Below are 226,158 nucleotides of genomic sequence, written 5' to 3' on the forward strand. Positions count from 1 at the left end.
ACCGTGGCCGTGTCGTTCGGATTTGCCGAGGTGCTGATCGAAACGCCGGCCAGCGGTCCGCCGGAGGCGTCCGTGCCGTCTCCGGAGACAGTCGCACCGACGATGGCCAAGCCGTGCGGAAGCTGGTCCTTGAACTCGATCTTGAGCTTCTTCAACAGGGCTATCATGCCCGGATCGGCAAAACCTCGCGGATCGCCTCGCAGGCCGAAGCTCAGCGAATAGAGGACATAGTCGCAGCTTCGCTGGGTGCCTTTCTTGGTGAAGAAGGGGACCAGCCGCTCCGGCCTGGGGTTGACGACACGCGAATTGTCGAGGTCAAGCCTCAGTTCCGGAGTGATCGGGGTGGCGTCTTCCGCGTGGCTTTGCACGGGAGCAAGCGTGGCGACCGCGATACCGGCCGCCATCAGCCAGCGCGCACCGCGCCTGGCATATGACAGGGGTTTCATGATCGTCTCCATGACGGTTTGCTGAGCGTTTACGGGTGAGGACAGGGCAAGAATGTTCATCTTTGCCTCCTCAACGTTCGCAACTGACGGCGGGGGTGCGGAGCGGCAAGGTCATCTTGCAGCAAGGGTAGTAGCCACCCTTGTCCTTGTCGGACTTCCTGTAGAAGCACAGCCCGACATCCACTCGGTCGCCCGGATAGTGGCCGGTGATGTCGATCGTGTAAGGCTTGCCCGGTGCATGCGACATGGGCGAGGTCACCCCGACGCCTGGCGTCCTGGACTGGACCTTGATCGAATAGCCGCCGAAGCCGGCATGGTCATGGAGATAGAGATCGGCCTCGAGACCGCGCGGCGTACAGTAATACTGCACGTCCTCGACATCGAGACACGGAGGCAGATTGCCGGGCGGTGGGAAGTCCGGCGGGTAGAAGGGTGGCTCATAGCCGCCCGGTATTTCCTCATAATAGCCGGCACGGCCCTCGCAGGGATGCCAGACGGCGACGTCGCCGACATGGCCTTCCACTTCGGGGTCTTCGAAATAGCCATCGAAATCGACGAACCAGGAGCCGAAGGGCGGCACGTTGGCCGGCTTGACCAGGTCCTTGGGCGTGATCTGCACGCCATGCACGGCGAGCGGGCCGCCCGCGGCGAGTTTTTCGGCAAGCTCGGGATTGTCGCGCAATTTGTCGCCGGTGTTGACCAAGGTCTGCGTGCAGACGGAGGTGTCGAGATTGCCGTCGAAATCATAGCCATATTGCAGGTCGAGGCCGCCGGCCGACTGCCGGTTGCCCTGCGGGAAGCCGACGGCGTATTCCTGCGGCGTTTCCACCCAGACCGATTCCGTCGTCGGATCGTCCGGATCCTCTCTGAAGTAGCGGATCACCTCGCCCTTGCCGGAATCGGCGAACCGGCTGTAATCATAGCGGTTTTCGACCGGACCGCGCTGGGCGAGATACATGAAGCCGCTGTTGTCGAAGGCAATATCGGTGACGGCGTAGTCCTTGTCGGCCTTCACGGTCAGTTCCCAGCGCGGATCACCGGCAAAGGTGCCGTCGCGGGCAATGCCCACCGACCAGATTTCGGATTTTTCGCCGACCGAATAGTAGAGCCGGCCGCCATGATAGGAGACGGCCCAGACGCGGCGCTCGTCCTGGGTGTAGCCCCAGCTGTCGGGGTCTTCGGTGTCGAAGGCCGCGCCCTGTATATCCATCACCGCGCCATCGTCGGCGACGGGGGCCAGCCCATGCGCCGGGCGGCCGGCGACGCCGTGGTCGAACGTGTCGACCAGTCTGCCGCCGGCGTCGATGCGATGGATCAGGCCGGTGTCGAGGTCGGATGCGAAGAACTGGCGATGAACGGGGTCGAAGGTGATATTGCCGATGCCGGGCCCGCTATTGGTATCAATGTCGGCGAATTTGGCGACCTGGCCTGAGATACCGTCGATCTTCCAGATGGTGCCCGGTCCGCCGCCGTTTTCGGTGCCGAACTGGCCATCCATGAAGGTGGCGCCCGCGGTGCCGCGGCGCTGCCGTTCCGGCCTGCCGTCCTTGTCGGCATCCGGCGTGACGATCTCGACGCCATGCAGCGAAGTTGCGGCGGCGTAGAGGTTGGGGATATCAGACGGCACGCCGTCGCGCACGCCGTCATCATAGGTCAGGCCGAACACCTCACCGATCTGGCCCGCCGTCACCTCGAAAGGCGGCGGCGTGAAGACGAGCTGGCCCGAGGCCGGACCGCCAAGGTGCGAAACGTCGAACACGCGCAAGGTGGCGCGCGAGGTGTCGATGAAGGTTTCGTCGACGGGGTCGACGCCGGGCGGCAAGCCCTGGTCGAAATCGGGGATGATGGTGCCGGGGAAGCCGGTGACCGCCATCGAGCCGGGATAGATGATCTGGGTTTCCTGCGCCCGGGCCGCGCCGCCCGACAACAGGCCGGCGGCCAGCGCCAGCGCCAGTAAGCCGCCGCCCGCATGGGCGGCCCTGCGCAAATGGCCATAGAGAGAAGGCACGAACGAGCCGCGGATGCGAGACATGACACTACCCCCGTAGTCCAGGGGAGCAACGTCCGGGCTTGCCGCGCAAATCAGGGCAAGGCGCGGTGGTCCGGCTCGTTCTTCCCTGATCGAATTGTCTGCTTTCCTCTCCATTAGAATACGCTTGCTCTTCCGCTGGGTCAACGGAATCAACCGGAAGCCCAGCGCATCGACCTCGTCCTGAAGGCGGTGGCCGCGCCGAGCTCCCGTTGGTCCCGGAGACCGTGGAGTCTCTGGGTTGCTGGTCATGGGGGGCTTCCTTTCCAGGGCCGCACCATGCGGCGCCTGGACCTCAGTCGCGGGCTGGCACGGAAAGGTTCATGGAAGCCTTGCGCAGAATGCTTGCGCCCGATGCCGCCTGTTCTTATATACGCGCCAAGCCGTGCGGCGCCGGAACACCGGTCGTCGAACGGGATTTCTTGTGAACAGGGGCTTTCGTCGGAACGCCTTACGGGTCCTGAAAGCCTGCTTAGCGGAGAGACTAGAACAATGGCAAAAGTAATCGGTATCGATCTCGGCACCACCAACTCCTGCATCGCCATCATGGACGGCAAGGAGCCGAAGGTGATCGAGAATGCGGAAGGCGCGCGCACGACGCCTTCCATCGTCGCCATCTCGGGCGACGGCGAACGTCTCGTCGGCCAGCCGGCCAAGCGCCAGGCGGTCACCAATCCTGAAAACACCATCTTCGCGGTCAAGCGCCTGATCGGCCGCCGCTATGACGATCCGGTGACGGAGAAGGACAAGAAGCTTGTCCCCTACAAGATCGTCAAGGGTGACAATGGCGATGCCTGGGTCGAGGCCGGCGGCAAGAAGCAGTCGCCCAGCCAGATCTCGGCCATGATCCTGCAGAAGATGAAGGAAACGGCGGAAGCCTATCTCGGCGAGAAGGTCGAGAAGGCGGTCATCACCGTTCCGGCCTATTTCAACGACGCCCAGCGCCAGGCCACCAAGGACGCCGGCAAGATCGCCGGCCTGGAAGTGCTGCGCATCATCAACGAGCCGACGGCCGCGGCACTGGCCTACGGCCTCGACAAGAAGGAAGGCAAGACCATTGCGGTCTATGACCTTGGCGGCGGCACGTTCGACATTTCGGTGCTGGAAATCGGCGACGGCGTGTTCGAGGTGAAGTCGACCAATGGCGACACCTTCCTCGGCGGCGAGGACTTCGACATGCGCCTAGTCGAGTATCTGGCGGCCGAATTCAAGAAGGAACAGGGCATCGACCTGAAGGCCGACAAGCTTGCCCTGCAGCGCCTCAAGGAAGCGGCCGAGAAGGCCAAGATCGAGCTGTCGTCGACGACGCAGACCGAGATCAACCTGCCCTTCATCACCGCCGACGCGACCGGCCCGAAGCACCTGACGCTGAAGCTGACCCGCGCCAAGTTCGAAAGCCTGGTCGAGGATCTCGTCCAGCGCACCATCGAACCGTGCAAGGCGGCGCTCAAGGATGCTGGCCTGAAGGCTGGCGAGATCGACGAAGTGGTCCTGGTCGGCGGCATGACCCGCATGCCCAAGATCCAGGAGATCGTGAAGCAGTTCTTCGGCAAGGAGCCGCACAAGGGCGTCAACCCCGATGAGGTCGTCGCTTTGGGCGCCGCCATCCAGGCCGGCGTGCTGCAGGGCGACGTCAAGGACGTGCTGCTTCTCGACGTGACGCCGCTGTCGCTCGGCATCGAGACGCTGGGTGGCGTCTTCACCCGGCTGATCGAACGCAACACGACGATCCCGACCAAGAAGAGCCAGGTGTTCTCCACGGCCGAGGATTCGCAGTCGGCCGTGACCATCCGCGTTTTCCAGGGCGAGCGTGAAATGGCCGCCGACAACAAGGCGCTCGGCCAGTTCGACCTGGTCGGCATCCCGCCGGCGCCGCGCGGCGTGCCGCAGATCGAGGTCACCTTCGACATCGACGCCAACGGCATCGTCAACGTGTCGGCCAAGGACAAGGGCACCGGCAAGGAGCACCAGATCCGCATCCAGGCCTCGGGTGGTCTTTCGGACGCCGATATCGAGAAGATGGTCAAGGACGCCGAGGCCAATGCCGACACCGACAAGAAGCGTCGCGCCGTGGTCGAGGCCCGCAACCAGGCCGAAGCGCTGGTGCATTCATCGGAGAAGTCGCTGAAGGAATATGGCGACAAGGTCTCCGAGGCCGAGCGGACGGCGATTTCGGATGCGATCGCGGCGCTGAAGACCGCTGCGGAAGGCGATGACCCGGCCGACATCGAGGCCAAGAGCCAGGCGCTTGCCGAAGCTTCCATGAAGCTTGGCCAAGCCATGTACGAGGCCTCGCAGAAGGAAGCGGCGGAAGCCGACGCGAAGGCGGATGCCGCCAAGGATAGCGACGTGGTCGATGCCGATTTCGAGGAAATCGACGAGGACGACGACAAGAAGAAGTCGGCCTGAACGGCCTGACGGCAAGATAAAGCGGAAAGCCCGGCGCAAAGCCGGGCTTTTTTGCAACCCTGGCAGAAAAAGTGCGGAAAAAATCGTCGAAAAGCACGAACAGCTCCGCACCGGCCCTAGCATCCGGGCTGCGCCGATCCTAAATCGAAACAACGTGCCGGCAAACGACGCGACAATGCAGCAAGACGTTGAGCATCCGGACAGCGGGAAAAAATGAAAGCTGATTTCTACGAAACGCTGGGCGTCCAGAAAGGCGCCGACGAGAAGGAGCTCAAGAGCGCTTTCCGCAAGCTCGCCATGCAGTTCCATCCCGACCGCAACCCGGGCGATCATGCCTGCGAGCACAAATTCAAGGAAATCAACGAAGCCTACGAGACGCTGAAGGACCCGCAGAAGCGCGCGGCCTATGATCGTTTCGGCCACGCCGCCTTCGAGCAGGGCGGCATGAATGGCGGTGCGCATGGCTTTGGCGCCGGCGGCTTCGCCGACATTTTCGAGGATATTTTCGGCGACATGATGGGTGGGCGCCAGCGCCGCTCTTCCGGTGGCCGCGAGCGCGGCGCCGACCTGCGCTACAACATGGAAATCTCGCTGGAGGAGGCCTTCGCCGGAAAGACCGCGCAAATCCGCGTGCCGGCTTCGATCTCGTGCACGGAATGCTCGGGCAGCGGCGCCAAGCCCGGCACCCAGCCGGTCACCTGCTCGATGTGCAACGGCCATGGCAAGGTGCGCGCCACGCAAGGCTTCTTCTCGATCGAGCGAACCTGCCCACAATGCCAGGGCCGCGGCCAGACGATCAAGGACCCATGCCCGAAATGCGCCGGCCAGGGCCGCGTCACCGAGGAGCGCTCGCTGTCGGTCAACATCCCGGCCGGCATCGAGGACGGCACCCGCATCCGCTTGGCCAATGAGGGCGAGGCCGGCCTGCGCGGCGGGCCCTCGGGCGACCTCTACATCTTCCTGGCGGTGAAGCCGCACGAATTCTTCCAGCGCGACGGCGCCGATCTCTATTGCAAGGTGCCGATCTCGATGACGACGGCCGCCCTTGGCGGCTCCTTCGAGGTGACGACGCTGGACGGCACCCAGACCAAGGTGAAGGTGACCGAAGGCACGCAGAACGGGCGCCAGTTCCGCCTCAAGGGCAAAGGCATGCCGGTGCTGCGCCAGCCCAATGTCGGCGACCTTTACATCCAGACCGCCGTCGAGACGCCGCAGAACCTGACGCGCCGCCAGCGCGAGTTGCTGGAAGAGTTCGAACAGCTCTCCTCGCAGGACAATTCGCCCCAATCGAGCGGCTTTTTCGCCCGCATGAAGGACTTTTTCGAGTCTTTCGGCGAGCGTTGACCGGGGGTCGCAAGCAAGCCAATGCAGCCTGCTGACCGGCAAAACGAGGCGCGACAAAAACTATCTTATCCACGACATCCGCATGTCCGCGCCTTGCCTTGCGTCATCCAGGTGTTAAGTACCTCCCAAGGGGAGCGCTGAGGAGAGCTTGCATGGCACGTGGTCACGGACTGCGGAAGGCGTTTGCCGAGAAGTTCGACGACGAACTCAAATTCTTCAAGGGCTGGATCGACAAGCCGAAGACGGTCGGCTCCATCGTTCCGACCAGCTCGATCACCGCGCGCAAGATGGCCTCGATCGTCAACCCGAAGTCCGGCCTGCCGGTGCTCGAGGTCGGTCCCGGCACCGGGGTCATCACCCGCGCCATCCTCGCCCAGGGCGTGCGGCCCGAAAACCTCTACGCGGTCGAATATTCCACCGATTTCGTGCGCCATCTGCGCCAGCTCTATCCCGGCGTCAACGTCATCGAGGGCGATGCCTTCAACCTCAACGCCACGCTTGGCGAGAGGAGCGGGATGATCTTCGATAGCGTCGTTTCCGGGGTGCCCCTGCTCAACTTCCCGGTCGCCCAGCGCATCGCCTATATCGAAAGCCTGCTCGACCGCATCCCGGCCGGACGGCCGATCGTCCAGCTGACCTATGGCCCGATGTCGCCGATCCCGGCCGGCCGCGGCGACTATACGGTCAAGCATTTCGATTTCATCTTCCGCAACATCCCGCCGACGCAGCTGTGGATCTACCGGCGCGAAGCGCATTAGGCTGGAGCGCGCCTTCCAAAAAACGCCTTTCGATTTTGCGCCGATGCGTTGATTTGATCGAACCTTGGCTGTACGTGTGCCAGAACAAGGTTGGCCCATGGCAGTGATCCCGAAAATCCTCGTCTTCGCCGGCTCGGTGCGCACGGGCGCCTATAGTGGCAGGACCGCCGACGTGGCGCAGAAGGAACTTGCGGTGCAGGGCGCCGAGGTGACCCGCATTTCGCTCGCGGACTATCCCTTGCCGATCCTCGACGAAGATCTGGAAAAGGAAAAAGGCGTTCCCGAAAACGCCCAGAGGCTCGCACGGCTCATCGCCGCTCATGACGGGCTGCTGATCGCGACGCCGGAATATAATGGCTCCATCCCGCCGCTGCTCAAGAACTCGATCGACTGGGTGAGCCGGGTGCGAAGGGATGGCGGCCGATCGGTCAGGCCGCTTGCCGGCAAGGTCGCGGGCCTTTGCTCGTCCTCCAACGGCCACTTCGCCGGCATCCGCTGCATCAACCATCTGCGCGCCGTGCTGGTGCGCTGCCAGATGGAGGTTGTGACACCGGAATGCTCGGTGCCGGAGGGGGGCGACGCCTTCGACGGGGACGGTCATTTCCGTGACGAAAGACTGCACAAATCGATGGAGCACCTATGCCGTACGCTGATCGAGACCTCGCGCATGCTGTCGACCAGGGTCGAGGCGTGACAGCCGCAACCGTGCAGGCCAACTCCATGCAAGAGCGACTGATCGTCGGCCTCGACGTGCCGACCGTGAAAGAGGCCGAGCGGGCGGTGCGCGAGCTCGACGGCGTCGTCTCCTTCTACAAGATCGGCTACCAGCTGGCCTTTGCCGGCGGCCTCGACTTCGCCAGGGAACTGGCCGGTGGCGGGACGAAAATCTTCCTCGACATGAAGCTGCTCGACATCGACCACACGGTGGCCAAGGGCGTCGAGAACATCGTCAAGATGGGCATGACCATGCTGACCGTCCATGCCTATCCCAAGGCGATGGCGGCGGCGGTGGAGGCGGCGCGCGGCAGCGAGCTTTGCCTGCTCGCCGTCAGCGTGCTGACCTCGATGGACGAACAGGACATGATCGATGTCGGCTATGAATACGACCCGCACACGCTGGTGCTGCGGCGTTCGGAACAGGCGCTGCATGCCGGCATGGGCGGCATCGTCTGCTCGGCCGCGGAGGCCGAGGCGGTGCGCCGCATCGTCGGCCCCGACATGGCGGTGGTGACACCCGGCATCCGGCCAACGGGGAGCGACCATGGCGACCAGAAGCGGGTGGTGACACCGGGGCAGGCGGTCCGAAACGGCGCCAGCCATCTGGTCGTCGGACGACCTATCGTCGCGGCCAGCGACCGGCGCGCCGCGGCTGAAGCCATTTTGGAAGAAATGCGCTCGGCCTGACGGGCCCGCACGAATAGGAGAAAAGACAATGCCCAAGGGATACTGGATCGCCCGCGTCGATGTGCGCGACGCGGAAGGCTACAAGGATTACGTCGCGGCCGCCAAGCCGGCCTTCGAGCGCTTCGGCGCGACATTTCTCGCCCGCGGCGGTGAACACGAGAAAGCCGAGGGTCCCGGTCGCGCGCGCAATGTCGTCATCGAGTTTCCATCGCTCGCCGCCGCGCATGACTGCTACCACTCGCCGGAGTATCAGCGCGCCGTCGCCATCCGCCAGAAGGTCGCCGACGGCGAGATCGTGCTGGTCGAGGGGATTTAGGCGACGCCTCTTGGTTTCGTGATCCTTGGGCGTAGCGACGCGAAGCGGAGCGAAGACCTAAGGATCCATTCCGTGACCTTGACCAGGAATGCAGCGTCGCGACGCTTCTGAGTCACGGCATGCATTCCAGGGTCTGCGCGCGTCGCTTCGCTCCTTGCTCCGCCCTGGAATGACGAAGTCGTTCGGTCTCAGCCAATCATGAAGATCACGGCATCAGCCTATTCGCCGCTGTTTGCGCCATCGCGTCGGCAAGGCTCAGCCCCCACTGCGCGCGGCAATAGTCGCGAAAATCGAAGCAGGGCAGTCCGGGGCAGACCTCGAATTCAATGAGGTGAACCGTATCGTCGGCCTCGACACGCAGATCGATGGAAAACACGTCGCGCAGGCCGAGTCCCTGGATCAGCCGTTCGGCGATCCGGCGGATCTTGGCATCGGCGCCGGGCTGGCTGTCGCCAACGGCCACGAGCTCCGGTTCGAGGTACTCACCCGCCGCCTTGGCCGCCTCGCCAGTGTCGCCATAGAGCGCCAGGCTGTCGGCCATGGTCTGGAAATCCGCGCCCGATTCGACAAAGGCGATGCCCAGCGCCTCGACGCCGGTTTGCGGCGTCAGCCCGAGGAAGCTGGCGCGCACGTTGCGGCCGGCGACATAGGGCTGGACGACGACATCGTCGCGATATCTGGCGAAGACACGCCGGCTGAGCTCCAGCGCGTGGCCGAGATCGCTTACGCGCGAATCCGGCCAGATGCCGATCTTGGCGCCGAGCCGGTTGGGCTTGACGAACCAGCCGGCGGTGGAGGCCGGCGGCTCGACCAGCCATTTCCCATCCCGGGCAAGACCCGCCTGAGGCACTGGCAGGCCGAGCGCACCAAGCACGGCGCCAGAGCGGAACTTGTCCTGGCAGAGCGCGAAGAGCGAATCGTCGGCGCCGATTGTCTTGAACCCGCCCAGCCTCGCCAAGGCTGGCGCAGCACCGCCGCGAAAATAGGCGATGCCGTCGGTCAGCGTCCAGACCAGCGTCGTGGACGGATCGGCTCCGGTGAGCGCCCTTGCGGCATCGTCCAGATCCACCGGAGCGAAGGCGAGGCCGCTTCTGTCGCAGGCGGCAGCCAGCGCGTCGAATTCGGGCGCGAGATCGGTCGACTGCGCCAGATAGGACGAAATCTCGGCGGCGCGCTCCGGTGCATGGCCATCGGCGACCAGGCGGTCGAGGCAGGCCTTCTCCGGCTCATGGACAAGGATCAGCTTTGGCTTGTGGCTCGACATGAGATGCGTGAATCCCGGCAATGCGATCACCCACAATCGCACAGCCGACACAAACGGCTTTCGCGAAACCGACTCAAGTCGGACGCCTGCGTGACAGCACCGCCATGGGCGTGAGCGGTGCCGGTCGCCCGGCCTGTTCAAGCGATCAGGACGCGCGGCTCCAGGCGACCATTGACAGGAATGTCGATCAGGAAGGTCATGCCGCCCTGCAGATCGAGCAGGCGCTGCTTTTCATTCTTGCCCGACCACGCCGATGTGACCGCCAGCCGGTCGGCGTTCCTGCCGACGAAGGCCGGGCAGGATGGCTGCGTCACCGGCATGGCGACCGTGCGGACGAGCTTGCCGTCCGGTCCATAGGCCTCGATGACGCTTCCGCCCCAGACAGCGTTCCACAGGATGCCGTCGCGGTCGAGCACCGAACCGTCGATATAGCCTTTGGCCGACCGGTGATCGACGAAGATTTTCGGCTCGCCGGCGGGCAGTCCGGTCGCCGGATCGCAGGCAACGCGCATCAGCAGTCCGGTCGAGGTGTCGGTATAGTAAGCGAGCGCGCCGTCTGATGAAAAGCAGATCGAGTTGGACACGGTGATGTCCGAAAACAGGCGGCGCAGTTCGCCTTTGAAAAACCAGTAGATCGAGCCAGCGCCCTTTTCCTCGCTCTTGCCCATGGTGCCGACCCAGAAGGCGCCGCAGGGATGGACGCGGGAATCGTTGGAACGGGTGACCGGATTGTCGGCTTCGATCGGGGTGTGCAACGTCATCTTGCCGGTCGCGACGTCACGGACATGGAGGCCGGTCTCGGTGGCGATCAGCTGGCGCTTGTCGTCGATGATAGCGATGGCGCTGGCCATCTGGCCGAGTTCGTGAACCTTTGTGGCGCCGCCGGACAGCTGCTTTTCCAGAAGCTGGCCGTTGACGATGTCGAACCAGAACAGCGCATCGGTGCCGGGATCGTAGCTCGGCCCTTCGCCGAGCTGGCAGACATGGTCGGAAAAAACCGAAACGATCGCTTCGTTCATCATGCGTCTCCGCCGAACACGGCGTCCCAGGCCGCCACCGCCGCCTGGGCCCGCGCGGCCACGTCGTCGACGCTCATGCCCGGCTTGAACAGGCTGGAGCCCAGCCCGAAGACCGTCACGCCAACCGCCTTGTAACCGGCAAAATCCTTCTCCGAAACGCCGCCGACCGCGCCGACCAGCGTCTGCGCGGGCAGCACCGCCCGGATCGCGGATATGCCCGAGGCGCCGAGCACGCTGGCGGGAAAGAATTTCAACGCCGAGGCGCCGAGCCGGATCGCCTGGAAAGCCTCGGTCGGGGTGAACACGCCGGGCATGGTGACCATGCCGTAATGCGCGGCGCGGCCCATCACCTCGGCATCGATGTTGGGGCTGACCAGCAGCCTCCCGCCGGCCTGGTGAAGGCCGTCGACGTCGGCCGCCGTCAGCACCGTACCGGCGCCGACCAGCGCTGACTTCGGTAGCACTTGAACAATCCTGGCGATCGACGAAAACGGCTGGGGCGAATTGAGCGGCACCTCGATCGCCTCGATGCCGGCATCGAACAATGCCTGGCCGATGGCGATCGCCTCAGTCGGCTTGAGGCCGCGCAGGATGGCGACCAGCCCGCGCTTGAGCTTCGGGAAAGGGGCGGTCTGGCTCATGGGGCTGCTCCGGTTCTGGCGATCATGCCGTTCTCGCGCGCGGCTTCTATGAGACCGGCGCGTACTGCCTCGTCGGCATCGACGGTGCGCAGACCAAGCCCGGCAAGGCCAATCGCGGCCTGGTAGAGCCCAGCCAGCGCGCCCGAGGCTACCAGCACGACCGATGTCGCGCCGGCGCCATGGCGGCGCCGGGCCGACGCGATCTCGCCGCCGATCAGCAGGCCGGACAGGCAGGCCGCCGCATCCTCCGACTTCAAATCCTGCAAGAGCCCGGCGGCGCGGATGGCAAACAGCCGCGAGGTGACATCGCCACCCTCGCCAAGCGCCTGCTCGCACCATTGCCGGAAGAACGGACTGTCCACTGCCACCGGAGCCGGATGCTCGCCCAGCGAATGCTTGAGGATCGAATGCGCTGATAGCACCGAGAACAATTCGCCGGTCGGCCAGGTGCCGAAGCCGGCAACCGCGCCATCTTCGACCGCGACCCATTTCGAGTGCGTGCCGGGCATGCAGACAAGATGCCGTCCCCCTTCCGGCAAACCGGCGCCGGCAAGCTGTGTTTCCTCGCCGCGCATGACGTCGGGCGCATCGGCCAGACGCTGGGCCAGGCCCGGAACGATGCGGATATCGCGGCGCTCACCCTCGATCCGGGCCGCGCCGCGCAGGATGGCACCGATCGGTGCAGGCACGGTCACATAGGACGCCTCGATCCAGCCCTGGCGGGAGCCAGCCATGCCGCAGATGATGACGGGCAGCGCATCAGGCGCCCCCATGGCGGTCAGATGGCCTTCCAGCACGTTGGAGAACCCCTTTTCGCGCGCGGTGATCAGGCCATCGTCGCCGCGGCGCTCGGCAAGGACGTTGCCATTGCCATCGATCAGCCAGGCCCGGAGCCGGGTCGTGCCCCAGTCGAGCGCCGCCACCGCCGGAGCGGCAAATCCCGCGCTCACAGGAAGCCCCCGTCGACGATCAGCATCTGCGCGGTCAGCATGCGCGAGGCGTCGGAAGCCAGGAACAGGACCGTGCCGATCATGTCGTCAGGCCGCATGACCTCCTTGATGCACTGCTTGGCGACGTGGGCGGCAAGCGCGCCTTCGGTCACCCAGCGCTCCTGCTGCCGCTCGGTGATCACCCAGCCGGGCGCGACGGCGTTGACGCGGATGCGATCGGGTCCAAGCTTGCCGGCCAACCCCTTGGTGAGACCCAGTATACCCGCCTTGGCGGCGGTATAGGCCGGCATGTCGGGATGGTTGATGAGGTAGGAGGTCGAGGTGAAATTGATGATCGAGCCGCCGCCCGCCCGCTTCATGCCTGGCGCCACCGCCTGCGCGGTGAAGAAATGCGGCCGCAGGTTGATGGCGAGATTATTGTCCCAGAATTCGACGCTGACATCCTCGACGGCATGGCGTTCGTCCCAGGCGGCGTTGTTGACCAGCACCGTGACGTCGCCATGCGCGTCGGCGGCCTGGGCCGCGGCCGCGCGCAAGGCCTCGACGTCGCGCAGATCGGTCTTGAGATAGAGCGGCCGCCGGCCGAGCTCCTTCTCGATGCTGTCGGCAAGCGCGGTGCTCGGCGTGTCGGCGATGTCGATGAAGGCGACCTTGGCGCCCTGGCGCATGAACCCTTCGGTCAGGGCCGCGCCGATGCCGGAGCCGCCGCCGGTAATCAGTACCGAAGCGCCTTCGAGGTCGGCAAAACGCGCCGATGGCATCATGATTTTCGTCTCCCGGGTCAACCGGCGCGCATCCTAGCCAGACACGTCCGGCGGGCAAGGGCGAAAAGACTGATTTTCGGGCTTATGTCAGACAAAAAGGCGAAGGCGCCCGTAAGGCGGCATCGCTCCATGCGGGGCAGCGCCTGAATCCGCCGCTCAGATCGCCTTGGCGCGCAAGGCGCCGCGGAAGGAATCGCGGAGATAGCCCAATGTGGCGTCGGCATCGGCCGGTTTGCCGAACAGATAGCCCTGCCCGCCGGCGCAACCGAACTGGACCAGCCGGTCAGCCTGCGCTTCCTCCTCGATGCCTTCGGCGACCACGTCCATGCCGAGCCCTTCGCACATTGCGAGGATGGCGCGGATGATGTGTTCGGACGGCCGGTCGTCGAGAATGGAGGAGACGAAGGCGCGGTCAATCTTGAGCTTGTCGAAATGGAATTCACGCAAGCGGCCGAGCGAGGACTGGCCGGTGCCGAAATCGTCGAGCGAGACGCGGATGCCGACGCGGCGCAGATCCTCGACGATCTGCGCGGCCGAGGCCGGGTCGTTCATCAGGCCGGTTTCGGTGATCTCGATCTCCAGCCGGCGCGGGTCGAAGCCGGTGCGGTCGAGGATCGCCAGTATGTGTAGGCCGGTGTTCTGGTCAACGAGTTGCGAGGGCGACAGGTTGAAGGACAGGAACAGGTCCTTCGGCCAGCTCCTGGCGGCTTCGGTCGCCTTGCGCAATACGAGCTGCGACAGCGGGCCGATGATGCCGCGTTCCTCGGCGATGGGAATGAAGACGGTCGGGGGTACCGCGCCGAGATCGCGGTCGGTCCAGCGCGCCAGCGTCTCGAAACCGATGGTGCGACGGGTGGCGAGATCGACGATCGGCTGGAAATGCGGCTCCACCTCGCCGGCCGAGACGGCGCGGCGCAGCGCCTGCTCGATGCGGGTGACGCGCTTGGCGGCCTCCTCCATCTCACGGGTGTAAACGACGACGCGGCCACGGCCGGAACGCTTGGCGTGGTAAAGCGCCGTTTCGGCCTTGTTGATGAGGATCTCGGTGGTTTCGTCGCCGGAATAGAACAGCGAGCAGCCGACCGAGGCCGAAAGCCTGGCGGTGCGCTCGCCGACATCGTAGGGCGCCGACAGTATCTCGATCAACATGCGGGACTTTTCGGCCGCCGCGTCCTCCGAGAACACCAGCGGGTAGAGGAAGGCGAATTCGTCGGCGCCGATGCGGCAGACCGTCGAATGGCCGTCCATCGAGGCGCGCAGCCGCATCGCGACCTGGATCAGGATGTCGTCGCCGGCCTTGTGGCCGAACAGATCGTTGATCGGCTTGAAGCCGTCGAGGTCGAGAATGCCGACGGTGAAGGGCGCGGGATCGTCGGCGCGGTCGCTGATCAGACGATCCACCTTGTCGAAGAAGCGGCGATGATTGCCAAGCCCGGTCAACGGATCGGTGAATGCCAGATCCGTGCTTTCCCTGTTTGCCTGACCGGTGCCAAACGGAGTTTGCATCGGTGTCCCTGTTCGTCCCTGCTCTTGTCGTCGGAATTTATTTTCGAGACTGGCAGCAAACCCTTTAGGAAACGTATCGCGTGAACCGATTTTTGTAGCCGGAGCATGATCCCGAAAAATGGCATCCGGCCTTCACCGTGAACCACGCCTGGACAGGGAGCGGATGCCTTCGAGAAGCCGGCTACAAGATACGTCAAGCACGTGGATTTTCAGCCGCCGGGCCGGACGCGGTACAGTTCCAGAGGGGCGCCACGGGTCTCGGCCACCGGCTCCAACCATTCCGGCACGCTGCCGCGCATCAGTCCGGCCAGGAAGCTGTCCGGCGCCTTGGCCGCGAATAGCCGGCTTTCCGGGTTGCCGCGGCAGAGCGCGACAATTCCGACATGGTGGCTTTCGACGACGGCTTTCGCGTCGGTGGCCGAGCCCAGCAAGGCTTCGAACGCCAGCAGGTTTCCGGCGACGTTGCGATGGTAGGGCCCGGCGAACACGCGATGACCGGTGAAGGCGAGGATCGGCGAGCCGAGATTGGAGATGGCGAGCACCGTGGTGGGGGCCAGCGCGCCAAGCGTGGCGAACGAAGCCTTGCTGTTGCAGGGTGCATTGATGCCGGCGGCGCTGGCAGGTGCCGCGGTTTCGAACGCGCTCGATGCGGCTTGAGCGGCACCCGCCCAGATCGCGTTCACCGAGATCAGCCAGGCCGCGGCCATCCGGAGCACCGAGCCGCTGGACGGGCTGGCTTCGGCCCGCTGCCGCCATTTGGCGATCCAGGCCGAAAGCGGGATCACCGCGAAGACGATGGAGAAGGTCGAGCCGCGCACTTCCCAGGCGCTGACGAGGAGTGCCACCACCAGCAGCGCGGCGACGAGGCTATCCTGCCGCCGCCAGCCGCCATGGCTGAAGCGGAGCGCCATCAGGACGATCGCCACCAGCGGCGTGGCAAAACGCGCCACGGCCCTTGCCGGATCGTCGACGACAAGCTGGGTGATCGACTGTGCCTCTTCGATATGGTCGAGCCATATCTGCCGCAGGCGCGGGTCGAGATCGGCGTAGGGCGCCGCCAGGCATTGCGGGAACAGGAGCCCGACAAGGAGCGCGAGAGCGACGGCAAGCAAGGCAAGCGATATCAGGCGCCGGGCGGCCGTCGCGTTGGCGGCCTTCCATGAAGCAATGATTGCCAAGCCGCTGCCGGCAAGCCCGGTGACAGCGAACTGCACGACCGAGAATGTGTCGCACTGGGCCACGCCCCAGGACGAGACGGGAATGGTGGCGGCGAAGACGAGGCCCGAGGCGCCGGCGAGGCCGAGGCCAAAATCCCTGGCGATCAATCTTTCGCCGTCACCCGTGCCGAGAAACAGCAGCGCGACGACGGCGCCGAGGGTTCCGGCATAGGGCGCGCTCTCCATACCGATGGCGAGGGTCAGCGTGGCGCAGATGCCCGCGACAAAGGCAGCCGGCCGATGCATGGGCGCCTCGAGCAGCAAAGCGAGGCTTGCCAGCGTCAGCATCAACTGGACATTGTGATGGTCCAGCGCGCCGGGAGAAAAAATACCGATGTAGTACAAGGCCGCCCCACCGACGACGGCGGCGGGCAGCACGGCGGGCGCGCCGGCGAAAGCGCGCGCGGCGCGGATGACGAAGAAGATCGCCAGCCAGAACTGCAGGGAAGGCCAGAAAATTTGCACGATGTGTTCGGCCAAAGCGGGGCTGCCGGTCAGGCTCGAAGCCGCAAGGATGCCCAGCGCGAGCGGCGCGTCGAGCAGCCGCGACCAGTGCATGACGAAGCCGCCCTCCAAGCCCATCCTGTACTGGTGCAGGTCGAACCAGCCCTGGCCCCCCAGCAGATCGCGGACCTCGACCAGTTGCAGCAGGCTGTCATTGTCGCCCGCGGGATTGGCCAGTTGCGGGAATCCTTGCAGGGCCTCGAGGGCCAGCAACAGCAAGAGCGCAAGCAGCGCAAACGCAATATCGGATCGCCAGAAGCCGTGGCGCGTCTGCTTGGAAGATTTCTGGGACATGGTCACGAGCGGCTTCATTCCGTGCGGAGCACCGCATCGTAGCGCGCGGGTTTCAACAAAGGGTAAAATCAGAACAACCGTCAGGGACGTGTCCGACGGTTTCGAGCTGGAATCGAGCAAGACAAGAAGGCGGCCATCCCGGCGTTTCCCTGAGCCTGCTCAGGCGCGCATCGGGAAAACCCAAAGCGAGGACAGGAGATAGCTCAGCGTACTGGTCGCGACCGTCATCAGCGCCGACATGGCGGGCGCGGACATGCCGAGATACGCCACCGCTATATGGGAAACGGCGCCGGAAAAGACCGCGCACCCCGCTTGCACCGCCAGATAGCGGGGCAAGGCACGAGCATGATCGTGCTGCCCGCCAAAGGTCCAGCCTCGTTGCGCCGAATAGGCAAGGGCAACCGTGAGCGCGTAAGCAAGCAGGCTGCCCAGGAAGGGCGAGAGGCCGAGCGAGACCAGCAGCCACGACAGGGCAAACAGAAGCAACGCGGCGGCCACGCCAACCGTCAGGAAGCGGAACAGCCGTGTCTGGACGAGGTCGGTCACGGTTCCTCGCGGGCCGGCGTTTCCTGGAACTGGCCTGCCTTCAGCCGCTTGACCGGTATTTCCAGGACCCCGAGCAGGAAAGCCGAAAAGAAGGCCTGAAACGAAATGACGATCAGGCTGAGGCCGAGGACGACGATGCGCGGGATTTCGGAATCATTCAACGGGCCGAAATTGAGATGGGCCCAGCGCATGACGGCATAGAGGCAGAACAGCAGGCCAGCGGCAAAGCAGATGCCGGCATTGGCGGCGAGGCGGTCGGTGCTGATGGTCCTGGTCAGCCAGTCGGACCCGCGGCTGCGCGGCAGGATGCCGGTGATCTCGGCATAGTATCGCGAAATGGCGCCGAAGGTGATGAGCTGGATGCCGGTGACGACCATGAAGCAGGCGGCGACGAAGGTGTTGAGATCGAGCGAAAGATTGTCGACCACCCGCAAGGGGCCGAACACCAGCAGGGCGGCAAGCAGCGTGCCAAGGCCGGAAAGCACCGCGCCCGGGATAAAGAACATCCAGCGCGGATTGTAGACCAGCAGGAATTTGAGATGCCGCCAGCCGTCACGCCAGGTCCGCAGATGCGGCGGCCGGCTGCGGCCGTCGGGCTTGAGCGTGGTCGGTACTTCCTCGATACGCAGGCCGGCAAGCGCGCTGCGCACCACCATTTCGCTGGCGAATTCCATGCCGGTCGTCTGCAGATCGAGCTTGCTGATGCTGTCGGCATTGAAGCCGCGCAGGCCGCAGTGGAAATCCCCCGTCTTGATGCTGAAGAACAGCCGCCCGACGAAACTCAGCACCGGATTGCCGAGATAGCGATGCAGCGGCGGCATGGCGCCGGCCTCGATGCCGCCCCGGAAGCGGTTGCCCATGACCAGGTCGGCGCCGCCGCGCAGCCGCGCCACGAATGCCTCCAGCGCACCGAAATCATAGCTGTCATCGGCGTCGCCCATGATGATGAAGCGCCCCCTGGCGGCGGCGATGCCGCCCAGAAGTGCCGCGCCATAGCCCTTTTGCGCGACCGGGACGACACGGGCGCCGCCTTGCGCGGCAATCTCCTGGGAGCCGTCGTTGCTGCCATTGTCGGCGATCAGCACCTCACCCGGGATTCCGGTCTTGTCGAGAAAGGCCCTGGCCTTGCCAATGCAAACGGCCAGCGTCTCAGCCTCGTTGAGACACGGCATCAGGATTGTGAGTTCGAGCTGCTGGGAGGAGGCTGCGCGGACGGCAGTGAGCGCGTTCATGATCGTTGTCCAACGGAGACACCCTGTCCGGCACCGGCCGTCAGGGTTTTCGGCGCCGATCTTGTCCGATAAGGCTTAAGAAAACGATGACATGCGTTCTCGCCTTGTCTGCAACGGCCGGCAAGTCTGGCTGATCGCAATGTTCAAAACCTGCGATTGGCAGAAGGCGCCGCGACCCTTATATCGCTTGCGTCGACTGCGCTGGGGATCCACCATGAAGCTGAAAATCGCCGTCCAGATGGACCATGTCTCCACCGTGTCGATCGCCGGCGACACCTCGTTCGCGCTGTCGCTGGAAGCGCAGCGGCGCGGCCATCAATTGTTTCACTACACGCCCGACCGGCTGTCGCTGCGCGACGGCAAGGTGTTTGCCCGCATCGAGGAGATGCAGGTGCGCGACGAGAAGGGCAACCATTACACGCTGGGCGACAAGGTGCGCACCGACCTGTCGGAGATGGACGTGATCCTGCTGCGCCAGGATCCACCCTTCGACATGAACTACATCACCACCACGCACATACTGGACCGCATCCATCCGAAGACGCTGGTCGTCAACGACCCGGCCTGGGTACGCAACAGCCCCGAAAAGATCTTCGTCACCGAATTCCCGGACCTGATGCCGGACACGCTGATCACCAAGGATCCGCTGGAGGTGGCCGCCTTCCGCAAGGAGTTTGGCGACATCATCGTCAAGCCGCTCTACGGCAATGGCGGCGCCGGCATCTTCCATCTCAAGGAAGACGACCGCAATCTCGCCTCGCTGCTCGAAATGTTCGCCCAGCTGTCGCGCGAGCCCTATATCGTGCAGCGCTATCTGAAGGACGTGCGCAAGGGCGACAAGCGCATCATCCTCATCGATGGCGAGGCGGTCGGCGCCATCAACAGGGTGCCGGCCGAGCACGATTCGCGCTCCAACATGCATGTCGGCGGCCGCGCCGAGCAGACCGAGTTGACGACACGCGAGCGCGAGATCTGCGCCCGCATCGGACCGTCGCTGAAGGAACGCGGCTTCATCCTGGTCGGCATCGACGTCATCGGCGACTACATGACCGAGATCAACGTTACCTCGCCGACCGGCGTGCGCGAAGTCGCACGCTTCGGCGGCGCCGACATCGCCAGCCTGTTCTGGGACGCGGTGGAGGCCAAGCGCGGGAAATAGCGCTTACAGCCTATGAGGGTTTGGCATATTGCTCGGCGCTCATGCCAGGCTGAGCAGCCGTTTCACTTTGTTTTAACCATGTTCCGCTTTTTGCAACCGCGTACAAATCGCGATGCAACCGAAGCGATTACCGGTTCCGGCGATGTTCCTGATTTGGTCGAAAACCTGTGCGTCCCGGCCAGGCGTGGCAGGCGCGCCGCAAATGCCTTGCCCGGCTCTCAGGGTCGGGGCACTTCGCGGTCCCGGACGTCCGCCGTCTCGGCCAGCACCCAGTCCCTGAACAGCTTGATCTTCGGGGTATTGCGGCGGCTTTCGGAATGCACCAGCCAGTAGCCGTCGCCGTCGGACCCCAGGGCCTCGAATGGCTGGACCAGCTGTCCCGTCGTCAGCAAGGAGGAGTAGAGGTTGCGGGTGAGGATGGCGACGCCCTGATCCGTCAGCGCCGCCATCGCGTCATAGGCCTGCGTGCCAAGCTCAGGACCGGTTATGATGCGATCGGGCTCGAAGCGGGCACCGGCTGCTTCGAACCAGATCTTCCACCAGGGGTCGGTCGAACAGCATAGCGGCAGCTTGTAGAGATCCTCGGGACGGTGGATGCCTCCGACGCTCTGAACGAGCCGTGGGCTGAGCATCGGCGTGTAATCCGCCTTGAACAGATAGTGGGCTGCCAGGCCCGGCCATTTCCCGGTACCGGTGCGAATACCGATGTCCATGCCGTCGCGGGCGAAATCGGCCAGCCGGGACGACGTATCGACTTTCACGGCAAGATCTGGATGCATCAGCTGAAATGCTCCCAGGCGCACCGCCAGCCAGGTCGAGGCGAAGGTCTGGACCGTGGTGACGGAGAGCACGCCGGTGGCGCCGCCCTTGGTCGCGACCCACGCATCGGCCAGGGCCGAGAAGGCGCCCGATGCGTGCGGCGCCAGCTGCTCGCCGGCCTCGGTCAAGGCGATTTGTCTTGTTTTCCTTATGAATAGCGGCGTTCCCGCGCGTTCTTCCAATACCTTGATCTGATAGCTGGCCGCCGACTGGGTCATGCCGAGTTCTTCGGCCGCCTTGGTAAAGCTGCCCAGCCGCGATGCGGCTTCAAACACCCTGATGGCGCCCAAGGGCGGCAGATCCCAGCTCATGATGCATCAATCCTCCTGATGCATGATACGCGACGTTCGATTGGAAACCAAGCCGGGCGCGGTGCACACTCAAGCCATCAAACGAACCCGAGAGGACATGGCAATGAACACCTCCACGTTACGCATCATGGTCCGTCATCCGATCCTCGATCTCTTCGTCGCTCCCTTCAGAGCGCGGTCGCGCCGCCTGCTGGACCAGCGCGCTTTGTCCGACGATTTCAAGCGCGACATCGGCCTGCTCGACGGCCACGCCCCCTACGGCAGCATCCGCTAGGCGCGCTCCGACGGACAGAAACGGGAGACAATGATGAACGTACCGGCAAAAACCTTGGCGCAAACCCGTCAGACGATCCAATCCTATGAGGACTACGCGGTCCGTTATGACGAGATTGTCGGGCATATTCCCCACCCGAACGACCAGGCCGCACTCGAGCGCGCCGCAGCGATCGCCGGAGCGGGCGGCCAGATTCTGGAGATCGGCTCCGGCCCGGGCCGCGACGCCGACTTCCTGGAGGCCCTTGGTGTCAAGGTCAAGCGGACCGACGCCACGCGGCGCTTTCTCGAACTGCAGGCGGCGCGCGGCAAGCCAGGCGAACTCCTCGACGTGATCACCGACGAGCTTGGCGGTCCCTACGACGCGGTGGTAGCGCTCGCCGTGCTGATCCATGTGCCGCGCGACCAGATCGACCAGGTTCTGGCGAAGATTGCGCGCTCCTTGCGGCCCGGTGGCGCCTTTGTCGTCTCGATGCGCGAAGGCGAAGGCGAAACGGGCGGCAGCTACCATACGGTCGACTGGCGCAGGGACGCCTTCGCGACTCGCATCGAGGCCGCCGGCATGGAGCTTCTCAGCCACGCCTTCCGCGTCGGCAGGAAGGAGCGGGGGTGGAATACTTTCCTGGCGGCGAGGCCGTCGTGACCCCGCGCGTCCTCGAGGCGCCCGCCCGGCATTCGGTGAGGCTCGTCTTCCGGGGAGGTCGCGAACACGGCGAGACTTGTTGCGTGCAGCAGCAGGCGAAAAGTCCATCCGACCGTGCGCGGCGACCTCTTTGTTCCTGTATTGTTCTTGCCTTGGGCTAAAATCTGTGGTTGTCTTGCGTTGACACCGCTCGCGGCCTGTTCACACGGGCCAAGACGAGCCGCATCCGGGGGCAAAACATGGTGGCGCGGGTTCGTACGGTCGCTTTCCAGGGCATCGAGGCCGTGCCGGTCGACGTGCAGGTGATGATCGCGCCCGGCAAGGTCAACATGCATATCGTCGGCCTGCCCGACAAGGCGGTCGCCGAAAGCCGCGAGCGGGTGCAGGCGGCGCTGCATGCGTCAGGCCTGTCGATGCCGTCGAAGAAGGTGACGGTCAACCTCGCTCCGGCCGACCTGCCGAAGGAAGGCAGCCACTACGATTTGCCGATCGCGCTCGGCCTGATGGCGGCACTTGGCGCCATTCCGGGCGACATGCTGGCCGGCTATGTCGTGCTGGGCGAACTGTCGCTCGATGGCACGATCACGGCGGTGGCCGGCGCCTTGCCGGCGGCGATCGGTGCCAATGCCGAGGGCAAGGGGCTGATCTGTCCCTTCGCCTGCGGGCCGGAAGCGGCCTGGGCGGGAAAAGATTTTGATATCCTCGCGCCGCGCAGCCTGATTGCGATCGCCAATCATTTCCGCGGCACGCAGGTGCTGTCGCGCCCCGAAGCCGGCATCCGCGCCGCGCCGCGCGACCTGCCCGACCTTGCCGACATCAAGGGCCAGGAGACGGCCAAGCGGGCGCTGGAAGTGGCCGCCGCCGGTGGCCACAATCTGCTGATGATCGGCCCGCCAGGTTCAGGCAAATCGATGCTGGCGCAGCGGCTGCCGTCGATCCTGCCGCCGCTGGCGCCGAAGGAACTTTTGGAAGTCTCGATGATCGCCTCGGTGGCGGGCGAACTCGGCGAAGGCAAGCTGACCGATCGGCGGCCGTTCCGGGCGCCGCATCATTCGGCCTCGATGGCGGCGATGGTCGGCGGCGGCCTGCGTGCGCGGCCGGGCGAAGTGTCGCTCGCCCATCACGGCGTGCTGTTCCTCGACGAATTCCCCGAATTCACGCCGCAAACGCTCGATGCGTTGCGCCAGCCGCTGGAGACCGGCGACTGCATGATCGCGCGCGCCAACCACCGCGTCACCTATCCGGCGCGCATCCAGCTGGTGGCGGCGATGAACCCGTGCCGCTGCGGCATGGCCGGCGAGCCCGGCTATCGCTGCCTGCGCGGCGAACGCTGCCGCACCGACTATCAGGCGCGCATCTCCGGCCCGCTGCTCGACCGTATCGATCTCAGGATCGAAGTGCCGGCGGTTTCGGCCAGCGACCTGATCCGGCCCGACCGGGCGGAGAAGAGCGCGGACGTTGCACTGCGCGTCGGCCGCGCCCGCGCCCTCCAGCGCGAGCGTTTCGAGCGGCTCGGCGTCAGCAGCGCCACCACCAATGCGCATTGTTCTCCGGCAATCATCGAGACAATCGCGATGCCGGATGCGGCAGGCCTGTCGCTGCTCAAGGATGCCAGCGAAAAACTCGCTTTTTCGGCGCGGGCCTATCACCGCGTGCTGAAAGTGGCACGAACGCTGGCCGACCTCGATGCCAGCGAAACCGTCGGCCGCATCCATCTGGCCGAGGCGATTTCCTACCGGATGAGTGCGGAGCGCGTGGCGCAGGCGGCGTAGGCGCTTTGGGCCGTCCTGCTTTTCAGGCTCTATCGCGCGCTTTCAGCTCGAGCCGCCGCGCGTGCAGCACCGGCTCGGTGTAGCCATTCGGCTGGCTCGTTCCCTTGAACACCAGGTCGCATGCGGCCTGGAAGGCGATGGACTTGTCGAAGTCGGCGGCCATGGGCTGATAGAGCGGGTCGCCGACATTTTGCAGATCGACGATCGCCGCCATGCGTTGCAGCGAATCCCGCACCTGGATTTCCGTGCATACTTTGTGGCGCAGCCAGTTGGCGATGTGCTGCGAGGAGATGCGCAGCGTGGCGCGGTCTTCCATCAGGCCGACATCGTTGATGTCAGGCACCTTGGAACAGCCGACGCCCTGGTCGATCCAGCGCACGACGTAACCCAGAATGCCTTGCGCGTTGTTGTCGAGTTCGCGTTGGATCTCGTCGGGCGTCCAGTTCGGCCGCACGGCCACCGGCACCGACAGTATATCGTCGAGCTTGGCCTTCGGCCGGCTCTTCAACGCCGCCTGGACGGCATGGACATCGACCTTGTGATAGTGCGTGGCGTGCAGGGTCGCCGCCGTCGGCGAGGGCACCCAGGCGGTGTTGGCGCCGGCCTTGGGATGGGCGATCTTCTGTTCCAGCATCGCCGCCATCAGGTCCGGCATCGCCCACATGCCCTTGCCGATCTGGGCGTGGCCGGCGAGGCCGCATTCCAAGCCCGTATCGACATTCCAGGCCTCGTAGGCGGAAATCCAGGCGGCCTGCTTCATGTCGCCCTTGCGGATCATCGGGCCGGCTTCCATCGAGGTGTGGATCTCGTCGCCGGTGCGGTCGAGGAAACCGGTGTTGATGAACACCACGCGCTCGCGTGCCGCGCGGATCGCCTCCTTGAGGTTGATTGTGGTGCGCCGCTCCTCGTCCATGATGCCCATCTTGATGGTGTTTTTGGCCATGCCGAGCAGGGCCTCGACGCGGTCGAAGATCTCGACGGCGAAGGCGACTTCCTCCGGCCCGTGCATCTTGGGCTTCACGACATACATCGAGCCGGCGCGGGAGTTCATCCGCCGTCCCTTCGGCCCGACATCGTGCAGCGCGATCAGCGCCGTCATTGCCGCGTCCATGATGCCTTCCGGCACCTCGTTGCCGTCGCGATCCAGGATCGCGGGATTGGTCATGAGGTGGCCGACATTCCTGACCAGCATCAGCGAGCGGCCAGGCACGGTGAGTTGGCCGCCGGCGGGCGCGGTGTAGGCGCGGTCCGGATTGAGCTTGCGGACAAAGCTCTTGCCGCCCTTGCTGATCTCTTCGGCGAGGTCGCCCTTCATCAGGCCGAGCCAGTTGCGGTAGACGACGACCTTGTCCTGCGCATCCACCGCCGCGACCGAATCCTCGCAGTCCTGGATGGTGGTCAGCGCCGATTCCAGGATGACGTCGGCGATGCCAGCCGGATCGGTGCGGCCGATCTGGTTGGTCCGGTCGATGACGATCTCGACGTGCAATCCATTTTTCACCAGCAGCACGGCTTCAGGGTTGGCCGCGTCGCCGCGATAGCCGACGAATTGCCTGGGATCGGCCAGCGTCGTCGAGCCGGCGCCGGCGCCGAGCTTCAGCGCCCCATTGGCCACCGACAGGCCGTTGACTCCTGCCCATTTGCCCGAGGTGAGCGGCACCGACTGGTCGAGAAAGTCCTTGGCCCAGGCGATGACCTTGGCACCGCGCGCCGGGTTGAAGCCCTTGCCCTTCCCGGCACCATCCGTTTCGGGAATGGCATCGGTGCCGTATAGCGCATCGTAGAGCGAACCCCAGCGCGCATTGGCGGCGTTGAGCGCGTAGCGCGCGTTCATCACCGGCACGACGAGCTGCGGCCCGGCGACGACGGCGATCTCCGGATCGACATTTTCGGTCGAGACGCTGAAGGCCGGCCCTTCCGGCACGAGATAGCCGATCTCCTTCAGGAACGCCTGGTAGGCCTCCATGTCGATGGGCGCGCCATTGTCGCGGTACCAGCCGTCGAGCTTTTCCTGCAGGGCATCGCGTTTTGCCAGCAGATCCCGGTTCTTCGGGGCAAGATCGTGGACGATGGCAGAAAACCCGTCCCAGAACCGCGCCGCTTCGATGCCGGTGCCGGGCAATGCCTCGTTGACGACGAAGTCAGTGAGCTCGCGGGCAATCCGCAGTCCGGCGATCTCGACACGATCGGTCATCAGGCTGTCTCCAGATATCAGGCGTTGCCGGGCTTTGGCATGTCAGGGTTGCATGGTCAATTCAGCTTAGGTTGAAGGCGGGTCGCAACAGCGTCCTTCTCCCCGTTCTAATGGGAGAAGATGGCGGCAGCCAGATGAGGGGCGGCGCGGAGGTAGGTGAGGTGGCGGGGCGGCGAAACTGCGTTGGCTGGCGCTGCCCCTCATCCGCCCTTCGGGCACCTTCTCCCCGTGAAACGGGGAGAAGGAAAGAGGCGCTCACACCGCGATCCTCGGCCTGCCCGAGGCGACTGCCACGACATGCGCTTCGATGAACATGCGTTGGGCTTCGACGGTCGAGACCCGGAACTCGGTGGCGACTTCGATCTCGGCGCTGTCGGTGCCGGCATCGCGGGCGCGTTGGGCGACGATCGCTCGGACATCGATCTCGGCGGCCGCGAGCGCCGCCGCCTCGTCGAGGAAGTCGCGCACCGTTTCTCCCGAGGCCAGGCGAAACAGGCCCTCCTTGGGCTGGCTGACGCGGGCCTCGGCCGAGACCCGGACCTGGCCGACGACCGCGCCGAGCGCGTTGGCGACATCGGTATCCCCAGGCACCACGCACTCATTGCCGACGAGCGGTGCCAGGCCGGCATAGTGCAGCGGGGCCGAGGCGCCGAGCCCAATGACCGGCCGGTCGAGCGCGACGCTGAGGCGGGCAATGCCGGGATGGGCATCGACGGCGCGCTGCACCAGCGCGTGCGCCACGGTCGCCGCGCCGTCGAGCCCGTCCTCGGCAAAGGCGGTTTCCAGGATGTATTCGGCCGACCAGCGCGTCAGCGTCACCAGCACGCGTTCCGAAATGACCTCCGGCGAGGCCGCGATAGGCTGGCCACGGCCATCGCGCCTGCGGGCGAACAATTCGGCGCCGAGGCGGGCGGGCGCGGCATCCCAGTTCGCTTGCTTGCCCAGCACATGCGCGGCGTCGGACGGGGTGAAGCCGCAGATATGCACCAGCCCGCGCGAGACCAGCCGGTTCAGCGTGGCATTCTGGGCGTTCGAGGTCAGCAGCCTGTCGAGGGCAAGCGGCACCGCGCCGATCGCCTCGTAAAGCTTCGCCTCGGGCGCGGTCAGCCCCGCGGCGAGCCGATCAGGCACGCCGGTGCGAACCGCGAAGCGGCCGTCCATGCGGCCGGTGTTGGGGGCGCGCAACTGACGTTCGAGTTCCGCGATCACCGCGGCGCCGTGCGCCATGCCGGCCAGCGCCAGCGGCACCAGGCGGCGCGGCCCGAGCAGGATTTTCGGGTTGAGCGCGCCGTCCTCCAGCGTCACCTCGGAATCGCCGCCGAGGCCAAAGGTGCGCATGGCCACCGCCTCGACCATGGTGCGGAAGCCCCCGACGGTGGCGCCTTCCGGATCGAGCCGCGGCCGGCCGCCATCGAGCACGGCGACATCGGTGGTGGTGCCGCCGATGTCGGACACCACGGCATTGTCCAGGCCGGTCATGTGGCGGGCGCCGACCAGGCTGGCGGCGGGACCCGACAGGATGGTTTCGATCGGCCGCTGCCGTGCAAACGCCGCCGAAACCAGCGCGCCATCGCCGCGCACCACCATCAGGGGAGCGGCGATGTTGCGCGCCTGAAGAAACCCCTCCGTCGCCGCCACCAGCCGGTCGATCATCGAGATCAGCCTGGCATTGAGCAGCGTGGTGAGCGCCCGGCGCGGGCCGCCGAGCTTGGCCGACAGCTCATGGCTCGATGTCACCGGCAGCCCGGTCTTTTCCCGGATCAGCTCGCGGGTGGCGATCTCGTGCGCGGGATTGCGGGTGGCGAAATAGGCGCAGACTGCGAAGCCGGACACCGACGCGCCAAGTTCCGGCAGCATCGCCTCCAGCCCGGATAGATCGAGCTTTGCCGCATTGCCGTGCACGTCATGGCCGCCCGGGCAGAAGACCACCGGGTCGGTCCCGAGCGCGGTCTTCAGCCCGTCTCGGGCAAGGTCGGCTTCCGAAAAGCCGATCATGACCAGCGCGACGCGGCCACCCTGGCCCTCGACCAGCGCGTTGGTGGCGAGCGTCGTCGACATCGAGACCAGTTTTATGGCAGCCGGATCGGTGCCCGCCTTGTCCAGCACCGCATCGACGGCGCCCGAGATACCGACGGCCAGATCATGCCGCGTGGTCAGCGCCTTGGCCTTGGCCAGCACCTTGCCCTTGTTCGGTCCCTGCTGCGGACCTTCGGTCTCGGACCACAGCACGGCATCGGTGTAGGTGCCGCCGGTGTCGATGCCGAGGAAGAGAGGTTTTGGCTTGGGTTTGGCGGTCATGAGCGGGGCGGTCCGGCTGGCGAGAGATTTGTTGCGAAGCCCTTAGCCGATACCGACTTGGGGATAAAGGCGAGAGCGATGGGCCACAAACGATCTCCCCCCTCGTCACTATTCGCCGGGTATTTAAAGGCAGCGCTCTACGGCGCCCCCCTCTGTCCTGCCGGACATCTCCCCCACGAGGGGGAGCTTGGCTACTCGCCTATCCCACGAACCCCACTCTCTTATGGCTGCCATCGCAGAACGGTTTGTTGGCCGAATGGCCGCAGCGGCAAAGGAAGACCTTGGTGGTGCGGTCGATCGTGTGGCCGGTGCCGGTGACGATCTCGGCATTGCCTTCGAGCTTGAGCGGGCCGTTGGTGGTCGGCGCCGCTTTCAGCGGGCCGTTGCGGGCCTCCAGCGCGGGGGTGTCCTTCAGCGCCGGTTCGCCGGTGGCGGCAAAACCAGCCTTGATATGGCTGTTGTCGCAGAACGGCTTGTTCTGGGAGGCGCCGCAGCGGCAGAGCGTGGCGCGGAAAAATGTCTCGTCGCCGAGCACGATCTCGGCATGGACCGCCAGCGGGCCGTTTTCGCGCAAGCGTACGGTGTTGACCACGGGCGGTTTTTCCTGCGGCCCGCCATCCTTGCGGACATAGGTGATGGCGCCCGAAGGGCAGTTCTCGGCCAGCGCGACGACCTTCTCGGCGCTGGCCGCCTCGGGATGGATCCATTGGCCCGGCGCGTTGGGCACGAAGACATGCGGGTCGCCGAGCACGCAATTGCGCGAATGGATGCAGCGCCTGCCGGAAAACCCGACGTCGATTTTTTCGCCCTCGACCGTGCCGGCCATCGCGGTGCTCCTGTTTGCCTGGAGCGCGCCGCGCCTGAATGCACAGGCGGGCGCGCCTTGGGTATGGTCTTGTAGCCAAGCTATGGCTCGAACAGGAAAACCGTCAAGCTGGCAAACCGGTCAGGGGACCAGGTCGATCTCCTCGGTCTCGCCGCCGCTGCACGTATAGCAGCAATCCTCGCATTTCTCCTTGTTGCCGGGGCCGACGCCCCAATAGGTACCCTCGTCGCCATCGACCCAGGCGCCGTAGCAGATCGATTCGCCCTCGTTGCAGGAAATCGGCAGCTGCTTGGTCTCGCCGTCGTCGAGATAGAAATCCTTGCCATCGCCCGGCCAGACATAGTCGCGGTCCTGGCTGTAGAGCTCGAGGCGCATGGCATTGGGGTGGCTGTTCTTGACGGCGAAGGTGACGTCGCCGGCCTGGGCGGCGGGCAGGAACAGGAAGGCAAGCGAAAACGCGGCGGCGAGCCGGCGCGCGGATATGACTGACATGGAAACCCCCGATATGGAATCGGCCCCCACGGCCGACGGGGGATCATGCCATGACGCGGGCGGGGGCTAAAGGGATGCCAACGGCAATCCCTAATATAATCGCATGTGCAAACCGGCGAACCGGCGTCATCGCCGACTTCGCTCTATCGTTGCCAGAAAGGCAGCTTGGCGATCTCTTCATCGACCTGCTGTCTGGTCAGACCGATATCGTCGATCAGATGCGGATTAGCTTCCGAGATTCGCTTTAGATCCCAGCGGAAGCGGGCCCGTTGACGCCAGGCCGCGATGGTGTTTCGCAGGCTGGCAAGGCCGTAGCGCCGGCGCGACGCCTGGCACACGAGCGTTCCCCGTCGCGCTGCCTGATGCGGGGTCGATGCAAAGGTGTTGGTCATGGCAACCTCCATGTGGTTTGGCGCCCATACGCTTTGAGAATGGACCGCCTCGAGCTGAAAGAGGGTGGAGTCTGCAGGATACGGGCGGCGGCGTAATTAAGCCCTCCCAAATAGTTCTCAAAAGTTCCAAACCTGCGCTAACTCTTTGTTTTGACGGCACTCCCAGGGAGCGCGCGCCACGCGTTTCGCCGGCAAGACGCCTCACACTTTTCCCGGAATTGCTCTATAGATGGGCCCATGCAGGGATCGCGCTTTGCCTTTGGTCCGTTCGTGCTTGATCCGGGTGCGGGAACGCTGCTTCGGAACGACGACCCCGTTGCCGTCGGCTATCGCGGGCTGAAGCTGCTTGCGGCGCTCGTCGGACGGCCCGGCGAAATCCTGCAAAAAGCCGAACTGATGGACGCTGCGTGGCCGGGAACGGCCGTCGAGGAAGGCAACCTCACCGTACAGATCGCACAGCTGCGCAAGCTGCTCGGTCCGCCCGGCATTGCGGGTGAAGCGGGTGGCGAATGGATCGCGACCGTTCCGCGCGTCGGCTATCGCTTCGCGGGGACCGTCGAGCTCCTTACTGGCGCCAGACCAAAACCCCTGCCGCTGCCGGACAAGCCGTCGATAGCGGTGTTGCCCTTCGTCAATTTCAGCAACGATCCGGGGCAGGATTCCTTCTGCGACGGCTTGACCGAAGACTTGATCACCGACCTGTCGAGAATCTCCGGCCTGTTCGTCATCGCGCGCAATTCGACCTTTGCCTACAAGGGAAAGGCGATTGATGTGCGCGCGATCGCCGGGGAGCTTGGCGTCCGCTATTTGCTGGAAGGCAGCGCGAGGCGCGAGGCGGGGCGCGTGCGCATCAATGCACAGCTCGTCGACGCGGCGAGCGGCGACCATCTATGGGCGGAACGCTTCGACCGCGGCCTCGACGATATCTTTGCCGTCCAGGATGAGGTGACGGCCAAGATCGTGGAGGCATTGCTCGGCCGGCTGCGCGCGCCGCCGCCACGCAACCGGCCCACCAATCTCGACGCCTACGATCTGTGCGTGCGGGCGCGCAAGCTGATCGACGATTCGCCGCAGACGGCGCGGGAAGCGCATCTGATGCTGACGCGCGCGATTGCGCTCGATCCCGACTATGCCGAGGCCTATCGCTGGCTGGCCATGAACCACTGGATGGGATGGGTGCATTGGGGCGAACCGGTCGACCCCAATCGCCGCCTGGCCCTGGATCTGGCGCGCAAGGCGGTCTCGATCGATCCCAACGATGCCGGCTGCCACTGGGTGCTCGGCAATCTGCTTGCCTATGAACATGATTTCGCCACGGCGGATGCCGAATTCGCCAGGGCGTTCGAACTCGACCCCAACGAGGCCGACGCCTGGGCGACATTAGCTGACATAACCACCCTGGCGGGACGGGTCGAGGAGGGCCTGGAGCAGATCCGCAAGGCTTTCCGGCTGAACCCGTTTCCGGCGAGCTGGTACTATCTGACGCTCGGCCAGGCGCAATATGCGGCGCGCGACTATCAGGGCGCCATCGAGACGCTGCGCCGGGACGAGACCTACCGCACGAGCTCCCGCCGCTTCCTCGCGGCAAGCCTGGCGCAACTCGGCCGGCTCGACGAGGCGCGGGCCGAGGTCGAGCTGTTCCTGGTCGGCAATCCGCATTTCACCACCAGCCACTGGGTGTGGACCGAACCGTTCCGCGACGACGCGACGCGCGACCATTTCGTCGACGGCTTCCGCAAGGCCGGCCTTCCGGATTGACGCGCCGGGGTGGCCGACGCGCGGCAAGCACTGTTACGGCACCAGGTCGATCGTCTCGGTCGTGTGCTCCACGCAGATGAAGCAGCAGGTGTCGCAAGGCTGGTCGTTATCGGGCCCGACGCCGGCGGAGATCTGGTCGTTGCCGTCGACCCAAGCGCCATAGCAGATGCGTTCGCCCTGATTGCAGGAGATCGGCACCGATTTCCGCGAGCCCGGATCGACAAGGAAGACCTTGTCGTTGCCCGGCCAGACCGTCTCGCGGTCGCGGCTGAACAGCTCGATCGCGACCGGCTCCTTGCGCAGGTTCTTGACGAAAAACGCCATGTCGGCGGCCTCAGCCGAATTGACTAGGACCAGTGCCGCCAGCGCAACCATGCGAAACAGCGTCACCGCCGACCTCCCCCGAATCATCGCGGGCAGGTTCGCACGCCCGCCGGGAACTAGGAAGACAGGCAAGCTGCACCGTTAACGAACTCGGCCCGTTAACAAACTCGGCCCGTTAACAAACTCGGAAGGAGATGCTTAACCGTTCACGGCTATGTGACCTCCCGGGGGGCCATGGCAAAGTGAGTATGATGAGCGACAGCCCTGAGAAGCGCAGCGAATGGCGCGCCATTTTTTACGTACAAGCCCGCGTCGCCATCCTGTTCGTACCGGTGGTGGCCAGCCTGCTGCTCATCGCCGCGCTTGCCGGCAACGACCGCAAATCCGTTCCCGATGTCGACCGTACCGTTACGGGCTCGGTACGATAGGCAGCGAGACTCCCTGCCGCTGACGGCCTTTTTGCTTGGCTTTCTTCACGAGCGCGTCGGCAGCATGCGCTTGAGCACGTCATCCTTGCGGATGAAATGATGCCATAGCGCCGCGGCCGCGTGCAGCCCGGCAAGGATGAGAATGAGATTGGCGCACAGGCTGTGCAGCTCCCTGATGGAACGCGCCGTACCGCTGTTCGGCGCAAACGGAGCCGGAATGGTGAAGAGGCCGAAAAAGCTCAAGGCGTCGCCCCTGTACCAGGTGAGCAGGATGCCAAGCACCGGGATGGTTACCAGCAGCGCGTAAAGCAGGAGATGCGCGACCCTGGCTGCCCATCGCTCGAGCCCCGACATTTCCCGCGGCAGTCCCGGCGTTCCCACCGTCAGGCGCAGGCCGACGCGGATGACGACCAGCGCGAAAAGCAGCATCCCGAACGAAATGTGGAACCACCAGACCAGCGCACGGCCGGGATCGCCGCGTGGAAAAAGATCCTCCAGATAGGTCAATCCGTAGAGGCTTATGACCAGTACGAAGACGGCCCAGTGGATGGCTTTCTGCGCGCCTGTGTAGGTGGGGTTCATTTGGCTCGTCCAGTTTTGAATGTTTCTAAACTAGCCGCGATCATGTCAAAGCTTTGTCGCAACAGGGGCTTTGTCGCAACAGAGGTTCTTTCGGCCGGGCGCTTGCAGACTGCGTTGCACAAAAGAGCCCGGACGAACCGGGCTTTTGGGTTTTCTCGGCGGCATCCGGGCCGCTCTGCGTCAATAGAAGCGCGGGATCGGGCCGTTCTGGGGGGTGGTGCGGTCGCCGAGGTCGAGAAACACCTCGTCCACGTAGCACCAGCCCCAACCTTCCGGCGGGTCGTAGCCCTCGATGACGGGATGGCTGGTGGCGTGAAAATGCTTGGTGGCGTGGCGGTTGGGGGAGTCGTCGCAGCAGCCGACATGGCCGCAGGTGCGGCAGAGCCGCAGATGCACCCACCACGAGCCGCTCTTCAGGCATTCCTCGCAGCCGAGCGCGCTCGGCGTCACGTCCTTCACATCAGCCGCGTGTCTGCACTCGTCCGCCATCGCACTCTCCCGACCTGGCTCTCATTTGAAGCATGATCTTTTTCCGAAAACCGGTTCCCCGTTTTCGGGATCATAATTTCGGCGCGTCGGCGGGGCTGCCTTCCCGCGCCAGAAATGCATGCAAGGCAGCGACCACCTGGGCGCCTTCGCCGACGGCCGCCGCGACGCGTTTGACCGAGCCGGAGCGCACGTCGCCGATGGCGAATACGCCGCTGCGGCTCGTCTCCATGCCACTGTTAGCCGATGCTATGTCCGATCCGGTGCGGATGAAACCCCTGGCATCCAGCGCCACGTCGGATTGGGCGAGCCAGTCGGTGTTCGGTTCGGCGCCGATGAACAGGAAGAGATGGCGGATCGGCCGCGTCGTTACCGCGCCGCTTGAGCGGTCGCGCCAACGGACAGTGGCAAGATTGCCTTCCTCGCCGTCCAGCGCCTGGATTTCGGTGCCGGTCAGCACCTCGATGTTCGGCTGCGCCCTGATGCGCTCGACGAGGTAACGCGACATCGAGGCCTCGAGACCGCCGCCACGCGCCAACAGCACCACCTTCCTGACTTGGCTGGCAAGGTACACGGCCGCCTGGCCGGCCGAATTGCCGGCGCCGACCAGTGCCACTTCCTGGCCGCCGCAAAGCCGCGCTTCGATGGGCGAGGCCCAATAATGCACGCATGTGCCCTCGAACGCGGCGAGATTGGCGACATCGAGGCGGCGATAGCGCGCGCCGCTGGCGATCACCACGGAGCGCGTGCGCACCGTCTCGCCGTCGCCGACCGCAAGCTGGTAGCGCGCGCCCTCGCCGGCGGGACCGAGCAGCTTCACCTCGTCGGGGATGACCATTTCGACACCGAATTTCTGCGCCTGATTGTAGGCGCGCGCCATCAGCGCCATGCCGGTAATGCCGGTCGGGAAACCGAGATAGTTCTCGATGCGCGCGGAGGCGCCGGCCTGGCCGCCGAAGGCCCGGCAATCGAGCACGATGGTCGACAGCCCTTCGGAGGCCGCATAGACCGCCGCCGCCAGCCCCGCCGGCCCGGCGCCGACGATGGCAACGTCATAGACTTTGCTGGCATCGACCGGCCGCAACAGCCCGATGCAGCGAGCGAGGTCGTTCTCGCCGGGATTGTGCAGCAGCTTGCCGCTTGGGCAGAGCACGATCGGCAGATGGTGCGGGTCGACATGGAACCGCTCGATCAACGTTTTCGCGCAGGGGTCGCTGTCGGAATCGAGCGCGCGGTGGGGCTGGCCGCTGCGGGCGAGAAAACCCTGCAGCCGCAGGACGTCGCCATTGCCCGGAGGACCGATGACGATCGGCCCGCTGATGCCGCTTTCGAGCAGGCCGACGCGGCGCAGGATCAGCGCCCGCATGACGCGCTCGCCGAGATTGGCCTCCTGCACCATCAGGTCGCGCAAACGCTGCGAGGGGATGACGACGGCCTCGACCGGTTCGACAGCCTCGGCATTGACCAGCGACGGACGGCTGGAGAGCTGCGCCAGCTCGCCGACGAAATTGCCGGGGCCATGGGTGATGATCGGCTCGCGCGAGCCGATCGAGGCCTGCGTGATGGCGACCTCGCCCGACAGGATGAGGATCAGGCCGGGCGAGACCTCACCAGCGGTGACGACAGGATCGCCGGCGGCATAGGTCCGTGCCTCGCCGAACCGGCGCATCCGCTCGACATCCGTATCGCCGAGGATGGGAAACATCTGGTCGCGGCGCGCGGCGATGGTCGGGCTGACGGAAGGGGCCATGGCGCGAGCGTAGCGAAGTGGTGGGGCGGTTTGAAGCGGTTTGTTCGGAGACTGGCCAGAAGGGGAGGGTCTTCACGAAAAGACCGCGTCGCACGGAATGCCGAGGTCAGGCCCAGGTGCAAGCTTTTCGCGTGCATGCGTGCAAACCTCCCCCGGCGCCCCACCCAGATACAATTGAGAAAATAAGATCAACACTTCGGAAAAATTCGAGAAAGGAGCCGTTGGCACACTGTGAGCGTCCTGACACCCTCCTGGAGGCTAATGTGCAAGAAGCCGCGAAATTGCTCACGGCCCTTGGCGACTGCATCGAAGCCATCGAGGCCTATCTGACTGCCGCCCAACGATCGACACTGGACGGTTTGCTGGCTGCCCTTCCAACCCTATCGCCGACGGGAAGCGCCACCATGGTCATGACGGTTTTGGCGCATCGGGAGCTGGATGCCCGACGAAGTACGCATTGAGACCGTTCGGTCGCAGCAGGCTTCATTCGTCATGCCACGAGGGCAAAGTCGCTTTGGCGACGCCGTGGAGACTGAAAACTACGATTGCCGCTGAAGATATCCCGTTGGTAGTCGGGAAAGATGGTGCCCAGAAGAGGACTCGAACCTCCACTCCTTGCGGAACACGGACCTGAACCGTGCGCGTCTACCAATTCCGCCATCTGGGCTGGTGCGGGCTCATGTAAGCGGGCAAGCGATGGCTGTCAACGCGCTTTTTTCGCGGGCCGATGCTCGCCGGCTCAGTTTCGGGCGCCGGCGCCGCCCCTCACCTGCCTGCCGGCATCCTCTCCCCGTATAGTGACGGGGGAGGAACGCTCTCAACCTTCCAGTACTTCCTTGGAAGCCACGGTCGAATCCGCGTTGAGCTGGTAGATGATCGGCACGCCGGTGCCGAGTTCGAGCTTGACGATCTCCTCGCCAGACTTGCCGTCCAGCGCCATGATCAGCGCGCGCAGCGAATTGCCGTGGGCGGCGACCAGTACCGTGCCGCCGCGCAGCACATGCGGCTGCAGGTCGTGCAGGTAATAGGGCCAGACGCGGGCGCCGGTGTCCTTCAGGCTTTCGCCGGCGGGCGGCGGCACGTCGTAGGAGCGGCGCCAGACATGCACCTGCTCTTCGCCCCACTTCTTGCGGGCATCGTCTTTGTTGAGGCCGGAGAGGTCGCCATAGTCGCGCTCGTTCAGCGCCTGGTCGCGGATGGTCTGGAGGTCGCTCTGGCCGACGGCGTCGAGAATGTGCTGGCAGGTTTTCTGCGCCCGGATCAGCGCCGAGGTGAAGGCGATGTCGAATTTCAGGCCGCGCGCCTTGAGCTTCTGGCCGGCGGCCTTGGCCTCGGCGTGGCCCTGTTCGGTCAGGTCGACGTCGCGCCAGCCGGTGAACAGGTTCTTCAGGTTCCATTCGCTCTGGCCGTGGCGCACGAGCACGAGGGTTCTCGACATTTTTGCTCCCTTGGGGTTCGCGGATCGGAAGCTCAGCTTAGGCCGAGCACGTCCCGCATCGAATACAGTCCCGGCTTCTGGCCCCGCGCCCAGAGCGCGGCCTTGACCGCGCCGCGGGCGAAGATGGCGCGGTCCTCGGCATGATGGGACAGCGTGATGCGCTCGCCGGTGCCGGCCAGGATCACGCTGTGGTCGCCGACCACCGAGCCGCCGCGCAACGTGGCGAAGCCGATCGTGCCTTGCTTTCGCACACCCGTATGGCCGTCGCGTGAACGCACGTCATTGCCGGAAAGGGCGATGCCGCGCCCGGCGGCGGCGGCCTCGCCGAGCAGCAGTGCGGTGCCCGACGGCGCATCGACCTTGTGCCTGTGGTGCATTTCAAGGATTTCGATGTCGAAATCGTCGGCGTCGAGCGCGCGCGCCGCCTGTTCGACCAGCACCGCCAGCAGATTGACGCCGAGGCTCATATTGCCCGACTTGACGATGGTCGCGTGGCGGGCGGCCGCGGCGATCCTGGCATTGTCATCGGCCGAGCAGCCAGTCGTGCCGATGACGTGGACGATACGCGCCTGCGCCGCGTACCCGGCGAACTCGACCGTCGAGGCCGGCGTGGTGAAATCGAGCACGCCATCGGCCCTGGCGAAGACCGGCAGCGGATCGTCTGATATCGGCACATTGATGATGCCGATGCCCGCCAGCTCACCGACATCCTTGCCTAGATAGGGAGAATCCGGGCGCTCGACAGCGCCAATGACGCGGGCGCCCGGAATGGTGTGGATGGCGCGGATCAGCGTCTGGCCCATGCGGCCGGCGGCGCCTACCACCACGAGGCCCATATCGCCTGCTTCGCTCATGTGCTCCTCACAGCAGTCTTCTTCGCACGCGTGGCCCGAACCGGAGTTTGGATCGGCTTGCTGTCATCGACAAGCCCCAGTCCCTTCTTGCCCTGGATGCGGTGGAAGCGGGAATAGATGCTGTCCGGGTCGGCCATCAGCGTCGCATGGGTGCCTTCCTCGACCAATCGTCCCTCTTCCAGCACGATGATGTGGTCCGCATTGACCACCGTCGACAGACGATGCGCTATGACGATGGTGGTACGGCCTTCCATGACATGGGTCAGCGCCTCCTGGACGCGGGCCTCCGCCTCGTTGTCGAGCGCCGAGGTCGCCTCATCGAGTAGCAGGATCGGTGCCTGGCGCACGATGGCGCGGGCGATCGAGACGCGCTGGCGCTGGCCGCCGGAAAGGGTCGAGCCGCCTTCGCCGACCGGTGTGTCGTAACCTTGCGGCTGCTGGCGGATGAACTCGTCGGCGGCGGCCTGCGTCGCGGCCTGCTCGATCTCCGCGTCGGTGGCCGATAGCCGGCCGTAGCGGATGTTGTCGCGGATCGTGCCTTCGAACAGATAGGGCGCCTGTGCCACGTAGGCGATGGATTGGCGCAGCGAGTGTTTGGTGACCTTCGCTATATCCTGGCCATCGACTTCGATGCTTCCCTGATCGACGTCGTAAAAACGCTGCAGCAGCGCCACCAACGTCGACTTGCCGGCGCCCGAGGCACCGACGATGGCGGTGACCTTGCCGGCGGCGGCGGTAAAGCTCAGGTCCCTCAGCACCGGCATGTCGGCGTTGTAGCCGAACGTCACATTGTCGAAGCGCACCTCGCCGGTGGTGATCCTGGCCTCGACAGCATCGGGCGCATCGCCCTGTTTCGGCTCCAGGTCGAGCAACTCGTAGATCATGCGTGCGTTGACCAGCGCCCGTTCCATGCCCACCTGTGTGCGCGCCAGGCGTCTTGCCGGATCGTAGGCCATGATCAGCGCGGTGATGAAGGAAAACACCGCGCCCGGCGGCTGCCCGAGATACAGCGCCCGGTAACCGGAATAGGCGAGCACGGAGGTGATGGCGAGACCGCCCAGAATCTCGGAAATCGGCGACAGCCGCTCCGAGACGCGGGCAATCTTGTTGTTCCGCTGCTCGGCCGTGTCCGCCATGATGCCGATGCGGCGCGCCAGCTCAGCCTCCAAGGTAAAGGCCTTGACGATGGCGATGCCTTGTGTGGCCTCCTGCACGGACCCGTTCAGCCGTGAATTGATCAGCACGGATTCCCGGTTGATACGCCGCAGTCGGCGGGTGATGTAGACAACGGCCCAGATCAGCGGAGGGCCGATCAGCAGCGAGCTGAGCGACAGCACCGGATCCTGGTAGATCATGACGCCGACGAGAGCGACCAGCGTGACCGCGTCGCGGCTGATGGAGGTCAGTGTCAGCGACAGCAGATCGCGAACGCCGCCGACATTCTCGCTGACCTGTGCCGCCAGCCGACCCGAGCGCGTATCGTTGAAGAAGTTGACGCCGAGCTTCATCAGATGGTCGAAGGCGCGCTTCTGGTAGCGCGCGACCAGGTTGTTGCCGATACTGGCCAACGCGACTGCCTGGCCGTAACCGGCGAAGCCGCGCAGCAGGGAGGCGCCCATGAAACCGGCGCAGATCAACCAGAGCATATCGCCGCGCCGTTCGTAGAAGATCTGGTTGATCATCGGGGCCATGATCCACGCCGTGAAGGCGGTGGTGCCGGAAACGATCAGCAAGCAGGTGACGGCAACGACATAGGTCCAACGATACTCGTTGCCGTTTTCAGCGAGGATGCGGCGGAGCACCGCCGTGACCTCGCCGGGGGTGGCTTTTTGCTTGTTTGGGTTTTGAAGTGTCAAATCAGAGGGCTTTTGTCGGTTTCCGCTTCCCGTGGCCGGGCAATTCGGCACCCCTATTAGCGCCAAGCAGCCGGCTTGCCTATGCCTTCGAGTGACTAACTTCGTCGCGCCACCGCCGGCCCGCCGTCTGGACGCCGAACAGCGAGGGGTTCCTGGCATAGGCGGCAAGGCCGAGAAGGGCGGCCAGCGGATGGGTTATGACGTAGACGGGCATGGTGCGCATCAGCGCGCTGTGCGGCGCCTTGTCCTCGAAGGCGGCGCGGAAATTGCCCTCCTTCAGCGCCGGCACGATTTTTTGCGCGATGCCGCCGGTGAGGAACACGCCGCCACGGCTCATGAACACCAAGGCAAGGTCGCCCGCCGTACGCCCGAGACAGGTGACGAAGGTCTCCAACGCTTCCTGCGCCACCGGATCGGTCTTGGCCAGCGCCGCACCGGTGACCTCGGCCGGCGTGGTCAAGGGCGCCGGCTTGCCATCGGCCCTGGCCACCGCCCGGTAGACGTTGACCAGGCCGCGCCCACACAGGATCTGCTCGCCCGAAACGCGGCCCTCGAGCTTCTCGATATGCGGGAAAACCTGGTAGTCGCGCGGCGTGCGCGGCCCGATGTCCATATGGCCGCCTTCGCCGGGCACCGGAATCCAGTGGTGCAGCGCGTGGACCAGCCCGGCGACGCCGAGTCCGGTTCCGGGGCCGAGCACGACGCGCCCGGCGTTGGGCTCGGGCGCGCCGCCGCCGATCTTTTCCATATGCTCTTCGCCGAGCGCCACGACGGCCAGCGCCTGCGCCTCGAAATCGTTGAGGACGACGATATCGCTCAAGCCCAGAGTGGCGAACATCTGCCTCGGCTTGACGACCCAGGGACAGTTGGTGAGCTCGATCTCGTCACCATCGACCGGGCCGGCCACGGCCAGTACCGCCGAATTGGGGCGGACGGACGAGCGGTCGAGCACCGCCGCCTGGATCGCCTCGTCGATGGTGTTGTAATTGGCGGTTTGGACGATCATCGGCTCGCCGGCCTCGGAATTGGCGTCGAGCACGATCGAAAAGCGCGCATTGGTGCCACCGATATCGCCGATCAGGATCGGAAACCGCAGCAAAGTCTCGTCATCGGCTGTGCTTGGCATGCTCTCGTCCGTTCCCCGGCGCCCCCAACGGCGCTTTGCCGTTCTTCCGTTGACTAGCGCATGGGTTTGAAAAGGGAAACGGTTTTCGAACCCGCCGGCGTGCAGGGTCGGGTTATGCGGCCAAACGGCCACTGTTTCATGAAAACAGGCCGCTAAACCGATTGAGGCGGCCGATGGCGCCCAACACTCATTTCGCGGGCGGTCGTGGCCGCGGCACCGGCACGCCGACCTCGGGCGTCGCCGTGAAGGCGTTCACCGCGCTTGGCAGGCCGGCCGTCCCGCTTGCCGTGGTGGCGGGCAGCGACGGCGCTTCCGGTTCGGGCGCGGCAACCGCGACTGGCACGGCGCCGCCGTGATAGGTCGCCGCCTCGGCCGAGGCCGGCCCCGGCGCGTCGAGCACGGCCCGGCATTCCTTGGGCAGGTTGGCCATCGTCATCACGTCGCGCGCCTTGGGCGCATCGGGGTTCTTGTTGGGCCGCCACGGCTCCTGGGTGAACCACCAGGCCAGCGGCTTGCCGCAGCCATCGTCATCCGGCGTCGCTTCCTGCGCCTTGCAGGTGGGCGAGCCAGGCTGGCAGCCGATACGCATGTGGAAATGGTAGTCGTGGCCCCAGAACGGCCTGATCTTGCGCAGCCAGGTGCGGTCGCCCTTCACCGTGTCGCAGAGCTTTTTCTTGATGCCGGGATTGACCAGGATGCGCTCGACTTGCGGATAGCTCGCCGCCCGCTTCAGCAACGCCGTGTGCCGCGGCGTCCACAATGCGTCCTTCACCAGATGCGTCTTCTCGTCGACCATCAGCGTGGCGCTCATGGTCTCGCGCTGCGCCCTGGTCATGGTGCGGTCGGGCATCGGCGTCAGCCAGATGTCGGCGTCGAGCCCGATCTGGTGCGAGGCATGGCCCGTCAGCATCGGGCCGCCGCGCGGCTGCGCGATGTCGCCGATCAAAAGGCCCGGCCAGCCATCGGCGGCCGCGTCGCGCGACAGTTGCTCGATCGTGGCGATCATTGCCGGATGGCCCCAGCGACGGTTGCGCGACGGCCGCATCACCTGCCAGGTCGGGCCGTCCATGGGAATGGCGACGCCGCCGGCAAAACAGCCTTTGGAATAGAAGCCGAAGGATTGCGGCGCGGTGGCGGTCGGCAGTTTCTCGGCGCCGAACAGGTCTTTCGCCCGCTCCTCGGCGGCCGCCGGCTGTGCGGCCAGGCCTGCAATGGCCAGCACCACCGCCAACACCGCATTTCTGGCGCCGAGCGATCGCGTCGATGATTTCATGAACCGCACCCCCGTGCCTGCAACCGCCGAATCATACCACGCCAAGCGTCACGCTTCGATCGTCCTCATGCCTTGGCGCCCTTCATCGGGCTGCGCGGCGCGCCGTCGCGCCAGTCGCCGCTTGCCCACATATGGTCGAAGGCGGCGCGGTAGTCGGGAAAGCGAAACCGATAGCCCGCCGCCTTGATCGCCGCATTGGCGACCCGCTTGTTCTCGCCATAGAAGGACCGCGCCATGGGCGAAAGTTGGGCGCCCTCGAAGGGAATTTCGGGCGGCGCCTCGATACCCATCAGCGAAGCGGCGTAGGCGACGACATCCTGCGGCGGCGCCGGCTCGTCGTCGGTGACGTTGAAGATGCCGCCCGTATTGCCGCCGATCAGATGCCAGAGCGCGCCTGCAATGTCGTCGCAATGGATGCGGTTGAACACCTGATCCGGCTTGACCAGCCGCCTTGCGGTGCCGTTTTCCAGATTGACCAGCGCATTGCGCCCCGGCCCGTAAATGCCGGACAGCCGCAGGATCGCCACCGGCCGGTCGATTTCCCTGCCGAACTTCCGCCACGTCTGCTCGGCCTCGACCCGCATGACCGAGCGCTTCGACACCGGCCGGCAGGCGGCCGTTTCATCGACCCAGGCGCCGCCATGATCGCCATAGACACCAACGGTCGAGAGATAGCCGATCCATTGCAGGTCGGGCATCCCTACGATTGCCTCGCGGGTGGCATTCAACACGGGATCGCCGATGTCTTCCGGCGCGACCGAGATCACCAGATGCGTGGTTTTCTCGAGCGTATCGCCGATTTCGTCGGTCAGCACGCCATCGAACAGCAGCGGGGCGATGCCGGCCTGGCGCAGCGCGTCGAATTTTTCCTCGGACCTCGTCGTGCCGAAGACCGTGGCGGCTTCCCTGTTGGCACGGGCAAAGGCCTTGCCGGAATAGCCGGCGCCGAAGATGAAAACCTGCTTTTGGCTCATGCATGCGTCCTGGTTGGCCGCGCCAGGCGCCATTCCTCGCGGACGGCGCCGTCGCTCTCGCTCCGCAGGCCGTCCGCGGCCCGTTCGGCATATTCGGTTTCCGGCACCAGCCGCGCCAGCGCCCAAATTGCCGCGCCCCGCACCAGCGGCGAGGCATCGCCGAGCAGGGACCGTACGGTACCGGCAAGCGACTGTTCGCCGGAATTGCCTGCGGCAATCAGCACGTTGCGGACAAAACGGTCGCGGCCGATGCGTTTGATCGGCGAACCGGAGAAGAAGGCACGGAAGGCAGCATCGTCCAGCCGCAACAGCTCGACCAGCGGCGGCTCGCGCAAATCGTCGCGAGCGGCGAGCTTGGTCTCGGACGCGGCGCGGGCGAACTTGTTCCACGGACAGGCGGCGAGACAGTCGTCGCAGCCATAGATGCGGTTGCCGATTTTCTCCCGAAATTCATGCGGGATCGGCCCCTTGTTCTCGATGGTCAGGTACGAAATGCAGCGCCGCGCATCGAGCCTGTAGGGCGCGGGGAAGGCATCGGTCGGGCAAGCGTCGAGGCAGGCGCGGCAGGAGCCGCAATGGTCGATCTCGGGCTTGTCCGGTTCCAGTTCGGCCGTGGTGAAAATGGTGCCGAGGAACAGCCAGGAGCCATGCTCGCGGCTGACCAGATTGGTGTGTTTTCCCTGCCAGCCCAGACCCGCGGCCTCGGCCAGCGGCTTTTCCATGACGGGTGCCGTGTCGACGAAGACCTTCACATCGCCGCCGGCGCGCGCAACGATCTTGCCGGCGATTTCCTTCAGCCGGCCTTTCATCACCTCGTGATAGTCGCGATTCTGCGCATAGACGGAAATGGCGCCCCGCTCGTGCCGGGCCTGCAGGTCGCGCGGATCATGGTCAGGCCCGTAATTCATCGCCAGCACGACGATCGAGCGCACGTCGGGCCAAAGCGTCGAAGGCTCGCTGCGGCGTGCGATCGTCTCGGCGATCCAGTTCATCGAGCCATGAAAACCATCGGCGACGAATTCGGCAAGCCGGGCCGGCGCCAGCGGGATGGCGTCGGGAGCGGTGACGGCAATGGCATCGAAGCCGGCGCGCCGCGCCTCCGCGTCGATCAGCGCACGCAGTTTTGCCGCGTCAGAAGTCGAGGTCCGCATAATGCGACACCGGCGACAGGCCGCGCACGCGGTCGGTCAAGAGCGGCCGGAACGAAGGCCGCGACTTCACCCGCGTGTACCATTCGCGCGCGGCGGGATGTTCGCGCCAGTCGATCTCGCCAAGATAGTCGAGCACAGAGAGCGTCGCGGCGGCCGCCAGGTCGGCATAGGTGACCCTGCCGCCGGCCAGCCAGTGGCGAGTGCCGGCCAGCCAGTTGGTGTATTTCATGTGCTGGCGGATGTTGGCGCGGGCGGCGCGAATGGCGCCTGAATCGGGCGAGCCGCCGCCGGCGGTTTCCGGCATCACCGGCTTCAGCACGCGCTCGCGCACGAGGTGGCGGGTGACCTCGCTCTCGGCCTTGTTGAGATACCAGTCGATCAGCCGGCGGATTTCGGCGCGCTGCATCGGGTCTTCGGCGAACAGCCGCTTGTCGCGCTTGAGCACGCCGCGCGTCTCGTCGAGATATTCGGAGATGACGGTCGCGCCGATAATGGGCACGTCGCCCTCAGCGAGCAGGATCGGCAGCGTGCCGGCCGGGTTCAGCGCCAGGAACTCCTTGCGCCGCGTCCAGGGCTTCTCCTCGATCAGCGCCAGCTCCTCGCCGTACTCGCCAAAGGCCAGGCGGACGAAGCGGCAGGTGGCGAACATGGGGTGATGGAAAAGCGTCAGCATGGTTCCGCGATGATAAAGCGCACTGGTGTGGTTTGGATTTGAAGTTCCTGTCCCCTCAACGGCATCCGCGTTCAGGAACTTCAAATCCAAACCACACCAGAACTTGAGTTGGCAGTGTGGCTCAGAACCCGGAATTCGCGCATCGCGCTCGTCCCAGCTATGGCGAATTCCGGATTGCCACACTGGCGAATCGCAGGGCGCACCGGTAAGTCTTGGCCGCCCGGTTAGCGGCCGTCAGGGGTGCTGCGACCTATAGGGGGACTTCAACGCCATGACAAGCAAGCCGTGCCGTTAGCCGTCATGCAAATGCCGAGGTAGAAATGGAAAGCCAGACCATCGTCGAAGCCCTGCTGCTCGGCCTGTTGGAGGGACTGACCGAATTCATACCGGTGTCCTCGACCGGCCATATCCTGCTCGCCGGCCATTTCCTCGGCTTCCAGTCGACCGGCAAGGCCTTCGAGATCCTGATCCAGCTCGGCGCCATCCTGGCGATCCTGAGCGTCTATTTCCGCCGGCTGTGGCAGATGCTGCTCGACCTGCCGCATGACCGACTGACGCGGCATTTCGTCATCGGCATCCTCATCGCCTTCCTGCCGGCGGCGATCATCGGCGCGCTGGCGCACGACTTCATCAAGACGGTACTGTTCGAATCGCCACGACTGATCTGCATCATGCTGATCATCGGCGGCGTGGTGCTACTGGTCGTCGACCGCATGAATCTCAAGCCCGTCTATCGCGACGTCGAGCGGTTTCCGACCCGACTTTACCTGCAGATCGGGCTGTTCCAGTGCCTGTCGCTGATCCCCGGCACCTCGCGCTCGGGCTCGACCATCGTCGGCGCGCTGCTGCTCGGCGTCGACAAGCGCGCGGCGGCGGAATTTTCCTTCTTCCTCGCCATCCCGACCATGGTCGGGGCGTTTGCCTTCGACCTGTTCAAGAACCGCAACGTGCTTACCTCGGCCGACCTGCCGATCATTGCGATCGGCTTCGTCGCCGCCTTCGTCACGGCCTTGGTCGTGGTGCGCTACCTCCTCGATTACGTCTCGCGCAACGGCTACTCGCTGTTCGGCTGGTGGCGGCTGGTTGTGGGGATCATCGGGCTGGTAGCGTTGATGATCTGGGGATGAGCGCAGCGACCGGTTCGGTTGGAGCCACATATCCCCAAACGTCAGCGCCGCCCCTCACCTGCCTGCCGGCATCCTCTCCCCGTATAGGGACGGGGAGAGGGTGCTGTCATCCGCGATTTCGCCAACTACAACGGTTGCAAGAAGGTCGCCGTCGCCGCGGCCGCCTCCCTTCTCCCAGTCCCTATACGGGGAGAAGTGCCCGGCAGGGCGATGAGGGGCAGAACTAATTTCAACGAATGGATTGCCCTTCGGCAACGAGCCTAATTCCGGCCATAAAACGCATTCGGGACATGCACCGGCCAGCGCCAGGGCAGCACGGCAACCATGTCGAAGCGCATCGACAGCCTGCCATAGTCGGGCTGTCGCGATAGCCAAATGTCGGCCGCACCCTCGATGCGGCGCTCCGATTCGCGGCCGATCGCCTCCATGGCCTCGATCAGCGTGCGGCGCGCCTTGACCTCGACGAACAGCACCAGATCGCCACGCCGCGCGATCAGGTCGATCTCGCCAAAGCGGGTGCGGTGGCGGCGCGCCAGGATGCGGTAGCCCTTCAGCATCAGCGCCACGGCCGCCAGCCATTCGCCGCGATGGCCGCGCCGGTAAGCTTTCAGGCGGCTGGCGCTCGGGCGCTCAGCCATCGTCGCCTTCTCGAAGTTCAAGCAGCCGCCGATAAAGCGCCTGCTTCTGGCCGCCGGTCATTTTCGCGGCTTCCGCCGCCGCCTTGGACGCCGGCATCTCCGCGGCCAGCGATAGCAGCAGGCGGTCGATATCTTCAGGTTCGTCGGCCCTGGCCTCGGCAGGACCGACGCAGACGACGATCTCGCCCTTCGGCGTGTCCGCCGCCGCATAGTGGTCGGCGAGCGCTTGCAGCGTGCCGGTGCGGATTTCCTCGAACGTCTTGGTCAATTCCCGGCCGATGGCGGCCTTGCGCTCGCCGCCGAGGGCCTCGACCATGGCGCCGAGCGACTCGGCCAGCCGGCGCGGCGATTCGAAGAAGATCAGCGTCGCAGGTACCGCCTTCAGCGTCTCCAGCCGCGACAACCGCTGGCCAACCTTGACCGGCAGGAAGCCGGCGAACAGGAAAGCGTCCGACGGCAGGCCGGATGCGGTGAGCGCTGCTAGCGGCGCCGACGGGCCGGGAATCGGCACGACGCGAATGCCGTGCTCGAGCGCCTCGCCGACCAGCCGGTAGCCGGGGTCGGAGACCAGCGGCGTGCCGGCATCCGAAATCAGCGCCACGCTCTGTCCGGCTTCGAGTGCCGCGATCAGCTTCGGCCCGGCCTCGCCGGCATTGTGCTCGTGATAGGCCGTGGTGCGGCGGCGGATGCCGTAGCGGTCGAGCAGCACGCGCGACACGCGCGTGTCCTCGCAGGCGACGATGTCGGCGGCGGCCAGCGTCTCCAGCGCGCGCAGCGTGATATCGGCGAGGTTGCCGATCGGCGTCGCCACCAGATAGAGCGCCGGATCGAGCGGACGGGCCGCGATTTCGGTCTGCCCGACCACATAGCTGCGCTTGCCCGTCTCGCCAGTCACCGATGCCGTCTCCGTTCAAGCCTATCTGGCCTGCCAAATCCTGTTTGGCATGGCTGGCGCCGGCTTGCAAAACTCACGCCGATGTAAGGTGGCCGCCATTCCTTCGCCACAGTGCGGAACGAAACCGGTTTTGGCAGATTTAGCCCCTGATTCCCCTAGGGAGGACAGGATGGACAGCCTGAAGATACAGGACGCGTTCGCGCCCTATTATGCCGATCGCAATCGTGCCGCGCGGCGGGACAAGCGGCTGCCCGCCAAGGCCGGCCCGACAGCGGAGCCGACAGCCGTGCCCACCAACGTAAAGCTTTCCGACAACAAACCCGACAGCACGACGGAGCACTGACCGGACGATGCCCAATCGCTTCGATATCTTCATCACCCGTCTTGAGACGAAAAACGCCCGCAACGGCGTACCCTTGCCCTCATTGGGGGACCAGCACCGCGGTCGCCGCGACAAGGACAACGCCAAGCCAGTCCGGAACGGTGAGGCCCACGCGGAGAAAGAACGCGGAAAGCACCGCCACAAGCACGACGCCTGACCGGGCTCGGATTGGCGACACAGCCACCCGAAGGTGGCGAACGCTGGGCCAGGCGCTCAGTCCAGATAGCGTGAAACACGCGCCTTCAGAAGCGCTATCAGCTCCGGATCCATGAATTCGTACTCGTCCGGGATGTCGAGGCAGATCACCTTGGCCGCCTTCAGGCTGGCCTTGAATTTCTTCTGCAGTTTCGTCCGGTGGGTTTTCTCCATGACAAAAATGATGTCGGCCCAGGCGACCAGTTCGTGCGTCAGCGGCGTATCGGCGTCATGATTGGTGCCGGCCGACGCGACCTCTATGTCGCGGCGCGTGGAAAACACCTGCTCGGCGGTCGGGCTGCGCAAGCGGTTCTGGCTGCAAACGAAGAGGATGTTCTTCACGGGCTCCTCTGAACCGTCATTACCGCGCCAGGTCCGCCACCACGGCGTCCAGCACGATCATCCCGGCGGGGGTGGCGCGCAGGCGCGCGTTGCCGATCGGCGCCACCAGCCCCTCGCCCTGCAGCACCGAAAGCCGGGCGCTGGACAAGCCGCGTCCGGAAAACGCCTCGTAGCGCGTGAGGTCGATGCCTTCGGCAAGCCTCAGCCCCATCAGCAGGAACTCGTCGGCTTCTTCCGAACGCGTCAGGAGCTCGCCACCGGTGATGCCATGGCCCTTGGCCTCGACCAGATTGGCCCAGGTCTCCGGCATTCTCTCCGCGATCGTCACCACCCGGTGGCCGTTCTCGACGAAGCGTCCATGCGCGCCGGGGCCGACGCCGACATATTCGCCGTAGCGCCAGTAGGTCAGATTGTGCCGGCTCTCGGCGCCCGGCCTGGCATGGTTGGAAATCTCGTAAGCCGGCAAACCATGCGTCGCCGTGATCTCCTGCGTCAGCGCATAGAGATCGGCGGCGTGGTCGTTGTCGGGAATGATGAACTTCTTCGCCGCGTGCAGCGCGTGGAAGGGCGTGCCTTCCTCGATGGTCAGCTGGTAGAGCGACAGATGGTCGGCGGCATGGCCGATCGCCTGTTCGAGTTCCGCCTGCCAAGCCTCCGGCGTCTGGCCGGGACGGGCATAGATCAGGTCGAAGGAGAGGCGCGGAAAAATCTCGCGCGCCAGCCCGATGGCGTGCAGCGCTTCCTCGACATTGTGCAGCCGGCCAAGGAAGCGCAAATCCTTGTCGTTCAACGCCTGCACGCCGAGCGAGACGCGGTTGACGCCCGCGGTCCGGTAGCCGCGAAACCGCTCGGCCTCGACGGAGGACGGATTGGCCTCCAGCGTCACCTCGATGCCGTCAGGCACCGACCAATTCTTGGCCACCGCGTCGAGAACCCTGGCCACCGTCTCCGGCTTCATCAGCGACGGCGTGCCGCCGCCGAGAAAGATGCTGGTGACCTCGCGCGGCCCGGTACGCTGGCGCATCGTCGCCAGCTCGGCCTCGAAGGCGGCGGCAAAGCGCTCCTGGTCGACCGGCTGGTGGCGGACATGGCTGTTGAAGTCGCAATAGGGGCATTTGGCCGCGCAGAACGGCCAATGCACGTAAACGCCGAAGCCCGGGCCGCGGTCGAGCGGCATGTTGGTGCTGGACCCGATCATTCCGAACCAAGCCGGGCGCGGGCGAATTTCTGGAAGGCGCGGGCGCGGTGCGACAGCGCCGTCGGCTGGCCGGGCTTCCAGCCGTGCTTTTGCTCCGCGCTCATCTCGCCGAAAGTTTTGTCGAAGCCATTGGGCAGGAACACCGGATCGTAGCCGAAGCCGAGCTCGCCGCGCGGCGGCCAGACCAGCGTGCCTTCGGCCTCGCCGCGATAATATTCGGCCTCGCCGTTCGGGAAAGCGAGGCAGATGACGGCGACGAAGCGGCCCGTGCGCTGGCCGGGCGTGGCCGCGCCGACCTCCTGCATCGCCACTTCGGTGCGCTGCATGGCCATGGCGAAATCGCGCGATCCTTCAGGAGTTTCAGCCCAGTTGGCGGTGTAGACGCCGGGCGCGCCGTCGAGCGCGTCGACGCACAGGCCCGAATCGTCCGACAGCGCCGGCAGGCCGGTCGCCTTGGCGGCGGCAAAGGCCTTGATGTAGGCGTTTTCCTCGAAGGTGGTGCCGGTCTCCTCTGGCTCGGGCAGGCCGTAGGCCTTGGCCGATTTCGCCTCGAAGCCGAACGGTCCCATCAAATCGGCGAATTCGCGCAGCTTGCCTTCATTGTGGCTGGCGACGACGATCTTCTTGCCATCAAGTGTATGCATCAAAGGCCCCAGATTCTCGGCTCGGCGAACTCGATCGAGTTGCCCGAGGGGTCGCGTATATAGAGCGAACGCCCGCCTTGCGGCCATTCGAATTCGCTTTCGATGGCGATTTTCCTCGCCTGAAGATGGGCTTTCCAGGCGTCGATTTCAGCGGCGGTCGCGGCAAAGCACAGATGGCCGTCGCCGACAGCGCCGTGCGGAGGGACTTTCAGCTTCGCATCGGGCGCGGGCGGGATTTTGGTTGCCTCGGCGTTGAAGATGAGCAGAACGCCCGGTCCGCAGCGGAAGAAGAGGTGGCGGCCTTCGACCTTGCCAAGGAGGATGAGGCCGAGGATGTCGGTGTAGAACGTTTCCGCCTCAGCGAGGTCGGTGACATAGAGGGCCGATTCCAGGATTGCGGAGGGTGTCACGAGGCGCCCCCCTCTGCCCTGCCGGGCATCTCCCCCTCAAGTGGGGAGATTGGCGGTTTCAGCTCCGCCGCACATCCTGCGCCGTTGATAGATGTCGAAAGCCGATCGAACATCCGATCTCCCCCCTTGAGGGGGAGATGGCCGGCAGGCCAGAGGGGGGCGTTCAAGCTCGGCATCGAAACTCAGGCCACCGCCATCTGCTGCAGGCTGACCAGGCGGGAAATGCCCTTCTTGGCCAATCCCATCAAATCCGCGAATTGCGCTTCGGAAAAGGGTTCGCCCTCGGCGGTGCCCTGGATCTCGACGATGCCGCCCTTGCCGGTCATGACGAAATTGGCGTCGGTGCCTGCCGAGGAATCCTCGATATAGTCGAGGTCGATGACCGGCTGGCCATCATGGATGCCGCAGGAGATCGCCGCGACATGGTCCTTGAGCACCTTCGAAACGCTGGCCATCTGACGCGCTTCCATCCAGCGCAGGCAATCGTAAAGCGCCACCCAACCACCGGTGATCGAGGCGGTGCGGGTGCCGCCATCGGCCTGGATGACGTCGCAGTCGACGGTGATCTGCTGTTCGCCGAGTGCCTGCAGGTCGACCACGGCACGCAGCGAGCGGCCGATCAGGCGCTGGATCTCCAGCGTGCGGCCGCCCTGCTTGCCGGCGGAAGCCTCGCGGCGCATGCGCTCGCCGGTCGAGCGCGGCAGCATGCCATATTCGGCCGTGACCCAGCCCTTGCCGGAATTGCGCATCCAGCCCGGCACCTTTTCCTCAAGGCTCGCGGTGCATAGCACATGGGTGTCGCCGAACTTCACCAGGCACGAGCCTTCGGCGTGCTTGGAGACGCCGCGCTCGAAAGAGATGGCGCGCATTTCGTCGAATTGGCGTTTGGAGGGGCGCATTCGGCCTGCTTTCTGTCAGTTTCTTGAAATCGTGGCCGGCTTTTAGACGCAAGGGGGGCAGCGCGCAAAGGAAAACGGACCTGGGATCCGAGACAGACACCCCGGGGTGATCGGCCACAGACACCGGGTTGCGCGCGGCGTACCGAAGTCTATATCCTGAACACGGAGGTTTTTGGCCGAATGACCAAGGCAGTCGATCCCGCTTCGCAGTCGCCCGCTCTTCAATCACTCGACATGCGCTCGCGCGACATTTTCCGGCGCATCGTCGATTCCTATCTGAGGGACGGCGAGCCCGTGGGCTCGCGCAGCCTGTCGCGCATCCTGCCCTCCTCGCTGTCGCCGGCCACCATCCGCAACGTGATGAGCGACCTCGAACATCTCGGGCTGATCTACGCGCCGCATATCTCGGCCGGGCGGCTGCCGACGCAGGCCGGCCTGCGCTTCTTCGTCGATGCCTTCATGGAGCTTGGCGACCTCTCCGACGAGGAGCGCCGCACCATCGAGGCGCAGGTGCGCGCCTCCGGCTCCGGCGCCACGCTGGAGCACATGCTGACCGAGGCCAGCCAGATGCTGTCGGGCATGTCGCGCGGCGCCGGCCTGGTGCTGGCCGCCAAGAACGAGGTAGCGCTGAAGCATATCGAATTCATCCAGCTCGAGCCGACCAAGGCGCTGGCCGTGCTGGTGTCGCAGAACGGCGACGTCGAGAATCGCGTCGTCGACCTGCCCGCCGGCACCACGGTCTCGCAGCTGCACGAGGCCTCGAATTTTCTCAATGCGCATATTCGCGGCCGCACGCTGGCCGAGGCGCGCACCGAGATCGCCCGCATCAAGGAGGAGACGCGGGCCGCGCTAGACACGCTGTCGCAGGATCTCGTCGAAAAGGGGCTGGCGGTGTGGGCGGGCGCCGAAAGCGGCCTGCCGGCACGGCTCATCGTGCGCGGCCGCGCCAATCTGCTCGAAAACGTCACCGCCCAGGCCGACATCGAGCTATTGCGACATTTGTTCGAGGACATGGAGACGCAGGACGGGCTGATCCAGCTGCTCGACCTTGCCGAGCAGGGATCGGGCGTGCGCATCTTCATCGGCTCGGAAAACAAGCTGTTCTCGCTGTCGGGCTCGTCGCTGGTTGTGGCGCCCTATCGCGACAAGGATGCCCGCGTCGTCGGCGCGCTCGGCGTCATCGGCCCGACCCGGCTCAACTATGCTCGCATCGTGCCGATGGTGGATTATACGGCGCAGCTGATATCGCGCATGCTGCGCTAAGGTGACGATATTCAGGTGAGACCGGTCTGCAAACGGCTGCCACCTGCGCTTCCGGTGCTCACGTACAGAAGTACGCTCCGCTCCGGTTGTCGGTATCAACCGTTTTCGACTCGGCCTGACCTGAATATCGACACCTTAGAGCCCCAGAATCGAACAACAGGCAGCAAGGAGAAGAAGAATGGCGCTGGAATCGTTCAAGGCCCAGATCAGCCTGCTGCTGGAGGAGATGGTCAATCAGCCCGAGGACGTGCACGAGGTGCAGGAGCAGTTGCGCGAGAAACTGCGGGAAATGCGCGCCATGGGCCTGCCGCTGCCGGCCGATCTCGTCGAGCTGGAAAAGCGCCTGGATAGCGACCTCGACGCCACCGAAGCTTGATAACCGCTCTACCGTCGCTCCAACCGGACGTGTGGCATGGAACCATCCGCCACGCTCGGCCGTTGCCGCTGCGCGCGGCAATCGATTTGCGGCACGATGCGGAGGTCTCTCATGATAAGACTTGCCTCGATGGCCGCCATCCCGGTCAGCCTCATCATTGCCGGTTCGGCCCTGGCGGCCGATCAGCCGGTGCTCAAGGGTCCGGCCGCCTTCGGTGACTGGCGCGCCGACAGGCCGGGCGTGCGCCGGCTGATCAAGCCGGAAGACCTGCCGAAGCCCTACGTCACCAAATCGGCCTCGAACAGCGCGGGGCTAGCGGACATGCCAGCGGACGCAAAGCCGCAACTGCCGCCCGGGTTCTCGGCCGAGCTGATCGCCTCTGGCATCGACAATCCGCGCGTCGTGCGCGTGGCGCCGAACGGCGACCTGTTCGTCGCCGACAGCGAGGCCAACCAGGTTCGCGTCTATCGGCTGATAAAGGGCGGCGCGCAACCGGCCGAGCAAGGGGTCTTCGCCGGCAATCTCAACCAGCCCTACGGCATTGCCTTCTATCCCTTGGGCAACGACCCGCAATGGGTCTATGTCGCCAACAGCGACAGCATCGTGCGCTTCCCCTACAGGAGCGGCGAGTTGAAGGCATCCGGCGGGCCGGAAACCATCGTCGACCACATTCCGGCTAGTCACCACTGGACGCGCGACATCGCCTTTTCGCCCGACGGCAAGACGCTCTATTTGTCGGTCGGCTCCGGCTCGAACGTCGCCGAGGACATGGGCAAACAACCGGAAGGCGGTCTCGAAACATGGGTCAAGTCGCAGCCGATCGGCGCGACCTGGGGATCCGAGGAGGGCCGCGCCGACGTCAGGGCCTTCGATCCCGACGGGAAGAACGGACGCATCGTCGCCACCGGCCTGCGCAACTGTTCGGGCATGACGATCCAGCCGGCGACCGGCGCGCTGTGGTGCGTCGTCAACGAGCGCGACGCGCTCGGCGACAATGTGCCGGCCGAATACGCGACATCGGTCAGGGAAGGCGCCTTTTATGGCTGGCCGTGGTACTACATCGGCAACAATGAGGATCCGCGCCACAAGGGCGAGCGCCCCGACCTCGCTGGCAAGGCCACTGTTCCCGATGTGCTGATGCAGGCCCATTCGGCACCGCTCAACATCGCCTTCTACACCGGCAAGGCTTTCCCGCAGGAGTATCAGGGCGATGCCTTCGTTGCCCTGCACGGCTCCTGGAATCGCGGCAACCGCACCGGCTACAAGGTGGTGCGTTTGCTGTTCAAGGACGGCAAACCGACCGGTGAATACGAGGATTTCATGACCGGCTTCGTCGTTTCCAACGGCGAGGTGTGGGGCCGGCCGGTCGGTGTGGCGGTGGCAAACGACGGCGCGCTGATCGTGACCGAGGATGGCAACGGCACCATCTGGCGCGTGACTTACGGTGATGGCCGCTCCTGAGGAGTCTTTGGTTGGGCAGCGCAGGCCCCCTCACCCGGATTGCCAAAACCGAATCGCAAGGGCAATTCGGGGCAATCCGACCTCTCCCCTAGGGGAGAGGAGTCTTGCAGGCGCTGGCGCCCGTCTCTTCTCCCCTCGGGGAGAAGGTGGCCGCGAAGCGGCCGGATGAGGGGGCTTCGTAAGGCGAGGCCTTTATATCTGGTGCAATAGAATTCGACCCCAAGGGAATTCAACGTTGGCCGGTCCCATGCGATAAGGCGCTCTGATCAGAGACCGCATCCATGACCCTTACCGGCTTCCTCGCCTACAGCGCCGCTCTCGGCATCGCCGCCGCCATTCCAGGCCCCGGCGTCACCGCGCTTGTCGCGCGGGCTCTGGGCTCGGGCTTTCGCTCGTCGCTGGCCATGTCGTTTGGCCTGATGCTGGGCGACCTCATCTATCTCACCGCCGTGGTGCTGGGCCTCGCCTTCGTCGCGCAGGAGTTCGGCATGGTGTTCCTGGCCGTCAAGTGGGCCGGCGTCGCCTATCTCGCTTTTCTCGGCTGGCGTTTCTGGACCGCCGGCATCACGCCCGAGACGGTCGAAGCCAGGAAAGGCAAGGGCGGGCTGGTGTCCAGCTTCCTCGCTGGCCTCACCGTGACGCTCGGCAATCCCAAAACGATGATCTTCTACCTCGCCATCACGCCGACCATCGTCGACCTGAAGACGATCACGCTAGCCGATTACGGCATTCTCGCCGCGCTGACGGTCGTCGTCCTGTTCGTCGTGCTGGTGCCTTACCTGGCACTCGCCGCCAAGGCGCGCTGGTTCCTGAAATCGCCGAAGGCACTCAAGCTGCTGAACCGCACCGCCGCCACCTTCATGGTCGGCGCGGCGGCGGCGATCGCCGCCCGCCAGTAGGGCTTCGGCCAAACCGTTCCGCAAACCATTTGTTTCGGGAAACGCTTTTCCGGAGCAAACGGGTTTTCAGCACGGCCCCTACTCGGATATTTCTTGCCGACAGCCTATCTTGCGCGGCTGAACAGCTTATCGTGCTGGCAGGAATGCCACTCGCCTGAATACTCCTCTTGCCTGAAATACTCTCTTGCCTGAAATTCTGGGAGCGAAACCAATGAACAAGCCCGTCACCTCCGCCCGCGTGCCCGGCCGCGGCCGCATCTACACATCCATCACCGACACGATCGGCGATACGCCCCTGGTCCGGCTCGAGAAGTTCGCCAAGGAGAAGGGCATCGTCGCCAATCTGGTCGCCAAGCTCGAATTCTTTAATCCGATCGCCTCGGTCAAGGACCGTATCGGCGTGGCGATGATCGAGGCGCTGGAGGCATCGGGCAAGATCGCGCCCGGCAAGACCACGCTGATCGAACCGACATCGGGCAACACCGGCATCGCGCTTGCCTTCGCCGCCGCCGCCAAGGGCTACAAGTTGATCCTGACCATGCCCGAGACGATGTCAATCGAGCGCCGCAAGATGCTGGCGCTGCTCGGCGCCGAACTGGTGCTGACCGAAGGGCCGAAAGGCATGAAGGGCGCCATCGCCAAGGCCGACGAACTGGCCGCGACGATCCCCAACGCCGTCATCCCGCAGCAGTTCGAAAACCCCGCCAATCCGGAAATCCACCGCAAGACGACAGCGGAGGAGATCTGGAACGACACGCAGGGCGAGATCGATATCTTCGTTGCCGGCATCGGCACGGGCGGCACCATCACCGGCGTCGGCCAGGTCTTGAAGAAGCGCAAGCCAGCGCTGCATGTCGTCGCCGTCGAGCCGGAAGCATCGCCGGTGCTGTCGGGCGGCCAGCCCGGCCCGCACAAGATCCAGGGCATCGGCGCCGGCTTCGCGCCCAAAATCCTCGACACCACGATCTATGACGAGATCGTCAAGGTCTCGAACGAGGATTCCGTCGCCAATGCGCGCCTCATCGCCCGCCTCGAAGGCGTGCCGGTCGGCATCTCGTCGGGCGCGGCGCTGCAAGCGGCGATCGTCGTCGGTTCGCGGCCCGAGAACAAGGGCAAGAGCCTGGTCGTTGTCATTCCCGACTTCGCCGAGCGGTATCTGTCGACGATCCTGTTCGAGGGGCTGGGGTCTTAAGGTTTTCGCGCACCCATCTTCCCTTCTCCCCTTGTTGGGTCCGAAGAACGGGCCGAGACCAGTGGCTCGCCCGGGCAGTGAATCGGCGCGTCGCGCCGGAAGCGGCTTTCCTCGCGCACGAGATGTGGCCGGCCTGACCGGCCGAAAAAAGCCGTCCAGGCTCCGCGACCTCACTGTATGAGCGCCGCCCGTTTCTGCTGCAGGAAGCGGCGCACCGCGGGATCGCGCTCGAGGCCGATCGCGCGATCATAGGCTTCGAGCGCTTGCGGTGCCTGGCCGAGCCGGGCCAGCAGGCCGGCACGCGCGGCCCAGTAGGGCTGGTAGTCGTCGAGCCGCTTGTCGTCGCCCAGCACGTAAAGCGCCGCCAGCCCCGCCACCGCACCCTCGGTCTCGGCGATCGCTACCGCGCGGTTGATGGCCACGACCGGCGAACCGGCGATCGAAAACAGCGCTTCGTAGAGCGCGCGGATCGCCGCCCAGTCGGTGCGGCCGCTCAGCCGTCGCGCCACATGCGCGGACTGGACCGCCGCCTCGAGCTGGTAGCGGCCGATGGCGCCCATTGTGGCGGCACGGCCGAGCAGGCCTTCGGCCTCGTCGACCAGGGCGTGATCCCACAGCGCATGGTCCTGCTCGGCGAGCGGCACATAATCTCCGGCCATGTCGCGACGTGCCGCGCGGCGTGCCTCGGCGAACAGCATCAGCGACAGCAGGCCCAGCGCCTCCGGCTCGTCCGGCAGCAGCGAGGCGACCAGCCGGCCGAGCCAGATGCCTTCGGTGGCGAGGTTGCGACGCCGCGTCTCGGTGCCGGCCGGATCGGACCAACCCTCGGCGAAAGCGGCGTAGATCGCCTCCAGCACCGCGTCCAGCCTTTCGCCGAGTTCGGTCCGCTCCGGCACGCGGAACGGAATGCCGGTCTCGCGGATGCGGCTCTTGGCGCGTACCAGGCGCTGGCCCATCGCGGTCGGCGAGACCAGGAAGGCGGACGCGATCGTGGCGGCATCGAAGCCGAGGATGGTCTGCAGGATCAGCGGCGCCCGCACGCCGGCCTCGATCGCCGGATGGGCGCAGGCGAACATCAGCCGCAGCCGTTCGTCGGGCAGATCCTGGTCGGTCATGCGTGCCTCCGCCTCCTCGGCAATCAGCTTGAGATGGTCGCGGCCGGCTTCGCTGGTGAGCCGCCGCCGCACCGCGTCGACTCGCCGCCGCCTCGCCACGGCGAGCAGCCAGGCTTCCGGCTTTTGCGGCACGCCGGTGCGCGGCCAGCGTTCCAGCGCCGCCGCGAAGGCGTCGGCCAGCGCATCCTCGGCGCCGGCCACGTCGCGCGTGCGCGCCGCCAGCCAGGCCACCAGCTTGCCATAGCTCTGGCGGGCGGCGGCCTCCGCGGCCGCCCGGGCGATCTCGGGACGACTGTCCATCACGCCGTCACTTCCTGGGCATGTAATCGTCCAGTTCCCAGATCGGCCGCAACTCGACCGTGCCGGTGCTGGCCGCCGGGCAGCGTGCCGCCCATTCGATGGCGGTGTCGATGTCGGCCGCCTCGATCATATAGAAGCCGGCGAGCTGCTCCTTGGTGTCGGCATAGGGGCCGTCGATGACGTTGGTCTTGCCGTCGGCGATCCGCACCGATGTCGTCGCCTGGCTCGGACGCAGCCGATCGCCGGCCAGCCAGGTGCCCGATTTCTTCAACGCCTCGGTATAGGCACCATAGGCCGCGCTCATCTGCTGGGCCGCCTCGATCGGCACATTCGCCAGCGCGGCTTCGTTGGCATAGATCATGATCATGTATCGCATGGGTTTTCTCCCGTGGTTTCGAAGGCCGCGTCCTTGCGGGGCCGGACGTATGTCGCGCGGCGGCGACCGATTTCGACAGCTCGCGGAAAAACTTTCCGCTCCGGCCGCGCCTTGTGCAAGCGGGCATGTGTTTGGCACCCTCTCAACCATTCGTCTAACGCGCCGAATTGCGGGTTGGCATTTCCCTTCCGCTGTCTAAACTCGCCTCCGTTCGTATCAGGGAGGTGATGCGGTCAATATTTCAGGGAGGAACCAGATGCTGAATTTCAGAACGAAAATTGTTGCTGCCGGCGCGATGGCGCTTTCACTTGGACTTGGCGCGGTGTCGGCCACCGCGCAGGAGTTCATCAATGTGCTGACCGGCGGAACTTCGGGCGTCTATTATCCGCTCGGCGTGGCGCTGTCGGAAATCTACGGCAAGGGCATCGAAGGCGCCCGCACCCAGGTGCAGGCGACCAAGGCCTCGGTCGAGAACCTCAACCTCCTGCAGCAAGGCAAGGGCGAGATCGCCTTCGCGCTCGGCGATTCCGTCAAGATGGCCGCCGAAGGCAATGCCGAGGCGGGCTTCCCCGGCAAGCTCGACAAATTGCGCGGCATCGCCGCCATCTACCCCAATTACATCCAGATCGTCGCCAGCCAGGAGTCCGGCATCAAGACACTGGCCGACCTCAAGGGCAAGAGCCTGTCGGTCGGCGCGCCGGCCTCGGGCACCGAGCTCAACGCACGCGCCATCTTCGCCGCCGCCGGGCTGAAATACGAGGATCTCGGCCGCGTCGAATACCTGCCCTTCGCCGAATCGGTCGAGCTGATCAAGAACCGCCAGCTCGACGCCACGCTCCAGTCGGCCGGGCTCGGCGTCGCCTCGATCCGCGACCTCGCCACCTCGCTGCCGATCAATGTCGTGGCGGTGCCGGCCGAAGATGTCGCCAAGATCGGCTCGCCCTATCTGTCGGTGATCATTCCCAAGGGCACTTATGAGGGCCAGAGCGAGGATGTGGCGACGGCCGCCGTCGGCAATTTCCTGATTACCCGCGCCGACGTCTCCGACGAAACCGCCTACCAGATGACCAAGCTGATGTTCGACCATCTCGACCAGCTCGCCGCCGCCCACGCCGCCGCCAAGGCGATCGATCCGGGCAAGGCGCTCGACGGCATGCCGGTGCCGCTGCATCCGGGAGCCGAGCGCTACTACAAGGAAAAGGGTTTGTTGAAGTAAGGGTGCGGCAACCGGAGATGTCTTCGCGAGGCGCCGCCTCGCCCTGCAATTCGCCCGCTTTGGAGTGCGTCGGATGAGCCAAGCAGCCTCTGGTACGACAGCCGACCCCAAATCTTCCACCTCCCATCTCCCCGCGACCGAGGAGCAGGTCGAGGGCCTGCCGCCGGGCTTCGGCGACGGCATCGCCGGCAAGGCGGCCTTCGCCATCGCCGTCGCCTTTTCCGCCTTCCAGATCTACATCGCCGCCTATGGCAGCCTTCCGAGCCAGGTGGTGCGGGCCATGCATGTCGGCTTCCTGCTGCTGCTCGGCTTCGCCCTGATCGCCAATCTGCGCGCCACCAGCCTGCCGGCCAAGGCCGCGTTCTGGACGCTGGGCGTGCTCGGCTTCGGCACCGGCCTGTACAATTGGGTGTTCTATAACGACCTCATCCGACGCTCCGGCTTCCTCACCACGCCCGACCTGATCGTCGGCGCCGTGCTGGTGGTGCTGGTGTTCGAGGCGGCCAGGCGGCTGATGGGGCTGCCGCTGGCGGTCATCGCCTTTATCTTCCTCGCCTATTGTTTCATCGGCAACCATTTGCCGGCGCCGTTCATCCATCGCGGCTATGATTTCGCCCAGCTCGTCGACACCTTCGCTTACGGCACCGAAGGCATTTACGGCACGCCGATCTATGTCTCGGCCGCCTATATATTCATCTTCGTCGTCTTCGCCGCCTTTCTCGAACGCGCCGGCATGATCGCGCTGTTCAACGATTTCGCGCTCGGCCTGGTCGGCACCTGGCGCGGCGGCCCAGCGCAGGTCTGCGTGCTGTCGTCGGCGCTGATGGGCACGATCTCCGGCTCCGGCGTCGCCAATGTGGTGGCGAGCGGCCAGTTCACCATTCCGCTGATGAAGCGCTTCGGCTTCCGCTCGGCCTTCGCCGGCGCCGTCGAGGCAACCTCGTCCATGGGCGGCCAGATCATGCCGCCGGTGATGGGCGCGGTCGCCTTCATCATGGCCGAGACGCTGAACATCCCCTATGCCGAGGTGGTCAAGGCGGCGATCATTCCTGCCTTGCTCTATTTCGGCGCCTGCTTCTGGCAGGTGCATCTGGAGGCCGGCAAGGCCGGCCTGCGCGGCATGGCCCAGGCCGACCTGCCCAACCCATGGGAGGCGGTGCGGCGGCACTGGCCGCTGGTGCTGCCGCTGGCGGCCCTGATCTATCTGTTGTTCGCCGGCTATACGCCGGTGTTCGCCGGCACGATGGGCCTGGCGCTGACCATCGTGCTCATCCTCGGCACGCCGCTGGCGGCGCTGATCGGGCCGCTGGCCTTCCGCGTCGTCTTCTGGCTGGCGCTCGGATTTGCCGCCGCCTCCTTCATGAAATTCGGCGTCAACATCCTCAGCCTTGTCATCGCGGCGCTCGTCATAGCCTGCCTCGCCTTCAAGGGCGGACGCGAGACGCTGCAAATCTGCGTGGACTCGCTCGCCGAGGGCGCCAAGAACGCGCTGCCGGTGGGCATTGCCTGCGCCATCGTCGGCATCGTCATCGGCACGCTGACGCTGACCGGCATCGCCTCCACCTTCATCGGCTGGATCATCTCGATCGGCGAGAACAATCTGTTCCTGTCGCTGGTGCTGACCATGCTGACCTGCCTGGTGCTCGGCATGGGCATCCCGACCATCCCCAACTACATCATCACCTCGTCGCTGGCCGGACCGGCGCTGCTGTCGCTCGGCGTTCCGCTGGTGGTCAGCCACATGTTCGTCTTCTATTTCGGCATCATGGCCGATCTGACGCCGCCGGTGGCGCTGGCCGCCTTTGCCGCGGCACCCATGGCCAAGGAGAGCGGGCTCAAGATCGGCATCCAGGCGACCAAGCTTGCCATTGCCGGCTTCGTGGTGCCGTTCATGGCGGTCTACACGCCGGCGCTGATGCTGCAGGACGCCGGCCCGATCGCCGCCCAGTTCGGTTATCCCGTCGAGGTCGCCTATATCGTCGTCAAGGCGTGCATGGGCATCGTGCTGTGGGGGGCGGCCGCAGTCGGCTTCCTTGCCAGGCGCATGGCCTGGTGGGAGCGGCTTGTCGCCTTCGCCGCCGGCGTGCTCCTGGTGGCGGCGCTGCCGCTCACCGACGAGGCGGGATGGGCGCTGTCGCTGGCCTGGATCGGCTGGCACGTCTGGGGGACACGGCAAGCCTCGACCGCCGCATGAGCCTGTGCATCCTTTCCGCCGGCAAGACGGCGACACTGACTGTTGCCGCCTTCACACTGTCCTGGACGCATTCGGTGGAGCGGACGCTCTGGGAAGAGAACTGGACGGTGACGCCGTCCGGCCTGCAAGTGGTCGAGGCCCGCATCAAGGGCTCGGGCGCCGGCATGGAGCCGCCGGAAGGTGCCGTGCTGCGCGACGGCTGGTGGGTCTATGTGCCCAGGGTTGGCCCGCAGTCGCGTCTCGTGCTCGCCGCCTCCGGCGCGACCGGCGATGGCTGGACGCTGTGCACGGTTCAGGGCTGTATGGATCTCGGCAGGACGGCGGGCGAAACGATCTCGCTCGAGCCGTGCGAACCCTTGGGTTCCAGCCAGCCGCGATAGCGCACGATCAGGCCGGTCACCGGGTGCGAGATCTCGACATGGAGTATATCGCGGCGAACAGGATTCGCCTGATCTTTTGTAAGCTTCTGATTTTATGTATGTCGTTGTCCGGAATCGATGACACTTCCGGGCGACACGCATTAGCCGATCAGCCGCCCGCGCAGCTCGGTCGACGGGACGTCGCAGCTGTCCTTCCTGCCGAACAGGGCATAACGATTCCCGGCGATGCGATCGTAGAGCCAGTCGCGTAGCGGGCGTGGCAACAACAACAAAGCCCTGGCAGCTCGCTAGGGCCAGCCAAGCTCGGTCATGACGGCGACGAAACTATCGAGACGCGTGAAGAGGACGCCGCCGACCAGGACGAGATTGGTTTCGTAGCTGTCGGTCGGCAGGTTGTATCCGCGGAACAGGGCCTCGCCGAGCGGCGATTGCGCGGTTGCGAAGCGGAAGCGCGCCTTGCGGTCGAGGCGGACCACCATGCGCACGAAGCCCGAGCAGAACACGCAGACGCCGTCGAAAACGATCAGCGGCTGGCTTGCATCGAGGGGTAGGGAAGGCTGCTTGGGACGGTCGGTCACGCTGGCCTCGGCTGCTTATGTCCCTAGGACCCTAAGCCAGCCGATGGCGGTCTCAAAGACGCGACGTTGTCGCACGCCGCCGGTCGGCGAAAATCGGCCGCTCGGCGCGATAGGTCGTGCCGCGGGTGTTGGCGTCCGGCCTGCAGATGCGGCTGTTGTGGCGGCTCTCGAAAGTCATGTCAGTGCGCGCCCAGCGAGGTGCCGCGACGGGCGCAGGCCGGACCGGGGCCGCGCATATAATAGCGCTCCGGCCGATAGGTCGGCGCGACGAACTCGCGGATGGCGGCGGCATAGCCGATGAGGTGCGTGAGGAAGTTCATTTTCCCTGTCCCTGTCCCGATTTTCGGATGTCCCTTCCGAATTGCGAGCACGATAGCATCGAGGCGTGAATAGTCGGTGAACGTGATGTTAATTTTTGGTCGAAAACCCGTTGCTTCATGGCCGGAATGCGGCTGATTCGGGGTGTTTCCGCGCCTTTTGTCACCATTCCAGCCAGTGTGACTTTTGCATCACATATGTTTCGTTTGAATGTCGCCTTGGCGCGCTTGTGTTTCAACTTCCGGGCCGTTGTTGAAATTTCCTTGCCTGACGGCCGGCAAGCTCCGGAACCGGCCCGCGCAGCGGACGTTGGTCCATAGGACCGGCATTGCCGGCTCGCGGGCGCTGCCCAGCAGGCAGGCCGGAAACCCCACGGCAAGAGCAATGGAAAGGCTGAAATCATGGGCTTCTTTTCGAAGGACATCAAAACGCTGAACGATCTCTTCGTGCACACGCTGCGCGACATCTATTATGCCGAGAAGCAGATCGAGAAGGCGCTGCCAAAGATGGTCGACAAGGCAACCGACCCGCAATTAAAGGCCGGCTTCGAAAAACATCTCGAACAGACCAAGGGCCATATCGGACGCGTCGAGGAGGTGTTCGAGTTGTTTGGGGTGAAGGCCAAGCAGGTGAACTGCCCGGCCATCGACGGCATTCTCGAGGAGGCCGACGACGTCAGCGGCGATGTCGACGACAAGGACGTTCTCGACGCCGCGCTGATCGCCTCCGCCCAGGCCGTCGAGCATTATGAAATGACCCGCTACGGCACGTTGATCGCATGGGCCAAGCAGCTCGGCCGCAGCGACTGCGCCAATGTGCTGGCCAAGAACCTGAAGGAGGAGCAGGCGACTGATCGCAAGCTGACCGAAATGGCGGAAAGCAAGATCAACCTCCAAGCCGCCGAGTAGGGCAGGCCGCCGAATAGGACCGGGGCCGGAGGCAACCGCGCCGGGCCCGGCCGGACAGGATTGGAACCGGGCGGGGTGGTCGCCCGTTCCACCTGATCTTTCTCTCACGGGGAACCATCATGGCGCCGCGCCCGGCCTGGAAAGGCTATCTGAAGCTCTCGCTGGTCACGTGCGCCATCGAACTGACCAACGTCGTCACCCATGCCGAGAAGGTGTCGTTCCGCATCCTCAACCGCAAGACCGGCAATACGGTGAAGCGGATCTATGTCGACGCCGAAACCGGCAAGCCGATCGAGGACGGCGACGAGATCAAGGGTTACGAGGTCGACAAGGGCGATTTCGTCCACATAGAGGAGGACGAGATCGAGGCGGTGCAGATCGAATCCTCGCACACGATGAGCCTCGACGGCTTCGTCGACAAAGCCTCGATCGAGCAGATCTATCTCGACACGCCCTATTATGTCGCGCCGGCCGACACGGTTTCGGAAGAGGCGTTCGCCGTCATCCGCGACGCCATGGCGGGCAAGAAGATGGCCGGGCTTGCCCGCATCGTTCTGTACAGCCGCGAACGTCCCGTGGTGATCGAGCCGCTGGGCAAGGGCATGGTGCTGACGACGCTGCGCTACGACAACACGGTGCGCCAGCCCGAGAGCGTCTTCGGCGACATCAAGGCGGTGAAGACCGACCAGGAGATGACGGATCTCGCCGAGCTCATCATCGACAAGAAGAAAGCGAAGTTCGATCCCTCGAAATTCGAGGACAAGTATGAGGATGCCCTGCTCGAACTGATCCGCGCCAAGAAGGCGGGACACAAGGCGCCGAAGGCCAAGGCCGCCCCCAAACCCTCCAACGTCGTCAATCTGTTCGACGCGCTGAAGAAAAGCCTGTCGTCGGATTCAGGATCGACGAAGTCATCCTCAGCGAAAGCCAAGCCGGCGGCGAAGCGCGCCAAGGCGAAAAGCGTTGCGCCGAAGCGCAAATCGGCCTGAGGATACGAGATGGCAAGCCTCGAACAGTATCATTCGAAGCGTGACTTCAAGAAGACCGGCGAGCCGGCCGGCAAGGTTACGCGCGGGCAGAAGGACGGCGGCATCTTCGTCATCCAGAAGCACGCCGCGACAAGGCTGCATTACGATTTTCGCCTCGAGCACGACGGCGTGCTGTGGAGCTGGGCGGTGACGCGCGGTCCCAGCCTCGACCCGCACGAAAAGCGGCTGGCCGTGCATGTCGAGGATCATCCCATCGACTATGCCGGCTTCGAAGGCACCATCCCCAAGGGCGAATATGGCGGCGGCTCGGTTCTCGTCTGGGATGAAGGACGCTGGACGCCCGAGGGCGATCCCGCGACGATGATGAAGAAGGGCCATATCAACTTCGAGCTCGATGGCCACAAGCTGCGTGGCAAATGGCATCTGGTGCGGCTGCGGCCGCGCCCGGGCGAAAAGCGGGACAACTGGCTGCTAATCAAGTCCGACGATGCCGCTGCGCGCCCCGGCGAGGACATTCTGAAGGACGAGCCGAAATCGGTGAAATCGGGCCTGACGATCGAGGAAGTCGGCGAGGGCAAGGCGGCCAAGGGCGAGAAACCGAAGGTCTGGCACTCCAACAAGCCGGCCGCCGGCAAGGCCAAGGCCGGGGCCAGGAAACTCGACTTCATCGAACCGCAGCTGGCCACGCTGGAGCGGGACGCACCGTCGGGCCAGGACTGGCTGCATGAGGTGAAGTTCGACGGCTATCGCATGCAGGCGCAGATCGCTGGCACCGAGGTTCGGCTCCTGACCCGCACCGGCCTCGACTGGACGGAAAAATTCGGCGGCGAGATCGCGGCCGAACTCGCCGGGCTGAAATGCAGCGATGCCATCATCGACGGCGAGATCGTCGTGCTTGCCGACAGCGGCGTGTCGTCCTTCGCGCTGCTGCAGCAGGATTTGTCGGCCAAGCGGACGAACCGGTTCATCTACTATGTGTTCGACCTGATGCGGCTCGACGGCAAGGATTTGCGCCGGGAACCGCTGGTCGAGCGCAAGCGGGCCTTGCAGGACCTGCTCGGCGAGCAAGCCGACAACGCGGCGGTGCGTTTCTCCGACCATTTCGCCGAACCCGGCAAGATCATGCTGGAACATGCCTGCCGCATGGGGCTGGAAGGCGTCGTCTCGAAGCGCGCCGATGCGCCCTACCGTAGCGGACGCGGCCCGGCTTGGGTCAAATCGAAATGCACGGCGCGCCAGGAATTCGTCATCGGCGGCTATCTGCCGTCGGACAAGGCCGGACGCGGCCTGCGCTCGCTGCTGGTCGGCTATTACGAAGGCGGCGACCTGCACTATGCCGGCCGTGTCGGCACCGGCTTCTCCACCAAGGGCGCCAACGATCTGAAGAAGAAGCTCGATGCGCTGAAGGCAAAGGGTTCGCCCTTCGACGCGGCCGTGCCGAAGGGCAAGGGGCTGGTCTGGGTCAAGCCGGAACTGGTCGGCGAAGTGGAGTTTCGCAGCTGGACGTCGGACCGTATAATACGCCACGCCTCGTTCCAGGGGCTGCGCGAGGACAAGCCGGCGGAGGAAGTCGTGCAGGAAAAGCCCAAGGCGACGACAGGCAAGAGCCCTGCCAAGGCCAAGCCGGCCGCAGGCGGCGCCGGCAAGGCCGGCGGAATGACGACCTCGATAAAACTCTCCCATCCCGACAAGCTGTTGTGGCCCGACGAGAAAATATCGAAGCAGAACCTGCTCGACCACTATGCGCAGGTCTGGCCGCGCATGGAGCAATTTGTCGTCAACCGGCCGCTCAGCCTGGTGCGCGCGCCCGACGGCATAGGCGGCCAGCGCTTCTTCCAGAAACACGCCTCGGCCGGCATGAGCGACAAGATCATGCGCATGAAGGACCCGACCGATGGCGAGGAAATCCTCTTCGTCAGGGATTTCGACGGCGTCGCGGCGCTCGTCCAGTACGGTGTGGTCGAGATCCATATCTGGGGCTGCACCATCGACAAGCTCGAACAGCCGGACCAGATCATCTTCGATCTCGACCCCGATGAGGGTGTCGAGGTGAAGGCGGTGCGCGAGGCCGCACTCGACATCAGGGACAAGCTCGATGATCTGTCGCTGCCCAATTTCGTCAAGACCTCCGGCGGCAAGGGTTACCATGTGCTGGTGCCGCTGAAACCCTCGGCGGACTGGGACGCGGTGAAGGGTTTCGCCCATGATTTCGCCCGCGCGCTGGAGCAGGGCGCGCCTGACCGCTACACGGCGACGCTGTCGAAGAAGGCGCGCACGGGAAAAATCTTCGTCGACTATCTGCGCAATGGCAGGGGCTCGACGACAGTGGCGCCCTATTCGTCGCGGGCCAAGAAGGGTGCTACGGTATCGATGCCGGTGACTTGGGCCGAAATCGAGGCTGGCTTGGCCCCGAACGCCTTCCCGATCGGCGACAAGACGACGATGAGGCGGCTGGCGGACGCGGATCCGTGGGTGGATTTCTTCAAGCAGGGAAAGGCTTTGAAGCGGGGGTAATTCGACTTTCGACGCCGGGGGGCACCACCCCCCTCTGCCCTGCCGGGCATCTCCCCCCTCAAGGGGGGAGATCGGCTGTCATCTGGGCCTTCGCCAATTTTCATCGTCTGAATGAAAGTGTCGGCATCGAAACTGCCAATCTCCCCCCTTGAGGGGGAGATGCCCGGCAGGGCAGAGGGGGGCGCTGTCCCGCCGACATCTCCGCAGTCCATCACCCCAAAAACACCCTCTCGAACGCCTGCTTGCCCGGTGGCGAGAAAATCACGGCGCGGCTGTCCTTCTCGCGGCGCGCCCATTTCTCGGCAAGGATCTTGTCGAGGATGGCGGCGCCCAGCGTGCCGGCGAGGTGCGAGCGGCGCACGCTCCAGTCGAGGCAGGCGCGGCAGACCGGCCGCCTGGGTTTGGTGTAGACGTCGATGCCGATCGCCGCGAAATGCGATGCCGCCGAAGGGCCGAGCCTGATCTCCTTGTCGTCGCGGACCAGTATGTTCTTGTCGACGAGGCGGTCCAGCATCGCAACGGCCTGCTCGCCGGCAAGGTGATCATAACAGACGCGCGCGATGCGCATCGCGCCGTCACGCGGGCCCGGCCGGACGCGCTTGGGGCCAACGGCTTCGGCCACGCCGGTGATGGCTTCGATCATGCCGGCCACTTGCGGGCCGGCCAGCCCGTAATAGCGATGCCGGCCCTGGCTGGCCACGGTCAGCAGGCCGCCCTCCATCAATTTGGACAGATGCGAGGAGGCGGTCGGCAGCGACACGCCGGCCTCCAGCGCCAATTCGCTCGCCGTCAATGCCGTGCCGCCCATCAGGGCGTTCAGCATGTTGGCGCGGGCCGGGTCGCCGACCAGGCTGGCGATGCGGGCTATGTCGGGTCCTTCACGCATGGTTCGGCCTCCATCGAAGTATTCTCGTCAGATAACCACTATTCTGCGGTCAGATCAAGGAGACGACGATGACATCCGCTTCCAGTCCGCTCGCCAGCCGCAGCCCGTTCCCGTTCGTCGCCTGGGTCCGGCTGGGGCTGCTGGCCCGCTGGTATGACCGCCATCTGCAGCGGCTCGACCTTGCCGAGATCGACGACCACCTGCTGCGCGACCTCGGCCTGACACGGCAGGGTGCGCCGCGAATGCGCGAAGCCCTTCTGGCAGGCCTAGCAGATCGGCCGGCGCGACGTTTCGACGTCGCTCGAATTATCGATGCACACTCAGAGGAGAAAAAATGACCATCACCTGCTTCATCCGCTACGAGATCGACCCGTTCGGCAAGGCGGCTTTCGAGGAGTATGCCCGCAACTGGGGCCAGGCCATTCCGCGCTGCGGTGCCGATCTGATCGGCTATTTCGCGCCGCACGAAGGCTCGGCCACGACCGCCTATGCCGCCTACAACATCGAAAGCCTGGCGGCCTACGAAGCCTATCGCGCCCGGCTTGCCGCCGACCCCGCCGGCAAGGCAAACTACGAATTCGCCCACCGCGAACGATTTATCGTCAAGGAGGACCGCATGTTCCTGAAACTGGCGTCCGGCCCGCATGCGAAGCTGGTACTGCCGTGATCGCCGTCATCTTCGAAGTGCAGCGGCGGAGGGCAAGCGCGATGCCTATCTCGGCATCGCGGCCAACCTGCGGCCGCTGCTCGACGGCATCGATGGCTTCATCTCCATCGAGCGCTTCCAGAGCCTGGCCGACCCGAACCGCGTGCTGTCGCTGTCATTCTGGCGCGACGAGGAGGCGGTCAAGGCATGGCGCAATACGGAAGAACACCGGCAGGCGCAGCAGGCGGGGCGCGGCGGTATATTTGCCGGCTATCGATTACGGATCGCCGATGTGGTGCGAGATTACGGGCTGACGGAACGCGACGAGGCGCCGGCGGACAGCCGCGCGGTGAATGGGTGAGGAGAGGCGCGGCTCTTCTTCCCCCCTTGTGAGGGAAGGTGGCCTCGCGAAGCGAGGTCGGATGAGGGGTGTTCCAGGGAATGCCGACGTCTCACTCCGCTGGAACACCCCTCATCCGTCTCGGCGCTACGCGCCGATCCACCTTCTCCCACAAGGGGAGAAGGGAAAAGTTCACGCATTGCCGATCAGCACGCCCGCCGCGAACACCAGGGCGCCGCCCAGGACCACCTGGAAGGCGGCGCGCAGGAAGGGGGTCTGCATGTAGCGGTTCTGGACGAAGGCGATGGCCCACAATTCGAAGAACACCACCACGGCGGCAACGGCGGTCGCCGTCCAGAAATGCGGGATGATGTAAGGCAGCGCGTGGCCGAGGCCGCCCAGCGTCGTCATGATGCCGACGGTCAGGCCGCGCTTGATCGGCGAGCCCCTGCCCGACAATTTGCCGTCGTCGGAAGCGACCTCGGTGAAGCCCATCGAAATGCCGGCGCCGATCGAGGCGGCAAGCCCGACCAGCAGCGTCTGCCAGGTGTCATGCGTGGCGAAGGCGGCGGCGAAGATCGGCGCCAGCGTCGACACCGATCCGTCCATCAGCCCGGCCAGGCCCGGTTGCACATAGGTGAGGATGAACTGGCGCTGCTCGGCGGTCGCCTCCTCGACCCTGACGTCGCCTGGAACATGTTCCTGCTCCAGCGCATGCGCCGAGCTTTCATGGCTCTGTTCGGCCACGGCCAGATCGTCGAGCAGTTTGCGGGTCGAGGCATCCGACGTGCGCTTGGCTGCCTCGACATAGAACAGATAGGCCTGCCGCTCCATCGCTTCGGCCTGGCGGCGCACGGCCTCGATGCCTAGCGGCCGCACCAGCCAGTCAGGCTTGCGCTCGTAATAGCCCTTTACATGCTCGCGGCGGATCAGCGGAATGCGCTCGCCGAAACGCTTGCGGAAGAGTTCGATCAGGGAGTCGCGATGGCCGTCTTCCTCCTCGGCCATGGCCTCGAAAACCTTGGCCGATTGCGGAAAAGTCTCGGCCAGCCCGTCCGCATAGGCCCGGTAGATGCGCCCATCGTCTTCCTCCGATGAAATGGCGAGCGCCAGGATCTCCTGTTCGGACAAGGACTCGAAAGAGCGGCGGCCGAAGCCGAAAACACGGGAAAGCATGAGGAAATTACCCTAGTTTAGAATTGTTCTAAACTAGAGTTTGCGGTGGCCTCGGTCAACCGCGCCGGTGATCGCGGGTCAAGATTTGTTGAAGCGTCCGGCTCTTCATTATCAGTGAATGTTCACCTATATGTCGGAGCCAAGCCAGAGAAGGAAACGACAGATGACGGCAAAGAAGCCTCCGCATGCCTATGACGCCAAGCATGTTCTCGACCTCATCGCCAGCATAGAAGCCGACCTGCAACGCCTGAAGGCGCTGGTCGAACAGCAGATCGAGAAATTTGACCCCGCCAATCCGCACAACAAGGCGCCGGACGGCAAGCTGACCGAGGAAGGCGTCGAGTGCTGCTATCGCATGTTCGACGAAGGCAAGTCGCGCTATTCGGTGGCCCAGCAGATGAAGATCTCGTTCGCCGCCGCCACGCACCGCTTCAACAATTGGCGCAAGCTTGGCGGCAGCAAGCGGCAGCGGACATTGCTGGGGTGAATTGCGACATGCGGGCGTGACGGCCGCAACGCTGGATACATTTGTATCTTTGATCACAATCGCGAACTTTGTCCCGGTCACATCTTTTCGTTGGCATCGCACGGCTCTTTGCGTGCACCATGGCGCGATCACACTCCGCAGGACCCACCATGACCACCCCTCCCGGCATCGCCGACATCCACGCCGCCGCCGCACGGCTCCACGGTCTTATCGTCGAGACGCCGCTGATCGAATCGCAGGAGCTGAACAGGCGGTTCGGCGGCCGCATCCTGTTCAAGCCGGAGACGCTGCAGCGCACCGGCTCGTTCAAGTTCCGCGGCGCCTACAACAAGCTGTCGACGCTGAGCGAGGAGGAGCGGTCCCGTGGCGTCGTTGCTTTCTCCTCGGGCAACCACGCGCAAGGGGTGGCGGCTTCCGCCGCGATGTTCGGCGTCAAGGCGGTCATCGCCATGCCAGCGGACGCGCCTGACATGAAGATCGCCAATGTCCGCAAGATGGGAGCGGAGGTGGTGCCGTTCGACCGTTTCAAGGACGACCGCATGACGGTGGTCCGCCCCTATCTGGACAAGGGCATGGCGTTGGTGCCGCCCTTCGACGATCCGGCCATCATTGCCGGCCAAGGCACGATCGGACTGGAGCTGGTGAAGCAGGCGCGGGCGCTCGGCGTATCGCTCGACGGGGTCGTCATCCCCTGCGGCGGTGGTGGCCTGACCAGCGGCATTTCCGTCGCGGTCAAGGATGCCTCGCCCGGCACCGCGATCTGGGCGGTGGAGCCCGAGCATTTCGACGATACGCGCCGCTCGCTGGCGGCGGGCGCCAGGGTTTCGAACGAGCCGGGCCACAGTTCGATCTGCGACGCAATCCTCACCGCCGAGCCGGGCGCCATCACCTTCGAGATCAACCGCCGCAACCTCGCCGGCGCCATCGCGGTTTCCGACAAGGCGACGGCGCAGGCGATGCGCGACGCCATGGCCTACCTCAAACTGGTGGTCGAGCCCGGCGGCTGCGTCGCGCTGGCAGCCCTGTCATCGGGCGAGATCGACCTGTCGGGCAAATGCGTTGCCGTGGTGCTGTCGGGCGGCAATGTCGATTTCGGCACCTATGCCGGGATCATGGCGGCATAGAGCGTCGCCGTCCCTGCCCGTGTGATCTCCGCACCTCCCGCACGAGGAATTCGGGCGGCTCCGGGCACCTGGCCAAGCTCTCGTCAGTCCAGCGTCCGCCTGAACCGCACCAACGCCACGCCGGCGAACAATGCGACAAAGACCACCAGCCAGCCGATCTCGGTCGCCACCGCCGGCAGTTGGGCGCCCTTCAGCATCACCGCGCGGGTGATGCGCAGGAAATGCGTCAGCGGAAAGATCTCGCCGAAGGTCTGCGCCCAGTCCGGCATGCCGCGATAGGGAAACATGAAGCCCGACAGCATGATCGACGGCAGGAAGAAGAAGAAGGTGAGCTGAAGGGCCTGCATCTGCGTGCGCGCGATCGTCGAGATCGTATAGCCGAGCAGCACCAGCGACAGCACGAACACCAGCACCGCCGACAGGAGAAGCGTCATCGAGCCGGTGAAGGGGATCGCGAACAGCAGCTTCGACGCCGCCAGCACCACCACCACCTGCACCGCGCCGACCGCCAGATAGGGCAGCACCTTGCCCATCATGATCTCCAGCGGGCTCGACGGCATCGCCAGGAGATTCTCCATCGTGCCGCGCTCGGTCTCGCGCGTCAGCGCGATCGAGGTCATCATCACCATGGTCATCTGCAGGATGACGCCGAGCAGGCCGGGTACGATGTTGTATTGCGAGATGCCTTCGGGATTGTAGCGGCGGTGCACGACGACATCGAGCTGTCCCCTGGCGGCCTCAGCGGCGGCTTCCTGCGTGCCCTGTGCCCGCAGCAGCGCCTGGCCGGCGATGGTGCCGAGCGTCGAGATAGCGCCGCTGGCAACCGCCGGATCGGTGGCATCGGCCTCGATCAGGATCTGTGGCTTGTCGCCGCGCTCGACACGCCGGGCGAAGTCGGCGGGGATGGTGACGACGAAGGCGACATCGCCGCGCGCCATCAGGAACTCGGCCTCATCAGCACTTTGCGCGACATGGTCGAAGCGGTAATAGCCAGTGGTCTGCAGCGCCGAGACCATGGCGCGGGTGTAGGGGTCGCTGCTGGTCGCCACCAGGGCCGCCGGCAGGCTCTTCGGATCGTTGTTGATGGCATAGCCGAACAGGACGAGCTGGATGAGGGGCACGCCCAGCATCATGGCGAAGGTGATGCGATCGCGCCGCATCTGGATGAATTCCTTGATCAGCAAGGCGCCGAGCCTGGCGAAGGAGAAGACGCTGTTCATGCCATATTGTCCTTCGAACCCGACATGAACTGGATGAAGACATCCTCGAGGCTGGTTTCGCCGGGCTTCACCGTGACGCCCTTGTGCTCTTTCTCGACATCGGCAAGGGCGGCTTCCAGCTTCTTCCTGTCGGAGCCGACGACATGCAGCGTGGCCCCGAACGGCGCCACCTGGTCGACGCCGGGGCGGCCTTGCAGCGCCTGCGACACCTGGTCGAGCTTTGGACCCTGCAGCACGAAGGTGGTCAGGCCCGCATTCTTCACCACCTCGGCGACGGTGCCGGTGGCCAGCATCTTGCCGTAGGAGATGTAGGAGATGCGGTGGCAGCGTTCGGCTTCGTCCATGTAGTGGGTGGAGACCAGCACGGTGAGCCCGCCGCTGGCCAGGCGATGGATCTCGTCCCAGAATTCGCGCCGCGCCTTCGGGTCGACGCCGGCGGTCGGCTCGTCGAGCAGGAGCAGTCTAGGCTTGTGCATGATGCAGGCGGCGAGTGCCAGCCGCTGCTTCCAGCCGCCGGACAAAGTGCCGGCCAGCTGGTTGCGGCGCGTGGTGAGGCCAAGTTCCTCCAGCGTGCGCGAGACATACTCCTCGACCGGCCTCAGCCGGTAGAGCCGCGCCACGAATTCGAGGTTCTCGCCGATCGTCAGATCCTCGTAGAACGAGAATTTCTGCGTCATGTAGCCGACTTCACGTTTGATCTTGAGACTGTCCGTGCGGATGTTGAAACCCAGCACCGTGCCGTCGCCCTCGTCCGGCGTCAGCAGGCCGCACATGATGCGGATGGTGGTGGTCTTGCCCGAACCGTTGGGGCCGAGGAAGCCGACGATCTCGCCCTCGGCGACCGACATGGTCACATGGTCGACGACGGTCTTGTCGCCGAAGCGCTTGACCAGGCCGTGAACGTCGATGGCGTTCATTTTGCCGATACCGCAAGATCGACATCGACGATCTGGCCGGGCTGCAGTGGACCCGTATCGCCCTCCGGCCGCGCCTCGACGAGGTAGACCAGCTTCTGCCGGTTTTCGAGGGAGTAGATCACCGGCGGCGTGAATTCGGGATCGGGCGAGATATAGCTGACGCGCGCTTTCACGCCCTCGCCGCAGCCGTCGCAATGGACGCTGAGCAGGCTGCCGACCTTGACCGAGGAGAAGGCGCTTTCGGGAATATAGACGCTGAGCTTCACCGCGCCGTCGGGGAGCACCGAGATGACCGGCGCGGTCGGGCCCGCCGTGTCACCCGGGTTGCGGATGACGTCGTTGACGCGGCCGGGCGAAGGGGCGGCCAACACCCGTTTGGAGAGCCGCCATTGCGCCTGATCCAGCGCCGCCTGCGCCTGTTTGACCTGGTTGTCGGCGGCCTTGATCGTTTCGGCGCGCGCCGGCAGCCCGCCGACCGCAAGGTTGGCCTCCGCCTGGCCGACCTGCGCATTGGCCGTCTCCAGCGTCGCGGAAGCCGTGTCGAAATCAGCTTGCGTGCCGGCGCCGCGTTTGAACAGGTCGCTGGCGCGGTCGAACTTTCGCCTGGCGTCGGCGGCCTGTGCCCTGGCCATGTCGACCTCGGCCTTCAACACGGCGATCTCTTCCGGCCGCTTACCGACCTGGAGGTCGGCATACTGCGCCTGCGCCTGCGCCAAGGCCGCCTGCGCTTGCGCCACCGCGATCTTGGCGTCGGCATTTTCAAGCGTCACCACGGTGGCTCCCGGCGTCACGCGGTCGCCGCGCTTGACCGTCACCGTCTCGACCTGCGCCACCTCGATCGGCGCCAGGAGCACATAATCGCCCTCGACATAACCGACGGCAAGCGGGGCCGCCGGCGCGCAGGCGCCGAACAGTTGGGCGGCGAGCGGCAGCGAACACAGGAAGCTCATTGTCTTGATCCCTTCATCCCTGCCCCCTTTCGGGCGGCCAGCATGGCGCCGAGGTTGTCCGTGGTGACGGCCACCACCTTGGCGGCCTCGGCGGCCCCGATGTCGTGCCAGCCCATGCGGCGCATGACAGCCTCGCGGCCGATGCGGAAATAGATGACCTGGCCGATCAGCGTAAACACGGTGAGCCGGGTGCGTTCGCTCTCGGCCGGCTCGCCTGTCGCCTGCTCCCACAGCAGACACAACCGGCGATGCGCCGGCTCGAAGACGCCGTCATAGATGCGGTCGAGCGCCGCCGTCGGATGCGACAGCTCGCGCAGCACGAACTGCACGATCTCGCCGGCCTGGGGGCTCGCCACGACAAAGCCGACCATCCGCTCCAGCGCCGCGATGAGCTGTGCCCGCGCCGCCTCGGGATCGCCAGCCGTCACGGCCTGTCCATCGAGCGTCTGACCGGCGCCCAGTGCTTGGCCGGCGCCCAGTGCTTGGCCGGCGACTGCCTGAATGGTCTCGACGATGAAGTCGGCGGCGGCGGCGCGAAGACCTTCCTTGCCGCCGAAATGATAGGCGATGGAGCCGATATTTGCCCCAGCCTCGGCCGCCAGCTCGCGCGTCGAGGTGCCGTCGAAACCTTGCCGTCCGAACAGTTTCAGCGCCGCCTGGACGAGCGCCGCCCGCGTCAGCTCCGCCGGGGATGTCTCGCGTCGGGACGGCTTGGCGTCTGGCATTTTGATCATGACGGGACTTTAATCAATCGATTGATTAAAGTCAACTTATAGGCGAGGGCGTCTTGCCATCGCGCGCGGCAAACGCTTTAGTGCGCGGCCATGGGCAAGGAAGTCGAGCGTAAGTTCCTGGTCTCCAGCACCGCATGGCGGGATCTGGTGGAAGCGGAGATCCGCATTCTCCAGTTCTATCTCGCCACGGCACCCGGACGAACCGTCCGTATCCGCATCAGCGATGGCGCCTCGGCTAGGCTGACGCTCAAATTCGGCAGCAGAGCGCGCGAACGCGACGAATTCGAATATCCGGTCCCGCTGGAGGAGGCTGTGGAAATGCTGGACTTCGCCATCGGACGTGTCATCGAGAAGACACGTCACCATGTTAGGCATCGCGGCTATCTCTACGAAGTCGATGTCTTTGGCGGCGCACTGGCGGGACTTGTGGTGGCCGAGCTCGAGACTCCGGAAGACGTTCCGGACGAAATGCTGCCTCACTGGCTCGGCCGTGAAGTCACCGGCGAGCAGAAATTTTACAACGCGTCGCTCGCCCTCGGGGGGATACCGGAGATCGCCGCATGAGCTTTCGCATAGATCCGCGCCTGCCGCTGACCGGCGAGGTCAGGCGTATCCTTGCCGAGGAAATCGGCAAGGCGCTCCTGCATCTGGATGTGGCGCGCACCCGGCCGGAGCAGGGGCTGCACAAATGCCGTAAGCGGCTGAAGAGCGCGCGTGCCTTGCTGCGCCTTGTTCGTTCCGGAGACGAAACATTCTGCGCCACGGAAAACCAATGCTATCGCAATGTCGCCGCGCTGCTTGCCGGCCCGCGCGAAGCGACAGCGCTGATCGAAACCATCGACCGGCTTGCGGCGGGTTTTGCCAGGGAAAGCGCCGATGGCGGGCTCGATGCCGTGCGCGACAGGCTGATCGCACGCCAGCATGATCTGCACGAAGGCGCCGGGCTGCGGGCAGCGATCGGCGCGGCCACCGCCGCTTGCGAAGAGGGCATGAAGCGCATCGAAACCCTTGCCCTGCCCGGCCAGCCGGAACAGGCTGCCGACGTGCTTGCCGAAGGCGCGCGCGTCACCTTGCGCCGTGCCAGGAAGGCGCTCGACAAGGCCGGCGCGCGTGGCGAGGCCGACGATTTCCACGACCTGCGGAAGGCTGCCAAGACACATGGCATGCACCTGTCGCTGCTGGGCCGGTTGTGGCCCACCCCGATCAAGGCGCGGCGCAAGGCCGTCGACGCGCTGGGCGAGCGGCTCGGCGAACTGCACGACGTTTTCGTCATGCGCGCGCTGCTCGAGGCCGACGACCAGCCGCTTGGCCCGCCCGAGGACACAAAGCTTCTTGGCAAGCTGCTGAAGCGCTCGGAGAAGAGCCTGAAGAAGGCCTGCCTTGCCGAAGCGACCGAACTGTTTGGCGACAGTCCCAAGCGCTCGACGAAAAGGCTTGCCCGCAAGGCGCGCGACGATCTCGCCGGCGCCTCGTCCGCGGACGATCTGGCCGCCGCCTAAATAAACTTTCCTGTTTGTTGCTTCACCACAATTGCTGTAATCTTGCGAGCTCGATGTGGCGCGCCGGCCGTTGCCGCTTGCTCGACGGCACCACTTGTCATGTCGCATCCTTTACTGATCTGATTGCTTGCTGACCCGATTGCTTACGACTTGATTGCTTTTCGATCCGCGTGCTGGACCGATCGATCCGGACCTTGCCGGTGACGGCTCGTTCCCACGGCAATTCCATACTTCGCACTCATCGAGACCGGGCTGGAGGGAGATATGACACAGATGAAAGCGTACATTCTGGCGGCAGGTGTTACCGTCGGCATGCTGGCGAGCGCGGCCAATGCCGCCAATCGGACCTGCACGATCTACTCGGATCGCGACTATGGCGGCTCGCACTGGACGCTGGGCAGCGGCGATGACATGAAGATGGTGAACGCGCCCGATGTCGGCATATCCGATGGCATTCACCGCTTCATCTACGAACCGTCATAGAACGACAAGGTGTCGTCGTTCAAGGTCAAGCGCGGCTGCACCATCACGCTGTGGGAACATATCGACCGCGGCGGCCACCATTTCCGCTCCAGCAGAAGCTACTCCTATGTTGGCAGCGGCTGGAACGACAAGGCCAGCGAGGCCGAATGCGATTGCGGCGGCGGCGCCAACTATTGACCGATGGCCTATGCCGGTAGCGGCGGCCGCTTTTTGACCAGGGAAGGCTGATCCTTCGTCCGCGCGCCGGCATCCCGCGCGTGCGGGCCGATCGGCATGATCGCCTCGAACGGCGTGGCGCCGAAGGCAAACGTCCATTTGTAGCCGACCAGCCCATCCTCCGGCGTGGTGTGCTGGTCGTGATGGGCCAAGAGTTTGGCGCGATCGGCCAGTTCCTCGGCCTCGCGCCGCACCATCTCCGCCGTTTCCGGCCGCATCCGCCTGGAGAAGCTGACGAAGGTCGCTTCCTTCTCGATATGGGTGATCGCCCAGCCGATGAAATTCTTGTTGGTCATCTCGAACAGCGGCCTCAGCGGCCCCTCGAAATTCCACTGGATCGGCGTTTCGACCAAGAGCCTTGCCGACAGGCCACGGCCGAGCGCGATCAGGCCGAGTTCCTCGAGATCGCGCAGATAGAGGAACATCGAGGCTTCGCTCAAGCCTTGCGAGCGCATGATGCCTTCAGGCGTGAATTTTTCCGACAGCATGACGAAGACGAACAGCAGTGCCGGACGGCCAGCGAGCCGGCGCTCGATCTCGGGTGCGACGCGGTTGACCGGTCCCGGCCCCCTGCTCATCGAGCCGAGCACGTTTTCCAGCTCCACGCCGGCGGCAGCACAGATCTCCACCAGACGGTCGAGCTTGCAGTTCTTGTCATGGAAGATGCGCTTCACCGTCGGCTCGGAAACGCCCATGCGTTCGGCGAGTTCGCGATAGGTGACGCCCTTGGCCTTCAGCGTCCGTTTCAGCGCCTCGAAGATCCGACCGTTCATGGAATGCACCTGTTGCTGGGCGTTTCGTATCAGTATTCGATACTAGCGGCAATTGCCCTTCCCGGAAAGTATCGAAAATCATAGGTCTCCGCCGTCATCACAGGAGACCGGACATGAAACGCCTCATCGCTACCGCTTTTTTCGCGGCCATCGGAATCGCCGCCCCGGCAGTCGCCCAGGCCGCAGAGCTCTGGCGCGCCACGGGCCTCGAACAGCCGGAATCGGCGCTGTTCGACGCTGCCAACGGCCGCGTCATCGTTTCCAATATCGCGGGCAATCCGGGCGATGCCGACGGCAATGGTTATCTCAGCGTGCTGTCCCTCGACGGCAAGGCAGTGACCCAGCACTGGACCGACGGCATGGACGCGCCAAAGGGCATGGCGATAGCGGGCGGCAAACTCTATGTCGCCGACATCACCAAGGTCCGCGTCGTCGACCTCGCCAGCGGCAAACTGATCGCCAGCATCGTGGTGCCGAACGCGGTGTTCCTCAACGACATGACGGCGGACGCTTCCGGCCACGTCTACGTCACCGATATGCTGGCTGATGCGATCTACCGCGTCGACGGCGACAGGCCGGAGCTGTTCGTCAAGGACCCGCTGCTCGCCTCGCCCAACGGCGTCTTCGCCGATGGCGGCAGGCTCATCGTCGCCTCATGGGGCAAGGGCATCAAGGCCGACTTCAGCACGGCCGAGCCGGGCGGGCTGCTGGCGGTGGACCTCGCCAGCAAGGCGGTGACGCCGCTGGCGGGGGCGCAGAAATTCGCCGACCTCGACGGCGTCATCGCCATTGGCGACACCGTCTACGCCACCGCCTACATGACCGGCACGCTGTATCGTTACAGGGAAGGCGGCGCGCCGGAAGAAGTAGCGAATTTCAAGCCGGGCAGCGCCGACATCGGCACCGACGGCAAGTCGATCCTCTACGTGCCGCTGATGAACGAGGGCGAGGTCGCGGCGCTCAAGATCGATTGAGCGCCGCGAGGCGTAGCAGGGGTGATGGTCAGACCCGCAGCAGCGTCTTGATGGCGCGGCGCTCGTCCATGGCCTTGTAGCCTTCGGCCACTTGGTCGAGCGGCAGGATCAGGTCGAACACCTTGCCGGGATTGATCTTGCCCTCGGTGACGAGGGCGAGCAGCTCGGGCAGGTAGCGGCGCACGGGTGCGGGACCGCCATGCAGATGCACATGGGCGAAGAACAGCTGTTGCCCATCCAGTTGCACCTGGTGGGGAACGCCGACATAGGAAACATAGCCGCCCCTGCGGGTGGATCCGATCGCCTGCTTCATCGATTCCTGCGTGCCGACGCATTCCAGCACGGAGTCGGCGCCGATGCCGCCGGTCATGTCCAGGATGCGGGCGACGCCTTCCTCACCGCGCTCGGTGACGATGTCGGTGGCGCCGAACTCCAAGGCGAGCTTCTGGCGCGGCTCGTGCCGGCTCATGACGATGATCCGCTCGGCGCCCATCTGCCTGGCGGAAAGCGCGGCAAGCAGGCCGACCGCGCCATCGCCCACCACCGCGACCGTCGACCCTGGTTTTACGTTGGCGGCGTCGGCGGCGAACCAGCCGGTGCCCAGCACGTCGGACGTGGCGAGCAGGCTCGGGATCATCTCGGCCGAAGGCTGATCGGACAGCGCCACCAAAGTGCCGTCGGCCAGCGGCACGCGCAGGAACGGCGCCTGGGCGCCGGTCATGAACGTCCGGTGCTGGCATGACGACTGATAGCCGTTGCGGCAATTGGGGCAGGTGTTGTCGGAGGTCGCGAACGACCCGACCACGAACTGGCCCGGGCGGATGGTTCGAACCGCGCTGCCGACCTCCTCGACGACACCGCAATATTCGTGGCCCATATGGGCGGGCTCGGCGATCGGTTGCAGGCCGCGATAGGGCCACAGATCCGATCCGCAGACGCAGGTCGCCGACAATCGCACGATCGCGTCGGTGGGCAGCAGGATCTCGGGATCCGCCACTTCCTCGCAGCGAATGTCGCCGGGGCTGTAAAGAACGGTGCCGCGCATGGAACGTCTCCTATCGGTTGGTGTCGTATTGCGCATCGGTGACGTGATCGAGCCAGTCGACCGCCTTGCCGTCGAGCGCTTCCTGGATGGCGATGTGCGTCATTGCCGTGCTCGGACTGGCGCCGTGCCAGTGTCTTTCGCCAGGCGCGAACCAGACGACGTCGCCGGGGCGGATTTCCTCGACGGGACCGCCTTCGCGCTGCACACGGCCCAGGCCAGCCGTGACGATCAGTGTCTGGCCGAGCGGATGGGTGTGCCAGGCCGTGCGTGCGCCTGGCTCGAATGTGACGGCGGCGCCCGCGGCGCGTGCCGGGGCAGGCGCGGAAAACAGGGGATCGATGCGGACCGTGCCGGTGAACCACTCGGCGGGTCCCTTGACGGACGGCTTGGCGCCGGCGCGTTGGATATCCATGGAACAACCCTTTCCTTTCCTGGTGTCAGTGAATGCGCTCGATGCGCAGGGGGAATTCTCCGCGCGTCAGCAGGGGCTCGAATCCGTCGTCGAGGCGCCCGAGCCGGATCAGCCCGGTTGACCAGCTATACCCGGCATAAAACAACGCCAGATTGCCCCAGGGCGCGAAGTAGCAGAGGTCGCCGGGCCGTTCGTTACCGAAGGGACCGCTGCCTTGTTCGGTGAGCTTGCGCGGCAGATAGGCGATCTTCTCGTTGCCGGCGTAGTTGTCGATCGTCAGATCCAGCGGCAGCAAGGCATGAAAATCCCGGGCCGAGGGATTGTCGTACAGCGTGGCCGTCATCGTCTGCCCGTTGAAGCCGATCCTGATCTTCATGTCCGTGGGCTCCTGGCTTGCCGGGTCGGCGCCTTGCTGCCCGAAAGCCTGTCCAGGCAAAACCGCCGCCTGCGCGATCGCGGCCCAGAGCAGCGTGCGTCGGGTGACCTGTCGTCGTGTCACGACTGTCGGCTCGCCAAGGTGGAGGTCGCCGCCGCGACGGCAAATAGCGTCGAGCCGAGGAGAAGCAAGGCGGCGAGGGCGAAGGGACTCCACCAGCCGGCGGTGTCGAACAGCAACCCGCCGGCAAACGCGCCGAAGGTGATGGCGAACTGGATCAGCGCGACCTGCAGGCCTCCGCCCGCCTCGAGATCGTTCGGGATGACCTTGGCCATCCACGTGTTCCATGCCACCGGAATGGGCGTGGTGAACAATCCCCACAGCAGGAGCAGGATCGCGGTCGCGGCGGCGAAGGGGCCAAGCGCGATCAACAGCAGCGCGATGACCGAAAGCATGGCCGGCAGGCCGATCAGCACGGCGCCCAGATGCGAGCGCAGGGCGAAACCGACGAGCGACGTGCCGACGAGGCCCGCCAGCCCGAGCCCGAGCAGGACCATCGAGAGCGTGTTCACGTCGAGCCCGGTGACGCCTTCGAGAAATGGACGCAGGTAGGTGGAAAGGGAGAACTGGCCCATGAAGGCGAGCGTGGTGGCCGCCATGCCGATGGCGAAGGCGCGGTTGCCGAGAAGGCCGAACATGCGCCTAGCCGAGACGGGCTCTTCGGCGGGCATGCTGGGCAGGACGGCGAGTTGCCAGACGATGGCGGCGAGCCCGATCGGCACGACGATGAAGAAGGCGCCGCGCCATCCGATCAGGCCGCCGAGAAAACTTCCAAGCGGCGCCGCGATGACCGTGGCGAATGCCGTCCCGCCCTGCAGCATGGCGATCGCCTTGGGCAAGTCGTCGCGCGAGACGATGCGCGCCAGAATGGCTGTCGACAGTGACCAGAAGCCGCCGATCGACACGCCGATCAGGGCCCGTCCGAGCATGAACACCGGATAGTTCGGCGCAAAGGTGATCGCCAGTCCGGAGACGACGAGCACGGCGGTATAGAAGAGGACGACCGTGCGCCGGTCCAGCCTCGACAGCAGGGCGTTGCCGAACAGGCTGGTGACGACGGCGAAGAATCCAGAGACGGAGATAGCCTGGCCGGCCTGGCCTTCGGTGATGGCCAGGTCCCTGGCGACTGGCGTGAGCAGGCTGACGGGCATGAACTCCGACGCCACCAGGACGAAGGTGAGCAGTGACAGGCAGATCACCGCGCCCCAGGCGCTCGGTGATTCGGCAAGTTGGCTGTCATAGGTGGTTTCCATGCGCCTCGGCCCCTCCAACGGTTTTCGTTGAAGGCTGTATAAATCGTCCGGACTGCCCCGATTAGCCGTTGTAATTCGCATGGACTTATCTAATTCTGATATAAATACCCGAGGGCTGGCCATGAACCGCCGCGACCTGAACGACATGCTCTGGTTCCAGGCGGTGGCCGAGGAAAGCAGCTTCACCAAAGCGGCCGCCAAGCTCGGCACGTCCCAGTCGGCGCTCAGCCACACCGTGAAGCAGCTCGAGGCGCGGCTAGGCCTGCGCCTGCTGACCCGAACCACGCGCAGCGTCTCGCCGACCGAAGCCGGGGAGCGGTTGCTGCGCGCCTTGGCGCCGCGCATCCAGGATATCGAAAACGACATCGACGCGCTGATGGCGTTTCGCGACAAGCCTTCGGGCAATGTGCGGATCACACTCTCCGATCACGCGCTTGACTGGATCGTCTGGCCGAAGCTGAAACCGGTGCTGCGGCACTATCGCGACATTCACGTCGAGCTGAATGTCGACAATGGCTTCCGCAACATCGTCGAGGAGCGGTTCGACGCCGGCGTGCGGCTGGGGGAAAGCGTCGACAAGGACATGATCGCCATTCGCATCAGCCCCGACTGGCGGCTGGTTGTCGTCGCGTCGCCCGACTATCTCGCCCGGCATCCGGCGCCCGGCACGCCGCAGGACCTCGTCCAGCACGATTGCATCAACCACCGCCAGTCACGGTCGGGCGGCCTCTATGCCTGGGAGTTCGCCAGGGACGGGCGAGAGCTGAGGGTGCGTATAGACGGACAGCTGACCTTCAATTCGACGATCCCCATGATCGACGCCGCCGTCAGCGGCCTCGGGATCGCCTATGTGCCTGAGAATTTGGTGGCCGACGAGATCCGGTCGGGCCGGCTGGTGCTGATGCTCGACGAATGGTGCCCGCTGTTTCCGGGCTATTACCTCTACTATCCGACCCGGCGGCAGAACTCACCTGCCTTCGCGGTGATCGCCAATGCATTGCGCCATGCGGATGTCTCATGAGCCTGACCGCGCCCCGCCTGCTCGCGCGGGAAGAACTGCCGCACGATACGGCAGCGCTTGCCCGCCATCTCATCGGCAAGCTGGTGGTGCGCGACTTGCCCGAAGGCAGGGTCAGCGGCCGGATCGTCGAGACTGAAGCCTATGTCGTAGGCGATGCCGCCGGACATGGTTTTCGGGGGATGACGGCGCGCAACCGCTCGATGTTTCTCGAGCGCGGGCACGCCTATGTCTATCTCGCCTATGGCATCTCATTCATGCTGAACGTTTCGAGCGAGGCACCGGGCATCGGCACCGGCGTGCTGATCCGGGCGCTGGAGCCGCTGGAAGGCATTCCGATCATGCGGCTGAACCGTGGCGTAGAACGGCTGCGCGACCTGACGCGCGGGCCGGGACGACTGGCCGCGGCACTGCGGATCGATCGTTCGCTCGACGGGCTCGACCTTTGCCAGAGAGGCCCGCTATGGCTGGCGGATGACGGGCACTACGCCGGCGAGATCGGACAGAGCACCCGGATCGGGATCTCCAAGGACGCCGAGCGCCTGCTGCGCTTCCATGTCAGGAAAAATCCCTTCATCAGCGGCCCGGGGTCGCTCAACCGCTGAGGGGAGGCTTCTCCGCCTCTTGTTTTCCCGCCAGTTGGGCCCGCGCGTCGCGGATCGAGGCGGCGTAGGTCACCAGCGGCCGCTTGACGCCGTGGTTGATCAGCATGCGCCGTATCCGCGGCGAGGCGCCCGATATGATGAAGCGCACGCCGGCGCGGCTGGCCTTGCGGGCCGCGCTTTCGATGACATTGACCGCGGTCGAATCGAAAAGCGGCACGGCCGAACAGTCGAGGATGAAATTCTTGCGCTGGTCGGCGATGCGGTCGAGCACACTGCCGACGGTGGAGGCGGCACCGAAGAAGAAGGCGCCCGAGATGCGATAGACGACGGTGTCGGCGTCGACAGCCGCGCTGGAATCGTAGGCGCGACCGCCATCGGCGCCGTCGGCGACATCGTCCTGGGCCAGCTCCGCCTCGACCGCGACTGACTTCGCCATGCGGTCGATGAACAGGATCGAGCCGAGCGCGAAGCCGACGACGATGCCTTCGGTCAGGTCGCGGAAGACGACGATCAGGAAGGTCGCCATCAGCACCAGCGCATCGCCCCGCGAGGCCCTGAGCAGCGTGGCGAAGGCCTGTTTCTCGACCATGTTCCAGCAGACCACCGCCAGCACGCCGGCAAGGGCGGAGAGCGGAATGTAGCTGGCCAGCGGTGCGGCCGCCAGCATCAGCACCAGCAGGATGGCCGAATGGACCATACCCGAGACCGGGCCGTGCGCACCGGCCCGCACATTGGTGGCGGTGCGCGCGATGGTGCCGGTGGCGCAGATGCCGCCGAACAGGGCGGACGCGATGTTGGCGAAGCCTTGCGCGACCAGCTCGCAATTCGACCGATGCCGCCGCCCCGTCATGCCGTCGGCGACGACGGCCGACAGCAGTGATTCGATGGCGCCGAGCAGCGCGAAGGCGACGGCATCCGGCAGCACCTCGATCATCCTGTCGAGACTGACCGGGGGCAGGCCGGGCCATTGCAGGCTGCGCGGAATGCCGCCATAGCGCGTGCCGATCGTCGCGGCCGGCAGCGCGAACAACGCCACCACGATCGAGGCAAGCCCGATGGCGATCAGCATGGAAGGCCATTTCGGCCGCCAGCGCTTCAGGAAAACGATGGTTGCCATGGTCAGCACCGCCACCGACGTCGTGGCGAGGTTGATCGTGCCGGACGCTTGGCCAAGCGCGATCAGCTTGGGGACGAACGGTCCGGGCTCCCTGACCGGCAAGGTCAGCCCGAACAGTTCGACGATCTGCCCACAGAAGATGATGACGGCAATGCCGGCGGTGAAGCCGACGGTGACCGGATAGGGAATGAATTTGATGTAGGTGCCAAGCCTGAGATAGCCGATGGCAAGCAGGAACACGCCGGCCATCATCGTCGCCAGCAGCAGGCCGTCGACGCCGACCCGTGCGACAGTCGCCGCCACCAGCACGATGAAGGCGCCGGCCGGGCCGCCGATCTGGAAGCGGCTGCCACCGAAGGCCGAGATGATGAAACCGCCGACGATGGAGGTGTAGAGGCCACGTTCCGGCGTGACGCCGGAAGCGATCGCGATTGCCATCGACAGCGGCAGCGCGACGATGGCGACCGTCAGGCCGGACATCACGTCGGCCTTGAATTGCGGCAGGTGGTAACCCTCCCGCCAGACCGTCACCAGTTTCGGTGTGAACAGTTCGGAAAAGGTCGGTTTTGCCGACCCTTGAGGCGATCCGCGGGCCGGCCCGTGAACCCGTTGACGGGCCGGTTGATGCACTGCTTGACGGGCTTGGTCCATGGGCTGCCTTCCGCACCTCGCAAAGGCGGCGGGATCGTCGGCAGGACTGTCGGCGGTCGCCGTCGCGACTTATGCCGGCTCAGCCTTGGGATCCGGCGGCACCGCGGACTTGAGGCGCACGCCCCTGCCGCCGCGCTCGCTGGCATGGTTCTCGCCGATCAGCTCCACCCCGGCCTCGTCGAGAGCCTGGATGACCTTCATCAGCGTATCGACCACGCCCCTGACCACGCCGTCGCTCGCTTCCATGCGCTGGATTGTCGGAAGCGAGACGCCGGCGCGCTCGGCGAGCGTCTTCTGGTCAATGCCGGCCAAGGCCCTTGCGGCACGCATCTGCGCGGCAGTGATCATCGGCCGGAACCCATGTCTGAGTCTGCTGATATAACGTATAATACTATCATTGTGATGTTTCAAGCATCATTATGCATATATCAGACATGCAAGTTTACTCGCTTTCACCGACCACCTTGCGGCGCTGCAGCATCCGCGCCACCAGCCAGCATAGCATCGCCCAGGCAAAACCGGCGCACCAACCCGCCAGCACGTCCGACGGCCAGTGGACGCCGAGATAGATGCGGCTGACGCCGACCAGCACCGTTGTCAGCACGGCAAGCGACAGGACATAGATCTTGGTCGCCCGGCCACGCAGGAACCGCGCAGCGAGCGAGCCGAGCGTCAGGTAGGTCACCGCCGACAGCATGGCGTGGCCGCTCGGGAAGGAGAGCGAGGTCTCGTTGACGAGATGCGAGATCAGTTCGGGCCGCGGCCGGTCGACGCCGACTTTCAACAGGCTGGACAGAAGCTGGCCACCGGCGACGGCGACGAACATGAGAAATGCCGTCCCCGGCCTGCGGATCAACAAGAGGTAGACGATGGTCGCCGCCGTGATCAGCACCAGCACGCTGGCGCTGCCAAGGCTTGTGATGTCGCGCATCGCCCCTTCCAGCCATGGCGGACCGATGGGAACGCCGGGCTGGCCCGGCTGGCGGAAGGCGAGCAGGATCTCGGTGTCGAAACCATGCGCGGCGGTGGCGCGTGCCAGCTCCATCAGCTCGACGAAACCCCACAGCCCGCCGGCGATGGCCAGGCCGGCCAGCAGCACCGGGAATTCGATCCGGTTGAGCAGCGTGCTTGCGGGACCCTTCATCGAGCCGTCATCCCTAGTCATCGTCCCTTCTTGTCATCACCCCCTTCTTGTCATCGACCTTGCAGATAGGGGCCAAGCGTGATCAGCGCCACGGCCGCAACCGCCAGCACGATGCCGGCCGCCTGCAGCGCATTGACGCGCTCGCCGAAGAACACCAGTGCGACGACGTTGACCGAGACCAGCTGGATCACCGCCGAGAGGCTGAAAGATACCGACATGCCGAACTCGCGGATCAGCCGCAGCATGATCAGATTGCCCAGCGAATAGAGTGCCAGCGTCAGCAGTATCTTGCCCAGGCTGGGCGCCAGCCCCCATTGTTTGGCGGCGGTCGCCGCCAGCAGGAAGATCACCGTCGAAAAGCCAAGCTGCAGCAATCCCGAAAAACTCAACGTCCGTCCCCCCTCGAAGCGGCTCTGGCCGCGTGCGTGGCGGACCTTGTTCCCGAAGCATGCCGGTCCGTCAAGCGATGTCATGCCCATGGCGGCCTCGTGCTAACGAGGGTCTTGGCAACGGCGGGGCTGAGGCTCAATGTGGTGAAAATCGCCCAACCTGTCGATAGAAGGGCGATCAGGGGCTCATGATTCGTATTCTTCAGAACTTGGCGCGGCGCTGGAGCGAGCTTTCCCTCGCCTTGCAGTTCGTCGTTGCCGGCGGGTTCGGCTTGCTGGTCGTCATGCTGGTGGTGGGCGCGTGGGTGACGACGCAGATCCGGGAGGGGGTCACCCGCAATTCGGCCGCCACGACGGCGCTCTACGTCGACAGCGTGATCGCGCCGTTGTTGCCCGACCTGCGCAAGAACGAGGAGCTCAGCGAGTCCGTCAAGCAGGCGCTCGACGAGACGCTCGGCCAGGGCGCGCTCGGCAAACGCCTGGTGTCGTTCAGGCTCTGGCGCCGCGACGGCACCGTACTCTATTCGAAAGACGCGGCCTTGATAGGCCGGCGCTTCGAGGTGACCGACAATCTGCGTTCCGCCTTCCAGGGCAACGTTACCGCCCAGTTCGATACGTTCGACGAGAACGAAGAGAAGGAGCGGTCCTCGGGCGTGCCGTTGCTGGAGATCTACAACCCCGTGCGCGAACCCTGGTCCGGCGATGTGGTCGCCGTCACCGAATTCTATGAGGTCGCCAGCGATTTCAAGGCCACGCTGGCATCGGCGCTGCTGTCGAGCTGGCTGGTCGTGGCCGGCACCACCTTGATGGCATTCCTGCTCCTGTCGGGCATCGTCCTGCGCGGCAGCCGCACCATCGACGACCAGCGCGGGGCGCTGCGCCGCCAGGTGTCGGAGCTGCAGGACCTGGTGACGCAGAACAGCGCCCTGCGGCACCGCGTGCAGCGGGCGTCACGCCGCGCCACCGCGCTCAACGAAAGATATCTGCGCCGGATCGGCGCCGACCTGCATGACGGCCCGGCCCAGCTCGTGGCCCTGGCGGCGCTGCGCATGGACAGTCCCGTGTTTACCGGCGACGGCCTTGCCAGCGAGGGCCGCTCGACCGAGGTCGCGATGATCCGCAAGACGCTGGAGGACGCGATGCGCGAAATACGCGGCATCTGCACCGGCCTGGTCCTGCCGCAGATAGAAACGGCGGCGGTGGCGGACGTGTTGCGGCTGGCCGTCGAGGAACATGAGCGCCGGACGGGCACGGCGGTGAGGCTCACGCAGCCCGCCCATTTGCCCGAGCCCGGCGCTTCTGAGAAGATCAGCATCTATCGCTTCGTGCAGGAGGGGCTGAACAATGCCTACCGCCACGGGCGGGGCAAGGATCAGGCGGTGCGCGCGGGCATGAAAAACGGCAGGCTTTTCGTCGAAGTGTCGGATGGCGGGCCGGGTTTCGATCCGGCGCGGGCCGAAGGATTGGGGCTCGCCGGCCTGAGAGAGCGGGTTGAAAGCATTGGCGGACAGTTCGAAACCCTGACGGGGCCGAAGGGCACGAAACTGGTGATCCGTCTTTCGGTCGAGGAGCAAGCATGATGGGCGCCATCCGTATCGCCATTGTCGACGACCATCCTCTCTTCCGCGAGGGTGTGACACGCAGCCTGTCGGAGATCGGAGGCTTCGAGGTGGTCGGGGAAGGGGCTACCGCGCAGGACGCGGAACGCATCGCCTCGACCGTGCAGCCCGACATCTTGCTGCTCGATATTTCCATGCCGGGCGGCGGCCTGCCCGCGGTCGCGAACATCCTTGCCGACCACCCCGCCCAGAAGATCGTCATGCTTACCGTCTCGGAGGCCAATAGCGACGTCACCAAGGCCCTGAACGCGGGGGTGCACGGCTACATCCTCAAAGGCGTCGGGTCGCGCGCGCTTGCCGATATCCTGCGCAACGTGGCGGCCGGTGAAAGCTATCTTTCGCCGACGCTATCGGCCCGGCTGCTTTCCGATGTTCAGTCCCTGCAGCCCGCCAACGGCATGGCGGACCGGCTGCGGCAACTCACCGGTCGACAGACCGAAATCCTGCGGCTGGTGGCGGAGGGGCTCAGCAACAAGGAAGTGGCCTTGCGCCTGGAGCTGCAGGAGAAGACCGTCAAGCATCACATGACGGGGGTGCTGTCGAAACTCAACGTGCGGAACCGCACCGAAGCGGCCCTGATGATGCGCGAGTTTCGCGACCGCGAGAGGGATCGCCCGTAGATGGGTCGGCGTTCAATGGAACAGCCGGCCCGCTCGCCGCGCGCTTTTCCCGCGAAGACGGTTACATATCGCGGCACTGGAATGCCGCGCAAAACGAGGTCACCTCCGCCGGGGGGCGGCGGAGGTGACGTGTGAAACTGGTCGTTGCCTGTTGACCAGTTTCACGGGGCCGAAATTCACGGGGCCGAGATTCACAGAGCCCAGATTCGCGCCGCCTGGATTCACAGAGCCTTGAGGCGGCTTGCATCGGCCGGTGTGGCACGGCGATCGATGATCGTGCGGCCGAGCTTGTCCTTCATGCTGAAACGGCCGTTCTCTATCTTCTCCGTCAAGCCATCGGGGTGCTGAACCGTAATCTTGTTGCCGTCCACGTCGACCTTGTCACCGGTCGCGGCGTTGACATGACTGCTCTTCGCACCCTGGCCCTTGCCGGCCCCCGAATTGCCGCCACCGTTATCAGCGCCGTTGCCGTTGCCGTTGTTTCCGTTGCCGTTGCCGTTGTTGCCGCCGCCGTTTCCGTTGCCACTGTTATTTCCGCCGTTGCCGTTTCCGCCGCTGCTGTTCCCACCGCCGCTATTGCCGCCGTTTCCGCCGCCACTATTCCCGCCGCCGTTGCCGCCGCCATTTCCACCACCGCCGCCGCCCTTGCCAGCAAGCGCGGTCGCGGCCTCGAGTCCGGGAACGAAGCCATGAAAGGCAATTCCATAGGGAGCGATGGTCAGCACCAGCAGAGCCGCCGAGCCGAAAGCCAGCCGGCAACAACGGGCCGTTATCGATCCGTGCATCCTGATCTCCGTCGATTGAGCCGGCGCGCCCACCCCAACGTCGCAGTGCGACCAACATCGCCGAAACAAATGGTGACCGGAAGCGACCTCCGACCGTTGCGTTTGTCTTCCAAGACCTTTGCAGGCGCAAGATTGGACCAAAGTCCCATGCCGGTCGTGAAAAAGCGGTGTCGTGAGGGAGCGATGGCGGGGATACGATGTCACGAAAATGTGATCAGCACGCTATAAGGCGGTTGAACAGGCAACAAGCTCCAGCCAAATCCAAGCCAGAGGCTCCCATGACCGAACATCGCTCCCCCGACGTCCGATTCCGCACCAGCCTGCTCGAGGAAAACGAGGGACCGGCCAACAATCCCAGCGAAAACCGCACGATGGGCGAGATCATCGCCGCGCGGTTTTCGCGCCGTGGCTTCCTCAAGGGGTCGCTCGCGGTCTCGGCGATCGCCGCCACTGTCAGCCCGCTGGCCATGATCGCCGCCGACGATGCCCGCGCCGCGGAAGGCTCCGCCTTCAAATTCGAGGAACTGGAAGCCGGCATCGACGACAAGCACCATGTCGCGCCGGGCTACGACGCCGACGTTCTGTTGCGCTGGGGCGATCCGCTGTTCGCCGATTCGCCGGACTTCGATCCGACGAAGCAGTCGGCGCAAGCCCAGACCAGGCAGTTCGGCTACAACAACGACTATGTCGGCTACATTCCGCTCGACGGTTCGGCCGAACATGGCCTGCTGGTGGTCAACCACGAATACACCAACCCGCATCTGATGTTCCCGGGCATCGTCAAGATCGTCGAGAAGGACGGCAAGAAGTCGGCCGAGGTGGCGCCGCTCTCGAAGGAGCAGGTCGATGTCGAGATGGCCGCGCATGGCGGCACCATCGTCGAGATCCGCAAGGATGGCGGCAAGTGGCAGGTGGTGCGCGACGGCAAGCTCAACCGCCGCATCACCGCCAACACCGAAATGGCGCTGTCGGGCCCGGTCGCCGGCCATGACCGCGTCAAGACCAATGCCGACGCGTCCGGCGCCAAGGTGTTCGGCACCATCAACAATTGCGCTGGCGGCGTCACGCCCTGGGGCACCTATGTGATGTCCGAGGAGAATATTCACGGCTACTTCTCCGGCGAACTGCCGGAAGGCCACAAGGAAGCCGCCAACTACAAGCGCCTCGGCATCCCGGAAGGCGCTTATGAATGGGGCGCGCATTACGACCGCTTCAACCTCGCCAAGGAGCCGAACGAGGCCAACCGCTTCGGCTGGATCGTCGAGGTCGACGTCACCGATCCGAATTCGGTGCCGCGCAAGCGCACCGCCATGGGCCGCTTCAAGCATGAGGGCGCCGAGTCGATCGTTGCCAAGGACGGCCGCGTCGTCTTCTATCTCGGCGACGACGAGCGCTTCGACTATGTCTACAAATTCGTCACCAAGGGCACATTCGACGCCAACGACCCTGCCGCCAACAAGGACCTGCTCGACGACGGCACGTTGCATGTCGCCAAATTCGCCGAGGACGGTTCGGTCGAATGGCTGCCGATCGTGTTCGGCCAGGGTCCGCTGACGGCGGAAAACGGCTTTGCCGGCCAGGCCGACGTGCTGATCGAGACACGCCGCGCCGCCGACCTGCTCGGCGCCACCAAGATGGACCGGCCCGAGGACATCCAGCCCAATGGCGTCAACGGCAAGGTCTATGTCATGCTGACCAACAATTCCAAGCGCAAGGCCGACCAGGTCGACGCCGCCAATCCGCGCGCCGAAAACGCCTTCGGCCACATTATCGAAATATCGGAGGACGGCGGTGATTTTGCCGCTGCCAAGGGCAAGTGGGAAGTGCTGCTGAAATGTGGCGATCCCTCGGTGGCCGATGTCGGCGCCACCTTCTCCACCGCGACGACGGGCAATGGCTGGTTCGGCATGCCCGACAATTGCGCGGTCGATTCGGCCGGCCGCCTGTGGGTCGCCACCGACGGCCAGGGTCCGAAGGCCACCGGCCGCACCGATGGCCTGTGGGCGGTGGACACGGAAGGATCGGCGCGGGCGACCTCGAAACTGTTCTTCCGCGTACCGATCGGCGCCGAGATGTGCGGCCCGCTGTTTACGCCGGACGATCAGACCGCCTTCGTCGCCGTCCAGCATCCGGGCGACGGCGGCGAGGACTGGGAAGCGTTCGGCCGGCCCTCCTACTATGAGGACCTATCGACGCGTTGGCCCGATTTCAAGCCCGACATGCCGGTGCGGCCGGCGGTTGTGGCGATCACCAAGCAGGGCGGCGGCAAGATCGCCATCTGACATCGGGCAAGACAAACCGAGAGGGGGCTCCGGATCGCCGGAGCCCCCTTCTTTTGCGCGGTATTGCATTCAAGCCTCGGGAAAGATTGGCAATTTAAACAGGGCGCCCTAGATCGTGATGAGGAGGTCATCGCCATGCCCAAGTCGATCTACGACCGTGGCCTGCTCAAACCCGACGAGGTGGCCACCTTGCAACGTGTCTTCGACGAGGCCTGCCGCCGACGGCAAGCCCACCCCGAATCCGCCGAGGCGCGTGAATTGGCGCTCACCTTGCTTGCCCTCTACAATGCCGGCATGGTCGACGAGGAGACGCTGACGGAGGCTGTCGGTTTCCGGCGGCTGGAGCCGAAATCGGCGTAGCATCCGAGATCAGCACGTCGCGTCGAAACGGATTCATGCTGTCAGCGTGATGCGCTGGATGGATGGGTCGCACCGGCGATGCGCCTGGCGATGGCCTTGGCCAAAATGGCGGCATTGGCGAAGCAGCCGCGGATGCTCGGCCGCATGCCGGTGAACCACAGGCCGGGCAGTTTCGGATCGTCCTGGCCGCCATTGAAGAGCGGAACGCCCTTCTCGTCGAGCACGCCGAGATTGCCGACCATGCGCTCCAGCCCGGTGCGGTAGCCGGTCGCGGCAATGACGATGTCGGGAGCGATCAGGCTGCCATCGGCCAGGATGACGCCATCGCGGGTGAACTCCCGTATTCCCGGCACCACCACGATCCTGCCCGATTTGATGGCATCGACGGCGCCGTCGTCCGCGGCGATCGCGGTGTAGTCCGACATCAAACGGCTGGCGCCGCCGGCAGGCGCGGGCGGCATGCCGAATTTGGTCAGATCGCCGAACACCAGACGCTGCGTCGCCGCCATCACGACGTCGGCGACGCGCGGCGGCAGGCGCGCCATGAGCGGCGAGAGGCGGTGCACGGCGATCTTGCCGATGCGCTTGGGCAACAGGGCGGGGCCGCTGCGAGCCGACAGCCAGACAGCTGAAGTATCGATGCCCGACAGATGATTGAGGGCATCGAAGCCGGAATTGCCGGCGCCGACAACCAGCACCTTCTTGCCCGCATAGGCCTGGGCGTCGCCAAAATCCGCCGAATGGACGATCCGGCCCGCGAACGCTTGCATGCCCTTCCACTGCGGCGTGAAGGGTTCCCTGTCGCGGCCGGTGGCGACAACGACATGACGCGCCAGGCGCGAGCCGGCGCTGGTGCGCACGGCCCAGTGATCACCTGTGAACATGACGGCCTCGACGGAAACGCCAAACTCCACCGGCAAGCGGTTCGCCTCATGGAAATCGTTCATATGGCGGATGACGACATCCCGGTGCGGAAAGGCGGGGGTCCCCTTCGGATAGGCAAGGCCGGGCAGCGCGGAGAGATCGCGATGGGTGTTGAGGTGCAGCTGCTCGTGGCGCCGGCGCCAAGGTTCGGCCAGCCGGCTTTCCCTCTCCAGGATCGCCGTCGCGACCCCGGCCTTGATCAAAGCCTGCGCGACAGCCAGCCCGGCGGCACCGGCGCCAATGACGATCACCGGCTCGACCGCCACCAACTGCTCCATCATCGTCCGGGTTGTCGTATCAGCCATGCACTCTCGAATCCACTCACCTAGCGCTACCCCGAAAGGTTCGCAGGCCGTTGTAACGGTTTGATCGCGCACAGGGCCCGAACGGCAACCCGATGCCGGTTTCCAGGCCCCGCGCCGAGCCGCGATGCCGATCGGGAGGATTCCGTGCGCCCGGCGAAAACAGCCGGGGCGGCAGCGCGGCCAAAAAGACGACATGACGGTTTCCCGCTTCTGCCCGAATACATCCAGCCCTATATGGCATATCGGCGGCATCGGCGATAATCAGGTCGCGGCAATGTGATTGATTCGAGGTCCGGGGGCTGGCGGACCTCTTCTGACGGCGCAGGAATCCGAACCCGTAACCCATTTCGGCTTCCCGCGAGAAATCAAGGCGCCACGGCGGTCCAGCTTGCCATTCAAGGCATGCGGCGCCGCAGACGGCACGCGGAATATCGACCATGCCCTCCTTGCGGATCTATTTCGACAAAATCCTCGAGGGCGCCTCGCCCAAGGTCGAGCGCCTGGCGCTGACGCATGTCGAGCGCCTGGCGCTGGTGCGCCGTCATGGCGACTTCTCGCTCGCTTACTCCACCGCCGTGCAGCAAAAGCTTTCCTATTTCGGCGACGCGAACGGCTACATCGCCTTCGGCACCAAGATGAGGCATCATTTCGCGCTTGGCGACCCTGTGGTGGCTCCGGCGCTGCGGCCCGACATGATCAGGCGTTTCGTCGAGGCCGCCGGCAGCCCGTGGTTCGTGCAGATCGGCGCGGAGACCGCGCGCGTGCTGGCCGGGCTCGGCTACAAGGTCAACCGGCTGGGCATCGACACCCGGCTTGTCCTGCCCGACCATGATTTTTCCGGAAAGCGCAACGAGACCGTGCGCTATTCCGAGCGCTGGCTGTTGAAGAAAGGCTTTTCGTTCGAGGAGGACAAGCGGACGGTCCATCTCGACGAGATCAAGCGCCTGTCGGACAACTGGCGCGGCGACCGCATCGTCAAGCGCTGGGAGATGGGCTTCCTCAATCGTCCCTTCAACGATCAGCTCGGCACCGACATGCGCCGTTTCGTGCTGCATGGCCCCGATGGCGAGCTCATCGCCCTGCTCGACTTCGACCCGCTTTTCGCCGGCGGCAAGGTGATCGGCTATACCACCGCGTTCAAGCGCAAGCATATCGATGCCTCGCCGCATGCCGAGATCGGCCTGACCAAATACGCCGTCGAGCGGTTTCGCGAGGAAGGCATCTCCGTGGTGACGCTCGGCCTGTCGCCGCTCGTCGACGTGGGCCCGAGCGGATTTTCAGAAAGCGACTTCTGGCGCAACACCTTCCAGCGCGCCTACGATTCGCCCTGGGTCAACCGCCGCAGGTTCAACCTGCAGGGACAGGCGGCATTCAAGCGCCGCTTCCACGGCGCCGAGGAGCCCGTCTACATCGCCTTTCGCAAGGGGACCTATATCGAGATGCTGGGGTTGCTGCGGCTGGTCAAGGCGATTTGAACTGTACAGGACTTGGGTTCCTCGCCCCCACTCCCGTCAACTCTATGTACATATCTTTTGTGATTTGCGTGACTGATCGGCGCGACACTTGATTGCCATGTGGTTCCCCCAATCCGTCGCTGCTTCGCAGCGCCACCTTCCCCCCTCCGGAGGGAAAGGAAGAGAGCTTAGCTGGACGAGTGTTGACGGCAAAAAGCTTGGCGCCCTTCCTCTCCCCCGTCGATCGGGGGGTCCGAAGGACGGGCGAGACCCGTGGCTCGCCCCGGCAAGGTGGCTCGGCGAAGCCGAGACGGAGTGGGGGTCGACCAGCGCAGCGTAAGACAATGCATGCGCCAAGCTGCCACATACACCAGACCAACCGCGTCAGTTGCGCAGCCGGTAGCCGGTCTTGAAAATCCAGGCGACGATCGCGATACAGACGCCCAGGAACACCAGCGTCATGCCGAGGCTGACGCCGACCGAAACATCGGCCTTGCCGTAGAAGCTCCAGCGGAAGCCGCTGATCAGGTAGACCACCGGATTGAACAGCGTGATCGTCTTCCAGATGCCGGGCAGCATGTGGATCGAATAGAAGCTGCCGCCGAGGAAGGTCAGCGGGGTGATGATCAGCAGCGGTACCAGCTGCAGCTGCTCGAAGCTTTTCGCCCAGATTCCGATGATGAAGCCGAACAGGCTGAAGGTCACCGCCGTCAGGACCAGGAAGGAGAGCATCCAGAACGGATGTTCGATGTGGAGCGGCACGAACAGCGAGGCGGTGGCCAGGATGATCAGGCCGAGGATGATCGACTTGGTGGCCGCGCCGCCGACATAGGCGATGACGATCTCCAGATAGGAGACCGGCGCCGACAGGAGTTCGTAGATCGAGCCGACGAATTTCGGGAAATAGATGGCAAAGGACGCGTTGGAGATCGACTGCGTCAAGAGCGACAGCATGATCAGGCCCGGCACGATGAAGGCGCCGTAGCTGATGCCGTCGATCTCGGTGATGCGCGAGCCGATGGCCGAGCCGAAGACGACGAAATAGAGCGATGTCGAGATGACCGGTGAGATGATGCTCTGCAGCACGGTGCGGAACGCACGCGCCATCTCGACCCGGTAGATCGCCCATACAGCGCGCAGGTTCATGGCTCTTGCCTCAGAAGATTGACGAAGATCTCCTCGAGCGAGCTGTTCTTGGTGTCGAGATCGCGGAACTGGACGCCTGCCGCCTCGAGATCCCTGATCAGCGAGGCAACGCCCGGCCGGTCGCTCTGGTTGTCATAGGTGTAGGTGAGCTGGTTGCCGTCGCCCGACAGTTCGAGCGCGTAGCGCGAGAGCCCGTCGGGCACCCTGGCGAGCGGCGCGCGCAGCTCCATCGTCATCTGCTTGCGGCCGAGCTTGCGCATCAGCTCGGCCTTGTCCTCGACCAGGATGATCTCGCCGCGGTTGATGACGCCGACGCGGTCGGCCATGGCCTCGGCTTCCTCGATATAGTGGGTGGTGAGGATGATGGTGACGCCGTCCTCGCGCAGCCGGCGCACCATTTCCCACATGTCCTGGCGCAATTCGACATCGACGCCGGCGGTCGGCTCGTCGAGAAACAGGATGCGCGGCTCGTGCGACAGCGCCTTGGCGATCATCAGCCGCCGCTTCATGCCGCCCGACAGGGTGATGGCCTTGGCGTCCTTCTTGTCCCACAGCGACAGGTCGCGCAGCACCTTCTCGACAAAGGCCGGATTGGCCGGCTTGCCGAACAGGCCGCGGCTGTAATTGACGGTGGCCCAGACGCTCTCGAAGGCGTCGATGGTGAGTTCCTGCGGCACCAGCCCGATCAGGCTGCGCGCGGCGCGATAATCCTTGTTGATGTCATGGCCATCGACGGTGACGGTGCCCGACGAGCGGTTGACGATGCCGCAGACGATCGAGATCAGCGTCGTCTTGCCGGCGCCATTGGGGCCGAGCAGCGCGAATATCTCGCCGCGCTCTATGTCGAGATTGACTTGCTTGAGCGCGGTGAAGCCGGTGGCGTAGGTCTTGGAGACCCCGGAAATGGACAGAATGGAGGGCATGGCTGAAACGGCTGCCTGAAAGAGGTGACTTGATATAGGCCTGTTGTCGGCCAGTGCAACCACAAGTCAATGCCCTGCTGCCAGTTCTGGACATCGAGGCTCGGGGCGGCTGGAAATGCATCGCCTGCAACCGGTAAAATTGTCCTGTGGCGTTGAGCCTCGCGGCAGGACGCCGCTTTGACCTGACCACGCTTCGGGCCTATCCTCCGCCAGTATTGGAGCAATTCCAGGAAAAGTGTAGCGCGCTCTCCCTTGGGAATTGCGTCCAAATAATAAGCAGCCGGAGCCCGCCATGGACCCGCTCATACTGTCGCGCATGCAGTTCGGCGCGAATATTTCGTTCCATATCCTGTTTCCGACGATCACCATTGCGCTTGGCTGGGTGCTGCTGTTCTTCAAGCTGCGCTACAACGCGACCAATGATTCCGCCTGGATGCGCGCCTATTTCACCTGGGTAAAGGTGTTCGCGCTGTCCTTTGCGATGGGCGTGGTTTCGGGCGTCACGATGAGCTTCCAGTTCGGCACCAACTGGCCGGGCTACATGCAGCATGTCGGCAACATCGCCGGGCCGCTGCTGGCCTATGAGATTCTCACCGCCTTCTTCCTTGAGGCCGCCTTCCTCGGCATCATGCTGTTCGGCTTCCGCCGCGTCTCCAACCGCGTCCACACGCTGGCGACGGTGCTGGTCGCCGGCGGCACGACGCTGTCGGCCTTCTGGATCATCGCGCTCAATTCCTGGATGCAGACGCCGGCCGGGTTCGAGATGCGCGATGGCGTGGCGCACGCCGTCGACTGGTGGGCCATCGTCTTCAACCCGTCCATGCCCTACCGGCTGGTGCACATGCTGCTCGCCTCGGGGCTGACTGTGTCGTTCCTGATCGCCGGCCTGTCGGCGCTGCGCTACCTCCATGGCGACCGTTCGGAATCGATGTGGAAGGCGCTGCGCACCGGCGTCTTCACCGCCGCCATCCTCATTCCGATCCAGATTCTGGCCGGCGACCAACATGGTCTGAACACGCTGGAGCACCAGCCGCAGAAGATCGCGGCCATGGAAGCCAACTGGAACACCGGGCCCAACGTGCCTCTGGTGCTGTTCGCGCTGCCCGACGAGGCGGCGAAGGAAAACAGATTCGAGATCGCCATTCCCGACGGCGCCAGCCTTATCCTGCGGCACAGCACCGGCGGTGTCGTGCCGGGGCTGAACGATTATCCGGGCAACCATCCGCCGGTCTTTCCGCTGTTCTGGAGTTTTCGCATCATGGTCGGCACCGGGCTTTTGATGCTCGCCGTGTCGTGGTCGGCGGCCTTCTTCCTCAAGCGCCGGCATTCGCTACCCAGGCCGCTCGCCATGCTGATGGTGCCGATGGCGCTGTCGGGCTGGCTGGCGACGCTGGCCGGCTGGTACACGACCGAGATCGGCCGCCAACCCTGGCTGGTGACCGGCGTGCTGAAGACCGCCGACGCCGTAGGTCCGGTGGCCGGCAGCCATGTCGCGCTGACGCTCGCCATCTATCTCCTGCTCTATGTGCTGTTGCTGATCGCCTATCTCGGCGTGCTGGTGCACCTGGCGCTGAAGGCGGCCAAGGATGGCGATTCCTCGCCGCTGCCGGGCGTGATGAAGATAGCGATGTCGCAACCGGCGGCGGAGGAGTGAGAAAATGAGCTACGACTGGTCAACCCTGCTCCCGCTGATCTTCGCCGGCCTGATGGGCCTCGCCATCCTGATCTATGTCATCCTCGACGGGTTCGACCTCGGCATCGGCATCCTGTTCGCGGCGGCAGAAGACACCGAACAGGACACGATGATCGCCGCGATCGGCCCGTTCTGGGACGCCAACGAAACCTGGCTGGTGCTGGCCGTCGGCCTGCTGCTGGTCGCCTTCCCGCTGGCGCATGGCCTCATCCTCACCGCACTCTACATTCCCGTCTTCGTGCTTCTGGTCGGGCTGATCCTGCGCGGCGTCGCCTTCGACTTCCGCGCCAAGGTGCCGGCGGGGAAGAAACATCGCTGGAATCGTATTTTCTTCCTGGGCTCGGTCGTCGCCTCGCTGGCGCAAGGCTATATGCTGGGCGTCTATGTGCTCGGCCTCGATGTCGGCGTGGGCGGCATGGCGTTCGGCGTGCTGGTGGCGTTCTGCTTGGCGGCAGCCTACGCGGCGATGGGCGCTGCCTGGGTGATCTACAAGGCCGAAGGCGAGCTGCAGAAGAAGGCGGTGCGCTGGCTGCGCACGGCCCTGGTGCTGACCGCGCTCGGCATGGCCGCCGTGTCGCTGGCCACGCCCTTCGCCAGCCCGCGCATCTTCGACAAATGGTTCGTCTGGCCGCAAATGCTCTATCTGTCGCCGCTGCCGATCCTGTCGGCGCTGCTTTTCCTGTGGCTGTGGCGGCAGACCTTCCATCTGCCCAAGCCCGATGACCGCCATGCCTTGAGGCCGTTCCTGACGCTCGCCGCCATCTTCGCGCTTGGCTTTGCCGGTCTCGCCTGGTCGTTCTACCCGTTCGTGGTGCCCGACAAACTGACCATCTGGCAGGCGGCGTCGGCGCCCGAAAGCCTCGCCATCATCCTGGTCGGCACCGTGGTGGTGCTGCCGGTGATCATCTTCTATTCCTTCTATGCCTACCGGGTGTTCGGCGGCAAGGCGACGGATCTGACGTATGACTGAGGGTTATGACAGCGTCTTTCTCCCCGTTCACGGGGAGAAATGCCCGGCAGGGGCAATGAGGGGCAGCGCAAACCTGTCAAGCAAAGCGGATGGCCCAATCCTTCAAATGCCGGCGCCGCCCCTCATCCGCCTGCCGGCACCTTCTCCCCGTAAACGGGGAGAAGGCAAAACTGACCTCAGTTGCTCGCCGACAGCACCAGCACCGGCTTCTCGCTGTAGAGCGCCGGGAACAACTGCTTCAAATTCGCGACCTTGGGCAGGTCGTTGTAGACGATGTAGGGATAGGTCGGGTTCAGCGTCAGGAAATCCTGGTGGTAGTTCTCGGCCGGATAGAAGGTCTTGCCGGTCTCGATCGTGGTGACGATCGGCGCGCCGAACAGCTTGGCCTTGTCGAGCTGGGCGATGTAGCCCTGCGCGATGTTCTTCTGGGCATCGTTTTCGGCGAAGATCGTCGAGCGGTACTGGGTGCCCGAGTCCGGACCCTGGTAGTTGAGCTGGGTCGGGTTGTGGGCGACCGAGAAATAGACCTGCAGCAGCTGGCCATAGGTCACCTCGGACGGATCATAGGTGATCTCGACGGATTCGGCGTGACCGGTGCGGCCGGTGCCGACCGTCTCGTAGACGGCGTCGTCCTTGGCGCCGCCGGTGTAGCCTGAAACGGCCTTGCTGACGCCCTTGACGTGCTGGAACACGCCCTGCACGCCCCAGAAGCAGCCGCCGGCGAAGATGGCCTTTTCGCTGCCCGTTGCGGCCTTTTCGTCCATCGCGGGCGGCGGGATCACCACCGCGTCCTCGGCTGAGCGCGCCGGGGTCTGCCAGAAGGCCGCCGCCGCCACCGCTGCAAAACCGAGCACGGCCAGCGCGCCGCGGGTAAAGAACGGTCGTGTCTTTTCGGTACCGGTCATGTCCTGATCTCCTGTTGTTGGTCCAATATATACGAGGCAGGCCGCCAAGAGGTTCTCAATTTGCCGTGCGGCGGCCCCTGTCGGCGGCGCTCCCTCATCCGGCCCTTCGGGCCACCTTCTCCCCGAGGGGAGAAGAGGCCCGCGCCGGCGCCGACAGTCTCGTCTCCCCAGCAGGGAGAGGTTGGCCGAGCGAGGCTGGGGCGGCCGGCCCGGTTTACTGCGCCGGCTTCATCGCATCCGTCGCCGGTTTCATGGCATCCGCCGCGGGCTTCATCGCGTTGGTGGCCATCGGGTCGGCGGGCTTCATCGCGTCGGTCGCGGGCTTCATGGCATCCGCCGGCTTCATCGCATCCGTCGCGGGCTTCATGGCGTCGGTCGTCATCGCATTGGCGGGCTTCATGGCATTGGTCGTGTCGTCGGCGCGGGCGCCGGCGACGAATATGGCGGCCGAAAGCGCGAAGGCCAGCGCCGGCAGGGTCAGATATCTGGTCATGAAAGTCTCCTTGGGTTTTGGCGCGCGCAAGCGGGCCGGGTGATGCGTTGCCGCGTTGCGCGGCCCCGTGCGGTAAAAGGGGATGATCAGTCGGTCGCGGCGGCCAGGATCGGCCCGCCGCCGGGCGACTGGACCAGCACGGCGGTGCTGAGGCCGCCCGAGGCCGCCGGCAGATCGAGCGTCTTGGCCTCGCCGGTCCAGCCGCCGAGTTTCGTCAGCGCGTGAACGACATTGGCATGCGGCAAGGTGCGGCCGGTGTTTTCGCCGCGCGCCACCGGCACTTCGACGACACCCTTGGTATAGCGCACCAGCCAGACGTCGGCGTGGCCGCCCGGTGCCGCGCCGGCGCCGATCGCGATCTTGCCGCCGCCGAGCGACAGCGACGGGCCGCCGGTCCCGGCCGTGGCCGCGATCAGATGTTCGATCTCGCCGGGGGCCGCTCCGACGACATCGGCATGGCCGTTGACCACCACTTGCGGCGTGAACGGCCCGTCATGGCCGAGCGGCGGCTCGTAGGAAACCTGGCGCCGGGTGAATTCCTGTTTGCCGAACGTGTCCTTCCAGCCGAGATAGTCCCAGTAGGTGACGTTGAAGGATAGCGCCAGCACGCCGGGCCGGTCCTTGACCTTGATGAGGTTGGCATTGGCCGGCGGGCAGGACGAACAGCCCTGGCTGGTGAACAGTTCGACCACGGTGAGCGGCTGGGCGCTGGCCGCGCCGAGCGCGACGGCAAGCGCCAGCGCGGCGAGGCCGGACAGTGCGAAGACCTTGCTGCGTTCATATCCCGACATCGGCTTGCTCCGTGGGAGGGCGCCACGATGCGCCCGTCATATCCCCACTTCGCCGCCGCGACGGGCTTCGTTACAACGCTCACCGGTTTGTGATCGAAGATGGTGGCGCGCGTGTTCCTTGCGGCCTCGGAGATTGGCGAAAACGGTGGTCGCATCCAATCTCCCCCCTTGTGGGGGAGATGTCCGGCAGGACAGAGGGGGGCGCCGTAGAGCGCTGATCGAGGTGAAATTCCACAATCATCGATCTTGGATTGACAGAGAGGAAGTCGGGCCTAGCGGATGAACCTGTAAGGTCGGCGGGACAGCGCCCCCCTCTGGCCTGCCGGCCATCTCCCCCACGAGGGGGGAGATCGGCAGCGTTACTGCGTCAGCGCCGTGTCCGAGGGCCGCTTATTGAAGTCGCACTTGCCGGTCACGTTGTAGAAGAAGTCGGCATTTGAGGACGCAGTCGGCACCGTTGTGCCACCGTCCTCCCAGGCTTGATAGCTGGTGACGCCACAAGGCACGATGGCGAAGATGTCGACCTTCGTCCCGGTCGTGGTCTCGACCAGGGAGTTCGGATCCACCCCGCTATAGAGTCGGTTGGAGGTGCTCGCATCGTCCGATTTGAGGTATTGCGGGTTGCCCGATGGCACGTACATCTGCAGAGCGAGGCCACCCATCTGGCTGACATCGACCGACGCGCCAGCGCCGTTGGCCGGATACATGGTGTTGACGCAGGTTGTCGAATATTTCTTGGTGCCACTGGTCTGGAGGATCGCATCGGCGGGCAGACCGGTAAAAGTGGTCACGCTGGCGGTGGTGCAAACTTGCGACTGGACGAGCGTCTTGATGTCTGGGCCACCATTGTTGGTGATCGTATACACGTTCGTGGTGCCGTAGCCCTTCGGATCTCCGAAGCCGTTATAGGTATACTCAATAGACATTAGCGGCTTGGCCGCCGTCGCTCCAAATTGGGTGCCGTAGAGCGTCATCGTCTTGTTCCACCAGCCCGACACCTTGGTGATCTTGAAGGTCGCATTGACCAGCGCCGGCGGCTTGCTGACCGCCGAGGCCACGGCGATCGGCACGGTGTCGATCCTGGCGATCTGCATGAAAACAGTCGGCATGGCGAAGCTTGCCGTGGCCTGCGCGGTGCTGGCGGCGGTGGTGGTGCCAGCCACGAAGTTGGTCAGCGTCGCGGCGCCTTGTCCGCCATTGGCGGCGAAGGAATCCTGCAACAGCCCCTGGCGTTGCGCCAGCGTCGACGTGGTGTCCATGGTGGTGATCGTCAGGATCGCGGCATCGAGCGCCTGCTGCTGGTTGGACTTGGTCTGGACGGCGCTCGTATAATCGACCGAGAAGCCGATGACCGCGATCAGCGGCATCAGGCTCACCAGGAAGAGCGGCATCATCGACCCGCTGCGGGAGCGGGCAAAGCCGCGCAAAACCCTGAACATTCCAAACCCCCGACGGACATTAGCGGGCGTGCACTTACCACGCGGCCGGCAAACCAAGCTCTAATGTGATCGATCAAAGTTTACGCATTCTTGGCCTGCGTGCCGGTTTTTTCGATTCTTTTGCCGATTTCACCGCTTTGCGAGCGGCAAGGCGGCCCTTGGACCCCAAGCCTTGCCGCCGCTTGCCGCCCCTGCTAAAGCGCGCGGCATGAGCACGCCCCTCGACCACATCCGCAATTTCTCCATCGTCGCCCATATCGACCATGGCAAATCCACGCTTGCCGACCGCCTGATCCAGTCGACCGGCGGGCTGGAGCTGCGCGACATGAAGGAGCAGGTGCTGGACTCGATGGACATCGAGCGCGAGCGCGGCATCACCATCAAGGCGCAGACGGTACGGCTGAAATACCGCGCCTTGAATGGCGAGGACTATATCCTCAACCTCATCGACACGCCCGGCCATGTCGACTTCGCCTATGAAGTGTCGCGGTCGCTGGCCGCCTGCGAGGGTTCGCTGCTGGTGGTCGACGCCTCGCAAGGGGTCGAGGCGCAGACGCTCGCCAATGTCTACCAGGCGATCGACAACAACCACGAGATCGTCGTGGTGCTGAACAAGGTCGACCTGCCGGCCGCCGAGCCCGAGCGCATCCGCGAGCAGGTCGAGGAGGTGATCGGCATCGACGCTTCCAACGCCGTGCTGATCTCGGCCAAGACCGGCCTTGGCATTCCAGACGTGCTCGAAGCCATCGTCCACCAATTGCCGCCGCCGCGCGAGGGCGACGCGACGGCGCCCTTGAAGGCGATGCTGGTCGACAGCTGGTACGACGCCTATCTCGGCGTCATCGTGCTGGTGCGCATCATCGACGGCGTGCTGAAGAAGGGCCAGACCATCCGCATGATGGGCACCGGCGCCAAATACCTGGTCGAGCGCACCGGCGTGTTCACGCCCGCCCGCATCAATGTCGACGAGCTCGGCCCCGGCGAGTTCGGCTTCTTCACCGGCTCGATCAAGGAAGTGGCCGACACCCGCGTCGGCGACACCATCACCGAGGACAAGCGCCAGACGGCAAAGGCCCTGCCCGGCTTCAAGCCGGCGCAGCCGGTGGTGTTCTGCGGCCTGTTCCCGGTCGACGCCGCCGATTTCGAGGATCTGCGCGCCGCCGTCGGCAAATTGCGCCTCAACGACGCTTCTTTCTCTTATGAGATGGAAACCAGTGCCGCGCTCGGCTTCGGCTATCGCTGCGGCTTCCTTGGCTTGCTTCATCTCGAAATCATCCAGGAGCGGCTGGAGCGCGAGTTCAACCTCGACCTGATCGCCACCGCGCCCTCCGTCGTCTACCGGCTGCAGCTCAATGACGGCACGATGAAGGAATTGCACAACCCGGCCGACATGCCCGACGTGGTGAAGATCGCGTCGATCGAGGAGCCGTGGATCCGCGCCACCATATTGACCCCCGACGACTATCTTGGCGGCATATTGAAGCTCTGCCAGGACCGGCGCGGCATTCAGGCCGACCTGTCCTATGTCGGCAAACGCGCCATGCTGACCTACGATTTGCCGCTCAACGAAGTCGTCTTCGATTTCTACGACCGGCTGAAGTCGATTTCAAAAGGCTACGCCTCGTTCGACTATCACCTGACCGACTACCGCGAGGGCGACCTGGTGAAGATGTCGATTCTGGTCAATGAGGAGCCGGTCGACGCGCTCTCCATGCTGGTCCACCGCACGGCGGCGGAAAAGCGCGGCCGCCAGATGGTCGAGAAGCTGAAGGAGCTGATCCCCAACCATCTGTTCAAGATCCCGGTCCAGGCCGCGATCGGCGGCAAGGTCATCGCCCGCGAAACCATCTCGGCGCTGCGCAAGGATGTCACCGCGAAGTGCTACGGCGGCGATGTCTCGCGCAAACGCAAGCTCTTGGACAAGCAGAAAGAGGGCAAGAAGCGGATGCGGCAGTTCGGCAAGGTGGATATCCCGCAGGAGGCGTTTATCCAGGCGCTGAAGATGGGCGATTGAAGGGACGCGTTCAATCGAGACTCATTAGGCTCAGCGTATGATCGATTGACAGCAAAATAATACGTGCCGTACCGTGGTGACCTCCTTTGGGGGTGTTTCCATGCGATTTCCAATACGTGCCTCAGTAGTGACACTCTGCATATTGCTTTCTTGGACGCCGTCTTTTGGATTTGAGGCGTCATCCTTGCTAAAATGCTCGGCTCAAGTACTGCGTTGCGCTTCGGGATCTCTGACAGACGTTTCGCCAATGGGAGAGCAACATTCGGATGCTGTTGAGTCCTACGAAATTAAGAGCAGATTTATAATACTCTCGACCAATCGTGAACTGATACACTCGAAGTACAACTATAAGACCATTGAAGAGTTGTCGGGTTCATTTTCAGACGAGGGCAGTGTTGTCACAACTAACGGTTATGCAGAGATCGAAATTAACCCGGTCGATGCAACCCAAAGAGACAATTCTATATTGAGGCAGGGTCTCTTCCGGAATGACGGGGAGTATAACTTATTTTTAAACGGTGGTGAGTCGCAATTTCGGAAACGAGACCGGAACTTGATATTCGTTCACGGCGTTAACAATGATATCGAGACGGCTGTGACGTCGGCAGCAGCAATAACTGACGGCTTTGGTCTGAAAGCGAATACATTTGCTTTCTGTTGGCCGTCAGAACGATGGTCATATTTGGACTATTTTCCGGACAGCTTGCAGCAATTCATACTTCGCGCATATGACCATGATGTATCTCGATCGGAATTTAGCTTCAAACCGTTTGCTTCTATGATCTCGCAATTGGATGCTTTTCAGCTGGGAGAAATTAATCTTTTTGCCCACAGTCGGGGATCGTTCATCGTCGCAAGCGGCATGCGGGACCTAGTGATATCGGCTAACCAATCACTTCGCAAAATAAAATCAGTCAGTTTTGCAGCTCCCGATATCAGCAACGATGCTTTCCGGACCTTGTTTAGCGAACCCTTCGCCTCAATGCGTGGGATATTCACCGTATACGTAAATGGAGGCACAGACATTGCCTTGGTCCTCGGCCAGTGGAGGGACGGGCTCCGGCGCGTCGGCCGTGCGCCCATTCCAATCGGGATGGCGAACGTCGACGTTGTCTATGTCACCAATGATGTTTCGATGATAGGCCACAGTTTCTTCTCTGGTGTTCGAGAATTAGCCTCAGATTTGCGGGGGATTGTGATTGATGGTATACCAGCTAGGGAACGGTCCTCTGTGATGCTGGTGGACTCAGACCACTTTAATCTGGTCGAGCATTGATTTGCCGTTGAATCAAAGCAGTCGATTGATGGGGAAAGACAATGAAGTTTACCACTCTGGTTGTGAGCTTTTTATGTTCTGTCACGTCTTGCTTCGCATCATCTGATCTCCGACAATGGAGTACGACGTGTGAAAAAGGCCAGTGTGCGGTGTCATTCTTCTTTTCGGCTCGAGCCGGTTCGCCATACTTGGAGGGGGGTATCATATTCGTTTCTAACCAAAATGACCCATCTATGCGCCTGCGAGTTCTAGCGCCGTTGGGAGCAAACCTGCAGAAGGGTATATCGATTGACTTAGGGGCGAAGCTTTTAGGTAACTTAGCTTTCAACGAGTGCTCTAAATTGGGCTGCGTCGCAGACACAGGTTTGCGGCCTGGCGACATCGTAAACCTGTTATCGACGTCGCATCTTGGAGTTACAGTATGGGATGAGGGAAATCGAGCATTTCGATCAATCGTTCCCGTTAGGGGCCTCCGAGAAGCTCTTACTCAGGTATTGAATACAAAGACCCAAACTAGTGATTTGGTTGCTTCATTGCATGGCGATATATTGCCTAGCTATTTAGCCGGACAAGCAACTGTGTCATTCGTTGGCAATGGGGAGGAAGGGTGCCCGTCGCAAGCTGACCAAAAATTTACATTTCAAGTTAACGATAAAGCCCTAATCAATGAATACTTTGACTCGATTGCCCGGCAATCGGCGCATTATTTTTCACTTACAGATGGCAAGTCAGACGTCTCGGACAAGGTAAAATTGGCGGCAGAAAGGGAAACAGGCGGGCTACTCGCGACTGACCTAACGTCCATGGTCAATGACGCGAGTTTTCGCGACATAAGAGTGTTAGTTGGGAAAGGGGGCGGGCCTAGCAGCATAGCAAACTGCAAGAAGCTAGTCTTGCATTGGAGCGCGGGTGGTGGCTCTCAGGAAGAACCAGAGGCTGGCACTGCCAAAGCGATAATACGGAACGCCAGCTTTACATTGTATGATGCCAGCGGCAAAGCTTTGAACAGATTTCCCATAGAGAGCAAGCAGCTTGGCAAGTCGGACGCAACCGGTGCTATACTGGCAGGCGATACTGAGTATCAAAAGTTGCTGCCACTGTCGTCAGTGATTCTGGCCCGTGAACTTCAGAATGGCTCTGGTAAGAGCGTTGAAATAAAGTATTAGCTGAAGCTAACTTTATCGATCGCTGCGGGCCTTTAAGTGCCGTGATCAGACAGCGCCTCTTCAGCGACGCAGCGGGACGGGTTGGTACAAATCGTCAGCAATCCTGAGTTGGTTGATGGCGCGGCACACTCACTGGCATTAGCCTCGGCTATCACTCCCATCGCCTGCAGACGGCGACCTCTCGACATTATGCTTCGATTGGTGGGGTCAGCTGACGACGGCTTGGAGATCACCGCGTCCCGAAGTATCCTCCTCCATCGGCTTGGTGAGACATCGCATGCGCGCCACCACTTCAGACACCGTCGCCTCTCTCGGCCTCGCCATCGGTGGCATCTTCGGCCTGGCCGGCACCTTCGTCGCCAGCGCGCCTCTGCGTGAAACCCTCTGGACGATCGACGGCGCGGCACTCGTGGTCGCCACCGCGCTGCTGACCATGAAATATCAGCGCCTCGGCAATGACTGCGTCGCCGCGGGCTTCCTGACTTTCCTCGCCGGCGAGACGCTGCTGATGGCCGGCAATGCGGCGGGGCTTGAGGCCAGCGTGCCTTCCTATGTCGGCGGCATTTCGCTTTGGGCGGCGGCGCTGGTCATGGTCAGCGCGCCGAACATTTTTGCGCTGTGGATGCGGGTCACCGGGTTCATTGCCGCCGTGCTGTTCCTGGTCTCGGCTTGCATGGTGCTGTGGGGGGCGCCGCTGCTGCCGACCTCGGCGCCGCTGCCGGCGGCCGGCTATCCCTTCCTGGTGCTGACTTTTGCCGGGTGGATCTGGACGCTTTTGCGGCCGGCGCGGTAACTGGTCCCCACGTCAACGTCCGTCTAAATCCGCGACAGGAAGGCGAGCGTTGGCGCTGCCCCTCATCTGCCTGCCGGCATCCCGGCCCTTCGCTATCGCTTCGGGCGTTCATCATTCGAAAAGCCAAGCGATTGGCTTTTGGTCCGCTATGCGGATCATTCCTCACCCCCGTAAACGGGGCGAAGGGGCTGGCATCGCCGCTTTCGCCAATCGCAGACGTTGCAGGAAGGGCGCCGGGTTTGCGGCCAGCCCCTCTCGCCCCGTTTACGGGGAGAGATGTCCGGCAGGACAGTGGGGGCGGCGCTGACGGTGAAGGTGAGGCGCGGGCGCGACGCTGCTTCCCTTCTCCCCTTGTGGGAGAAGGTGGATCGGCGCGCAGCGCCGAGACGGATGAGGGGTGTTCCAGCGGAGTGAGGCGGTGGAAAGGATCGGGCGCTTACAGCGCTTAGTTCTGCAAGGCAGCGATCCGTCACGCACCCCTCATCCGTCTTGCCGCTTCGCGGCAATCCACCTTCTCCCACAGGGGGAGAAGGAAGAACGCGCCGCGCCAAACCTCAACTTTCAATCCAGACCTTCTCGAAATGCTGCTCCAGCGCCTGGTGCTGTTCGCAGCCTTCGATGCCTTTGCGATATGTCCGGTAGACCGAGCGCCAGTAGGGTTGGATGATGATGCCTGAGTCGCGCAAATTCCGCTCTATGTCGGCCATGATCGCCTTGCGGGCCTTGGGGTCGGGCATGGCGAGCGCCTTGTCGAGCAGCGCGTCGAATTCCTTCGAGGCGTAGGCGCTTTCGTTCCAGGCGGCGCCCGACTTGTAGGCCAGCGCCAGCACCTGGACGCCGAGCGGGCGGCCCAGCCATTCGGTGCAGGAATAGGGAAACTTGCTCCAGTCGTTCCAGAAGGTGGCGGCGGGCAGCACGGTGCGCTTGATTTTCAGGCCGGCCTCGCGGATCTGCGCGGCGATGGCATCGGCCGTGTTCTTCTGCCATTCGATGTCGACCGAAATCAGCTCATATTCATGGTCCGCCTTGCCGGATTCGGCGAGCAGCTTCCTGGCCTGCTCGACATCGCGCTTGGCCGGGCCGATATCGGCAAACTCAGGATGCATGGGGCCGACATGGTGGTTGTCGGCGGGTTTGCCGCGGCCATCGAGGCCGAGCGCCAGCACGGCGGAATTGTCGACGGCGAGCTGCGCGGCGCGGCGCAGCTTGACGTCGTCATAGGGCGCGTTGGCGACATTGAAGCGGGCGACGATGGTGGAGCCGGTGGCGATCTCGGAATTTTTCAGCCCCATCTTGTCGGTCTGCGAGACGGCATCGGAGGCGGTTTCATGGTCGGTGTCGATCTCGCCGGATTCGAAGGCCGACAACATGGCGTTGGGGTCGGAGCCGTAGTCGATCCACCTGATACCATCCAGGTAGAACTCGCCCTTCCACCAGGGCTTGTCCTTTCGCTTCACCTCCGCACCCGTCTCGGCGTCCCATTTGACCAGCGCGCAAGGGCCGGTGGTGATGGCGAGCGCCTTCATGGGGTCGCCGTTGCCGTCGTAGGAGCGGTGCATGATCAGCGCGGGATAGTCGGCCATGCCGGCGATCAGCGAAATGTCGGGTTTCGGCAGGTTGAGCTTGATCGTGTAGTCGTCGACCTTCTCGATGCCGCCATCGACCGCCTTCTTGGTGTCGGCATCGACCAGCGCGCCCATACGCGCGGCGACCGAATTGCCGGCGACCCCGGCCTCGCACCAGCGGGTGAGGTTGTGGACGACATCGTCGGCGTTGAACGCGTCGCCATTCGACCACGAAATGCCCTTGCGCACGTGCAGCGTCAGCGTCCTGGCGTCGTCGCTCATCTCCCATTTTTCCAGGAGCCACGGCTCGAAGGAGAAATCGGCGTTCCAGCGCACCAGATATTCGTTGCAATGGCGCGCCACGTTGGACATTTCGACGCCGTCGAAGGTGCGCGGGTCCTTGAAACCCTTGACGTTCATGGCGACGCGCAAGGTTCCGCCCTTCTTGGGCTCGGCGGCGCGGGCCGGGGTCGCGGTCAGGCCGCCCAGGGCAAAGGCGCCGGCGGCGCTGACGCCGAGTCCGGCCATCAGCGCCAGATATTCGCGGCGGCTGATGCCGCCCTTCTTGAAATCCTCGGCGACGGGTCTGGCGCGCCGGTGCAGTTTCCTGTCGGTCAGCATGAATCTCATCGTCGTTCCCTCTTTTGTTGGTGCATGCCGGCCGGACTGCGCAGGGGAATGCACGAAAACAGGCTCGCCCCGGCGAAATCGCCAACGCGGGCGGTCGCGACCGCCGGGGCGTCGTTGCCTGAGAGGGAATGATAGGGCGAGGGGACGGAGCGGAGTGTTCGGGAATCCGCAGGAGTTATGCGGTGTTCCGCAGGGGAGGTAGCGCCTTTCCTCTCCCCCGTCGATCGGGGGGTCCGAAGGACGGACGAGACCAGTGGCTCGCCCCGGCAAGGTGTCGAGCGAAGCTCGACGGAGTGGGGGTCGACCCTTGGCGCTGTGCAGATAGCTTTCTGCGCCTCGGTGCGCGTTCAATATCGTTAGCGACGGTTGCCAGGTGGTTCCCCCACTCCGTCGCTGCTTCGCAGCGCCACCTCTCCCCCCTCCGGAGGGAGAGGAAGGGAGCCAGGCCGGGCAAGGCTCGCGCCTTTCCTCTTCCCCGTCGATCGGGGGAGAGGTGTCGAGCGAAGCTCGACGGAGTGGGGGTCGACCTGCGCTCGATCGGTCAATCAACCCAACAAAAAACCCAGCGCGAGGCCGGGTTCTTCGACGAAATCCGTTCAGGCCGAGCTCAGCTCACCTGGACCTTCGAGGCAGCCTGATCCTCGGCGATCTTCTGCTGGAACATCTGCGCGAAGTCGATCGGGTCGAGCATCAGCGGCGGGAAGCCGCCATTGCGCGTCGCCTCGGCGATGATCTGGCGGGCGAAGGGGAACAGAAGGCGCGGGCATTCGATGAACAGGATCGGCAGCATGTGCTCCTGCGGGAAGCCCGAAATGGCGAAGACGCCGCCATAGACCAGCTCGACGTTGAACAGCACTTCCTGGTCGAAGGAGGCCTTGGCGTTCAGCGTCAGATTGACGTCGAACTGCTTGTCGGAGAGCGGATTGGCGTTGACATTGACGTTGATGGCAATGCCGGGGGCCTTGTCGCGGCCGCGCAGCGAGTTCGGCGCGCCGGGGCTTTCGAAGGACAGGTCCTTCACATACTGGGCGAGCACGTTGAGCGAGGGCTGCGCCGTCGCGTTGCCGTTTCCGTTGCCGTTGGCGCCGACCGGCGCGTCATCATTGCTGGCCATGAGCCGTTTCCTTTTCCCCTGGGCAGCTTTGCTGACCGAATTGAAATCGGGCGTTGGCTAGCATGGCCGACATGACAAGACAAGGTTTGCCGCCTTGTGGTGGCGAGGGCATCTGCTTGAGGCTGCTTGTGCGTTCGAGAAGTCAATTGTCGAGGGCAGTGCTGCCCCTCACCTGCCTGCCGGCATCCTCTCCCCGTATAGGGACGGGGAGAGGGGTGCTGTCATCAATGGTTTCGCCAATCGCCAACGCTGCACGGCGCCAGCGGCGCATTCTGCCCTTTCTCCCCGTCCCTATACGGGGAGAAATGTCCGGCAGGACAATGAGGGGCAGCGCCGACGTCGGGAACGGGGCGGCACACCCCCCTCAGTCGTCCTTCAGGCGCCGCCACGGCGAATTGTGGTCGGGGCCGCGCTTGAGATCGTCCTCGCGCGAATAGTCGCCGTCCTCGAGGTCGATGACCTTGTCGCGCTGGCGGCGGAAGCCGCCGGTGGAGAAATTGGTGGCGACCACGATGCGGCCCTTCAGCCTCTGCCAGGCGAAATCGCGCACCGGCGGCAGGAACAGGAGCAGGCCGATAATGTCGGTGATGAAGCCGGGGATGATCAGAAGGATCGCCGCGACCACGATCATGGCGCCATGGGCGAGCTGGCGGCTGGGATCATGGCCGGCATCCATCTCGGCGCGGATGCGGGTCATGACGCCGAAACCCTGGTGGCGCAGCAAAAGCACACCGGCGATGCTCGAGGCCAGCACCAGGCCAACCGTGGCCAAGGCGCCGACTTGGCGGCCGACGACGACGAAACCGGCGATTTCCAGCAGCGGAAGTGCGAGGATGAGGAGGGGAAGGAAGGAAATGCGCAAGTCTTGCCTTCTCGATCGAATGTTTTTGCCGGTTGGCGACCAATCGCCGCTGGCACGGAGGCTGTTAGATAGGTATGCCTGCCTTTGATTTGAATGATTGCGCCTTGCGTTCTATATGCTTTGAATGGTGAACGCTATGCGACCGCAGCCTGTCGGCTGGATGGTCCGGCCTAGAGGCAGGGATTGATTGGCGGAAAATATGGGCTTCTTCGACTTCGGCACGATTTTCTTCCTGATCGCGGCGGTGGTGATCTTCTTCCAGCTGCGCAATGTGCTGGGCCGTCGGACCGGTAGCGAACGGCCGCCCTTCGACCCCTATACGGCCGCGCGCACCGACAAGGACGCCACGCAGAAGCCCGAGAACGTTGTTTCGCTGCCGCGCAAGCGGGCCCCCGGCGAGCCGGCGCCGGCCGACGCCTATACGGCGATCGACGCCTTCGCCAAGCCCGACACAGATCTCAACAAGGGCCTGCGCGCGATCAAGGACAACGACCCGTCCTTCGACCCCAAGGGCTTCGTCGACGGCGCCAAGATGGCCTATGAGATGATCGTCATGGCCTATGCCGACGGCGACCGCAAAACGCTGAAGAACCTGTTGTCGCGCGAGGTCTATGACGGCTTCGTCGCCGCGATCGGCGAGCGCGAGGCCAAGTCGGAAAAGATCCAGTCCTCCTTCGTCGGCATCGACAAGGCCGATATCGTATCGGCCGAGATGAAGGGCGGCGAGGCGCATGTGACGCTGCGCATCATCAGCGAGCTGATTTCGGCGACGCGCGACCAGGCCGGCACGGTCATCGACGGCGACCCCGAGACGGTGGCCGAGGTCAAGGATGTCTGGACCTTCGCCCGCGACACGCGCTCGCGCGACCCGAACTGGAAGCTCGTCGCCACCGAAGAAGAAGACTGAGTCCGGAATAGGCGGGGGCTCCGGTGTCGCTGTCGCCTCTCCTTGTTGAAAGGTCCTTTGGCGACCTGCCCGGCTGGGGCGACGACGACCATCTGCCGGCCTTCGCCGCCTTTGCCCGCTCCGCCTTCCAGGTGTTGGTAAAACCCTATCGCAGCGGTGCGCTGGGCGTCGATTTCGGCGCCTTCGCCGGGGCCTATGCGCAAGCGCGCGAAGCGCCCGCTACCAGTTCGTCCGAGGCCCGCGCCTTCTTCGAGCGCTTTTTTGTCCCGATGCTGGTGCGGCCGGAGACCGGCGTCGGGCTGGTCACCGGTTTCTACGAGCCTGTAGTCGAGGCCTCGCCGGTGCGGACGCAGCATTTTGCCGTGCCGTTGCTGTCGCGGCCGGCCGATCTCATTGACGTGGATGACGCCAACCGGCCCGCCGGGATGGATTCCTATCTGGCATTCGCGCGCCGGACGCCGGATGGACTTGCCGAATATTTCGACCGTGGCGCCATCGAGCGCGGGGCGCTCGCCGGCCAGGGATTGGAGATCGCCTGGCTGGCCGACAAGGTCGATGCCTTCTTCATCCATGTGCAGGGCGCGGCGCGGCTCGCCATGACCGACGGCCGGCTCTGCCGCGTCACCTACGCCGCCAAGTCGGGCCAGCGCTTTACCGGCCCCGGCAAAATTCTGAGCGAGCTGAGCGAAATCCCGCTGGCGCAGGTGACGATGCAGTCGATCCGCGCCTGGTTCAAGGCGCATCCCGACCGCGTCGACGAGATCCTGTGGCAGAACCCCTCCTACATCTTCTTTCGCGAGGCCGCCGTGGAAGACGCCGCGCTGGGGCCGATCGCGGCCGCCAAGGTGCCGCTGACGCCGGGCCGCTCGATGGCGGTCGACCGGCTGCTGCACACATTCGGCACGCCCTTTCACATCGACGCGCCGACGCTCACCGCCTTCGACGAAACACCGTTCCGGCGGCTGATGATCGCGCAGGACACCGGCTCGGCCATCACCGGACCGGCGCGCGGCGACCTGTTCGCCGGCTCGGGCGACGCCGCCGGCGAGATCGCCGGCGTGGTGCGCAACGCCGCCGATTTCTACGCGCTGGTGCCGCGCACGTTGGCCGAGGGCGCGAAATGAGCAAGCGCCCGGACAGGCTCAGCGAGGACGACCGGGTGCTGTGGAACCTGGTGGCGCGCACCGCCAAACCGCTGAAGGGCCGCTCCGCTGTCGACATTCCAGACATGGCTGCCGATGCCAGGCCGACTCCGGCACAGCCAGCCCAGCCCGCCGCCAACGCGCCCGGCGCGGCAAAGCCCAAGGTGCAGCATGTCACGCAGCGGCTGGACGAGCCGACGCTGGACAAGCTGCAAAAAGGCCGGCTGCCGATCGAGGGCCGCGTCGACCTGCATGGCATGACGCAGGACGAGGCCTATTCGCTGCTGTTCTCGTTCCTGCATCGGGCGCATGCCGGCGGCGTCCGCTATGTGCTGGTCATCACCGGCAAGGGGTCGTCCTCGGGCGGCGACGGTGTGCTGCGGCGCGCCGTGCCGGCCTGGCTGTCGACGCCGGCGTTCCGGCCGCTGGTCTCCAGCCACGACCATGCCGCCCGTAACCATGGCGGCTCGGGCGCGCTCTATATCAGGCTGCGGCGGATCAGGGCATGAGGCCGGGCGCATGACGCCGTTCGGCGAGAGGTTGCGGGCGCTGCGGGCCGAGCGCGGCGTCAGCCAGAAGGACATGGCGGCGGCGATCGGCGTCAGCGCCGCCTATCTCTCGGCGCTCGAGCATGGCCGGCGCGGCGCGCCGACCTGGACGCTGATCCAGAAGATCATCGGCTATTTCAACATCATCTGGGACGATGCCGAGGAGCTGGCGCGGCTGGCCGAAACGTCGCATCCGCGCGTGAAACTCGACACGTCGGGTCTGTCGCCCGCCGCCACCGAGCTTGCCAATCTCCTGGCCGAGACCATCGAGAAACTCGACGAGGCGGAGCTGCGCCGCATCACCGCATCGATCCGGGCGGCATTGGGCCGGTTAAAGTAGCCGAGTTTCATGACAACCGCGCCCCGAGCGCAAAACGGTGCCCGCCGGCGACCAGCCAGCGGGCAGCCGTGGTGAGATCAGTTCTTGCCGGCCGTGCTGCCGCCATTGCCGCCACGGCCATGGTCGCCATGGTCGTGCCCGCCATTGCCACCGCCCAGACAGTCCGACGCGCCGGCCTCGCCGCAACAGCGGCCGGCCCACAGGTCGTTCAGGTTGGTGTTGGAACAGCTTGGAATGGTCTGGCCGGCCAGAGCCGATCCGGTCAGGGCCGAGACGGCAGCGGCGGCGAGAAGGGTGTTGCGCAGAAAAGCAGTCATTCGAGGTCTCCATGGTTTGGGTTTGTTCGGTTCACGGCTGTGTGTCGCCGGGCGAACGGAAATGGTTCATGGAGGAGTGGAAAATTTTCGGAATGAGTATGCGAGACGCGCGATCGGCGATGTCAGCGCCGCCCCTCATCTGCCTGCCGGCATCTTCTCCCCGTAGAACGGGGAGAAGGTCGCTGTGGCAACCTCGCCACCCTTCCTGTACCGCTAACAATTGGCGAGATCGGCGATGACGGCTCTTTCTCCCCGTCACTATACGGGGAGAAATGCCCGGCAGGGCAATGAGGGGCGGCGCTGCCCTTTGTGGATAAGGTGAAGACAGGGTGGTGCGCACGAGAGCTGCCGCGATCCGAAGGGCAGCGCTCTCTGCTACTGCACCGACCCCACCAGAACCTGCTGGCCACCGCGGATCGAGACCCAGCGGCCGGTGTTGTCGATCGCCTGGCGCTTGAGGAAGCGGTAGCCGGTCTGGTCCCAGGCCTTGACCTTGTCGGTCAAATTGTCGAGCACGTAGTCGCCGCCATCGGTGCGCACCGTCAGCACCGCGTGGCCTTCGCCGTCGGGCTTGCGCACCACGGTGATCAGGAGATCGGCGAGCGACACGCCCATGCGCGACAGCTGGCGACGCTTCTCCAGCACATAATCCTCGCAGTCGCCGACGCCCCTGTCGGGATAGGCCCAGACCTCGTCCTTGCCGTAGATGTCCATGTCGCTCATCGGCTTGACCGATGCATTGACCCTGGCGGTGACGTTGGCGAGCTTGCGCATCAAGCCGTCGGTGAGGGCCGCCGGCGCGAGGTTGGCCGGACGGATCGAGCATTCGCCCGGATGCTGCTTGCAGAAATCATAGTGGCCGATCGGCTGCGAAGTGAGGCCTCCGGTCGCCATGGCGCCCGACGCCCAGGCCGGTGCCATCCAGCCCCCCGTTAACGCAAGCCCGGCTGCCACGCATACGCGCAGCCTTTGCATGGTTGAGGAATTCATTGTCCCCGCTCGCCCTGTTGTTAACGAAACGTTAAGGGCGATTTACACTCCGTGTCAATTACGACGACGGCCTGATTTGCAGCATGGTTACCCGCAGGGGAGAACAGCGTCTATTGTGCAACAGAATCGGGCCACCGGCCCGGTTCCGTTTCAAAATTGCTACCGCTTGGCGGTGCGGACCAGCTTCGGCTTCACCGCGACGCGGTTCTGGCGGCCATAGCTGGTGATGAAGTCGACGATGCGCGGCACGATCTCGGAGCGGAAGCGCGAGCCGTTGAAGACGCCGTAATGGCCGACCGCCGGCTGCATGTAATGCGCCTTCCGGTCAGCGGCAATATTGACGCAGAGATCCTGCGCCGCCTTGGTCTGGCCAAGGCCCGAAATATCGTCGTTCTCGCCCTCGACCGTGAACAGGGCGACGTTGCGGATGGCTGACGTGTCGATCCTGGTGCCGCGATGCGTCATCTCGCCCTTGGGCAGCGCATGGCGCACGAAGACGGTGTCGACCGTCTGCAGGTAGAACTCGGCCGTCAGATCCATCACCGCCAGATATTCGTCATAGAAGTCGCGGTGCTTCTCGGCATTGTCGCCGTCATGCTTCACGAGGTTCATGAAGAAGTCCTTGTGGGCGATGATGTGGCGGTCGAGGTTCATGCTCATGAACCCCGAAAGCTGCAGGAAGCCGGGATAGACCTCGCGGCCGAAGCCCGGCACCGGCCAGGGCGCGCGCATGACGACATTGTCGCGGAACCAGTCGATGCCCTTTTCCTTGGCCAGAAGATTGACCGCGGTCGGGTTGCGGCGGGTGTCGATCGGCCCGCCCATCAAGGTCATCGTCGACGGGACGAAGGGATCGCCCTTCGTCTCCATCAGCGCCACCGCCGCCAGCACCGGCACGGAAGGCTGGCACACCGCCATCACATGGGTGTCGGGACCCAGCGTGTGCAGCATGTCGATGATGTAGTCGATATAGTCGTCGAGATCGAATTGGCCGTCGGCCAGCGGCACCATGCGCGCGTCGACCCAGTCGGTGATGTGGACATCGGCATAGGGCAGCATCGCCTCGACCGTGCCGCGCAGCAGCGTCGCGTAATGGCCCGACATCGGCGCCACGATCAAAAGCTTCGGATCGGCCTTGCGGCCAGCGGGAACGTCGCGCTCGAAGCGGACGAGATTGCAGAACGGCTTCGACCAGACGGTCTTTTCGCTGACCGCGACGCTCTTCCAGTCGACCACGGTCTTGGCGAGGCCGAATTGCGGCTTGCCGTAGCGGCGCGTGGTGCGCTCGAAGAGTTCGGCGCCCGCCGCGATCGAACGGCCCCAGGGCGTGTGCGAAACCGGGTTGAGCGGGTTGGAATAGAAGAGCCGGACCGCGTCGGCATAGAGCCGCGCCGGCTGCAGGGCGGCGTGGTTCATTTCGTAGAGCTGGTAGAACATCAAGAACCCCGCTGCTGCCTCGACCGAAGGGACGACGAGCAGCGCCGAGCCTTGAATGTCTCGCGGGAAAGTTAACAACTAATTGCTGCGATGCAATACGTCACGTGGCGTGACCAATGCTTCTTTCGTCCGAAGCCTTGGTGCAGCCGCCTTCAAAGGCGCAGCCGGCTCAATGTGCACCGCCGAAATGTGAAGGATATGTGTCCGGCCCCTCATGCCGGACACCCGATCCGTCAGACGCGCGCCATGCAGATCGCGGTCTGACCGGAGCTGATAAAGCCGAGCTGGCTGGCGGCACCCCTGGAGAGGTCGAGCACGCGGCCCTTGATGAACGGGCCGCGATCGTTGATGCGCACGATGACGCTGCGGCCGTTGTTCTTGTTGGTCACCCGCAGCTTGGTGCCGAAAGGCAGCGTGCGGTGGGCGGCGGTCATCGCCGAGGGGTTCATGCGCTCGCCGGACGCGGTCTTGGAGTGCAGCGCGTACCAGGAGGCGCGGCCACACTGGCCGGCGGCGGCAGTTGCCGAAGTGGCGGAAGCACCGACCATCAGGCCAGCAGCGATCGTTACCGCGACAAGCGCGGTCTGTTTCGTGGTCTTCATATTTGGGGGATGGCTCCGTTTTTTGACAGACCCAGCCGTTAGGTCGAGAATAAGGCAGGAAATGCGGCAGTGATCTGGCGGTTCCGTGGCGAGATCACACGTTTGGAGTCACAGGGTAACAGTCTGTCAGGGACTTTCTGGCGCGAATTGACCAGTTTTCGATCAAGTTTTGATCGGCACGAAGGATTTTTATGACAAGATTCGGCGTTGATCTTCAAATAGAATCCTGGACGATCTGGCCATTTCCTTCGGCTCTTTCATCGTGGCCACGGCGCCGCAATTGATCGACTTTCAAAAGTAGGGTGCGACGATGAGACTGACCAAAAATGTGCTGGCGTTGATCGTGCTGGCTGTCGGTGCGCTGTGGTCGCTGCAAGGCATCGGCGTGGTCGGTGGCAGCTTCATGACCGGCCAGTCGCAATGGCTCTATATCGGCCTCGCCGCCATGCTGGCCGGCCTGATCGGACTGTGGTGGGCGAACCGTTGAGGCGGTGAGCCGCGTTCACTGCGACCAGTATTGCCAGGCCCAGTAAAAACTCTCGTCGCGCGGCGGCAGGCGGTCGTGGCCAGCCCGGAACCGGACCGGCGCCGGCGAGCGCGGGGCGTCCTCCTTTGCCGCCTTGTCATCGGAGGCAAGGCCGAGCAGCCAGGAGCCGACATGGGCGAACAGCACGGCGGTGGAATGGGGCATCGTCATTCTCCTTTTCCGATCATTCCCGTCCCGCCCACGGGACGAGCACGCGCTCGATCCGGCGGATGGTGAATTCGAGCACGAAGGCGATGGCCGCGATCACCAATATGCCCATCACAACCACGTCGGTGACGAGGAATTGGGCCGCCGACTGGATCATGAAGCCAAGTCCGCGCGTCGCCGCCACCAGTTCGGCCGCGACCAGTGTCGACCAGCCGGCGCCGAGCGCGATGCGCAGTCCGGTCAGGATCGAGGGCAGCGCGCTGGGCAGGATGACATGGCGGACCACTTGCGCGCGCGTCGCGCCGAGCGAGCGCGCGGCGTTGATGCGCTCCTGCGAGACACCGCGGACACCCGATGCGGTCGACAGCGCCACCGGCGCCAGCATGGCGATGGCGATCACCAGGATTTTCGACGGCTCGCCGATGCCGAACCAGATGATGACCAGCGGCAGATAGGCCAACGGCGGGATCGGTCGCAGGAATTCGAGCAGCGGATCGAAGATGCCGCGCCCCACCGTGCTGATGCCGATGGCGAGGCCCACCGGCACGCCGACGAGGATGGCGGCGACGAGTGCCGCGAACACGCGGCCCAGGCTGGCGACGGCGTGCTGCAACAGCGTCGCGTCGACGAAGCCATCGCGAACCACAACGAAGAATTTATTCCACACGGCGGCTGGCGAGGGCAGGAAGACCGGCGAAACGAGTTGCAGGCGGGCCGACAATGCCCATACCGCCAGCACCACCAGAATGGTGATCGCGCTGATCATGCGCGCCGAGACGCCTTTGCGCTTCGGGGCGGGCGGCGACCATGGCACCGACAGGCCATCGACCTCGTCGATCTTCCGACTCGATCGCTCCGTATAAGACGTCACGGTCATGCCGCCTCTCCCTCGAAGATCGCGTCGGTCAGTTCGCCGCGCGCCGCCGCGAAGGCCGGATCGGCCTTGATGGCGCGAATCGGCTCGCCGGAGGCATAGCGCCGGGAGAAGCCCGGCTCGAAGGTTCGCACCACGCGGCCGGGGCCGGGCGCCAGCACGACGACGCGGGTGGCGAGCACCAGCGCCTCCTCGATGCCGTGCGTGACCATCAGCACGCCGGCATGGCTTGCCGTCCACAGATCGAGCAGCGTCGTCTGCATGCGCTCGCGCGTCAGCGCGTCGAGCGCGCCGAGCGGCTCGTCGAGCAGCAGGAATTGCGGTTCGGCGGCGAGCGCCCGGGCAAGGCCGACACGCTGGCGCATGCCGCCGGACAGCTCCCAGATGCGTTTGTCGCCGGCGTCGCCGAGCTTCACGAGGTCCAGCAACCGGTCGGCGCGCCGCGCCCGTTCGGATGGCCTCACCCCGCGCAGCCTGAGCGCGAAGGCGACATTTTCGCGCGCCGTGAGCCACGGAAACAGCGCATCGTTCTGGAACACCACGGCCCGGTCCGAGCCGGGCCCGGTGATCGGCCGGCCGCCGATCGAGGCCGTGCCGCGCGCGGGGGCGACCAGGCCGGCGGCGACATTGAGCAGCGAGGTCTTGCCGCAGCCGGAGCGGCCGACAAGCACGACGAAATCGTCCCTGGCGACAGTGATCGACACACGCTCGACGGCGGGTGCCGGCTGGCCGTCATAGTGGATCGAAATCTTGTCGAGCACGAGATGCGGCATAGGGTCCTCGTATCTGGAGGAAGATTTGCCCGCCCCCGGAACCGCGCCTCGTCAGCGGCTCCGGGACAGGCGACACACGGCGTCAGGGAAGGTGAGCCGCGCGTTTAAGCCGTCAGTTCGAGGCCAGCGCCTCGGTGACGTATTTCGAAGTCACGTATTTCGAGTAGTCCGGCAGCACGGCGTCGACCTTGCCTTGCTCCTTGAGGAAGGCGGATGCGGCCGCGACCGCCTTGACCGTGCCGCCGCCGAGGAATTTGTCCGAGGCCTGCTCTTCAAGCGTCGGGAACACATAACCCTTCAGGAGCTCCGGCACTTCTTCCAGCTTGGCGCCGGTGAGCCTGGCGATCGCCGCGGCCTGCGGCGACGACACCGACCAGGCGTCGGGCTTGGCGAGATATTCGGTATAGGCAGATCCCGTCACCTTGACGAAGTCGCGCACGGCTTCCGGGTTCTTTTCAGCGAAGTCGGTGCGCACGATCCAGGCGTCGAAGGTCGGCGCGCCCCAGGCGGCGACCTGCGAGGAATCCAGCACCATCTTGCCCGATGTCTTGATCTGGCCGAGCGCCGGATCCCAGACATAGGCGGCGTCGATATCGCCGCGCGCGAAGGCGGCGGCGATTTCCGGCGGCCTGAGGTTGAGGATTTCGACGGACTTCGGGTCGACATTCTCATGCTTGAGCGCGGCAAGCAGGCTGTAATGCGTCGTCGACACGAACGGCACGGCGACCTTCTTGCCGGCGAGGTCGGCGACCTTTTCGATGCCGGCGCCGTTGCGGGCGACGAGCGCTTCCGACGGCCCAATCAGGCCAACGACGAAGATGGTCTGGATCGGCAGTTCGCGGCTGGCGGCGGCGGCCAGCGGGCTCGAGCCGACATAGCCGATATCGATCGAGCCGGAGGCGACGGCGGCGATGACGTCGGCGCCTGAATCGAACTTGCGCCAGTCGATGCTGGCCTTGGTGGCCTTTTCATAGGCGCCGTCGGCCTGCGGCACTTTCGAGGGCTCGACCACCGTCTGGTAGCCGATGGTGATCTTGAGGTCATCGGCCATGGCCGGGCCGAGGAGGGCGGCGCCGGCAAGGGCCGCCGAAGACAGCAGAATGATGCAGCGTGAAATGCTGGACATGAAAGGCTCCTTGAAAAGAGAAAACCCGGATTGCCTGTACATAGTCAGCTAATTCTATGGTTCTTGTAGAGTTAAATCCTTCCAACAGCGCGGCGTTTGTTGGAAAAAAGCCACTGGCGGCTTGCCGCCGAGGCGGATGTGGCGGCTATGGCGCGCCCACCCTCACATCGCAGCACGGGCGTCGGGTGCGGGCGAAATCGTCGGGCTGGGACCGTCACTGTCCACCGAACGGTGGATGACCCGAAATTCTTTTCGTGGTGGTCTGCGTCCACCTCCGCCCCAGATCCTATGGGCACCCATACATCTCTAGCTTTTGGAGAATACGATGACAATTGAGGACGATTGCGAATGTAATACAGTTTGTCCGCAATACGATCATTGCATTTGTATTTATCACCACGACGAAGGATATTGTGACTGCACTTGCGGGCCCCTGCAGATCTTATCTGAGCGAGTCGCAAAGCGGCCGTCGCGAAGCATTATTAATATCTGCGTAAAGGGTGCCGAATTGTCGGCCGTGGCGGAGTTCCTGAGCAGATACAGCGAGGAAGAATTGTTCATCCCGGCTGCGCGCGCGAAGACGAAAATTACGCTTGAGATCAAAAAGACAACACTTGCCAACGTGATCGAGCAAGTTGGTTTGCGGATCGGACTGCCTGGTTGAAATGAATTCTCGCGGCAGGGCCGCCTGAGTTCTTTTCTACGCCAGACCAGCCAAAGGTGCCGCAAGCGACGCCGCGAGCTGAACCAACTCCGCCTGTCGTCGCACGCCGGTCTTCTCGAACAGCCGCAGGAGATGCGTCCTGACCGTGCTGCGGCCGATGTTGAGGACTTCGGACGTCTCCTCCACCGTGCGGCCGACCGCGATCTGCTCGAAGACACGTGCCTCGGCAGGCGTCAAACCGAACAGCGCCGCCACCAGCGCGGTCGGCGCGACGAAGGGCGTATCGGCACGCGCCACGAACACCGCCGCGACCACGCTGGCATCGAACGAGCCGCGCCCAGGGCGCAGCGGCAACACATGCAGTGCCCCGGCCGAGTCGTCCTGCCAGCGTACCGGAACACCCAATCCCTTGCGGGCGAGCGCGCCCTCGTCCCGTGCCGCCTGGGCCACCGCGACGGCCAACGCGCTGGATACGGCCGAAACATTGGCGACGAGAACGCCGTTGCGAATTTTCAGCAGCTCGCCCCCGGCGACAATCGCATGTGCCGCCGGATTGGCATGCACGACCTGCAGATCGGCGGTGGTGAGAAAGATCGGTGCCGTCAGCGTGTCGAGCACGGTCTGGAAGGTTGCCCTGGCGATCGCCGCCATGTCCAGCAGCCGGTTGATCGTCGCGGCGCGCTGGAGATGCGGGATCAGCAGCTGGGCGGCCTCGATCTGCAGATCGTTGATGGGAGCGGCACCGACATGGCGGCTGAAGGCCAGCGAGCCGAGACCACGCCCATCCCGCGCGAGCGGCAGTGCCAGGGAATCGATCATGCCTTGCGGTTTGCCGCACTCCACAAAATAGCGGTTCGTCGTGGTGTCGAGGTCGGGATTGAGCTGGCTCAACACCGCCGGCCGATCCATCGGCAGCGAGCCCACCACCGCCATGCCACCCCACAGCTCGAGGACTTCAGCGCCGTAGCTGTTCATCTGATCGACATAGGGCTGCGGAATGTTGCTGGTCACGTTGACCAGCACCTCGCCCGACGGCAACGCTTGCAGGCGGATGGCGGCGGTCGCGAAGCCAAGCGCGATGCGCATCTCCTCGATTGCGACGGACCAGCGCGGGGGATCGATCGCGGCGTCGTAGATCAGCCCGATCAGTTCGGACAGCCGCTCCATGGAGAGAGGAGACCGCATCACCACCTGCTTCTGCTGCAAAGCAACAATTCTTGCTGCATGGCAAAATGAACGCATGATCCGAAGCGGGCAAGCCCAAACTGGAGCACTCCCGCGCGGCGCGAAAGCGGAAGCGCCCATGACGGGTCCGCCGGTGGCTTCTATCCAGTGCTGGCGGCCAAAGGTGCCGCAAGCGACGCTGCGAGCTGAACCAACTCCGCCTGTCGTCGCACGCCGGTCTTCTCGAACAGCCGCAGGAGATGCGTCCTGACCGTGCTGCGGCCGATGTTGAGGACTTCGGACGTCTCCTCCACCGTGCGGCCGACCGCGATCTGCTCGAAGACACGTGCCTCGGCAGGCGTCAAACCGAACAGCGCCGCCACCAGCGCGGTCGGCGCGACGAAGGGCGTATCGGCGCGCGCCACGAACACCGCCGCGACCACGCTGGCATCGAACGAGCCGCGCCCAGGGCGCAGCGGCAACACATGCAGTGCCCCGGCCGAGTCGTCCTGCCAGCGTACCGGAACACCCAATCCCTTGCGGGCGAGCGCGCCCTCGTCCCGTGCCGCCTGGGCCACGGCGACGGCCAACGCGCTGGATACGGCTGAAACATTGGCGACGAGAACGCCGTTGCGGACGCTCAGCAGGCCGCCCGTGGCGACAAGCTCGAGCGCCGCCGGGTTGGCATGCACGACATGGAGGTCGGCGCTGGTGAGAAAGATCGGCGCCGTCAGCGTATCGAGCACCGCCTCGAAGGTCGACCGGGCGATCGCCGCCATGTCCAGCAGCCGGTTGACGGTCGCCGCGCGCTGAAGATGGGGGATCAAGAATCGGGCGGCCTCGATCTCACGCTCGCCGATCGGCCCCGCGCTTTCGTGGCGGCCAAACGCCAGCGAGCCCAGACCGCGCTCGTCGAATGCGAGCCCGAGCGCCATGACGTCGACGAGACCCTGCGGTTTGGCCCACTCCAGGGAGTAGCGGTTTGTCGTGACGTCGAAGCGCACCGCGTCCGGATTGACGCGGCTCAATACCGCCGGCTGATCCATCGGCAGAGCGCGCAACGCCGCCAGCCCACCCCATTGGTCGAGAACCTCCCCGCCATAGCCGGCCATCCGGTCGAGATAGTGCTGAGGAATGTTGCTGGTCACATTGATCAGCACCTCGCCCGACGGCAAGGCCTGCAGGGTGAAGGTGGCGTTGTCGAATTCGAGCGCCTTGCGGATTTCGTCGATCGCGACAGGCCAAAGCGAGGGATCGATCGCGGCGTCGTAGATCATCCCGATCAGCTCGGACAGCCGACCCAACGAGAGAGAAGAAGGCATCTCACCCTATCCTTGCTGTACCGCAGCAAAATTAAAACATGATCCGGATCGGGCAAGCCCTTTGATCATCTCCGACGGAGATGGTCATCCGGCCTCGGGCGCTACCATCGAACTCCGGCCGTCGCTATCCACCGAATGGTGGAAGACGCGGCATTCTCTTTGTGTTCGGTTGCCCCCGTCGGGTGCTGCGGTCCTGCGCGGAGTTCGAGGGCGTCGGTGTTTGCAAGGCGAGTGCTGTTCGGGGACGGCAGCACAGCCGCCAAGTGCGCAACTGCTTGATTGTCAGCCCAGCCATGGCCGGAGCACCTCCCGCCCGGCTCGGCCAGCGTGCGGGACCGACAGCCGCCGGCAGGGGACTCGGTCGATTAATTGGCAATGAAGCGAGGGGCTTTGAGCGTGATCGCAGAAAAGATTGGACGCGTGAGCGTATCGGAAGACGTCGCTGCCGAGACAAAAAGCGAAGCAGCCACGACAAGGCGCCAAAGTCGAAAAGGCAATGGACTAGTGTCGGCCGCGACGGCGGTTTTCGGGCGCGTGGCATCCTCCCAAGTGCCCGCCCTCGGGACAGCAGTGATGGTGGCGATCGCGGCCACCGGCTTTGTCGCCTTCACGCCGGGCGCAGCACGCGCCGGAGTCATCTGCTCGGATTTCAATGGCGTGGACGGTGGAGCGGCCTATGCGGGAGGCTCGACCCGCTCCACCGCATGCGGATACTTCGCCAACAGCAATGGCGATTTCTCGACGGCCATCGGCCAGGGTGCGGGTGCCATTGCCGACAACAGCGTGGCGCTCGGCAACCTCGCTAACGCGGGCGGTTACTATGACCCCAATGGCAGCCCCACTATCAACTATGAGAATTCCAACACGACAGCCATCGGCGCCGGGGCTCAGGCCGGGGCCCGAGGGGCGGGCGGGTCAAATGCCACCGCTATTGGCGCTTCGGCTAAAGCGAACGCTTTGAACTCCACCGCGCTGGGCGCGGGTGCGACCGCCCTCCAAGACAACTCCATCGCGATCGGAGCGGGCGTTACGGCGACGCGCAAAAATCAGGTCATGCTTGGCACGGCCAGCAACACCTACACGCTGGCCGGGATCACTTCGCAGGCAAGCACGGACGCGCAGTCCGGCCCGACCTATCTGGTGACGACGGACGCCGGCGGCAATCTGGCGGCGTCGACATTCGATGTGGCCACGCTTACAAATCTGCCTGCACAGGTCGCCCAGAACGGCATCGCCATCGCCGATCTGAACAGCACGGTGAGCAGCCACACGACGCAGATCAACGCCAACACCACCGAGCTCGCCGACCACGAAACGCGCATCACCAACAATACCTCACAGATCAGCTCCAACACCCAAGAACTCGCCAATCATGAGACGCGTATCACCAACAACACCAACGAGATCGCGGATCTCGATACCAGGGTGACGACCAACACCGCCAACATTACCCAGCTCGACGGCCGGGTCGGCGATCTCGAGGCGGGCTTCCGCGACCTTGGCGATCAGATCAGCGAAAACCGCACCGAGGCCCGTGCCGGCACCGCGCTGGCTCTGGCCACGGCCGGGCTGCGCTATGACGACAGGCCGGGAAAATTGTCGCTGGCCGGCGGCTTCGGCAACTTCAAGGGCCAGTCGGGCCTGGCGCTCGGTCTCGGTTATAATCCCAGTCTGGATTTCCGGCTCAACGCCGCCATGTCGGCGACCACCAATCACGGCGATGTCGGCGTCAGCCTCGGGGCTTCGTGGACGCTGAACTGATCACGAGTGCGAGGGGGCCGCTGGCGGCCGCGTTCCCACAGACGCGGTCGCCAGTATCGCCCGCCGCCGGCTCGATTGCGACCGCGGAGGTCAAATGAAGCGCCTACACTGTTCGGCGACAGGGCGGACCCGGGCCACCCTGGCAGCCTTGCTGGCGGCCGGCTTGATGGCGGCATCCCCTGGCGTTGCGTGGGCGCAGACGAAAAAGACCGAGAAGGGCGACAAGGTCCGTGTGGCCCATGCCGCCGGGATCGATCGCAACGGCGTGCTGATCCTGATCCGCGGCACGCTTCTGGCGCTCGACCAGGCCAACAAGACCGGCAACTACACGGTACTGCGCGATCTCGGCTCGCCGAACTTCCAGGCCAACAGCGCGGCAGGGCTCGGCGACATCTTTTCCAACCAGCGCAAGCAGGCGCTGGATTTCGGCGCGGTGGCGGTGCTGGAGCCGCAACTGACCCTGCTGCCGCAGATCGAACCGAACGGCATGCTGCACATGGCGGGCTTCTTTCCGTCCGTGCCGATGCAGGTCAATTTCGAGCTTTTGTTCGAACCGGCGAACCGTCAGTGGAAAATCTACGGCGTGTCGGTGAACCTCACCTCCGGGTCGCCGCAGGCGCCTGACACGCCAGTCGCCGAGCAACAGAAACCCGACGATGCCGGGCCGCCGGACGCCCCCTCTATGGCGGTGTCGCCGAAGACGAAAACAAAGCCGTAGCCGCGCGTTCGCGCTGTTCATCGTTTCAAGGAAACACCGACAGCTCGATCCTGCCCGTTTCGACCTGCAAAACCTCAAACGCGCAGGGCGCGTGCGAACAGCGACAGCGCAAAGATCAGCAGGCCCGAGCTGAACACGAGATTGACATAGCGCAGCCCACGCCCGTTCAGCCGCTTGCGCAGATGGTTGGTGGCCAGTGTCAGCGTTGTCCACCAGGCCGCCGAGCCGAGCAGCACGCCGGCCGAAACAAGCGCCAGGGTTTTCCAGGATGGTACGCCGGCCCCCAGGATTCCCGGCGTAAGCGTGAGAAAGCCGACCAGCGTCATCGGATTGCCCAGGGTCCAGACCAGCCCCGTCAGATAGGCTCGGCCCGACGGCATGCGCCGCTGCAACGCCGTGTCGAGCGACGGCGTCAGCCGTGCCGCCGTCAGCGACATATAGAGCAGAAACATGCCGGCGCAGAGCTGCAGCAACATGTGCCAGCCCACCAGAACCTGCGCCACCGCCCCGAGCCCGGCGGCGGCAATGGAGGCATAGACCGAGTGCGTGGTCGCCGCCCCGTAGCCGGTCGCCAGACCCGGCCCGATGCCGCCCGTGATCGTGCGCTGCACGCACAAAAGGCCGGTGGGGCCGATGGGGGCCGCGACCGCAAAACCCAGCAAGGCGCCTCGCATCGCACTGAGGAAAAGTTCCGATGTACCCGACATGTTGACAGATCTTCCTTGGACCGCACGTCGTCGGGGTTTCGGCCAGCAAGACCTCGGCCGTATACCAACCGTGGCTGCAAGGGCCGCCCCGCTTTCGTGAGTTGCTTCGAACATTGTTTCGGAAGGTCGACCGTCGGCGGGGCTGACAAGCGGTCGTCTTGACGTTCTCTCCAAATATTAGAAGGGTCTAACTCAAGTGCGTTCGTGTATAGACGTCGTCCTATCCCCTGAGCCGACGCGCCAACTGGCGGTGGAGAAAATCTAGAACTCTCCTGATGCGCGTCGCACGGCTCCGAATTCAGTCTATCCTTGGGCCGGCGCAGCCAATCACAAAAGACGCGGCGCGGCGTCCACCATTTGGATTAGGCTTGACTCCCAGCTTTCATTTTTTTCTAATCGCTTTCAGTTGGCTTTCGGTGCGCCCCCCACCTCCCTGTCGACTCCAGACATGTGAAATCGCGAAATCGACCGAGGATTGATGCCGTTGAAGCGATATCAGGGCAGCACGACGCCATGCTCGACCGTGGCCGCCAACCCGCGTTGGCCGGCATGACCGGCCGGTCCTATCCGGCGGAGCGCATTTCGGAACTCATCGGCACCATCTATGATTGCGTGCTCGACCCCAGCCGCTGGCCAGCGGTCGTCGACAGCATTCGACGGGAACTGGAGTTCTGCTACGCGGTTCTCGGTGTGTATCCGCTCCCGGGAGGGGAAGTGACGCTCGGTGTCGCGACGGGCATCGATTCATTGAAGCTCGGCGAGCTTCCTTCCTATGGCCAGGACCTGGTCGATCTCTGGGGTGGCGACACCAAGGTGAAACAATATCCGCTCGAGGAGCCCATCGCGCAGTCCCAGGCGGTGCCGGATGCCGCGCTGGTCGCCAGCCGCTATTTTCGCGAATGGGCTCAGCCGCAAGGGGTGGTCGACGCGGTCGCGATCGGGCTGGAGCGCAATTCGCGCATGGTTTCCACGCTTTCGTTCGGCCGGCATGAAACGGTCGGCATTGTCGGCAACGGGGAACTCGATGCCTTGCGTCTTCTGGCCCCGCACTTCCGGCGCGCCATCGCCATCAGCCAGTTGCTCGATTTGCAGTCGATCGCCGCGGCCAACGTGGCCTCCGTGCTGGACGGTCTCTCCGTAGGCGTCGTGCTGGTCGACGAACTGATGGCGTTGATCCGTGCCAATCCGGCAGCCGAGGAGATGCTGACCCGCAAGGACCCGATCAAGGTCAGCAACGGCCGCGTCGTCGTCTCGGATGGCTCGCGCGAAATGTCATTGGCGATCGAGGATGCGGTCGCCCAGGCGGCCGGCGACGAGGTCGCACTCGGGCGTCGTGGCGGCAGCGGTTTTCCGACGCGTGGTCTCTCCGGCGAGCCCCGCATCATTCACGTGCTGCCGCTGAAAAGGCGTGAAAGCCGGCCTGGCCTGTTCCGCCGCGCCACCGCCGCCCTCTTCATCGCCCCGGCCGACAGGCCGTTAAGCCTTCCCTTCGATGCCTTCGCCGCCCTCTATGGCCTGACCCCGGCGGAGGTGCGGGTCGCCGAACTGATCGCCGCCGGCCGCACCCAGCGGGAGATCGCACGTGGCCTTGGCCTGGCCGGCGCGACGGTCAAGAGCCATCTCCTGCACGTCTTCGAGAAGACCAATGTCCGCCGCCAGGTCGATCTCGTCAGGCTTGTCGCCGCCCTGGCATCGCCCTTGTGACGGCTGTCGCGCCGGGGAGACAGCCCGTACGCCTCGCCGCTCGAAACATCTCCACCACAATCGGTGGATATCGAGATCCCGAATCCCGCCTATCGAAGGCAACAGGACTGGGAGTTGCCGATCCAGTCGCGCTGCAATTGCGGCCGGAATTCCCGATTTTGAGAGTTTCGCGCAAATCCATGCCTCAAATAGAGATGGAATTGACAAACGATTTCGCGTCTTCGACGGTAAGTATAGTAATCTTATCGACATAGTTGGAGGCGTCGATGGCGGATCAGCGTATCGTGGCGATCACCCGCGTCACCGGTTCCCGGGCGCGGGCCTGCCCGTATGGAAGCCTCGTTTCTGTGTCACCGGGGTCGCAAGGCGAGCCTAAAATCGCCGCAACGGTTTGAAATCCAAGCAAGATCAACCGAAATTGGCTTGTATATCATGTCACTAGAATTTATGTGTCATGGACGCTTCGGTGCGGCGGGGAGGCACGCCAGGCGTTTCGCAGGGATGGCCTGGGGCCGTCGCACGACAAAAGAAACGTTCGGTTCATGCTCACCAAAAAAGGCAAGTACGGCCTCAAGGCGCTCGTCCATCTGGCGCGGATGCCGGCCGGACAGCTTGCTTTCGTTGGCGATATCGCGACCGGCAACAACATCCCGAAAAAATTCCTCGACGCCATATTGGGCGAACTGCGCAATGCCGGCTTCGTCCAGAGCCGCAAGGGCAAGGATGGCGGCTACCGCCTGGCGCGGCCGGCCGACGAGATCAAGATCGGCCACGTCGTGCGCGTGCTGGATGGTCCGCTGGCCCCTATCCCCTGCGCCAGCCGTACCCAATATCAGCGCTGTGAAGACTGTAACGAGGCGACATGCCAAGTCCGACATCTGATGCTCGAGGTTCGGCAGGCGATCGCCGAGGTGCTCGACCAGCGCAGCCTCGCCGAGATGCGCGATATCGCCGACGACCTGCCGGTCGTGCCGGGCATGACCGACCTGGCTGTCGTGGCGAAGGTCCAGGCCTGAAGCCGTCGCCTCGCAAGAGGCTCGATCGCGCATGACCGGCCGGACCAACTCGATCAATTCCATCATCATCGTCGGCGGCGGCGCCAGCGGCGTCGTGCTGGCCGCGCATCTGTTGAAATCGCCGAATCCGGACCTGCGTGTCACGCTGATCGAAAAGCGCCCGCATTTCGGCCAGGGTATCGCCTATTCGACGCTGCTGTCGGCGCATGTTCTCAATGTCAGCGCGGCCGGCATGAGCGCCTATGCGGACGATCCCGGAAATTTCTGGCGCTGGCTGCAGGGGCGTGGGCTGATAGGCCCGGAGCAGACGCCGCAGACGCCCTTCTATGCGCCGCGCAGCATCTATGCCCGCTACCTCGGGGAGTTGCTCGACGAACTCGAAGCCCGCGAACAGCCAACCGGGCGCCTGCGGCTGATCCATGAGGAGAGCCGCTCGATCACACCGACCCCGTCCGGCGTCGATGTGGCGCTTGCCAATGGCACCAGCGTCGTCGCTCATCTGGCCATATTGGCGACCGGCCATGACGAACAGCCGGCGCAAGGCCATGCGATCAGAATGGGCTCGGAAGCCGACACGGAGATTGCCCCGGACAGCCGGGTGATGGTGCTGGGCACCGGCCTCAGCATGGTCGACGCATTTCTGGCGCTGGAGCAGCGCGGCCATCGCGGCGATATCGTCGCGGTGTCGCGGCGCGGCCTGCTGCCCTCGCCGCACCGCAAGGGCAACCCGATCAAGCTAGACGTCGCCGACATCCCGCTCGGCACCCAGCTTTCCTATTTCGTCGGCTGGTTCCGCGACCTGATCCGCGAAAACCAGAAGGCGGGGGTCGACTGGCGCGACGTCGTCGACGGCCTGCGGCCGTTCAACCAGAAGATCTGGCAGAACTGGCCCGCCTCGGCTAAGCGCCGCTTCGTCGAACACACCAAGGCCTGGTGGGACATCCATCGCCACCGCATGGCGCCCGAGGTCTACGCCAGGGTGACGGACGCCGTGCGGTCCGGCCGCATCCGGCCGGTCGCGGGGCGCGTCGTCGCCGTCACGCCGGGCGACGGTTTCGCGGTGGAGGTCCAGTCGCGCCACACCCAGCGCCTCGAAACATTCGAAGTCGCCCGCATCTATGATTGCTCCGGCATCGTGCGCGACATCTCGACCTCGTCGAACAGCGTGGTGCGCTCCCTGGTCGACCGCGGGCTGGCGCGGCCGGATCCGCTGCGTATCGGCCTCGACGTCTCGGCCAATTGCGAGATCATCGCCGCCGACGGCTCGGTTTCGCGGAAAATCCTCGCCGTCGGGCCGCTGACGCGCGGCACCTTCTTCGAGATCGACGCCATTCCCGATATCCGCGTCCAGTGCGCCAGGCTGAGCAAGCAGTTGCTGGGGTAGGCAATTCGGGCGGCGATCACCTATTTGGCGGAACCGTATCCGCCTCGACTCGTGAGCCTTCCGCGATCACACCATATTCAGTTGAGCGCGGTCTGGTATTCATTCCGCGCTGCCCTATGTCGGGCTGAACAACTTCCGTTCTTAACTATAAGACGGCGGGACTAAAGTCTTGCACGCCAATAGGCCTTGGTCCGAGGGGCCCTCGAACGTTCCGTGCTTGTCCATTGGACGTTCCGTTACTTTAGTCAATCGAGATATATGTAGCTTGATACAGATTCGCGTGATGGCGATGCAAATCGGCTTATAAAAGGAACCGATCCGTCTGCCGTCCCCTTCCAAGCCCGGTTTCGAGCCGCGGCCTTTTCCACAGAGGTCGGACCGATTTCCTTGACGGGGTTGCGACGGCGGATCGGTCATGAGGCGACGCCGACCCGGGAGAAAAGAATGGCCGGTGCGGGGATGCTTGGGTTGGAAGCGGGTCGCACCGGCCATTGCGGGTTTTGGCTTCGATTAGGGATCGTCCCCCGCACGACCAAGCTATACTTACATTAGCTATAGCTCAACTAAGACTGAAGTCCCTTCCTACCCCGAGGCGCCCGGATGGCGATTGCCGGGGTCGTCGAGGTCGGCGCTCTGAAGCGCCGCTGGAATTTCATTCCTCGTCTGGCCCCCGGATTGGCACGATCTATCTTCTTTCCAACTGCGATCGGCTGGAAAAGACGCTAGGTTGATCCAAGGAGGCTCCGACATGAGCGAGCACAGAAAAGCCACCGCCGGCAATGCCGCCTCGGACGGCGCCGCGCCGGACAGCGCAATGTCGCGGCTGCGCCCGCCTTATGCCTCGGTGCTCGACCTGATCGGGCAGACACCGGTCGTCGAACTGACCAAATTCGACACCGGAAAATGCCGGCTGTTCATCAAGCTCGAAAGCCAGAATCCCGGCGGCTCGATCAAGGACCGCATCGCTCTGTCGATGATCGCGGCGGCCGAGAAGGATGGCAGGCTGAAGCCCGGCGGCACCATCGTCGAGGCGACCGCCGGCAATACCGGGCTTGGGCTCGCCCAGGTCGGCATTCCCAAGGGCTACCGCATCATCCTCGTCGTGCCCGACAAGATGTCGCGCGAAAAAATCCAGCATCTGCGCGCGCTCGGCGCCGAGGTGCGCATGACGCGCTCGGATGTCGGCAAGGGCCATGCCGAATACTATCAGGACATGGCGGAAAAAATCGCCGCCGAACTGCCCGGCGCCTTCTACGCCAACCAGTTCGCCAATCCGGCCAACCCGCTGGCGCATGAGACGACGACCGGCCCGGAAATCTTTGCGCAACTCGACGGCGATGTCGACGCGGTGGTGGTCGGCGTCGGCTCCGGCGGCACGCTGACCGGGCTTGGCCGCTACTTCGCCGAAGTGTCGCCGAAGACGGAGATGGTGCTGGCCGATCCGGTCGGCTCGGTGCTGGCGCCCTTGATCAAGACCGGCAAGATGGAAGAGGCGGGCAGCTGGACGGTGGAAGGCATCGGCGAGGATTTCGTGCCGCCCAATGCCGATTTGTCGCTGGTCAGGAAAGCCTACTCCATCACCGACAAGCAAAGCATGCTGGCGGTGCGCGATCTCTTGTCGCGGGAAGGCATTTTGGCAGGCTCTTCCTCCGGCACGCTGCTCTCGGCGGCTTTGCGCTATTGCCGCGAGCAAACGGTGCCCAAGCGCGTCGTGACCTTCGTCTGCGACAGCGGCAACAAATATCTGTCAAAGGTGTTCGACGATTTCTGGCTGGCCGAGCAGGGGCTGGCCGAACACGAACAGCATGGCGACCTGCGCGACCTCGTCATGCGCTCGCACCGGACCGGCGACACTGTCTGGGTCGGGCCAGACGAGAGCCTGCTCAACGCCTATGGCCGCATGCGCCGCTCCGATGTCTCGCAGCTGCCGGTGCTGGACAATGGCAAGCTCGTCGGCATCGTCGACGAGAGCGATATTCTCGCCCATGTCGACGGTCCCTATGACGGGCGCTGGGAGCGTTTCAACGGCCCGGTGCGTACGGCGATGACCTCGAACCTGCACACGCTGCAGGCCAGCCAGACGCTGGATGCGCTGCTGCCGGTGTTCGACCGCAACGAGGTCGCCATCATCTTCGACGGCGACGAGTTCGTCGGCCTGATCACACGCATCGACCTGATCAACCATCTGAGGCGCGCCCGATGACCAAACACACCCCGCCGGCCGGCAAGAACCGCCTGGCCTTTTCGACGCGCACCATTCATGGCGGCCAGAGCCACGACCCGCAGACCGGCGCGGTGATGGTGCCGATCTACGCCACCTCGACCTTTGCCCAGCAATCGCCCGGCGTGCACAAGGGTTTTGAATACGCGCGCAGCCAGAACCCGACGCGCTTCGCCTTCGAGCGCGCGGTGGCGGACCTGGAAAGCGGCTCGGCCGCATTTGCTTTCGCTTCCGGTCTGGCGTCGATCGCCACGGTGCTGGAGCTGCTCGATTCGGGCGCCCATATCGTCGCCACCGACGACATCTATGGCGGCTCCTTCCGGCTGATGGAGCGGGTGCGCAAGCGCTCGGCCAACCTGCAGGTGAGCTTCGTCGACTTCACCGACCTTGCGGCCGTGGAGGCTGCGATCCGGCCGGAAACAAAAATGCTCTGGGTCGAAACGCCGACCAACCCGCTGCTGCGCATCGTCGACCTCGAAGGCGTCGCGACGCTCGCCAGGCGCCGGGGCATCCTGTCGGTCGCCGACAACACGTTCTGCAGCCCCTATATTCAGCGGCCGCTGGAACTCGGCATCGACATCGTGGTGCACTCGACGACCAAATATCTCAACGGCCATTCCGACATGGTCGGCGGCGTCGCCGTGGTCGGCGACAACAAGGATCTCGCCGACCGGCTGAAGTTCCTGCAGAACGCCATCGGCGCCATTTCTGGCCCGTTCGACAGTTTCCTGGCGCTGCGCGGCTTGAAGACCCTGGCACTCAGGATGGAGCGCCATTCCAACAATGGCCTCAAGATCGCGCAATGGCTGGAAGCGCGCAGGGATGTGCGCCGCGTCATCTATCCCGGCCTCGCCAGCCATCCGCAGCACGCCATCGCGGTCCAGCAGATGAATGCCTTCGGCGGCATGATCACGGTTGTGCTGGACCGCGACCTCGCCGGGACAAAGCGTTTCCTCGAACGCACGCAATTGTTCACGCTGGCCGAAAGCCTCGGCGGCGTGGAGAGCCTGATCGAACACCCCGCGCTGATGACGCATGGCTCGATCCCGGCGGAGAAGCGGGAGGAGATCGGGATATCGGATTCGCTGGTAAGGTTGTCGGCGGGCATCGAGGACGGCGATGATCTGATCGCGGATCTGGAGCAGGCGCTGCGGGGGTGAAGCCGCTTGGCTGAGGCGAGCCAATCGCCAAAGCTGGCGCCGCCCCTCATCGCCCTGCCGGGCACTTCTCCCCGTATAGTGACGGGGAGAAGGGGCGGCTGCGACCTCGGCGCCCTCTTTGCAATGTCGGCGATTGGCGAAGCACGTGATAACAGCAGGCAGGTGAGGGGCAGCGCTGACGCCTCACAATTAGTAGTTGGCCACCAGTCCAATTGACCCCGACCGCCATTCGCCCGAGATGTAGCGCCATGGCCATGCGCGACCCACCCAAACCCACCGAGCCCCTCACCTTCGCGGTGCTGGTCTTCCCCGGCTTTCCGATGATGGCGTTCAGTTCCGTCATCGAGCCGCTGCGCGCGGCCAACATTCTGGCCAAGAAAGCGTGCTACCGCTGGATCATCGTCGGCGCGACTGAGGGACCCGTCGAGGCTTCGAACGGGGTCGTCATCCAGCCGGGTTTTTACGCGGAGGCCGCGCCCAAGGTCGACCGCATCGTCGTCTGCTCGGGCGGTGACGCCGATCATCTCGTCGCCGAGGACGCGGCGAGCTGGATCCGCCGCAGTCTACGCAATGGCGCTCATATCGGCGCGGTGGCGGACGCGGCGTTCTTCCTGGCGCGTGCGGGCCTGCTCGACGGCCATGCCTGCACCTTGCACTGGACCAGCCAGGCTGCCTTCACCGAGGCCTTTCCCAACATCGAGTTGCGGCGCGACCTCTACGTCATCGACCGCAAGCGCTTCACTTCGGCGGGCGGCGTCGGTAGCCTCGATATGATGCTGGAGATCATCACCCGGGATTACGGCGCCGAGCTTGCCGCAGGCGTCGCCGAATGGTTCGTGCACAGCCAGCTGCGCTCCAGCGTCGACCGCAAGCTGATGCCGCTGCGCCTGCGCACCGGCGTCCAGAACGAACTGGTGCTGTCGGCCATCGCCATCATGGAGGACGCGGTGGAGGAAAGGCTGGGGATGGCCGAGCTGACCGCCAAGCTCGGCGTCTCGTCCGACAAGCTCGAACGCTCCTTCCGCTCCGAACTCGACATCTCGCCCAACGGCTATTACCGGCGGCTCAGACTGAAACGCGCCGCCGATCTCCTGGCGCACTCGACGCTCGCCGTGCGCGACGTGGCGCTGGCCTGCGGCTTCGCCTCGATGTCGAGCTTTGCCCGGGCCTTTCGCGAGGAGCATGGCCACGCGCCGAAGATGGCGCGGCGGCATTAGGCGCGCGCTGAAGCTGTGAGATGTTGGCGGGGCAGCGCCCCCCTCTGTCCTGCCGGACATCTCCCCCTCTTGGGGGGAGATTGGCTGTCATCTCCGCTTTCGCCAGTCACAAACGTTGTTAGAAGGGCGCCGCCCGAACAGACTGCCGATCTCCCCACTTGAGGGGGAGATGTCCGGCAGGACAGAGGGGGGCGCCTGGCGCCTGCCTCTCTTGTTCCTTCAGCGGCATCCCGCACAACACACGCGGTTTTCCGCACAATCCTTCCACGCCTACCGCGCCATGGTCTGAGCCTGCAACCCATCCAAGGCCGAAACCCCATGAGCATCGTCGTATTCGAACCCGACAGCACCGAGGACGTCGACTTCAAGGATCGCATGCGCCACCCGGCCGCCGCCGATCCGGCCGGCGGCATGTGGCTGTCGGACACCGAGCCGTCCTTCATCGATGCCGATGCGCTACGCAAAGGCAGGCTGGCCAAGCTGCGCGGCTGGATGCGCGAGGCCGGCTATGGCGGCGTCGTTTTGTTCGACCCCTACAACCAGCGCTACGCCACCGGGTCGCGCAACATGTTCGGCTATTTCCTGCGCAACTCGACCCGCTATTTCTTCATTCCGACCGAAGGGCCGATCGTGCTGTTCGAGTACCCGCAGAGCTACCATGTCTCCATGGTGCTCGACACGATCGACGAGGCGCGTCCTTCCAAGCTCGTCTGGTCTTCGGTGTCGGGCCGCGACGATGAAACCGCCGGGCCGTTCGCCGACGAGATCGCCGAACTGCTGAAAAACCATGGCGGCGGCTCGATGAAGCTCGGGCTCGACCGCTGCAGCCATCTGCAGGCGCTGGCGCTGGAAAAGCGCGGCTGCGAGGTCCGCGACTGCCAGGGCGAGATTCTGGCGGTGCGCGCGGTGAAGACGCCGGAGGAGGTCAAATGCCTGCAGGTGTCGATGGCCGGCGCCGAAGCCGCCGTCTATGCCGTGCGCGAGGCGATCAAGCCCGGCGTCTCCGAAAACGACCTGTTCGCCATCATGTATGGCGAGGTCATCCGCCAGGGCGGCGAGTTCATCGAGACGCGGCTGCTCACGTCCGGCCAGCGCACCAATCCGTGGTTCAACGAGGCCAGCGGCCGCAAGATCAGGCCCGGCGAACTTTTGGCGCTCGATACCGACACGATCGGCTGCTATGGCTATTATTCCGATTTTTCCCGCACCTTCCGCTGCGGTCCGGGCAAGCCGACGCCTTACCAGAAATCGCTCTACCGCATGGCGCACGACCAGGTTCAGCACAACATCTCGGTCGTCAAACCCGGCATGGCTTTTCGCGAGATCGCCGGGAAGGCGTGGAAAATCCCGGACCGTTTCGTCGACCAGCGCTACACCTCGGTCATGCACGGCGTCGGCATGCATGGCGAGACGCCGTTCATCGCCCACGCCATGGACTACGAGACCTATGGCCGCGACGGCCATATCGTGCCAGGCATGGTGGTGAGCGTGGAAAGCTATATTGGCGAGAAGGGCGGCCGCGAGGGCGTCAAGCTGGAGGACGAGATCCTGATCACCGAGACCGGCACGGAGCTTCTGTCGCGCTTTCCCTATGAGGATGCGTTTCTGGAGAAAGAGGTTTGACGCTGGTTGCTCATTTCGGAGAAGTATCGCAGCTGAAGAACGAGCGCCTCGTTCCGTGGCGCCCCCCTCTGGCCTGCCGGCCATCTCCCCCTCTAGGGGGGAGATCGGCAGCTTCGCTTGCAGCGCTTTTTCCTGCAACGCTGGCGATTGGCGAAAGCATTCGCAACCGCCAATCTCCCCCCTTGAGGGGGAGATGCCCGGCAGGGCAGAGGGGGGCGCTGCCCCTCCAGCGTTTGGAGGTATCTTGGGGCGAAGGCCCATCAGTATGAAAGCCCCCATCTCCATCAAGCGCGGCACGGTGGCCGCCGTGTTCATCGACCTGCAGGAAGAGCACCGGCAGGACCCGCGCTACCTCGTCGAGGGCTACGAAAACATCCTCGCCAACGTCCAGCGCCTGCAGGCGGCGGCGCGGCAAAACCATGTGCCGCTGCATCACTGGGCCTATATTGTCGATCTCGACAGCCAGGACCGGCCGTTTCATCCGGTCGGCGAGGACGGCAAGTCGGCCTTTTCCGACAAGAGCGACCCGCTGACCGAAATCTGCCATGAGGTGGCGCCAGCGCCGGGTGAGGCGCTGCTGATCAAGGCCGAGGCCAGCGCCTTCCGCTCCAGTCCGGCCGCCGACCGGCTCGAGGCGTCCGGCATCGAATGGCTTGTTGTCGCGGGCGTGTGGACCGAGGCCTGCATCGACGCCAGCGTAAAGGATGCGGTGGCGAAGGGATTTCGCGTGCTTCTGGTCAAGGACGCCTGTGGCAGCGGCAGCGCGGCGATGCACCAGACCGGTATCCTCAACCTTGCCAACCGGCTCTATGGCGGCGCGGTGACCGACACCGACGGCGCCTGCCGGCTGCTGGCCGGCGAGACCGTCACCGTCTGGCAGGTCGAGGGCTCGGTACCGCTGCGCTTCAGCTTCGATAACGCCGCCCGTCTCTATGCCGAGCTTTGATGGGCGCCTTGGGCTGAAATGACCGGCCGCGGCAAATATCAAAGCCGGCTCGACCCTGCGCTGTGGGCCTATATCGACAGCGTCAACGCCTTTTATCCGCCGCGGATATCAGGCCTGCCGGTCGACAAGCAGCGCGCGGTCTATGCCAGGATGTGCCGCGCCTTCCACCAGGGCCGTCCGCCCGGGGTCAAGGCCAGCGACAGCCTGGTTGCCTGTCCGAAGCATGACATCCCGGTCCGCCGCTACCGGCTCGCCGGCGCGGCGCCGCGCGCGACTGTGCTCTATTTCCACGGCGGCGGCTTCATCCTCGGCGGCCTCGAAAGCCATGACGACATCTGCGCCGAACTTTGCGCCGGCACTGGCTTCGACGTGCTGTCGGTCGACTACCGGCTGGCCCCCGAACACCTTCATCCCGCCGCCTTTAACGATGCGCTGGCGGCTTTCGAATGGGCGGCCGCAAGCAGCGAGCTGCCGCTCGTGCTGTGCGGTGAAAGTGCGGGTGGCAATCTGGCGGCTGGTGTGGCACAGGCCGCGCGTCGCCATCCGCGTGCCGCGATCGGCCAGGTGTTGATCTATCCCGATCTCGGCGGCAACGAGGCGATGGGCTCCTATATCGAACACGCCGACGCGCCGCTGCTGTCGACAGGCGATGCCGCCTTTTACCGCGACGTCCGCTCGGCGAGGAAGCAATCGCCCGACGATCCGACCTTCTCGCCGCTGCGCGACACGGATTTTTCCGGCCTGCCGCCAACGGTGATCATCACGGCCGAATGCGATCCGCTGTCATCGGATGGCGAAGTCTATCGCGATCGTATCCTGGACGCCGGCGGCAAGGCCTGGTGGCATGAGGAACCCCGCCTGGTGCACAGTTTCCTGCGCGCCCGCACCACGGTGCCGGCAGCGGCGCAAGCCTTTGCGCGCATCATCGCGGCGGTCGCCGCGCTGGGTCGCGAGGAGTGGCCCTACTAAAGGTCCGGGTTACGAAGCCGTCGCGGCGCTTGCCTCGGAAGACGCTGCTTTCAGCCACAGCGCCTTTTCGCCGAGCGTGGCGACCATGGCGGCGTGGGCCGCGCGCTCGGCTTCGGTCAGCCGTGGCACGAGCGGCGCCGGTCGTTCGGCGACGATGATCTCGATATAGCGGACATTCTCGCCCTGGGCCGGCGCGGTGGCGCTGTCGAGAATGAGCGCCGCCTGCTTGCCGCCGATCAGCTCGATATAGACCTCGGCCAGCAATTCGGAATCGAGCAGGGCGCCGTGCTTGGTGCGCTTGGTGTTGTCGATGCCGTAGCGCCGGCACAGCGCATCGAGCGAATTGGGACCCATCGGGTGCTTGCGGCGCGCCAAGGCCAGCGTGTCGACGACAAGCCCGTTGTCGACGGGCGGATGACCGAGCCGGCCGAATTCGACATTGAGGAAGCCGATATCGAACGTGGCGTTGTGGGCCACCAGCTTGGCGCCTTCGGTAAACCGCAGCCATTCCTCGGCGATTTCGGCGAAACTCGGCTTCCCCGCGAGGTCGGCGGCGCTGATGCCGTGCACGGCCTGCGCCTCGGCATGGATCGCGCGCCCTTGCGGGTTGATATAGTGATGGAAGGTCCTGCCGGTCGGAAACCGATTGACCAGCTCGACGCCGCCAAGCTCGATCACGCGGTCGTCGCGCGAATCAAGGCCGGTGGTTTCGGTGTCGAAGATGATCTCACGCATCGAATCAGGTCGCTCCTAGGGAAGCAGAATCGCCAGACCGGAACAAAATGGCAATGGGCAATGCTGACGGCATGCCGTCAGCAGCCCCGCTTATCCCCGAAGTTCCGCAATGATGGCCGCTACCGCGGCACGCGCGGCGTCCAGCCCGTTACCGGTGTCGATGACGAAATCGGCCAGCCGGCGTTTTTCGGCGTCCGGCACCTGCTTGGCCAGGATCGACGCCAGTTTTTCCTCGCTCATGCCAGGCCGTGCCAGCACGCGCTGGCGCTGGATTTCGGCCGGCGCGGTGACGACGACGACCTTGTCGACCCGGCCACGGCCGCCGGTTTCGAACAGCAGGGGGATATCGAGGACGGCGATCGATTCGCCGGCGTTACGATGCTTGGCCAAAAAGGCGTCGGCATCGGCGCGGACCAGCGGGTGGATGATGGCTTCGAGCTTTTTCAAGGCAGCCACATCGCCGAGCACACGGGAGCCGAGTTTTGCGCGGTCGACGCTTCCGTCAGCGGTGGTGCCTGGAAAGGCGGCCTCGACCAGGGAGGCCGCCTTGCCGGCATAGAGCCGGTGCACCGTCTCGTCGGAATCATGCACCGGCACGCCGGCCTCGGCGAACATCCTGGCCGTGGTCGACTTGCCCATGCCGATCGAGCCGGTGAGGCCGAGCACGATCATGGTTTCGGCGCCAGATCGGCAACGATGAGCGCGCGGAGCTCAGCCGTGACCTTCGGCCTGACGCCGAACCAGCGCTCGAAGCCGGGCACCGCCTGGTTGAGCAGCATGCCGAGCCCGTCGACGGTCTTCAGCCCTCGGGCCCGCGCGGCGGCGAGCAGGGGAGTCTCGAGCGGCACATAGACGATGTCGTTGACCACGGCATGGTCGGGCAGCAGCGCGGGGTCGGCGGGCAGACCCCTGGGGTCGGCGGGCAGACCCTCATTGCCCTGCATGCCCAGCGCCGTGGTGTTGACCAGAAGGCCGGCGTCGCGCAGCAATTCGGCGGTCGCGGCCACTTCATGCGCCGAAACGCCGGCGCCGAAGCGGTCGCGTAATTCGAGTGCCCGGGCGAGTGTGCGGTTGACGATGCGGATGTCCTTGAGGCCGCGCGTCTTCATTGCGTGGATGACGGCGCGGGCGGCGCCGCCGGCACCCAGCACAACGGCCGGGCCATTCGACGCCCAGTCCGGAGCGTAATCGTCGAGATTGGCGGCAAAGCCATGGCCGTCGGTGTTGCCGCCCCACAAGGTGCCGTCCTTGAGCCACAGCGTGTTGACGGCGCCGATCTCGTCGGCCGCATGGTCGCGGCGCGCGACCCCGGCAAAGGCGGCCTCCTTGTGCGGGATGGTGACGTTGCCGCCGCGATAGCCATTGGCCTGCAGGCTCCCCAGGAAATCGGCGAAATTCTCGGGCGCGACATCGATCGCCCGGTAGCTGCCGTCGATGCCGTGTTCGGCCAGCCAGTGGCCGTGGATCATCGGCGAGCGCGAATGTTTTATCGGATGGCCGGTAACGAAGGCTTTCTTCATTGCCTCAGCCATCGATGGCTCCCAGTGTGCGCAGTTCCGCCAGCAGCGGCAGCAGCGGCAGGCCGACAATGGTGAAATGGTCGCCTTCGATTTTTTCGAACAGCTGGATGCCTTCGCCCTCGATCTGATAGGCGCCGACGCTCGACAAGGCCTTGGCGCCGACCCGGGCGAGATGGCGGCCGATGAAGGCCGGGTCGAGCTTGCGCATGGTCATCGAGGCGATGCCGACATGGCGCCACAGCACCTTGCCGTCGCGCACCAGCACGGCGGCGCTGTTGAGCTGATGGGTCTTGCCCGACAGCGCCAGGAGATGCCGTCGCGCGCCTTCCATGTCGGCCGGCTTGTGGAACACCTCGTCGCCGAGCGACAAAGTCTGGTCGCAGCCAAGCACCGGCGCGCCGGGCCGGCGCTCGCTGACTTCGGTCGCCTTGGCTTCGGCCAGCACCAAAGCGACGTCCTCGGGCGAGGCGCCGCTGTCCTGCAACGGCGCTTCCAGCGCGCGCTCGTCGAGCGTCGCGGGAACCGCCTCGATATCGACGCCGGCATTGACCAGCATCGCCTTGCGGAACGGACTGCCTGAAGCGAGGATGATTTTTTCTGTCATTTTTGCACTCGGGCGCAGATACAAACGCGGTTGGCGTATGAGGAGCTTTACTCTGTAAGGTTGGCGCCGCCCCTCATTGTCCTGCCGGACATTTCTCCCCGTATAGAAACGGGGAGAAAGGGGCAGCTTCAGTGCAGCCGCTCTTTGCGGCAACGCTGGCGATTGGCGAAACCATCGACGACAGCGCGCCTCTCCCCGTCACTATGCGGGGAGAGGATGCCGGCAGGCAGGTGAGGGGCGGCGCCGACCTCCGCTAAAGGTGACTCGGAAAACTCACTGTCCGCTCATCTACCGCGTCTTCCCGCGCAGGGCAACGATGGCCGCGGCCGTCTCCTCGATCGAGCGGCGGCTGACGTCGATCATCGGCCAGCCATGGCGGGTGCAGATCTGGCGGGCGTAGGCGAGTTCCTCGTTGATGGCGGCGCGGTCGACATAGTCGGTCGGCACGTAGGTGCTCGAATTGCCGAGGATGCGGTTCTGGCGCACATGCGAGATGCGCTCGGCGGTGGCGATCAATCCGACGACCAGCGGTGTCCTGGCGCTAACCAGGCTTTCGGGCACCGGCACGCCGAGCACGATCGGGATGTTGGCGGTCTTGATGCCGCGGTTGGCGAGATAGATGCTGGTCGGCGTCTTCGACGTCCGCGATATGCCGATCAGCACGACATCGGCGTCATCCATATTGGCCGGCAGCTGGCCGTCATCATGGTCCATGGTGAAATTGAGCGCGTCGATGCGGCGGAAATATTCGGCGTCGAGAACATGCTGGGCGCCGACGCGGCGGCCGGCCGGGGTGCCGAGATAGGACTGGAAGACGGTCAGTACCGGCTCCAGCACCGACACGCATGGCAGGCCCATGGCCGCGCAGCGTTCGTCGATGCCGCGCGCCAGCTTCTGGTCGACCACCGTATAGAGGATGATGCCCGGCTCCTCCTCTATGTCCTCGAACACCTTGGCGACCTGCTTTTCGGTGCGGATGAGCGGGTAGATGTGCTCGATGGCGCGCGCATCCTTGTACTGCGCCGAGGCGGCGCGGCCGGCGGCGAGCAGCGTTTCGCCCGTGGCGTCGGAAATCAGATGCAGGTGGAAGAAGCTCTGGGGTTTGTTCACAGGGGGTCACCTGAGGCTGTGGGCGGATGTGGATAAGGTTGGACAGGCGGGCATGCCGACCAGGGGCGACTGTATCAGATGGCGGTTTGTCCACAATTCGGTGCGCTGTCAGCTTCGCCGGGCGGCTGGGGACAAGTCCGTGGACGAAGCATTTTGCCTTTCGCTCGTCCACAGGGCTGGTTCCAAGGCCACTGGACCTAGCGCATTGACTCGCCTGCGCGATTCCTGATTGTCCCCAGAACCCTGCAATGCGCGACCTGCAATGCGCGACAATATGCTTGCTGGCGTTTTGGCGGTCAAAGCGGGACAGGTGACAACCACCACAACCAACAGACTCTTAGAATCAGAAGACTCTTTATAAATAAGATATTTGATTAAGAGGAAGCCGGGAGAGGCGAGCGCTCGATGCCTGCAAGACGGATCATGCTGGATGTCCTGAAAGGCGAGGCGGTGTTTCCTCCTCCGCTCTGGATGATGCGCCAGGCCGGACGCTATCTGCCGGAATATCGCGAAACGCGTGTACGTGCCGGTTCGTTCCTGGACCTCTGCTACAATCCCGACCTTGCCGTCGAGGTGACGATGCAGCCGATCGAACGCTTCGGCTTCGACGCTTCCATCCTGTTCTCGGACATTCTTGTCGTTCCCCATGCGCTAGGCCGCGATGTGCGGTTCGAGGAAGGGCGCGGGCCGCTGCTGACACCGATTTCGGCGAGCGAGATCGCGGCGCTGGGAAGCGACATGTTTCACGTGAATCTCGAACCGGTCTACGAGACGGTGCGCCGGCTGCGGGCGAAATTGCCCGACGAGACGACACTGATCGGCTTCTGCGGCGCGCCGTGGACGGTGGCGACCTATATGATCGCCGGGCACGGAACGCCCGACCAGGCGCCGGCGCGGCTGTTCGCCTATCGCGAGCCGGCGGCGTTCAAACATCTCTTGAAAGTGCTCGCCGACCATTCGGCTTCCTACCTGATCCGCCAGATCGAGGCGGGCGCGGATGTCGTGCAGATTTTCGATTCCTGGTCGGGCGTGCTCGACGATGCCTCGTTCGAGCGCTTCTGCATCGAACCGGTGGCGGAGATCGTCAGCCAGGTTCGCGCCGTTCATCCCGACGTGCCGATCATCGGCTTTCCCAAGGGTGCCGGGGCCCGCTACCAGAGCTATCGCGACAGGACCGGCGTGACCGGGCTCGGCATCGACTGGACGGTGCCGCTGGAGGCAGCGAAGGCGTTGCAGCGGCAAGGAGCGGTCCAGGGCAATCTCGATCCGTTGCGGCTGGTCGCGGGCGGTGAGGCGCTCGCCGACGGCGTAGGGGCGATCCTCCAGGCGCTGGGCCACGGACCGCTGATCTTCAACCTTGGCCATGGCATCACCCCGGAGACGCCGGTGGCCCATGTCGAGGCGATGGTAAAACAGGTTCGGAGCGCGGCACGCTGATGGCTGACCGAGATGACACCAACAGCACCGGCCAGGCGATGAAGCGCATGGCCGTCGGCATCACAGTGCTGATCGTTCTCACCGCGCTTTTGTTCTTCTTCGCACCGGAAAGCTTCTATCCCTGGGCAAAGGCGATCCATATCCTCGCCGTCATCTCCTGGATGGCTGGCATGCTTTATCTGCCGCGGCTGTTTGTCTATCACGTCGACGCCGCGAAGGGCTCCGTCCAATCCGAGACGTTCAAGGTGATGGAGCAGCGCCTGCTGCGCGGCATCATCAATCCGGCGATGATCCTGACCTGGGTGTTCGGGCTGTGGCTGGCGTGGAAGATCTTTGCCTTCCAGGGTGGCTGGCTGCATGCCAAGATCGGCCTGGTGCTGATCCTATCGGGCGTTCACGGCTATCTCGCCGCCGCGGTGCGCAAATTCGCCGAGGACCGCAACGAAAAACCGGCACGGCACTGGCGGATCGTCAACGAGATCCCCACATTGCTGATGATCGCAATCGTGATCCTGGTCGTGGTGAAGCCTTTCTGAGGCTTCATCCGGCTCCGTCAAAAGGCGGCTTGCTCTTTCAGCCGACCGACGATACAAGACGGGTCTTCCTTCCCGTCATGCGCCGCCCGTCATTGCTTTCGGCCGCGCCCGGCATTTGTCGCATCCCGCCGATTTTTTCCCAAAGCCTACCCAGAGTCTATCTAATGCAAGAAATGAAACTCACCGAGTTCAAGAACAAGAAGCCGCCTGAGCTGATCGCTTATGCCGAATCGCTCGAGGTCGAGAACGCCAGCGTCATGCGCAAGCAGGAACTGATGTTCGCGATCCTGAAGAAGCTCGCCGCCCAGGACATCGAAATCATCGGCGACGGTGTGGTCGAGGTGCTGCAGGACGGTTTCGGCTTCCTGCGCTCCGCCAATGCCAACTATTTGCCAGGTCCCGACGACATCTACATCTCGCCGTCGCAGATCCGGCGCTTTTCGCTGAAGACCGGCGATACGGTCGAAGGGCCGATCCGCAGTCCGAAAGAGGGCGAGCGCTATTTCGCGCTGCTCAAGGTCAACACGATCAATTTCGACGATCCCGAAAAGATCCGCCACAAGATCCACTTCGACAATCTGACGCCGCTTTATCCGACCTCGCGGCTGAAGATGGAGGTCGACAATCCGCCGACCAAGGACATCTCGCCCCGCGTGATCGATCTGGTGGCGCCGATCGGCAAGGGCCAGCGCGCCCTGATCAACGCACAGCCTCGCACCGGCAAGACGGTGCTGTTGCAGAACATCGCCCACTCGATCACCGCCAATCATCCGGAATGCTATCTGATCGTGCTTCTGATCGACGAGCGTCCCGAGGAAGTGACCGACATGCAGCGTTCGGTGAAGGGCGAGGTGATCTCCTCAACCTTCGACGAACCGGCGGTGCGCCACGTCCAGGTCGCCGAAATGGTCATCGAGAAGGCCAAGCGCCTGGTCGAGCACGGCCGCGATGTGGTGATCCTGCTGGATTCGATTACCCGCCTCGGCCGCGCCTACAACACCGTCGTGCCGTCATCCGGCAAGGTGCTGACCGGCGGTGTCGACGCCAACGCGCTGCAGCGCCCGAAGCGCTTCTTCGGCGCCGCCCGCAACATCGAGGAAGGCGGCTCGTTGACCATCATCGCCACGGCGCTGATCGATACCGGCAGCCGCATGGACGAGGTCATCTTCGAAGAGTTCAAGGGCACCGGCAACTGCGAAATCCAGCTCGACCGCAAGGTCGCCGACAAGCGCATTTATCCGGCCATCGACATCTTGAAGTCCGGTACCCGCAAGGAAGACCTGCTGGTGTCGCGCCAGGACCTGCAGAAGATCTTCGTGCTGCGCCGCATCCTGGCGCCGATGGGAACCACCGACGCGATCGAGTTCCTGATCGACAAGCTGAAGCAGACCAAGACCAACGGCGATTTCTTCGATTCGATGAACACTTGAGTTCGGAGGGGTTCGCCCCTCCTTCTCTTCGTTCTCGGATTTGCGCCGTTTCCGCTTCGCGCTCTGACATCTGGCGGCGAAATTAGGTTCGCCGCAGCAATCCTTCCAACTCACCCGGATCCGTAACCACCGGCAGGCAAACCTGGCCGGTGCAGAGCCAAGCGCCGCGCCGGTTTGTCGGCGGCAGGATTCCGCCGGGCAGCAAGGGTCGATTCGCTGCCGTACCGATCGGCACCACGATATCGACGCGGCGCGGGTCAGGATTTCGATTCGCGACCGGAACGAGTTTTTGATCGTCCTGGTCATCGACGATGACCAGTTTCAGGGGCTCGAGGGCAAGCGCGCAGGCATTGACGATACCGGCTTGCCCATAGGCCTGATGCGCGGCGCGGCCGGCGGCGTGTTCGGCGGTTTTCCAAGCCTTTTCCTGCAGGTCGAGATTGCCGGTGGCGGATGCGAGCCGCAGCTGCGCCTCGATGATCTGGCTGGTGGCCGACGGAATGGCCTCGTCGACATCGCCCCTGATGCGGATCGGCACGTCGGTGCTGTCCGACGCGGTCAGGTAGTAGCCCGTGCCCTGCGCGTCGGCGTGCCAACGGTCGAGTTGTTCCAGGAACTGGCTGGCCTTGTCGACATAACTCCAATCGCCCGTGGCTTCGAACAGCGAGATCGCCGCATTGGCCATGGCGGCATAGTCGTTCGACAGTGCGGGAAACAATTTCCGGGCGCCGAGCATGGAATGCGGCAAGCGATTGTCGCGGCTTGCGGCATCGATATGGGCGAAAGCCCTTGCCGCGGCCTGGATCCAGTCCGGCCGGGCCAGGGAACGGCCGGACTCGGCGAGCGCGGCGATCATCAGGCCGTTCCAGTCGGTCAGGGTCTTTGCGTCGAGGCCTGGCCTGACGCGCTCTTCGCGAACAGCGAGGAGCCTTGCCTTCAGCGGGATCAGGCTTTCGCGGTGCGCGACGCCAAACGCCTGCTGGGACAAGGTCTGATGGACCACCGGCTTGCCTTCCCAGCCGGGCCGGCTGGAGAGCTTGAAGTATTTGAAAAACAAGGTTGAATCGTCGCGAAGGACGGAATCGATCTCTTCCCTGCTCCAGGTGTAGAACAGCCCTTCCTCGCCATCGCTGTCGGCGTCGAGACTGGCGGCAAAGGGGCCGCCATCGACGCGCATTTCGCGCAGCAGCCAGTTGACCGTGTCTTCGATTCGTATCCGGAACAGATCGTTGCCGGTCGCCGCGAAGGCCCAGTTGCAGAAGCGGATCAGCTGCGCGTTGTCGTAGAGCATCTTCTCGAAATGCGGCACCAGCCACTCGGCGTCCGTCGAGTAGCGGCTGAGCCCGCCGCCGATGTGATCGTAGATGCCGCCGGCGAGCATATGTTCGAGGCTGGCGAGAACGTCGTCGCGATGCGCGGCATTGCCGTCGCGCAGCCAGGACAGCCACAATGTTTGCATGAACGGCGCGTTGGGGAATTTCGGCGCGCCGGCGAGGCCGCCGCGATCGCGATCGATCATGCCACTGACGCGGCCGGCGAGATCGGACAGCGTATCGCGATCGAGAAGCGCCTTGGCATGCGTGGCCGAGAGCCGCGCCTCGACATGGGAGGTCAGGCCGTCGGCGCTCTGGTGCAGGCTCGCCCGCTTTTCGCGCCAAGCCTTGTCGACCGCTTCCATGACCTGGATGAATCCTGGGCGGCCATAACGCGGCTCGCGCGGGAAATAGGTGCCGCCCCAGAACGGCTTGCCGTCGGGCGTCAGGAACATGGTCAGCGGCCAGCCGCCCTGCTCGCCCATCGACGACAGGGCCGCCATATAGATCTGGTCGATGTCGGGGCGCTCCTCGCGGTCGACCTTGATATTGACGAACAGACGGTTCATGACGGCGGCGACGTCGTCATTCTCGAAGCTTTCATGGGCCATGACATGGCACCAGTGGCAGGCGGCATAGCCGATGGAGAGCAGGATAGGCCGGTCCAGGGCCTTTGCTTCATCCAGCGATGCGGGCGACCATCCCCGCCAATGCACGGGATTGCCGCTGTGCTGCCGCAGATAGGGGCTGGCCTCGTCGGCAAGCAGGTTTTGCGCGGGCAATGTCACGATGGCCAACTTTCGGGGGCAAGTCGTTTCGGGGCGGTCCAAAGGTCGGTGATGAGCGGAAGCTAGGGCGGTTCGGTAGAGCGGGCAAATGATTTCAGGCGATTCGATCGTGGCGCTGTCGAGCGGCCGGCTCCCCGCCGGCGTCGCGGTGCTTCGCATATCCGGCCCACGGACTCGATTCGTTATCGAAACGATCGCCGGCGGCATGGTCAAGGAGCGCAGCGCGGTTCTGCGCAGGTTCATGGCGGCGGATGGAACGCTTGTTGACACCGGGCTGGTCGTCTTCTTCCCCGGTCCTGCCAGCTTTACCGGCGAGGATGTCGCCGAGTTCCACGTCCATGGCGGCCGCGCCGTGGTGGCCAGGATGCTTGAGACAATCGCCGGATTTGAAGGCGTCAGGCACGCCGAACCCGGAGAATTCATGCGCCGTGCCTTTCTCAACGGCAAGGTCGACCTGGTCGAGACAGAAGCGCTGGCGGACTTGGTCAACGCCGAGACCGAAGCGCAGCGACGCTTTGCCGTGCAGAATGCCGAAGGCGCACAGAGCGCGCTTTATCTCGGTTGGCGGCGTCGCCTGATCCATGCGCGGGCCATGATCGAGGCGGAGATCGACTTCGCCGATGAGGAGGACGTGCCGGGTTCCGTTTCGGATACGGTCTGGTCGGATGTGCGGTCGATGATCTCGGAGATTGACCGCCAGATAGCTGGGTTTCATGCCGCCGAAATCATCCGCGACGGCTTCGAGGTCGTCATCCTTGGCGCGCCGAATGCAGGCAAATCCAGCCTTTTCAATGCGTTGGCGCGGCGCGATGCCGCTATTGTAACGGATGAGCCCGGCACCACCCGCGACCTGCTCGAGGTGGTGCTGGACCTCGAAGGCCTGCGTGTCAGGCTGACCGATACGGCCGGGTTGCGGGATGCGCCGGGAAAGGTCGAGGCGATCGGCATCGAGAAAGCGCGCAGCAAGGCGGATCGTGCCGATCTCCTGTTGCTGCTGGAAGACATCTTGTCTCCTACGGAAATAGGCACGATCCCGGGCAAGGCACCGCTGTTGAGGGTTGGCACCAAGCTTGACCTGGTGAGTCACGACCGAGTGGGTAATGCACCCGATCGGTATGATCTCGTCATCTCAGTTCTGGATGGGACTGGCGTGGAGGCTCTGCTAGCGGAGATTGGCAGGCGGGCGGCGGATGCGGCGGGAAACGTTGGCGATGTTCTACCGTCCCGCCTACGCCATGTCGAACTGCTCAGCGACGCAAATCGCCATCTTCTTCTAGCGACTGATGACCAGGACGCCGGGCAGGAACTGCGCGCCGAGGAGTTGCGGTTGGCCGCTGACCGGCTGGGCCGAATCGTTGGCGCCATTGACGTCGAGGATATGCTCGATGTGATTTTCGGTCAGTTCTGTATCGGAAAATGATTCACGTGAAACAATGACTTGTTGAAGAAGGGCTGGCAGGTGTCGGAACCTCTACGGCTTCGTCATCCTAGGGCGGAGCGAAGCGACCCAGCGCAGGCCATAGGATCCATGCCGCGACTTTCGAGCGTTGCCACCATGCAGATTCTGCCGCTGCACCCATCACCAACGTCCCGGAATGGATCCTCGGGTCTTCGCGTCGGAGCTTCGCTCGTGCTCCGCCCGTGGATGACGAAGCCGTGTAGGCTTTCGGCAACCGTTGACCTGACACACGTGAAACGTACTTGGCCGTTTGGACTGCGAGCTTCGACGGACTCACGTGAAACATTCTGGGGTGTGGTTCACGTGAAACGCGCACCGAGCCTCGATTTGCCTGTTTCACGTGAAACGTCGCGCGTAAGTTTTCTTGACAGCTTCGCCTCGTGGGGACATGTGTCCCTCACCCTTCGAATCCAGGACATTTGGAAATGACCGATCACTATGATGTGGTTGTGGTGGGCGGTGGCCATGCTGGTTGCGAGGCGGCCAGTGCCGCCGCGCGCGCCGGCGCCAGCACCGCGCTGGTAACGCTGCGTTTCGACACGATCGGCGTCATGTCGTGCAACCCGGCGATCGGCGGTCTCGGCAAGGGACATCTGGTACGCGAGATCGACGCCATGGACGGGCTGATGGGCCGTGTGGCCGACGCTGCCGGGATTCAGTTCCGTCTGCTCAACCGCCGCAAGGGGCCGGCGGTACGTGGACCGCGCACGCAGGCCGACAGGAAGCTCTATCGCCTTGCCATGCAGGAAGCGATTCGGCAGCAGAACGATCTCGACGTCGTCGAGGGCGAAGTGCTCGATTTCGAAATATCCGATGGGAAGATCGCCGCGGTTCTGCTGGCCGAGGGCCGGCGGCTGGCCTGCGGCGCCGTGGTGCTGACGACGGGAACCTTCCTGCGCGGTCTCATCCACATCGGCGACAAGAAGGTTGTCGCCGGCCGCATGAACGAGAAGGCGAGCATGGGATTGTCGGCGACGATGGACCACGCCGGCTTCAAGCTCGGGCGGCTCAAGACCGGCACGCCGCCGCGGCTCGATGGGCGAACCATCGACTGGGCATCGCTCGACAGTCAGGCGGCGGACGAGGATCCCGTGCCGTTCTCGCTGATGACCGACCGTATCACAACGCCGCAGATCGATTGCGGCATCACGCGCACGACCACGGCGACGCACGAACTGATCCGCGCCAATCTTGGCCGCTCGGCCATGTATTCCGGCTCGATCGAAGGCGTCGGGCCGCGCTATTGCCCGTCGATCGAGGACAAGATCGTCAAGTTCGGCGATCGCGACGGGCACCAGATCTTTCTCGAACCGGAAGGGCTTGACGATCACACCGTCTACCCAAACGGGATTTCGACCTCGCTGCCGGAAGACGTTCAGCTCGACATCCTGAAGACCATTCCCGGGCTGGAGCGTGCGGTCATGCTGCAGCCCGGCTATGCCATCGAATATGATCACGTCGATCCGCGCGAACTGCATCAGACATTGGAAACCAGGCGCGTCGCCGGACTTTATCTCGCCGGGCAGATCAACGGCACGACGGGCTATGAAGAGGCTGCCGGTCAGGGTCTGCTCGCCGGCCTCAATGCGGCGCGACGTGCCGGAGGCGGCGAGCAAATCGTGCTCAGCCGGACCCACGCCTATATTGGCGTGATGGTCGACGATTTGACCAGCCGCGGCATCAGCGAGCCTTACCGGATGTTCACTTCGCGCGCCGAGTTCCGGCTGTCGCTGCGCGCCGACAACGCCGATGAGCGGCTGACCCCGCTGGCCGACAAGCTTGGCATCGCGTCGGCAGCCCGGATGCAGCGTTACGCCGATGTCATGCGGCGGCTCGACGAAGCGCGCCAGCTGGCGCTTTCGCTGACCATGACGCCGAATGAGGCGGCAAGGCACGGTCTGGAGATCAACCGCGACGGCGTGCGCCGGTCCGGCTTCGAACTGCTGGCCTATCCCGGTGTCGACGTGGCCTGGCTGGCCGGGGTCGAGCCGAGATTCCGCGACATTGACGCCAAAACCGCTGAGCGGCTCGAAACGGAAGCGAAATATTCAGTCTATCTCGATCGCCAGAGCACGGATGTCGCGCAAATCCGGCATGAAGAGGCGCGGCTGATCCCCGAGACGGTCGATTTCGCCGGCGTGCCCGGACTGTCCAATGAGCTGAAGCAGAAGATGCAAGCGCGGCGGCCGCGCTCCATCGCGGATGCACAGCGCATGGAAGGCATGACGCCGGCAGCGCTGGCGATCATCGTCGCGCACGTCCGCCACCATGAGAGCGCGCGGAGGAACGTTGCGTGAGCTCTCTTTCCCTGGAGAGCCTGCAGGACGTGGCCGGTCCGGTTTCACGTGAAACATTCGAGCGCCTGATGGCGTTCGAGGAAATGTTCCAGAAATGGAACCGCAGCATCAATCTCGTGGCGCAGTCCACTTCGAGCGATGTCTGGCAGCGTCATATACTGGACAGCGCCCAGCTCGCGCGAATAAAGCCCAGTGCCACGCGCTGGGTCGACATCGGCTCAGGCGGCGGATTTCCTGGCCTTGTCATGGCCTTTCTGCTCGCCGAACGCCCGGGCGCCAGCATCGATCTGGTCGAAAGCAACCGCAAGAAGGCTTCGTTCCTGCAGACCGTCATCGGTCAGTTCGGCCTGCCGGCGCGGGCCGTGGCGCGCCGCATCGAGGACAGCCATGCGCTTGTTTCGACGCCGCAAATCGTCACGGCGCGGGCGCTGGCCTCGCTTTCGGTGCTACTCGACCTGTCCGCGCCATGGCTGATTTCGGGCGGGCGCGGATTGTTCCACAAAGGCCGGGATTACCGCGCCGAAGTGCAAGAAAGCGTTAACCGGTGGACCTTCGATCTGGTAGAACATCCAAGCGTGACCGACGCCAGCGGCGTCATCCTCGAATTGTCCAATGTGCGGCCTGTCTGAACCGACCGGCCTGATTATTCGGCGACCCAAAGATGAATTTCTGGCATAAGCCCATGATGAAGAACGGCCCTCGAATCATCACCGTAGCCAACCAGAAGGGCGGTGTCGGCAAGACGACCACCGCCATCAACCTGGCCACCGCGCTGGCGGCGATCGGTGAGAAAGTGCTGATCGTCGACCTCGATCCGCAAGGCAATGCCAGCACCGGCCTCGGCATCGATCGCAAGGACCGGACGGTCTCGTCCTATGATGTACTGACGGGCGAACTCGAGCTGGAAGCCGCGGCCATTCCGACCGCGGTGCCCGGCCTGTCGATCGTGCCCTCGACACTCGACCTGCTCGGCATCGAGATGGAGATCGCCTCGGCGCCCGACCGGGTGCTCAAGCTGCGCAATGCGCTGCGTGCCGCGACCGAGCGCGGGGCGCCTTTTGGCTACGTGCTGATCGATTGCCCGCCCTCGCTCAATCTTTTGACCTTGAATTCAATGGCGGCGGCTGATTCCGTTCTCGTGCCGCTGCAATGCGAGTTCTTCGCGCTGGAAGGTCTCAGCCAGTTGCTCGAAACCGTCGAGCAGGTGCGCCGCTCGATCAATCCCGATCTCACCATCCAGGGCATCGTGCTGACCATGTATGACGGCCGCAACAACCTCGCCAACCAGGTGGTGCAGGACGTGCGCGAGCATATGGGCGACAAGGTCTACGAAACCATCATCCCGCGCAATGTGCGCGTGTCGGAAGCACCGTCCTATGGCAAGCCGGCGATCCTCTACGACCTGAAATGCTCGGGCAGCCAGGCCTATCTGCAACTGGCCTCCGAAGTGATCCGCCGCGAGCGTAAATTGCGCGCCGCTTGATAGGCCACACAGGGCTTAACAGCCGATTCGATACCGAAACGATCTGAAATAGACATGGAATAAAGATGAACGAAGATCTCTCGAGGAAAAGACTGGGTCGCGGGCTGGCAGCCTTGATCGGCGAGATCGATCGCCCGGCCGCACCGGAAAAGCCCGGCATGAGCGCCGACGGTAAGGTGCCGATCGAGTTCATCAGCGCCAATCCGAAAAATCCGCGCCGGCATTTCGGCGATGCCGAACTCACCGACCTCGCCCAGTCGATCCGCGAGCATGGCGTGGTGCAGCCGGTGGTGGCGCGGCCGTCGCCCACCCAGGCGGGCCGCTACGAGATCATCGCCGGCGAGCGGCGCTGGCGCGCGGCGCAGCGCGCGGGGCTGACCGAGATCCCGGTCATCATCCGTGATGTCAACGACCGCACGGCGCTGGAACTGGCGATCATCGAGAACGTCCAGCGCGCCGACCTCAATCCGGTCGAGGAGGCGCAGGGCTACCAGCAGCTCATCGACGACCATGGCTACACCCAGGCCGATCTCGGCCAGGTGATCGGCAAGAGCCGCAGCCATGTCGCCAACACGTTGCGGCTGCTGAAACTGCCCGACGTGATCCGCGACATGCTGGTCGACGGCGCGCTGTCGGCGGGCCACGCCCGCACGCTGGTGACCGCGGAGGACCCGGCCGGCCTTGCCAAGCGCATCGTCGAGGAAGGCCTTTCCGTGCGCCAGGCCGAAGCGCTGGCGCAAATGCCGGCCGGTCCGACGCCGGCCAAGCCGAAGCAGGCACAGGCCGTGCCGGAAAAGGATACCGACACGCTGGCGCTGGAAAAGCTGATGACCGATACGCTCGGCATGATCGTGGCCATCGATCACAGGGGCAAGGGCGGCGAGATTCGCGTTTCCTATCGCTCGCTGGAGCAGCTCGATGAGCTGTGCCGGAGATTGAAGCAGGAACGGTAATTAGCCGGCGAATATTGCTGTTGATCTGAGCGTTGGCGCCGCCCCTCATCCCCCTGCCGGGATCTTCTCCCGTATAGTCACGGGGAGAAGAGGCTGAGTGAATTGAGCGCCATGATCATGAATTGACCAATGGAGGCAGCGCTCGGCGCCGAAAAGGGAAGATCGCTTTCCTACCTTTGCCCCAGCCGCGCGCTTTCCACGGCGATCCCAAGCAGCGCTTGCCGTGCCAGCGCGACCGACAGGTCCGGCCGGCGCCGCGTCTGCAACACCGCGGTCTGCAGGCGGGTCAGCGCGCGGCCGAGTGCTTCGCTGTTCCAGCGCTCCAGCGTCTTCTCCACCAGCTTGCGCCTGGAGAAAAAGACCGGCGGCCGCGCCGCGGCAACGACGGAAGCCGCGTTACGGCCGCCTGAGTCCATCTGGCCGCGCATGACCTGGATCTGCTGCAGCTGCCGCATCGCCGAGGACAGCACCAGGAAGGGCGGGCCGCCACCCTGGCAATGGCGGGTGAAGGCGGTGTCGAAGTCGCCGACCTTGCCTTCCAGCAGCGCGTCGACGGCGTCGTCGAAGGAGGCGCCGGACACGTCCCCGGACATGGCCCGCACCTCGTCCAGCCCGATTTCCTTCTGGCCGTGGGTGTAGAGGATAAGTTTTTCGATCTCGCCGCGCGAGGCCAGCCGGTCGCCGCCGAGATTGCGGCGCAGCGCCTGCCTCGCCGCCAGCGTCATCGACATGCCGGCCTTGCGCAGCTCGTCGTCGATGACGGTATCGATGTCGCGGGCTTCGTCGGCATAGCAAGGAAGCGCCATGGCGGTGTCGGCGCCCTCGACCACGGCGCGCAGCCCGACGCCTTTCTTCAAATCGCCGGCTTCAATGAGAATGATGGCATCCCGCGCCGGCTCCGCCGTCAGCGCCTTGACGTCGTCGGCCAGTGCCTTCTGGCCGGTGGCGTTGCGCACCCAGAGCAGCCGAAGGTCGGAAAACATCGGCACGGTGCGGGCTTCGTCGAGCAGCCGGCCCTCGTCGCGGTCGACCTCGGAGCCCTCGAGCCGAACGACGGAGAAGGGATCGTCGAGCGGCAGCCCGGTCTTGCCGGCAAAGGCCTTCGCCCGCTCCGAGACCAGGCCGCGGTCGGGGCCGTAGAGCAGGACGATCGAGATGCGCGGATCGGGCCGCGCCAGCCAACCGTCGACCTCGAAAGCTTTCTTCTGTGCCATGGAGGGTGGTTAGCATGACGCGGGGAAGGCTTCCAGCTTGGGTTCCTCTCCCTTGGAGGGCAAAGGAAAGGCGCAAGCTCGCCAGTCCTGGCTCCCTTCCTCTCTCTCCGGAGGGGGGAGAGGTGGCCCGGCGAAGCCGGGACGGAGTGGGGGAAGCCATCCCCAACCGCGCTGCCGCTGGCAGTCATCACAGAACCTCAATCAGGGCGAGGCGTCGTCCCGGCCAGAAACAACAACGCTCGAGCTAGGTCGACCCCCCGATCGACGGGGGAGAGGAAGGGCGCCAGGGTTGGCGAACCCCAAGTAGTTCCAATCAATCGCCTTATCTGGCGACAAACACGGCGCAACCATTCGCCAAATTGCGTGCCGCCGCTCAACATCGACAAGAAATTTCGCGGAGATATCTTCATCTTGGGCGCGGGAGGCCGGATCGGCCGGCGTGGCCGGAACCGATGGCTGAAGGGCTTGCCCCGCGAATTCGCAGTGGCCTGGACGCGCGGATGTGCGAATATCCGCATCCGGGCAACATTGGAGGATCTGAGGTCATGGCCGATGCTGGGATGTTGCGGTTTCACGTTCCGGAGCCGGAAGTGCGGCCGGGCGGCACGCCTGACTTTTCCAACGTGACCATCGCCGAGGCCGGCTCGGTGCCGCGCCCCGACATTGATGTCGATCCGCGCACGATCCGCGACATGGCGTTTTCGATCATCCGCGTGCTGAACCGCAACGGCGAAGCCGTCGGGCCGTGGGCCGGGCTGCTGTCCAGCGAGGAATTGCTGGAGGGCCTGCGCAACATGATGACGCTGCGGACCTTCGATGCGCGCATGCAGATGGCGCAGCGGCAAGGCAAGACGTCCTTCTACATGCAGCATCTGGGTGAGGAAGCGGTGAGCTGCGCCTTCCGCAAGGCGCTCAAGCCGGGCGACATGAATTTCCCGACCTATCGGCAGGCCGGCCTGCTCATCGCCGACGGCTATCCGATGGTCACGATGATGAACCAAATCTATTCCAACGAGACCGACCCACTGAAGGGCCGGCAGCTGCCGATCATGTATTCGTCGAAGGAGCATGGCTTCTTCTCGATCTCCGGCAATCTGGCGACGCAGTACATCCAGGCGGTCGGCTGGGCGATGGCATCGGCCATCTCGAACGATTCGAGGATCGCCGCGGCCTGGATCGGCGACGGCTCGACCGCGGAGTCCGATTTCCACTCGGCACTGGTGTTCGCCTCCACCTACAAGGCGCCCGTGGTGCTCAACGTCGTCAACAACCAGTGGGCGATCTCGACTTTCCAGGGCATCGCGCGCGGGGGCTCGGGCACTTTCGCGGCGCGGGGGCTCGGCTTCGGCATCCCGTCGCTGCGCGTCGACGGCAATGACTATCTGGCCGTCCATGCTGTGGCCAAGTGGGCGGCCGAGCGGGCGCGCAACAATCTCGGGCCGACGCTGGTCGAATATGTCACCTACCGCGCCGGCGCTCATTCCAGTTCGGACGACCCCTCCGCCTACCGGCCGAAGACCGAGTCCGACGCCTGGCCGCTGGGCGACCCGGTCATGCGGCTGAAGAACCATCTCATCAAGCTCGGCGTCTGGTCCGACGAACGGCACGCGCAGGCCGAGGCCGAAATCCTCGATACGGTGATCGCGGCGCAGAAGGAGGCGGAAAGCCACGGCACGCTGCATGCCGGCGGCAAGCCGTCGACGCGCGAGATGTTCGAAGGTGTGTTTGCCGAAATGCCGCCGCATCTCAGGCGCCAGCGCCAGCAGGCGGGAGTCTGAGCCATGCCAAGACGGACCATGATCGAGGCCATTCGCGACGCCATGGACGTGTCGATGGAGCGCGACAGCAAAGTCGTCGTTTTCGGCGAGGATGTCGGCTTCTTCGGCGGCGTCTTTCGCGTCACGCACGGGCTGCAGGCCAAGTACGGCAAGAGCCGCTGCTTCGACGCGCCGATCAACGAATCCGGCATTGTCGGGTCGGCCATCGGCATGGCTGCCTATGGGCTAAAGCCGTGCGTGGAGATTCAGTTTGCCGACTACATGTATCCGGCCTACGACCAACTGACGCAGGAAGCCGCAAGGCTGCGTTATCGCTCCAATGGCGACTTCACCTGCCCGATCGTGGTGCGCATGCCGACCGGCGGCGGCATTTTCGGCGGCCAGACGCATAGCCAGAGCCCGGAAGCCTTGTTCACCCATGTGTCGGGCCTGAAGACGGTGGTTCCGTCCAATCCCCATGACGCCAAGGGGCTGCTGATCGCGGCGATCGAGGATCCCGACCCGGTGATCTTCCTGGAGCCGAAGCGGCTCTACAATGGCCCGTTCGACGGCCATCATGACCGGCCGGTGACGCCGTGGTCGAAGCATGAGCTCGGCGAAGTCGCCGACGGCCATTACACCGTGCCGCTCGGCAAGGCGGCGATCCGCAGGGCGGGCTCTGATGTCACCGTGCTCGCCTACGGCACCATGGTCTATGTCGCCCAGGCCGCGGCCGAGGAGACCCGCATCGATGCCGAGATCATCGATCTGCGGACGCTGCTGCCGCTCGATCTCGACACGATCGTTGCCTCGGTCAAGAAGACCGGGCGCTGCGTCGTCGTGCACGAGGCGACGCTGACCTCCGGTTTCGGCGCCGAACTCTCGGCGCTGGTGCAGGAAAACTGCTTCTACCATCTGGAGGCGCCGGTGGCCCGCGTCGCCGGCTGGGACACGCCCTATCCGCATGCGCAGGAGTGGGAGTATTTTCCGGGACCGGCCCGCGTCGGCCGCGCTCTCGTAGAAACATTGCAAGCGTAAGAATTGGGGGAGCCTGAGATGGGCGAACACATCATCAAGCTGCCCGATGTTGGCGAAGGCGTCGCCGAGGCCGAGCTTGTCGAATGGCATGTGAAGATCGGCGACATCGTGCGCGAGGACACGGTGCTTGCCGCCGTCATGACCGACAAGGCGACGGTCGAAATTCCGTCGCCTGTCGATGGCGAAATCCTGTGGCTGGGCGCCGAAATCGGCGACACGGTGGCGATCGGTTCGCCGATCGTGCGGCTGAAGGTGGCGGGCGAAGGCAATGTGAAAGCCGCCGGCAAAGACGCGGAACCAACCGCCGAGGCCGAAGCGCCCGCCGAGCCGCCGAGCCCCCAGCCAGAAACCCCACAGTCGCCCAGGGCGACAAAGCCCGCCGAGGCGCCGGCAAAACCCGCACCGCCTGCCGCGAAAACCGTTGCACGGTCCTCGGCCTCCGGCGTGCCGCGCCCGGAAGGCGAAAAGCCGCTGGCGTCGCCAGCCGTCCGCTTGCGGGCGAAAGAGGCCGGAATCGATCTCAGGCAAGTCGCGGGCAGCGGCCCGGCCGGCCGCATCGGCCACGAAGATATCGAGGCGTTCCTGGCGCGCGGACCGCAACCGGCCAAGACATCCGGCCTCGCCCGCAACGATGCGGTCGAGGACATCAAACTGGTCGGCCTAAGGCGCAAGATCGCCGAGAAGATGACGCTGTCCAAGTCGCGCATCCCGCACATCACCTATGTCGAGGAGATCGACGTCACCGCGCTGGAGGACTTGCGCGCCGCGCTCAACAAGGAGAAGCGCCCGGCCAGGGGAGGCGCGGAGAGGACCAAGCTGACGCTGCTGCCGTTCCTGATGCGGGCGATGGTCAAGGCGATCGCGGACCAGCCTCAACTCAATTCGCTGTTCGACGACGAGGCCGGCATCATCCACCAGCATGGCGGCATCCATATCGGCATCGCCGCGCAGACGCCGTCGGGGCTGGTGGTGCCTGTCGTCAAGCATGCCGAGGCGCGCGACATTTGGGATTGCGCCGCCGAGGTGGCCAGGCTGGCCGAGGCGGCCAAGTCCGGCACGGCGACACGCGACGACCTGTCCGGCTCGACCATCACCATCACCTCGCTCGGCGCCATGGGCGGCGTGGCGACGACGCCGGTCATCAATCACCCGGAGGTGGCGATCATCGGCGTCAACAAGATGATGGTGCGGCCGGTGTGGGACGACACGCAGTTCATCCCGCGCAAGATGATGAACCTGTCGTCGAGCTTCGACCACCGGGTGATCGACGGCTGGGACGCGGCGGTGTTCATCCAGCGGATCAAGGCGCTGCTGGAAACGCCGGCGCTGATTTTCGTGGAGGGGTGATGGAATGCTCGCTCATCGTACCATCGCAGCCAGGTCGTTCTGGAAAGTAGACCTGAAGCGCCGCGCTGCCCCTCATTGCCCTGCCGGGCATTTCTCCCCGTATAGGGACGGGGAGAAAGACGCTGTTATCCATGGTTTCGCCAATCGACAGCGTTGCGGAAGAGGATGCCAACATCGCGACGATACCCTTCTCCCCGTCCCTATACGGGGAGAAGGTGCCGGCAGGCGGATGAGGGGCAGCGCGAGGTTGGATAGGAGGGCGTCGGCAGCTCTCACTACAAGGGGGCCGACACCATGAAAGAAATCTCCTGCAAGCTGCTTGTCATTGGCGCCGGTCCGAGCGGCTACGTCTGCGCCATCCGCGCCGGGCAGCTCGGTGTCGATACGGTCATCGTCGAGGCCGGCAAGCCTGGCGGCACTTGCCTCAATGTCGGCTGCATCCCCTCAAAGGCGCTGATCCATGCGGCGGAGGAATTCGAGAAGGTCTCGCACATGGCCGGCGGCAAGAGCCCGCTCGGCATTTCGGTAACCGCACCGGTGCTCGACCTTGCCAGGACCGTCGCCTGGAAGGACGGCATCGTCAGCCGGCTCAACAGCGGCGTCGCCGGCCTGCTGAAGAAGGCCGGGGTGAAGACCGTGCAGGGCTGGGCGACGTTTCGCGACGGCAAGACCGTCGAGGTCGAAACCGAGACCGGAAGCCAGGTGATCCGGGCCGAGACGATCGTCATCGCGACGGGCTCGGCGCCAGTGGAATTGCCGTTCCTGCCGTTCGGCGGCCCGGTGATCTCCTCCACCGAGGCGCTGGCGCTAAACGAAGTGCCCAAGAAACTCGCGGTCGTCGGTGGCGGCTATATCGGGCTGGAGCTCGGCATGGCCTTCGCCAAGATGGGCGCCGAGGTCACCGTGGTCGAAGCCTTGCCGCGCGTGCTGGCGCAGTATGATGCCGAGCTGACCCGGCCCGTGGTCAAGCGGCTCGCCGCGCTCGGCATCGAAGTGATGACGGGTGCCAAGGCCAAGGGCCTGTCGACGAAGGGCGATGCGCTGCTGGTCGAGACGTCCGACGGCAAGAGCGGCAAGGTCGCCGCGGACAAGATCCTGGTCACGGTCGGCCGCAGGCCGGTGACCGAGGGCTGGGGGCTCGAGCAGATCGACCTCGACAGGGTCGGAAAATTCATCAGGATCGACGACCAGTGCCGGACCTCGATGCGTGGCGTCTTCGCCATCGGCGACGTCACCGGCGAACCGATGCTGGCGCATCGGGCAATGGCGCAAGGCGAAATGGTCGCCGAGATCGTCGCCGGCCACAAGCGCGGCTGGGACAAGCGCTCGATCCCCGCCGTCTGCTTCACCGATCCCGAGCTGGTGACGGCCGGCCTGTCGCCAGAAGAGGCCAAGGCGCTTGGTGGCGAGATCAAGATCGGCCTCTTTCCCTTCGCCGCCAATGGCCGCGCCATGACCAGGCTCGGCGAAGACGGCTTCGTCCGCGTCGTCGCACGCGCCGACAATCACCTGGTGCTCGGCATCCAGGCGGTCGGCCAGGGCGTGTCGGAACTGTCGGCGGCTTTCGGGCTGGCGCTGGAAATGGGAGCGCGGCTGGAGGACATCGCCGGAACCATCCATGCCCACCCGACGCTGGGTGAAGGGTTCCAGGAAGCGGCGCTGAAGGCGCTCGGGCACGCGCTGCATATTTGAGGTGTTACCCCTAGGCTCCTTTCCTCTCCCTCCGGAGGGGGGAGAGGTGGCGCTGCGAAGCAGCGACGGAGTGGGGGAAAGCGCTGGTCAAACCTGTTGCCGTCGAAAATCGGGCAACCATCCGGATAGGTCGAGCCGTCGACCCCCACTCCGTCGAGCTGCGCTCGACACCTCTCCCCCGATCGACGGGGGAGAGGAAAGGCGCGAACCAATCAACGGGGAGAAGAAGATGCGCGGCTCGTCACCCGGCCAGCCGGCTCACCATATCATGCTGGGCATAGGCGCGGCCGAAGCGGTTGGCGAGGAAGGCGTCGAGCGCGATCTCTTCCTGCTTGACGAAGCCGGTCCCCGGCAGCGAGCCATCGGCCAGCATGTCGAGCACGGCGCAGATGCCGGACGCCGTGGTGATCTGGATGGCGCTGCGCACCGTCTGGCCGACGCGGCGGGAGTAGATCTTGTTGGCGTAGGTTTCCTGCAGCAGGCGGCCTTGTCTGCGGCCGGAAACGGTGACGAAGACGATGACCACGTCCTGCAGCGTTGCCGGCAAGGCACTCTCGAAAATGTCCTTGAGCACATCGCGGCGGTGGCGCAGGCCGAGATCGTTGAGCAGCGCCTTCATGATCGCGGCATGGCCGGGATAGCGGATGGTGCGGTAGTTCAGCGTGCGCACCTTGCCCTTCAGCGTCTCGGCCAGTGTGCCCAGACCGCCGGAGGTGTTGAACGCCTCGTAGGTGACGCCGTCGAGCGAGAACTCCTCGCGCTCCTCTAGCGGCGGCACTTCGACCAGTTCGCCTTCGACGATCGCCTCGCAAGGCTCGCAATATTCGTTGATGACGCCGTCCGTGCTCCAGGTCAGATTGTAGTTCAGCGCGTTGGACGGGTATTGCGGCAGCGCGCCGACGCGCATGCGCACGCTCTCCAGCGAGTCGAAGCGGCTGGCGAGGTCATTGGCAACGATGGAGATGAAGCCGGGCGCCAGCCCGCATTGCGGGATGAAGGTGCTCTTGGCGGACCGGGCCAGCTCCTTGACGCGCCTAGTCGAGACGACATCCTCGGTGAGGTCGAGATAATGCACGCCGGCGCTGGCCGCCGCCTCGGCGATGCGCGTGGTGAGATGGAAGGGGGCGGCGCTCAGCACCGCGAACCTGCCGGCGAGCGCGGCTTCAAGCGCACCGGGCGCGGCGATGTCGAGTTCGAGCGTATCTACGCCGCCGGGCACTTCGGAAGCAGTGAGCTGTGCGGCCGAGCGGTCGACCAGGGTGACATGGTAATCACCCGTTTCAGCGAGCATTTCGGCGATGGTCGAGCCGATCTTGCCGGCGCCGACGATAACGATCTTGTTCATGGTCAAATTCCCCCGCGGTCCGCGTTTGGCGGAATCATCGCAGCTTGCCTGTCGAAAGGAAGCGTGGAATCCTGCAAAGTGAACCTATTTTTGGGCGATTTGCCGAGGAGATTCGTCGAAATGCTCAGCGAAGCCGAACAGACCCTGCTTTCCCTGCTGCGCGCCAACGCGCGCGCCTCGACGGCCGAACTGGCGCGCCAGCTCGGCGTGTCGCGCACGACGGTGCAAAGCCGCATCGAGCGGCTGGAGCAGCGCGGGATCATCACCGGCTATGGCGTCAGACTGGCGCCGGATTATGAGCAGGGGCTGGTCAGGGCGCATGTGCTGCTCACCGTCACGCCCAAGCTCGCCGACACAGTGGTGCGGGCCCTGCGGGCGCTGCCGCCGGTCAGGACGCTGCACTCCGTCAGCGGCAATTTCGACATGATCGTCATCGTCGACGCGCCGTCGATCCGCGACCTCGACACGCTGCTCGACCAGATCGGCGCCATGGAGGGTGTCGAGCGCACCGCGTCGTCGATCATCCTGTCGACGCGGATCGACAGGTGAAGATCGGCACTGCCGGCGCAAACGGCTGTCGGCCACAGGACTTGGGTTCCTCGCCCGCACTTTGTGCTGCGGCATGCAAACGGCTTGCCGCATGCATTGTCTTACACCGAGCTGGTCGACCCTCACTCCGTCTCGGCTTCGCCGAGCCACCTTGCCGGGGCGGGCCACGGGTCTCGCCCGTCCTACGGACCCCCCGATCGACGGGGTAGAAAAGGCGCCAGGCTTTTGGCGGCAACGCTCCCTTCCTTTCCCTCCGGAGGGGGAAAGGTGGCGCTGCGAAGCAGCGACGGATTGGGGGAACCACCTAGCAATTAAGCCTCGCGCCGATCAGTCACGTCAATCACAGAAGATGTGTGCATGCCCAGGCGAAAGCTGGGCGAGGACCCAAGCGGCATTGACCTGTACCGGATAACTTCGCCGGCTAAGCCAGCGGAAAACTCACCACCACGGCGAGGCCGGGCTTACAGTCCTCGAGCGTGATGGTCGCGCCATGCAGGTCGGCGATGGCCCTGACGAGGCTGAGGCCGAGGCCGCTGCCCGGCGTCGAGCGGCTGTGGTCCAGCCGGTAGAGCCGCTGAAACACTTTTTCGCGCTCGTCGGCGGGAATGCCGGGGCCGTTGTCGGCAACGCTTGCAAGGACGCGGTCATCCTGACGCGTCACCGCCAGTTCGATCGCCGTGCCGGGCGGGCAGTGGCGCAGCGCGTTCTCAACCAGATTGGCGACCATCTGCGTCAGCAGTTCACGGTCGCCATGGATCCGGCCCGCCGGCTCCTCCAGCCGTGGCGGCGACAGCGATTTGCCGTCGTCCTCGGCCACGTCGGTGTAGATCTCGGCGATCGTCTGGAGGATGTCGCCGAGATCGACATCGGTAAAGCGCGCCTTGCGCGCGCCGGCCTCGATCTGCGCGATGCGCAGCAGCGCATCGAAGGTCTCGTTGATCTGATGACCCTCGCTGCGCGCGTCGGCCAGCTCGTCGGAAACGTTCTGGGCCCGCGCGGCCTTGTCGGCGGCGCTCTCCAGGATCATCTGCAGACGGTTGAGCGGCGTCTTCAAATCATGCGCGATGTCGGCGCTGACCTGCTTCATGCCTTCGACCAGCGCCGAAAGGCGATCGAGCGCGGCATTGACCTGGGTGGAGACGATGTCGATGTCGTCGTCCTTGCCGGTCAGCGGAATGCGGGTGTCGAGCCGGCCATGCGAGACGTCGACCATGGTGGCGGCAATGCCGTCGAGGCGGCGCTGGACGCGCGCGGCGAGCAGCGCGCCGCCGGTGACGGCCAGGCCGGTGATGATCAGGGTCGCCCAGCCAAAGCTCATCAGCATGATCGTTTCCAGCTCCTCCGTCTCGGAGAGGCTGAAGGCGATGGTCAAGCTGTTGGCGCCGACCGGACCGGAATAGGCGCGGTATTCGGTGTCCGGGGGCAGGCCAGGCATCTCGGCACCGAACATCGAGAACCCGTCGGGAAGCCCAGCCGCGGTGAAGTTGCCGGCAATGCGGTTGCCGGCCGCGTCGGTCAGCGAAAACAGCTGCTCTTTCCTTGCGCTGCGGATCGAATGGCTCTGGACGGTCTCCACCAGCTCCTTGAGATCGTTGTCGGCATAGGTCGCGGCGATGACGGAATAGGTTTCCTTGATGGTGTCGTCGAGCTGCTCGGCAAGGTCGGCGCTCATCATCTGGTAGACGATGGCGCCCGACAGGATGAAGGCCAGCATGAACAGGAAGGCGAATGTCAGGGCAAGCCGGAACGGCGTGCTGCGCAGCAGGCGGGTCCAGGTGGCGGTCATCTGAAGTTCGCGGTCATGTGAAAGTCGCGGTCATGGGCAAGTCGCGTCGTGGGATGTCGCGATCACTGGGAGAGCGGCGCGTGCAGGCTGTAGCCGGTGTTGCGGATGGTGTGGATGAGCTGGGTCTCGAACGGCCTGTCGACCTTGGCCCGTAACCGGCTGATATGGGTCTCGACGACACTTGTCTTGGGATCGAAATGAAAGTCCCAGACGCGCTCCAGCAGCATGGTGCGGGTGATCACGCGGCCCTCGCCGCGCATCAGCACCTCGAGCAGGCTGAACTCGCGCGGCTGCAGGTCGATCGGCTGGCCCTGCCTGACGACGCGCCGCATGATCAGGTCCATTTCGAGGTCGCCGACCCTGAGCACCGTTTTCTGCTCCTGCGCGGCCGGGCGCCGGCCGAGCGCGTTGATGCGGGCCAGCAGTTCGGAAAAGGCGAAGGGCTTGACCAGATAGTCGTCGCCGCCGGCCTCGAGCCCCTCGACGCGGTCGTCAATGCCGCCGACGGAGGTGAGGAAGATCGCCGGCGTGCGCACGCCGGCGGCGCGGACCGCCTTCACCATCGACAGGCCGTCGAGGCCCGGGATCATTCGGTCGGCGACGATCACGTCGTAGCCGCCGGAGGTCGCGGCGAAAAGCCCGTCATGCCCGTTGCGCAAGAGGTCGCAGACATGGCCGGCCTCGGTCAGGCCGCGCACGATATAGTCCGCTGTCCTGTGGTCGTCCTCGACGAGAAGTAATCGCATCGCTGTTCCGGTTGACTGCCGATATCGGCGACAGGCTATCACCGGCTCGGGTTCGTTCCTAGGAGCGCGGTGAGGCTGGCCAGGCTTGCGCGCTCCCCCGAGTTTCATTCCGAGTCCAGCAGCATCTCGTCGAGCTCATCGGCATTCTTCCTGAGCGTCATATAGAGGACAAGGGCGACAATGCAGACGAGGAAGAGCAGGCTGGTGAAGGTAGTGCCGAAGCCGAGGCCGCCATATTCGACGGGCTGCGACAGCCAATCGCCGAAGGACGCGCCAAGCGGCCGTGTCAGGATGTAGGCGAGCCAGAACGCCAGGATGGCGTCGAGGCTGACGAGATAATACGCGAGCGCGATGAGCGCGATGACGCCGCCGAACAGCAGGCCCGTGGTCAGATAGCCCATGTCGAAGCTCTCGGCGACCAGGTCGCCGGCGGCGGTGCCAAGCGAGAAGGTGAAGAGAATCGCCAGCCAATAGAAGATTTCCCGCCGGGTGGTGAAGATGGTGTGGATCGAGAGCGTCCGTTCGGCCGCGTACCAGACCGCGAATGTCGCCGCCAGCACCACGGAAAAGGCAATCGTGGTGGTCTGCAGGCGCACGCCGAAAGTGTCGACCAGATTGTCCGTGACCAACGTACCGACGACGCTGATCAGCACCACTGCCAGCCAGTATGCCCAGGGCACGTAGCGCTTCTGCGCGAACTGGACGACAAGGGCGACGGCCAGGACGCCCGTCATGATCAGCGAAGTGACGGTCAGCCCAAGGCCGAGGTTGACGGCGAGGTAGTCGGCCGCCGTCTCGCCCATGGTGACGGCCATCAGCTTGATGAGCCAGAAATCGACGGTGACGTCCGGAACCCTGTTTTGGGCCGGCCCGGCTGGTTTTGGATTGGGAGCGAGCATGGCGGGCGTCCTCGTGGTTCGTGAAACTATTTGCCCATGACCTTCATGGCCTGGGCGAAGAAGTCGTCGGCGCGCTTGTCGTCGTCGGCATTGCAGCGCTCGATGCCCTTGGTCTCCAGTTCCGAAACCTTGTTCTTGTCGGCGTCGCTGAGCTTGGCGGTGGCCTCCGCCGCGCGCAGCGCCTTCAACGTCTCCTCGCAAGGCGCGGTTGCCGCGAAGACGGCGGAAACCGGTCCGCAGACCGCAAGGGTGGCCAGTGCGACGGCCAGTGCAAATCTTTTCATGAAACCATTCCTATCTCTGTTGTAATCGGAGCCGGCCTTTAGAGCGGTTCAGCGTTTGGGTAGAACCGCTAACCCGCTCTAACTCTTTGTTTTCACGCAATTCCGGACGGAAAACCGCTACGCACTTTTCCTGGAATTGCTCTAAATGCCGGACCGGCATTCCAACGATAGGGGCGTGAGTTCTCGCCAGCCTGTCGCGTGCCATACAAATTCGTAAGGAGGGCGGTGACGGGCGCAAAAGGCCTTTACGAAAGCCTCGCGATGCGCTGATAGAGGGTGAGCGCCTTGTATCCGCCATCAATGGCGTGCCTCAGTGCCGGGCCTGCACAAGCGCCCAGGAAAAAGGGGCCCAGGAAAAAGGGCCAGGAAAAAAGCAAATGACCTATGCTTCCCTCAAGCCGGTTTCACGGGCTTTCGACCAGCGCAAGCGGCTGATTTTCGTCCGCGTCGCGGCGGCGCTGGCGGTGCTGCTGCTGTTCCTGACCAAACCGGCGCTCAGCGAAGGTTCGAACGGGCACGAGACGCTCGAACTGGTCGGCTTTTGCCTGGTTCTGATTTGCGTTGCCGGCCGGCTGTGGAGCATCCTCTATGTCGGCGGCAAGAAGAACGAGGAGCTGGTCTCGACGGGGCCGTTCTCGATGAGCCAGAACCCGCTCTACTTCTTCTCGACGGTCGGCGCTGCCGGCATCGGCCTGCTCTACGGCTCTCTGGTCGCGGCCGCTTTGCTTGGCGTCGCCAGCTTCCTGATCTTCCGCGTCACGGCGCGCAAGGAAGCCGAATTTCTGCTGGGCAAGTTCGGCCCGGCCTATAGCAGCTACATCAAGGCGACGCCCCGGTTCTGGCCGAACCCGCTGCTCTACCGGGACAATGACGAGCTGCAGTTTTCGACCCGCGCGCTGAGGCGCACCTTCTTCGACGGGCTCTACTTCCTCGCCATCTTTCCGGTCATCGAGCTCGTCGAGTATTTCCGCGAAAGCGGCCTGCTGCCGGCTTTCATCACGCTCTACTGAAGGCCGAGCCGAACCGACAAATTATCCGGCTAATCATTTCACGCGGCGCTGCGGCCGTCGAGCAGCCGGTAATACTGGCTGAAGGCGAAGACGCCGATCTTGCGCAACGCGTGCAGGGCGTAGCGGTCCGGCGCGGTGACGGGGAAGGGAAGGTCGGCCGGCGCTGTGCCCAAAGCAAGATCGGCGAGCAGCCTGCCTGTCGTGGTGCAGGCGGCGACGCCGCGCCCGTTGCAGCCCAGCGCCGTGAACAGGCCCGGCGCCAGCATGTGGATATGCGGCATCGTGTCCTTGGTGATCGCGACCTTGCCGCTCCAGACGAACTCGACCGGCGCGCCCGCGGCCTGCGGGAAGATGCGGGCAAGAGCGGCCTTGAGGGGTGCTGCATCGTCCATGGTCGGGTTGTCGTCGACGGGCGAGCGTCCGCCCATGACCAGCCGGCCCTCGTGGTCGAGCCGGAAATAGAGCAGGAGCCGCCTGGTGTCGGCGACGCCCTGGCCGCCGGGCAGGATTGTTTTCCTCACCGATGGCGCCAGCGGCTGCGTGGCGATCTGGAAACTGGTCACGGGTATGACGGTCTGGCGCAGGCCCGGCCACAGCTTTCCGGTATAGGCGTTGGTGGCGAGCACGACCTGTCGGGCGCGGATCGAGGCCTGGCCGAGATCGAGCCGCCAGTGGTCGCCATCCCGGCGCAGCCCAAGCGCCGGTGACCGCGCGAGCACGGTCGCGCCCTCCGCGATCGCGGCCGCTGCCAGGCCGCGCGCATAGCTCAGCGGCTGCAGCACGCCGCCGCGCGGGTCGAACCAGCCGCCATGATAGGCATCGGGCGCCGAGCCGGTGAGCGCGGCCATTTCCTTGACGTCGAGCAGGCGGGCCTCGACGCCCCTGGCGCGCCATTGCCGGAAGCGGGGCGTGACGATGTCGGAAAAAGGTCCCGGCCCGTGCGCGCCCTGGATCCAGCCGGTGCGCCGCGCATGACAGTCGATGCGGTATTTCTCGATGATGTCGAAGACCAGATCGCCGCCGGCGCCGAAGGTCTTGGTGATGGCCGCGCCGAGCGCGTGTCCGAATCTCGCCTCCAGCGTGTCGGGATCGTGTTTCAGCCCGGCGATGATCTGGCCGCCATTGCGCCCGGAGGCGCCCCAGCCCGGCTCGCTGGCTTCCACGACAATCACCCTCCGGCCGGCTCGCGACAGATGCAGGGCCGTGCTGAGGCCGGTATAGCCGGCGCCGACGATGGCGACATCGGCCAAGGCATCGCCCTTGGCCTCGGCATAGGCGGGCGCGGGGGTGGCGGTGGCCGCCCAAAGGCTGGCCGGCAAGGCCTGGGGTGCGTCAGCGGGCATGGCTGATCTCCGGGAAAGAATGCGATGCGGCGCCCCGGCCGGTCGTCCGCCGGGGCGCCTGGGCTCGAGCCTGGCGGCTCACTGCAGCATCAGCTGGTTCCATTTTTCCTCATAGGCGACGGAATATTTGTTGGCCTCGCCCTCGTTGAGGATCAGCATGTCCTTGATGTTGTCGGGTGCCATGACGAGGATTTTCTTCGTCTCGGCGTCGGCGCCCGATGTTGCGCTGGAAAGGACCGGGCCGTAGGTCTTGAGGTCGAGCAGCTTCGCCTGCTGGGCTTCGGCAAGCGCGAAGTCGATCGCTTCATGCGCCAGCTCGACATTGGGCGATCCCTTGGGAATGACCCACCAGTTGGCCCAGGCAATGCCGTCCTTGTAGGTGAAGCCGACCGGCGCGCCTTCCGCTTCCGCCGCCAGCACGCGGCCGCTCCAGGCCGATGACAGCGCCAGCTCGCCAGAGGAGAGCAGCTGCGGCGGCTGCGCGCCGCTGCCCCACCAGACACTCACATGCGGCTTCAGATCCTTGATCTTTGCCATCGCCATGTCGGCTTTCTCGGTGGTGTAGGGAAACACCTCGTCGTGCTTCAGGCCCGAGGCAAGCAGGGCCGCCTCATAATTGTAGTAGAAGAAGCGGTAGAGGCCGCGCGGTCCGGGAAAGCGCTTCACGTCCCAGAAATCGGCCCAGGATTGCGGACCGGCGTCCGGGAAAGCCGTCTTCGACCAAGCCATGATGGTGGCGCCTGTCGAGGTGGCGATGCCGTTGGGCGCCACCCAGCCTTTTTCGAGCGCGGCGGCGTTGGGCACCTTGGCGACGTCGATGGGTTCGAGGAACCCTTCATCGGCGCCTTGCCAGACCGTGCGGCCGCCGACATCGACGAGGTCCCATTCGACCGCCTTGGCCTGGACCATGGCCTTGATCTTGGCGGTCTCGGTCGGCGAGGTGTTGACGACCTGGATGCCCTTGAGCTGGCCGAACGGATCGATGAAGGCCGCTTTTTCGGCATTGGACAGCGCACCGCCCCAGGAGGTGAAGGTGAAGGGCCGGCCATCGGCCCGCGCCAGCCGCGGAAGACCCGTCGCGCCGGCCAGCAGGCCGCCCGCTGCCGTCAGAAGGAAAGTACGCCTATGCATCAGCTTTCTCCGTTTTGGTGGGTTTGGATGGGGAATGGGGGACGGCGCGGGCGTGGCCCGGTTTCCACGAGACATGAACCCTGGCGCCGGCCCGCAAGGTCCGGTCGGTGATCTGGCGGGCGGCGAGCGTCTCACCGCCGTCAAGCCGCAAGGTGAGCTGGGTCAGTTCGCCGAGATAGATCACCTCGACGATCTCGGCGGCGACACCGTCGCCGCCGAGGCCAAGCTCGATATGCTCGGGGCGGATCAGCAGCCGTGCCGGCTCGCCTGTCGCCGTGCCAGGGGCGGCGTCGACGGCGATTGTCCTTCGGAACGCTTCGACGTCGACCGAGGCCTGTCCGCCCGATGTCGAGAGGACGCGCACCGGCAGCAGGTTGGATTCGCCGATGAAGCCGGCGACGAAGGCGTTGAGCGGGCGGTCGTAGAGGTCGTCGACCGTCCCCAATTGCTGGATGCGGCCGCCATCCATCACCGCGATGCGGTCGGAGAGCACCAGTGCCTCCTCCTGGTCGTGGGTGACGTAGATGGTGGTGCGGCCAAGCTTCTGGTGCAGCCGGCGTAGTTCGAGCTGCACCGAGCGGCGCAATTGCTTGTCGAGCGCGCCGAGCGGCTCGTCCATCAACAGCACGTCGGGTTCGATGACCAGCGCGCGGGCCAGCGCCACGCGCTGCTGCTGGCCGCCCGAGAGTTGCTGGACGGGCCGGTCGGCAAAACCGTCGAGCCGCATCAGGGCAAGGATCTCGCCGACGCGCCGCGCTATCTCGGGCTTTGGCAGCCGGCGTACGCTCAGCCCATAGGCGACGTTCTCGCCGACGCTCATATGCGGAAACAGCGCGTAGTTCTGAAACACCATGCCGATGTTGCGGTGGCGCGCCGGCATATGGGTTACGTCGCGCGCGCCGATACGGATCTCGCCCGCCGTCGGCTCGACATAGCCGGCGGTGAGGTTGAGCAGCGTCGTCTTGCCCGAGCCCGAGGGGCCGAGCAGCGTCAGGAATTCGCCCGCCTTCACGTCGAGGTCGGTCGGCTCCAGCGCCCGGAAGCCGCCATAGGTCTTCGACACGCCGGCGAGGCGCAGCGACTGTCCCGATTGGATAGGGGTCATCGGCTCGGGCTCCCGGTTTTGCGGCTGAAGATTTGCGCGAGCGCGAACAGGACGATGGCGAGCGCGATCATCACCGTGGCGGCGACCGCGATGACGGGCGTGAATTCCAGCCGGATCGATTCCCAGATCTTCACCGGCAGTGTCTTGGAGGCGTAGCCGGCCATGAACACGGCGATGATCACCTCGTCGAAGGAGGTGATGAAGGCGAAGATGGCGCCGCCGACGATGCCGGGGGTGATGTTGGGCAAGGTGACGGTGCGGAAGATCCGCCACGGGCCGGCGCCGAGGCCGGCGGCGGCGCGCAGCCAGTTGTCGTCGACGGCACGAAGCGCGATGCCGACATTGATGACGACGAAAGGCAGCGCCAGGATGGCATGGCCAAGGCTCATGCCAAGGATGGTGCCGCTCAGGCCGACATCGAGCGCGCTGCGGTAGAGCGCCACGGCGGTGACGATGACCGGCACGATCATCGGCGCCAGGAACAGGCCGGTGACCAGCGTGCGCCAGCGGCCGTCGATGCGGCGCAGGCCGATCGCCGCCAGCGTGCCGAGCGCCACCGCGATGATCGTGGCCAACGTGGCGACCTCGACGCTGTTGACGAGCGACGTGCGCCACTCCGGATCGGCGAGAAAGCGCTCGTACCAGACGCCGGACCAGGCGCGCGGCGGCAGATAGATGAAGCTCGCCTTGTTGAAGGAGGCCGGCACCACGGCCAGGATCGGCAGCACAAGGAAGGCCAGCACCAGGCTGGCGCCGGCATTGGCCGATATGCGCAGGACGAGCGGCAGCCTGTTCATCGCGCGAACAACCCCCTCTCGATCGGCAGCAGCCGGGCGGTCAGCGCCATCAGCACCAGCACGATCGCCAGCAGCGCCAGCGAGCCGGCGGCCGCGAGCGACCAGGCAAGGCGGTCGTTGACGAAGCTGGCGATCAGCATCGACAGCGTGATGGCATTCGAGCCGCCAAGCAGGGCAGGCGTGATGAAGAAGCCGAGCGACAGCAGGAAGACGAAGGTCGCACCGCCGGCGAGGCCGGGCAGGCAAAGCGGCAGATAGATGCGCCGGAAGGTGTCGATGAGGCCGGCGCCGAGCCCGTCGCTGGCCAGCAGCAGGCGGCGGTCGATGCGGACCATGGCACCGTAGAGCGGCAGGATCATGTAGGGCAACAGGACATGGATCATGCCCACCAGCACGCCGACATTGTTGAACAGCAGCGCCAGCGGCGCTTCGGTGATGCCCGTTGCCATCAACAGCCGGTTGATCGGCCCGTTGCGCTCCAGAAGCAGCATCCAGGAAAAGGTCCGCACCAGCACCGAAATCCAAAAGGGGAACAGCACGCCATAGAGGGCGAGGCCGAACCAGACGCCTTCGAGGCGCGACAGGACATAGGCGACCGGCCAGGCGAGCAGTACGCAGAGCGCCGTGACCATGACGGCGACGACGAAGGTGTTCCACATCACCTGGCGATAGACGGCGCTGTCGGCGAGCACGCCGAAGGTCGCGAACGGACCGGCCGGATCGGTGAAGGCGAGCGAGAACAGACGCCCCAGCGGCACCACGAAAAGCAGCGCCAGCACGACCAGTGCCGGGCCGAGCAGGCATGCGGTCTCCAGATGCCGGCGCGCCATCACGACGGCACGCCCCTGCTGTCTTGGCGGGACGAGGGCATCAGGCGACCTCGCTGAAGACGCCAATGCCGCGCTTGCGGATCTGGCCGGCCACGATCACGCGCTGGATTTCCGAAGTGCCTTCCCAGATGCGGTCGACGCGGATGTCGCGGTAGAGCCGCTCGACCGGGTTCTCGCGCATGTAGCCGCGTCCGCCGAGAACCTGCAGCGCCTTGTCGATAACGCGGCCGGCGGCCTCCGAACAGTAGAGTTTCAGCGCGCTGGCATGGGCGTGCACGCGCTTGCGGTCGACCCCCTGGTCGATCTCCCAGGCGACACGGTAGAGCATCGACTTGGTGGCGAAGATCTCCACCGCCATGTCGGCCAGCATGAACTCGACGCCCTGGAAATCACGGATCGGCCGGTCGAACTGGTGACGGGAGGTGGCGTAGTCGTTGGCGATTTCGGCGGCGCGGGTCGCGGCGCCCACGGCATGCGAGGCGATCTGCAGGCGGGCCTCGACGAACCAGTCCTTGGTCAGTTCCAGCCCCTGGCCGATCTTGCCCAGCATCTTGTCCTCGCCGACCGTGGTGCCCTCGAAGCGAAGCTCGGCATGGTCGAAGGCGAAATTGTGCATGAATTTCGGCGAGCGCAGATGCACCATCTTGTTCACCGGCTTGTCGACCAGGAACAGTGTCGGCTTGTCGGGGTCGTCGTCGACATGGGCATGGACGATGACGAAGTCAGAGGCGTTGTAGGAGGTGACGAACCATTTTTCGCCGGTCAGGTGCCACTCACCGTTCTTCAGCACGGCGCTTGTTTTCACGCGCCGTGGGTCGGAGCCGGCCTCCGGCTCGGTGATGGCGAAGGCGCCGCGGCGGTGGCCGTGCGAGGAGGGGATCAGATAGTCCTGCTTCTGCGCCTGCGTGCCGAATTTCAGGCTGACCGGCGGGCGCCAGACGCAGCTCCACAGGCCGTTGGTGACGCGGCCGAGCTGTTCCTCGATCGCCGTCTGCTCGACCATGGTCAGGCCCAGCCCGCCATTCTCCCTGGAGTGGTTGATGCCGGCCAGGCCCCAGTCGCGCACCTGCTGGCGCACCGCCTCGCGGCGCTCCATCGGCAGTTCGCCATGTTCGTCGGTGATGGCTTCCAGCGGCAAGAGCACCTGGTCGCAGAAGTCGCGGCCCCTTTTCGAGAGTTCCTTTTCGCGCGGGCTGAGGTCGAAATTCATGGCAATCCCCTAATGCAATTCATCGTGTTGACGACCGGCATGGCGGCCGAGCAGAAGCGCGTCGACGGCCATGCAGCCACGGTCTGAAACCATGAGCGGGTTGACGTCCATCTCGTCGATGAGGTCGCCGAGATCGGCGGCAAGCATCGAGAAGCGGGCCAGCGCGGTGGCAAGCGCCCGCCGGTCGGCCGGTGGCTGGCCGCGTCCGCCATCGAGCAGCGGACTTGTCTTCAGTCGGCCGATCAGCGCTTGCGCCCGTTCGAGGCTGAGCGGCGGCAGGGCGACCGCGCGGTCCCTCAGCACTTCGATCCAGACGCCGCCGGAGGCGACGACCAGATAGGGTCCGAACTGTGGGTCGCGGATCAGGCCGAAAGCGATCTCGACACCCTTGGGCGCCATCTCGGCGACAAGCACCTCCGGGCCCAGCCGCGCCGCCATGCCGGCATAGGCATCCATCAGCGCCGCCGCGTCGCCAAGGCCAAGGCGGACACCGCCGACGTCCGATTTGTGCTGGATGCCCGGGACGGCGGTCTTCAGCGCGACGGGAAAGCCGGTTTCCCGCGCGGCGGCGAGAACGTCATCTTGTGTGGCGGCGGCGATCACGCGCGGCGTGGCGATGCCGTAGTCGCCGAGCAGCGCCAGCGCTTCGCTTTCGCCAAATGGCCTGGCTTCGCCGAGGCGGCGGCGCCAGCGTTCGCGGACATCGTGTGCCACGGCGGACGCAGACGTGTGGGTCGCGGCGCGCCGGTCGCGGAACGCCAGCAGGTTGCGGATGGCGTGCAGCCCTTCCTCGGTGCCGTCGATGACCGGCACGCCGGCCTCCGTCGTGGCCAGCGCCAGCGCGCGATGGTTCACCGTGGCGTAGTTGCTGACCACGGCCACCGGCTTGCCGGTCTTGGCGCTGGAGCGGATCACGGCCCGGGTGAAGCCCTCGGCGATGTAGGAACCATCGCGTATGTCCTGGAACAGCACGCCGATGGCGGTATCGGGATCGGCAAGCATGGCGTCCATGCAGGCCTCGACATGGATTTCGAAATCGAGGCCCGAGCCCCAGACGTCGAGCGGGTTTGCCGGCTGCAGGCCGCTGTCGAGATGCAGCCGCAGCCCCTCGCGGGTGTGCTCGGAGATGGCGGCGAACGGCACGCCGGCCTTGGCCGCGAGGTCGACGACCATTTCGCGTTCGCCGCCGGAATCGTGCAGGCTGGCAAGGCCGCCTTTCGCCGCCGGCCTGCCGGCCGAGAACAAAGTGAGATTGGCGGCGAGCTGGTCCAGCGTGTCGACGCTGAAGACGCCCCATCTGTCGAACAGCGCCTCATAGGCGGCATTGTCGCCGGCGATCGCGCCGCTATGGCTGGCGGCGAAGCCGGCGCTCAGCTCGGTGCGGCCGACCTTCAGCGCCACCACCGGAATGCCGAGGCGGTCGGCCTTTTCCAGGCAGCGGGCGAAATCGTCCGGCCGGCGCGCGGTTTCTAGGAACAGGCCGATGACTGTCGTGTCGGGTTGGTCGAGCGCCCAGTCGACATAGTCGGCCGTCGTCGTCGTCAGCTCGCGGCCGCTGGAGACGCAGAGCTGGAACCTCAGCCGCTGGTCATTATAGGCGAGCGCCGAGAAGGCCGAGCCCGACTGCGTGACCAGGGCCACACCACCGGGCCTCATGGCGAGATTGGCGGCGAAGCCGGAAACGCGCAGGCCGATCTGCGGGTTGCAGAAGCCCATGCCGTTGCCGCCGCAAATGACGATGCCGGCGTCGCGGGCAATGTCGGTCAGGTGGGCGGCGAGCGGGTCGTTGGCGGCTCCGGTCAGGTCGCAGCTGGCGAAGATGGTGACCGCCTTGGCGCCGTGCCGCGCGGCGGCCAGCAGATTGCTTTCGAGATATTCGTTGGCGACGCCGAGCACGACATGGGAGACCGTCTCAGGCAGGCCCGCCAGATCGGGGAAGCACGACACGCCTTCCACCTGATCGTATTTCGGATTGATGGCGTAGACCCGGCCCCGATAACCGTCCATCGCCGCCGCCCGCACCATGGTGTTGCCCGGCGTGTTGGGGCGCACCGAGGCGCCGACGAAGGCGATCGATGCCGGCCGCAGCAGCGGATCGAGGCGATGCCTCGTTTGTGTCATGCCGCCAAGGGCGGCGATGGTTCCGGCCAAATGTCTGCTCCCACGGCTCGTTCCCGAAGCCTCTTGCCGCCCCCGCTTGTTCAGTCTTCGCGGGGTTCGGATCGGAGCGACTATAAGGCCGGCAAACGATCGCGCACGGTCCGAATAGTCACGAGGCGATGATCTGTAGTCATGGGATGCAAGCGGCACAGCGACCTAGCCGGCCAGGATTTCCCGCTTCATCACGGCCATTTCGTTGAGCAGCCAATCGCGCACCAGCACGGCCGGCTTGCGCAGGGGACGCCGTGCCGTTGCCACCAGGTAATAGTGATCGCCGGTGCGCAGTTCATGCCTGGCGCCCTTGACCAGTCCCTTCTGCAGCAATTCATGCGCCACGACATGCCACCAGCCGAGCGCCATGCCACGGCCCTTGATCGCCGCCTGGATGACCAGCGTGTAATCGGAGAATGTCAGGCTGCGGCTGCCCGCCGGCTGCGGATAGTCGAACTGCTGGAGATAGCGTTGCCAGGGAATGCGCAGCGAGCCGGATAGATGGGCGAGCGTGTGCCGGCCGAGATCGCCGCAATCGTCGAGGCTGCCATGCTCGGCCAGGTAGCCGGGGCTGCAGACCGGCAATACCACCTCTTCCATCAGCTCCCAGCTCTGCTGTTCGGCATTGGACGGCTGGTTGTAGCGGATGGCGAGATCGACATCCTCGATCGGCCCGGTCGGTTCGCCGCGCACCAGCTGGAAGCGCAGGTCGATGCCCGGGAAGGAGGCCTGGAAGCGGTCGAAGCGCGGCATGAACCAGTGCATGGCGAAGGCCGACGAGAGCGACAGCGTCACCGTGCCGGCTTCGCCCTGGCGTGCCCTGATATCGTCGAGCGCGATTTCGATCTGCTGGAAGCCGCTGCCGACGGCACCGTAGAGCAGGCGGCCGTCGTCGGTCAGGTCGATGCCGGTCGGGGCGCGGACGAACAGCTTGACCTCGAGATGGCTTTCGAGCCGGGCGATCATGCGGCTGATCGCCGACTGGGTGACGTTGAACTCGCGCGCCGCACTGGTGAAATTAAGATGACGGGCGGCCGCCTCGAACATGAAGATGGCGTTGGGGGAAGGCAGAAGCTTGCGCAGGGTCATGGCCGCCAGTCCGTTTCGGGTCCGAAACTTTTCGGAAAGAAAGCGAGGAGATAGGCCCGGCAGGTGGCGCGTGCGCGGCTCCAGTCCGCCCCGTCTTGCCCGCCGGTCTGGCTACCGATCCACAGCCCGTCGAAGAGGGCGCTGAGCCCACCGGCGATCAAGCGATGGTCGGTGGATACCGGCTCGGCGGCGGCGAGTGCCGATATCAGCGGTTCCAGCCGCGCCAGATAGGCGTTGTTCAATTCGCTGAACCGGGTCCTGTAGTCGGCATTGCGCGGTGTCTCGGCCCAGAACGCGGTCCACACGGCAATATGTCTTTCGTCGGCGACATCGGAGCCGAGGTCGAGGTCGATCAGCGCTTCGAGCTTGGCGGCCGGGTCATTATGGGCGTCGCTGCGCGCATGCCATGCCGCCCGGTATTCCTCGACAAGGGCGTCGAGCGATGCGAGCAGCAGCCGTTCCTTGGTCTCGAAATGGAACGACACCAGGCCGTAGCCGCAGCCAGCCTCGCGCGCCACGTCGGCCAGCGTCATGCCCGGCAGGCCTTTGCGGGCGATGACGGTGATGGCCGCTTCAATCAGGCTCTGCCGTCGCCTGGCGACCTTTTCGGCATCGCGGGCTTTCCTGTCTGGCGTGCTCACCCGTCCGGTCCTCTTTCCTTAGCCCTGAGGTCTCGCAGCTCGGTCTCCCGCGGCCAGGTCATCATTCGGGGTGCCGCTCCCTGCCTTACCGGTCGCCGCGACGGTGCTCAGAACATGCAAGCACCATTGACTGATCAATCAGTCTACGCAAATATCGGGCCGCCGCAACCCGAAAGACGGGCGACGCGGCGCGCCATGAGGACGGGAAAGACGGACCATGCTCAATGCGCGACTGAAGGGCGGAACCGGCATGGCGGTCCTTGCGTCGGACGATCCGGCCGGCTGGGCCGGACTGATGGCGGCACTGCCGGCTGATACCGCCGATCGCCTGGCCGGGTTGCAGGCGATCCCCGGCGTCACATGCATCGCGCAATACGGTGCCGAAGGGCACCCGCTGGCGATCGTGGTTGGACAGCGACGGCCGGCGGCGGCGATGATGCGCATTGCCTTGGCCTGGACCGCCGGTGGCTTCATGGCGGCCGACGGCCAGCGCCTGCTGGACGCGCTGGAGACGGACGCCCTCGCGCAAAATGTGCTTTGCCTGCGCGCCGACGAGGACACGGCGTCGCGCCTCGGCGGCCAGTGGCAGCGGCGCGACGGTTTCCTGCAACGCTGGATCGGCATCGAGCCGAGCCGCCGGCAGGATCGGATACCGCCCTCCTGGCCGCAGACGGCGGGCTTCACCTGCGGGCCGTCGGCGCTCGCCATGGCCATGGCCGGCCTCGATCCGGCCTTGCTGCCGGACCGGGCGCTGGAAGTCGAACTCTGGCGCGAGGCCACGACCATCATCGGTCCGAGCGGCCCGGGCGGCTGCGACCCCTATGGCCTCGCGCTGGCGGCGCACCGGCGCGGGCTGCGGACGGAAGTGTTCATGAGCAGCGCCGAGCCGATCTTCCTCGACCGCGCAGCGTCCGAGGAAAGGCGCGGCCTGATGGCGTTCGTGCAGGCGGGATTCAGGCGTGAGGTCGAGGCCGCGGCGCTGCCCAACACGGCGCGCGCCTTTGCCATCGAGGAGCTGGCGCAATCGCTCGATCGCGGGCTGCTGGCGCTGGTGCTGATCGATCAGGCGCCGATGATGGGCTACACCTGCCCGCACTGGGTGCTCGTCCACGGCCGTGGCGACGGGGTGTTTTTTCTCAACGATCCCTGGATCGAGCCGGACCGGGCAGAGCAGGCAATGGATGTCGTCGATCTGCCGATCCTGGAGGCGGAACTCGACCGGATGGCGTGGTACGGCAATCCGGCGTATCGGGCCGCGGTGCTGGTAGGGTCGGGGACTTTCCGGGCTTAGCGGAGACTTCCCATCGTTTCGTCATCCTGGGCGGAGCAAGGAGAAGCGACGCGGCGCAGACCCCAGGATCCATGCCGGGACCTCAAAGCGCTGCCACGGTGCAGAATTTCGCTCCGCTGCACCCTTCGATGGAGGTCACGGAATGGATCCCAGGGTCTCCGCGACGGAGCTTCGCTCCTGCTCCGCCCTAGGATGACGAAGTTTTGAGGCTTCGGCCAAATGTCCATGCTCATCTACGGGAGCGAACGATAGAACTAGCCACCCAGCGGATAAGGCATGTAGCCGACGAAGCCGGCTATCTTCCAGCTCGCGCCGGCCTTGCGGCAGAAATACAGCGTCTGCCATTTCAGCCGGTCGACGCTGCCATCGGCCTTGGCGACGCTGCCGTCGAACTTCTTGTGCAGCACGGCGCGGTCGCCGTCGAGATCGATGTCGCGCAGATTGGTGACGCGAAACAACGCCTCGCGCAGCGGCTCGGCGAATTTGGTCGCCGCCGTCTCCTTGGCCTGGCGCAGCCACTCGTCGCGGTAGATTTCCAGCCTGGGGAACTGCAGCCGCCAGGCATCGGCATTGGCCAGGAAATGCGCGTGCATGCCGAAGAAGCTTTCGGCGATGAAATCGTTCTCGACCATCGACCAGTCCTGGCCGATGAAGGCGTCGATGTCGCGGCGCACCAGCATCTCCCACAGCGCGTGACGGTCGGCGTCGCCTGAAGGAAACGGGTTCTTGTCGAAGGTCATCGTCGGGTCTCCGGTCTCGCAATGGCATCTGTCCGTCGTGGCGTGGAGCCCGTCCGGCAAGCGCGCACGATGCAAGCGCTTTTGTAATAAAGCAACACGGATTCTAGAGAATGTTGCTTTCCAACAAGGCCTCTATCGGGATCGCCCCGATCGCGGTAAATCTCCTCGCAAAGCGGGCGCCGCCTGGGTGTCCGACCATGTAATCGGAGGAGGCCGTCCCTTGCCCAAGCAGACTTTTGGAACATCCCATGTGCCGCTGTCGCCCGCTGTGCGGGCCGGCGATTTCGTCTTTGTCTCGGGCCAGGTTCCGGTCGGCGGCGACGGCATCGTGGTCAAGGGCGGCATCACGGAACAGACCGAGCAGGTGCTGGCCAATGTCGAGGCGGCGCTGGCATTGGCCGGATGCACTCTGGACGATGTGGTGAAGACCACCGTCTGGCTGGAAGATGCGCGTGATTTCGGCGCCTTCAATGCGGTGTATGGCCGGCACTTCCCGAAGAACCCGCCGGCGCGCACCACGGTCGAGTCGCGGCTGATGATCGACATCAAGATCGAGGTCGAGGCCGTCGCGTACCGGCCGGTCTGACAGCAGATCATGAAGGCGGAGGCTGCCATGCAATTCGACCTCCTGGTGAAGGGCGGACGGCTGATCGACCCGGCGGCCGGCGTCGATGCGCCGCGCGACGTCGCCATCGCCAATGGCCGGGTCGCCGCGATCGACGCCGACATTGCAGCGACTAGCGCCGCCCAGGTGATCGACGCCACGGGTTGCATCGTGGCGCCCGGTCTGGTCGACCTGCACAGCCACGTCTATTGGGGCGGCACTTCGCTCGGCGTCGATGCCGACAGGCTCGCCGCCAAGAGCGGCACCACCACCTTCATCGACGCGGGCAGCGCGGGCGCCGGCAATTTCCTCGGCTTCCGCCGCCATGTCATGGAGCGCTCGAAAGTGCGCATCCTGGCCTATGTCAACATTTCCTTTGCCGGCATTTTCGGCTTCTCGCAGACGGTATCGGTCGGCGAGTGCGGCGATCTCCGGCTTTGCGAGCCGCGCGAGGTGGTGGCTGCGGCGCGCGAGCACGCCGACGTCGTCGTCGGCGTCAAGGTCCGCTCCGGCAAGCATGCCGGCGGCACCAGCGGCATCGCGCCGGTCGATCTGGCGCTGGAAGCCGCCGACAAAGCCGGACTGCCGCTGATGGCGCATATAGACGAGCCGCCGCCCGGCCGCTCGGAAGTGCTGCCGCGCCTGCGCCGGGGCGACATCCTCACCCATTGCTTCCGGCCGTTCCCCAACGCGCCGGTCTTCGCCTCCGGCGCGGTGCGGCCCGACATGCGGCTGGCGCGCGAGCGCGGCGTCATCTTCGATCTCGGCCATGGCATGGGCTCGTTCGATTTCGAAGTCGCGCGCGCGATGCTCACGGAAGGTCTGGCGCCCGACGTGATTTCGAGCGACGTGCATCTCTACTGCGTCGACGGGCCGGCCTTCGACATTCTGGTCTGCATGTCGAAGCTGATGGCGCTGGGCATGCCGCTGGTCGAGGTTCTGCGCGCCGCCACGCAAGCGCCGGCGCGGGCGATCGCGCGGCCCGATCTCGGCACGCTGGCTGTCGGCACCGTCGGCGATGTCGCCGTGTTACGGCAGCGGACGGGCCGGTTCACCTTCGTCGACGCGGTCGGCGCCTCGCTGGTTGCTGATCAGAGGCTGGTCTGCGAAGGCATCGCCATCGGCGGCACATGGTGGCCGAACGAAGCGGCGAATGATTTGAGCGAGACCGAACGTTTCGAGCCACATGCAAACCATACGCATGTCGAGGTGGCGGCCCAGCATTTCGGACACCGGCATGAGTGATTAGCCGATCTCCCCCACGAGGGGGGAGATCGGCAGCTTCACCGCCGCGAATTACTGACGGCCCCATAAACCGGCGTCGCAATCCCCTCCATCCGCGCCTTGATCTGCAGCGCCACGTATTTCGAATAAAACCGCGACAGGGCCAGATTGCCGCCATGGAACCATAGCGCTTCCTGCGCCGTCGGTTTCCACATGTTGCGCAGTTCGCCTTGCCAGGGGCCGGGGTCGCCCTTGACGCCCGAGCCAAGGCCCCAGCAAGGGCCGACCTTGTCGGCGACCTCGCGCGAGACGAGTGCCGCGACATTCTCGTTCATCGACTGGTAGCCGGTGCAGGCGATGATGGCGTCGGCCTCAAGCTCGGTGCCGTCCTCGAACAGGATGCCTTTGGCCGTCAGCGCCTTGATCGCCACCCCGCCGCGGATGCCGACCTTGCCGTCGATGATGAGGTCGGAAGCGCCGACGTCGATGTAATAGCCGGAGCCGGTGCGGTAGGCCTTCATCAGCAGGCCGGTCTCGTCGTCGCCGAAATCGAGCGCGAAGCCGGAGGCGGCGAGGCGCTCGTAGAAAGCGGCGTCGCGGGCGCGGATGACGTCGTAGAGCGCGCGCTGGCCCTTGGGCACCAGCGCGAAGGGCGTCGAGGCGACGATCATGTCGGCCTTCTCGGTAGTGATGCCGCGCGCCAGCGCATCCTCCGAGAAGATCTCGAAGCCGACCTGCATCAGCGTGTCCGACTTGACCACGGTGGTCGGCGAGCGCTGGATCATGGTGACCTCGGCGCCGCTCTCCCAGAGATCGACGCAGACGTCATGCCCCGAGCTCGCCGCGCCGATGACGGCGACCTTTTTGCCGCGGAATTTCTCGCCGCTCGCATATTGGCTGGAGTGCAGCAGCTCGCCCTTGAAGTCACCGGCTCCGGCTAGGTCGATCTTGCGCGGCGGCCCATAGGCGCCGGTGGCGAAGACGATGTGCTTCGGCTTCAGCGTGATGCGCTGGCCGACGCGATCGACCACCACGGTCCAGACCTTCTCCGCATCGTCATAGGAAGCGCTGAGGCACCTGGTGGCGACCCAGTAATTCAGCTCCATCACCCGCGTGTACATCTCCAGCCAGTCGCCCATCTTGTCCTTGGGGGTGAAGACGGGCCAATTGTCGGGGAATGGGATGTAGGGCAGATGGTCGTACCAGACCGGATCGTGCAGCACGAGCGTGCGGTAACGGTTGCGCCAGGAATCGCCCGGCCTGGCATTCTTCTCGATGACGATGGTCGGCACGCCGAGCTGCCTGAGCCGCGCGCCCAGCATTATGCCGCCCTGGCCGCCGCCGATGACCAGGCAATAGGGCTGCTCCGACGCGCCGAGTTCACGCGTCTCGCGCGCCCGCGCCTCCGACCAGGTCTCGCGTTCCGGGTCGGCCATGTGGCGCACGCCGAGCGGCCGCGCCGCGCCCTTGCGCTCCTCGAACCCTTTCAGGTCGGTCATTGCCGTGAACAGGGTCCGGCAGCGCCCATCGCGCAGCCGCATGATGCCCTGGCCGGACGCCACGGCGGTCTCGAAGGTGAACCAGGCCTCGATGGTGCCTTCATCCGGGGTGGCTTCGCCGGAAAGCTGCCATGCGGTCGGCTTCGTCGCCGCCAGCGTCGCCTTCAGCATGGCGGCGATGGCCTCGCGGCCTTCCATGGTGGTGACGTTCCAGGTGAAGGTCAGCAGGTCGCGCCAGTAGCAGTCGTCGACGAACAGGTTGCTTGCGGCGGACACGTCGCCGGCTTCGAGCGCCTGCGCCAGGGATTGGAGCCATGCGGCCGCCTGTTTGGATGGTGCCATTTCGAGCATTTCTTCTCTCTTGCTGCATGCGCCCAATTGTATCGGGCGGTATTGTTGAACCCGGCGCTGCCCCTCATCCGCCTGCCGGCACCTTCTCCTCGTGAACGGGGAGAAGGGAGCTAGTCCCCGAGCGGCTCCATTTCCTTGCCCGTGCGGTGGATCTGGGCGTTGTATTTGATGCGGCGGACCGTCTCGCGCGCCGAGCCATCGAGCTTGTAGGCCGAGGCGACCGCCAGAAGGTCGATCATCGCCAGGAAGGCGAAGCGCGAGGCGGTCGGCTTCAGCGTGTCGGGATATTCGGGCACGGCGACCGTCAGCCTGACGTCGCAGGCGCGGGCGAGTTCGGTATCGGGTGCGGTGACGGCGATCGCGTTGGCGCGGTAGTGCTTGGCGAGTTCGACGGCCTCGATCACTTCGCGCGTGCGCCCGGTCGCCGAGATGGCGATCACCAGGTCGCCGGGCTTCAGGGTCGAGGCGGTCATGCGCATCAGATAGGGGTCGCATTGGGCGCTGATCGAGATGCCATAGCGAAACAGCCGGTACTGGGTTTCCTGCGCCAGCGCCGAGGAGCTGCCGCCGAGCCCGAACACGGTGACCTGGCGGGCGCGGGCGATCAGCTCGGCGGCCTTTTCCAGCTCGCCGGGATCGAGCTGCCGCTCGGCCTCCTGCAAGGCACGGCGCGCTTCGCCGAACACGGCGTTCCAGAACGGCATGCCGGTGCCGCTCTCCCTGGCCGGCGACGTGTCCAGATAGAGCGCGCCGACGACCAGGCTCTGCGCCAGCTTCAGCTTGAAGTCGCGCACGCCCTCGCAGCCGATGGCGCGGCAGAAGCGGGTCACCGTCGGCTCGCTGACGCCGGCGCGCTGGGCCAGCGCCGCGTTGGAGGCGTCGACGGCGTATTTGACGTCGTCGAGCACGACGTCGGCGACGCGGCGTTCGGCCGGGCGCAATTCCGCGTAGGAATCCTTGACCAGCGAGATGATGTCGGGAATGCGCCGGACAGGCTCGCCCCCGGCTCCCTCTTCGTCCGCGATCGGATGGCTGGCAGCTTCGGTCATGAAGGCGGTCTTCCCTAGCCCGTTTTCGACCTGACCTCTTATCATGTTTGCACGCTGTCGTTCCATGCGTCCGGCCCTGCTGCAACCGTTACGTGCCGCCGGGGCAGTGGCGCATGCACCTGTTCAACTATGTAGGAAAGCAACACGAATTTCAAGCCGAAGAAAACATCATTATAACAAATAGATAAGCCAACACTGCAATTTCCGTGGTACGCTTACCACCGCGAGCGCTTGACAGCAAAGTAGGATAGTTACACACTGATTTCTGGCAGTCTGGTGACCTATTGGATCATCACGCAATCTCCGAGGGGCGGATGAACGCGGGCGAGATAACAACGCCGAAGCTTGGCGTGCAGGCAGCGACCAAGATCTACCACACGGCGTCCGGTGACCTGCTGGCGCTGGACCGCTGCAGCCTCGACGTCAGGGCCAATGAAATCGTCTCGATCGTCGGGCCGTCCGGTTGCGGCAAGACCACGCTTTTGTGGTCGATGTCGGGCCTGCACGGCCTGACCAGTGGCGAGATCCGGCTCGATGGTATCAAGATCACCGGGCCGCATCCCGATATCGGCATCGTCTTCCAGGAAGCCAACCTTCTGCCGTGGCGCAATCTCGACGCCAACATCCGCTTTCCCTTCGAGATCAAGGGTGAGAAACCCGACCGCGCCTGGATCGCGCATCTCCTGAACCGGGTCGGCCTCGACGGCTTCGGCGGCAAGTTTCCGCGCGAGCTTTCGGGCGGCATGCAGCAGCGCGCGGCGATCGTGCGGGCGCTGGCGCTGAAGCCGTCGGTGCTGCTGATGGACGAGCCGTTCGGCGCGCTCGACAGTTTCACCCGCGAGGAGATGAACCGGCTGGTCGAGGAGATCTGGCTCGACACCAAGACCACCATCGTCTTCATCACCCACTCGATCGAGGAAGCGATTTTCCTCTCCGACCGCGTGGTGGTGCTGAGCGCCCGGCCGGGCAAGGTCGCCAAGGAATATCGCGTGCCGTTTCCGCGGCCGCGCTCGCTGGAGATCACGGCGACGAAGGAGGTCTTCGACCTCACCAACCGGATCAAGATGGACATTGTCGGCGAGCGCACCAGGCCGAAGGCGCCGGAGCGCCCGAGCGCCGAGATCGTGAGGATCAGGCCGTGAGCGACGCCATCCCGGAATTCTCCAAATCGAAATCAGGCGATGGGCAAGACGTCAGCCTGACCAACCTCTCGGCATTCGCCAGCGGCCCCGGCATCAAGTCCGGGAAAGAGGTGGCGGCCATCCTCGCCGTCGCCGTCATCATCATCGGCGGCATCGAACTGGCGCTGCGGCTGTTCCACGTGCCGCTCTACATCATGCCGCCGCCGAGCTCGATCGCCTATGCGCTGTTCGACGAGTTCCCGCTGATCGCGCCGCATCTCGGCTACACGCTGGTCGAGCTGGTGTCCGGCTTTGCCATCGGCGCCGCCGTCGGACTGGTGCTGGCCGCCGTCATCACCCAGTTCCCCTTCGCGGAAAAGATCGTCGCGCCCTACATCCTGCTGCTGGTCACCACGCCGATGCTGGCGCTGGTGCCGCTGCTCATCCTGCGCTTCGGCTTCGGTTACACGCCGCGCATCATTGCGGTGGCGCTGGCCGCAGGGCCGATGGTGATGATCAACGCCGCCACCGGCTTTCGCCGCGTCGACAGCGCCAAGATCGCGCTGGCGCGCTCCTACGGCGCCAGCACCTTGCAAATCTTCTGGAAAATCCGCGCGCCGATGGCGCTGCCGATGATCCTGGTCGGGCTGATGATCGGCGCCATCTTCGGCCTGCTGACCGCGGTCGGCGCCGAGATGGTCGGCGGCGGCTTCGGCCTCGGCAACCGGCTGACCACCTATTCGTCGATGATCCAGATGCCGCAATTCTTCGCCGTGGTGCTGATCCTGTCGATGCTCGGCATCCTGATCTACGTGCTGTTCTTCCTGATCGGCAAGAAATGGGCGAGCTGGGAGGCATAGCCAAAGAGGAAAAAAGCGCCCGGGAGGCGGGCGACTGACCGACATCAAACAAAAAAGGGGAATGCCATGACCAAAGACAATTTCATCCACCAGGCGGGAATGAGCCGCCGTACCTTCCTGCAGGTCACCGGCGCCGGCCTGGTGACGGCGACCGCGCTCGGCGCGTCGGGCCTCAAGGCCAAAGCCGAGGCCTATGGGAAATTCACCTGGATCTCGCCGCGCGGCACGCTCGAAGTGCTCGACGACTATCCCTATTGGGCGGCCAAGAAAGCCGGCTATTTCGACGGGCTCGACACCGACATGCAGCCGGGACCGTCCGACGGCACGGCAACGGTGAAATTCGTCGATGTTGGCCAGGCCGATATGGGCTTTCCCTCGCCCGGCGTGTTCTCCTTCGCCATCCAGAACGGCATGAAGCTCAAATCCGTGTTCCACATGGGCGCGCGCGATACGTTCTCCATCGCCTTTCGCAAGGGCGAAGGCTCGAACGACCTCAAGAAGCTCGAAGGCAAGACCATCCTGCTCGGCTCCGCCGCCTGGCAGTCGATCACCGATCCGCTGCTTGCCGCGCAAGGCGTCGACATCAAGAAGGTCAAATATGTCGAGGCCGGCTGGCCGACCTGGGGCACCGCGCTGGCCGGCGGCCAGGGCGACGCGGCGTTGTCATGGGAGGGCCTGCGCGCCGAATGGATCGCCAAGGGCCTCGACTTCGAATACTGGCTCGGCGTGAAGAACTCAAAACTGCCGGCCAACACCTTTGTCGTGCGCGCCGCCGATCTCGAGGATCCCGACAAGAAGGCGTTCCTGGAAAAATACGTGCGCGGCTGGGCGATGGGGCTGGAATTCGGCTATCAAAATCCGCGCGCGGCGGTCGAGGCGGTGTTCGAGCAGTTCCCGACGCTGGCCAAGAATCTCGGACCGGAGCTCGGCACCACCTCTATCCTGCAGCAGATCAACGTCTTCCGCGGCGACATGGACAAACGCGGCGGCTGGGGCTCGCACGACATGGCGAGCTGGCAGGGCTTCTTCGACGAGATCCATAAGATCGGCCAGATCACCAGCCCGGTGAAGGCCGAGGATGTCTGCACCAACGACCTGATCCCGGCCGCCAACGACTTCGACAAGGCCAAGGTCAAGGCCGATGCCGACGGCGTCAAACTGTCGGAAGGCTTCGCCGCGCTCGATGTCGAGAAGATCAAGGCGCATCTGTTCGATTCGGCGGTGAAGTAGGGGACGCAATTGCCAAGGTCGGCGCTGCCCCTCATCCGCCTGCCGGCACCTTCTCCCCGTATAGTGACGGGGAGAAGGGAGGCGCTCCAACGCTGGCGATTGGCGAAAATCGGTGATGACAGCGTCTTTCTCCCCGTCACTATACGGGGAGAAATGCCCGGCAGGGCAATGAGGGGCTGCGCAAACCTAAGATGATTGCCCGGGCAAGCGATCAACCCGTGCGGCAACTGAGCCGTCGCACATGGTTTTAATGAATAAGGAACGGGAGGCTGAGATGGCCGACAAGGTAAAAGTGCTGGTGGTGGGGTTGGGCAATATGGGTGCGTCGCATGCCAGCGCCTATCATCGCTCGGAGGGTTTTCAGATCGTCGGGATCATGAGCCGCTCGATCAAGAGCAACACGAAAATCCCAGCCGAACTTGCCGGCTATCCGCTCTACGAGGATTTCGACCTGGCGCTGAAGGAAACCAGGCCCGACGCCGTGTCGATCAACAGCTGGCCGAACACCCATGCCGAATACGCGCTGAAGGCGATAGCGGCCAATTGCCATGTGTTCATGGAAAAGCCGCTCGCCACCAACATCGCGGATGCCGAGAAGGTCGTGGCGGCCGCGCGGGCGAAAAACCGCAAGCTGGTGCTCGGCTACATCCTGCGCGTCCATCCCTCCTGGATCAAATTCATCGAGGTCGGCAAGACGCTGGGCAAGCCACTGGTGATGCGCCTCAACCTCAACCAGCAGAGCAGTGGCAGCGCCTGGCACTGGCACAAGAACCTGATCGATTCGCTGATCCCGATCGTCGATTGCGGCGTCCACTATGTCGACGTCATGTGCCAGCTGACCGGCGCCAGGCCGGTGCGCGTGCACGGCATCGGCGCGAAACTCTGGGCAGAGGCCGACAAGCAGAATTACGGCCATCTGCACGTCACCTTCGATGACGGTTCGGTCGGCTGGTACGAGGCCGGCTGGGGGCCGATGATGAGCGAGACGGCCTATTTCGTGAAGGACGTCGTCGGTCCTAAGGGCGCGGTGTCGATCGTCGCCGGGCAGCAGGCAAGCAGTGCGGGTGAGTTGGCCGAAGTGTCGAACTCCGCCGACATCGACCGCCACACAAAGACCGATGCGCTGAAGATCCACTATGCCGCCGTCGACGGCGACAAGAACTTTTCCAAACCCGACGAGATCGTCAGCATGGAGGACGAGCCCGGCCATCAGGAATTGTGCGACCGCGAGCAGGCCTTCTTCCTGCGCGCCATCCGCGAGGACCTTGATTTGACCGAGCAGATGGATGCGGCGGTCAACAGCCTGCGCATCGTGCTCGCGGCCGAGCAGAGCATCGAGCTGGGGCGGACCATCGAGTTGACCTGACGTTGCGCCAGCCCCCTCATCCGGCCGCTTCGCGGCCACCTTCTCCCCGAGGGGAGAAGAGGGAGGCGCCAGCGCCGGACAGTCTCCTCTCCCCTCGGGGAGAGGTCGGCCGAGCGAAGCGGAGGCTGGGTGAGGGTGAGTCTCAGACATAAAAGGAACAATACATGGCCGCCGTCACCGACAGTCTGTTGAAAACCTACGCGGACTCCGACGCGCTCGATCTGGCCGCGCTGGTGCGTGGCGGCCAGGTTTCGCCGGTGGAACTGGTCGAGGCGGCGATCACGCTGGTCGAGCGGCTCAACCCGGCGCTCAACGCGGTCATCCACCGTCTCTACGACATGGCGCGCGCGCAGGGCGCGACGGTCGACAGATCGGCGCCCTTTGCCGGCGTACCATTCCTGCTCAAGGAACTGGCCTCGTCCTGGACTGGGGCGCCCAACACCAATTCCTGCTTCTACCTCAGAGATGTCGTCGCCGATTTCGACACCGAAGTCGTTCGCCGCATGAAGGCGGCAGGGCTGGTGCTGGTCGGCAAGTCTAACGCGCCCGAAAACGGCTGGTCGATCACCACGGAGCCAAAACTCTACGGCGCGACGAAAAACCCCTGGAAGGACGGCATCACACCCGGTGGATCGAGCGGCGGCGCGGCCGCGGCCATCGCCTCGCGCATGGTGCCGATCGCGGAGGCCAGCGATGGCGCCGGCTCGATCCGTATCCCCGCCTCCTGTTGCGGCATTGTCGGCCTGAAGCCCTCGCGCGGCCGCGTCAGCCTCGCGCCCTTCGGCGATTATTGGTATGGGGGCGCCTATTTTCTCTGCTGCTCGCGCACGGTGCGCGATACCGCGGCCTATCTCGACGCGGTGGCCGGCGCGCTGCCGGGCGACCCCTACACGCCGCCGGTTCCCGATAGTTCTTGGCTCAGCCTGTCGGCGCGGGCGCCGAAACGGCTGCGCATCGACTTCACGGTCACGCCGCCCAATGGCACGGCCATCGATCCGGAGGTGAAGGCGGCGGTGCTGGCAACCGTGGCGACGCTGGAGCGGCTTGGCCATGATGTAGAGGAGCACGACATGCCGCTCGACGCCAATGGCGTGTGGGCGACCTACACCAACATGACCTGCGTGCAGACGGCGGCGACCTTCGATTATCTGGAAACGGTGATCGGTCGGCCGGCGACGTCAGGCGATGTCGAGGCGGTGACCTGGGCGATCATCGAACGCGGCCGCGCCACCAGCGGCATCAGGCACATCTCCGATGTCGAGCAGCTCAGGCAGGTCGGCCGCGACATTGTCGGCGACCTCAATGGCTACGATCTTTTCGTCACGCCCACCTTGACGCAACTGCCGCGCCCATTCGGCTATTACGACATGTCGGAGACGGACATCGACCGCTACAACGCCAAATGGGCGGACGCCGTCTTTGCCTTCCCCTTCAACATTTCAGGCCAGCCGGCGATCTCGCTGCCGCTCGGCTGGTCGAAAGGCGGCGTGCCGATCGGCGTGCAGCTCATCGGCCGCTATGGCGACGAGGCGACGGTGCTGGCGGCGTCGGCGCAGCTGGAGGAGGCAATGCCGTGGAGGGATAGGCGGCCGCCGGTGAGCGCTTAGGGATGCGCCGATATTCAGGTGATGCCGGCCTGCAAGCGGTGATTTCCTGCGCTTCCGGTGCTCACATACTTCAAGTACGCTCCGCTCCGGTTCTCGGAAACCCACCGCTTTCGTCTCGGCCTGACCGGAATCTCGGCACATCCCGCCGCATGGCGCCAACCTTCACGCAGCGGTTCAGCAACGACTACCCAATCACCTCCAGCCGTCTCGGCAAGCGGTTCATCGCAACCGGCCCATCCGCCGTGATCAGGAACTGGTCCTCGAGGTTGAAGCTGGCGAGGCCGTCGATATAGAGCGGGATCTCGAAGGCCAGCACCATGCCGGCCTCGATCACGACATCGCTGCCGGCCTCGATGAAGGGCCATTGTTCGGAAAAAACCGACTGGCCGACGCCGTGGCCGAAATGGCCGCGACGGTAGGAGCGCAGGCCTTGCAGCGCCAGGCTTTCGGTGGCGATGCGATGCACGTGCCCAAGCGTGTTTCCAAGGACGAGTTCGGCCAGGCCGTCCTCGAAGGCGCGCTCGGCAATGGCGTGCAGTTCCGCCTGGTCGGCCGAGGGCGCTCCAAAGGTGAAGTTGCGCGACATGTCGGAAGCGTAGCCGCCAACGGTGCAGACCATGTCGCACTTCAGCGGATCGCCGGCCACGGCCCTGGCGTCGGCGCCCTTGGCCCGCGCGCCGAGCGTCACGTATTCGGCGGTGACGACCGGATGCGACAGCCCGGCCGCGGCCTCAGTGACGCTTTTGCGGTAAAGGGCGATGAGATCGGCCTGGCCCATGCCGGCCATGGCGTCGACCTGCAAGCGCTCCAGCCCGGCTTCCGAGAGAAAAATGCCTTGCTGCAAGAGATCGACTTCGCGTTGCGACTTGATCGCCCGCAACCGGTCCAGCACGGCCGAGCCGTCGACCATCGTGCAATCCGGCAGCAGCGCCTGCATCTCCACAAAATCGGCGGCGGGAATGAAGTCAAGGTCGAGGCCGAGCGTGGCGCGCTCCAGCCCGAAATCGAGCAGCATGGCTTGCAGCTGGCGCACCGAGCCGGCGAGGTCGAAAGTGGCGGGACGCGCGAAATCCGGCGCGCGGGCGAGCGAAGCCAGGCCAGCCTCGATGCGGCCGGCCAAAGGCAGGTCCTGGACTCCCGGGTCGAGCGGCGCGGATTCGATCCAGATCGGATGCGAACGCACGACCGCTTCAGGCATGGCGCGCCGCGTCTGCTCCGCATTGAAATCGGCGACGACAACGCCGATCGGCAGGTCTTGTCCTGCCGGGATGACGACGAAGCCGGCGCCGGCGCGCCGGAACAGGCCGGCCGGGCCGATCGACGCGGCGGTCGCATAGTGGAAGGCTTCGGGTGCCGAGAGCACCAGCGCCGCAATGCCGGCGCGTTGCATCAGCTCAGCAGCGCGCTGGCGGTCGACAAAGCCTGTCATGAAATCTCTCCGTAGGCGTGAAACCGGCAACGGAGCATTGCGTGCGCCGACAATCAAGCGGCCGGCAAGTGCTACTTGATCGATTCCAGCTTGGTGAGCGCGGCGGTGAAGCCGGCTAGCGACACCGGGATGGTGACCGGTTTGCGGGTCACCGACTCCATGCCGATGTTGAGATTGGTTCCGGCCTTCATCGCCTTGATCAGCTCTGGCGCCAGCGGGGTGGCGGCATAGGCGCCGTTCTGGTCGCTGGTCTGGATGGCGATGGTCGTCTTCTGCCCCTGGTCGATCTGATAACTGGCGCCGGACGGCAGGAACAGGCCATGCGGCAGCGCGAGCAGCATGGCGAGGCTGCCATTGGCATTGTCGCGGCGCACCGTCACGGTGAGTACGCGTTGTCCCGTCTTGGCTTCGGTCAGGTTCTGCGACACCTGGCACTGAAGCTCGGTGCTCGCCGAGCCGCTGGAGCAGTTGACCGCCCATGGATTGGCGTCGGCAGGCTTTGACGGGGCCGGCTTTGACTGGGTTGGTTGGGGTTGGGCCGGCTTGGCGTCCTCGGCAAGCGCGGCACCGGTGGCGGACAAGATCAACCACAAGGCGCCCAATCCAGCGGTGAGATCTTTTCTATTAGCTTTCGCTAAAATAGATGTCATGTCTTCCGCGCCCCTTTGGGTTTCCAGCTCCGTACATGTATTCGAGCCGGCAAGGGCTTGATACTACATCGGGAACTGTTGTGAAAGGCGAGCTCGGGCGAGACAGTCGGCAAAATTACTGTGACCGTCATGCCACACATAAGAACTTTAGCAGTCAACAACTGAATTCAAGACAATAAGGGCTCGCTATACAATAGAATCTGCGTAAAAATTCCTACACGTGGGACGTGCAAGTCCCGGAAGGACTCGCCAGGGATGGGAACTACCGAGAAGTCTCGGCAAGTTGGTGGGATGGCGGCGCGTGGGGAGGGTTTCCACGTGCGCGCCGGCTATCGCCGTTCGAGCATTGCAAGGCATCTGTGGAAGACGACGGCGCTGACGTCGCTGGCGCTGGCGCTTTCGGGCGCGGCCGCCTATGGCGACGATGCCGGGCTCTGGCAGCCGCAGATACGCGCCATCGTCGGCGCCGACAACAATGGCGGCAACGCTGCGCTCGAGGGCTTCATCCCGATCAAGCAGACCGCCGAATCGGTGCTGTTCCTGGATGTCCGGGCCAAGCACGATTTCAAGGACGCCTTCGGCCAGGATATCGGCCTCGGCATCCGCCGCATCGTCAACCCGGACCTGATGCTCGGCGGCTACGCCTATTTCAATGCCGAGAGCTACGGCGGTACCCAGTTCACCGGCGGCACGCTGGGCGTCGAGGCGATCACGCCGAATTTCGACGCGCATGTGAACGTCTTTATCCCGATCAAGGGCGACTCGACCGACCACTCCGCCTCTTCGACCCTGTCGATGGTCTCCAATCAGCTGATCGAACAGATCTCGGTGCTCGACCATCGCGACTACGCGGCCTGGGGCATCGAGGGCGAGGTCGGCGCCAAGGTGCCGATCAACCTGCCCGACAAGCATTCGCTGCGGCTGGACATTGGCGGCTACCATTTCGAGGATCCGCACGGCGATGACGGCAGCGTCACCGGCGCCAAGGCCGGCATCGAATATGAGATCGGCGATGTCTTCGGCACCGGAACCTCGCTGACCTTCACCGGCGAGGTGCGCAACGACAACCGCGACGACACCCAGTTCGCAGGCAGCGTGCGGCTCAACATCCCGTTCAACCCCGGCGGCGGCTCGGACAATACCGCGGCCATCGGGGCGGACCCGGTCTTTCCGGTCAGCGAGGGCCTGCGCAAGCGCGTCAACGAACGGGTGCGCGGCGATGTCGGCGTCCGCATCCAGAGCCAGGAACTGACCGGCGGCTCGACCACCCGCGTCGCCATCAACGCGGCCACCAATGCCGCGTTCGGCAAGTTCTATTTCGCCGATGGCGGCCTGGCCGGTGCGGGCACGCAGGCCGACCCGACGACATTGGACGACGCGGTTACCAAGGCCGGCAATGGCGGCTTCATCGTCGCCCTTGGCGGCAGCGGCAACATCACAACCGACGGCGTGACGCTGGCCACGGGCCAGACCGTCATCGGCGGCGGCGAGAACGTCACGGCGAAACTGTTCAACGGCAGCACCGCCACCTTCAACCTCGGCGGCAGCGACGGCACCATCCAGGGCACCAACGTCGCCAACCCCGTCATCACGCTGGGCACTGGCAACACGCTCAACGGCATCACCATCACCGGCGGCGCCGACGGCATCTTCGGCAACAATGTCACCAACACGACGCTGACCAAGGTCACGGTGACGGGCGCCGGCGGCAACGGCGCCGAATTCACCGGCAATTCGACCAACGTCAAGGCGTCCGATTTCACGTCCACGAATAACGGTCTCGACGGCCTGCATATCGAGGACAACGGCACCTATAATTTCACCGGCACGACGTTGCTGTCGGGCAATCTCGACGACGGCCTCGATATCACCGGCCAGGGCACCTACACCTTCGCCACGGTCAATGCGCTGAACAATACCGACCGCGGCATCACCGTGCAGGGCACGTCGAGCGGCGGCAGCTTCACCACCACCGGCGGCAATATCTCCGGCAATGGCGGCATCGGCGTCTACATCGACCCGATCACCGCCCATGTGGTGCTGGATTCGATCTCCCAGGCCGGCGGCACGTCGGGCGTGGTGCTCGACCACGTCTCGGGCAGCTTCACCGTCAACGGCGCCACGACGATTTCCAACACGACCGGTCCGGCGATCGCCATTTCGGATTCGCCCGCAGTGATCCGCTTCGGCGACATCAGCATCGCGACGCCTGGCGGCGACGGCATGGTGTTTTCCGGCGTCAACGCGGCTGTGGTGGCTGGTAACATCGTCGTCTCCGGGCTCGGTCTCGGCCACACCGGCCTCGATTTCTCGGGCAGCCAGACGACCTTCACGGCCCTGTCGGCCAACATCAGCGGATCAGGCGCCGGCTCGATCGGCATCGACCTCTCCGACACGACAGGCGGTGCCTCGATCATCATCACCAATGGTGGAACCATTTCGGGCGTCGACACCGGCGTGCGCCTGGGCGTTGCCGGCTCGCTGGCCCACTCGGCCAATGCCCAGTTCACCTTTGGCGGCGGCTCGATCGCCGGCGTCACCGCCTCGCTCGACGCGCGCGGGCTCAACCAGACACTCGGCCTCTATGCGTTCGGCTCCACGACGTTCAGCGGCCCGCAGCTGTTCGACGTGCAGAACGTCATCTTCGTCGGCGCGGCGGCCTCGGGCGCCGGCGACGGTTCCTCGCTTGGCAACCTGGCGTCGGTCGGCACCGCCGACGGCATCACCGACGCCAATGCGATCTTCGTGCTGGTCAACGACGCCGGCAACACGCCGATCGACACCACGGGCGGCTTCTCGCTCAGCGATGACCAGACATTGGCGTCCTTCGGCAATGGCCGTTCCTTCTCACTAGGCGGCGTGCCGATCAATGTCACCGGCGACAACATCCAGCACGATGTCGTGGTTTCCGATCCGGGCACGGGCGCCGCGACGCTGACCAATTCCGGCGCCGGCGACGTCGTCACGCTGGGCAACGGCAACTCGTTGCTCGACTTCAACATTTCGGGCGGCAGCGGCGCGGCGATCAGTGGGGCGGGCATCGCCGGCCTGACGGTCCAGGGCGTGTCGGTCAGCAATGTCGCGCTCGGCCTCGTTCTCGATAGCGTGACCGGCGCCGTGACGGTCGACGATCTCGACATCCAGAATGTGAGCCAAACCGGCATCGCGCTTGCCGATTCGAGCGCAACCGTCAATTTCACCGGCAACACGACCATCGCCAACGCCACCAATGTCGGGTTGTTCGCCAACAATTTCGACGGCACCGCCACTTTCGACGACCTCGACATCACCGGCGGCGGCATAGGCGTTGGTGTCGTCGGTGGCTCGAGCGGAACCTTGACCTTCGGGGCTGGCAGTTCCATCGCCGGCACAGGCGGCAATGCCTTCTCCATCACCAGTTCCACGCCCAACGTCACCTACAACGGCACCATCAATCAGACCAGTGCGGCAAGCGCGGTCAAGATCAGCAACATGACCGGCGGCAGCGCGATCTTCGGCGGCAAGATCACCGCCAGCACGGGCGCGGCCAATGCCATCGACCTGACCGGCAACACCGGCGGCACGATCAATTTCACCGGCGGCCTCGACCTGACCACCGATGGCGGCTACGCCTTCAGCGCCGTCAATGGCGGCACGCTGACGGTGACCGGCTCCGGCAATACCGTCAACACCGGCGCTGGCGTGACGGAAAACGGCATTCATCTTGGCGGCGCCGGCGGCCTGACGATCGGCGCGGCGGGCGTGACGTTCGCCAGCGTCACCGTCGACGGTTCCGGCGGCTCGGTGCCAGCCGGCATCGTCATCGAGAACACCAGCGGCGGCAACGTCACCTTCGGCGGTGTCGACATCAGCCGCGCCAATGGCGACGCCATCCGCCTGACCAATGTCGCCAGCGGCATCTATTCTTTCAACGGAACAACGACGATCGCCACCGTCGGCGGACCGGGTCCCGGTTTCGTGGTGCAAAACAGCGCCGCGACGGTCAATGTCAGCAATCTCGTCACCACCAGCGTCTCCGGCGCCGATGTCAGCCTGACCAACAACACCGGCACGATCGGCATTGGCGGCACCATCACCAATTCCGGCACCGGCGATGGCGTCGTGGTCTCCGGCGGCAGCGCGGCGATCACCGTCTCGGCCGCCATCTCCAGTTCGGCGACCGCGCCCGGCACCGCGGTCAAGGTCGACGGCATCACCGGCGGCTCGGTAACCTTCTCGGGCAACGTCACCTCGACCGGTACAGGCAACCTCTTCGCCATCGGCTCGACCACCGCGCCGACGGGCGGCGCGATCAGCTTCACCGGCTCGGCGCTGACCGCCAGCGGCGGTGGTGGCGCGGTCATCGCGGGCCTCGGCGCGGCCGCGACCTTCAACGCCACGGCGCCCCTGTCGATCACCAACGCGATCGGCAATGGCCTGTCGGTCTCCAACGTCGCCGGCAGCGCCACTTTCGGCGCCGTCACCGTGACCACCGCCGGCGGCAACGGCATCGACATCTCTGGCAATTCCGGATCGGTGACCTTCGGCACGACCAATGTGACGCTGGGCTCGGCCGGCAGCACCGCCGGCATCAATTTCAGCGGCACCAACGCCGATGTCAGCTTCGGCACCACGACGGTGACGATGGGAGCGGGCGCCAACCAGGCGGGCATCGACTTCAGCGGTTCATCGACCACGGCTGATTTCGGCGTGACCACGATCACCGGCAACGGTGACCTCACCTCGCGCGGCATCGACCTGTCGTCGACGACGGGCAACAAGACCATCACCTTCCTGGCCGGCTCCAGCATCAGCAACGCCGGCGTCGGCGTCGAACTGGCATCGGATCACTCGACCGCGACTTCGGCCAACGCCAATTTCACCTTCGGCGACGGCACCTCCGCCAATGGGCTGCAATCCTCCATCACTGCGGCGGCGGGCGGCTACACCGTCAACACGGTCGGGCTCGATCCGGCGCTCGGCAATTATAATTTCAACGACGTGTTCTTCACCGGCAGTGCCAATCTTGCCTTGGCTGCCGGCGGTGTCATCATGGTCTCGCAGACGGGCGGCGTCATCAACGCCGGCACGGACGGGCTCAGCGCCAATGTGGCCACGGTCACGGCTGCCGAGGCCGATGCGATGACCGGCACGCTGAGCTTTGCCTTTGTCGGCACCGTCGATCTCAGCGGCACGCCGTTCACGCTCGATGCGGGGCAGTCGATCGTCGGCTTCGGCAACGGTTCCTCCATCGTGACGTCCGGCACTATCCAGCCGGTGAATGTCCAGGGCAATCTCGGCGCCACGGGCGCGACCGTCACCGGCAATGAGGGCGTTGTCATGAGCACGGGCAGCGATACGCTGCATCTGCTCGGCGGCAACCAGGTGAAGGACACCGCTTTCGATTTCAGCGGCGGCAGCGGCTCGGTCTTCACCATCGACTCGAGCGCGGCAACCTTCGACAACACTGGCGGCATCGTCATCAACGGCGTTACGGTCAGCAATGTCGCCGTCGGCCAGACAGCGTTCAAGGTCGACGGCGCTACCGGCACTATCGGCAATGTCTCAATCACCAACAACAACATCAACGTCGCCGGCACGCTGCTCGATGCCAATGGCGGCAACGGCGACATCACGGTCACGCGCGGTACCCTGCCCAACAGCGGGCCGGCCGGCACGCTGACCGGCGGCGGCATCACGATCGCCAACCGCACCGGCGGCACGGTCGATTTCACCGACCATGTGACAGTCGACGGCAATGGCGTGTCGCTGACCAACAACACCGGTGCCGCGATCACCTTCGCCGACGTGGACATCACCACCAACGGGTCGACGGCCTTCACCGCCACTGGAGGCGGCACGATCAAGGTCGACGCCGGAACGATCAATGCCACGAACGCGCAAGCGGCGGCGCTCGACGGCGTCACGGCCGACATTCATTTCACGTCGACGAGTGCCACGTTCGGCGGCGGCAACGGCATCGACCTGCAGAATCTCGGCGGCACGGCTGATTTCGGCACCGGTACGCTGACCAACACCGGTTCGGACACGTCCTTCAATGTCGGCTCGACCACCGCCGCCAGCGGCGGCACTGCAGCCATGTCCTACAGTGGCACGATTGCCACCAACGGCACGGGCGCCGCGGTCTCGATCCAGAGCATGACTGCCGGCTCGGTGACCCTGTCGGGCAATTTGACCGACAACAATGCGGCCGCCGGCGGCAACATTTTCGTTGCCGGCAACGATTCCACCACCATCACCTTCTCGGGCACGACCAAGCAAATCAGCTCGGGCGCGGCCGACGGTGTCAATCTCGGCCTCCCCGGCGGTTGGCCGCTGGGCACGCCGACTCCCAACACGAACTCGGCCATCAACTTCACCAATGGCGGCCTCGACATAACGACGACGACAGGCGCGGGCTTCATAGCCATTGGCGACCTCGGCTCCTCGACCTTTACCGTCATCGGCAGCGGCAACAAGATCAATTCCGGTGGCGACGGTCTGCTGGTGAACGGCGCCGATGTCGGCGCCGGCGGTGTCACCTTCGACAGCATCTCGGCGGTATCCACAAGCGCCAACGGCGGCGGCGCTGGCGTGTTCCTGTCAGGCATGACCCTCGCGGGCGATGTCAACATCGGCGGCCTGACCGATACCGGGTATATCGGCGCCTCGCTGTCCGGCCTGTTCGGCACCGGCGTGGTCAATTTCACCGGCACGACCGATCTCGACACCAGCTACGAAGGGTTCGAGATCAGCGGCCAGGTCGGCACCATAAACATCGCCAATGTCGCCGGGTCCACCCTGACCATCGATGGCAGCCAGGTCGGCCTTGCGCTGGCCGTCCTGCAGACCGGGACCGTCAATGTCGGCGGCAATGGCGGCGTTGCCAGCATCGGGGCGACGACAAGCACCACCGGCTCGGCCATCAGCCTCTCCGGCGGCAACGACCTTATCAATGCGACGCTGAACTACAACGGTTCGATCAAGGTCGATACGGGCTCGGTGCTGCAAGCCAGCGGCGACTGGACCCATTTGACCATGAGGGGTTCGGTCGTTTCGACCACGGCATCGACGGCCTTCGACTTCTTTGGCCATGCCGACGGCATATACGATATTTCCAGCACCATCGATCACAGCGGCGGCACAGGTGTTTCCATCGGCGGCTCGGCCAACGGCACGGTCACCTTCTCGGGCACGTCGAAGATGTTCGACACCGGCGCCAACGATGCCATCTACAAGGCACCAGCGTACGTGCCGGATCCGCAGAGCCAAGGCACGCTCAACTTCACCAATGGCGGCCTCGTCATCACCACCACCAGCGGCGCCGGCTTCACCGCCAGCACTTTCGGTCCGGGCACGGTCAGCGTCACCGGCGACGGCAACACCATCACCACCGGCACAGGCACCGCGCTGAAGCTGGGCGACGCGACAGCGATCGTGGCGGGGGCGACAGGCGCGACGGTTGGCGTGGATGGCATCAAGTTCGATTCGATCTCGGCCACCGGCGCGGCCACTGGCATTTCGCTCAACAATGTCAGCGGCGGCGCGCTCGATCTCGGCACGGTCAACCTGCAAGGCATCACCGGCGCCGGCGTCCAGATCTCCGGCGCGCTCGGCTCGACGCTTGATTTCACCAGCCTCAATGTCGGGCTTGCTGCCGACAACGCCATCGGCCTCGATCTCAACGGCGCCGCGCTCGGCGCCAGCACCATCACGGCAGGCGATTTCGACGTCGATGGCGGCAGCTTCGCCGGCACGATCGGCATCGACATGGCCGGCACGACCGGCACCGGCACGATCCAGCTCGGCGACCTCGTCAACAGCAATCCGGCAGGCCAGACCTCGAAGATCGAAAATGTCGGCTATGGCGTCCAGTTCTCCAGCGCCACCAACGCCAAGCTGGTGTTCGGCGACGGCCAGGGGCCGGCCGAATCGACGATCGCCACCACTGGCGGCCAGGTCATTCACGCCACCGATAGTTTGCCGACCAATGGCGACTACAATTTCAACGACGTCATCTTCTCCGGCGACACGTCGAACCTTTCCAGCTCGATCTCCTATTACTATGTCGACAACACCGTTGACGGCACCGACGACGGCACGCGCGCCCATCCAGGCACGATCGCCGGCGCGCTTGCCTCGTCGGCACAGGTCATCGTGCTGGTCAACAATGGCGGCACCATAACAGGCGGCACCACGCTCACCCTGGCCGATGGCCAGGCCCTGGTCGGCTTCCGCGACGGCGGCACCGTCGATCTGGCAACGCTCGGCTTCACCGCCGGCGGCGCGCCGAGTGCCTTCCAATTCACCACCATCACCGCCGGCGGCACGACGGTGACCGATCCCACCGGCAACGGCGCGGTGACGCTGACGACGATGGCTGCCGAGGCGACGGTAACGCTCACCGGCACCAACGGCATCAGCGGCGTGGTGATCGGCAATGGCGGCGGCGGCGCTGGCATCATCGGCACCAACATAGCCGGCTTGACCTTGCTCAACAGCACGGTTCGCGGCGGCATCGGCGTACCCGCCGTGTCGATCACGTCGAACACAGTGACCAATCTGGCACTGTCCAACCTGACCTTGAAATCCGGTACGGGCGCGGCGGCCCTGTCGATCGACGGTACGGGCGGCACGACCACGATCACCCGCTTCGACGGCCTGACCATCGAAGGTGGCGCCGGGTCGGGGTCCGGCATCGCCATCAACACCGCGACGTTCGACGCGACGCCCGGCGGCGCCATCAATCCGGTCAACGGCGGCAACTCGACCGTCGGCACCGCCGCGGCCCGCGTCAATGGCAACGGCATTTCGCTGACCCAGGTGTCGGGCGAACTCGATTATGGCACGCTGAACATCGCCAATGACGGCGGCACCGGCCTGCTCGTCGATACCAAGGGCCCGCCAGCCACCATCTTCACGCTCAACAGCAGCGGCGGTTCGGTCGACACGACAAACGGCACCGCCCTCAATCTCGACCCGCTGACGGTCGGCATGACGCTGGACAGCGTCACCGCCACCGGCGGCGCGAGCGGCATCATCTTCGACGGCGTGGCGGGCGCCTTCACCGTCACCGGCGCCACCAGCATCTCCGGCACGTCTGGCGCCGGCATCAGCGCCATCAACACCAACGCCGGCACCTTCACCTTCAACACGGTGACGGTGGACAACACCAGCTCGACGGGCGGCGGCATCGGCTGGGCGTCAGGCACGCTCACGGTCAGCGGCCTCGCCGACATCAACACGACGAGCGGCGCCGGCCTGTCGCAGACGGGTGGCACGACCAGCTTCACCGGCGGCCTGACCCTGGACACCACGTCCGGCGACGGTTTCTTCGTCACCACTGGCGCCGCCGTGACCGTCACGGGCGCGACAAACACGGTGACGACGGCAACCGGCCGCATCGTGTCGATGCAGACCGCGACCATCGGAGCCGGTGGTGTGACGTTCGACGCGCTGACGGCGACGGGCACTGTCAGCGGCGGTCCCGGGGTGCAGATATCCGGAGTCTCGGGCGGCGCATTCAACGGCGGCGATGTCTCCATCGCCGGGTCCTCCAACAACGCGATCACGGTCCAGAACAGCACCTCCTCGACTGTCAATTTCGACAGCGCCGTCGTCAGTGGCGCCACCTTAAACGGCATCGACATCAACGGTGGCGTGACCGGCACGGTGACTTTCGGCACGGTGACGATAAACAATACTGGCGCGTCCGGCGTGCGCCTGCTGAACACATCGGGCACTGTCAACATCAATGGGGGCTCGATCGGCGCGACCAACGATCCGACGGGCATCGGCGTCGAGGTCTCGAACGGTGCCGCCACCTTGAACATCGCGGCCTCGGTCACCAAGACCAGTGCCGGCAAGATCGTCGACATCTCGGGCGTCACCGGCGGCACAGTCACATTGTCGGGCAAAGTCAGCGCCACCGGCGGGTTCGACAATGGCATCTCCGTCACGGGCAACAGCGGCGGCACGTTCAATTTCAGCGGCGCCAACAACACGCTCACCACCGGCGCCAATGCGGCAGTGAACCTGGCGACCAGCACCGGCGCCACCACCAACTTCGGCGGCGGCGGGCTGGCGATCACCACCACGTCGGGCGCCGGCTTCAGCGCCACGACTGGCGGAACCGTCAGCGTCACCGGCGCCGGCAACACCATTTCGACCGGCACCGGCACCGCGCTGACCCTCACCGGCGTCACGGCCGGCGCCGGCGGCGTCAACTTCAATACCGTTTCGACCACCAATGCGGCGACCGGCATTTCACTGGCCAATGTCGCCTCGTCCGGCGGTGGCGCCATCGCGCTCGGCACGGTCAACCTGCAAGGCATCACCTCGGTCGGCGTCGATGTTGCCGCCGTGCTGAATGCCGCGCTCTCCTTCAACTCGCTTGCCATTGGCCTCAACAGCTCCACCGCGACCGCCTTCGACCTCAGCGGTGCGACCATCAACGCGGCGATCACCGCCAACGATTTCGATGTGACCAATGCCGCCGCCGGCGCGGGTACATCGATCGGCGTCAACCTGAGCGGCGCCACGGGGGGCCAGACGGTGCGGCTCGGCGACGCTGTGGTCGGCGGCAACAGTTCCAGCATTGCCGGCGTCAATACCGGCGTGTTGCTCAACACAGCGACGAACCTTGGCTTCATATTTGGCGACGGCGAGTCCGCGACGGATCAGAATTCGACCATAAGCGCCAATGTCGGCATCGACGCCTCCAACGCGCCGACGCTGGGAACCTACAATTTCAAGGACGTGACCTTCCAGGCGAGCCCCGGCAAAGGCTTCGGCATCGGCAAGATCTATTTCGTCGGCGCCAGCGCGACCGGCAATGGCAGCGGCAATGACCAGAACAATCTGACGACATTGACTGGCGCGGAGTTCCAGGCCGGGCCAAACGACATCATCGTCCTCGTCAACAATGGCGTCATCACCGCGGCGGGCGGCGACAACTCGCTGACACTGCTGGCCGGCGAACAGGTGCGCGGCTTCGGCAACGGCAACATCAACCTGGCGCTGACGGTGCCGTCGACGATCCAGCTCGCCAGCAACAACGTCTCGATCGCCGACCAGACCGGCGGCGGCGCGGCGACGCTGACAAGCACGGATGGTAGCAGCATCATCAAGCTGGGCCTTACCGGCAACAACATCATCGACGGATTCATCATCGATGGCGACGACGGCGCCGGCCTAAATGCCGGGATCGGCATCAGCGGCTCCGGCACGGCGAACGCCACGATCAGCAACATGACGATCAGGAACGTCACCGCCGCCAATATCGACTTCGGCACCAATGCGGCCGGCACCACGACGCTGACCAATCTCTCGCTGATCACGAGTTCGACAGCGACCGGCATCAAGTTTGGCGCAGCCTCCGGAACTGTCAACGCCACCAATGTCGACACGACGGGCGGCAGCGGCCTGTCCGTCATCGGCGGCAATGCGGCGTTCAACTTCGACAGCGCGAGCTCGGTCACCAGCGTTACCGGCACCGCGGTCAGCATCACCAACCGAAGCGGCGGCAGCTTCGGCTTTGCCGGCGCGGTGACGTCGGGCGTCGGCGGCAGCGGCATCGCCATCTCGGGCGCGACGGCGGCCAACACAGTCAGCTTCACCGGCGCCGTCACCCACAACAACAGCACCGGCACCGCCGTCTCGATCAACAATGGCGGCCAGGCTTCGACCGTCAGCTTTGCCAACCTCGTGATCGCGACGGGCGGTTCCAACACCGCCTTCACCGCCACCAATGGCGGCACGGTCAATGTCACCACCGGCTCGATCAATGCGACTGCCGCCCAGGCGATCAACCTCAACGGCATCGCGGCCGGCATCAATTTCACCTCCACCAGTTCGGGCGGCGGCGCCAACAACGTTTCGCTGGCCAACGTCTCCGGTACAGTAAGCCTCGGGACCGGCGCGCTCAGCGGCGCCTCGGGCAATGCGTTCAATGTCAGCGGCGGTAACGCGACCATCAGCTACGGCGGCACCATCGCCAAGACGAGCGCCGGCAACGTCGTCAGTGTATCGTCCCATACCGGCGGCACGACCACCTTCAGCGGAGCCATTTCGGCGACGAGCTCGAGCGGTGGCATAGCGCTCAGCAACAACACCGGCGCGATCATCAATTTCACCAACACGCTGACGCTGACCGGCAGCAATGTCGCCGGCTTCAGCGCGACGGGCGGCGGCACGATCAGCGCCAATGGCACCGGCAGCATCATCAGTTCGGGTACCGCGACAGCGCTCAATGTGACCGGCACGACCATCGGCGGAGCAGGCATGACCTTCCGCAGCATTTCGTCCAACGGCGCCGCCAACGGCATCGTACTCAACAATACGGGCACCGCTGGCGGGCTGACGGTGACGGGCGATGGCGGCGGCGCCAACAACGGCTCCGGCGGCATCATCCAGAATTCGACAGGCGACGGCATCAGCCTCACCAACACCCAGGATGTCCATCTCGCCTATATGAATCTTACCAACAATCTGGGCGATGGCATCGGCGGCTCGGGCATCAACGGCTTCGTGCTGAACCGGCTAAACATCTCCGGCAACGGCAGCGATGCGGCGACGGACGAGTCCGGCATCAACATCACGCAGCTGACCGGAACCGCCTCGAACGGAGCGCATGCGACGTCGATCAGCAATTCGGTGATCAGCAACAACAACGAGTTCGAGATTCAGATCTCCAACTCGTCGGGCACTTTGACGAACCTCGTGTTCAACAACAACACGATCTCCAGCAACGGCCTGCCGATCAACGGCAATGCCTCCTCGCAGCACGGCAACCTGGTCAACTTCCTTGGCACGGGATCGTCGACGATGGGGATCACTGTCACGGGCGGCAGCTTCACCGGCAATTGGAATGCTGCCTCTCCGCCCGCTACGATCACGGGCACCGGCCTGTTCGCCAACTCGGGCGGCACCAGCATGACGGTGAATGTCTCCGGGGCGACGTTCACGAACAATAATGCGGGCGTCGACGTGTCGACCGATCCGGTGTCGACATCGCTCACCTTCGACATCGAGAACAACACGTTCATCGGGTCGCGTTCTACGGCGATCAACCATTTCGACAATGGCAACGGGCCATTCACCCGTACGGTCAACGGCACGATCAAGAACAACACTATCGGCGACAACGCCGTGACCAATTCGGGCGCCCTGCTCGGCAACGGCATCACCATTCAGAACGAAGGTGCTATCAACGGCAAGTATCTGATCGACGGCAATAAGATTTATCAGATCGCAACGGCCCCAGGCATCAGCGTCAATGTCGGCCTTGGCGGTTTGGCTACGGGCGGCGGTGAGACCGACGTCACCATCACCAACAACACGTTCGACCATATGAATGGCAGCCGCGCGATCACCATCCAAGACAACCAGGATGCGAGCTTCGGGCCGTTCCCGACGATCTGGGCCAATGTTCAGGGGAACTCTTTTGCGAACGTTGCCGGCCAGGCCGGCAACGGGCAGTTCATGCGCATAAGGCAGCTCGCCGGCACGGTGAAGGTGACGCAGGGCGCGGCAACAGCCGGCAACACCGCGACTGAACTTGACAATGCAAATGGCTCAATCGATCCAACAAAGTTCAACATCTCTGGGACGGTGACATTCTCCGCGGGCATCGCGCCGTTGCCGACAACCAACCCCTTGCCTTGATCAGACGCCGCCCGGCACGGTCAAAATCGAAGCAAGTGAAAAACTAGCTTGCAAAGCAGTGGAATCGGTTGTTAATGAGTTGCAAGAAGAACTGTTCTTATTAATAGAAAATCTTAGTTACAGGTGGCTTTGGCGCAGCGGTCGTCTTGCTGTATCAGGTCATATGCTTTGGCGGCGAGCGGTTGGGGGCGGCGATGGCGGAACCATTCCTTTCGGAAATCAGGATCATGTCCTTCGTGTTTGCGCCCAAGGGTTGGGCCTTGTGCAACGGACAGCTTCTGCCCATCGATCAGAACCAGGCCCTGTTCGCCCTCCTCGGCACGACATTCGGCGGTGACGGCCGTGTGAACTTTGCCCTTCCCGATTACCGCGGACGCATTCCCATGCATGTCGGCAGTGGCCACACGCTCGGCGAGCGGGGTGGCGAGCAGGCCCATACGCTTTCGATATCCGAGTTGCCGACGCATATGCATGTCGCGAACGCGTCCAGCACACAGGGCAACTCGACCAACCCGAATTTTGGCGGCACCGGCAATATTCTGGCGAAAGATCCGGGAAATATTTACGGCCCGCCAGGCAATATGGCCGCCTTGAATGCCGGAAGTATCTCCAGCATTGGCGGCAGTCAGGCGCATCTGAACATGCAGCCATTCCTGACCGTGAGCTTCTGCATCGCCCTACAGGGCATTTTCCCGTCGGCGAGTTGAGGGGTACGCGGTCATGGCACAACCTTACGTTGGCGAGATCAGAATGTTTGCCGGCAATTTTGCCCCGGCGGGCTGGATGTTCTGCGGGGGTCAGCTTTTGCCAATCTCGGAGAACGAGACACTTTTTCAGCTTATCGGCACCACCTATGGCGGCGACGGTGAGAGCACTTTCGCGCTGCCGGACCTTCGCGGTCGCGCTGCCGTGCATCAGGGCAACAGCTTTATCCTTGCCCAGACCGGCGGCACCGAAGAGACGACCCTTACCATCTCGGAGATACCCGGGCATTCGCATGCGTTTCTGGGGAACACAGGCAATGGATCACAGGCTTCGCCGCAGAACAACGTTCTCGCAAGCTCGACCCTGGTCAGGCCCTATGCCCAGGAAACGGCTGACGCCAATATGGCGACGTCGGCCGTGTCCTCGATTGGCGGTAGCCAGCCGCATACAAATTTTCAGCCTTATCTGTGCGTGAATTTCATTATCTCACTGTTCGGCATTTTCCCGTCGCAGACCTGAAGAGGGACCCGTCATGGCCGATCCTTTCGTTGCGGAAATCCGCATCTTCCCGTTCAACTTTGCGCCCAAGGGCTGGGCATGGTGCGACGGCCAGCTCTTGCCGCTGTCGCAGAACACGGCTCTCTTTTCGCTGCTCGGCACCACCTATGGCGGTAATGGCAAGTCCAACTTCGCCTTGCCCGACCTCCAGGGGCGCACGCCCATGCATCCGGGACAAGGGCCAGGGCTTTCCCTGCATGACCTCGGCGAGACAGGCGGTTCGGACGCGGTGACACTGCTGGAGTCCGAAATCCCCGTGCATAATCACGCGATGAGGGGAACTGTTGAAGATGGAACGCAGGGCACGCTGACCGCCGGCATCACCTTGGCAACTTCCATCAACGGCGCGGTGTTTCAATCGACCACAAACGCCAATCTGGTTCCTCTGAGCCCCAATACGCTTGCCCCTGCCGGCGGCGGGCAGCCGCACAACAATCTGCAGCCCTATCTCACCTGCTATTTCTGCATCGCGCTGCAAGGCGTTTTCCCGCCGAGAGGCTGACACCGAGCCAACAGGGTAGGACGAACAATGGCCAACGAGAACGCTCATTTACCCTCCCAGACGGCACCCTTCGGGCCTATGCCGACCGGCGCGTCGTTCTTCGAGCTGTCGCGGTTGATGGTCGTCGGCATCGATTCAGCGGCCGGGCAGCTGATCCAGAAGGCGCAGACCGCGCCGAACGGGCCGTGGCCTTCCGCGTGGTCGCCAATCGCGGCCGGCGCGTGGGTGATCATGAGCGCCGGCTTGACCAAGGACGGCCGCGTCGCGGTGGTCGCGCAGCCGTCCGGCACCACCAATCTGTCCTTCATCACCGAAGATATCAACCAGGTCGGCCCGGTCGACAAATGGAATCCGCCGGTCGGCATCGGCGCGCCGCCCGGCGCGACCCTCTACCAGAAGCTGTCGATGGCCAACGACGCCGACGGCCGCATCGAAATCTTCCTCACCGATAATCTGGGCCGCATCTGGTGGATCTACCAGAATCCGGATGTCGTCGTGCAGGTGCAAAAAACCATCACGCCGCCCGGCACGACGACGCCGATCGTCGTTACCGTTGACGAGCTCAGGCCGCCCGCACAACCCTGGAGCGCCTGGATACAACTAACCGGCCAACTCGTGGCGGTCACGGCGCTGCGCCAGGCGGACGGCCGCATCGCGCTGTTCGGCATCAACTCAACTCTTCACCTCTATCGCTGCCAGCAGGCCAAGGCCCAGGCGCTGACGGTGGCGGACTGGACGCCATGGGTGCAGATCGACGCCGGCTATCCTTTCACGGAAATGGCGCCGATCGTCGGCCCGCTGGGCGCCACCAATCTGTTTGCCATGACGCAGTCAGGCCAGGTGCTGCACACCAAGCAACAGCCGGCCGGTTCCGACACCTGGACCGCCTGGGCGACGCCCGGCTATAGCAGGGTTCCCAGATACACGATCTGCGCCGGCATCCGGGGCGACGGCGACATCATGCTGGTGGCCTCCGACCAGCAGCATGTCCACTCGTTCAACGCCCAATACGACGCGGCCACCCAAAACTGGTCGGGATGGCGTGATTTCAGCGCCTCTGGCGCCAACACACGGCTGTCGCTCGACTACAATGCCGATGGCCGCCTCGCCTTGTTCAGCATGATGATCACGAACGATGGCACCAATGGTCTGTGGGTGATCAACCAGATGGCCATGGACAGTTCCGAATGGGAGTGGAGCTGGACGGCGCTGGCAACCGGCAACCTCAAGCAGATCGCCGTCGTGCGCGACCTGACGCCGCCCGCCTGACCGTTGATCACGGACGGCGTGACAGCGATCAACCCAACCTCTCTCGCCGCAGCCTGGTCCCGGTCACGCCGGGCCGGGCTCGCTTTCCGGGCCGCCGGCGAGGCCGACATTGCCTTCCTGTCGCGGCTCTACGCCTCGACCCGCATGGAAGAACTCGCCGTAACGGGCTGGAGCGAGGTACAGAAGGCCGCCTTCCTCGACATGCAGTTCCAGGCTCAGCACGCGCATTACCACGCTCATTATCCGGAGGCCGATTGGCTGGTGGTCGAACACGCCCGTGAAGACATCGGCCGCCTCTACATCGAGCGCTGGCCAAGTCAGCACCGCATCATCGACATCGCTTTTTTGCCGGCGCATCGCCGCAAGGGCCATGGCACCGCGCTGCTGCGGGACCTCATCGACGAGGCATGGTTGTCAGGCAAATATGTCTCGATCCATGTCGAGAAGAACAGTCCCGCGAGGCGGCTCTATCTGGAACTCGGCTTTGCCGTCGTCGAGGACAAGGGCGTCTATGACCTGATGGCGTGCGCGCCGGCGGCAGGCGAGGTGATGGCCGCAAACCCTGAGATCGGCTGAAGCCTTTCTGCCTTCGTCATCCTGGGGCGGAGCAAGGAGCGAAGCGACGCGGCGCAGACCCCGGGATAGACGAAGGCCCGTGCCTTCGACCACGGACGCTTTAATTGAACACCGCTTCGTAGACCCGGCCCGTGGCGTCGGCGGCAATCGGCACGATGAAGATGTCGTGGACGTCGCCGGCGCCGGCAAGGCTGTAGGTCGCCTGCGGCAGCGCGATCTCGGGCGGCCCCCGAAACAACAGGGAAAACCCGCCGCCCGGGCGCGGGCTGGCGGCGATGCGGTTGACGGCGCTCAGTTCGAGCGAGACCCGTCCCGCTCCGGTCTCGACGATGAACGCCTGTCCGACCGCCTGTTCAAAATCCGCCGCCGCCGCCATTGCGTTCGCCCCAAAACCGTTTGCGGGGCACTGTCGCCGCTTCGCCACGGGCTGTCCAGAGCTCTTTGTCCGAGTCCGCTGCGGACCAAGCCGACGAACACTTCGCCACCTTTTGCCCGCCGCACCTGGAGAGCCAGCGCGCAAGACATTTCGCGACCGTAATCCAAAAATACAGCAGTCCATGTCCTTTTATGCGCGCCATCGACACTATAGTACTTGGTTCGGGCGCGGGATGTTTACGAGCCCGGCGCGACAAGACGGAAGTTTCGGCAACGATGCCTGACGCGGAATGGCCGGCCTGGCCGGCTTGCGGGAGAAAAGGACGGACGATGGCTGAGGGTGATGCGAAAACAGGGACGCCGCCGGCAACGGGGGGCGACGCCTTGCCGTTGTTCTATTCGAGGCCCGAGGCGCTCAATCCGGCCCGGCACGGCTCGCTGGGGCTGACCGCGCGCAGCGACTTTTCCTTCGCCCGGCGGGCGCATGCCATTCCGGTGGTGGCGTCGGAAATGCCGGCGGCGATGCGCTCCTATTCGATCGTGTTCATCGGTGCCGCCAAGGCGCCCGTGATCATCGCCGGCGTGCGCCAGGACGAGAACCTGTTCGTTGACGCCGACGGCAAGTGGAGCGCGCCGCACTATATCCCGGCCTATGTCCGCCGCTACCCCTTCATCCTGGCCGAGGACCCGGGTTCGGCCGGCCGGCTGACATTGTGCGTCGACCGGGCGAGCGAGCGCGTCGTCGACCAGCTCGCGGCGCCGTCGCGCGACGACAAGGTGCTGCCTTTCTTCAGCGGCAACGAAGCGACCGAGGCGACCAAGCAGGCGCTCGCCTTCTGCAACCAGTTCCAGATCGACTTCAGGGCGACCCGTGAGATGGTCGACAAGATCGACGCCCACGGCCTGTTCGCACCGCGCCAGAGCAAGGTGACGCTGGAAGGGGGCGAAGTGCTCAACCTCACCGATTTCCAGGTGATCGACGAAGCCGCCTTCAACAAATTGAGCGACGCGGCCTTCCTCGACCTGCGAAAATCAGGCGCGCTCAGCCTGCTCTATTGCCACCTCGCCTCGACCAACAGCTGGACCTCGCTGGTGCACCAGGCCTCGGTGCGCAAGGCGGAGGGAACGAAGGGCGGGTGAAGGCGGCTCCTCGTCGACAGGCGAGCTATGCCGCTGCCCGCCGGTCGTGGGCGCCCTCCCTGATCTCCTCGGTGAGCTTGTCGCAGAACGCGTCGAGATCGCCGGGATTGCGACTGGTGACGAGCCCCTGATCGGTGACGACGGCACTGTCTTCCCAAAGACCGCCGGCATTGATCACATCGGTCTTGACCGACTTGTAAGACGTGACGCGGCGCCCCTTGGCGATCCCGGTCTCCACAAGAAGCCAGGGCGCGTGGCAGATCGCACCGACGACCTTCTTGGCGGACCAGAATGATTTGACGAAGTCCAATGCCTTCCGCTCGACCCGCAGCAGGTCGGGATTGATGACGCCGCCAGGCAGAACGATGGCATCGTAGTCGTCCACCCGCGCTTCATCCAGGGTCTTATCGACGGGAACGCTCCGTCCCCAATCCTTGTGATCCCAGCCTCTGATCTCGCCGCTTGCGAGCGACACGACATCCACTTGCGCACCCGCTTCGCGCAGTTTTTTCAACGGAACTTCCAATTCGGACTGTTCAAAGCCGTTGGTGGCCAGAACGGCGATGCGCTTGCCAGAAATGTTCTGCATCATTTTCTCCATCTTTGGATTGATGGAGGCTAACGAGGCCCGGCGGGAAGCGTTCCTGCTGTAATTTTATGTGACTTCCGGGAATCCTGGGGCCTCGGCCGTGGCGACGAGACCAGCGTCCGCCCCAAACGCGAAAAAGCCGCGGCGGACCGCGGCTTTTCGATGCCTGATTTCCCTGGAGGAAATTGGAGCGGGTGAAGCGATTCGAACGCTCGACCCCAACCTTGGCAAGGTTGTGCTCTACCCCTGAGCTACACCCGCTCACACGGCGTCTTGGCCGCAAGCCGGGCCTATATGGCTGAAGAGCGCGGCGATTGCAACAGGGAAATAGCAGGCTTTTTGCAACCCGGCGCAATGAAGCCGGCTAGCCCGTGCGGACAAGGCGCCGGCCGGATTTTGCGCCTTCCGCCAGGCGATGGCGTGGGCTGCCACGGCATTGCGGCGCGCGTGTCGGCGCGGCGTGCGTGGGAATCGCCGGCTTTCGCGGCTCGGCGCTTCGGACTTGCGCAAAAACGATTCCGATTCTCCGGGCAATGCGATAAACGGCATGGCCTCACACCAAGCCCGAGAAGAAAACCAATGCCGAAGACCGAAGCCGAGCTTTTCGCCTTTCTCGCCGACCTGGGCATCGCCGTTTCGACGATACGCCATCCGCCGCTCTATACGGTCGCCGATTCGCAGGCGCTGCGCGGCGAAATCGCCGGCGGGCACACGAAAAACCTGTTCCTGAAGGACAAGAAGGACAATTTCTTCCTGGTCACCGTCGGCGAGGACGCGGTTGTCGATCTCAAGCAGATCCACCAGCTGATCGGCGCCGCCAGCCGGGTCTCCTTCGGCAAGCCGGAGATGCTGCTGGAGCTTCTGGGCGTCACGCCGGGCGCGGTCACCGTCTTCGGCGTCATCAACGACACGGCGAAAAGGGTCAAGCTGGTGCTCGACAAGGATCTGATGGAGCATTCGGTCATCAACGCGCATCCGCTGACCAATGAGGCGACGACGTCGATCGCGGCGGCCGACCTCATCAGATTCGTCGAGGCAACCGGACACGATGCTGCTATCTTGAAAGTCTCGGCTTGATCGCCACATGGATGGCGAAGCCGATTTCCAATACGACATTGCGCGGAGCCGCGGGCCGGCGGGCGCGACCGAAAGGGTGACGAGATGAGCGACAACAATCCGTTTGGCGGATCATTCGGGAACAATGGCGGCCAGTATGCCACCACGGTCCAATATGGCGGAACGGCGCCGGCCCCGGCGAAGGCCGCGCTTGGCGAAGCGCCCGCAGGCCCCGTCGGCGAGGTCATCAAGGACACGACGACCGCTGCCTTCGCCGCCGACGTCATCCAGGAATCGCGCCGCCAGCCGGTGCTGGTCGATTTCTGGGCGCCGTGGTGCGGGCCGTGCAAGCAACTCACCCCGCAGCTGGAAAAGGCGGTCAAGGCCGCCGGCGGCAAGGTCAAGCTGGTCAAGATGAACATCGACGACCATCCCTCGATCGCCGGCCAGCTCGGCATCCAGTCGATACCGGCCGTCATCGCCTTCAAGGACGGCCAGCCGGTCGACGGCTTCATGGGCGCCATTCCGGAGAGCCAGATCAACGAATTCATCACCAAGGTCGGTGGCAAGGGCAATGGCGCCCAGGCCGTGGCCGAGGCGCTGGCGGCGGCGACCGAAGCCCGCGACGCCGGCGACATGCAGGGCGCCGCCGACATTTATGACGCCGTCCTGGCGCAGGCGCCGGAAACGGTCGAGGCGATTGCCGGGCTGGGCGAGCTGCTGTTCGAGGCCGGCGACACGGAAGGCGCCGAGGCGCTGTTGGCCACGGCCCCGGAGGCCAAGAAGGACGCGCCTGTTCTCGCCGCCCTGCGCGCCAAGATGGCGCTTGCCGCGCAAGCCGCCGAACTCGGCAACCCGGCCGAATTCGAACGGCGCCTGGCCGAAAACCCTGGCGATCACCAGGCGCGCTTCGATCTGGCCATGATCCAGAACGCCAGGGGCGAGCGCACGGCGGCCGCAGACAATCTGCTGTCGATCATCAAGGCCGACCGCGCCTGGAACGAGGATGGCGCCAAGACGCAATTGCTGCAGTTCTTCGAGGCCTGGGGCATGACCGACGAGGCGACGCTCGCCGCGCGGCGGAAACTGTCGTCGCTGCTGTTTTCCTGAGCCGGCTGCCGGTTGTTTTGTCGCATGGGCTTGTGTCGCCAAGCCTGTGCGCCAGATAGGACAGGGCGACGCGGGATTGACGCTTCCCGGCGGAAGCGATCGGAGGAATGAGGTGCAAGCGGGAAACGCGCATTACCGGCTCGCCAAGGATCTGCCGTCGGCGATCCCGATCTTTCCGCTCGAGGGCGCGCTGCTGCTGCCGGGTGGTCGCATGCCGCTCAACATCTTCGAGCCGCGCTACCTGCAGATGCTGGACCAGGCGGTCGCCGGCTCGCGCCTGATCGGCATCATCCAGCCCGCTCTAGATGGGGCCTTGCGCGAGGATGGCGAGCCTGAACTTTGCAATGTCGGCTGTATCGGTCGCATCATCGCCTTTTCCGAAACCGGCGACGGACGATACCTGATTTCGCTGCAGGGCGTGTGCCGTTTCCGCATCGCCCACGAGCTGCCGGCCAAGACGCCGTTTCGCCAGTGCAAACCGGCGCCATTCCTGACCGATCTCGACGAGGATCAGGCGGCCGAGGAAATCGACCGGCCGGCGCTGCTCAGGGCCTTTCGTGCCTATCTGCAGGCCAATGATCTGGAAGCCGACTGGGAAAGCGTCAGCCGGGCCGAGAACGCCATGCTGGTCAACGCGCTGTCGATGATGGCGCCCTACGGGCCGGCCGAGAAGCAGGCGCTGCTCGAAGCAGCGGACCTGAAAACGCGGGCCGAGACGCTGATCGCCATCACCGAGATGACGCTGGCGCGCGAGAATGAGGATTTTGGCTCGAGCCTGCAGTAGGATGAACGCAGGCTTGGAGCTGGAAGGGGCATGCGATGGCGGATGGGCGTGACGGCAAGAAAACCAGTGTCGACCCGAAGCTCCTGGAATTGCTGGCCTGCCCGCTGACCAAGGGGCCGCTGGCCTGGAATCCCGAGCGCGGCGAGCTTGTCTCGCGGGTCGCCAAGCTCGCCTATCCCGTGCGCGACGGCATCCCGATCATGCTACCCTCGGAGGCGCGGACCATCTCGGCCGAGGATGTGCTGTCGCCGCCGAAGCCGGGCGGGCCGGGCTGAGGGGGGCGCTGTCCCGCCAGCGTTTGATGGGAAGGGCCAGTCCCTCGCCTACTGAAAATTGCGCCCCTTCGGCATGACCTTTTCCGCTTCTTCCGACAGCATGGCGAGATCCTGACCGACTTTCCGCAGTGCGGGCTGGCTGGAACGATCCGGATCGTTCGCCTTGGCGGCAGGATCCGACGGATCGGCGGCCGGCGGTGCGCCCGCACTGACCTTTTCCAGCAGCACGGTCAGCCATGGGGTCAGATCCTCGATCTTCTCGGCGACGATATGCACCACACCGGATTCCGACTGCAGTTTGCCGCTGACCTTGACGAAGCGCGCGCCCATGACGATGGGCCGGAAGCGGGTGAAGGTCCGCTCCCAGAAGATGACATTGGCGACGGCCTTATCGTCTTCCAGCGTGAGAAAGATCGCATTGCCCTTGCCGGGGCGCTGGCGCACCAGCACCAGACCGGCAACGGAGACCCGCCTGCCGTCGCGCACGGAGGGCAGGCTGGCATTGGGGATGACGCCGGCGCGGTCGAGCCGCTCTCGCAGGAAGGCCACCGGATGCGCCTTCAGCGACAGGCCGAGCGAGCGGTAGTCATGGATGACATGCTCGCCGAGCGGCATTTTCGGCAGCTTCGTTTCGGGCTCCAGCTCGCGCAGGCGCAGCGCCGGCTGGTCGAACAAAGGCAGCTTCTCGGCGGCACTCCTGGCGCCCAGCGCGCGGACTTCCCAGAGTGCCGCGCGGCGATCGAGGCCGATGGACCGGAAGGCGTCGGCCTGCGCCAGCTTCTCGATCTCGTCGACATCGAGGCCGGAGCGCAGCCAGACGTCCCGGACGGTTTCGAAGCCTGAACCGCGCCGCGCGACGAAAGCCGCCATGCGCTCCTTCGACAGGCCCTTGATCTGGCGGAAGCCGAGCCGCAGCGCATGGCTTGTCTCGATGACGCCGCGCATCTCGGCATGGCGCGGCAAGATGCGGCCCGGATCGAAAGGCGCTTTTTCGAGCGTGCAGTCCCAAACGGAGAAATTGACGTCGACCGCGCGGATGTCGACGCCATGGTCGCGCGCATCGCGCACCAGCTGCGCCGGCTGATAAAACCCCATCGGCTGCGAGTTCAGGATCGCGGCGCAGAAGACGTCGGGATAGAAGGTCTTGAACCAGCAGGAGGCATAGACCAGCAGCGCGAAGGACGCGGCATGGCTTTCGGGAAAGCCATATTCGCCGAACCCCTCGATCTGCTTGAAGCAGCGCTCGGCGAAGTCTCTGGCATAGCCTTTCTTGACCATCCCTTCGACCATTAGCGTTTCATAGTTTCCGATCGTGCCATTGCGTTTAAAGGTGGCCATCGCACGTCTCAGCTTATCTGCCTCACCGGGAGAGAAGCCCCCAGCATCGATGGCGATCTTCATTGCCTGCTCTTGAAACAGCGGCACGCCGAGCGTTCGCTTCAAAATGGCTTCAAGCTCTTTGCTCGGGTATTCGATCTTTTCCTTTCCCTGCCGCCGACGAAGATAGGGGTGAACCATATCCCCCTGAATCGGGCCCGGCCGAACGATCGCCACTTCGATAACGAGATCGTAGAATGTGCGGGGCCTGAGACGCGGCAGCATCGACATCTGGGCGCGCGACTCGATCTGGAAGACGCCGAGCGTGTCTGCGCGGCAGATCATATCGTAGACGCGGTCATCCCTTTGGGGAATCGTCGCGAGGGTCAGTCGCCGATCATATTTGTCTCTTACCCCGTAGTGGGTTTCCAACAGATCAAAGGCGCGCCTCAGGCAAGAAAGCATGCCAAGTGCCAGGACATCGACTTTGAGGATGCCGACATTGTCGAGGTCATCCTTGTCCCATTCGACCATCTTGCGCTCGTCCATCGCTGTCTTGACGATGGGGACAATCTCATCGAGCCGGTCCTTTGTGATGACGAAGCCGCCGACATGTTGGGACAGATAACGGGGAAAGCCCATAATGTCATTGGAGCGCTCGATCACCAGTCTTGCCAGCGGGTCGGCGCGATCGATGCCGCCAGCGTGAGCTTCTTTCTCGCCAAGCTCGGAGGTCGACCAACCCCAGATCGTGCTCGACAATGCGCTTCTGACATCCTCGGACAGACCCATGGCCTTCGCTACTTCACGCAGCGCCGAGCGGCCGCGATAGCTGATGACAGCAGCAGCAAGTGCCGTGCGCTTGGCGCTGTATTTGTCGTAAATATACTTGATGACGACGTCGCGCTTTTCATGCTCGAAATCGACATCAATATCTGGCGGCTCGTCACGCTCCGTTGAGACAAAGCGCTCGAAAAGAACGTCCAGAAGGCTAGGATCGACTTCCGTAATCTCAAGACAATAGCAAATGACAGAGTTTGCGGCGGAGCCGCGTCCTTGACACAGAACACCCTCTGAACGCGCGAACCGAACGATGTCGCGAACGGTAAGGAAATAACGGGCGTATTTCTTCAGGCCGACAATTGCGAGTTCATGCCGGATGAGACCGTCTACCTTGTCAGGGACGCCCTCGGGGTAACGTTTCCTGGCGCCATCCCAAGTCAATCTTTCCAGTTCGGTCTGAGGGTCGACGCCTGCCTCGGTTGTCTCTTCCGGGTAGTTGTGCTTCAGCTCCTCCAGAGAAAACTCGAGGCTTTCAGCAAAACGCAGCGTTTCCGCCAGCGCCCGCGGATGCCTGCGGAACAGGCGCGCCATTTCCAGCGGTGGCTTCAGATGGCGTTCGGCATTGGCGGTCAGCTCCAGCCCCACCTCAGCGACCGGAACATTGAGGCGGATCGCGGTCAGCACATCCTGCAGCGGGCGGCGCTCGGCGGTGTGATAGAGCACATCGTTGGTCGCCATCAGCGGGATACCGGTGCTTTCGGCCAGCGCCGCCGCCTGCTCGATCCGGAAACGGTCATGGCCGGCATAACAGGGCGAGACGCCGAGCCGCAGGGCCCTGCCGAAGCGGTCCTTGAGCTGGCGCAGCAGGGCAAGACTGTCCTGCGCGCCCTGCGCCAGATCGGGCAGGACCGCCAGCGCCATCCGGTCCCCCCATTCGAGCAGGTCGTCGCGCCGGAGCAAGGTGGCGCCCTTCTCGGTCTCGTCGCGCAGATTGGCCTGGGTGAGCATGCGGCACAGATGCCCCCAGCCGGCGCGGTCCCTGGGATAGGCGAGAATGTCCGGCGTGCCGTCGCCAAAAACCAGCCGGCAGCCGGGGTGATAGGCAAGCTTTTCGACCTTGGCCTGCTGCCAGGCGCGCACCACGCCGGCCACGCTGTTGCGGTCGGCGAGCCCGATCGCGGAAAAGCCCAGGAGCTTGGCGGCGACCACCAGTTCCTCCGGCTTGGAGGCGCCGCGCAGGAAGGAGAAATTCGACTGAATGCCGAACTCGGCATAGGGGAAGACGGTCAGCGCGTTCATGCGAAGACCCCGTGCATGAACCAGCGTGGCGGCACTTGCGGGTTGCCGTAAAGGCCTTGCCGGTAGAGCCAGTAGCGGCGGCCATCGCCATCCTCGATGCGGAAATAGTCGCGTGTCGATGCCGCCGGATCGCCTGGCGCCTCGCGCCACCATTCAGCGGCGATGCGTTCGGGCCCTTCGGCGCGGGTAACGCGGTACAGCGCGCGGCGCCAACGAAAATGCAGCGGCGGTCCCTCCGGCATTTCGGTGACCGGCACATCGATGGGCTCGGGCGCGCGGAACAGCCGGATCGGCCGTTCCGGCGGAAAAATGGTCATCGGCGCCTGCATCCTGTCCGGCTTCTTCGGCGGCGTGGTCCGGCGCGGCGCTTCGGCGAAGGGGACGATGGCGACGGCGCGTTCGGGCAGATGGCTTTCCACGGCGACCGGCTGCAGGACCGCGCCCTCGCCGAGGCGGGCGCGGATGCAGTCGGCGAACAGAGCGATGTCGGCGCCGTCATCGGCCGCTTCACCGGTCAGATCGGTCTGCTGCGTATCGAAAGCGGCAACGGCCAGCACCGAGAGGCGCACCAGGTCGAAGCCATAGCCGGCATCGATTTGCTGCTCCAGTGCCGCCAGCCGCTCATGGAACAATTTCTTGATCAGCAAGGGTTCGCGCATGGGCCGCGAGGTGCCGAGCGCGATGCGGCTGACGGCGCCGTCGACGCGAAAGAGCAACAGCGCCAGGCTCCTTGCGCCTTCGCCGCGGCGTTCGAGATCGGTTTTCAAGGTCGTCGCCAGCATGCCGACCAGTCGTTCGATCTCCTCCGTCAGCGTGACGGGCTCGGCGAGGTGCCGTTCGACCGAAAGCGGCGCGACGGGAAGACGTGGGGAGATCGCCTCGTCGAGACGGCCAAGCGCCTGGTCGAGGCGCTGGAGCAGCAAAGCGCCGAAGCGGCGGACGAGCGGCGCGCGCGGTGCGGCCATGACGGCGCCCGCCGTGCGCAGCCCGACACTTTCCAGGCTGGTACGGATTTCCTGTGCTATGCGAAGGGCGGCCAGCGGCAAGGGGGCAAGCAAGGCTTCCTCCTCGCCCGATGCGACGATGCGGTCGCCACAAAAGCGGGCCGCCGCCCAGGCGGCTCCGGGGGTGCCGGCAAGTCCGGCGCGGACGTCGAAACCCTGCTGGAGGAAGCGCGACAGGATTTCGTCCAGCATGGCGCGTTCGCCGCCGAACAGATGAGTGCAGCCGGTGACGTCGAGGAACAGGCCGTCAATGCCATCCAGCGCCACCAGTGGCGTGTAGCGGTCACACCAGTCGGCAAGGCCCTCGAGCAGGCGCCGGTCTGCCTCCGGATCGGCCTCGACGATGTCGATCGAGGGATGCATGGCGCGCGCATCGGCAATGCCCATGTCGCGCTTCAGGTGTAGCGCCTCAGCCCGCTCGTCGAGGGCCGAGATGCGTTGCGCGTTGCCCTGGCGGTGGCTGATTACCAGGGGTGGGTGAGATGGGTGATCCGACGGCCGGGAACGCCAGGATTTCCCCAGCCGCTGCCGCAGGATCCTTTCGGCCGCCAGATAGGGAAACCACAGGGACAGGATTCTCTGCCCGTCTTTCCTTGTCCCTTCTTTCTTCGAATCCGCGTTCATCGGGGTTCCACTCCAGTGTGAATTGTCCAGGCAGGGCCGTGCGGCTCTTGCCGATGCTGACGGTGAAGGCGGGGCGGCCGATCGAACCGGCGAGCGGCCCGGCGATCGTTTCGCGCGGCACGGCCGGCGCCGACGCGGCGATCAGACGGACAGGCGCCGCCGTCGGTTCCGGCCCGGCCGCCTGCCGCAGCAGGAACACCGGCCGGCCGGCGCCTTGCGCCCGCGCATGCAGGCGGCGTGTCGCGGTCAGGTCCAGCCGCTGCGGATTGCCGCGGATTTCCAGGATGACGGCGGCAAGCGCGGTCATGCGGGCCGCCTCCTCGGCGACCCACAGCGCATCGACAAGCCTTGGCGCCTCGGAAAACAGCAATTGCCCGGGCTCGATGCCGAAGGTGGCATGCAGCCCCCTGGCGTAGGGAAAGCCGGCCTCGTGGAAAATTTCCGATGTCCCGATCCACAGGATGGGCAAGCCTTGCGCCTGGTTGAGGATCAGGCTGACGAGCGACAAAGCGAAGCCGGCCACGGCTCCCGCATCGCGTGTTTCCAGCCCATGGATTTCGGTCAGGGCGGCTTTCGGCAGGCCGCCGCCGAGCGCGGCATCGAGCCGCTCGACGCCGATGGGCAGGAAAGCATCCGGCAAGGCGGCGGCAAGACCGCGCCGGACGATCGTCAGATCGACGCCGGGGCCAACGCCGGCGTCGGCATCAAGGGTCGCCGGCGCCGGCGCCTGCAGGCGCTCGGGCAGCGTTCCCTCGATTTTCGCGATCTGGCGGCGCAGGGCAAAAACAGTCTCCCGCGCCACGGCTGATATCGCCATGACGGTCAGCTTCCACTCACAATTGTTCCTGTTATGTTCACATAGATTCCAGAGGCGCCTGGAAGAGTCAAGCAGAGTCATAAGGAATTTATTCCTGCCGCTGCGCAACGCCGATGTATAGGGGATATTTGCCTCGACCGGTGCGAACGCCTATATGCCGGGATCAAAGGACAAAGCATGGCCCGCATCTACAAGACCCGCACATGGCATGGCGAACTCGCGCCCTCGATGGAAGAGTTGGAGTTCCTGGCCCTGGAGGCCTACGCCCATCTGCCGGAGGATTTTCGCCAGCTGACCGGCGAGATCGTCATCCAGATCGCCGAATTCCCGACCGACGAGATCATGGACGATCTGTCGCTGGAAACGCCGTTCGACCTGCTCGGCCTGTTCGAGGGGCGCGGCATCGCCGAACGCTGGAACCCGCAGACCGGCGAAGGCCCGAACCGCATCACGCTCTACCGCCGTGCCATGCTCGACTACTGGGCCGAAAACGAGGAGACGCTGGGCGACATCGTCACCCACGTGCTGATCCACGAGATCGGCCACCATTTCGGCCTGTCGGACGATGACATGGAGAAGATCGAAGAGGCTGCGGAGTAGCCTCGGATTTTCGTCGTCTCAGGGCCTACGCCGCTCCCTGCTTCCCCTTGGAATGACGAAGAAGGGCGCGCCTAACCCGGCGCCGCCAATGCCTTCTCGATCCGAGGCAGCAGCAGCGTCCGCGCCGATTCCGCCGTCAGCGGCCCGACATGCTTGTAGGCTATCTTGCCATCCTTGCCGATGAGGAAGGTCTCCGGCACGCCATAGACGCCCCAGTCGATCGCCGT

210 protein-coding genes, 2 tRNA genes and 1 pseudogene (2 of these 213 cut by a window edge) are annotated in these 226,158 nt (G+C 64.7%); 101 read left to right on the forward strand and 112 right to left on the reverse strand.

Annotated elements, in window-relative coordinates; all coding sequences use genetic code 11:
• Both FJ948_RS08850 and FJ948_RS08855 read right to left on the reverse strand, forming a co-directional pair.
• Positions 1–506 carry the beginning of a DUF11 domain-containing protein gene (locus tag FJ948_RS08850; protein ID WP_140703404.1) on the reverse strand. 3,340 nt of this gene lie to the left of the window's left edge, so the window shows 506 of its 3,846 coding nt (coding positions 1–506); it begins with the start codon at positions 504–506; its stop codon lies off the left edge, out of view.
• 10 nt (positions 507–516) lie between these two features.
• Positions 517–2,478 (reverse strand): hypothetical protein, encoded by a 1,962-nt coding sequence (locus FJ948_RS08855; RefSeq protein WP_140703406.1) that lies wholly within the window; start codon positions 2,476–2,478, stop codon positions 517–519.
• Positions 2,479–2,967: 489 nt separating this feature from the next.
• Between FJ948_RS08855 and dnaK the strand changes: the two genes are divergently transcribed.
• The 6 genes from dnaK (at position 2,968) to FJ948_RS08885 (ending at position 8,706) form a co-directional block, all read left to right on the forward strand.
• On the forward strand, positions 2,968–4,884 hold the full coding sequence (gene dnaK / locus FJ948_RS08860) for a molecular chaperone DnaK (RefSeq protein ID WP_140703408.1): 1,917 nt from the start codon (positions 2,968–2,970) through the stop codon (positions 4,882–4,884).
• A 213-nt stretch (positions 4,885–5,097) separates the two neighbouring features.
• Positions 5,098–6,228: a molecular chaperone DnaJ gene (dnaJ, locus tag FJ948_RS08865; protein WP_140703410.1), complete on the forward strand. Its 1,131-nt coding sequence runs from the start codon at positions 5,098–5,100 to the stop codon at positions 6,226–6,228.
• A 152-nt stretch (positions 6,229–6,380) separates the two neighbouring features.
• Positions 6,381–6,986, forward strand: a complete 606-nt coding sequence (gene pmtA, locus FJ948_RS08870) for a phospholipid N-methyltransferase PmtA (RefSeq protein ID WP_140506955.1) — start codon at positions 6,381–6,383, stop codon at positions 6,984–6,986.
• Positions 6,987–7,083: 97 nt separating this feature from the next.
• The gene (locus FJ948_RS08875) at positions 7,084–7,680 is read left to right on the forward strand and encodes an NADPH-dependent FMN reductase (protein WP_140703412.1); all 597 of its coding nucleotides are present in this window, start codon (positions 7,084–7,086) and stop codon (positions 7,678–7,680) included.
• Positions 7,677–8,390 (forward strand): orotidine-5'-phosphate decarboxylase, encoded by a 714-nt coding sequence (pyrF, locus tag FJ948_RS08880; protein ID WP_181173600.1) that lies wholly within the window; start codon positions 7,677–7,679, stop codon positions 8,388–8,390. The genes FJ948_RS08875 and pyrF overlap by 4 nt, the downstream gene beginning before the upstream one ends.
• Positions 8,391–8,418: 28 nt before the next feature.
• On the forward strand, positions 8,419–8,706 hold the full coding sequence (locus tag FJ948_RS08885) for a DUF1330 domain-containing protein (RefSeq protein ID WP_140703414.1): 288 nt from the start codon (positions 8,419–8,421) through the stop codon (positions 8,704–8,706).
• A 205-nt stretch (positions 8,707–8,911) separates the two neighbouring features.
• Here FJ948_RS08885 and FJ948_RS08890 read toward each other — a convergent pair whose 3' ends face one another.
• From FJ948_RS08890 to FJ948_RS08930, 9 genes are all read right to left on the reverse strand, one after another.
• Complete coding sequence (locus FJ948_RS08890) at positions 8,912–9,970, reverse strand: D-alanine:D-lactate ligase-like protein (protein WP_140703416.1); 1,059 nt, start codon at positions 9,968–9,970, stop codon at positions 8,912–8,914.
• A 137-nt stretch (positions 9,971–10,107) separates the two neighbouring features.
• Entirely contained in the window at positions 10,108–10,989 is an 882-nt protein-coding gene (locus FJ948_RS08895; RefSeq protein WP_140703962.1) for an SMP-30/gluconolactonase/LRE family protein, read from the reverse strand.
• Entirely contained in the window at positions 10,989–11,630 is a 642-nt protein-coding gene (locus FJ948_RS08900) for a 2-dehydro-3-deoxy-6-phosphogalactonate aldolase (RefSeq protein ID WP_140703417.1), read from the reverse strand. The genes FJ948_RS08895 and FJ948_RS08900 overlap by 1 nt, the downstream gene beginning before the upstream one ends.
• Positions 11,627–12,580, reverse strand: a complete 954-nt coding sequence (locus FJ948_RS08905) for a 2-dehydro-3-deoxygalactonokinase (protein WP_140703419.1) — start codon at positions 12,578–12,580, stop codon at positions 11,627–11,629. Before FJ948_RS08905 ends, FJ948_RS08900 begins: the two co-directional genes overlap by 4 nt.
• Positions 12,577–13,344, reverse strand: a complete 768-nt coding sequence (locus tag FJ948_RS08910; protein WP_140703421.1) for an SDR family oxidoreductase — start codon at positions 13,342–13,344, stop codon at positions 12,577–12,579. Before FJ948_RS08910 ends, FJ948_RS08905 begins: the two co-directional genes overlap by 4 nt.
• Positions 13,345–13,500: 156 nt before the next feature.
• Complete coding sequence (locus FJ948_RS08915; protein WP_140703422.1) at positions 13,501–14,850, reverse strand: EAL domain-containing protein; 1,350 nt, start codon at positions 14,848–14,850, stop codon at positions 13,501–13,503.
• Positions 14,851–15,059: 209 nt separating this feature from the next.
• Positions 15,060–16,865 (reverse strand): GtrA family protein, encoded by a 1,806-nt coding sequence (locus FJ948_RS08920; RefSeq protein WP_140703424.1) that lies wholly within the window; start codon positions 16,863–16,865, stop codon positions 15,060–15,062.
• Positions 16,866–17,024: 159 nt separating this feature from the next.
• A complete protein-coding gene (locus tag FJ948_RS08925) occupies positions 17,025–17,411 on the reverse strand; it encodes a GtrA family protein (RefSeq protein ID WP_140703426.1) in 387 nt (128 codons plus the stop codon).
• The gene (locus tag FJ948_RS08930) at positions 17,408–18,643 is read right to left on the reverse strand and encodes a glycosyltransferase family 2 protein (RefSeq protein WP_140703428.1); all 1,236 of its coding nucleotides are present in this window, start codon (positions 18,641–18,643) and stop codon (positions 17,408–17,410) included. Before FJ948_RS08930 ends, FJ948_RS08925 begins: the two co-directional genes overlap by 4 nt.
• A gap of 214 nt (positions 18,644–18,857) precedes the next feature.
• On the opposite strand from FJ948_RS08930, the gene gshB reads away from it, so the two are divergent.
• Positions 18,858–19,802, forward strand: coding sequence for a glutathione synthase (gshB, locus tag FJ948_RS08935; protein ID WP_140703430.1), 945 nt, complete (start codon positions 18,858–18,860; stop codon positions 19,800–19,802).
• Positions 19,803–20,020: 218 nt separating this feature from the next.
• Here gshB and FJ948_RS08940 read toward each other — a convergent pair whose 3' ends face one another.
• Complete coding sequence (locus tag FJ948_RS08940) at positions 20,021–20,932, reverse strand: LysR substrate-binding domain-containing protein (protein WP_140703432.1); 912 nt, start codon at positions 20,930–20,932, stop codon at positions 20,021–20,023.
• Between the two features lie 103 nt (positions 20,933–21,035).
• On the opposite strand from FJ948_RS08940, the gene FJ948_RS30230 reads away from it, so the two are divergent.
• The 3 genes from FJ948_RS30230 to FJ948_RS08950 all read left to right on the forward strand — a co-directional run bounded on the left by FJ948_RS30230 (position 21,036) and on the right by FJ948_RS08950 (position 23,620).
• On the forward strand, positions 21,036–21,206 hold the full coding sequence (locus tag FJ948_RS30230; RefSeq protein ID WP_181173602.1) for a hypothetical protein: 171 nt from the start codon (positions 21,036–21,038) through the stop codon (positions 21,204–21,206).
• 33 nt (positions 21,207–21,239) lie between these two features.
• Positions 21,240–21,848, forward strand: a complete 609-nt coding sequence (locus tag FJ948_RS08945; RefSeq protein WP_140703964.1) for a class I SAM-dependent methyltransferase — start codon at positions 21,240–21,242, stop codon at positions 21,846–21,848.
• Positions 21,849–22,087: 239 nt separating this feature from the next.
• The gene (locus tag FJ948_RS08950) at positions 22,088–23,620 is read left to right on the forward strand and encodes a YifB family Mg chelatase-like AAA ATPase (protein WP_140703434.1); all 1,533 of its coding nucleotides are present in this window, start codon (positions 22,088–22,090) and stop codon (positions 23,618–23,620) included.
• 22 nt (positions 23,621–23,642) lie between these two features.
• Here the strand turns inward: FJ948_RS08950 and FJ948_RS08955 are convergent, their stop codons facing one another.
• The 5 genes from FJ948_RS08955 to FJ948_RS08975 all read right to left on the reverse strand — a co-directional run bounded on the left by FJ948_RS08955 (position 23,643) and on the right by FJ948_RS08975 (position 29,822).
• The gene (locus tag FJ948_RS08955; RefSeq protein WP_140703436.1) at positions 23,643–25,814 is read right to left on the reverse strand and encodes a malate synthase G; all 2,172 of its coding nucleotides are present in this window, start codon (positions 25,812–25,814) and stop codon (positions 23,643–23,645) included.
• A 255-nt stretch (positions 25,815–26,069) separates the two neighbouring features.
• Positions 26,070–28,112, reverse strand: coding sequence for a hydantoinase/oxoprolinase family protein (locus tag FJ948_RS08960; RefSeq protein WP_140703438.1), 2,043 nt, complete (start codon positions 28,110–28,112; stop codon positions 26,070–26,072).
• Positions 28,113–28,311: 199 nt separating this feature from the next.
• Positions 28,312–28,938 carry a CDGSH iron-sulfur domain-containing protein gene (locus FJ948_RS08965; protein WP_140703440.1) on the reverse strand — a complete coding sequence of 209 codons (627 nt, stop codon included), beginning with the start codon at positions 28,936–28,938 and terminating at the stop codon, positions 28,312–28,314.
• A 120-nt stretch (positions 28,939–29,058) separates the two neighbouring features.
• Positions 29,059–29,430: a hypothetical protein gene (locus tag FJ948_RS08970; protein WP_140703442.1), complete on the reverse strand. Its 372-nt coding sequence runs from the start codon at positions 29,428–29,430 to the stop codon at positions 29,059–29,061.
• Positions 29,431–29,573: 143 nt separating this feature from the next.
• Positions 29,574–29,822 carry a DUF1127 domain-containing protein gene (locus FJ948_RS08975; protein WP_246677480.1) on the reverse strand — a complete coding sequence of 83 codons (249 nt, stop codon included), beginning with the start codon at positions 29,820–29,822 and terminating at the stop codon, positions 29,574–29,576.
• Between the two features lie 237 nt (positions 29,823–30,059).
• On the opposite strand from FJ948_RS08975, the gene FJ948_RS08980 reads away from it, so the two are divergent.
• Positions 30,060–31,580: a winged helix-turn-helix domain-containing tetratricopeptide repeat protein gene (locus FJ948_RS08980; protein WP_140703446.1), complete on the forward strand. Its 1,521-nt coding sequence runs from the start codon at positions 30,060–30,062 to the stop codon at positions 31,578–31,580.
• Positions 31,581–31,613: 33 nt separating this feature from the next.
• Here FJ948_RS08980 and FJ948_RS08985 read toward each other — a convergent pair whose 3' ends face one another.
• Positions 31,614–31,970 (reverse strand): hypothetical protein, encoded by a 357-nt coding sequence (locus tag FJ948_RS08985; RefSeq protein WP_140703448.1) that lies wholly within the window; start codon positions 31,968–31,970, stop codon positions 31,614–31,616.
• 185 nt (positions 31,971–32,155) lie between these two features.
• Here FJ948_RS08985 and FJ948_RS08990 point away from each other — a divergent pair, with 185 nt between their 5' ends.
• Complete coding sequence (locus FJ948_RS08990) at positions 32,156–32,332, forward strand: hypothetical protein (RefSeq protein ID WP_015314704.1); 177 nt, start codon at positions 32,156–32,158, stop codon at positions 32,330–32,332.
• Positions 32,333–32,377: 45 nt separating this feature from the next.
• Here the strand turns inward: FJ948_RS08990 and FJ948_RS08995 are convergent, their stop codons facing one another.
• From FJ948_RS08995 to FJ948_RS09005, 3 genes are all read right to left on the reverse strand, one after another.
• Positions 32,378–32,914 carry a cytochrome b gene (locus FJ948_RS08995; protein ID WP_140703450.1) on the reverse strand — a complete coding sequence of 179 codons (537 nt, stop codon included), beginning with the start codon at positions 32,912–32,914 and terminating at the stop codon, positions 32,378–32,380.
• 180 nt (positions 32,915–33,094) lie between these two features.
• Positions 33,095–33,403, reverse strand: coding sequence for a UBP-type zinc finger domain-containing protein (locus tag FJ948_RS09000; protein ID WP_140703452.1), 309 nt, complete (start codon positions 33,401–33,403; stop codon positions 33,095–33,097).
• Positions 33,404–33,473: 70 nt separating this feature from the next.
• The gene (locus FJ948_RS09005) at positions 33,474–35,150 is read right to left on the reverse strand and encodes a cyclic nucleotide-binding domain-containing thioredoxin-disulfide reductase (RefSeq protein WP_140703454.1); all 1,677 of its coding nucleotides are present in this window, start codon (positions 35,148–35,150) and stop codon (positions 33,474–33,476) included.
• A 263-nt stretch (positions 35,151–35,413) separates the two neighbouring features.
• Between FJ948_RS09005 and FJ948_RS09010 the strand changes: the two genes are divergently transcribed.
• Complete coding sequence (locus FJ948_RS09010) at positions 35,414–35,611, forward strand: hypothetical protein (RefSeq protein ID WP_140703456.1); 198 nt, start codon at positions 35,414–35,416, stop codon at positions 35,609–35,611.
• A gap of 121 nt (positions 35,612–35,732) precedes the next feature.
• Here FJ948_RS09010 and FJ948_RS09015 read toward each other — a convergent pair.
• The 9 genes from FJ948_RS09015 to FJ948_RS09055 all read right to left on the reverse strand — a co-directional run bounded on the left by FJ948_RS09015 (position 35,733) and on the right by FJ948_RS09055 (position 44,495).
• A tRNA-Leu gene (locus FJ948_RS09015) sits at positions 35,733–35,817 on the reverse strand.
• 150 nt (positions 35,818–35,967) lie between these two features.
• Complete coding sequence (locus FJ948_RS09020; protein WP_140703458.1) at positions 35,968–36,588, reverse strand: 2,3-bisphosphoglycerate-dependent phosphoglycerate mutase; 621 nt, start codon at positions 36,586–36,588, stop codon at positions 35,968–35,970.
• Between the two features lie 32 nt (positions 36,589–36,620).
• Positions 36,621–37,442, reverse strand: a complete 822-nt coding sequence (gene dapB, locus FJ948_RS09025) for a 4-hydroxy-tetrahydrodipicolinate reductase (RefSeq protein WP_140703460.1) — start codon at positions 37,440–37,442, stop codon at positions 36,621–36,623.
• Complete coding sequence (locus tag FJ948_RS09030) at positions 37,439–39,298, reverse strand: ABC transporter ATP-binding protein (protein ID WP_140703462.1); 1,860 nt, start codon at positions 39,296–39,298, stop codon at positions 37,439–37,441. The genes dapB and FJ948_RS09030 overlap by 4 nt, the downstream gene beginning before the upstream one ends.
• Positions 39,299–39,377: 79 nt before the next feature.
• Complete coding sequence (locus FJ948_RS09035) at positions 39,378–40,424, reverse strand: glucokinase (protein WP_140703464.1); 1,047 nt, start codon at positions 40,422–40,424, stop codon at positions 39,378–39,380.
• Between the two features lie 187 nt (positions 40,425–40,611).
• The gene (mepA, locus tag FJ948_RS09040; protein WP_140703466.1) at positions 40,612–41,697 is read right to left on the reverse strand and encodes a penicillin-insensitive murein endopeptidase; all 1,086 of its coding nucleotides are present in this window, start codon (positions 41,695–41,697) and stop codon (positions 40,612–40,614) included.
• Positions 41,698–41,762: 65 nt separating this feature from the next.
• Complete coding sequence (locus FJ948_RS09045; RefSeq protein ID WP_140703468.1) at positions 41,763–42,671, reverse strand: SDR family oxidoreductase; 909 nt, start codon at positions 42,669–42,671, stop codon at positions 41,763–41,765.
• Positions 42,668–43,822: a tRNA epoxyqueuosine(34) reductase QueG gene (gene queG, locus FJ948_RS09050; RefSeq protein ID WP_140703469.1), complete on the reverse strand. Its 1,155-nt coding sequence runs from the start codon at positions 43,820–43,822 to the stop codon at positions 42,668–42,670. The genes FJ948_RS09045 and queG overlap by 4 nt, the downstream gene beginning before the upstream one ends.
• Complete coding sequence (locus tag FJ948_RS09055; RefSeq protein ID WP_015314714.1) at positions 43,803–44,495, reverse strand: glutathione S-transferase family protein; 693 nt, start codon at positions 44,493–44,495, stop codon at positions 43,803–43,805. The genes queG and FJ948_RS09055 overlap by 20 nt, the downstream gene beginning before the upstream one ends.
• 320 nt (positions 44,496–44,815) lie before the next feature.
• On the opposite strand from FJ948_RS09055, the gene FJ948_RS09060 reads away from it, so the two are divergent.
• Positions 44,816–45,622, forward strand: a complete 807-nt coding sequence (locus FJ948_RS09060) for an undecaprenyl-diphosphate phosphatase (protein WP_140703471.1) — start codon at positions 44,816–44,818, stop codon at positions 45,620–45,622.
• Positions 45,623–45,882: 260 nt separating this feature from the next.
• On the opposite strand, the gene FJ948_RS09070 is transcribed toward FJ948_RS09060, so the two are convergent.
• A complete protein-coding gene (locus FJ948_RS09070; protein ID WP_181173603.1) occupies positions 45,883–46,260 on the reverse strand; it encodes a YraN family protein in 378 nt (125 codons plus the stop codon).
• Entirely contained in the window at positions 46,253–47,155 is a 903-nt protein-coding gene (gene rsmI / locus FJ948_RS09075; RefSeq protein WP_140703475.1) for a 16S rRNA (cytidine(1402)-2'-O)-methyltransferase, read from the reverse strand. The genes FJ948_RS09070 and rsmI overlap by 8 nt, the downstream gene beginning before the upstream one ends.
• A gap of 169 nt (positions 47,156–47,324) precedes the next feature.
• On the opposite strand from rsmI, the gene FJ948_RS30235 reads away from it, so the two are divergent.
• Both FJ948_RS30235 and FJ948_RS09080 read left to right on the forward strand, forming a co-directional pair.
• A complete protein-coding gene (locus tag FJ948_RS30235) occupies positions 47,325–47,498 on the forward strand; it encodes a hypothetical protein (RefSeq protein WP_181173604.1) in 174 nt (57 codons plus the stop codon).
• A gap of 7 nt (positions 47,499–47,505) precedes the next feature.
• The gene (locus tag FJ948_RS09080; protein WP_135933149.1) at positions 47,506–47,694 is read left to right on the forward strand and encodes a hypothetical protein; all 189 of its coding nucleotides are present in this window, start codon (positions 47,506–47,508) and stop codon (positions 47,692–47,694) included.
• 56 nt (positions 47,695–47,750) lie between these two features.
• Here the strand turns inward: FJ948_RS09080 and FJ948_RS09085 are convergent, their stop codons facing one another.
• The 5 genes from FJ948_RS09085 to rph all read right to left on the reverse strand — a co-directional run bounded on the left by FJ948_RS09085 (position 47,751) and on the right by rph (position 51,225).
• On the reverse strand, positions 47,751–48,074 hold the full coding sequence (locus FJ948_RS09085) for a low molecular weight protein tyrosine phosphatase family protein (protein ID WP_140703476.1): 324 nt from the start codon (positions 48,072–48,074) through the stop codon (positions 47,751–47,753).
• Positions 48,075–48,093: 19 nt separating this feature from the next.
• Positions 48,094–49,272, reverse strand: coding sequence for a radical SAM family heme chaperone HemW (gene hemW, locus FJ948_RS09090; RefSeq protein WP_140703478.1), 1,179 nt, complete (start codon positions 49,270–49,272; stop codon positions 48,094–48,096).
• On the reverse strand, positions 49,269–49,916 hold the full coding sequence (gene rdgB / locus FJ948_RS09095; RefSeq protein ID WP_140703480.1) for an RdgB/HAM1 family non-canonical purine NTP pyrophosphatase: 648 nt from the start codon (positions 49,914–49,916) through the stop codon (positions 49,269–49,271). The genes hemW and rdgB overlap by 4 nt, the downstream gene beginning before the upstream one ends.
• On the reverse strand, positions 49,916–50,326 hold the full coding sequence (locus FJ948_RS09100) for a VOC family protein (RefSeq protein ID WP_140703482.1): 411 nt from the start codon (positions 50,324–50,326) through the stop codon (positions 49,916–49,918). The genes rdgB and FJ948_RS09100 overlap by 1 nt, the downstream gene beginning before the upstream one ends.
• Before the next feature lie 182 nt (positions 50,327–50,508).
• Positions 50,509–51,225, reverse strand: a complete 717-nt coding sequence (gene rph / locus FJ948_RS09110; protein WP_140703487.1) for a ribonuclease PH — start codon at positions 51,223–51,225, stop codon at positions 50,509–50,511.
• A gap of 180 nt (positions 51,226–51,405) precedes the next feature.
• On the opposite strand from rph, the gene hrcA reads away from it, so the two are divergent.
• From hrcA to cysK, 5 genes are all read left to right on the forward strand, one after another.
• Positions 51,406–52,488 carry a heat-inducible transcriptional repressor HrcA gene (gene hrcA, locus FJ948_RS09115; protein ID WP_140703489.1) on the forward strand — a complete coding sequence of 361 codons (1,083 nt, stop codon included), beginning with the start codon at positions 51,406–51,408 and terminating at the stop codon, positions 52,486–52,488.
• Between the two features lie 178 nt (positions 52,489–52,666).
• Entirely contained in the window at positions 52,667–52,864 is a 198-nt protein-coding gene (locus FJ948_RS09120; protein WP_140703491.1) for a hypothetical protein, read from the forward strand.
• 111 nt (positions 52,865–52,975) lie between these two features.
• Positions 52,976–54,325, forward strand: a complete 1,350-nt coding sequence (locus FJ948_RS09125; protein WP_140703492.1) for a sorbosone dehydrogenase family protein — start codon at positions 52,976–52,978, stop codon at positions 54,323–54,325.
• 281 nt (positions 54,326–54,606) lie between these two features.
• Entirely contained in the window at positions 54,607–55,224 is a 618-nt protein-coding gene (locus tag FJ948_RS09130) for a LysE family translocator (RefSeq protein ID WP_140703493.1), read from the forward strand.
• Positions 55,225–55,435: 211 nt separating this feature from the next.
• Positions 55,436–56,416 carry a cysteine synthase A gene (gene cysK, locus FJ948_RS09135; protein WP_140703495.1) on the forward strand — a complete coding sequence of 327 codons (981 nt, stop codon included), beginning with the start codon at positions 55,436–55,438 and terminating at the stop codon, positions 56,414–56,416.
• A gap of 170 nt (positions 56,417–56,586) precedes the next feature.
• Here cysK and FJ948_RS09140 read toward each other — a convergent pair whose 3' ends face one another.
• Positions 56,587–57,831, reverse strand: coding sequence for an RNA polymerase sigma factor (locus FJ948_RS09140; RefSeq protein WP_140703966.1), 1,245 nt, complete (start codon positions 57,829–57,831; stop codon positions 56,587–56,589).
• 7 nt (positions 57,832–57,838) lie between these two features.
• Complete coding sequence (locus tag FJ948_RS09145) at positions 57,839–58,207, reverse strand: YciI family protein (protein WP_140703497.1); 369 nt, start codon at positions 58,205–58,207, stop codon at positions 57,839–57,841.
• A 256-nt stretch (positions 58,208–58,463) separates the two neighbouring features.
• Here FJ948_RS09145 and FJ948_RS09150 point away from each other — a divergent pair, with 256 nt between their 5' ends.
• The 3 genes from FJ948_RS09150 to FJ948_RS09160 all read left to right on the forward strand — a co-directional run bounded on the left by FJ948_RS09150 (position 58,464) and on the right by FJ948_RS09160 (position 61,997).
• Positions 58,464–59,423 (forward strand): TAXI family TRAP transporter solute-binding subunit, encoded by a 960-nt coding sequence (locus FJ948_RS09150; RefSeq protein ID WP_140703499.1) that lies wholly within the window; start codon positions 58,464–58,466, stop codon positions 59,421–59,423.
• A 73-nt stretch (positions 59,424–59,496) separates the two neighbouring features.
• Positions 59,497–61,617 (forward strand): TRAP transporter permease, encoded by a 2,121-nt coding sequence (locus FJ948_RS09155; protein WP_140703501.1) that lies wholly within the window; start codon positions 59,497–59,499, stop codon positions 61,615–61,617.
• Complete coding sequence (locus FJ948_RS09160) at positions 61,614–61,997, forward strand: DUF1850 domain-containing protein (protein ID WP_140703503.1); 384 nt, start codon at positions 61,614–61,616, stop codon at positions 61,995–61,997. The genes FJ948_RS09155 and FJ948_RS09160 overlap by 4 nt, the downstream gene beginning before the upstream one ends.
• A gap of 140 nt (positions 61,998–62,137) precedes the next feature.
• On the opposite strand, the gene FJ948_RS30895 is transcribed toward FJ948_RS09160, so the two are convergent.
• From FJ948_RS30895 to FJ948_RS09170, 3 genes are all read right to left on the reverse strand, one after another.
• Positions 62,138–62,260: a hypothetical protein gene (locus FJ948_RS30895; protein ID WP_281405354.1), complete on the reverse strand. Its 123-nt coding sequence runs from the start codon at positions 62,258–62,260 to the stop codon at positions 62,138–62,140.
• A gap of 24 nt (positions 62,261–62,284) precedes the next feature.
• Positions 62,285–62,575, reverse strand: coding sequence for a DCC1-like thiol-disulfide oxidoreductase family protein (locus FJ948_RS09165; RefSeq protein WP_246677481.1), 291 nt, complete (start codon positions 62,573–62,575; stop codon positions 62,285–62,287).
• A 179-nt stretch (positions 62,576–62,754) separates the two neighbouring features.
• On the reverse strand, positions 62,755–62,895 hold the full coding sequence (locus FJ948_RS09170) for a hypothetical protein (RefSeq protein WP_013892047.1): 141 nt from the start codon (positions 62,893–62,895) through the stop codon (positions 62,755–62,757).
• A gap of 399 nt (positions 62,896–63,294) precedes the next feature.
• On the opposite strand from FJ948_RS09170, the gene FJ948_RS09175 reads away from it, so the two are divergent.
• The 3 genes from FJ948_RS09175 to ligD all read left to right on the forward strand — a co-directional run bounded on the left by FJ948_RS09175 (position 63,295) and on the right by ligD (position 67,304).
• Positions 63,295–63,801, forward strand: coding sequence for a ferritin-like domain-containing protein (locus tag FJ948_RS09175; RefSeq protein ID WP_140703505.1), 507 nt, complete (start codon positions 63,295–63,297; stop codon positions 63,799–63,801).
• Positions 63,802–63,920: 119 nt separating this feature from the next.
• Entirely contained in the window at positions 63,921–64,790 is an 870-nt protein-coding gene (locus FJ948_RS09180; RefSeq protein WP_140703507.1) for a Ku protein, read from the forward strand.
• A 9-nt stretch (positions 64,791–64,799) separates the two neighbouring features.
• Positions 64,800–67,304, forward strand: a complete 2,505-nt coding sequence (gene ligD, locus FJ948_RS09185; RefSeq protein WP_140703509.1) for a DNA ligase D — start codon at positions 64,800–64,802, stop codon at positions 67,302–67,304.
• Between the two features lie 211 nt (positions 67,305–67,515).
• On the opposite strand, the gene FJ948_RS09190 is transcribed toward ligD, so the two are convergent.
• Positions 67,516–68,190: a winged helix-turn-helix domain-containing protein gene (locus tag FJ948_RS09190; protein ID WP_140703511.1), complete on the reverse strand. Its 675-nt coding sequence runs from the start codon at positions 68,188–68,190 to the stop codon at positions 67,516–67,518.
• 68 nt (positions 68,191–68,258) lie between these two features.
• Here FJ948_RS09190 and FJ948_RS09195 point away from each other — a divergent pair, with 68 nt between their 5' ends.
• The 3 genes and pseudogenes from FJ948_RS09195 (at position 68,259) to FJ948_RS09205 (ending at position 69,197) form a co-directional block, all read left to right on the forward strand.
• Entirely contained in the window at positions 68,259–68,528 is a 270-nt protein-coding gene (locus FJ948_RS09195; protein ID WP_246677482.1) for a DUF1127 domain-containing protein, read from the forward strand.
• Positions 68,525–68,857: an NIPSNAP family protein gene (locus FJ948_RS09200; protein WP_140703513.1), complete on the forward strand. Its 333-nt coding sequence runs from the start codon at positions 68,525–68,527 to the stop codon at positions 68,855–68,857. The genes FJ948_RS09195 and FJ948_RS09200 overlap by 4 nt, the downstream gene beginning before the upstream one ends.
• A pseudogene (locus FJ948_RS09205) lies at positions 68,854–69,197 on the forward strand (antibiotic biosynthesis monooxygenase). Before FJ948_RS09200 ends, FJ948_RS09205 begins: the two are co-directional and overlap by 4 nt.
• A gap of 171 nt (positions 69,198–69,368) precedes the next feature.
• On the opposite strand, the gene mbfA reads toward FJ948_RS09205, so the two are convergent.
• Complete coding sequence (gene mbfA, locus FJ948_RS09210; protein WP_140703515.1) at positions 69,369–70,352, reverse strand: iron exporter MbfA; 984 nt, start codon at positions 70,350–70,352, stop codon at positions 69,369–69,371.
• A 163-nt stretch (positions 70,353–70,515) separates the two neighbouring features.
• Between mbfA and FJ948_RS09215 the strand changes: the two genes are divergently transcribed.
• Both FJ948_RS09215 and FJ948_RS09220 read left to right on the forward strand, forming a co-directional pair.
• Positions 70,516–70,839, forward strand: coding sequence for a hypothetical protein (locus FJ948_RS09215; RefSeq protein WP_140703517.1), 324 nt, complete (start codon positions 70,516–70,518; stop codon positions 70,837–70,839).
• Between the two features lie 149 nt (positions 70,840–70,988).
• Positions 70,989–71,963: a threonine/serine dehydratase gene (locus FJ948_RS09220; RefSeq protein WP_140703518.1), complete on the forward strand. Its 975-nt coding sequence runs from the start codon at positions 70,989–70,991 to the stop codon at positions 71,961–71,963.
• 83 nt (positions 71,964–72,046) lie between these two features.
• Here the strand turns inward: FJ948_RS09220 and FJ948_RS09225 are convergent, their stop codons facing one another.
• Genes FJ948_RS09225 through FJ948_RS09240 form a run of 4 tightly spaced genes read right to left on the reverse strand, consistent with a single transcriptional unit; the run spans position 72,047 to position 75,784 of the window.
• On the reverse strand, positions 72,047–73,183 hold the full coding sequence (locus FJ948_RS09225; RefSeq protein ID WP_140703520.1) for an ABC transporter permease: 1,137 nt from the start codon (positions 73,181–73,183) through the stop codon (positions 72,047–72,049).
• The gene (locus tag FJ948_RS09230) at positions 73,180–74,100 is read right to left on the reverse strand and encodes an ABC transporter ATP-binding protein (protein WP_140703522.1); all 921 of its coding nucleotides are present in this window, start codon (positions 74,098–74,100) and stop codon (positions 73,180–73,182) included. Before FJ948_RS09230 ends, FJ948_RS09225 begins: the two co-directional genes overlap by 4 nt.
• The gene (locus FJ948_RS09235; protein WP_140703524.1) at positions 74,097–75,050 is read right to left on the reverse strand and encodes an HlyD family efflux transporter periplasmic adaptor subunit; all 954 of its coding nucleotides are present in this window, start codon (positions 75,048–75,050) and stop codon (positions 74,097–74,099) included. The genes FJ948_RS09230 and FJ948_RS09235 overlap by 4 nt, the downstream gene beginning before the upstream one ends.
• On the reverse strand, positions 75,047–75,784 hold the full coding sequence (locus FJ948_RS09240) for a CerR family C-terminal domain-containing protein (protein ID WP_140703526.1): 738 nt from the start codon (positions 75,782–75,784) through the stop codon (positions 75,047–75,049). The genes FJ948_RS09235 and FJ948_RS09240 overlap by 4 nt, the downstream gene beginning before the upstream one ends.
• A 90-nt stretch (positions 75,785–75,874) precedes the next feature.
• On the opposite strand from FJ948_RS09240, the gene FJ948_RS09245 reads away from it, so the two are divergent.
• From FJ948_RS09245 to FJ948_RS30535, 4 genes are all read left to right on the forward strand, one after another.
• A complete protein-coding gene (locus tag FJ948_RS09245; RefSeq protein WP_140703528.1) occupies positions 75,875–76,348 on the forward strand; it encodes a CYTH domain-containing protein in 474 nt (157 codons plus the stop codon).
• Positions 76,345–77,283 carry a CHAD domain-containing protein gene (locus FJ948_RS09250; protein WP_140703530.1) on the forward strand — a complete coding sequence of 313 codons (939 nt, stop codon included), beginning with the start codon at positions 76,345–76,347 and terminating at the stop codon, positions 77,281–77,283. The genes FJ948_RS09245 and FJ948_RS09250 overlap by 4 nt, the downstream gene beginning before the upstream one ends.
• Before the next feature lie 264 nt (positions 77,284–77,547).
• Complete coding sequence (locus FJ948_RS30530) at positions 77,548–77,766, forward strand: hypothetical protein (RefSeq protein ID WP_246677483.1); 219 nt, start codon at positions 77,548–77,550, stop codon at positions 77,764–77,766.
• 9 nt (positions 77,767–77,775) lie between these two features.
• Positions 77,776–77,943 carry a hypothetical protein gene (locus FJ948_RS30535; protein ID WP_246677484.1) on the forward strand — a complete coding sequence of 56 codons (168 nt, stop codon included), beginning with the start codon at positions 77,776–77,778 and terminating at the stop codon, positions 77,941–77,943.
• Between the two features lie 8 nt (positions 77,944–77,951).
• Here the strand turns inward: FJ948_RS30535 and FJ948_RS09260 are convergent, their stop codons facing one another.
• The gene (locus tag FJ948_RS09260) at positions 77,952–78,755 is read right to left on the reverse strand and encodes a helix-turn-helix transcriptional regulator (protein ID WP_140703532.1); all 804 of its coding nucleotides are present in this window, start codon (positions 78,753–78,755) and stop codon (positions 77,952–77,954) included.
• A gap of 113 nt (positions 78,756–78,868) precedes the next feature.
• Here FJ948_RS09260 and FJ948_RS09265 point away from each other — a divergent pair, with 113 nt between their 5' ends.
• On the forward strand, positions 78,869–79,729 hold the full coding sequence (locus FJ948_RS09265) for a PQQ-binding-like beta-propeller repeat protein (protein ID WP_140703534.1): 861 nt from the start codon (positions 78,869–78,871) through the stop codon (positions 79,727–79,729).
• A 28-nt stretch (positions 79,730–79,757) separates the two neighbouring features.
• Here the strand turns inward: FJ948_RS09265 and FJ948_RS09270 are convergent, their stop codons facing one another.
• The 4 genes from FJ948_RS09270 to FJ948_RS09285 are packed head-to-tail and all read right to left on the reverse strand — an operon-like array spanning position 79,758 to position 82,875.
• Complete coding sequence (locus FJ948_RS09270) at positions 79,758–80,774, reverse strand: zinc-dependent alcohol dehydrogenase family protein (RefSeq protein ID WP_140703536.1); 1,017 nt, start codon at positions 80,772–80,774, stop codon at positions 79,758–79,760.
• Positions 80,775–80,784: 10 nt separating this feature from the next.
• Positions 80,785–81,186, reverse strand: coding sequence for a cupin domain-containing protein (locus tag FJ948_RS09275; RefSeq protein WP_140703538.1), 402 nt, complete (start codon positions 81,184–81,186; stop codon positions 80,785–80,787).
• Between the two features lie 25 nt (positions 81,187–81,211).
• Positions 81,212–81,685 carry a cyclophilin-like fold protein gene (locus FJ948_RS09280; RefSeq protein WP_140703540.1) on the reverse strand — a complete coding sequence of 158 codons (474 nt, stop codon included), beginning with the start codon at positions 81,683–81,685 and terminating at the stop codon, positions 81,212–81,214.
• Positions 81,682–82,875: an MFS transporter gene (locus FJ948_RS09285; RefSeq protein ID WP_140703542.1), complete on the reverse strand. Its 1,194-nt coding sequence runs from the start codon at positions 82,873–82,875 to the stop codon at positions 81,682–81,684. The genes FJ948_RS09280 and FJ948_RS09285 overlap by 4 nt, the downstream gene beginning before the upstream one ends.
• A 121-nt stretch (positions 82,876–82,996) precedes the next feature.
• Between FJ948_RS09285 and FJ948_RS09290 the strand changes: the two genes are divergently transcribed.
• Complete coding sequence (locus tag FJ948_RS09290) at positions 82,997–83,896, forward strand: LysR family transcriptional regulator (RefSeq protein ID WP_140703544.1); 900 nt, start codon at positions 82,997–82,999, stop codon at positions 83,894–83,896.
• Positions 83,893–84,498, forward strand: coding sequence for a DNA-3-methyladenine glycosylase (locus FJ948_RS09295; protein ID WP_181173605.1), 606 nt, complete (start codon positions 83,893–83,895; stop codon positions 84,496–84,498). Before FJ948_RS09290 ends, FJ948_RS09295 begins: the two co-directional genes overlap by 4 nt.
• Here FJ948_RS09295 and FJ948_RS09300 read toward each other — a convergent pair.
• The 4 genes from FJ948_RS09300 to FJ948_RS09315 all read right to left on the reverse strand — a co-directional run bounded on the left by FJ948_RS09300 (position 84,488) and on the right by FJ948_RS09315 (position 87,799).
• On the reverse strand, positions 84,488–86,266 hold the full coding sequence (locus tag FJ948_RS09300; RefSeq protein WP_140703545.1) for a SulP family inorganic anion transporter: 1,779 nt from the start codon (positions 86,264–86,266) through the stop codon (positions 84,488–84,490). The two genes, FJ948_RS09295 and FJ948_RS09300, sit on opposite strands and share 11 nt — an antisense overlap.
• A gap of 69 nt (positions 86,267–86,335) precedes the next feature.
• Positions 86,336–86,614: a helix-turn-helix transcriptional regulator gene (locus FJ948_RS09305; RefSeq protein ID WP_140703547.1), complete on the reverse strand. Its 279-nt coding sequence runs from the start codon at positions 86,612–86,614 to the stop codon at positions 86,336–86,338.
• Positions 86,615–86,708: 94 nt separating this feature from the next.
• Entirely contained in the window at positions 86,709–87,410 is a 702-nt protein-coding gene (locus FJ948_RS09310) for a phosphatase PAP2 family protein (protein WP_140703970.1), read from the reverse strand.
• A 50-nt stretch (positions 87,411–87,460) separates the two neighbouring features.
• A complete protein-coding gene (locus tag FJ948_RS09315; RefSeq protein WP_140703972.1) occupies positions 87,461–87,799 on the reverse strand; it encodes a hypothetical protein in 339 nt (112 codons plus the stop codon).
• Between the two features lie 188 nt (positions 87,800–87,987).
• Here FJ948_RS09315 and FJ948_RS09320 point away from each other — a divergent pair, with 188 nt between their 5' ends.
• Together FJ948_RS09320 and FJ948_RS09325 are read left to right on the forward strand one after the other, a co-directional pair.
• Positions 87,988–89,379, forward strand: a complete 1,392-nt coding sequence (locus tag FJ948_RS09320) for a sensor histidine kinase (protein WP_140703548.1) — start codon at positions 87,988–87,990, stop codon at positions 89,377–89,379.
• Complete coding sequence (locus FJ948_RS09325; RefSeq protein WP_140703550.1) at positions 89,376–90,038, forward strand: response regulator transcription factor; 663 nt, start codon at positions 89,376–89,378, stop codon at positions 90,036–90,038. Before FJ948_RS09320 ends, FJ948_RS09325 begins: the two co-directional genes overlap by 4 nt.
• A gap of 221 nt (positions 90,039–90,259) precedes the next feature.
• Here the strand turns inward: FJ948_RS09325 and FJ948_RS09330 are convergent, their stop codons facing one another.
• The gene (locus FJ948_RS09330) at positions 90,260–90,823 is read right to left on the reverse strand and encodes a hypothetical protein (RefSeq protein ID WP_140703551.1); all 564 of its coding nucleotides are present in this window, start codon (positions 90,821–90,823) and stop codon (positions 90,260–90,262) included.
• Positions 90,824–91,101: 278 nt separating this feature from the next.
• On the opposite strand from FJ948_RS09330, the gene FJ948_RS09335 reads away from it, so the two are divergent.
• Both FJ948_RS09335 and FJ948_RS09340 read left to right on the forward strand, forming a co-directional pair.
• A complete protein-coding gene (locus tag FJ948_RS09335; protein WP_140703553.1) occupies positions 91,102–93,105 on the forward strand; it encodes a PhoX family phosphatase in 2,004 nt (667 codons plus the stop codon).
• Positions 93,106–93,240: 135 nt separating this feature from the next.
• Positions 93,241–93,465 (forward strand): hypothetical protein, encoded by a 225-nt coding sequence (locus FJ948_RS09340; protein ID WP_140703554.1) that lies wholly within the window; start codon positions 93,241–93,243, stop codon positions 93,463–93,465.
• 41 nt (positions 93,466–93,506) lie between these two features.
• Here FJ948_RS09340 and FJ948_RS09345 read toward each other — a convergent pair whose 3' ends face one another.
• Complete coding sequence (locus FJ948_RS09345) at positions 93,507–94,694, reverse strand: NAD(P)/FAD-dependent oxidoreductase (RefSeq protein WP_140703556.1); 1,188 nt, start codon at positions 94,692–94,694, stop codon at positions 93,507–93,509.
• A 437-nt stretch (positions 94,695–95,131) separates the two neighbouring features.
• Between FJ948_RS09345 and FJ948_RS09350 the strand changes: the two genes are divergently transcribed.
• Positions 95,132–96,169: a phosphatidylglycerol lysyltransferase domain-containing protein gene (locus FJ948_RS09350; protein ID WP_140703558.1), complete on the forward strand. Its 1,038-nt coding sequence runs from the start codon at positions 95,132–95,134 to the stop codon at positions 96,167–96,169.
• Positions 96,170–96,532: 363 nt separating this feature from the next.
• On the opposite strand, the gene FJ948_RS09355 is transcribed toward FJ948_RS09350, so the two are convergent.
• Positions 96,533–97,294: an ABC transporter permease gene (locus FJ948_RS09355; protein WP_140703560.1), complete on the reverse strand. Its 762-nt coding sequence runs from the start codon at positions 97,292–97,294 to the stop codon at positions 96,533–96,535.
• Positions 97,291–98,217 carry an ABC transporter ATP-binding protein gene (locus tag FJ948_RS09360; RefSeq protein WP_140703562.1) on the reverse strand — a complete coding sequence of 309 codons (927 nt, stop codon included), beginning with the start codon at positions 98,215–98,217 and terminating at the stop codon, positions 97,291–97,293. The genes FJ948_RS09355 and FJ948_RS09360 overlap by 4 nt, the downstream gene beginning before the upstream one ends.
• Positions 98,218–98,509: 292 nt before the next feature.
• On the opposite strand from FJ948_RS09360, the gene FJ948_RS09365 reads away from it, so the two are divergent.
• Both FJ948_RS09365 and FJ948_RS09370 read left to right on the forward strand, forming a co-directional pair.
• Positions 98,510–99,871 carry a cytochrome ubiquinol oxidase subunit I gene (locus FJ948_RS09365; RefSeq protein ID WP_140703564.1) on the forward strand — a complete coding sequence of 454 codons (1,362 nt, stop codon included), beginning with the start codon at positions 98,510–98,512 and terminating at the stop codon, positions 99,869–99,871.
• A 4-nt stretch (positions 99,872–99,875) separates the two neighbouring features.
• A complete protein-coding gene (locus FJ948_RS09370) occupies positions 99,876–100,880 on the forward strand; it encodes a cytochrome d ubiquinol oxidase subunit II (protein WP_140703566.1) in 1,005 nt (334 codons plus the stop codon).
• Positions 100,881–101,056: 176 nt separating this feature from the next.
• Here the strand turns inward: FJ948_RS09370 and msrA are convergent, their stop codons facing one another.
• The 4 genes from msrA to FJ948_RS09395 form a co-directional block, all read right to left on the reverse strand.
• Positions 101,057–101,785 carry a peptide-methionine (S)-S-oxide reductase MsrA gene (msrA, locus tag FJ948_RS09375; RefSeq protein ID WP_140703568.1) on the reverse strand — a complete coding sequence of 243 codons (729 nt, stop codon included), beginning with the start codon at positions 101,783–101,785 and terminating at the stop codon, positions 101,057–101,059.
• 214 nt (positions 101,786–101,999) lie between these two features.
• The gene (locus FJ948_RS09380; RefSeq protein WP_140703570.1) at positions 102,000–102,278 is read right to left on the reverse strand and encodes a hypothetical protein; all 279 of its coding nucleotides are present in this window, start codon (positions 102,276–102,278) and stop codon (positions 102,000–102,002) included.
• Positions 102,279–102,364: 86 nt separating this feature from the next.
• On the reverse strand, positions 102,365–103,069 hold the full coding sequence (locus FJ948_RS09385; RefSeq protein WP_140703572.1) for a DUF1223 domain-containing protein: 705 nt from the start codon (positions 103,067–103,069) through the stop codon (positions 102,365–102,367).
• A gap of 359 nt (positions 103,070–103,428) precedes the next feature.
• Entirely contained in the window at positions 103,429–104,508 is a 1,080-nt protein-coding gene (locus FJ948_RS09395) for a pilus assembly protein TadG-related protein (RefSeq protein WP_181173606.1), read from the reverse strand.
• A 208-nt stretch (positions 104,509–104,716) separates the two neighbouring features.
• Between FJ948_RS09395 and lepA the strand changes: the two genes are divergently transcribed.
• The 4 genes from lepA (at position 104,717) to FJ948_RS30240 (ending at position 109,757) form a co-directional block, all read left to right on the forward strand.
• Positions 104,717–106,522 (forward strand): translation elongation factor 4, encoded by a 1,806-nt coding sequence (gene lepA / locus FJ948_RS09400; RefSeq protein WP_140703574.1) that lies wholly within the window; start codon positions 104,717–104,719, stop codon positions 106,520–106,522.
• Between the two features lie 247 nt (positions 106,523–106,769).
• Complete coding sequence (locus FJ948_RS09405) at positions 106,770–107,798, forward strand: alpha/beta hydrolase (RefSeq protein WP_181173607.1); 1,029 nt, start codon at positions 106,770–106,772, stop codon at positions 107,796–107,798.
• A gap of 494 nt (positions 107,799–108,292) precedes the next feature.
• Positions 108,293–108,964 carry a hypothetical protein gene (locus FJ948_RS30540; protein ID WP_246677485.1) on the forward strand — a complete coding sequence of 224 codons (672 nt, stop codon included), beginning with the start codon at positions 108,293–108,295 and terminating at the stop codon, positions 108,962–108,964.
• A gap of 277 nt (positions 108,965–109,241) precedes the next feature.
• Positions 109,242–109,757: a hypothetical protein gene (locus FJ948_RS30240; RefSeq protein WP_181173608.1), complete on the forward strand. Its 516-nt coding sequence runs from the start codon at positions 109,242–109,244 to the stop codon at positions 109,755–109,757.
• 554 nt (positions 109,758–110,311) lie between these two features.
• Here the strand turns inward: FJ948_RS30240 and FJ948_RS09430 are convergent.
• The 3 genes from FJ948_RS09430 to FJ948_RS09445 all read right to left on the reverse strand — a co-directional run bounded on the left by FJ948_RS09430 (position 110,312) and on the right by FJ948_RS09445 (position 113,928).
• On the reverse strand, positions 110,312–111,952 hold the full coding sequence (locus FJ948_RS09430; RefSeq protein WP_140703581.1) for an ABC transporter substrate-binding protein: 1,641 nt from the start codon (positions 111,950–111,952) through the stop codon (positions 110,312–110,314).
• A gap of 607 nt (positions 111,953–112,559) precedes the next feature.
• Positions 112,560–113,066 (reverse strand): protein-export chaperone SecB, encoded by a 507-nt coding sequence (gene secB / locus FJ948_RS09435; protein WP_140703583.1) that lies wholly within the window; start codon positions 113,064–113,066, stop codon positions 112,560–112,562.
• A gap of 364 nt (positions 113,067–113,430) precedes the next feature.
• On the reverse strand, positions 113,431–113,928 hold the full coding sequence (locus FJ948_RS09445; RefSeq protein WP_140703585.1) for an FxsA family protein: 498 nt from the start codon (positions 113,926–113,928) through the stop codon (positions 113,431–113,433).
• A gap of 199 nt (positions 113,929–114,127) precedes the next feature.
• Between FJ948_RS09445 and FJ948_RS09450 the strand changes: the two genes are divergently transcribed.
• Genes FJ948_RS09450 through FJ948_RS09465 form a run of 4 tightly spaced genes read left to right on the forward strand, consistent with a single transcriptional unit; the run spans position 114,128 to position 116,865 of the window.
• Complete coding sequence (locus FJ948_RS09450; protein ID WP_015314736.1) at positions 114,128–114,835, forward strand: Tim44/TimA family putative adaptor protein; 708 nt, start codon at positions 114,128–114,130, stop codon at positions 114,833–114,835.
• Positions 114,836–114,858: 23 nt separating this feature from the next.
• Positions 114,859–115,959: a murein transglycosylase A gene (locus FJ948_RS09455; protein ID WP_140703586.1), complete on the forward strand. Its 1,101-nt coding sequence runs from the start codon at positions 114,859–114,861 to the stop codon at positions 115,957–115,959.
• The gene (locus FJ948_RS09460; RefSeq protein ID WP_140703588.1) at positions 115,956–116,486 is read left to right on the forward strand and encodes a Smr/MutS family protein; all 531 of its coding nucleotides are present in this window, start codon (positions 115,956–115,958) and stop codon (positions 116,484–116,486) included. The genes FJ948_RS09455 and FJ948_RS09460 overlap by 4 nt, the downstream gene beginning before the upstream one ends.
• A gap of 10 nt (positions 116,487–116,496) precedes the next feature.
• Positions 116,497–116,865 carry a helix-turn-helix transcriptional regulator gene (locus FJ948_RS09465; RefSeq protein ID WP_140703589.1) on the forward strand — a complete coding sequence of 123 codons (369 nt, stop codon included), beginning with the start codon at positions 116,497–116,499 and terminating at the stop codon, positions 116,863–116,865.
• 77 nt (positions 116,866–116,942) lie between these two features.
• Here the strand turns inward: FJ948_RS09465 and FJ948_RS09470 are convergent, their stop codons facing one another.
• The 4 genes from FJ948_RS09470 to FJ948_RS09490 all read right to left on the reverse strand — a co-directional run bounded on the left by FJ948_RS09470 (position 116,943) and on the right by FJ948_RS09490 (position 120,211).
• A complete protein-coding gene (locus tag FJ948_RS09470; RefSeq protein WP_140703591.1) occupies positions 116,943–117,182 on the reverse strand; it encodes a hypothetical protein in 240 nt (79 codons plus the stop codon).
• 375 nt (positions 117,183–117,557) lie between these two features.
• The gene (locus tag FJ948_RS09480) at positions 117,558–118,172 is read right to left on the reverse strand and encodes a transglutaminase-like cysteine peptidase (protein ID WP_140703593.1); all 615 of its coding nucleotides are present in this window, start codon (positions 118,170–118,172) and stop codon (positions 117,558–117,560) included.
• A gap of 159 nt (positions 118,173–118,331) precedes the next feature.
• The gene (locus FJ948_RS09485) at positions 118,332–119,609 is read right to left on the reverse strand and encodes a polyhydroxyalkanoate depolymerase (RefSeq protein WP_140703595.1); all 1,278 of its coding nucleotides are present in this window, start codon (positions 119,607–119,609) and stop codon (positions 118,332–118,334) included.
• 233 nt (positions 119,610–119,842) lie between these two features.
• A complete protein-coding gene (locus FJ948_RS09490) occupies positions 119,843–120,211 on the reverse strand; it encodes a septal ring lytic transglycosylase RlpA family protein (protein ID WP_140703597.1) in 369 nt (122 codons plus the stop codon).
• Between the two features lie 310 nt (positions 120,212–120,521).
• Here FJ948_RS09490 and FJ948_RS30245 point away from each other — a divergent pair, with 310 nt between their 5' ends.
• Complete coding sequence (locus FJ948_RS30245; protein ID WP_181173609.1) at positions 120,522–120,698, forward strand: hypothetical protein; 177 nt, start codon at positions 120,522–120,524, stop codon at positions 120,696–120,698.
• Positions 120,699–120,713: 15 nt separating this feature from the next.
• Here FJ948_RS30245 and FJ948_RS09500 read toward each other — a convergent pair whose 3' ends face one another.
• The 4 genes from FJ948_RS09500 to tauA all read right to left on the reverse strand — a co-directional run bounded on the left by FJ948_RS09500 (position 120,714) and on the right by tauA (position 123,678).
• Positions 120,714–120,902 (reverse strand): hypothetical protein, encoded by a 189-nt coding sequence (locus FJ948_RS09500; protein WP_140703598.1) that lies wholly within the window; start codon positions 120,900–120,902, stop codon positions 120,714–120,716.
• Positions 120,903–120,921: 19 nt separating this feature from the next.
• Positions 120,922–121,782: an ABC transporter permease subunit gene (locus FJ948_RS09505; RefSeq protein ID WP_140703600.1), complete on the reverse strand. Its 861-nt coding sequence runs from the start codon at positions 121,780–121,782 to the stop codon at positions 120,922–120,924.
• Positions 121,779–122,552 carry a taurine ABC transporter ATP-binding protein gene (locus FJ948_RS09510; RefSeq protein WP_140703601.1) on the reverse strand — a complete coding sequence of 258 codons (774 nt, stop codon included), beginning with the start codon at positions 122,550–122,552 and terminating at the stop codon, positions 121,779–121,781. Before FJ948_RS09510 ends, FJ948_RS09505 begins: the two co-directional genes overlap by 4 nt.
• A gap of 112 nt (positions 122,553–122,664) precedes the next feature.
• Positions 122,665–123,678: a taurine ABC transporter substrate-binding protein gene (gene tauA / locus FJ948_RS09515; RefSeq protein WP_140703603.1), complete on the reverse strand. Its 1,014-nt coding sequence runs from the start codon at positions 123,676–123,678 to the stop codon at positions 122,665–122,667.
• A gap of 325 nt (positions 123,679–124,003) precedes the next feature.
• On the opposite strand from tauA, the gene FJ948_RS09520 reads away from it, so the two are divergent.
• A complete protein-coding gene (locus FJ948_RS09520; protein WP_140703604.1) occupies positions 124,004–124,342 on the forward strand; it encodes a hypothetical protein in 339 nt (112 codons plus the stop codon).
• Between the two features lie 36 nt (positions 124,343–124,378).
• Here FJ948_RS09520 and FJ948_RS09525 read toward each other — a convergent pair whose 3' ends face one another.
• Together FJ948_RS09525 and FJ948_RS09530 are read right to left on the reverse strand one after the other, a co-directional pair.
• On the reverse strand, positions 124,379–125,548 hold the full coding sequence (locus tag FJ948_RS09525; RefSeq protein WP_181173610.1) for a helix-turn-helix transcriptional regulator: 1,170 nt from the start codon (positions 125,546–125,548) through the stop codon (positions 124,379–124,381).
• Between the two features lie 119 nt (positions 125,549–125,667).
• Positions 125,668–126,828: a LuxR C-terminal-related transcriptional regulator gene (locus tag FJ948_RS09530; RefSeq protein ID WP_140703607.1), complete on the reverse strand. Its 1,161-nt coding sequence runs from the start codon at positions 126,826–126,828 to the stop codon at positions 125,668–125,670.
• A 573-nt stretch (positions 126,829–127,401) separates the two neighbouring features.
• On the opposite strand from FJ948_RS09530, the gene FJ948_RS09535 reads away from it, so the two are divergent.
• On the forward strand, positions 127,402–128,589 hold the full coding sequence (locus FJ948_RS09535; protein ID WP_140703609.1) for a YadA-like family protein: 1,188 nt from the start codon (positions 127,402–127,404) through the stop codon (positions 128,587–128,589).
• A gap of 94 nt (positions 128,590–128,683) precedes the next feature.
• Positions 128,684–129,307: a hypothetical protein gene (locus FJ948_RS09540; RefSeq protein ID WP_140703610.1), complete on the forward strand. Its 624-nt coding sequence runs from the start codon at positions 128,684–128,686 to the stop codon at positions 129,305–129,307.
• A gap of 74 nt (positions 129,308–129,381) precedes the next feature.
• On the opposite strand, the gene FJ948_RS09545 is transcribed toward FJ948_RS09540, so the two are convergent.
• Positions 129,382–130,014: a LysE family transporter gene (locus FJ948_RS09545; RefSeq protein ID WP_181173611.1), complete on the reverse strand. Its 633-nt coding sequence runs from the start codon at positions 130,012–130,014 to the stop codon at positions 129,382–129,384.
• A gap of 513 nt (positions 130,015–130,527) precedes the next feature.
• On the opposite strand from FJ948_RS09545, the gene FJ948_RS09550 reads away from it, so the two are divergent.
• The 9 genes from FJ948_RS09550 (at position 130,528) to FJ948_RS09600 (ending at position 142,254) form a co-directional block, all read left to right on the forward strand.
• Entirely contained in the window at positions 130,528–131,718 is a 1,191-nt protein-coding gene (locus FJ948_RS09550; RefSeq protein ID WP_246677486.1) for a helix-turn-helix transcriptional regulator, read from the forward strand.
• A gap of 542 nt (positions 131,719–132,260) precedes the next feature.
• A complete protein-coding gene (locus tag FJ948_RS09555) occupies positions 132,261–132,734 on the forward strand; it encodes an Rrf2 family transcriptional regulator (RefSeq protein ID WP_140703612.1) in 474 nt (157 codons plus the stop codon).
• Between the two features lie 31 nt (positions 132,735–132,765).
• Entirely contained in the window at positions 132,766–134,118 is a 1,353-nt protein-coding gene (locus FJ948_RS09560; RefSeq protein WP_140703614.1) for an FAD/NAD(P)-binding protein, read from the forward strand.
• Between the two features lie 814 nt (positions 134,119–134,932).
• The gene (locus FJ948_RS09565; RefSeq protein ID WP_140703983.1) at positions 134,933–136,321 is read left to right on the forward strand and encodes a pyridoxal-phosphate dependent enzyme; all 1,389 of its coding nucleotides are present in this window, start codon (positions 134,933–134,935) and stop codon (positions 136,319–136,321) included.
• Positions 136,318–137,499: a PLP-dependent aspartate aminotransferase family protein gene (locus FJ948_RS09570; protein WP_140703616.1), complete on the forward strand. Its 1,182-nt coding sequence runs from the start codon at positions 136,318–136,320 to the stop codon at positions 137,497–137,499. Before FJ948_RS09565 ends, FJ948_RS09570 begins: the two co-directional genes overlap by 4 nt.
• A 248-nt stretch (positions 137,500–137,747) precedes the next feature.
• Entirely contained in the window at positions 137,748–138,716 is a 969-nt protein-coding gene (locus tag FJ948_RS09575; RefSeq protein WP_140703617.1) for a GlxA family transcriptional regulator, read from the forward strand.
• A 318-nt stretch (positions 138,717–139,034) separates the two neighbouring features.
• Positions 139,035–140,339: a Xaa-Pro peptidase family protein gene (locus FJ948_RS09585; protein WP_140703619.1), complete on the forward strand. Its 1,305-nt coding sequence runs from the start codon at positions 139,035–139,037 to the stop codon at positions 140,337–140,339.
• 265 nt (positions 140,340–140,604) lie between these two features.
• Complete coding sequence (locus FJ948_RS09595) at positions 140,605–141,285, forward strand: isochorismatase family protein (RefSeq protein ID WP_140703621.1); 681 nt, start codon at positions 140,605–140,607, stop codon at positions 141,283–141,285.
• Between the two features lie 18 nt (positions 141,286–141,303).
• The gene (locus FJ948_RS09600) at positions 141,304–142,254 is read left to right on the forward strand and encodes an alpha/beta hydrolase (RefSeq protein ID WP_140703623.1); all 951 of its coding nucleotides are present in this window, start codon (positions 141,304–141,306) and stop codon (positions 142,252–142,254) included.
• 9 nt (positions 142,255–142,263) lie between these two features.
• Here FJ948_RS09600 and dnaQ read toward each other — a convergent pair whose 3' ends face one another.
• The 5 genes from dnaQ to FJ948_RS09630 form a co-directional block, all read right to left on the reverse strand.
• Positions 142,264–142,989 (reverse strand): DNA polymerase III subunit epsilon, encoded by a 726-nt coding sequence (dnaQ, locus tag FJ948_RS09605; protein ID WP_140703625.1) that lies wholly within the window; start codon positions 142,987–142,989, stop codon positions 142,264–142,266.
• 90 nt (positions 142,990–143,079) lie between these two features.
• The gene (gene coaE / locus FJ948_RS09610) at positions 143,080–143,661 is read right to left on the reverse strand and encodes a dephospho-CoA kinase (protein ID WP_140703627.1); all 582 of its coding nucleotides are present in this window, start codon (positions 143,659–143,661) and stop codon (positions 143,080–143,082) included.
• Positions 143,658–144,521 (reverse strand): shikimate dehydrogenase, encoded by an 864-nt coding sequence (locus FJ948_RS09615; RefSeq protein WP_140703629.1) that lies wholly within the window; start codon positions 144,519–144,521, stop codon positions 143,658–143,660. The genes coaE and FJ948_RS09615 overlap by 4 nt, the downstream gene beginning before the upstream one ends.
• Positions 144,514–145,113 carry a Maf-like protein gene (locus FJ948_RS09620; RefSeq protein WP_140703631.1) on the reverse strand — a complete coding sequence of 200 codons (600 nt, stop codon included), beginning with the start codon at positions 145,111–145,113 and terminating at the stop codon, positions 144,514–144,516. The genes FJ948_RS09615 and FJ948_RS09620 overlap by 8 nt, the downstream gene beginning before the upstream one ends.
• A gap of 288 nt (positions 145,114–145,401) precedes the next feature.
• On the reverse strand, positions 145,402–146,223 hold the full coding sequence (locus FJ948_RS09630) for a pyruvate, water dikinase regulatory protein (protein ID WP_140703633.1): 822 nt from the start codon (positions 146,221–146,223) through the stop codon (positions 145,402–145,404).
• A gap of 405 nt (positions 146,224–146,628) precedes the next feature.
• On the opposite strand from FJ948_RS09630, the gene hemE reads away from it, so the two are divergent.
• The 3 genes from hemE to rho all read left to right on the forward strand — a co-directional run bounded on the left by hemE (position 146,629) and on the right by rho (position 149,626).
• On the forward strand, positions 146,629–147,660 hold the full coding sequence (hemE, locus tag FJ948_RS09635; protein ID WP_140703634.1) for a uroporphyrinogen decarboxylase: 1,032 nt from the start codon (positions 146,629–146,631) through the stop codon (positions 147,658–147,660).
• Positions 147,660–148,196, forward strand: a complete 537-nt coding sequence (hemJ, locus tag FJ948_RS09640; RefSeq protein WP_140703636.1) for a protoporphyrinogen oxidase HemJ — start codon at positions 147,660–147,662, stop codon at positions 148,194–148,196. Before hemE ends, hemJ begins: the two co-directional genes overlap by 1 nt.
• Before the next feature lie 164 nt (positions 148,197–148,360).
• Entirely contained in the window at positions 148,361–149,626 is a 1,266-nt protein-coding gene (gene rho, locus FJ948_RS09645) for a transcription termination factor Rho (protein ID WP_140703638.1), read from the forward strand.
• An 82-nt stretch (positions 149,627–149,708) separates the two neighbouring features.
• Here the strand turns inward: rho and FJ948_RS09650 are convergent, their stop codons facing one another.
• Entirely contained in the window at positions 149,709–151,727 is a 2,019-nt protein-coding gene (locus FJ948_RS09650; protein ID WP_140703640.1) for a thioredoxin domain-containing protein, read from the reverse strand.
• A gap of 88 nt (positions 151,728–151,815) precedes the next feature.
• Here FJ948_RS09650 and mnmE point away from each other — a divergent pair, with 88 nt between their 5' ends.
• From mnmE to FJ948_RS09675, 5 genes are all read left to right on the forward strand, one after another.
• On the forward strand, positions 151,816–153,147 hold the full coding sequence (gene mnmE, locus FJ948_RS09655) for a tRNA uridine-5-carboxymethylaminomethyl(34) synthesis GTPase MnmE (protein ID WP_140703642.1): 1,332 nt from the start codon (positions 151,816–151,818) through the stop codon (positions 153,145–153,147).
• Positions 153,148–153,611: 464 nt separating this feature from the next.
• Positions 153,612–155,483, forward strand: coding sequence for a tRNA uridine-5-carboxymethylaminomethyl(34) synthesis enzyme MnmG (gene mnmG / locus FJ948_RS09660; protein ID WP_140703644.1), 1,872 nt, complete (start codon positions 153,612–153,614; stop codon positions 155,481–155,483).
• Positions 155,480–156,112 (forward strand): 16S rRNA (guanine(527)-N(7))-methyltransferase RsmG, encoded by a 633-nt coding sequence (rsmG, locus tag FJ948_RS09665; RefSeq protein WP_140703646.1) that lies wholly within the window; start codon positions 155,480–155,482, stop codon positions 156,110–156,112. The genes mnmG and rsmG overlap by 4 nt, the downstream gene beginning before the upstream one ends.
• Positions 156,113–156,165: 53 nt before the next feature.
• Positions 156,166–156,966, forward strand: a complete 801-nt coding sequence (locus tag FJ948_RS09670) for a ParA family protein (RefSeq protein ID WP_031240355.1) — start codon at positions 156,166–156,168, stop codon at positions 156,964–156,966.
• Positions 156,967–157,031: 65 nt separating this feature from the next.
• On the forward strand, positions 157,032–157,919 hold the full coding sequence (locus tag FJ948_RS09675; protein WP_140703648.1) for a ParB/RepB/Spo0J family partition protein: 888 nt from the start codon (positions 157,032–157,034) through the stop codon (positions 157,917–157,919).
• A gap of 170 nt (positions 157,920–158,089) precedes the next feature.
• On the opposite strand, the gene holA is transcribed toward FJ948_RS09675, so the two are convergent.
• Positions 158,090–159,133 carry a DNA polymerase III subunit delta gene (holA, locus tag FJ948_RS09680; protein WP_140703650.1) on the reverse strand — a complete coding sequence of 348 codons (1,044 nt, stop codon included), beginning with the start codon at positions 159,131–159,133 and terminating at the stop codon, positions 158,090–158,092.
• 545 nt (positions 159,134–159,678) lie between these two features.
• Here holA and FJ948_RS09685 point away from each other — a divergent pair.
• From FJ948_RS09685 to lpdA, 4 genes are all read left to right on the forward strand, one after another.
• The gene (locus FJ948_RS09685) at positions 159,679–160,911 is read left to right on the forward strand and encodes a 3-methyl-2-oxobutanoate dehydrogenase (2-methylpropanoyl-transferring) subunit alpha (protein WP_140703652.1); all 1,233 of its coding nucleotides are present in this window, start codon (positions 159,679–159,681) and stop codon (positions 160,909–160,911) included.
• A gap of 3 nt (positions 160,912–160,914) precedes the next feature.
• Positions 160,915–161,928: an alpha-ketoacid dehydrogenase subunit beta gene (locus tag FJ948_RS09690; RefSeq protein ID WP_140703654.1), complete on the forward strand. Its 1,014-nt coding sequence runs from the start codon at positions 160,915–160,917 to the stop codon at positions 161,926–161,928.
• A gap of 18 nt (positions 161,929–161,946) precedes the next feature.
• A complete protein-coding gene (locus FJ948_RS09695; protein WP_140703656.1) occupies positions 161,947–163,275 on the forward strand; it encodes a dihydrolipoamide acetyltransferase family protein in 1,329 nt (442 codons plus the stop codon).
• A 294-nt stretch (positions 163,276–163,569) separates the two neighbouring features.
• Positions 163,570–164,967, forward strand: a complete 1,398-nt coding sequence (gene lpdA / locus FJ948_RS09705) for a dihydrolipoyl dehydrogenase (protein WP_140703658.1) — start codon at positions 163,570–163,572, stop codon at positions 164,965–164,967.
• A 241-nt stretch (positions 164,968–165,208) separates the two neighbouring features.
• Here lpdA and FJ948_RS09715 read toward each other — a convergent pair whose 3' ends face one another.
• A complete protein-coding gene (locus FJ948_RS09715) occupies positions 165,209–166,312 on the reverse strand; it encodes a saccharopine dehydrogenase family protein (RefSeq protein ID WP_140703659.1) in 1,104 nt (367 codons plus the stop codon).
• Positions 166,313–166,432: 120 nt separating this feature from the next.
• Between FJ948_RS09715 and FJ948_RS09720 the strand changes: the two genes are divergently transcribed.
• Positions 166,433–166,861 carry an Lrp/AsnC family transcriptional regulator gene (locus FJ948_RS09720; RefSeq protein WP_140703660.1) on the forward strand — a complete coding sequence of 143 codons (429 nt, stop codon included), beginning with the start codon at positions 166,433–166,435 and terminating at the stop codon, positions 166,859–166,861.
• A gap of 421 nt (positions 166,862–167,282) precedes the next feature.
• On the opposite strand, the gene FJ948_RS09725 is transcribed toward FJ948_RS09720, so the two are convergent.
• The 4 genes from FJ948_RS09725 to FJ948_RS09740 all read right to left on the reverse strand — a co-directional run bounded on the left by FJ948_RS09725 (position 167,283) and on the right by FJ948_RS09740 (position 170,576).
• Positions 167,283–168,647, reverse strand: coding sequence for an ATP-binding protein (locus FJ948_RS09725; RefSeq protein WP_140703662.1), 1,365 nt, complete (start codon positions 168,645–168,647; stop codon positions 167,283–167,285).
• Between the two features lie 62 nt (positions 168,648–168,709).
• Positions 168,710–169,393 carry a winged helix-turn-helix domain-containing protein gene (locus FJ948_RS09730; RefSeq protein WP_140703665.1) on the reverse strand — a complete coding sequence of 228 codons (684 nt, stop codon included), beginning with the start codon at positions 169,391–169,393 and terminating at the stop codon, positions 168,710–168,712.
• Positions 169,394–169,497: 104 nt separating this feature from the next.
• The gene (locus FJ948_RS09735; protein WP_140703667.1) at positions 169,498–170,292 is read right to left on the reverse strand and encodes a hypothetical protein; all 795 of its coding nucleotides are present in this window, start codon (positions 170,290–170,292) and stop codon (positions 169,498–169,500) included.
• Positions 170,293–170,318: 26 nt separating this feature from the next.
• Complete coding sequence (locus FJ948_RS09740; protein WP_140703669.1) at positions 170,319–170,576, reverse strand: hypothetical protein; 258 nt, start codon at positions 170,574–170,576, stop codon at positions 170,319–170,321.
• Positions 170,577–170,953: 377 nt separating this feature from the next.
• On the opposite strand from FJ948_RS09740, the gene FJ948_RS09745 reads away from it, so the two are divergent.
• Positions 170,954–171,586 (forward strand): isoprenylcysteine carboxylmethyltransferase family protein, encoded by a 633-nt coding sequence (locus FJ948_RS09745; protein ID WP_140703671.1) that lies wholly within the window; start codon positions 170,954–170,956, stop codon positions 171,584–171,586.
• A gap of 38 nt (positions 171,587–171,624) precedes the next feature.
• On the opposite strand, the gene FJ948_RS09750 is transcribed toward FJ948_RS09745, so the two are convergent.
• The 9 genes from FJ948_RS09750 to FJ948_RS09790 all read right to left on the reverse strand — a co-directional run bounded on the left by FJ948_RS09750 (position 171,625) and on the right by FJ948_RS09790 (position 181,883).
• Complete coding sequence (locus FJ948_RS09750) at positions 171,625–172,929, reverse strand: FAD-binding oxidoreductase (RefSeq protein WP_140703673.1); 1,305 nt, start codon at positions 172,927–172,929, stop codon at positions 171,625–171,627.
• 78 nt (positions 172,930–173,007) lie between these two features.
• Positions 173,008–174,060, reverse strand: coding sequence for an ABC transporter substrate-binding protein (locus FJ948_RS09755; protein ID WP_181173612.1), 1,053 nt, complete (start codon positions 174,058–174,060; stop codon positions 173,008–173,010).
• Complete coding sequence (locus FJ948_RS09760; RefSeq protein WP_140703677.1) at positions 174,053–175,165, reverse strand: ABC transporter ATP-binding protein; 1,113 nt, start codon at positions 175,163–175,165, stop codon at positions 174,053–174,055. Before FJ948_RS09760 ends, FJ948_RS09755 begins: the two co-directional genes overlap by 8 nt.
• Positions 175,162–175,962 carry an ABC transporter permease gene (locus tag FJ948_RS09765; RefSeq protein ID WP_140703679.1) on the reverse strand — a complete coding sequence of 267 codons (801 nt, stop codon included), beginning with the start codon at positions 175,960–175,962 and terminating at the stop codon, positions 175,162–175,164. The genes FJ948_RS09760 and FJ948_RS09765 overlap by 4 nt, the downstream gene beginning before the upstream one ends.
• Positions 175,959–176,792, reverse strand: a complete 834-nt coding sequence (locus tag FJ948_RS09770) for an ABC transporter permease (protein WP_246677487.1) — start codon at positions 176,790–176,792, stop codon at positions 175,959–175,961. Before FJ948_RS09770 ends, FJ948_RS09765 begins: the two co-directional genes overlap by 4 nt.
• A gap of 40 nt (positions 176,793–176,832) precedes the next feature.
• Positions 176,833–178,002: an acyl-CoA dehydrogenase family protein gene (locus FJ948_RS09775; RefSeq protein ID WP_140703681.1), complete on the reverse strand. Its 1,170-nt coding sequence runs from the start codon at positions 178,000–178,002 to the stop codon at positions 176,833–176,835.
• 9 nt (positions 178,003–178,011) lie between these two features.
• Positions 178,012–180,153 carry an acetate--CoA ligase family protein gene (locus FJ948_RS09780; RefSeq protein WP_140703683.1) on the reverse strand — a complete coding sequence of 714 codons (2,142 nt, stop codon included), beginning with the start codon at positions 180,151–180,153 and terminating at the stop codon, positions 178,012–178,014.
• A gap of 165 nt (positions 180,154–180,318) precedes the next feature.
• Positions 180,319–181,242 carry a LysR substrate-binding domain-containing protein gene (locus FJ948_RS09785; protein ID WP_140703685.1) on the reverse strand — a complete coding sequence of 308 codons (924 nt, stop codon included), beginning with the start codon at positions 181,240–181,242 and terminating at the stop codon, positions 180,319–180,321.
• Positions 181,239–181,883 (reverse strand): TetR family transcriptional regulator C-terminal domain-containing protein, encoded by a 645-nt coding sequence (locus FJ948_RS09790; RefSeq protein ID WP_140703687.1) that lies wholly within the window; start codon positions 181,881–181,883, stop codon positions 181,239–181,241. The genes FJ948_RS09785 and FJ948_RS09790 overlap by 4 nt, the downstream gene beginning before the upstream one ends.
• Positions 181,884–182,100: 217 nt before the next feature.
• On the opposite strand from FJ948_RS09790, the gene FJ948_RS09795 reads away from it, so the two are divergent.
• Positions 182,101–183,174, forward strand: a complete 1,074-nt coding sequence (locus FJ948_RS09795; RefSeq protein WP_140703689.1) for a peptidase C39 family protein — start codon at positions 182,101–182,103, stop codon at positions 183,172–183,174.
• 254 nt (positions 183,175–183,428) lie between these two features.
• On the opposite strand, the gene FJ948_RS09800 is transcribed toward FJ948_RS09795, so the two are convergent.
• A complete protein-coding gene (locus FJ948_RS09800) occupies positions 183,429–183,914 on the reverse strand; it encodes a hypothetical protein (RefSeq protein WP_140703690.1) in 486 nt (161 codons plus the stop codon).
• Between the two features lie 220 nt (positions 183,915–184,134).
• Between FJ948_RS09800 and FJ948_RS09805 the strand changes: the two genes are divergently transcribed.
• A complete protein-coding gene (locus FJ948_RS09805; protein WP_140703987.1) occupies positions 184,135–184,500 on the forward strand; it encodes a RidA family protein in 366 nt (121 codons plus the stop codon).
• 27 nt (positions 184,501–184,527) lie between these two features.
• Positions 184,528–185,763, forward strand: coding sequence for an amidohydrolase/deacetylase family metallohydrolase (locus FJ948_RS09810; RefSeq protein ID WP_140703692.1), 1,236 nt, complete (start codon positions 184,528–184,530; stop codon positions 185,761–185,763).
• A 38-nt stretch (positions 185,764–185,801) separates the two neighbouring features.
• On the opposite strand, the gene FJ948_RS09815 is transcribed toward FJ948_RS09810, so the two are convergent.
• Complete coding sequence (locus FJ948_RS09815; protein WP_140703693.1) at positions 185,802–187,592, reverse strand: NAD(P)/FAD-dependent oxidoreductase; 1,791 nt, start codon at positions 187,590–187,592, stop codon at positions 185,802–185,804.
• Between the two features lie 110 nt (positions 187,593–187,702).
• Positions 187,703–188,641: a MurR/RpiR family transcriptional regulator gene (locus FJ948_RS09820; protein WP_140703695.1), complete on the reverse strand. Its 939-nt coding sequence runs from the start codon at positions 188,639–188,641 to the stop codon at positions 187,703–187,705.
• A gap of 314 nt (positions 188,642–188,955) precedes the next feature.
• Between FJ948_RS09820 and FJ948_RS09825 the strand changes: the two genes are divergently transcribed.
• The 5 genes from FJ948_RS09825 (at position 188,956) to FJ948_RS09850 (ending at position 194,825) form a co-directional block, all read left to right on the forward strand.
• Positions 188,956–189,783: an ABC transporter ATP-binding protein gene (locus FJ948_RS09825; RefSeq protein ID WP_140703696.1), complete on the forward strand. Its 828-nt coding sequence runs from the start codon at positions 188,956–188,958 to the stop codon at positions 189,781–189,783.
• Entirely contained in the window at positions 189,780–190,622 is an 843-nt protein-coding gene (locus FJ948_RS09830; RefSeq protein WP_140618204.1) for an ABC transporter permease, read from the forward strand. Before FJ948_RS09825 ends, FJ948_RS09830 begins: the two co-directional genes overlap by 4 nt.
• Before the next feature lie 66 nt (positions 190,623–190,688).
• Positions 190,689–191,852 (forward strand): ABC transporter substrate-binding protein, encoded by a 1,164-nt coding sequence (locus FJ948_RS09835; RefSeq protein WP_140703697.1) that lies wholly within the window; start codon positions 190,689–190,691, stop codon positions 191,850–191,852.
• Positions 191,853–192,126: 274 nt separating this feature from the next.
• Entirely contained in the window at positions 192,127–193,218 is a 1,092-nt protein-coding gene (locus FJ948_RS09845) for a Gfo/Idh/MocA family oxidoreductase (RefSeq protein ID WP_140703698.1), read from the forward strand.
• Between the two features lie 164 nt (positions 193,219–193,382).
• Positions 193,383–194,825, forward strand: coding sequence for an amidase (locus FJ948_RS09850; protein WP_140703700.1), 1,443 nt, complete (start codon positions 193,383–193,385; stop codon positions 194,823–194,825).
• Positions 194,826–195,009: 184 nt separating this feature from the next.
• Here FJ948_RS09850 and FJ948_RS09855 read toward each other — a convergent pair whose 3' ends face one another.
• On the reverse strand, positions 195,010–196,254 hold the full coding sequence (locus FJ948_RS09855) for a Xaa-Pro peptidase family protein (protein ID WP_140703701.1): 1,245 nt from the start codon (positions 196,252–196,254) through the stop codon (positions 195,010–195,012).
• Between the two features lie 71 nt (positions 196,255–196,325).
• Positions 196,326–196,847, reverse strand: coding sequence for an invasion associated locus B family protein (locus FJ948_RS09860; RefSeq protein ID WP_246677488.1), 522 nt, complete (start codon positions 196,845–196,847; stop codon positions 196,326–196,328).
• Between the two features lie 375 nt (positions 196,848–197,222).
• Between FJ948_RS09860 and FJ948_RS09865 the strand changes: the two genes are divergently transcribed.
• The 6 genes from FJ948_RS09865 to FJ948_RS09890 all read left to right on the forward strand — a co-directional run bounded on the left by FJ948_RS09865 (position 197,223) and on the right by FJ948_RS09890 (position 214,158).
• Positions 197,223–210,548, forward strand: a complete 13,326-nt coding sequence (locus tag FJ948_RS09865) for a hypothetical protein (protein WP_210242267.1) — start codon at positions 197,223–197,225, stop codon at positions 210,546–210,548.
• A gap of 194 nt (positions 210,549–210,742) precedes the next feature.
• Positions 210,743–211,255, forward strand: a complete 513-nt coding sequence (locus tag FJ948_RS09870) for a tail fiber protein (protein ID WP_140703707.1) — start codon at positions 210,743–210,745, stop codon at positions 211,253–211,255.
• A 13-nt stretch (positions 211,256–211,268) separates the two neighbouring features.
• Positions 211,269–211,772, forward strand: a complete 504-nt coding sequence (locus FJ948_RS09875; RefSeq protein WP_140703709.1) for a tail fiber protein — start codon at positions 211,269–211,271, stop codon at positions 211,770–211,772.
• Between the two features lie 13 nt (positions 211,773–211,785).
• Positions 211,786–212,313 carry a tail fiber protein gene (locus tag FJ948_RS09880; RefSeq protein ID WP_140703711.1) on the forward strand — a complete coding sequence of 176 codons (528 nt, stop codon included), beginning with the start codon at positions 211,786–211,788 and terminating at the stop codon, positions 212,311–212,313.
• Positions 212,314–212,340: 27 nt separating this feature from the next.
• Positions 212,341–213,582, forward strand: coding sequence for a hypothetical protein (locus FJ948_RS09885; protein ID WP_181173613.1), 1,242 nt, complete (start codon positions 212,341–212,343; stop codon positions 213,580–213,582).
• A gap of 18 nt (positions 213,583–213,600) precedes the next feature.
• The gene (locus FJ948_RS09890; RefSeq protein ID WP_140703712.1) at positions 213,601–214,158 is read left to right on the forward strand and encodes a GNAT family N-acetyltransferase; all 558 of its coding nucleotides are present in this window, start codon (positions 213,601–213,603) and stop codon (positions 214,156–214,158) included.
• A gap of 100 nt (positions 214,159–214,258) precedes the next feature.
• Here the strand turns inward: FJ948_RS09890 and FJ948_RS09895 are convergent, their stop codons facing one another.
• Complete coding sequence (locus FJ948_RS09895) at positions 214,259–214,534, reverse strand: hypothetical protein (RefSeq protein WP_140703714.1); 276 nt, start codon at positions 214,532–214,534, stop codon at positions 214,259–214,261.
• Positions 214,535–214,863: 329 nt separating this feature from the next.
• Between FJ948_RS09895 and FJ948_RS09900 the strand changes: the two genes are divergently transcribed.
• Positions 214,864–215,673: a SapC family protein gene (locus tag FJ948_RS09900; RefSeq protein WP_140703716.1), complete on the forward strand. Its 810-nt coding sequence runs from the start codon at positions 214,864–214,866 to the stop codon at positions 215,671–215,673.
• A gap of 25 nt (positions 215,674–215,698) precedes the next feature.
• Here the strand turns inward: FJ948_RS09900 and FJ948_RS09905 are convergent, their stop codons facing one another.
• Together FJ948_RS09905 and FJ948_RS09910 are read right to left on the reverse strand one after the other, a co-directional pair.
• Positions 215,699–216,262: a type 1 glutamine amidotransferase domain-containing protein gene (locus FJ948_RS09905; RefSeq protein WP_140703989.1), complete on the reverse strand. Its 564-nt coding sequence runs from the start codon at positions 216,260–216,262 to the stop codon at positions 215,699–215,701.
• Positions 216,263–216,448: 186 nt separating this feature from the next.
• Positions 216,449–216,523, reverse strand: a tRNA-Gly gene (locus FJ948_RS09910).
• 318 nt (positions 216,524–216,841) lie between these two features.
• Between FJ948_RS09910 and FJ948_RS09915 the strand changes: the two genes are divergently transcribed.
• The 4 genes from FJ948_RS09915 (at position 216,842) to FJ948_RS09930 (ending at position 219,487) form a co-directional block, all read left to right on the forward strand.
• Positions 216,842–217,339, forward strand: coding sequence for a prolyl-tRNA synthetase associated domain-containing protein (locus FJ948_RS09915; protein WP_140703718.1), 498 nt, complete (start codon positions 216,842–216,844; stop codon positions 217,337–217,339).
• Positions 217,340–217,423: 84 nt separating this feature from the next.
• Entirely contained in the window at positions 217,424–218,428 is a 1,005-nt protein-coding gene (trxA, locus tag FJ948_RS09920; protein ID WP_140703720.1) for a thioredoxin, read from the forward strand.
• Between the two features lie 112 nt (positions 218,429–218,540).
• Entirely contained in the window at positions 218,541–219,212 is a 672-nt protein-coding gene (locus FJ948_RS09925; protein WP_140703722.1) for an LON peptidase substrate-binding domain-containing protein, read from the forward strand.
• 35 nt (positions 219,213–219,247) lie between these two features.
• Positions 219,248–219,487 (forward strand): Trm112 family protein, encoded by a 240-nt coding sequence (locus FJ948_RS09930; protein WP_140703723.1) that lies wholly within the window; start codon positions 219,248–219,250, stop codon positions 219,485–219,487.
• 48 nt (positions 219,488–219,535) lie between these two features.
• On the opposite strand, the gene FJ948_RS09935 is transcribed toward FJ948_RS09930, so the two are convergent.
• Genes FJ948_RS09935 through FJ948_RS30545 form a run of 3 tightly spaced genes read right to left on the reverse strand, consistent with a single transcriptional unit; the run spans position 219,536 to position 225,331 of the window.
• Entirely contained in the window at positions 219,536–222,886 is a 3,351-nt protein-coding gene (locus tag FJ948_RS09935) for an error-prone DNA polymerase (RefSeq protein WP_140703725.1), read from the reverse strand.
• Complete coding sequence (locus tag FJ948_RS09940) at positions 222,883–224,412, reverse strand: DNA polymerase Y family protein (RefSeq protein ID WP_246677495.1); 1,530 nt, start codon at positions 224,410–224,412, stop codon at positions 222,883–222,885. Before FJ948_RS09940 ends, FJ948_RS09935 begins: the two co-directional genes overlap by 4 nt.
• Positions 224,300–225,331 carry a hypothetical protein gene (locus FJ948_RS30545; RefSeq protein ID WP_140703727.1) on the reverse strand — a complete coding sequence of 344 codons (1,032 nt, stop codon included), beginning with the start codon at positions 225,329–225,331 and terminating at the stop codon, positions 224,300–224,302. Before FJ948_RS30545 ends, FJ948_RS09940 begins: the two co-directional genes overlap by 113 nt.
• A 177-nt stretch (positions 225,332–225,508) precedes the next feature.
• Between FJ948_RS30545 and FJ948_RS09950 the strand changes: the two genes are divergently transcribed.
• Positions 225,509–225,931, forward strand: coding sequence for a metallopeptidase family protein (locus FJ948_RS09950; RefSeq protein ID WP_140703729.1), 423 nt, complete (start codon positions 225,509–225,511; stop codon positions 225,929–225,931).
• Positions 225,932–226,002: 71 nt separating this feature from the next.
• Here the strand turns inward: FJ948_RS09950 and FJ948_RS09955 are convergent, their stop codons facing one another.
• Positions 226,003–226,158: the end of a DsbE family thiol:disulfide interchange protein gene (locus FJ948_RS09955; protein ID WP_140703730.1), read on the reverse strand. The gene runs 426 nt beyond the window's last position; the window shows 156 of its 582 coding nt (coding positions 427–582); its start codon lies beyond the right edge, outside the window; it ends in the stop codon at positions 226,003–226,005.

The sequence above is a fragment of the Mesorhizobium sp. B2-3-12 genome (assembly GCF_006442205.1).
In the GTDB taxonomy this organism is placed as follows: Bacteria; Pseudomonadota; Alphaproteobacteria; order Rhizobiales; family Rhizobiaceae; genus Mesorhizobium.

Bases quoted from the DNA above. Each gene is read 5' to 3' on its own strand.
- FJ948_RS08945 (WP_140703964.1), top strand. From the start codon at position 21,240: ATGAACGTACCGGCAAAAACCTTGGCGCAAACCCGTCAGACGATCCAA.
- FJ948_RS09735 (WP_140703667.1), bottom strand. From the start codon at position 170,292: ATGCTCGCTCCCAATCCAAAACCAGCCGGGCCGGCCCAAAACAGGGTT.
- FJ948_RS30230 (WP_181173602.1), top strand. From the start codon at position 21,036: ATGAACACCTCCACGTTACGCATCATGGTCCGTCATCCGATCCTCGAT.
- FJ948_RS09260 (WP_140703532.1), bottom strand. From the start codon at position 78,755: ATGAACGGTCGGATCTTCGAGGCGCTGAAACGGACGCTGAAGGCCAAG.
- FJ948_RS09155 (WP_140703501.1), top strand. From the start codon at position 59,497: ATGAGCCAAGCAGCCTCTGGTACGACAGCCGACCCCAAATCTTCCACC.
- FJ948_RS09035 (WP_140703464.1), bottom strand. From the start codon at position 40,424: ATGCCAAGCACAGCCGATGACGAGACTTTGCTGCGGTTTCCGATCCTG.
- FJ948_RS08855 (WP_140703406.1), bottom strand. From the start codon at position 2,478: ATGTCTCGCATCCGCGGCTCGTTCGTGCCTTCTCTCTATGGCCATTTG.
- FJ948_RS09200 (WP_140703513.1), top strand. From the start codon at position 68,525: ATGACCATCACCTGCTTCATCCGCTACGAGATCGACCCGTTCGGCAAG.
- FJ948_RS09950 (WP_140703729.1), top strand. From the start codon at position 225,509: ATGGCCCGCATCTACAAGACCCGCACATGGCATGGCGAACTCGCGCCC.
- FJ948_RS09885 (WP_181173613.1), top strand. From the start codon at position 212,341: ATGGCCAACGAGAACGCTCATTTACCCTCCCAGACGGCACCCTTCGGG.
- FJ948_RS09850 (WP_140703700.1), top strand. From the start codon at position 193,383: ATGGCCGCCGTCACCGACAGTCTGTTGAAAACCTACGCGGACTCCGAC.
- FJ948_RS09545 (WP_181173611.1), bottom strand. From the start codon at position 130,014: ATGTCGGGTACATCGGAACTTTTCCTCAGTGCGATGCGAGGCGCCTTG.
- FJ948_RS09800 (WP_140703690.1), bottom strand. From the start codon at position 183,914: ATGACCTTCGACAAGAACCCGTTTCCTTCAGGCGACGCCGACCGTCAC.
- FJ948_RS09045 (WP_140703468.1), bottom strand. From the start codon at position 42,671: ATGAGCCAAAAGCAGGTTTTCATCTTCGGCGCCGGCTATTCCGGCAAG.
- FJ948_RS09935 (WP_140703725.1), bottom strand. From the start codon at position 222,886: ATGAACGCGCTGACCGTCTTCCCCTATGCCGAGTTCGGCATTCAGTCG.
- FJ948_RS08965 (WP_140703440.1), bottom strand. From the start codon at position 28,938: ATGGCCGGCACGGTCGAGGGCGAAAAAATCGACGTCGGGTTTTCCGGC.
- FJ948_RS09485 (WP_140703595.1), bottom strand. From the start codon at position 119,609: ATGTTCTACCAGCTCTACGAAATGAACCACGCCGCCCTGCAGCCGGCG.
- FJ948_RS09310 (WP_140703970.1), bottom strand. From the start codon at position 87,410: ATGAAGGGTCCCGCAAGCACGCTGCTCAACCGGATCGAATTCCCGGTG.
- FJ948_RS09915 (WP_140703718.1), top strand. From the start codon at position 216,842: ATGCCGAAGACCGAAGCCGAGCTTTTCGCCTTTCTCGCCGACCTGGGC.
- FJ948_RS09480 (WP_140703593.1), bottom strand. From the start codon at position 118,172: ATGAATTCCTCAACCATGCAAAGGCTGCGCGTATGCGTGGCAGCCGGG.
- FJ948_RS09930 (WP_140703723.1), top strand. From the start codon at position 219,248: ATGGCGGATGGGCGTGACGGCAAGAAAACCAGTGTCGACCCGAAGCTC.
- FJ948_RS09895 (WP_140703714.1), bottom strand. From the start codon at position 214,534: ATGGCGGCGGCGGCGGATTTTGAACAGGCGGTCGGACAGGCGTTCATC.
- dapB (WP_140703460.1), bottom strand. From the start codon at position 37,442: ATGAGCGAAGCAGGCGATATGGGCCTCGTGGTGGTAGGCGCCGCCGGC.
- FJ948_RS09905 (WP_140703989.1), bottom strand. From the start codon at position 216,262: ATGCAGAACATTTCTGGCAAGCGCATCGCCGTTCTGGCCACCAACGGC.
- FJ948_RS30530 (WP_246677483.1), top strand. From the start codon at position 77,548: ATGACACAGATGAAAGCGTACATTCTGGCGGCAGGTGTTACCGTCGGC.
- FJ948_RS09070 (WP_181173603.1), bottom strand. From the start codon at position 46,260: ATGGCTGAGCGCCCGAGCGCCAGCCGCCTGAAAGCTTACCGGCGCGGC.
- FJ948_RS09385 (WP_140703572.1), bottom strand. From the start codon at position 103,069: ATGTCGGGATATGAACGCAGCAAGGTCTTCGCACTGTCCGGCCTCGCC.
- FJ948_RS09220 (WP_140703518.1), top strand. From the start codon at position 70,989: ATGACCACCCCTCCCGGCATCGCCGACATCCACGCCGCCGCCGCACGG.
- FJ948_RS09530 (WP_140703607.1), bottom strand. From the start codon at position 126,828: ATGCCTTCTTCTCTCTCGTTGGGTCGGCTGTCCGAGCTGATCGGGATG.
- FJ948_RS09725 (WP_140703662.1), bottom strand. From the start codon at position 168,647: ATGACCGCCACCTGGACCCGCCTGCTGCGCAGCACGCCGTTCCGGCTT.
- FJ948_RS09520 (WP_140703604.1), top strand. From the start codon at position 124,004: ATGACAATTGAGGACGATTGCGAATGTAATACAGTTTGTCCGCAATAC.
- msrA (WP_140703568.1), bottom strand. From the start codon at position 101,785: ATGACCGGTACCGAAAAGACACGACCGTTCTTTACCCGCGGCGCGCTG.
- FJ948_RS09265 (WP_140703534.1), top strand. From the start codon at position 78,869: ATGAAACGCCTCATCGCTACCGCTTTTTTCGCGGCCATCGGAATCGCC.
- FJ948_RS09195 (WP_246677482.1), top strand. From the start codon at position 68,259: ATGACATCCGCTTCCAGTCCGCTCGCCAGCCGCAGCCCGTTCCCGTTC.
- FJ948_RS09005 (WP_140703454.1), bottom strand. From the start codon at position 35,150: ATGGCCCCTTCCGTCAGCCCGACCATCGCCGCGCGCCGCGACCAGATG.
- FJ948_RS09250 (WP_140703530.1), top strand. From the start codon at position 76,345: ATGAGCTTTCGCATAGATCCGCGCCTGCCGCTGACCGGCGAGGTCAGG.
- FJ948_RS08875 (WP_140703412.1), top strand. From the start codon at position 7,084: ATGGCAGTGATCCCGAAAATCCTCGTCTTCGCCGGCTCGGTGCGCACG.
- FJ948_RS09470 (WP_140703591.1), bottom strand. From the start codon at position 117,182: ATGACTGCTTTTCTGCGCAACACCCTTCTCGCCGCCGCTGCCGTCTCG.
- FJ948_RS09170 (WP_013892047.1), bottom strand. From the start codon at position 62,895: ATGAACTTCCTCACGCACCTCATCGGCTATGCCGCCGCCATCCGCGAG.
- FJ948_RS09765 (WP_140703679.1), bottom strand. From the start codon at position 175,962: ATGAACAGGCTGCCGCTCGTCCTGCGCATATCGGCCAATGCCGGCGCC.
- FJ948_RS09180 (WP_140703507.1), top strand. From the start codon at position 63,921: ATGGCGCCGCGCCCGGCCTGGAAAGGCTATCTGAAGCTCTCGCTGGTC.
- FJ948_RS09570 (WP_140703616.1), top strand. From the start codon at position 136,318: ATGACCAAACACACCCCGCCGGCCGGCAAGAACCGCCTGGCCTTTTCG.
- FJ948_RS08895 (WP_140703962.1), bottom strand. From the start codon at position 10,989: ATGAACGAAGCGATCGTTTCGGTTTTTTCCGACCATGTCTGCCAGCTC.
- FJ948_RS09875 (WP_140703709.1), top strand. From the start codon at position 211,269: ATGGCACAACCTTACGTTGGCGAGATCAGAATGTTTGCCGGCAATTTT.
- FJ948_RS09565 (WP_140703983.1), top strand. From the start codon at position 134,933: ATGTCGCGGCTGCGCCCGCCTTATGCCTCGGTGCTCGACCTGATCGGG.
- FJ948_RS09320 (WP_140703548.1), top strand. From the start codon at position 87,988: ATGATTCGTATTCTTCAGAACTTGGCGCGGCGCTGGAGCGAGCTTTCC.
- FJ948_RS09365 (WP_140703564.1), top strand. From the start codon at position 98,510: ATGGACCCGCTCATACTGTCGCGCATGCAGTTCGGCGCGAATATTTCG.
- FJ948_RS09760 (WP_140703677.1), bottom strand. From the start codon at position 175,165: ATGACCCCTATCCAATCGGGACAGTCGCTGCGCCTCGCCGGCGTGTCG.
- FJ948_RS08950 (WP_140703434.1), top strand. From the start codon at position 22,088: ATGGTGGCGCGGGTTCGTACGGTCGCTTTCCAGGGCATCGAGGCCGTG.
- FJ948_RS09350 (WP_140703558.1), top strand. From the start codon at position 95,132: ATGCCCTCCTTGCGGATCTATTTCGACAAAATCCTCGAGGGCGCCTCG.
- dnaJ (WP_140703410.1), top strand. From the start codon at position 5,098: ATGAAAGCTGATTTCTACGAAACGCTGGGCGTCCAGAAAGGCGCCGAC.
- FJ948_RS09505 (WP_140703600.1), bottom strand. From the start codon at position 121,782: ATGACCGTGACGTCTTATACGGAGCGATCGAGTCGGAAGATCGACGAG.
- FJ948_RS09720 (WP_140703660.1), top strand. From the start codon at position 166,433: ATGCTCAGCGAAGCCGAACAGACCCTGCTTTCCCTGCTGCGCGCCAAC.
- FJ948_RS09395 (WP_181173606.1), bottom strand. From the start codon at position 104,508: ATGTTCAGGGTTTTGCGCGGCTTTGCCCGCTCCCGCAGCGGGTCGATG.
- FJ948_RS09190 (WP_140703511.1), bottom strand. From the start codon at position 68,190: ATGCGTGAAGGACCCGACATAGCCCGCATCGCCAGCCTGGTCGGCGAC.
- dnaQ (WP_140703625.1), bottom strand. From the start codon at position 142,989: ATGCGTGAGATCATCTTCGACACCGAAACCACCGGCCTTGATTCGCGC.
- FJ948_RS09615 (WP_140703629.1), bottom strand. From the start codon at position 144,521: ATGGCTGAGGCAATGAAGAAAGCCTTCGTTACCGGCCATCCGATAAAA.
- FJ948_RS08975 (WP_246677480.1), bottom strand. From the start codon at position 29,822: ATGACCAACACCTTTGCATCGACCCCGCATCAGGCAGCGCGACGGGGA.
- pmtA (WP_140506955.1), top strand. From the start codon at position 6,381: ATGGCACGTGGTCACGGACTGCGGAAGGCGTTTGCCGAGAAGTTCGAC.
- FJ948_RS09160 (WP_140703503.1), top strand. From the start codon at position 61,614: ATGAGCCTGTGCATCCTTTCCGCCGGCAAGACGGCGACACTGACTGTT.
- mepA (WP_140703466.1), bottom strand. From the start codon at position 41,697: ATGAAATCATCGACGCGATCGCTCGGCGCCAGAAATGCGGTGTTGGCG.
- FJ948_RS09450 (WP_015314736.1), top strand. From the start codon at position 114,128: ATGGGCTTCTTCGACTTCGGCACGATTTTCTTCCTGATCGCGGCGGTG.
- FJ948_RS09695 (WP_140703656.1), top strand. From the start codon at position 161,947: ATGGGCGAACACATCATCAAGCTGCCCGATGTTGGCGAAGGCGTCGCC.
- dnaK (WP_140703408.1), top strand. From the start codon at position 2,968: ATGGCAAAAGTAATCGGTATCGATCTCGGCACCACCAACTCCTGCATC.
- FJ948_RS09825 (WP_140703696.1), top strand. From the start codon at position 188,956: ATGAACGCGGGCGAGATAACAACGCCGAAGCTTGGCGTGCAGGCAGCG.
- FJ948_RS09870 (WP_140703707.1), top strand. From the start codon at position 210,743: ATGGCGGAACCATTCCTTTCGGAAATCAGGATCATGTCCTTCGTGTTT.
- FJ948_RS09020 (WP_140703458.1), bottom strand. From the start codon at position 36,588: ATGTCGAGAACCCTCGTGCTCGTGCGCCACGGCCAGAGCGAATGGAAC.
- FJ948_RS09555 (WP_140703612.1), top strand. From the start codon at position 132,261: ATGCTCACCAAAAAAGGCAAGTACGGCCTCAAGGCGCTCGTCCATCTG.
- FJ948_RS09880 (WP_140703711.1), top strand. From the start codon at position 211,786: ATGGCCGATCCTTTCGTTGCGGAAATCCGCATCTTCCCGTTCAACTTT.
- FJ948_RS09275 (WP_140703538.1), bottom strand. From the start codon at position 81,186: ATGGATATCCAACGCGCCGGCGCCAAGCCGTCCGTCAAGGGACCCGCC.
- FJ948_RS09620 (WP_140703631.1), bottom strand. From the start codon at position 145,113: ATGACAGAAAAAATCATCCTCGCTTCAGGCAGTCCGTTCCGCAAGGCG.
- FJ948_RS08920 (WP_140703424.1), bottom strand. From the start codon at position 16,865: ATGTCCCAGAAATCTTCCAAGCAGACGCGCCACGGCTTCTGGCGATCC.
- FJ948_RS09340 (WP_140703554.1), top strand. From the start codon at position 93,241: ATGCCCAAGTCGATCTACGACCGTGGCCTGCTCAAACCCGACGAGGTG.
- FJ948_RS08900 (WP_140703417.1), bottom strand. From the start codon at position 11,630: ATGAGCCAGACCGCCCCTTTCCCGAAGCTCAAGCGCGGGCTGGTCGCC.
- ligD (WP_140703509.1), top strand. From the start codon at position 64,800: ATGGCAAGCCTCGAACAGTATCATTCGAAGCGTGACTTCAAGAAGACC.
- FJ948_RS30245 (WP_181173609.1), top strand. From the start codon at position 120,522: ATGAGACTGACCAAAAATGTGCTGGCGTTGATCGTGCTGGCTGTCGGT.
- FJ948_RS09430 (WP_140703581.1), bottom strand. From the start codon at position 111,952: ATGAGATTCATGCTGACCGACAGGAAACTGCACCGGCGCGCCAGACCC.
- FJ948_RS09215 (WP_140703517.1), top strand. From the start codon at position 70,516: ATGACGGCAAAGAAGCCTCCGCATGCCTATGACGCCAAGCATGTTCTC.
- FJ948_RS09125 (WP_140703492.1), top strand. From the start codon at position 52,976: ATGATAAGACTTGCCTCGATGGCCGCCATCCCGGTCAGCCTCATCATT.
- FJ948_RS09900 (WP_140703716.1), top strand. From the start codon at position 214,864: ATGGCTGAGGGTGATGCGAAAACAGGGACGCCGCCGGCAACGGGGGGC.
- FJ948_RS09370 (WP_140703566.1), top strand. From the start codon at position 99,876: ATGAGCTACGACTGGTCAACCCTGCTCCCGCTGATCTTCGCCGGCCTG.
- FJ948_RS09465 (WP_140703589.1), top strand. From the start codon at position 116,497: ATGACGCCGTTCGGCGAGAGGTTGCGGGCGCTGCGGGCCGAGCGCGGC.
- FJ948_RS09380 (WP_140703570.1), bottom strand. From the start codon at position 102,278: ATGACCAGATATCTGACCCTGCCGGCGCTGGCCTTCGCGCTTTCGGCC.
- FJ948_RS09490 (WP_140703597.1), bottom strand. From the start codon at position 120,211: ATGAAGACCACGAAACAGACCGCGCTTGTCGCGGTAACGATCGCTGCT.
- FJ948_RS09140 (WP_140703966.1), bottom strand. From the start codon at position 57,831: ATGGACAGTCGTCCCGAGATCGCCCGGGCGGCCGCGGAGGCCGCCGCC.
- FJ948_RS09060 (WP_140703471.1), top strand. From the start codon at position 44,816: ATGGAAAGCCAGACCATCGTCGAAGCCCTGCTGCTCGGCCTGTTGGAG.
- FJ948_RS09000 (WP_140703452.1), bottom strand. From the start codon at position 33,403: ATGGCGGACGAGTGCAGACACGCGGCTGATGTGAAGGACGTGACGCCG.
- gshB (WP_140703430.1), top strand. From the start codon at position 18,858: ATGAAGCTGAAAATCGCCGTCCAGATGGACCATGTCTCCACCGTGTCG.
- FJ948_RS08915 (WP_140703422.1), bottom strand. From the start codon at position 14,850: ATGCAAACTCCGTTTGGCACCGGTCAGGCAAACAGGGAAAGCACGGAT.
- hemJ (WP_140703636.1), top strand. From the start codon at position 147,660: ATGGCTGACCGAGATGACACCAACAGCACCGGCCAGGCGATGAAGCGC.
- FJ948_RS09345 (WP_140703556.1), bottom strand. From the start codon at position 94,694: ATGGCTGATACGACAACCCGGACGATGATGGAGCAGTTGGTGGCGGTC.
- FJ948_RS09295 (WP_181173605.1), top strand. From the start codon at position 83,893: ATGAGCCTGACCGCGCCCCGCCTGCTCGCGCGGGAAGAACTGCCGCAC.
- FJ948_RS09690 (WP_140703654.1), top strand. From the start codon at position 160,915: ATGCCAAGACGGACCATGATCGAGGCCATTCGCGACGCCATGGACGTG.
- FJ948_RS09225 (WP_140703520.1), bottom strand. From the start codon at position 73,183: ATGAACAGCGTCTTCTCCTTCGCCAGGCTCGGCGCCTTGCTGATCAAG.
- FJ948_RS08960 (WP_140703438.1), bottom strand. From the start codon at position 28,112: ATGACCGCCAAACCCAAGCCAAAACCTCTCTTCCTCGGCATCGACACC.
- hrcA (WP_140703489.1), top strand. From the start codon at position 51,406: ATGACCAAGGCAGTCGATCCCGCTTCGCAGTCGCCCGCTCTTCAATCA.
- secB (WP_140703583.1), bottom strand. From the start codon at position 113,066: ATGGCCAGCAATGATGACGCGCCGGTCGGCGCCAACGGCAACGGAAAC.
- FJ948_RS09845 (WP_140703698.1), top strand. From the start codon at position 192,127: ATGGCCGACAAGGTAAAAGTGCTGGTGGTGGGGTTGGGCAATATGGGT.
- FJ948_RS09245 (WP_140703528.1), top strand. From the start codon at position 75,875: ATGGGCAAGGAAGTCGAGCGTAAGTTCCTGGTCTCCAGCACCGCATGG.
- FJ948_RS09775 (WP_140703681.1), bottom strand. From the start codon at position 178,002: ATGAATTTCGACCTCAGCCCGCGCGAAAAGGAACTCTCGAAAAGGGGC.
- FJ948_RS09355 (WP_140703560.1), bottom strand. From the start codon at position 97,294: ATGAACCTGCGCGCTGTATGGGCGATCTACCGGGTCGAGATGGCGCGT.
- FJ948_RS09240 (WP_140703526.1), bottom strand. From the start codon at position 75,784: ATGATCAAAATGCCAGACGCCAAGCCGTCCCGACGCGAGACATCCCCG.
- FJ948_RS09670 (WP_031240355.1), top strand. From the start codon at position 156,166: ATGATGAAGAACGGCCCTCGAATCATCACCGTAGCCAACCAGAAGGGC.
- rdgB (WP_140703480.1), bottom strand. From the start codon at position 49,916: ATGCATACACTTGATGGCAAGAAGATCGTCGTCGCCAGCCACAATGAA.
- FJ948_RS09785 (WP_140703685.1), bottom strand. From the start codon at position 181,242: ATGACCCTGCGCAAGCTTCTGCCTTCCCCCAACGCCATCTTCATGTTC.
- FJ948_RS09055 (WP_015314714.1), bottom strand. From the start codon at position 44,495: ATGCTGACGCTTTTCCATCACCCCATGTTCGCCACCTGCCGCTTCGTC.
- FJ948_RS30545 (WP_140703727.1), bottom strand. From the start codon at position 225,331: ATGGCGATATCAGCCGTGGCGCGGGAGACTGTTTTTGCCCTGCGCCGC.
- mnmE (WP_140703642.1), top strand. From the start codon at position 151,816: ATGATTTCAGGCGATTCGATCGTGGCGCTGTCGAGCGGCCGGCTCCCC.
- FJ948_RS09175 (WP_140703505.1), top strand. From the start codon at position 63,295: ATGGGCTTCTTTTCGAAGGACATCAAAACGCTGAACGATCTCTTCGTG.
- FJ948_RS08990 (WP_015314704.1), top strand. From the start codon at position 32,156: ATGAGCGACAGCCCTGAGAAGCGCAGCGAATGGCGCGCCATTTTTTAC.
- FJ948_RS09145 (WP_140703497.1), bottom strand. From the start codon at position 58,207: ATGCGATACATGATCATGATCTATGCCAACGAAGCCGCGCTGGCGAAT.
- FJ948_RS09560 (WP_140703614.1), top strand. From the start codon at position 132,766: ATGACCGGCCGGACCAACTCGATCAATTCCATCATCATCGTCGGCGGC.
- FJ948_RS09300 (WP_140703545.1), bottom strand. From the start codon at position 86,266: ATGGACCAAGCCCGTCAAGCAGTGCATCAACCGGCCCGTCAACGGGTT.
- FJ948_RS09820 (WP_140703695.1), bottom strand. From the start codon at position 188,641: ATGACCGAAGCTGCCAGCCATCCGATCGCGGACGAAGAGGGAGCCGGG.
- FJ948_RS09715 (WP_140703659.1), bottom strand. From the start codon at position 166,312: ATGAACAAGATCGTTATCGTCGGCGCCGGCAAGATCGGCTCGACCATC.
- FJ948_RS09330 (WP_140703551.1), bottom strand. From the start codon at position 90,823: ATGCACGGATCGATAACGGCCCGTTGTTGCCGGCTGGCTTTCGGCTCG.
- FJ948_RS09595 (WP_140703621.1), top strand. From the start codon at position 140,605: ATGAAAGCCCCCATCTCCATCAAGCGCGGCACGGTGGCCGCCGTGTTC.
- FJ948_RS09540 (WP_140703610.1), top strand. From the start codon at position 128,684: ATGAAGCGCCTACACTGTTCGGCGACAGGGCGGACCCGGGCCACCCTG.
- FJ948_RS08995 (WP_140703450.1), bottom strand. From the start codon at position 32,914: ATGAACCCCACCTACACAGGCGCGCAGAAAGCCATCCACTGGGCCGTC.
- FJ948_RS09550 (WP_246677486.1), top strand. From the start codon at position 130,528: ATGCTCGACCGTGGCCGCCAACCCGCGTTGGCCGGCATGACCGGCCGG.
- FJ948_RS09600 (WP_140703623.1), top strand. From the start codon at position 141,304: ATGACCGGCCGCGGCAAATATCAAAGCCGGCTCGACCCTGCGCTGTGG.
- FJ948_RS08885 (WP_140703414.1), top strand. From the start codon at position 8,419: ATGCCCAAGGGATACTGGATCGCCCGCGTCGATGTGCGCGACGCGGAA.
- holA (WP_140703650.1), bottom strand. From the start codon at position 159,133: ATGGCACAGAAGAAAGCTTTCGAGGTCGACGGTTGGCTGGCGCGGCCC.
- FJ948_RS08930 (WP_140703428.1), bottom strand. From the start codon at position 18,643: ATGAACGCGCTCACTGCCGTCCGCGCAGCCTCCTCCCAGCAGCTCGAA.
- FJ948_RS09745 (WP_140703671.1), top strand. From the start codon at position 170,954: ATGACCTATGCTTCCCTCAAGCCGGTTTCACGGGCTTTCGACCAGCGC.
- FJ948_RS09510 (WP_140703601.1), bottom strand. From the start codon at position 122,552: ATGCCGCATCTCGTGCTCGACAAGATTTCGATCCACTATGACGGCCAG.
- rho (WP_140703638.1), top strand. From the start codon at position 148,361: ATGCAAGAAATGAAACTCACCGAGTTCAAGAACAAGAAGCCGCCTGAG.
- FJ948_RS08970 (WP_140703442.1), bottom strand. From the start codon at position 29,430: ATGTCAGTCATATCCGCGCGCCGGCTCGCCGCCGCGTTTTCGCTTGCC.
- hemW (WP_140703478.1), bottom strand. From the start codon at position 49,272: ATGATCGGGTCCAGCACCAACATGCCGCTCGACCGCGGCCCGGGCTTC.
- FJ948_RS08890 (WP_140703416.1), bottom strand. From the start codon at position 9,970: ATGTCGAGCCACAAGCCAAAGCTGATCCTTGTCCATGAGCCGGAGAAG.
- FJ948_RS09815 (WP_140703693.1), bottom strand. From the start codon at position 187,592: ATGCTCGAAATGGCACCATCCAAACAGGCGGCCGCATGGCTCCAATCC.
- FJ948_RS08910 (WP_140703421.1), bottom strand. From the start codon at position 13,344: ATGATGCCATCGGCGCGTTTTGCCGACCTCGAAGGCGCTTCGGTACTG.
- FJ948_RS09460 (WP_140703588.1), top strand. From the start codon at position 115,956: ATGAGCAAGCGCCCGGACAGGCTCAGCGAGGACGACCGGGTGCTGTGG.
- FJ948_RS09335 (WP_140703553.1), top strand. From the start codon at position 91,102: ATGACCGAACATCGCTCCCCCGACGTCCGATTCCGCACCAGCCTGCTC.
- FJ948_RS09835 (WP_140703697.1), top strand. From the start codon at position 190,689: ATGACCAAAGACAATTTCATCCACCAGGCGGGAATGAGCCGCCGTACC.
- FJ948_RS09535 (WP_140703609.1), top strand. From the start codon at position 127,402: ATGGTGGCGATCGCGGCCACCGGCTTTGTCGCCTTCACGCCGGGCGCA.
- FJ948_RS09730 (WP_140703665.1), bottom strand. From the start codon at position 169,393: ATGCGATTACTTCTCGTCGAGGACGACCACAGGACAGCGGACTATATC.
- FJ948_RS09755 (WP_181173612.1), bottom strand. From the start codon at position 174,060: ATGCATAGGCGTACTTTCCTTCTGACGGCAGCGGGCGGCCTGCTGGCC.
- FJ948_RS09360 (WP_140703562.1), bottom strand. From the start codon at position 98,217: ATGCCCTCCATTCTGTCCATTTCCGGGGTCTCCAAGACCTACGCCACC.
- FJ948_RS08940 (WP_140703432.1), bottom strand. From the start codon at position 20,932: ATGAGCTGGGATCTGCCGCCCTTGGGCGCCATCAGGGTGTTTGAAGCC.
- rph (WP_140703487.1), bottom strand. From the start codon at position 51,225: ATGCGCCCCTCCAAACGCCAATTCGACGAAATGCGCGCCATCTCTTTC.
- coaE (WP_140703627.1), bottom strand. From the start codon at position 143,661: ATGATCGTGCTCGGCCTCACCGGCTCGATCGGCATGGGCAAGTCGACC.
- FJ948_RS09270 (WP_140703536.1), bottom strand. From the start codon at position 80,774: ATGCGCGGCACCGTTCTTTACAGCCCCGGCGACATTCGCTGCGAGGAA.
- FJ948_RS09120 (WP_140703491.1), top strand. From the start codon at position 52,667: ATGGCGCTGGAATCGTTCAAGGCCCAGATCAGCCTGCTGCTGGAGGAG.
- lpdA (WP_140703658.1), top strand. From the start codon at position 163,570: ATGAAAGAAATCTCCTGCAAGCTGCTTGTCATTGGCGCCGGTCCGAGC.
- FJ948_RS09285 (WP_140703542.1), bottom strand. From the start codon at position 82,875: ATGGAAACCACCTATGACAGCCAACTTGCCGAATCACCGAGCGCCTGG.
- FJ948_RS08980 (WP_140703446.1), top strand. From the start codon at position 30,060: ATGCAGGGATCGCGCTTTGCCTTTGGTCCGTTCGTGCTTGATCCGGGT.
- cysK (WP_140703495.1), top strand. From the start codon at position 55,436: ATGAACAAGCCCGTCACCTCCGCCCGCGTGCCCGGCCGCGGCCGCATC.
- tauA (WP_140703603.1), bottom strand. From the start codon at position 123,678: ATGTCCAGCATTTCACGCTGCATCATTCTGCTGTCTTCGGCGGCCCTT.
- mnmG (WP_140703644.1), top strand. From the start codon at position 153,612: ATGACCGATCACTATGATGTGGTTGTGGTGGGCGGTGGCCATGCTGGT.
- FJ948_RS30235 (WP_181173604.1), top strand. From the start codon at position 47,325: ATGGACAGCCTGAAGATACAGGACGCGTTCGCGCCCTATTATGCCGAT.
- FJ948_RS08955 (WP_140703436.1), bottom strand. From the start codon at position 25,814: ATGACCGATCGTGTCGAGATCGCCGGACTGCGGATTGCCCGCGAGCTC.
- FJ948_RS09150 (WP_140703499.1), top strand. From the start codon at position 58,464: ATGCTGAATTTCAGAACGAAAATTGTTGCTGCCGGCGCGATGGCGCTT.
- FJ948_RS09305 (WP_140703547.1), bottom strand. From the start codon at position 86,614: ATGATCACTGCCGCGCAGATGCGTGCCGCAAGGGCCTTGGCCGGCATT.
- FJ948_RS09080 (WP_135933149.1), top strand. From the start codon at position 47,506: ATGCCCAATCGCTTCGATATCTTCATCACCCGTCTTGAGACGAAAAAC.
- FJ948_RS09130 (WP_140703493.1), top strand. From the start codon at position 54,607: ATGACCCTTACCGGCTTCCTCGCCTACAGCGCCGCTCTCGGCATCGCC.
- mbfA (WP_140703515.1), bottom strand. From the start codon at position 70,352: ATGCTTTCCCGTGTTTTCGGCTTCGGCCGCCGCTCTTTCGAGTCCTTG.
- hemE (WP_140703634.1), top strand. From the start codon at position 146,629: ATGCCTGCAAGACGGATCATGCTGGATGTCCTGAAAGGCGAGGCGGTG.
- FJ948_RS09770 (WP_246677487.1), bottom strand. From the start codon at position 176,792: ATGGCGCGCCGGCATCTGGAGACCGCATGCCTGCTCGGCCCGGCACTG.
- FJ948_RS30240 (WP_181173608.1), top strand. From the start codon at position 109,242: ATGCGCGCCACCACTTCAGACACCGTCGCCTCTCTCGGCCTCGCCATC.
- FJ948_RS09675 (WP_140703648.1), top strand. From the start codon at position 157,032: ATGAACGAAGATCTCTCGAGGAAAAGACTGGGTCGCGGGCTGGCAGCC.
- FJ948_RS09750 (WP_140703673.1), bottom strand. From the start codon at position 172,929: ATGCCCGCTGACGCACCCCAGGCCTTGCCGGCCAGCCTTTGGGCGGCC.
- FJ948_RS09575 (WP_140703617.1), top strand. From the start codon at position 137,748: ATGGCCATGCGCGACCCACCCAAACCCACCGAGCCCCTCACCTTCGCG.
- FJ948_RS09855 (WP_140703701.1), bottom strand. From the start codon at position 196,254: ATGACAGGCTTTGTCGACCGCCAGCGCGCTGCTGAGCTGATGCAACGC.
- FJ948_RS09810 (WP_140703692.1), top strand. From the start codon at position 184,528: ATGCAATTCGACCTCCTGGTGAAGGGCGGACGGCTGATCGACCCGGCG.
- queG (WP_140703469.1), bottom strand. From the start codon at position 43,822: ATGCGGACCTCGACTTCTGACGCGGCAAAACTGCGTGCGCTGATCGAC.
- FJ948_RS09585 (WP_140703619.1), top strand. From the start codon at position 139,035: ATGAGCATCGTCGTATTCGAACCCGACAGCACCGAGGACGTCGACTTC.
- FJ948_RS09740 (WP_140703669.1), bottom strand. From the start codon at position 170,576: ATGAAAAGATTTGCACTGGCCGTCGCACTGGCCACCCTTGCGGTCTGC.
- FJ948_RS09795 (WP_140703689.1), top strand. From the start codon at position 182,101: ATGCTCAATGCGCGACTGAAGGGCGGAACCGGCATGGCGGTCCTTGCG.
- FJ948_RS09500 (WP_140703598.1), bottom strand. From the start codon at position 120,902: ATGCCCCATTCCACCGCCGTGCTGTTCGCCCATGTCGGCTCCTGGCTG.
- lepA (WP_140703574.1), top strand. From the start codon at position 104,717: ATGAGCACGCCCCTCGACCACATCCGCAATTTCTCCATCGTCGCCCAT.
- FJ948_RS09290 (WP_140703544.1), top strand. From the start codon at position 82,997: ATGAACCGCCGCGACCTGAACGACATGCTCTGGTTCCAGGCGGTGGCC.
- trxA (WP_140703720.1), top strand. From the start codon at position 217,424: ATGAGCGACAACAATCCGTTTGGCGGATCATTCGGGAACAATGGCGGC.
- FJ948_RS09685 (WP_140703652.1), top strand. From the start codon at position 159,679: ATGGCCGATGCTGGGATGTTGCGGTTTCACGTTCCGGAGCCGGAAGTG.
- FJ948_RS09325 (WP_140703550.1), top strand. From the start codon at position 89,376: ATGATGGGCGCCATCCGTATCGCCATTGTCGACGACCATCCTCTCTTC.
- FJ948_RS09405 (WP_181173607.1), top strand. From the start codon at position 106,770: ATGGGAGAGCAACATTCGGATGCTGTTGAGTCCTACGAAATTAAGAGC.
- FJ948_RS09235 (WP_140703524.1), bottom strand. From the start codon at position 75,050: ATGAGCTTCCTGTGTTCGCTGCCGCTCGCCGCCCAACTGTTCGGCGCC.
- FJ948_RS09230 (WP_140703522.1), bottom strand. From the start codon at position 74,100: ATGAACGCCATCGACGTTCACGGCCTGGTCAAGCGCTTCGGCGACAAG.